This window comes from Devosia sp. Root413D1 (assembly GCF_001425235.1).
Classification (GTDB): Bacteria; Pseudomonadota; Alphaproteobacteria; order Rhizobiales; family Devosiaceae; genus Devosia_A.
Genome location: NZ_LMEA01000012.1, coordinates 393090 through 598342, shown reverse-complemented (window position 1 = coordinate 598342; position 205253 = coordinate 393090). Strand labels below are relative to the sequence as shown.

The 205253-nt window shown below is 65.6% G+C and carries 190 protein-coding genes, 1 tRNA gene, 4 pseudogenes and 1 riboswitch (1 of these 196 only partly in view); of the genes and pseudogenes, 93 read left to right on the top strand and 102 right to left on the bottom strand.

Annotated features, from left to right (window positions below):
- Window positions 1-153 precede the first annotated feature (153 nt).
- Window positions 154-612, bottom strand: a complete 459-nt coding sequence (locus tag ASC89_RS25180) for a hypothetical protein (RefSeq protein ID WP_056003161.1) — start codon at window positions 610-612, stop codon at window positions 154-156.
- Window positions 613-796: 184 nt separating this feature from the next.
- Between ASC89_RS25180 and ASC89_RS25175 the strand changes: the two genes are divergently transcribed.
- Window positions 797-3199, top strand: a complete 2403-nt coding sequence (locus ASC89_RS25175) for a bifunctional diguanylate cyclase/phosphodiesterase (RefSeq protein ID WP_055886098.1) — start codon at window positions 797-799, stop codon at window positions 3197-3199.
- Window positions 3200-3772: 573 nt separating this feature from the next.
- On the opposite strand, the gene ASC89_RS25170 is transcribed toward ASC89_RS25175, so the two are convergent.
- Both ASC89_RS25170 and ASC89_RS25165 read right to left on the bottom strand, forming a co-directional pair.
- Window positions 3773-4654, bottom strand: a complete 882-nt coding sequence (locus tag ASC89_RS25170; protein WP_056003158.1) for a dienelactone hydrolase family protein — start codon at window positions 4652-4654, stop codon at window positions 3773-3775.
- Window positions 4655-4749: 95 nt separating this feature from the next.
- Window positions 4750-5928 (bottom strand): DNA recombination protein RmuC, encoded by a 1179-nt coding sequence (locus ASC89_RS25165; protein WP_055886093.1) that lies wholly within the window; start codon window positions 5926-5928, stop codon window positions 4750-4752.
- Between the two features lie 150 nt (window positions 5929-6078).
- Between ASC89_RS25165 and def the strand changes: the two genes are divergently transcribed.
- From def to truA, 3 genes are all read left to right on the top strand, one after another.
- Window positions 6079-6600, top strand: a complete 522-nt coding sequence (gene def, locus ASC89_RS25160) for a peptide deformylase (RefSeq protein ID WP_056003155.1) — start codon at window positions 6079-6081, stop codon at window positions 6598-6600.
- Between the two features lie 143 nt (window positions 6601-6743).
- Window positions 6744-7664, top strand: coding sequence for a methionyl-tRNA formyltransferase (gene fmt, locus ASC89_RS25155; protein ID WP_055886088.1), 921 nt, complete (start codon window positions 6744-6746; stop codon window positions 7662-7664).
- Window positions 7665-7680: 16 nt separating this feature from the next.
- Complete coding sequence (gene truA / locus ASC89_RS25150; RefSeq protein ID WP_055886086.1) at window positions 7681-8418, top strand: tRNA pseudouridine(38-40) synthase TruA; 738 nt, start codon at window positions 7681-7683, stop codon at window positions 8416-8418.
- 7 nt (window positions 8419-8425) lie between these two features.
- On the opposite strand, the gene ASC89_RS25145 is transcribed toward truA, so the two are convergent.
- The 5 genes from ASC89_RS25145 to dapD form a co-directional block, all read right to left on the bottom strand.
- A complete protein-coding gene (locus tag ASC89_RS25145; RefSeq protein WP_056003152.1) occupies window positions 8426-9031 on the bottom strand; it encodes a hypothetical protein in 606 nt (201 codons plus the stop codon).
- Entirely contained in the window at window positions 9031-9570 is a 540-nt protein-coding gene (locus ASC89_RS25140; RefSeq protein ID WP_056003149.1) for a hypothetical protein, read from the bottom strand. Before ASC89_RS25140 ends, ASC89_RS25145 begins: the two co-directional genes overlap by 1 nt.
- Window positions 9567-10010: a hypothetical protein gene (locus tag ASC89_RS25135; protein WP_056003147.1), complete on the bottom strand. Its 444-nt coding sequence runs from the start codon at window positions 10008-10010 to the stop codon at window positions 9567-9569. The genes ASC89_RS25140 and ASC89_RS25135 overlap by 4 nt, the downstream gene beginning before the upstream one ends.
- Before the next feature lie 103 nt (window positions 10011-10113).
- A complete protein-coding gene (gene dapE, locus ASC89_RS25130; RefSeq protein ID WP_056003144.1) occupies window positions 10114-11268 on the bottom strand; it encodes a succinyl-diaminopimelate desuccinylase in 1155 nt (384 codons plus the stop codon).
- Window positions 11269-11285: 17 nt separating this feature from the next.
- The gene (dapD, locus tag ASC89_RS25125; protein WP_056003142.1) at window positions 11286-12125 is read right to left on the bottom strand and encodes a 2,3,4,5-tetrahydropyridine-2,6-dicarboxylate N-succinyltransferase; all 840 of its coding nucleotides are present in this window, start codon (window positions 12123-12125) and stop codon (window positions 11286-11288) included.
- A gap of 121 nt (window positions 12126-12246) precedes the next feature.
- On the opposite strand from dapD, the gene ASC89_RS25120 reads away from it, so the two are divergent.
- Window positions 12247-13098 carry an LOG family protein gene (locus ASC89_RS25120; RefSeq protein WP_056003139.1) on the top strand — a complete coding sequence of 284 codons (852 nt, stop codon included), beginning with the start codon at window positions 12247-12249 and terminating at the stop codon, window positions 13096-13098.
- 280 nt (window positions 13099-13378) lie between these two features.
- Here the strand turns inward: ASC89_RS25120 and ASC89_RS25115 are convergent, their stop codons facing one another.
- Window positions 13379-14083: a pyrimidine 5'-nucleotidase gene (locus ASC89_RS25115; protein ID WP_056003136.1), complete on the bottom strand. Its 705-nt coding sequence runs from the start codon at window positions 14081-14083 to the stop codon at window positions 13379-13381.
- A gap of 31 nt (window positions 14084-14114) precedes the next feature.
- Complete coding sequence (locus tag ASC89_RS28635) at window positions 14115-14285, bottom strand: hypothetical protein (RefSeq protein WP_156384763.1); 171 nt, start codon at window positions 14283-14285, stop codon at window positions 14115-14117.
- A gap of 178 nt (window positions 14286-14463) precedes the next feature.
- Here ASC89_RS28635 and ASC89_RS25110 point away from each other — a divergent pair, with 178 nt between their 5' ends.
- From ASC89_RS25110 to ASC89_RS25095, 4 genes are all read left to right on the top strand, one after another.
- Window positions 14464-15078: a TetR/AcrR family transcriptional regulator gene (locus ASC89_RS25110; protein ID WP_162247994.1), complete on the top strand. Its 615-nt coding sequence runs from the start codon at window positions 14464-14466 to the stop codon at window positions 15076-15078.
- A gap of 3 nt (window positions 15079-15081) precedes the next feature.
- Complete coding sequence (locus ASC89_RS25105; RefSeq protein WP_082533584.1) at window positions 15082-16593, top strand: MFS transporter; 1512 nt, start codon at window positions 15082-15084, stop codon at window positions 16591-16593.
- Window positions 16594-16693: 100 nt separating this feature from the next.
- On the top strand, window positions 16694-17065 hold the full coding sequence (locus ASC89_RS25100) for a YciI family protein (protein ID WP_055886052.1): 372 nt from the start codon (window positions 16694-16696) through the stop codon (window positions 17063-17065).
- 152 nt (window positions 17066-17217) lie between these two features.
- On the top strand, window positions 17218-18183 hold the full coding sequence (locus ASC89_RS25095; RefSeq protein ID WP_244488542.1) for a hypothetical protein: 966 nt from the start codon (window positions 17218-17220) through the stop codon (window positions 18181-18183).
- A gap of 380 nt (window positions 18184-18563) precedes the next feature.
- On the opposite strand, the gene argB is transcribed toward ASC89_RS25095, so the two are convergent.
- On the bottom strand, window positions 18564-19472 hold the full coding sequence (gene argB, locus ASC89_RS25090) for an acetylglutamate kinase (protein WP_244488541.1): 909 nt from the start codon (window positions 19470-19472) through the stop codon (window positions 18564-18566).
- Between the two features lie 199 nt (window positions 19473-19671).
- Between argB and ASC89_RS25085 the strand changes: the two genes are divergently transcribed.
- From ASC89_RS25085 to ASC89_RS25065, 5 genes are all read left to right on the top strand, one after another.
- Window positions 19672-20220, top strand: coding sequence for a sigma-70 family RNA polymerase sigma factor (locus tag ASC89_RS25085; RefSeq protein ID WP_056003132.1), 549 nt, complete (start codon window positions 19672-19674; stop codon window positions 20218-20220).
- Window positions 20217-20933 carry an anti-sigma factor domain-containing protein gene (locus tag ASC89_RS25080; RefSeq protein WP_055886041.1) on the top strand — a complete coding sequence of 239 codons (717 nt, stop codon included), beginning with the start codon at window positions 20217-20219 and terminating at the stop codon, window positions 20931-20933. Before ASC89_RS25085 ends, ASC89_RS25080 begins: the two co-directional genes overlap by 4 nt.
- A 233-nt stretch (window positions 20934-21166) precedes the next feature.
- Window positions 21167-21730: a fasciclin domain-containing protein gene (locus tag ASC89_RS25075; protein ID WP_055886037.1), complete on the top strand. Its 564-nt coding sequence runs from the start codon at window positions 21167-21169 to the stop codon at window positions 21728-21730.
- Between the two features lie 139 nt (window positions 21731-21869).
- Complete coding sequence (gene msrB / locus ASC89_RS25070; RefSeq protein WP_055886033.1) at window positions 21870-22367, top strand: peptide-methionine (R)-S-oxide reductase MsrB; 498 nt, start codon at window positions 21870-21872, stop codon at window positions 22365-22367.
- 157 nt (window positions 22368-22524) lie between these two features.
- A complete protein-coding gene (locus ASC89_RS25065; RefSeq protein WP_056003129.1) occupies window positions 22525-23229 on the top strand; it encodes a type 1 glutamine amidotransferase in 705 nt (234 codons plus the stop codon).
- A gap of 4 nt (window positions 23230-23233) precedes the next feature.
- On the opposite strand, the gene yihA is transcribed toward ASC89_RS25065, so the two are convergent.
- The 5 genes from yihA to rpmH form a co-directional block, all read right to left on the bottom strand.
- The gene (gene yihA / locus ASC89_RS25060) at window positions 23234-23884 is read right to left on the bottom strand and encodes a ribosome biogenesis GTP-binding protein YihA/YsxC (RefSeq protein WP_055886024.1); all 651 of its coding nucleotides are present in this window, start codon (window positions 23882-23884) and stop codon (window positions 23234-23236) included.
- Window positions 23885-24078: 194 nt separating this feature from the next.
- Complete coding sequence (locus ASC89_RS25055) at window positions 24079-24780, bottom strand: hypothetical protein (protein WP_056003126.1); 702 nt, start codon at window positions 24778-24780, stop codon at window positions 24079-24081.
- 16 nt (window positions 24781-24796) lie between these two features.
- Window positions 24797-26656, bottom strand: a complete 1860-nt coding sequence (gene yidC / locus ASC89_RS25050; protein ID WP_056003123.1) for a membrane protein insertase YidC — start codon at window positions 26654-26656, stop codon at window positions 24797-24799.
- Window positions 26656-27006: a ribonuclease P protein component gene (gene rnpA, locus ASC89_RS25045; protein ID WP_162247993.1), complete on the bottom strand. Its 351-nt coding sequence runs from the start codon at window positions 27004-27006 to the stop codon at window positions 26656-26658. Before rnpA ends, yidC begins: the two co-directional genes overlap by 1 nt.
- Before the next feature lie 40 nt (window positions 27007-27046).
- Window positions 27047-27184 (bottom strand): 50S ribosomal protein L34, encoded by a 138-nt coding sequence (gene rpmH, locus ASC89_RS25040; protein WP_055886015.1) that lies wholly within the window; start codon window positions 27182-27184, stop codon window positions 27047-27049.
- Between the two features lie 266 nt (window positions 27185-27450).
- On the opposite strand from rpmH, the gene ASC89_RS25035 reads away from it, so the two are divergent.
- The 3 genes from ASC89_RS25035 to ASC89_RS25025 all read left to right on the top strand — a co-directional run bounded on the left by ASC89_RS25035 (window position 27451) and on the right by ASC89_RS25025 (window position 30553).
- Window positions 27451-28884 (top strand): NAD(P)/FAD-dependent oxidoreductase, encoded by a 1434-nt coding sequence (locus ASC89_RS25035; protein ID WP_056003120.1) that lies wholly within the window; start codon window positions 27451-27453, stop codon window positions 28882-28884.
- An 80-nt stretch (window positions 28885-28964) separates the two neighbouring features.
- Window positions 28965-30374 carry a PAS domain-containing sensor histidine kinase gene (locus ASC89_RS25030; RefSeq protein ID WP_162247992.1) on the top strand — a complete coding sequence of 470 codons (1410 nt, stop codon included), beginning with the start codon at window positions 28965-28967 and terminating at the stop codon, window positions 30372-30374.
- Between the two features lie 102 nt (window positions 30375-30476).
- A tRNA-Arg gene (locus ASC89_RS25025) sits at window positions 30477-30553 on the top strand.
- Between the two features lie 240 nt (window positions 30554-30793).
- On the opposite strand, the gene ASC89_RS25020 is transcribed toward ASC89_RS25025, so the two are convergent.
- From ASC89_RS25020 to ASC89_RS24995, 6 genes are read right to left on the bottom strand one after another with little or no spacing between them, the layout of a single operon-like run.
- Entirely contained in the window at window positions 30794-31234 is a 441-nt protein-coding gene (locus ASC89_RS25020) for a cytochrome c (RefSeq protein WP_056003117.1), read from the bottom strand.
- A gap of 1 nt (window position 31235) precedes the next feature.
- Entirely contained in the window at window positions 31236-31676 is a 441-nt protein-coding gene (locus tag ASC89_RS25015; protein WP_082533582.1) for a cytochrome c, read from the bottom strand.
- The gene (locus tag ASC89_RS25010) at window positions 31669-32211 is read right to left on the bottom strand and encodes a methylamine dehydrogenase light chain (RefSeq protein ID WP_055885961.1); all 543 of its coding nucleotides are present in this window, start codon (window positions 32209-32211) and stop codon (window positions 31669-31671) included. Before ASC89_RS25010 ends, ASC89_RS25015 begins: the two co-directional genes overlap by 8 nt.
- Before the next feature lie 20 nt (window positions 32212-32231).
- On the bottom strand, window positions 32232-32828 hold the full coding sequence (gene mauD / locus ASC89_RS25005; protein ID WP_056003112.1) for a methylamine dehydrogenase accessory protein MauD: 597 nt from the start codon (window positions 32826-32828) through the stop codon (window positions 32232-32234).
- Between the two features lie 25 nt (window positions 32829-32853).
- On the bottom strand, window positions 32854-33384 hold the full coding sequence (locus ASC89_RS25000) for a MauE/DoxX family redox-associated membrane protein (protein WP_056003109.1): 531 nt from the start codon (window positions 33382-33384) through the stop codon (window positions 32854-32856).
- Window positions 33381-34529, bottom strand: coding sequence for an amine dehydrogenase large subunit (locus tag ASC89_RS24995; protein WP_055885950.1), 1149 nt, complete (start codon window positions 34527-34529; stop codon window positions 33381-33383). Before ASC89_RS24995 ends, ASC89_RS25000 begins: the two co-directional genes overlap by 4 nt.
- Before the next feature lie 200 nt (window positions 34530-34729).
- Between ASC89_RS24995 and ASC89_RS24990 the strand changes: the two genes are divergently transcribed.
- A complete protein-coding gene (locus ASC89_RS24990) occupies window positions 34730-35599 on the top strand; it encodes a helix-turn-helix domain-containing protein (RefSeq protein WP_056003106.1) in 870 nt (289 codons plus the stop codon).
- Window positions 35600-35653: 54 nt separating this feature from the next.
- Here the strand turns inward: ASC89_RS24990 and ASC89_RS24985 are convergent, their stop codons facing one another.
- From ASC89_RS24985 to ASC89_RS24965, 5 genes are all read right to left on the bottom strand, one after another.
- Window positions 35654-36490 carry an alpha/beta fold hydrolase gene (locus ASC89_RS24985; RefSeq protein ID WP_056003103.1) on the bottom strand — a complete coding sequence of 279 codons (837 nt, stop codon included), beginning with the start codon at window positions 36488-36490 and terminating at the stop codon, window positions 35654-35656.
- A gap of 101 nt (window positions 36491-36591) precedes the next feature.
- The gene (locus ASC89_RS24980; protein ID WP_055885940.1) at window positions 36592-36951 is read right to left on the bottom strand and encodes a response regulator transcription factor; all 360 of its coding nucleotides are present in this window, start codon (window positions 36949-36951) and stop codon (window positions 36592-36594) included.
- Between the two features lie 114 nt (window positions 36952-37065).
- A complete protein-coding gene (locus tag ASC89_RS24975) occupies window positions 37066-37719 on the bottom strand; it encodes a response regulator transcription factor (protein ID WP_056003100.1) in 654 nt (217 codons plus the stop codon).
- Window positions 37716-39248: a sensor histidine kinase gene (locus ASC89_RS24970; RefSeq protein WP_056003097.1), complete on the bottom strand. Its 1533-nt coding sequence runs from the start codon at window positions 39246-39248 to the stop codon at window positions 37716-37718. The genes ASC89_RS24975 and ASC89_RS24970 overlap by 4 nt, the downstream gene beginning before the upstream one ends.
- 143 nt (window positions 39249-39391) lie before the next feature.
- Window positions 39392-40081, bottom strand: coding sequence for a YoaK family protein (locus ASC89_RS24965; protein ID WP_055885931.1), 690 nt, complete (start codon window positions 40079-40081; stop codon window positions 39392-39394).
- A gap of 184 nt (window positions 40082-40265) precedes the next feature.
- Here ASC89_RS24965 and ASC89_RS24960 point away from each other — a divergent pair, with 184 nt between their 5' ends.
- Both ASC89_RS24960 and ASC89_RS24955 read left to right on the top strand, forming a co-directional pair.
- On the top strand, window positions 40266-41327 hold the full coding sequence (locus tag ASC89_RS24960) for a cupin domain-containing protein (protein WP_056003094.1): 1062 nt from the start codon (window positions 40266-40268) through the stop codon (window positions 41325-41327).
- 24 nt (window positions 41328-41351) lie between these two features.
- A complete protein-coding gene (locus tag ASC89_RS24955; RefSeq protein WP_056003088.1) occupies window positions 41352-41870 on the top strand; it encodes a Dps family protein in 519 nt (172 codons plus the stop codon).
- Window positions 41871-41962: 92 nt separating this feature from the next.
- On the opposite strand, the gene ASC89_RS24950 is transcribed toward ASC89_RS24955, so the two are convergent.
- From ASC89_RS24950 to ASC89_RS24940, 3 genes are all read right to left on the bottom strand, one after another.
- Complete coding sequence (locus ASC89_RS24950; RefSeq protein WP_320410489.1) at window positions 41963-43051, bottom strand: BMP family ABC transporter substrate-binding protein; 1089 nt, start codon at window positions 43049-43051, stop codon at window positions 41963-41965.
- Window positions 43052-43179: 128 nt separating this feature from the next.
- Window positions 43180-43851 (bottom strand): flavin reductase family protein, encoded by a 672-nt coding sequence (locus ASC89_RS24945; RefSeq protein ID WP_055885921.1) that lies wholly within the window; start codon window positions 43849-43851, stop codon window positions 43180-43182.
- The gene (locus ASC89_RS24940) at window positions 43848-44585 is read right to left on the bottom strand and encodes a GntR family transcriptional regulator (RefSeq protein WP_056003082.1); all 738 of its coding nucleotides are present in this window, start codon (window positions 44583-44585) and stop codon (window positions 43848-43850) included. The genes ASC89_RS24945 and ASC89_RS24940 overlap by 4 nt, the downstream gene beginning before the upstream one ends.
- Before the next feature lie 203 nt (window positions 44586-44788).
- On the opposite strand from ASC89_RS24940, the gene ASC89_RS28630 reads away from it, so the two are divergent.
- The 9 genes and pseudogenes from ASC89_RS28630 to ASC89_RS24900 all read left to right on the top strand — a co-directional run.
- Window positions 44789-44932, top strand: a complete 144-nt coding sequence (locus ASC89_RS28630) for a hypothetical protein (protein ID WP_156384760.1) — start codon at window positions 44789-44791, stop codon at window positions 44930-44932.
- On the top strand, window positions 44929-45852 hold the full coding sequence (locus ASC89_RS24935) for a DUF1989 domain-containing protein (RefSeq protein WP_056003079.1): 924 nt from the start codon (window positions 44929-44931) through the stop codon (window positions 45850-45852). Before ASC89_RS28630 ends, ASC89_RS24935 begins: the two co-directional genes overlap by 4 nt.
- Window positions 45853-46004: 152 nt before the next feature.
- Window positions 46005-46117, top strand: a riboswitch (guanidine-I (ykkC/yxkD leader).
- A gap of 75 nt (window positions 46118-46192) precedes the next feature.
- The gene (locus ASC89_RS24930; protein ID WP_056003076.1) at window positions 46193-47260 is read left to right on the top strand and encodes a putative urea ABC transporter substrate-binding protein; all 1068 of its coding nucleotides are present in this window, start codon (window positions 46193-46195) and stop codon (window positions 47258-47260) included.
- Window positions 47261-47351: 91 nt separating this feature from the next.
- The gene (locus ASC89_RS24925; protein ID WP_056003073.1) at window positions 47352-48170 is read left to right on the top strand and encodes an ABC transporter permease; all 819 of its coding nucleotides are present in this window, start codon (window positions 47352-47354) and stop codon (window positions 48168-48170) included.
- Window positions 48167-49003, top strand: coding sequence for an ABC transporter ATP-binding protein (locus ASC89_RS24920; protein WP_056003070.1), 837 nt, complete (start codon window positions 48167-48169; stop codon window positions 49001-49003). The genes ASC89_RS24925 and ASC89_RS24920 overlap by 4 nt, the downstream gene beginning before the upstream one ends.
- Window positions 49000-49815 (top strand): urea amidolyase associated protein UAAP1, encoded by an 816-nt coding sequence (locus ASC89_RS24915; RefSeq protein ID WP_056003067.1) that lies wholly within the window; start codon window positions 49000-49002, stop codon window positions 49813-49815. The genes ASC89_RS24920 and ASC89_RS24915 overlap by 4 nt, the downstream gene beginning before the upstream one ends.
- 1 nt (window position 49816) lies before the next feature.
- The gene (locus tag ASC89_RS24910; RefSeq protein ID WP_056003063.1) at window positions 49817-50437 is read left to right on the top strand and encodes an urea amidolyase associated protein UAAP2; all 621 of its coding nucleotides are present in this window, start codon (window positions 49817-49819) and stop codon (window positions 50435-50437) included.
- Window positions 50437-53970 (top strand): urea carboxylase, encoded by a 3534-nt coding sequence (gene uca / locus ASC89_RS24905; protein WP_056003060.1) that lies wholly within the window; start codon window positions 50437-50439, stop codon window positions 53968-53970. The genes ASC89_RS24910 and uca overlap by 1 nt, the downstream gene beginning before the upstream one ends.
- A gap of 29 nt (window positions 53971-53999) precedes the next feature.
- Window positions 54000-54389 (top strand): annotated as a pseudogene (locus ASC89_RS24900) (hypothetical protein); the annotation flags it as partial.
- A 138-nt stretch (window positions 54390-54527) separates the two neighbouring features.
- On the opposite strand, the gene ASC89_RS24895 reads toward ASC89_RS24900, so the two are convergent.
- Window positions 54528-55262, bottom strand: a complete 735-nt coding sequence (locus tag ASC89_RS24895; protein ID WP_056003055.1) for a GntR family transcriptional regulator — start codon at window positions 55260-55262, stop codon at window positions 54528-54530.
- Between the two features lie 265 nt (window positions 55263-55527).
- On the opposite strand from ASC89_RS24895, the gene ASC89_RS29260 reads away from it, so the two are divergent.
- From ASC89_RS29260 to ASC89_RS24870, 5 genes are all read left to right on the top strand, one after another.
- Window positions 55528-56613, top strand: coding sequence for an ABC transporter ATP-binding protein (locus tag ASC89_RS29260; RefSeq protein ID WP_055885888.1), 1086 nt, complete (start codon window positions 55528-55530; stop codon window positions 56611-56613).
- 27 nt (window positions 56614-56640) lie between these two features.
- The gene (locus ASC89_RS24885) at window positions 56641-57936 is read left to right on the top strand and encodes a PotD/PotF family extracellular solute-binding protein (RefSeq protein WP_055885885.1); all 1296 of its coding nucleotides are present in this window, start codon (window positions 56641-56643) and stop codon (window positions 57934-57936) included.
- A gap of 171 nt (window positions 57937-58107) precedes the next feature.
- Window positions 58108-59022 (top strand): ABC transporter permease, encoded by a 915-nt coding sequence (locus tag ASC89_RS24880; RefSeq protein WP_056003052.1) that lies wholly within the window; start codon window positions 58108-58110, stop codon window positions 59020-59022.
- Between the two features lies 1 nt (window position 59023).
- Complete coding sequence (locus tag ASC89_RS24875) at window positions 59024-59845, top strand: ABC transporter permease (RefSeq protein WP_056003049.1); 822 nt, start codon at window positions 59024-59026, stop codon at window positions 59843-59845.
- 107 nt (window positions 59846-59952) lie between these two features.
- Window positions 59953-60795: a GNAT family N-acetyltransferase gene (locus tag ASC89_RS24870; protein WP_056003046.1), complete on the top strand. Its 843-nt coding sequence runs from the start codon at window positions 59953-59955 to the stop codon at window positions 60793-60795.
- Window positions 60796-61255: 460 nt separating this feature from the next.
- Here the strand turns inward: ASC89_RS24870 and ASC89_RS24865 are convergent, their stop codons facing one another.
- The 12 genes and pseudogenes from ASC89_RS24865 to ASC89_RS24810 form a co-directional block, all read right to left on the bottom strand.
- Entirely contained in the window at window positions 61256-62842 is a 1587-nt protein-coding gene (locus tag ASC89_RS24865; protein WP_056003234.1) for an FGGY-family carbohydrate kinase, read from the bottom strand.
- A 72-nt stretch (window positions 62843-62914) separates the two neighbouring features.
- Window positions 62915-63532: pseudogene (locus tag ASC89_RS29040) on the bottom strand (HAD family hydrolase); the annotation flags it as partial.
- A gap of 63 nt (window positions 63533-63595) precedes the next feature.
- Window positions 63596-65074, bottom strand: a complete 1479-nt coding sequence (locus ASC89_RS24860; protein ID WP_056003043.1) for a mannitol dehydrogenase family protein — start codon at window positions 65072-65074, stop codon at window positions 63596-63598.
- Window positions 65075-65092: 18 nt separating this feature from the next.
- Window positions 65093-66094, bottom strand: a complete 1002-nt coding sequence (locus ASC89_RS24855) for an ABC transporter ATP-binding protein (protein ID WP_055885866.1) — start codon at window positions 66092-66094, stop codon at window positions 65093-65095.
- A gap of 10 nt (window positions 66095-66104) precedes the next feature.
- Entirely contained in the window at window positions 66105-66929 is an 825-nt protein-coding gene (locus ASC89_RS24850; protein WP_056003040.1) for a carbohydrate ABC transporter permease, read from the bottom strand.
- 201 nt (window positions 66930-67130) lie between these two features.
- Window positions 67131-68003, bottom strand: coding sequence for a carbohydrate ABC transporter permease (locus ASC89_RS24840; RefSeq protein WP_056003034.1), 873 nt, complete (start codon window positions 68001-68003; stop codon window positions 67131-67133).
- A gap of 162 nt (window positions 68004-68165) precedes the next feature.
- On the bottom strand, window positions 68166-69473 hold the full coding sequence (locus ASC89_RS24835) for a sugar ABC transporter substrate-binding protein (protein WP_055885855.1): 1308 nt from the start codon (window positions 69471-69473) through the stop codon (window positions 68166-68168).
- Window positions 69474-69730: 257 nt separating this feature from the next.
- Window positions 69731-70687 (bottom strand): sugar-binding transcriptional regulator, encoded by a 957-nt coding sequence (locus ASC89_RS24830; RefSeq protein WP_056003031.1) that lies wholly within the window; start codon window positions 70685-70687, stop codon window positions 69731-69733.
- 89 nt (window positions 70688-70776) lie between these two features.
- Entirely contained in the window at window positions 70777-73452 is a 2676-nt protein-coding gene (locus ASC89_RS24825) for a sensor histidine kinase (RefSeq protein WP_056003028.1), read from the bottom strand.
- The gene (locus ASC89_RS24820) at window positions 73452-73685 is read right to left on the bottom strand and encodes a hypothetical protein (protein ID WP_056003025.1); all 234 of its coding nucleotides are present in this window, start codon (window positions 73683-73685) and stop codon (window positions 73452-73454) included. Before ASC89_RS24820 ends, ASC89_RS24825 begins: the two co-directional genes overlap by 1 nt.
- A gap of 4 nt (window positions 73686-73689) precedes the next feature.
- Window positions 73690-74073, bottom strand: coding sequence for a response regulator transcription factor (locus ASC89_RS24815; protein WP_055885841.1), 384 nt, complete (start codon window positions 74071-74073; stop codon window positions 73690-73692).
- Window positions 74074-74125: 52 nt separating this feature from the next.
- A complete protein-coding gene (locus ASC89_RS24810; protein ID WP_056003022.1) occupies window positions 74126-75748 on the bottom strand; it encodes a helix-turn-helix domain-containing protein in 1623 nt (540 codons plus the stop codon).
- 180 nt (window positions 75749-75928) lie between these two features.
- Here ASC89_RS24810 and ASC89_RS24805 point away from each other — a divergent pair, with 180 nt between their 5' ends.
- The 19 genes from ASC89_RS24805 to ASC89_RS24715 all read left to right on the top strand — a co-directional run bounded on the left by ASC89_RS24805 (window position 75929) and on the right by ASC89_RS24715 (window position 96050).
- A complete protein-coding gene (locus ASC89_RS24805) occupies window positions 75929-77278 on the top strand; it encodes a substrate-binding protein (RefSeq protein ID WP_055885834.1) in 1350 nt (449 codons plus the stop codon).
- Between the two features lie 72 nt (window positions 77279-77350).
- Window positions 77351-78379, top strand: coding sequence for a branched-chain amino acid ABC transporter permease (locus ASC89_RS24800; protein WP_056003019.1), 1029 nt, complete (start codon window positions 77351-77353; stop codon window positions 78377-78379).
- Window positions 78380-78381: 2 nt separating this feature from the next.
- Entirely contained in the window at window positions 78382-79524 is a 1143-nt protein-coding gene (locus ASC89_RS24795; RefSeq protein ID WP_056003016.1) for a branched-chain amino acid ABC transporter permease, read from the top strand.
- 7 nt (window positions 79525-79531) lie between these two features.
- A complete protein-coding gene (locus ASC89_RS24790) occupies window positions 79532-80320 on the top strand; it encodes an ABC transporter ATP-binding protein (protein WP_056003013.1) in 789 nt (262 codons plus the stop codon).
- Complete coding sequence (locus tag ASC89_RS24785; RefSeq protein ID WP_082533577.1) at window positions 80320-81096, top strand: ABC transporter ATP-binding protein; 777 nt, start codon at window positions 80320-80322, stop codon at window positions 81094-81096. Before ASC89_RS24790 ends, ASC89_RS24785 begins: the two co-directional genes overlap by 1 nt.
- Before the next feature lie 123 nt (window positions 81097-81219).
- Entirely contained in the window at window positions 81220-81714 is a 495-nt protein-coding gene (locus ASC89_RS24780) for a hypothetical protein (RefSeq protein WP_056003010.1), read from the top strand.
- A 91-nt stretch (window positions 81715-81805) separates the two neighbouring features.
- Complete coding sequence (locus ASC89_RS24775; protein WP_156384759.1) at window positions 81806-82735, top strand: ABC transporter permease; 930 nt, start codon at window positions 81806-81808, stop codon at window positions 82733-82735.
- Between the two features lie 8 nt (window positions 82736-82743).
- Entirely contained in the window at window positions 82744-83931 is a 1188-nt protein-coding gene (locus ASC89_RS24770; RefSeq protein ID WP_200940484.1) for an ABC transporter permease, read from the top strand.
- Window positions 83928-84944 (top strand): ABC transporter ATP-binding protein, encoded by a 1017-nt coding sequence (locus tag ASC89_RS24765; protein ID WP_056003008.1) that lies wholly within the window; start codon window positions 83928-83930, stop codon window positions 84942-84944. The genes ASC89_RS24770 and ASC89_RS24765 overlap by 4 nt, the downstream gene beginning before the upstream one ends.
- Entirely contained in the window at window positions 84941-85942 is a 1002-nt protein-coding gene (locus ASC89_RS24760) for an ABC transporter ATP-binding protein (RefSeq protein ID WP_056003005.1), read from the top strand. Before ASC89_RS24765 ends, ASC89_RS24760 begins: the two co-directional genes overlap by 4 nt.
- A 58-nt stretch (window positions 85943-86000) precedes the next feature.
- Entirely contained in the window at window positions 86001-87587 is a 1587-nt protein-coding gene (locus ASC89_RS24755) for an ABC transporter substrate-binding protein (protein WP_056003002.1), read from the top strand.
- A gap of 288 nt (window positions 87588-87875) precedes the next feature.
- On the top strand, window positions 87876-88799 hold the full coding sequence (locus ASC89_RS24750) for a Fe(3+) dicitrate ABC transporter substrate-binding protein (RefSeq protein ID WP_056002999.1): 924 nt from the start codon (window positions 87876-87878) through the stop codon (window positions 88797-88799).
- A gap of 2 nt (window positions 88800-88801) precedes the next feature.
- Window positions 88802-89788: an iron ABC transporter permease gene (locus tag ASC89_RS24745; protein WP_056002996.1), complete on the top strand. Its 987-nt coding sequence runs from the start codon at window positions 88802-88804 to the stop codon at window positions 89786-89788.
- Complete coding sequence (locus ASC89_RS24740) at window positions 89785-90816, top strand: iron ABC transporter permease (protein ID WP_056002994.1); 1032 nt, start codon at window positions 89785-89787, stop codon at window positions 90814-90816. Before ASC89_RS24745 ends, ASC89_RS24740 begins: the two co-directional genes overlap by 4 nt.
- Window positions 90813-91583 (top strand): ABC transporter ATP-binding protein, encoded by a 771-nt coding sequence (locus ASC89_RS24735; RefSeq protein ID WP_055885800.1) that lies wholly within the window; start codon window positions 90813-90815, stop codon window positions 91581-91583. Before ASC89_RS24740 ends, ASC89_RS24735 begins: the two co-directional genes overlap by 4 nt.
- Before the next feature lie 347 nt (window positions 91584-91930).
- Window positions 91931-93013 carry an ABC transporter substrate-binding protein gene (locus ASC89_RS24730; RefSeq protein ID WP_156384758.1) on the top strand — a complete coding sequence of 361 codons (1083 nt, stop codon included), beginning with the start codon at window positions 91931-91933 and terminating at the stop codon, window positions 93011-93013.
- An 8-nt stretch (window positions 93014-93021) separates the two neighbouring features.
- Window positions 93022-93852 (top strand): ABC transporter ATP-binding protein, encoded by an 831-nt coding sequence (locus tag ASC89_RS24725; RefSeq protein ID WP_056003226.1) that lies wholly within the window; start codon window positions 93022-93024, stop codon window positions 93850-93852.
- On the top strand, window positions 93845-94660 hold the full coding sequence (locus tag ASC89_RS24720) for an ABC transporter permease (RefSeq protein ID WP_200940483.1): 816 nt from the start codon (window positions 93845-93847) through the stop codon (window positions 94658-94660). Before ASC89_RS24725 ends, ASC89_RS24720 begins: the two co-directional genes overlap by 8 nt.
- A gap of 40 nt (window positions 94661-94700) precedes the next feature.
- Window positions 94701-96050 carry an NtaA/DmoA family FMN-dependent monooxygenase gene (locus tag ASC89_RS24715; RefSeq protein WP_056002989.1) on the top strand — a complete coding sequence of 450 codons (1350 nt, stop codon included), beginning with the start codon at window positions 94701-94703 and terminating at the stop codon, window positions 96048-96050.
- Between the two features lie 23 nt (window positions 96051-96073).
- Here the strand turns inward: ASC89_RS24715 and ASC89_RS24710 are convergent, their stop codons facing one another.
- Window positions 96074-96679 (bottom strand): PadR family transcriptional regulator, encoded by a 606-nt coding sequence (locus ASC89_RS24710; protein WP_056002986.1) that lies wholly within the window; start codon window positions 96677-96679, stop codon window positions 96074-96076.
- Between the two features lie 97 nt (window positions 96680-96776).
- Between ASC89_RS24710 and ASC89_RS24705 the strand changes: the two genes are divergently transcribed.
- The 5 genes from ASC89_RS24705 to ASC89_RS24685 all read left to right on the top strand — a co-directional run bounded on the left by ASC89_RS24705 (window position 96777) and on the right by ASC89_RS24685 (window position 100830).
- Window positions 96777-97265: a flavin reductase family protein gene (locus ASC89_RS24705; protein ID WP_200940482.1), complete on the top strand. Its 489-nt coding sequence runs from the start codon at window positions 96777-96779 to the stop codon at window positions 97263-97265.
- Window positions 97243-97686: a riboflavin kinase gene (locus tag ASC89_RS24700; RefSeq protein ID WP_056002979.1), complete on the top strand. Its 444-nt coding sequence runs from the start codon at window positions 97243-97245 to the stop codon at window positions 97684-97686. Before ASC89_RS24705 ends, ASC89_RS24700 begins: the two co-directional genes overlap by 23 nt.
- A gap of 163 nt (window positions 97687-97849) precedes the next feature.
- Complete coding sequence (locus tag ASC89_RS24695) at window positions 97850-98932, top strand: type III polyketide synthase (protein WP_056002976.1); 1083 nt, start codon at window positions 97850-97852, stop codon at window positions 98930-98932.
- Between the two features lie 10 nt (window positions 98933-98942).
- Window positions 98943-99659: a trans-aconitate 2-methyltransferase gene (locus tag ASC89_RS24690; protein ID WP_244488539.1), complete on the top strand. Its 717-nt coding sequence runs from the start codon at window positions 98943-98945 to the stop codon at window positions 99657-99659.
- Window positions 99649-100830 (top strand): NAD(P)/FAD-dependent oxidoreductase, encoded by a 1182-nt coding sequence (locus ASC89_RS24685; RefSeq protein WP_056002970.1) that lies wholly within the window; start codon window positions 99649-99651, stop codon window positions 100828-100830. The genes ASC89_RS24690 and ASC89_RS24685 overlap by 11 nt, the downstream gene beginning before the upstream one ends.
- A 13-nt stretch (window positions 100831-100843) precedes the next feature.
- On the opposite strand, the gene ASC89_RS24680 is transcribed toward ASC89_RS24685, so the two are convergent.
- Window positions 100844-101863, bottom strand: coding sequence for a LacI family DNA-binding transcriptional regulator (locus ASC89_RS24680; protein WP_056002967.1), 1020 nt, complete (start codon window positions 101861-101863; stop codon window positions 100844-100846).
- Window positions 101864-102059: 196 nt separating this feature from the next.
- On the opposite strand from ASC89_RS24680, the gene ASC89_RS24675 reads away from it, so the two are divergent.
- The 5 genes from ASC89_RS24675 to ASC89_RS24655 all read left to right on the top strand — a co-directional run bounded on the left by ASC89_RS24675 (window position 102060) and on the right by ASC89_RS24655 (window position 109854).
- A complete protein-coding gene (locus ASC89_RS24675) occupies window positions 102060-104156 on the top strand; it encodes a beta-galactosidase (protein WP_056002964.1) in 2097 nt (698 codons plus the stop codon).
- A gap of 202 nt (window positions 104157-104358) precedes the next feature.
- Window positions 104359-105267, top strand: coding sequence for a carbohydrate ABC transporter permease (locus ASC89_RS24670; RefSeq protein ID WP_200940481.1), 909 nt, complete (start codon window positions 104359-104361; stop codon window positions 105265-105267).
- Complete coding sequence (locus ASC89_RS28850; RefSeq protein WP_056002958.1) at window positions 105267-107345, top strand: extracellular solute-binding protein; 2079 nt, start codon at window positions 105267-105269, stop codon at window positions 107343-107345. Before ASC89_RS24670 ends, ASC89_RS28850 begins: the two co-directional genes overlap by 1 nt.
- A 171-nt stretch (window positions 107346-107516) precedes the next feature.
- On the top strand, window positions 107517-108854 hold the full coding sequence (locus ASC89_RS24660; protein ID WP_082533573.1) for a GH1 family beta-glucosidase: 1338 nt from the start codon (window positions 107517-107519) through the stop codon (window positions 108852-108854).
- Between the two features lie 313 nt (window positions 108855-109167).
- Window positions 109168-109854: an outer membrane protein gene (locus tag ASC89_RS24655; protein ID WP_056002956.1), complete on the top strand. Its 687-nt coding sequence runs from the start codon at window positions 109168-109170 to the stop codon at window positions 109852-109854.
- Window positions 109855-110011: 157 nt separating this feature from the next.
- Here the strand turns inward: ASC89_RS24655 and ASC89_RS24650 are convergent, their stop codons facing one another.
- From ASC89_RS24650 to ASC89_RS24625, 6 genes are all read right to left on the bottom strand, one after another.
- Window positions 110012-110761 carry a GntR family transcriptional regulator gene (locus tag ASC89_RS24650; protein WP_056002953.1) on the bottom strand — a complete coding sequence of 250 codons (750 nt, stop codon included), beginning with the start codon at window positions 110759-110761 and terminating at the stop codon, window positions 110012-110014.
- Between the two features lie 13 nt (window positions 110762-110774).
- Window positions 110775-111662, bottom strand: coding sequence for a carbohydrate ABC transporter permease (locus ASC89_RS24645; RefSeq protein WP_056002950.1), 888 nt, complete (start codon window positions 111660-111662; stop codon window positions 110775-110777).
- 7 nt (window positions 111663-111669) lie between these two features.
- The gene (locus ASC89_RS24640) at window positions 111670-112614 is read right to left on the bottom strand and encodes a carbohydrate ABC transporter permease (RefSeq protein ID WP_055885744.1); all 945 of its coding nucleotides are present in this window, start codon (window positions 112612-112614) and stop codon (window positions 111670-111672) included.
- Window positions 112615-112677: 63 nt separating this feature from the next.
- A complete protein-coding gene (locus tag ASC89_RS24635; protein WP_055885740.1) occupies window positions 112678-113916 on the bottom strand; it encodes an ABC transporter substrate-binding protein in 1239 nt (412 codons plus the stop codon).
- Between the two features lie 33 nt (window positions 113917-113949).
- The gene (locus tag ASC89_RS24630; protein ID WP_056002947.1) at window positions 113950-115038 is read right to left on the bottom strand and encodes an ABC transporter ATP-binding protein; all 1089 of its coding nucleotides are present in this window, start codon (window positions 115036-115038) and stop codon (window positions 113950-113952) included.
- A gap of 8 nt (window positions 115039-115046) precedes the next feature.
- Window positions 115047-116270 (bottom strand): enolase C-terminal domain-like protein, encoded by a 1224-nt coding sequence (locus ASC89_RS24625; protein ID WP_056002944.1) that lies wholly within the window; start codon window positions 116268-116270, stop codon window positions 115047-115049.
- A gap of 226 nt (window positions 116271-116496) precedes the next feature.
- On the opposite strand from ASC89_RS24625, the gene ASC89_RS24620 reads away from it, so the two are divergent.
- The 3 genes from ASC89_RS24620 to ASC89_RS24610 are packed head-to-tail and all read left to right on the top strand — an operon-like array spanning window position 116497 to window position 122908.
- The gene (locus tag ASC89_RS24620) at window positions 116497-117594 is read left to right on the top strand and encodes a lactonase family protein (protein ID WP_056002941.1); all 1098 of its coding nucleotides are present in this window, start codon (window positions 116497-116499) and stop codon (window positions 117592-117594) included.
- Between the two features lie 36 nt (window positions 117595-117630).
- The gene (locus ASC89_RS24615) at window positions 117631-120246 is read left to right on the top strand and encodes a hypothetical protein (protein WP_056002938.1); all 2616 of its coding nucleotides are present in this window, start codon (window positions 117631-117633) and stop codon (window positions 120244-120246) included.
- 25 nt (window positions 120247-120271) lie between these two features.
- A complete protein-coding gene (locus tag ASC89_RS24610; RefSeq protein WP_056002935.1) occupies window positions 120272-122908 on the top strand; it encodes a glycoside hydrolase family 38 C-terminal domain-containing protein in 2637 nt (878 codons plus the stop codon).
- Window positions 122909-123080: 172 nt separating this feature from the next.
- On the opposite strand, the gene ASC89_RS24605 is transcribed toward ASC89_RS24610, so the two are convergent.
- The 8 genes from ASC89_RS24605 to ASC89_RS24570 form a co-directional block, all read right to left on the bottom strand.
- Window positions 123081-124100, bottom strand: coding sequence for a hypothetical protein (locus ASC89_RS24605; RefSeq protein ID WP_056002932.1), 1020 nt, complete (start codon window positions 124098-124100; stop codon window positions 123081-123083).
- 297 nt (window positions 124101-124397) lie between these two features.
- Window positions 124398-125165 carry a glucose 1-dehydrogenase gene (locus tag ASC89_RS24600; protein ID WP_056002929.1) on the bottom strand — a complete coding sequence of 256 codons (768 nt, stop codon included), beginning with the start codon at window positions 125163-125165 and terminating at the stop codon, window positions 124398-124400.
- A complete protein-coding gene (locus tag ASC89_RS24595) occupies window positions 125165-126406 on the bottom strand; it encodes a CaiB/BaiF CoA-transferase family protein (protein ID WP_056002926.1) in 1242 nt (413 codons plus the stop codon). The genes ASC89_RS24600 and ASC89_RS24595 overlap by 1 nt, the downstream gene beginning before the upstream one ends.
- 12 nt (window positions 126407-126418) lie before the next feature.
- Window positions 126419-127207, bottom strand: coding sequence for an enoyl-CoA hydratase/isomerase family protein (locus ASC89_RS24590; RefSeq protein WP_055885707.1), 789 nt, complete (start codon window positions 127205-127207; stop codon window positions 126419-126421).
- 15 nt (window positions 127208-127222) lie between these two features.
- Entirely contained in the window at window positions 127223-128104 is an 882-nt protein-coding gene (locus ASC89_RS24585; RefSeq protein ID WP_056002924.1) for a hypothetical protein, read from the bottom strand.
- 2 nt (window positions 128105-128106) lie between these two features.
- Entirely contained in the window at window positions 128107-129162 is a 1056-nt protein-coding gene (locus ASC89_RS24580) for an ABC transporter permease (RefSeq protein ID WP_056002920.1), read from the bottom strand.
- A gap of 15 nt (window positions 129163-129177) precedes the next feature.
- Complete coding sequence (locus tag ASC89_RS24575) at window positions 129178-130677, bottom strand: sugar ABC transporter ATP-binding protein (protein WP_055885699.1); 1500 nt, start codon at window positions 130675-130677, stop codon at window positions 129178-129180.
- 65 nt (window positions 130678-130742) lie between these two features.
- On the bottom strand, window positions 130743-131723 hold the full coding sequence (locus ASC89_RS24570; RefSeq protein WP_055885694.1) for a substrate-binding domain-containing protein: 981 nt from the start codon (window positions 131721-131723) through the stop codon (window positions 130743-130745).
- 151 nt (window positions 131724-131874) lie between these two features.
- On the opposite strand from ASC89_RS24570, the gene ASC89_RS24565 reads away from it, so the two are divergent.
- The gene (locus ASC89_RS24565) at window positions 131875-132648 is read left to right on the top strand and encodes an SDR family oxidoreductase (protein WP_055885690.1); all 774 of its coding nucleotides are present in this window, start codon (window positions 131875-131877) and stop codon (window positions 132646-132648) included.
- Window positions 132649-132660: 12 nt separating this feature from the next.
- Window positions 132661-133560: an SMP-30/gluconolactonase/LRE family protein gene (locus tag ASC89_RS24560; protein ID WP_055885686.1), complete on the top strand. Its 900-nt coding sequence runs from the start codon at window positions 132661-132663 to the stop codon at window positions 133558-133560.
- 158 nt (window positions 133561-133718) lie between these two features.
- On the opposite strand, the gene ASC89_RS24555 is transcribed toward ASC89_RS24560, so the two are convergent.
- The 3 genes from ASC89_RS24555 to ASC89_RS24545 all read right to left on the bottom strand — a co-directional run bounded on the left by ASC89_RS24555 (window position 133719) and on the right by ASC89_RS24545 (window position 136505).
- Window positions 133719-134807 carry a glycoside hydrolase family 88 protein gene (locus tag ASC89_RS24555; RefSeq protein ID WP_055885681.1) on the bottom strand — a complete coding sequence of 363 codons (1089 nt, stop codon included), beginning with the start codon at window positions 134805-134807 and terminating at the stop codon, window positions 133719-133721.
- A gap of 21 nt (window positions 134808-134828) precedes the next feature.
- Window positions 134829-135626 (bottom strand): FadR/GntR family transcriptional regulator, encoded by a 798-nt coding sequence (locus ASC89_RS24550; protein WP_055885677.1) that lies wholly within the window; start codon window positions 135624-135626, stop codon window positions 134829-134831.
- A 180-nt stretch (window positions 135627-135806) separates the two neighbouring features.
- A complete protein-coding gene (locus ASC89_RS24545) occupies window positions 135807-136505 on the bottom strand; it encodes a GntR family transcriptional regulator (protein ID WP_055885674.1) in 699 nt (232 codons plus the stop codon).
- A 139-nt stretch (window positions 136506-136644) separates the two neighbouring features.
- On the opposite strand from ASC89_RS24545, the gene ASC89_RS24540 reads away from it, so the two are divergent.
- A complete protein-coding gene (locus ASC89_RS24540) occupies window positions 136645-137568 on the top strand; it encodes a dihydrodipicolinate synthase family protein (RefSeq protein WP_055885671.1) in 924 nt (307 codons plus the stop codon).
- Window positions 137569-137649: 81 nt separating this feature from the next.
- Window positions 137650-138969, top strand: a complete 1320-nt coding sequence (locus ASC89_RS24535; RefSeq protein ID WP_055885668.1) for a mandelate racemase/muconate lactonizing enzyme family protein — start codon at window positions 137650-137652, stop codon at window positions 138967-138969.
- A gap of 306 nt (window positions 138970-139275) precedes the next feature.
- On the opposite strand, the gene ASC89_RS24530 is transcribed toward ASC89_RS24535, so the two are convergent.
- The 9 genes from ASC89_RS24530 to ASC89_RS24490 all read right to left on the bottom strand — a co-directional run bounded on the left by ASC89_RS24530 (window position 139276) and on the right by ASC89_RS24490 (window position 151855).
- Complete coding sequence (locus ASC89_RS24530; protein WP_197421398.1) at window positions 139276-140361, bottom strand: LacI family DNA-binding transcriptional regulator; 1086 nt, start codon at window positions 140359-140361, stop codon at window positions 139276-139278.
- 14 nt (window positions 140362-140375) lie between these two features.
- Entirely contained in the window at window positions 140376-142124 is a 1749-nt protein-coding gene (locus ASC89_RS24525) for a glycoside hydrolase family 36 protein (RefSeq protein ID WP_055885664.1), read from the bottom strand.
- An 18-nt stretch (window positions 142125-142142) separates the two neighbouring features.
- A complete protein-coding gene (locus tag ASC89_RS24520; protein ID WP_055885662.1) occupies window positions 142143-142982 on the bottom strand; it encodes a carbohydrate ABC transporter permease in 840 nt (279 codons plus the stop codon).
- Window positions 142979-143884, bottom strand: a complete 906-nt coding sequence (locus tag ASC89_RS24515; RefSeq protein WP_056002917.1) for a carbohydrate ABC transporter permease — start codon at window positions 143882-143884, stop codon at window positions 142979-142981. Before ASC89_RS24515 ends, ASC89_RS24520 begins: the two co-directional genes overlap by 4 nt.
- Before the next feature lie 85 nt (window positions 143885-143969).
- The gene (locus ASC89_RS24510) at window positions 143970-145277 is read right to left on the bottom strand and encodes an extracellular solute-binding protein (protein WP_056002914.1); all 1308 of its coding nucleotides are present in this window, start codon (window positions 145275-145277) and stop codon (window positions 143970-143972) included.
- 264 nt (window positions 145278-145541) lie between these two features.
- Complete coding sequence (locus ASC89_RS24505; RefSeq protein ID WP_056002911.1) at window positions 145542-148724, bottom strand: glycoside hydrolase family 38 C-terminal domain-containing protein; 3183 nt, start codon at window positions 148722-148724, stop codon at window positions 145542-145544.
- A 5-nt stretch (window positions 148725-148729) separates the two neighbouring features.
- Window positions 148730-149542, bottom strand: coding sequence for a carbohydrate ABC transporter permease (locus ASC89_RS24500; RefSeq protein ID WP_055885646.1), 813 nt, complete (start codon window positions 149540-149542; stop codon window positions 148730-148732).
- Entirely contained in the window at window positions 149542-150432 is an 891-nt protein-coding gene (locus ASC89_RS24495) for a carbohydrate ABC transporter permease (protein WP_082528453.1), read from the bottom strand. Before ASC89_RS24495 ends, ASC89_RS24500 begins: the two co-directional genes overlap by 1 nt.
- A 109-nt stretch (window positions 150433-150541) precedes the next feature.
- Window positions 150542-151855, bottom strand: coding sequence for an extracellular solute-binding protein (locus ASC89_RS24490; protein ID WP_082533570.1), 1314 nt, complete (start codon window positions 151853-151855; stop codon window positions 150542-150544).
- 282 nt (window positions 151856-152137) lie between these two features.
- Between ASC89_RS24490 and ASC89_RS24485 the strand changes: the two genes are divergently transcribed.
- On the top strand, window positions 152138-153181 hold the full coding sequence (locus ASC89_RS24485) for a LacI family transcriptional regulator (protein ID WP_056002905.1): 1044 nt from the start codon (window positions 152138-152140) through the stop codon (window positions 153179-153181).
- 76 nt (window positions 153182-153257) lie between these two features.
- Here the strand turns inward: ASC89_RS24485 and ASC89_RS24480 are convergent, their stop codons facing one another.
- The 3 genes from ASC89_RS24480 to ASC89_RS28625 form a co-directional block, all read right to left on the bottom strand.
- Entirely contained in the window at window positions 153258-154058 is an 801-nt protein-coding gene (locus ASC89_RS24480; protein WP_056002902.1) for an alpha/beta fold hydrolase, read from the bottom strand.
- 67 nt (window positions 154059-154125) lie between these two features.
- Complete coding sequence (locus ASC89_RS24475; RefSeq protein ID WP_056002899.1) at window positions 154126-155262, bottom strand: alpha-D-ribose 1-methylphosphonate 5-triphosphate diphosphatase; 1137 nt, start codon at window positions 155260-155262, stop codon at window positions 154126-154128.
- 103 nt (window positions 155263-155365) lie between these two features.
- Window positions 155366-156289 carry a helix-turn-helix domain-containing protein gene (locus ASC89_RS28625; protein WP_056002896.1) on the bottom strand — a complete coding sequence of 308 codons (924 nt, stop codon included), beginning with the start codon at window positions 156287-156289 and terminating at the stop codon, window positions 155366-155368.
- A 175-nt stretch (window positions 156290-156464) separates the two neighbouring features.
- Here ASC89_RS28625 and ASC89_RS24465 point away from each other — a divergent pair, with 175 nt between their 5' ends.
- From ASC89_RS24465 to ASC89_RS29030, 5 genes and pseudogenes are all read left to right on the top strand, one after another.
- Complete coding sequence (locus ASC89_RS24465) at window positions 156465-157718, top strand: sugar ABC transporter substrate-binding protein (RefSeq protein WP_056002893.1); 1254 nt, start codon at window positions 156465-156467, stop codon at window positions 157716-157718.
- 89 nt (window positions 157719-157807) lie between these two features.
- Window positions 157808-158695: a carbohydrate ABC transporter permease gene (locus tag ASC89_RS24460; protein ID WP_056002890.1), complete on the top strand. Its 888-nt coding sequence runs from the start codon at window positions 157808-157810 to the stop codon at window positions 158693-158695.
- Window positions 158692-159567 (top strand): carbohydrate ABC transporter permease, encoded by an 876-nt coding sequence (locus tag ASC89_RS24455; RefSeq protein ID WP_056002887.1) that lies wholly within the window; start codon window positions 158692-158694, stop codon window positions 159565-159567. Before ASC89_RS24460 ends, ASC89_RS24455 begins: the two co-directional genes overlap by 4 nt.
- A 64-nt stretch (window positions 159568-159631) precedes the next feature.
- Window positions 159632-160525 (top strand): annotated as a pseudogene (locus ASC89_RS29035) (alpha-glucosidase/alpha-galactosidase); the annotation flags it as partial.
- Window position 160526: 1 nt separating this feature from the next.
- Window positions 160527-161048, top strand: a pseudogene (locus ASC89_RS29030) (alpha-glucosidase/alpha-galactosidase); the annotation flags it as partial.
- A gap of 99 nt (window positions 161049-161147) precedes the next feature.
- On the opposite strand, the gene ASC89_RS24445 reads toward ASC89_RS29030, so the two are convergent.
- Entirely contained in the window at window positions 161148-161474 is a 327-nt protein-coding gene (locus tag ASC89_RS24445; RefSeq protein WP_056002884.1) for an NIPSNAP family protein, read from the bottom strand.
- 342 nt (window positions 161475-161816) lie between these two features.
- Here ASC89_RS24445 and ASC89_RS24440 point away from each other — a divergent pair, with 342 nt between their 5' ends.
- The 3 genes from ASC89_RS24440 (at window position 161817) to ASC89_RS24430 (ending at window position 164053) form a co-directional block, all read left to right on the top strand.
- Window positions 161817-162617 carry a transporter substrate-binding domain-containing protein gene (locus ASC89_RS24440; RefSeq protein ID WP_056002881.1) on the top strand — a complete coding sequence of 267 codons (801 nt, stop codon included), beginning with the start codon at window positions 161817-161819 and terminating at the stop codon, window positions 162615-162617.
- A gap of 79 nt (window positions 162618-162696) precedes the next feature.
- Window positions 162697-163362, top strand: coding sequence for an amino acid ABC transporter permease (locus ASC89_RS24435; protein ID WP_056002879.1), 666 nt, complete (start codon window positions 162697-162699; stop codon window positions 163360-163362).
- Between the two features lies 1 nt (window position 163363).
- Window positions 163364-164053, top strand: a complete 690-nt coding sequence (locus ASC89_RS24430; protein ID WP_055885597.1) for an amino acid ABC transporter permease — start codon at window positions 163364-163366, stop codon at window positions 164051-164053.
- Between the two features lie 180 nt (window positions 164054-164233).
- Here the strand turns inward: ASC89_RS24430 and ASC89_RS24425 are convergent, their stop codons facing one another.
- The 8 genes from ASC89_RS24425 to ASC89_RS24390 form a co-directional block, all read right to left on the bottom strand.
- Window positions 164234-165118 carry an SMP-30/gluconolactonase/LRE family protein gene (locus ASC89_RS24425; protein WP_056002876.1) on the bottom strand — a complete coding sequence of 295 codons (885 nt, stop codon included), beginning with the start codon at window positions 165116-165118 and terminating at the stop codon, window positions 164234-164236.
- Between the two features lie 8 nt (window positions 165119-165126).
- The gene (locus tag ASC89_RS24420; protein ID WP_055885589.1) at window positions 165127-165987 is read right to left on the bottom strand and encodes a carbohydrate ABC transporter permease; all 861 of its coding nucleotides are present in this window, start codon (window positions 165985-165987) and stop codon (window positions 165127-165129) included.
- A gap of 1 nt (window position 165988) precedes the next feature.
- Window positions 165989-166930, bottom strand: a complete 942-nt coding sequence (locus ASC89_RS24415) for a carbohydrate ABC transporter permease (RefSeq protein WP_162247990.1) — start codon at window positions 166928-166930, stop codon at window positions 165989-165991.
- Window positions 166931-167037: 107 nt separating this feature from the next.
- Window positions 167038-168360: an ABC transporter substrate-binding protein gene (locus ASC89_RS24410; RefSeq protein WP_055885580.1), complete on the bottom strand. Its 1323-nt coding sequence runs from the start codon at window positions 168358-168360 to the stop codon at window positions 167038-167040.
- 288 nt (window positions 168361-168648) lie between these two features.
- Window positions 168649-169419: a GntR family transcriptional regulator gene (locus ASC89_RS24405; protein ID WP_055885577.1), complete on the bottom strand. Its 771-nt coding sequence runs from the start codon at window positions 169417-169419 to the stop codon at window positions 168649-168651.
- 254 nt (window positions 169420-169673) lie between these two features.
- The gene (locus ASC89_RS24400) at window positions 169674-170360 is read right to left on the bottom strand and encodes an E3 binding domain-containing protein (protein WP_055885574.1); all 687 of its coding nucleotides are present in this window, start codon (window positions 170358-170360) and stop codon (window positions 169674-169676) included.
- Entirely contained in the window at window positions 170360-171373 is a 1014-nt protein-coding gene (locus ASC89_RS24395; protein WP_055885572.1) for a C-terminal binding protein, read from the bottom strand. Before ASC89_RS24395 ends, ASC89_RS24400 begins: the two co-directional genes overlap by 1 nt.
- Window positions 171374-171404: 31 nt before the next feature.
- Complete coding sequence (locus ASC89_RS24390; RefSeq protein WP_055885569.1) at window positions 171405-173807, bottom strand: thiamine pyrophosphate-dependent enzyme; 2403 nt, start codon at window positions 173805-173807, stop codon at window positions 171405-171407.
- Between the two features lie 152 nt (window positions 173808-173959).
- Here ASC89_RS24390 and ASC89_RS24385 point away from each other — a divergent pair, with 152 nt between their 5' ends.
- Window positions 173960-174721: an HpcH/HpaI aldolase/citrate lyase family protein gene (locus ASC89_RS24385; protein ID WP_056002869.1), complete on the top strand. Its 762-nt coding sequence runs from the start codon at window positions 173960-173962 to the stop codon at window positions 174719-174721.
- Between the two features lie 135 nt (window positions 174722-174856).
- Here the strand turns inward: ASC89_RS24385 and ASC89_RS29195 are convergent, their stop codons facing one another.
- Window positions 174857-175417 carry an enolase C-terminal domain-like protein gene (locus ASC89_RS29195; RefSeq protein WP_320410486.1) on the bottom strand — a complete coding sequence of 187 codons (561 nt, stop codon included), beginning with the start codon at window positions 175415-175417 and terminating at the stop codon, window positions 174857-174859.
- Window positions 175357-176082 carry a hypothetical protein gene (locus ASC89_RS29190; protein ID WP_320410485.1) on the bottom strand — a complete coding sequence of 242 codons (726 nt, stop codon included), beginning with the start codon at window positions 176080-176082 and terminating at the stop codon, window positions 175357-175359. The genes ASC89_RS29195 and ASC89_RS29190 overlap by 61 nt, the downstream gene beginning before the upstream one ends.
- 83 nt (window positions 176083-176165) lie before the next feature.
- Here ASC89_RS29190 and ASC89_RS24375 point away from each other — a divergent pair, with 83 nt between their 5' ends.
- The 4 genes from ASC89_RS24375 (at window position 176166) to ASC89_RS24360 (ending at window position 180128) form a co-directional block, all read left to right on the top strand.
- On the top strand, window positions 176166-176963 hold the full coding sequence (locus ASC89_RS24375) for an SDR family NAD(P)-dependent oxidoreductase (protein ID WP_056002866.1): 798 nt from the start codon (window positions 176166-176168) through the stop codon (window positions 176961-176963).
- Window positions 176964-176967: 4 nt separating this feature from the next.
- Complete coding sequence (locus ASC89_RS24370) at window positions 176968-177816, top strand: transketolase (RefSeq protein WP_056002864.1); 849 nt, start codon at window positions 176968-176970, stop codon at window positions 177814-177816.
- Entirely contained in the window at window positions 177813-178799 is a 987-nt protein-coding gene (locus ASC89_RS24365; protein WP_056002861.1) for a transketolase family protein, read from the top strand. Before ASC89_RS24370 ends, ASC89_RS24365 begins: the two co-directional genes overlap by 4 nt.
- 144 nt (window positions 178800-178943) lie before the next feature.
- Window positions 178944-180128 (top strand): mandelate racemase/muconate lactonizing enzyme family protein, encoded by a 1185-nt coding sequence (locus ASC89_RS24360; RefSeq protein WP_056002858.1) that lies wholly within the window; start codon window positions 178944-178946, stop codon window positions 180126-180128.
- 135 nt (window positions 180129-180263) lie between these two features.
- Here the strand turns inward: ASC89_RS24360 and ASC89_RS24355 are convergent, their stop codons facing one another.
- The gene (locus ASC89_RS24355; protein ID WP_056002856.1) at window positions 180264-181298 is read right to left on the bottom strand and encodes a LacI family DNA-binding transcriptional regulator; all 1035 of its coding nucleotides are present in this window, start codon (window positions 181296-181298) and stop codon (window positions 180264-180266) included.
- Window positions 181299-181550: 252 nt separating this feature from the next.
- On the opposite strand from ASC89_RS24355, the gene ASC89_RS24350 reads away from it, so the two are divergent.
- From ASC89_RS24350 to ASC89_RS24340, 3 genes are all read left to right on the top strand, one after another.
- Window positions 181551-182612 carry an ABC transporter permease gene (locus tag ASC89_RS24350; protein WP_056002853.1) on the top strand — a complete coding sequence of 354 codons (1062 nt, stop codon included), beginning with the start codon at window positions 181551-181553 and terminating at the stop codon, window positions 182610-182612.
- Between the two features lie 64 nt (window positions 182613-182676).
- A complete protein-coding gene (locus ASC89_RS24345) occupies window positions 182677-183648 on the top strand; it encodes a sugar ABC transporter substrate-binding protein (protein WP_056002850.1) in 972 nt (323 codons plus the stop codon).
- 83 nt (window positions 183649-183731) lie between these two features.
- Window positions 183732-185267 (top strand): sugar ABC transporter ATP-binding protein, encoded by a 1536-nt coding sequence (locus tag ASC89_RS24340; protein ID WP_055885538.1) that lies wholly within the window; start codon window positions 183732-183734, stop codon window positions 185265-185267.
- A 43-nt stretch (window positions 185268-185310) separates the two neighbouring features.
- Here the strand turns inward: ASC89_RS24340 and ASC89_RS24335 are convergent, their stop codons facing one another.
- The 15 genes from ASC89_RS24335 to ASC89_RS24270 form a co-directional block, all read right to left on the bottom strand.
- The gene (locus ASC89_RS24335) at window positions 185311-186204 is read right to left on the bottom strand and encodes an aldose 1-epimerase (protein WP_056002847.1); all 894 of its coding nucleotides are present in this window, start codon (window positions 186202-186204) and stop codon (window positions 185311-185313) included.
- Window positions 186188-186760: an SDR family NAD(P)-dependent oxidoreductase gene (locus tag ASC89_RS24330; RefSeq protein WP_056002844.1), complete on the bottom strand. Its 573-nt coding sequence runs from the start codon at window positions 186758-186760 to the stop codon at window positions 186188-186190. The genes ASC89_RS24335 and ASC89_RS24330 overlap by 17 nt, the downstream gene beginning before the upstream one ends.
- An 8-nt stretch (window positions 186761-186768) precedes the next feature.
- Window positions 186769-187548, bottom strand: coding sequence for an SDR family NAD(P)-dependent oxidoreductase (locus ASC89_RS24325; RefSeq protein ID WP_056002841.1), 780 nt, complete (start codon window positions 187546-187548; stop codon window positions 186769-186771).
- A gap of 209 nt (window positions 187549-187757) precedes the next feature.
- On the bottom strand, window positions 187758-188474 hold the full coding sequence (locus ASC89_RS24320; RefSeq protein WP_056002838.1) for a hypothetical protein: 717 nt from the start codon (window positions 188472-188474) through the stop codon (window positions 187758-187760).
- An 11-nt stretch (window positions 188475-188485) separates the two neighbouring features.
- The gene (locus ASC89_RS24315) at window positions 188486-190195 is read right to left on the bottom strand and encodes an ABC transporter ATP-binding protein/permease (RefSeq protein WP_056002835.1); all 1710 of its coding nucleotides are present in this window, start codon (window positions 190193-190195) and stop codon (window positions 188486-188488) included.
- A 69-nt stretch (window positions 190196-190264) separates the two neighbouring features.
- Complete coding sequence (locus tag ASC89_RS24310; RefSeq protein WP_056002832.1) at window positions 190265-192574, bottom strand: TonB-dependent hemoglobin/transferrin/lactoferrin family receptor; 2310 nt, start codon at window positions 192572-192574, stop codon at window positions 190265-190267.
- Between the two features lie 150 nt (window positions 192575-192724).
- Window positions 192725-193240: an invasion associated locus B family protein gene (locus tag ASC89_RS24305; protein WP_056002829.1), complete on the bottom strand. Its 516-nt coding sequence runs from the start codon at window positions 193238-193240 to the stop codon at window positions 192725-192727.
- Window positions 193237-194034, bottom strand: coding sequence for a HugZ family protein (locus ASC89_RS24300; protein WP_056002826.1), 798 nt, complete (start codon window positions 194032-194034; stop codon window positions 193237-193239). The genes ASC89_RS24305 and ASC89_RS24300 overlap by 4 nt, the downstream gene beginning before the upstream one ends.
- A gap of 8 nt (window positions 194035-194042) precedes the next feature.
- Window positions 194043-195185 (bottom strand): energy transducer TonB, encoded by a 1143-nt coding sequence (locus ASC89_RS24295; protein WP_056002823.1) that lies wholly within the window; start codon window positions 195183-195185, stop codon window positions 194043-194045.
- A 1-nt stretch (window position 195186) separates the two neighbouring features.
- Window positions 195187-195621 carry a biopolymer transporter ExbD gene (locus ASC89_RS24290; RefSeq protein ID WP_056002820.1) on the bottom strand — a complete coding sequence of 145 codons (435 nt, stop codon included), beginning with the start codon at window positions 195619-195621 and terminating at the stop codon, window positions 195187-195189.
- Window positions 195621-196325: a protein TolQ gene (gene tolQ, locus ASC89_RS24285; RefSeq protein ID WP_407065086.1), complete on the bottom strand. Its 705-nt coding sequence runs from the start codon at window positions 196323-196325 to the stop codon at window positions 195621-195623. The genes ASC89_RS24290 and tolQ overlap by 1 nt, the downstream gene beginning before the upstream one ends.
- Before the next feature lie 11 nt (window positions 196326-196336).
- Window positions 196337-196762, bottom strand: a complete 426-nt coding sequence (locus tag ASC89_RS24280) for a hypothetical protein (RefSeq protein WP_056002814.1) — start codon at window positions 196760-196762, stop codon at window positions 196337-196339.
- Window positions 196763-196770: 8 nt separating this feature from the next.
- On the bottom strand, window positions 196771-196938 hold the full coding sequence (gene hemP / locus ASC89_RS28270) for a hemin uptake protein HemP (RefSeq protein WP_082533565.1): 168 nt from the start codon (window positions 196936-196938) through the stop codon (window positions 196771-196773).
- A 232-nt stretch (window positions 196939-197170) separates the two neighbouring features.
- On the bottom strand, window positions 197171-199057 hold the full coding sequence (locus tag ASC89_RS24275) for a bifunctional sugar phosphate isomerase/epimerase/4-hydroxyphenylpyruvate dioxygenase family protein (protein WP_056002811.1): 1887 nt from the start codon (window positions 199055-199057) through the stop codon (window positions 197171-197173).
- Window positions 199058-199137: 80 nt separating this feature from the next.
- The gene (locus ASC89_RS24270; protein ID WP_056002809.1) at window positions 199138-199815 is read right to left on the bottom strand and encodes a TetR family transcriptional regulator; all 678 of its coding nucleotides are present in this window, start codon (window positions 199813-199815) and stop codon (window positions 199138-199140) included.
- A gap of 209 nt (window positions 199816-200024) precedes the next feature.
- On the opposite strand from ASC89_RS24270, the gene ASC89_RS24265 reads away from it, so the two are divergent.
- Window positions 200025-200900, top strand: a complete 876-nt coding sequence (locus ASC89_RS24265) for a shikimate dehydrogenase (RefSeq protein ID WP_056003219.1) — start codon at window positions 200025-200027, stop codon at window positions 200898-200900.
- A gap of 62 nt (window positions 200901-200962) precedes the next feature.
- On the opposite strand, the gene ASC89_RS24260 is transcribed toward ASC89_RS24265, so the two are convergent.
- A complete protein-coding gene (locus tag ASC89_RS24260; protein ID WP_056002807.1) occupies window positions 200963-201634 on the bottom strand; it encodes a GntR family transcriptional regulator in 672 nt (223 codons plus the stop codon).
- Window positions 201635-201905: 271 nt separating this feature from the next.
- On the opposite strand from ASC89_RS24260, the gene dctP reads away from it, so the two are divergent.
- The 5 genes in view from dctP to pcaD are tightly spaced (at most 56 nt apart) and all read left to right on the top strand, a layout consistent with a single transcriptional unit that may run on beyond the window.
- Window positions 201906-202895, top strand: coding sequence for a TRAP transporter substrate-binding protein DctP (gene dctP / locus ASC89_RS24255; protein WP_056002804.1), 990 nt, complete (start codon window positions 201906-201908; stop codon window positions 202893-202895).
- A 56-nt stretch (window positions 202896-202951) separates the two neighbouring features.
- Window positions 202952-203467, top strand: coding sequence for a TRAP transporter small permease (locus tag ASC89_RS24250; protein WP_056002801.1), 516 nt, complete (start codon window positions 202952-202954; stop codon window positions 203465-203467).
- Between the two features lie 4 nt (window positions 203468-203471).
- Window positions 203472-204782, top strand: coding sequence for a TRAP transporter large permease (locus tag ASC89_RS24245; protein ID WP_056002798.1), 1311 nt, complete (start codon window positions 203472-203474; stop codon window positions 204780-204782).
- Window positions 204779-205210: a type II 3-dehydroquinate dehydratase gene (locus ASC89_RS24240; RefSeq protein WP_056002796.1), complete on the top strand. Its 432-nt coding sequence runs from the start codon at window positions 204779-204781 to the stop codon at window positions 205208-205210. The genes ASC89_RS24245 and ASC89_RS24240 overlap by 4 nt, the downstream gene beginning before the upstream one ends.
- A gap of 1 nt (window position 205211) precedes the next feature.
- A protein-coding gene (gene pcaD, locus ASC89_RS24235) for a 3-oxoadipate enol-lactonase (RefSeq protein ID WP_056002793.1) crosses the window boundary here: on the top strand, window positions 205212-205253 show its start. Its footprint extends 753 nt past the window's final position; the window shows 42 of its 795 coding nt (coding positions 1-42); it begins with the start codon at window positions 205212-205214; its stop codon lies beyond the right edge, outside the window.

Genomic DNA, 205253 nt, shown 5'->3' with positions numbered 1-205253 from the left:
TGAACGATCCGAAAATGGCATGCCGGCCTCCCCGCCCTTCATGCCAAATCCGTCCACCATGTCTCCGAACACCCGTCCACCATCTCCCCGGTCTATACACCCTCAAGGGGGAGGGAGGCGCTAACAGATGAATCGCGTGCAGTCCGCTCCAGACTAACCCTCGCCCCGGTCCAGCCCGTCGCCGTCGATCCACTGGCTCTTGTCGATAGCGCTTTCCGGCTCGTCTTCGAGCGAGGCCTCATCGGCTGCCTCGATTGCCTCGAGCTCGTCGGAATCGGGCGACAGCGTTTCGCGATGCGCCGCCGGATCGTGGTCGACCGAGGTCGGGTCCATGCCTTCGCCGGCGAGCCCATTGAGCTGGGCGACCGCTTCGTCGATGGCGCCGATCAGGGTGCGCGGATCGTCATCGCCGAAATCCGTCGCTTCGAGGTTGCTGAGCTCGTCGCGGATCGCCAGCAGCCGTGCCAGCCGCTCGACCGCCGGCCAGTCGTCGCCATAGAGCAGCTCTTCGATCTCGGTCTGGCTCACCGGCTGGGCAAAGCCGGGTGTGTCGCCGTCATTGCCGGCCGGCGTGTCCTCGGCGATCAAGCCGCGAAAATGGTTCGAGATCATCGGCGCCTCCCTCAGTGAGCAGTAACGCACACACCCAGCGACGGGTTCAGCCCATATCTTAAGCCTCCGTTTACGCCGTCTCCAGACGTGAGCGATTAAGTACAAGTCACAGCTGCGGGCGCAACACTCCCTTCACCAGTGGGGGCCGAGAGCAGTGGCATTGGCTCCAGAAGGACGCGCCATCTTGCAAACTGTACTGACTACGCTCTTCGAGCAACACGACCTCCGCCTGGTGGCCCTGGCGGCTTTGGTTTGTGCGCTCTCCGCTTTTGCCGGCATTACCCTGCTCCATCATGCCCGCCGCACCACAGGCGCCATGCAACGGGTCTGGCTGGCAGTCGCCGCCTTCTCCGTCGGCTTCGGCATCTGGGCGACGCATTTCGTCGCCATGCTCTCGTTCAATGCCGGCATGCCGGTTGGCTACGACCTGCCGCTCACCCTGGTTTCACTCAGCATCGCCATCTCGATCGTCGGGGGTGGCCTGTGGTTCGCCGCGCTCGGCACCCGCCGTTCCGATTCCGTGCTCGGCGGCGCCGTCATCGGCCTCGGTATCGCCCTGATGCATTATACCGGCATGGCCTCGCTGCTGATCGGCGGCGGCATTGCCTGGGCTTCGCCGCTGGTCGCCGTGTCCGTGCTGCTGGGCGTGGCCCTTGCCGGAGCGTCGATCTATTTCGCAGTGAACGGACACACCCTGCGCCACCGCATCCGTGCCACGATCCTCCTCACGCTTGCCATCTGCGCCATGCATTTCACTGCCATGGGAGCAGCGGGGCTGGAGAACTGCTTCCCGGTGGTCTCTGCCGAAGACCAGACGCCGCAATGGCTATCGATCGTCGTCGCGCTGGTCTCGGTGATGATCCTGGTGTTTGCACTTGGTGGTACCTACCTCGACCTGCTCGATCGCCGCCGCACTCTCGCCGAGAGCGACCGCATGCGCGGCCTCGCCGATGCCGCGGTGGAGGGCCTCCTGGTGGTGCGCGGTGGCGAAATCGTCACCGCCAACCAGAGCTTTCTCTCCATGGTCGACCTGCCGCAGGCTTCGGTCAGCGGCCGGCAGCTTTCGGAATTCCTCGGTTCGGCCGCTTGCTCCATGCTGCTCGAGCGACCCAACATCGCGGTCGAGACCGACCTGAAGACCGGCTTCGGCGCGGTGCCTGCCGAAGTCATCCTGCGCCAGGTGGATTTCGCCGGCCAGCCACACCAGGCCATCGCCATCCGCGATCTCTCGGCCCGCAAGCAGGCCGAGCAGCATATCCGCTTCCTCGCCCACCATGATGCGTTGACGGGCCTCCCCAACCGGGTGAGCTTTTCGCGCAAGCTTGAGGACGAGATCAGCCACGCGCGGCGTCACGAGCAGAGCTTCGCCGTGCTCTGCCTCGATCTCGATCGCTTCAAGGAGGTCAACGACCTGTTCGGGCACGCCGCCGGCGATGCCTTGCTGCAGCGCGTCGGCCAGGCGCTGCTCGGCGCCATCGAGGGTGTCGGTGACGCCGCGCGCCTGGGCGGCGACGAGTTTGCAGTGCTGCTTGGGGATATCGGCACGCCGGCCCGCGCCGGTCGCATCGCCGAGCAGATCCTCGACGGCTTCCGCCGCAACAACGAGCAATCGGCCGGCGGTGCACTGATCTCCGCGTCGATCGGCATCGCACTGTTCCCTGATAACGCCGATACCGCCGAGCAGCTGATGACTCATGCCGACACGGCGCTCTATCGCGCCAAGCAGGATGGGCGCGGCATCTACCGCTTCTTCGAGAACGCCATGGGCGCCGAAGTGCGGGACCGCCGCATGCTCGAGCATGACCTGCGCCACGCCGTGTCGCGCAATCAGTTGCGCCTCGTCTATCAGCCGCAGGTCGATATCCAGTCGGGCGAAGTCACCGGCTTCGAGGCGCTGGTCCGCTGGAAGCATCCGGAACGCGGCGAGATTCCACCGTCGGTGTTCGTGCCGGTGGCCGAGGAGAGCGGGCTGATCCTGCAGATCGGCGAGTGGGTGCTGCGTGCCGCCGCCAGCGAAGCGGCGCGCTGGAAGTCGCCGCTTTCGGTGGCGGTGAACGTTTCGGCAGTGCAGGTGCATTCGCCCACCTTCGCGCAGACCGTGCACGAGGTGCTGATCAGCACCGGCCTGTCGCCGGCCCGGCTCGAGGTGGAGATCACCGAAACGGCGCTGATCCGCGACATGATGCGGGCCGTAACGACGCTCAGGCAGATCCGGGCGCTCGGCGTCCGCATCGCCATGGACGATTTCGGCACCGGCTACTCGTCGCTGGCGAACCTCCGCGCTTTCCCGTTCAGTAAGATCAAGGTCGATCAGTCCTTCATCCGCGCCGTCGACAACAATGACCAGTCGGCCGCCATCGTGCGGGCGGTACTGGGTCTGGGCAGCGGCTTGAACGTTCCGGTTGTCGCCGAAGGCGTCGAACGGGCCGAGGAGCTGGCGTTCCTCAAGAGCGAGGTCTGCCAGACGGCGCAGGGCTATCTGCTGAGCCGCCCGGAAGACATCCGGACCTTCGCTGCGCTTACCGAGGGCAGGACCAAGCTGCTCGACAGCATCCTGCCGCCGCCCCTGCAGGCACTGGCCGGCTAGCTCCGCGCGGCGGCGGCCTTGCGTCGAGCGGACAGGCCGCCTAGCTTCCATGTTGTCCGTGGCGCTCAGTGCCGCGGTCGATGGAGGTATGGACCATGTCTGCGAGTTTTGTGATGCGCCGACGATAGGGCTTAGCCGCCGCTTGCCGGCGCACCTCTAACCACATCGCTACGATGGCAAAGGCCCAGGCTCCGGCGGATATCGCCGGGCCGAGGGCCTTTTTCATTCGCTGGCGCCTTCCCCTCGTAACAAGGAGACAGGCGCCACGCGCCTGCTTGGCTATGACAGAATCTGAGGCCACTGCCCCCGCTTCCAGCCGCGACGTTGCCCGTCGCCCCGGCTGGCGAAACTGGCTGCTATCCTGGATCCGCTGGGGAAAACTGCGCCGTGAGCCGCAACTCCCCGACAGCCTCCGGCGCGATATCGGCCTGCCACCATCGCCTCGGCCGATCGACGATCCGCTGCGCTGGCGGAAGTAACGGCCGGCTGCCTTCTCCCACGTGGGAGAAGGCGCTCTCCGAGCTTTCTTGTGGCGCAGGGGCGCACCTCCGTCCCCGCGCTCTCCGGCTGCGCTCAGGCGAGCACCTCGCGGAACAGCCCGATCGTTCGCGACCAGGCCAGGTCGGACGCTTCCTTGCTGTAGCGCGCGGCCGAGGTGTCGTTGTTGAAGGCGTGGTTGGCGCCCTCGTAGATGAAGATCTGGTGGTCGATCCCGGCGGCCTTCAGCGCTGCCTCGAAGGCGGGGATGCCGGCGTTGATCCGCTCATCGAGCCCGCCATAGTGCGCCATCACCTTGGCCTTGATGTTGGGCACCGCCGCGGCATCCGGTTGCCCGCCATAGTAGGGCACCGCCGCGAGGAGGTCGGGCGCCACTGTCGCGAGGTTATTGACCGTGCCGCCGCCCCAGCAGAAGCCCATGGCGCCGACCTTGCCGTTGACCTTCGCATGGGTCTTCAGCCAGGCGATGGTCGCGACACCATTGGCCGCCACGTCTGCCGCCGGCAACTGCTGGAACATCGGCCGCGCCGCCTCCTCGTCGGCGGGCGTGCCGCCGAGGTCGGAGAGGAAGTCGGGCGCCAGCGCCACGAAGCCCTCGAGCGCCACGCGCCGCGCCACGTCCCTGGTGTGCGCATTGAGCCCGCGATTCTCGTGCACCACGATCACCGCTCCGAACGGTCCGCCCTCGGCAGGGTAGGCGAGGTAGCCGCGCATCTCGCCTTTCGCGCCCGGATAGGTCACGTCCTCGACAACCAGCCGCGCATCGTCCTCCGGCACCAGACCCTGCGCCTTGGCGTTTGATGCCATCAGCGCCGCTGCCACCGTCGCCGCGCTCATCGAGCCTGCGAGCTTGGCGAGATTGTCCATGAACTTACGGCGGTCGAGGCTCAGGTGGGTGTAGTCGTCGAAGAGATTAATCATCTCCTGCGAGATCTGGGGTGTATCCCTCTCGTCCATTTCGCCGTCCTCCTGCATTTTGACGCGAGGGAGGCTAAGGCGTGCAACCGGACTTGGGGATGACGCTCGCACGCTTGTGAGGCGATGTGAGCAGGCTATTCGCCGGCGAGCCGCTGCGGCTCCGGCCGGGCTTCATCGAACTCCATCGCCTCGATCCGCTCGCCGCGCTTCACGATCTTCGAGGACGAGGTGACGATGTCGCCGATATCCCCGGCGGCCTGGGTGAAGTGGGTCTGGAGCTTGCGCACCCGCTCGTCCAGCCGGCCGACATCGGTCAATAGCGCCCGCACCTCGGTCTGGATGCGATAGGCCTCTTCGCGCATCTTTACGTCGCGCAGCAGCGCCTGCACCACCTGGATGGACAGCATCAGGATTGACGGCGAGACGATGACGATGCGCGCCTTCAGCGCACGCTGCACCACATCCTCGAAATGTTCGTGCAGGTCCGCAAAGATCGATTCCGACGGCACGAACAGGAAGGCCGTGTCAGCGGTCTCCCCGGCGATCAGGTATTTTTCCGAGATCGCCTTGATATGGACGCCCATGTCGTTGCGGAACCGGCTGGCCGCGAAACGCGGGTCCTCGCCGTCACCGGCACCTGAAAAGCCCTGCCAGCTCTCCAGCGGGAACTTGGCGTCGATCACCAGCGACGGCGCCCCGTTCGGCATATAGACCAGCGCATCGGGGCGGCTGCCGTTCGACAGCGTCGCCTGGAACGCATAGGCGTTCTGCGCCAGCCCATCGCCGATGATCGCTTCCATCCGGCCCTGGCCGAACGCGCCGCGCGTCTGCTTGTTGGCGAGGATCGACTGCAGCGACACCACATTCTGGCTGAGCTGGGTGATGTTGGATTGCGCCCGGTCGATCACCGCCAGCCGTTCCTGGAGCTTCGCCAGGCTCTCGTTGGTCTTGACGTTGCTCTCCTGCATGACCGCGCCGATGCGCTGGCCCTGGCTGTCGAGCCGTTCGTTCACCAGCCGTGCCAGGTCGGAGGTGCGCGAGCCAAAAATCTCGCTCATCGTCTGCATCCGGCCGGTCATCTCCGACTGCACGCGAACCATGTCGGCGATGTAGCGCTCGGTCTCCTGCGCCTTGAGCTGCGCCGCGGCTGCCTCTTCGGCGCGCTGCTCTGCCTCTTCCGCCCGGGCGCGCGACTGGCGCACCACCACGACGAGCAGCGCCACCAAGAGGGCCGCGACGACTCCCACAGCCGCATAGGCGGCGATCTCAAGCGTGACGGGGAAGTCGGCGATGACGAAAAGCACTCGATCCATCGCCTCAGCTTACACGATTCGACGCCGTTGTTCCCGCATTGTTCTTCGGCGCCGCAATTGGCGTAAACAGAGCGTAAACCGGCTGGCCGTTGACCGGCGCCCGGGAAATACCATATTCAGCGGCAACCCCCGATGAAGGACTGAACGTTCATGGCCAAGCGCCCCATCCTGATCCTGCCCGACGAGCGCCTGCGCGCCATTGCAGAGCCGATCGAGAAGATCGACGATGGCATCAAGCAGCTCGCCAAGGACATGCTCGAAACCATGTACGACGCGCCGGGCATTGGCCTCGCCGCGCCGCAGATCGGCGAGCTGAAACGTATCGTCGTCATGGACCTCGCCAAGGAAGACGAGCCGGCCGCGCCGCTGGTCATGATCAACCCCGAGATTCTCAAATACTCCGAAGAGACCGTCACCACCGAGGAAGGCTGCCTCTCCATCCCCGAGCTCTACTATGATGTCGAGCGTCCGGCTGAGGTCACCGTCCGCTACACCGATCTCGACGGCAAGGAAGTGGAGCTCGACGCCAAGGATCGCCTGGCGGTCTGCGTCCAGCACGAGCTCGATCACCTCGATGGCGTGCTCTACATCGACTACCTGAGCCGGCTGAAGCGCGACCGCGTGCTGAAGAAGTTCCAGAAGGCCGAGCGCCTCGCCAAGAAAGCGGGCTGAGCTTGGACTCTCGGTGGTCCTCCCCTGCGTAGCGGGGGAGGCGGATGAAGGCCTCAGGCCTTCACCGCGTGGGGACCAGCGAAGCTGGTGGAGGGGGCGACCACCAACATCGGCGCCTCCCGAAATCCCGACTGAGAGGTCGTATGAAAATCATCTTCATGGGCACGCCGGAATTCGCCGTGCCCACCCTCACCGAGATCGTCTCGACCGGCCACGAGGTGGTCGCCGTCTATACGCGTGCGCCAAAACCCGCCGGCCGCGGCCAGGCGGAGCGTAAGTCGCCGGTGCATGAGGCGGCCGAGGGCTTCGGCATCCCGGTGTTCACCCCGCGCTCGCTGAAGCAGGCGCCCGAGCAGGAGGTGTTTGCCTCGCTCGATGCTGATGTGGGGGTGGTCGTCGCCTATGGCCTGATCCTGCCTAAGCCAATCCTCGAGGCCCCGCGGCTCGGCTGCCTCAACCTCCATGGCTCGCTGCTGCCGCGCTGGCGCGGCGCCGCGCCGATCCAGCGGGCGGTCATGGCGGGCGACGCGCGCACCGGCATCATGGTGATGCAGATGGACGAGGGCCTCGATACCGGCGCCGTCGGCCTGATCGAGGAAATGCCCATCGGTCCCGACATGACCTCGGGCGAGCTGCACGACCGGATGATGCTGGTCGGCGCCGACCTGATGGGCCGGGCGCTCGCCGCGCTCGACCGTGGCAGCCTGCATTTCACCCCACAGCCGGAAGCGGGCGTTACCTACGCCAGTAAGATCGACAAGGCCGAGGCCCGCATCGATTGGACGAAGCCCGCGAGCGAGGTGCACAACCTGATCCGCGGCCTCTCGCCATTCCCCGGCGCCTGGTTCGAGCTGAGCCTTAACGGCACGCCCACCCGCATCAAGGCGCTGCGCTCGACGCTGGTCGCCGCAGAGGGCGCCCCGGGCACCATCCTTCCCGACCTCACCATCGCCTGCGGCGCCGGCGCCGTCCGCCTCACCATGGTGCAGCGCGAAGGTAAGGGCGCCATGGACGCCGCGACGTTCCTGCGTGGGGCAGGGGCGTTGCCGGAGCGGGCATCGTGAGGGGGCCTTTCTAGCGATGCCCCGCTACCGTCTCTCGATCGAATACGACGGCCGCCCCTTCTGCGGCTGGCAGCGGCAGGCGGGCGATCTCTCCGTGCAGCAGCTGCTCGAGGAGGCGATCGAGCGCTTTTCCGGTGAAAGCGTCGTCACCCAGGCCGCCGGTCGCACCGATGCGGGCGTGCATGCCCTCGGCCAGGTGGTGCATTTCGACCTCGAGCGCGACTGGGATCCATTCAAGGTGCGCGAGGCGCTGAACTATCACACCAAGCCGCACCCGGTGGCCATTCTCACTGCCGATCGCGTCGATGAAAGCTTCGAGGCCCGCTTCTCGGCCATCGCCCGGCACTACGAATACCGCATCCTCAACCGACGTGCCCGGCCCGGCCTCGATGCTGGCCGCGTCTGGCACGTGCCGGTGCCTCTCGATGCCGATGCGATGCACAGGGCGGCGCAGCTGATCCTCGGCAAGCACGACTTCACCACCTTCCGCGCCGCCGAGTGCCAGGCCAAGTCGCCCGATCGCACTCTCGACATCTTCACCGTGTCGCGGCAGGCCGAGATGATCATCGTCACCGCCAAGGCGCGGAGCTTCCTCCATTCGCAGGTGCGCTCGATGGTCGGCTCACTGAAGCTGGTGGGCGACGGCAAATGGCGCCCAAGCGATTTCCGCGCTGCCCTCGATGCGCGCGATCGCGCCCGCTGCGGCCCGCTCGCCCCGCCCGACGGGCTCTACCTCACCAAGGTGGATTACTGACAGCGCTTCAGGGGGCCGTAGCCGCTCCAGCGCCGGCCGTCAGTTCGGCCAACTGCTCCGGCGACAGCGGGAACACCGCGCTCACCACGAACAGTGCAATCACGCCGCTGATCAGTTGCACCACGAGGAATGAGGCGATCTGCCAGGGCGTCAGCGTCAGGATGAGCCGGGCGATGTTGATCATGATGATGATGATCACGATGCCCGTGGCGATGAACATCAGCTCGCCGCCGGCGCCCACCAGTCCGAGCAGCGTCGTGGCGATGGTCAGGAAAAAGGTCGCCCAGTTGTCGACCACGATGTAGGGCACCAGCGCATCGGACCGCTTCAGCTGGCGCAGCACCAGGGCCGCCGCGCCGATCTGCAGCGCCAGCACGATAATCACCGTGGCAATGGCCCGGAACGCCGTACCGCTCGTTCCGGGCACGCCCAGCACCAGCGGCACCGCGGTGTTGAGCAGCGCCACCACCAGGAAGGCGATGAAGCTGCCGACCAGCCCGCGATCGGAGAAGTCGAAATAGCCATTGGCCCGGCGGTCACCGATCACCAGCGCCACAACGCCGCGGGCGGCCGAGGCCACCTCGTTCCAGATATCGTTGCTGCGTTCAGGCACTAGCCGACCCCGTTCAGTCCGGTGGTCAGCATGTAGAGCCCGACTCGGGTGGCGACAAGCGCGACAATCGAAAGAATGGCAAACGCGGCGGAAATGCCGATCCTGAGTTTGCCGACCTCGCGCGCCACCCGGAACAGCATAAAGCCGATGACCCCGAGCGTCGCCGTGAGAATGTTCGATCCGCAGAGATAGGCCAGCGGCAGCGACAGCCCGAGGATGAACGCCACAGCGTAGGTGGCGGGCACGGCCATCGCCACGGAAGGCGTCCGTAACACCCGCGCCGTTACTGCGATCACCACCCATACGACGCCGAGCTGCAGGGCATTGGCGACAAGGCTGAGGACGACCGTCGCCCAGCCGGGAAAGCCGCTGAGCGAACTCTCGATGAGGATCAGTGCCAGCACCACGGCAAAGAAACAGCCGGTGGCATTGATGAGGCCGAGACCGGTGAGGTTAAATTTCTGCGCCGCGCCGGGGCGAGCCGCCAACAGGTCGAGCCAGCCGACAATGGCGCGCCACAGCTCGCCGAAGGCGTTCACGGCGCCGCCATCATCGCCTGCCCGGTCGGCAGCGCCAGCAGCAGGAAGCTCGCGGCGAAGGTGCCGAGTGCCACCAGCACGCCGATCAGTATGGCGCCGCCCCAGCCGACGCCAAACAGGCTCTTCGCCGCCCGAGCCGAGAAATAGCCGAGGATGCCGATCATCGCCGTACCGGCACCGACCCCGAACGCCCCGAGGATGATGCCGACGAGCTGGCTCAGCGCCAGCACCACCGCGAGAAACAGAAACAGCGCCGGCAGCCGATCGCGCTTATCGAGCAGCAGCCCGGCGCCGCCGACCACGACGAACGGCACCGCTGTCATCACCAGCGCCAGAAGGGCGAAATCGACCACCGCCCGCAACGCCTCGGGCAGTGCAGGGGCAAACGGCACCACCAGCAGCACTGCCTGCAGCAACAGCATCACGACGATGCCGGTCACAGCATGGGTCCAGCTTACGCCCGCCGCCGCTTCATCGCTCGCCGGCGCCCGGCCGAACGCGGCTGCGTTGCGACGCCCACAGCGCCGAGAAAGCCTGCTGCCATTACTCGGTCCCCAGGTAGTCGGCGATGAACTGCGCATAGAGCGCCGCCAGGTCCTCGACATCGGTGACGCGGACGTTCTCGTCCACCTTGTGCATTGTCGGCCCGGGCAGCCCGAACTCCACCACCGGGCAATATTCCGCGATGAACCGAGCGTCCGACGTACCGCCGCCGGTCGACAGTTCCGGCGGAATGCCGGTGCGCCGGGCGATGGTCTCGACCAACGTTTCGACGCCACCACCGAGCGGCGACAGGAATGAGCGGGAAGGACGGCCGACCACCGTGAACTCGGCGCTGCACTCGCGCAAATCCTGGCTCCCGATCACCTCTTCGATCGCGGCGATCAGGCTCTCCGGCGTCCAGCGGTCATTGTAGCGCACATTGAAGCGCAGCAGCACCGAGGCCGGGATGACGTTGGTGGTCTCGTTGCCGACATCGGCCGAGGTGAATTCGAGGTTCGAGGGCGGAAAATGCTCGGTGCCGTCATCGAGCTTGCCGGTCAGCGCCCCGATCAGCAGCGCCGCCGTCGGCAGCGGGTTGTTGGCCTTGTCGGGATAGGCGACATGCCCCTGCGTGCCGGTCACCCGGATCTGCCCGTTGAGCGAGCCGCGCCGCCCCACCTTGATGCTGTCGCCCACCCGCGCCGTGGCGCTCGGCTCGCCGACGATGGCGAAATCGAAGCGGTGACCCTGAGCTTCCGCCCAGGCCATCAGCTTGTCGGTGCCGTTGACCGCGTCGGCTTCCTCATCATTGGTGATGGCGAGTGAGATGCGCCCAGTCTCCGGCGCCCGTGCGATCGCCGCGATAAACGCCGCGATCCCCGATTTCATGTCGGCGGCGCCGCGTCCATAGATCGTCCCGTCAACGATCTCGGCGGCAAACGGCTGGTACCGCCAAGCCGCCGTGTCGCCCGGCGGCACCACGTCGGTATGCCCGGCAAACAGCAGATGCCGGCCCTCGCTGCCGCGCGTCGCGAACAGGTTGTCGACCGGATAGGACCCATCCCCCTCGAACCGTACGCGCTCGCAGCTGAACCCCAGCGGCACCAAGGCCGCCTCGAGCACGTCGAACGCGCCATGCAGCTCCGGCGTGACTGAGGGCTGGCGGATCAGGTCGGCGAGAAGCTGGACGGGGTTGATCCCCTCTGCGAGCGTCATTGTCTCGTCCGTCCCTGTCAGTCGCGCAACAGCTCGTTGATGCCGGTCTTCGACCGCGTCTGCGCGTCGACCGTCTTGACGATCACTGCGCAATAAAGGCTCGGGCCCGGCTGGCCGTTGGGGAGCGGCTTGCCCGGCAGGTTGCCCGAGACCACCACGGAGTAGGGCGGCACCTTGCCGATATGGATTTCGCCGGTCGCCCGGTCGACGATCTTGGTCGAGGCGCCGATATAGACGCCCATCGACAGCACCGAGCCCTCGCCGACCACCACGCCCTCGACCACCTCGGAGCGGGCGCCGATAAAGCAGTTGTCCTCGATGATGGTCGGGCCGGCCTGCATCGGCTCCAGCACGCCGCCGATGCCGACGCCGCCCGAAAGGTGCACGTTCTTGCCGATCTGCGCGCACGAGCCGACCGTGGCCCAGCCATCGACCATCGAGTTCTCGTCGACGAAGGCGCCGATATTGACGAAGCTCGGCATCAGCACGACGCCGCGGCCGATATGCGAGCCGCGTCGCACGATGGAGCCGGGAACCGCCCGGAAGCCGGCCTCACGAAAACGGTTCTCGCCCCAGCCTTCGAACTTCGAGGGCACCTTGTCCCACCAGGTGGTGCCACCGGGGCCCTGGATCACCGCGTTGTCGTTGAGCCGGAAGCTCAGCAGCACCGCCTTCTTCAGCCATTGATTGACCGTCCAACCGTCGCCAGACTTCTCGGCAACGCGCGCCTTGCCGCTGTCGAGCAGTTCGAGCGCTGTCTCCACCGCCTCGCGCACTGCGCCTTGCGTACTGGAGCTGATCTCGGTGCGCGCCTCCCAGGCGGCATCGATGGTCTGGGCGAGATCGGCATACGACATGACAAGTGCTTTCGGTCGGGTGGCAGGACGGCGCGCCGGACATTATCCGGCCCGGTCCTGCTGTCAACGATCCTTAACCCCGGCCGTGACAAGCTCAAGGCCACTATTCGGAGACGCCAGAATGGCCAGACGCGCCCATACCCCGCTTCGTACCTCAGTCGAGGACGTGGATGCGGCAAAACGCGCGCCCTCGACGCCGCAGACCGAATCCGCGGCGTTCCGGCTCGCCTTCTCCGACGAAGAGTTCATGACCAGTGAGGACACCCGCGGCGTCCGCTTCCAGCTGGAATATCTGAAGACCGAGTTCCGCCTGCGCGAGCACGGCATCCGCTCGACCGTCGTGCTGTTCGGCGGCGCCCGTATCCCCGAGCCGGGCAAACCCGCCTGGGCCGCCCGCAACGAGACGCAGAAAAAGAACCTCGAAGCGGCCTCGCGCTACTACGACGAGGCCCGGCGCTTCGCTCAATACGCCTCGCTCACCTCACGCGCCCTGAACTTCCGCGATTATGTGGTGGTCACCGGCGGTGGTCCCGGCGTCATGGAAGCCGGCAATCGCGGCGCCGCCGATGTCGGCGCGCCCAGCATCGGCCTTAACATCGTCCTGCCGCACGAGCAGGCGCCGAACACCTACATCACGCCCGACCTCTGCTTCAATTTCCACTATTTCGCCACCCGCAAGATTCACTTCCTCTTACGCGCCCGCGCCGTCGCCATTTTCCCCGGCGGCTTCGGCACGCTCGACGAGTTCTTCGAGACGCTGACCCTGATCCAGACCGGCCGCATGGAGCGCGTGCCGCTGCTGCTGTTCGGCAAGGAGTTCTGGAACAAGGTGATCAACTTCGAGGCCCTCGCCGAAGCCGGCACCATCGCCCCCGACGATCCGCATCTGTTCACCGTCGTCGACAGCGCCGAAGACGGCTGGAACGTCATCCGCGAACACTACAACCTGCCGGAAGTGACGCTGGCGAGCTGAACCAGACTGACAGAGACGGCCGCCTTGCGTGGAGGCGCGGTGGCTCCGCATCCCCTCTCTTGGAATTTCTAAGGCTTAGCCAAGAAGCTAAGCCCAAGAAATTCCATTCTCCCCCGCAAGGGGGGAGATGATCAGTGGCCACCATTGGCATTGGCGCATCAGTCGGGACTCTCCCCCTTGGCGGGGGAGAAAGCGAAAACTTGGGCTTAGCGCAGCTAAGTCCTTAGTTTTCGCCAGAGAGGGGGTCGTGGGGAGCCACTGTGTGCGCCACAACCTGCCCTTACGGCAGCTTCCGCAAAAACCCAGCCAGGTCCGCCGTCACATGGTGCACATGGGTGCCGCCGGTGCGTTCGAGCTCCCAGGCTTCCACCTGCTCGTGCGCGAAAGCTTCGCCGGCGATCACCTGCACCGTGGTCATGCCGGTATCGTGCGGCACCACCAGGTTCTTTTCGAGATCGTCGAACATCGCGGCGCGCCGCGCGTCGATGCCGTGCTTGTGGAAGAACGCCTCATAAGCTTCGGGCAGGGGCTTGGGCTTGTAGCTCATGGCGCGGATATCGAAGATGTCCTCGAACAGCGCGTCGGCGTTGCCCAGCCGGTTCAGCACCGCGCGTGCGTGCCCGACATCGCCATTGGTGAGGATGAACTTCCGTCCCGGCAGCGCCTTGATCGCTTCGACCAGGTCGGGATGCGCCTCTACCGGCGAGTAGTCGATGGCGTGCACGGTGTTGAGGAAATGGTCCGGGTCCACCTCGTGCAACTGCATCAGCCCGTTCAGCGTCGTGCCATAGTCGCGGTAATAGGCTTTCTGCAGCGCCCGCGCCTCGTCGAACGGCAGCTGCGTGACGCCGACCATATAGTGCGAGATCAGCATGTCGATCTGCGCGAACAGGTTGCATTCACGCGGGTAGAGCGTGTTGTCGAGGTCGAACACCCAGTCGGTGACGTGGGAGAGCGAGCGGGGCGGAGGAGTAAAATCGTTCATCCGACCAATATGGCAGCTTTCGCCGGAACTTTCACCCCGCGCTCGGTGCAAGGCTGCGCAGCCCGGCGGTCAAGCGCTCGATGATCGCGAAGCGCTCCGGCCACGCGCTGGTAGAAGCGTCGCCGCGCCCCAGCAGCGCTGCATCGAGCTCAACCTGAAACCCGGCCGGCAGTCGCGGCAGCTTGCCCAGCTGCTGGCTCATCTTCTTGTCACCGGGAAGAAACCGGAAAGGCGGAAAGCCCGCCTATAAGTCGATCCAACGATTCCGTTCAATCAATCACTTGATTGACAGAGCGACGAGGTGTATGTGGCTGCGCTGCCAGGCGCGAAACGTCGAAATCACGGCGTCTGGCGCGACATTGTCGGCGAGCCAGGAAGCCATGACCGTCACCAGCCCCGCCCCGAAACGGGAAAACACCGACGATCGTCGCCGCGCCATCGCGTCCGCAGCGCGCGACCTCATTGCCGAGAAGGGCTTTGAGGGCCTGCGCACCCGCGATATCGCGGCGCGGGTCGGCATCAATGTCGCGACGCTGCACTATCATGTCCCCACCAAGGAGGCGCTGATCGGCCTCGTCGCCGGTGCCATGCGCGACGACTTCCGGGCCCAGTCGCTGGTGCGGCCACGCGCCCACCTGTCGCCGTTGGAGCGGCTCGAGCACGAGTTCTTCGACTTCCACGAGATGTTCTACGAGCAGCGCGACACCCTCGCCGTGATGTCCGAGCTGATGGAGCGGGCACGGCGCGACGAAGTCATCCACGCCGCCATGCGGCCGATCCTCTTGAAGTGGCACCAGATGGTTGCCGCGATCTTCGTCGACGGCGTCGCCGACGGAACCTTCCGGGCGGACCTCGATCCCGAGGCCGCCTCCAGCATGTTCATCGGGGCGCTGGTCGGCTTCGGCCGCGGCCCCGATACCTCACCCCAGTATTTCGAACGCCTGTGCGCTGAGCTGCGCCGCGCCGTTCGCTCAACCACACCGACCAGGAACTAGTCCATGTCTTCGCAATTCCCTTCTTCGCAGTTCCATCCGCCGCAGTCCAAGGCCGATGCCGATCCGCGCCGCTGGGTGGCGCTCGCCGTGCTGCTGCTCGCCAGCTTCATGAATCTCATCGACGTCACCATCGTCAACGTCGCGCTCCCCAGCCTGCAGCAGAATCTCGGCGCCGACCCGACGCAGATCGAGTGGGTCATCGCCGCCTATGTGCTGGCCTTCGCGCTGGGCCTGTTGCCGTTCGGCCGGCTCGGCGACATCGTCGGCCGCACCCGCATGTTCCTCATCGGCGTCGCGGCCTTCACGCTCGCCTCGGCCTTCTGCGGCCTGGCGCCCTCGATCGAGTGGCTGATCATCGCCCGCGTGCTGCAGGGCCTCGCCGGCGCCGCCATGACCCCGCAGGTGCTCGCCATCGCCCAGGTCACCTTCCCGCCCGAGGAAAAGGGCCAGGCGTTCTCGCTGTTCGGTCTGAGCGCCGGCCTCGCTGCCGTCGCCGGTCCGATCGTCGGTGGCCTGTTGATCGGCGCCAACTTCTTCGATCTCGACTGGCGGCCAATCTTCCTCGTCAACATCCCGTTCGGCATCTTTGCCGTTATCGCCGGCTGGTACCTGATCCCGCGCACCCCGGGCCACCCGACGCTGAAGAACGATTTCGTCGGCATTGGCCTGTTCGGCATCGCCATGGTCGCCATGGTCTTCCCGCTGGTCGAAGGCCACGCCCTGGGTTGGCCGACCTGGCTTTGGGGCCTGATGGCGGTGGGCCTGCTATTCGCCGGCATGTTCATCATCTGGGAGCGGCACCGGGCCCGCATCGATCAGCCGCAACTGCTCAATTTCAGCCTGATCAGCAACCCGAACTATCTGCTCGGCCTGCTCATCACCACTATCTTCGCCTCGGGCGTGCCGGCCATGTTCATGGTCATCTCGCTGCTGCTGCAGTCGGGCTACAACTTCACCCCGCTCGAGTCCGGCCTCACCAACACGCCGTTCTCGGTCGGCGTGCTCGCCGTCTCGCTGTTCATCGGCCGGCTCGGCCAGAGGTACCTGCGCACTCGGTTGGCGCTCGGCGCGGCGATCCTCGTCGTCGGCATCACCTGGCTCGATTTCATCATCGGCGGGCTCGGTGACAGCGTCGATCACTGGACCTTCCTGCCGCCGCTGCTGCTGGCCGGTCTCGGTCTCGGCCTCGGCTTCTCCGGGCTGTTCCAGTCGGTGCTGGGGGGTGTCCCGGCCCGCGATGCCGGTGCCGGCTCCGGTGCGCTGCAGGCGTTCCAGCAGGTCGGCGGCGCCATCGGCGTGGCGCTGGTCGGGCAGATCTTCTTCACCCAGCTCGCCGCTGGCTTTGCCGCCGGCAACGCCCCGCATGTCGCCTTCGCCGAAGCTGCGGCGCCGGCCATCGTCTACCAGATCATTTCGTTCGGCCTGGTGGTGATCCTCGTGCCGTTCCTCAAGATCAAGCGCCCCGACCAGAGTGCCGGCGCACCGGCGGCGCCACCGGTCGTCGTCGAAGCCTGATGCGAAAGGGCGTCTCTGGGCGCCCTTTTTCTTTGCTGTGTGAATGTCGATTCCGTCGCCATCCGGTCGACCACTCAGAGAAACCCCAGAGGAGAAACCGATGCGCTACGTCTGCCTCGTCCATGTCGACCCCTCGCTGATCGACGCCGCCACCCCTGAAGAGCTCGCCGCCATGGATCGCGACAACCAGGCGGCGAACGCCGAGCTGACCGCCAGCGGTCATCTGATCCTCGACCTGGCGCTGAAGGAGCCCGGCACTGCCCGCATCGTCCGCTCGCGCGGCGGCAAGGTCTCCGCCACCGACGGCCCGTATATCGAAAGCAAGGAGCACCTGGGCGGCTTCTTCGTCATCGAGGCGCGTGACCTCGAGGAGGCCGTGGCGATCGCCCGCCGCGAGCCCATGGCCCGCTTCGGCAGCATCGAGGTGCGGGCCGAAATGGGGATTTCCTGGCAGCAGCCCAAACCGACCTAGCCTCCCTCCCCTCAAGGGGGAGGGGAGCTCGACGAGTCCGTTTGCCATTGGCTAACCATTGCTGACGACATTCCATAAAATGCCACATGTCGGTCTCGGTGCCGGCCAAGTGCGGCTCCATCTCGCGTCTCACCAAACGCACAGGAGTCGTCGTGAACAGCCTCACCATCTTCGGCATCACCGCCGCCACCATCTTCGGGCTCGCCACGGCGCTCGCCGGCAACGTCCAGGCTGCCGAGAACTTCATCTACACCGGCAATGGCGACCTCGCGGCGGCAGCGGCGATCCTCGAGCGCCCTGACATTGCCGGGGCGCAGGTAGTCTACAACTGGCGTGCGCTGGAGCCCAAAAAGGGTGAGTACGACTTCTCGGCCATCGAGCGCGACCTCGAGCAGACCGGCAAGTTAGGCAAGAAACTGTTCATCCAGGTCCAGGATCGGTTCTTTTCGCCCGAGGCCCGCAACATCCCCGATTACGTGCTCGAGGGCGCCGAGTATGGCGGTGGCCTCGTGCCGCAGCTCGACAACCCGGGCGAGGGCAAGGCCGAGGCCTATGGCTGGACCACCATGCAGTGGAACCCCGCCGTCCGCGCCCGCTACCAGGAGCTGCTCAAGGCACTGGCCACCCGCTTCGACGGCCAGGTCTATGGCGTCAACCTGCCCGAGACGGCGATCGACATCGACATGAAGGGCGACCAGACCGGCTTCAGCTGCGACGCCTATTTCGACGCCGAACTGGAAAACCTCACCACCGCGCGCCAGGCGTTCAGCACCTCCAAGGTGGTGCAGTACGTCAACTTCTGGCCCTGCGAGTGGGAGAACGACCACAACTATATGGGCCGACTGTTCGAGCGCGCCGCCGCCAGCGGCATCGGGCTCGGCGGCCCCGATATCGTGCCCTACCGCAAGGGCCAGATGAAGAACTCCTACCCGTTCTTCAACCAGTACAGGGGCAAGCTCGATTTCGTCGGCATGGCCGTGCAGGAGCCGACCCTCACCTACAAGAACGACAAGACCGGCAAGCCCTTCACCAAGGACGAGTTCACCGCCTTCGCCACCGACTATCTCGGCGTCGACGCCATCTTCTGGAGCGTCGAATCCCCGTGGCTCAAGCCGTGAGCGCGGTCATGCACAGCCGCACCGAAAGCCGCCCGCTGCCGCACACCAGCCGCCAGCCGGGCGAGACCCGCCACGCCCGGCGGGTGGGACACGATCTGACGGCGAGGTCCGAGAGACCGAGCGATTGGATGGGGTTGAGCAGTGGGTCGCGGTGATCAGCCCCTGGCGAAGCTCGATCCCACCCCACCACCAGCCGTCATCCCGGCGAACGCCGGGACCCATTGCTCGAAGGGTTAGATGGGCAACGACCGTGCCGGTCCATCACCGCTAGGTCGGCCGATTCAGCGACGGATCAACGCTCGGCGCACTGGGTCCCGGCGTTCGCCGGGATGACGGCCGGTGAGTGTGAGGGCTATCAGCGAGGGGTAAGGCCCCCAAGCTTACCTTACGATCAGCGTACCCGCGCCATGCGCGGTGAACAGCTCGACCAGCACCACGTGCGGGGTCTTGCCGTTGAGGATCACCACACCCTCGACGCCGTTATCGAGCGCTTCGAGGCAGGTTTCGACCTTGGGGATCATGCCGCCATTGATCGTGCCGTCGGCGATCAGCGCCCGCGCGTCGCGGGCCGAAAGCTCGGGGATCAGTTTCTTGTTCGCGTCGAGCACGCCGTCGACATCGGTCAGGAACAGCAGGCGCTTGGCGCCGAGCGAGCCGGCAATGGCGCCGGCGAAGGTATCGGCATTGATGTTATAGGTCTGGCCGTCGCGGCCGGGCGCCACCGGGGCGATCACCGGGATCATCTCCGAGCGGGCGAGGAGGTCGAGCAGCGTGCGGTCGACTTCCACCGGCTCGCCGACAAAGCCCAGATCAAGCTCGCGCTCGATGTTCGAGCCGGGGTCCTTGACGGTCTTGGTGGCCTTTTTGGCGAAGACCATGTTGCCGTCCTTGCCGCACAAGCCGATGGCCCATTCGCCCTCGGCATTGATCAGCGCCACGATCTCTTTGTTGATCGAGCCGGCCAGCACCATCTCGACGACTTCCATCGTCCGCTTGTCGGTGACGCGCAGCCCGCCCTCGAACTTCGACTCTATGCCGAGATTCTTCAGCATCGAGGCGATCTGCGGCCCGCCGCCATGCACGACGATCGGATTGACCTTGGATTGCTTCAAGAGCGCGATGTCGCGCGCGAAGGCCTGGCCCAGCTCCACATCGCCCATCGCGTGGCCGCCGTACTTCACCACGACGGTCTTGCCCTCATAGCGCTGCATATAGGGCAGCGCCTGCGACAGGACGGCGGCGTCGCGGGAAAAGCTCTCGATGTCAGGCATGGCGCGCTGTGTATCCATTGTGTCCCGTCCTATAGCGCATTCCATTGGAGTCGAAAGCGCTTTTGAGCCCCGTGCCGGAGCGGATCAGGAAAAGTTGTGAGACTTTCCACCTCGATCCCGCGACCAGACATGGGCATCAACAGAACAAACACGAAGATTTCGTGACCGGGCGCTGTGGGGATAGGCATACTCACAGCCTTTGGCTAAGTTCGCGCCCATGAGCAGCACCGCGAGCCTCGATATCGCCGACCTCATTGCCCGTTGTGCCCTGCGGGACCGCGCGGCATTTCGTGATCTCTACAGCCGCACCAGTGCGAAACTTTTCGGCGTCGTGCTGCGTATCCTCAAAGACAGATCGGAAGCCGAAGAGGCGCTCCAGGAAGTGTACGTCAAGATCTGGCAGCGCGCCGACCGCTACGTGGCGGGTGGCTACAGCCCGATCAGTTGGCTGGTGGCGGTCGCCCGCAACCACTCGCTGGACGTCCTCCGGGCGCGCAAGCCGGTAAGCGATGATATCGACCTCGTGCTTGACCTCGCCGATGGCGGGCCTGACCCAGAGCAGGCCACCATCGACAGTTCGGAGCGCACGCGCATCGACGGCTGCCTCGATGAACTCGAGAGCGACAAGGCCGATTGTGTGCGCGGGGCCTATCTCGACGGCTTCAGCTACGAGGAACTGGCGACGCGCCACAGCGTACCGCTGAACACGATGCGAACCTGGCTGCGACGCAGCCTGTTGAAACTGAGAGAGTGCCTGTCGGCATGAGCACGGAAGGTCACAGCGGCGGTAGGGAGGACGACCAGGTGCTGGTCGCCGAGTACGCGCTCGGCCTCTTGCAAGGCGGCGAGCGAGCCGCCCTCGCACGCCGCATCGTCGCCGAGCCGGGGCTCGCCTCGGACCTGCGCCTGTGGCGTTCCCGCCTCGCGACCCTCGACGACGAGTTCGCTGAAGTCGCGGCGCCGTCAGGCGTCCTGGCCCGCATCGAGAGCCGCCTGTTCGGCGCCACTGCGGCTGTTTCCGGGGGCTGGTGGAACTCGTTGGCTTTGTGGCGCGGTCTCACCGCCGCTGCTGCGGCGGTGGCCGTGGTTGCCATCGGCGTCAACCTGCTGCAGCCGCGCGTCGATCCCAATGTTCTGGCCACCCAGCTAGTCGCCGCGATCCAGGCGCAAGAGGGCAGTGGCGTCGAGTTCGTCGCGCTCTACGATCAGGCTTCCGGTCAAGTGCGCATCACTTCGCTCAAGGGCACCGCCGTGCCTGACAAGGATTTCGAGCTCTGGTACATCAAGGGCGCTGAGCCTGCGGTATCGATGGGCGTGATCCCGGTCGACCAGCGCCTGGAGATCCCGCTCGATGCCGCCGCCAAGGCCGGTATCGAACCCGGCACCGTCCTCGCCGTGACTCTGGAGCAGAAGGGTGGCTCGCCCACCGGCGTGGCGCAGGGCCCAATCGTCGCGGTCGGTACCGTCACGCCGATCTGACCCGTCCACCGCCATCACAAACGAAACGGCCCGCTTCCACCGAGGCGGGCCGTTTCGCTTTCACCGTCGGTGGCGCGCATACGAGCCGAGGCCGCAGATAGTTTCGTTCGGTATCACGAATAAAGCGCCGCGGACGAAAATGTGATCCGAAACTACCCTGAAACAGCGCCCGTATCTCCCGCTGTCCCGTCACAAGAACAATGCGGACACTGCCAAAAGGAAGGAACCAAACAATGAAGTTCTCCACTCTTCGCGTACTTGCCGTCTCGGCCATGCTGTCGGTCTCTGCTCTCTCCGGCGCGGCCCTTGCTGAGAACCCGATGGTCGGCGGCGCGCCGATGTCCGAGACCAAGGATATCATCGACAATGCCGTGAACTCGGCCGACCACACCACCCTGGTCGCCGCCGTGAAGGCCGCCGGCCTCGTCGAGACGCTGAAGGGCGCTGGCCCGTTCACCGTTCTCGCCCCGGTCAATGCCGCGTTCGATGCACTCCCGGCCGGCACGGTCGACAACCTGCTGAAGCCCGAGAACAAGGATCAGCTGGTGAAGATTCTCACCTGCCACGTTATCGCCGCCAAGGCCATGGCGGCCGACATCACCAAGATGGCGATGGATGACGGCGGTACCCACGAAGTGACCACCGTCGGCGGCTGCAAGCTGTGGCTGAAGGCCGATGGCGGCAAGGTGACCATCACCGACGAAGCCGGTGGCGTCGCCAATGTCACTATCGCCGACGTGGTGCAGTCGAACGGCGTGATCCATGTCATCGACAAGGTGCTGCTGCCCAAGATGTAACCGGCGCGGTCCGACCTGCGAATAGATGGTGTGAACCGCTTCGTGTCCCGTGGGGCGATCCTCACGGGACACGAGCATTTGAATGCCCATCACCGGCGGGGCGGATAGACTGCCGGCAACTGCTGAAAGGCCTCATCCCATGCAAGTCGATCGTCGGACATTCCTCCTTGGCGGCACCGCCATTGCTGCCCTCGGCGCGGCCGCCCTGATGTTCCGGCCGATGGGCTCGAGCCGCGCTGCCGAAGGCACCTTCGAGGTCAATCTCACCGAAGACGAGTGGAAGGCGAAGCTCGACCCCAAGGTGTTCGAAGTGCTGCGCCACGAAGCTACCGAAGCCCCGGGCTCCTCGCCGCTGCTCTACGAGCACCGCGCCGGCATCTTCGACTGCGCCGGCTGCGAGCTGCCGCTGTTCGATTCCAAGACCAAGTACGAGAGCGGCACCGGCTGGCCCAGCTTCTACCAGCCGCTCGACAACGCCGTCGGCGAAGCCACCGACACCACGCTCGGCATGAGCCGCACCGAAGTGCATTGCCGCCGCTGCGGGGGACATCTCGGCCACGTCTTCAACGACGGGCCGCAACCCACGGGCCTGCGCTACTGCATGAACGGCCTCGCTCTGACTTTCACCCCGGCCTGACCGGGTTTCCCTGAGATTAGTGCCTACCCTCCGACTGGCCCTTCATCCTCGCGTCAAAGTTTGACGCTTCGGGATGGAGGGTCTTCTTCTGTGCAACGCAGCCGCGCCGGCCGGCATCTTGCCAAGCCCGCCGAACCGCCCCATTTCTTGCCGCGCCATGAAGCTCACCATCATCCAGACCGGCGACGTCCCCGTTCCCCTCCGCCCGCAGTTCGGCGCCTATCCGCCGATGTTCAGGCGCATGTTCGACGAGGCGGGGCAGCCGTTCGACTATGAGACGGTCGCGGTCTACGACGGCGCGGAATTCCCCGATGCCACCAGGCTCGACGGCATCCTGATCACCGGCTCCGCCGCCGGCGTCTACGACGACTATGCCTGGCTCGACCCGCTGCGCGTCTTCATCCGCTCGGCCTATGCCGCCAATACCCCGATGCTCGGTATCTGCTTCGGCCACCAGATCATGGCCGACGCGCTGGGCGGTGATGTGCGCAAATCCGAGAAGGGCTGGGGCCTCGGCCGCCACACCTATGAAGTTAAGGCTCGTCCCGGCTTCCTCGCCACCGACCTGTCGGCGCTGTCGATCGCCTGCTCGCACCAGGATCAGGTGATCGTCCCACCCAAAGAAGCAGAGGTGTTTCTCGGCTCCGAGTTCACGCCCAATGCCGGCCTGGTCTACCGGAGCGGCAAGGCCCTGAGCCTCCAGCCGCACCCGGAATTCCTCGACGACTACACCCTCGCTCTCGCCGAACTCCGCCGCGGCAAGGCCCCGGACGCCGTGGTGGACACCGCCGTCGCCTCGGTCACAACGCCGTCGCACAGTAAGGATGTAGCCGGCTGGCTGGGAAGCTTCCTGAGCCGCTGAGCCCTCAGTGCTCCATCAGTTGCCGGATCTCCGCCCGCAACTGCTCGAGGCCGACCTTCTCTTCGCTCGAGGTCAGGATGATCTCGGGATGCGCCGCCGGGCGTTTGGCGATCGCGGCACGGGTCTTGGCCAGCGCTGCTTCCAACTCCGTCTTGTTCGGCTTGTCGGCCTTGGTGACGACGATCTGGTAGCTCACCGCCGCCTTGTCGAGCTCGTTCATCACCGTCGCATCATTAGCGTTCGGGCCATGCCGGCCATCGATCAGCACGTAGACGCGCCTGAGGTTCGGCCGGCCGGTGAGGTACTGGTGGATCAGCCGGGTCCACTGCTTCACCTTGTCCTCGGGCGCCCTGGCATAGCCGTAGCCGGGCATGTCGACGATGCGCAGGTCGTCCGACTGGCTCTCGAAGATGTTGAGCTCCTGCGTCCGCCCCGGCGTGTTCGAGGTGCGGGCCAGCCCGGTAGTGCCGGTCAGCGCATTGATCAGCGACGACTTTCCGACATTGGAGCGCCCGGCAAAGGCGATCTCCATCCGGTCGGCCGGCGGCAGGTCGGCGATGCGCACGCAGCCCTTGATGAAGACGAACGGCCGCGCGAACAGCAGCCGTCCCGCCTCGATCTGGTCTGCGCTGAACTTGGATTGTGTCTCGCTCATTGGCGTTCAATAGGGGAGGGCGGCGGAGAAGGGAAGGGGAGCGGCTTCCGAGCGTGTGGCCACCCCCACCCTTAATCCCTCCCCACAAGGGGGTGGGGGAGGGATCGAGTGCGCGGGACTATCAGTCGTCTCTCCCTCCCCTTGATGGGGAGGGATCAAGGGTGGGGTGGGGCCGCGTGCACTGGCGTAGCCTGCTACACCGGATACCCGAAAGCCCGCTTCTCCAGCCCCTGCGCCACCATCGCCCTGGAAAACGCCGGCCAGTTGTCCACCTTGTCGGCGGCAGCCTTGACCCGGTCCTGCTTCACAAGCCCGGTGGTGCTGAGCACTGCCGGCGCCCTGAGCGTCACCCCCACCTGCGCCGCGGCGGCCGAGAAGCGCCGCAGCGCGCCCTCGGGCGGCTGGTCGATATCGGTTTCGTAGCGCAGGATCGGTGAGGGCAGGAAGCGCCGGTTGAGCCAGTTGCGCCAGCGGTCGTACCAGCGCTCCTGCGCGTCCATCCAGGCGGCGAAATCGGCGATGTCGAGGTTGAGGCGGACCGCCGACGTATCGACCTCCTGCCACTTGTGCACGCTGATCGCCTTGCACCAGCTGACATAGGCATCGATCTGCCGGCGCACCACGAAGATCACCCGCACACCCGGCCGCGACAGCACCAACTGCTCGACGGTCTCGGGCTCGAGCGTATCGTGCCAGAGCTTGAAGGCGAGGACGCGCTTGTGTTCGGCGCGGGCCGCGTCCGTCGCCTGGTCCAGCACATGGTCCGGCTCGATCCGCTCGGCGAGGCTGTTGAACAGTTCGGGGAAGCTCTTGAGCTCGGCGAAATTGCCGCCGAGCTGCATCAGGTGGTTGGCCCCGGTGCGGGGCCCGGTGATCAGGCAGAGGCTGTCCAGCACCTGATCACCTGTTGCGTCAGCTGGCCTTGCCGCCGGCCGGTTTTTCTTCGACCTTGGGCTTGCGCTTGAAGCTCGCCGTGATGTTGCCGAGCAGGTCCACTTCGGCGCCGTGGCGCTTCATGATGAACCACTGCTGCGTCACCGAGAGCAGGTTGTTCCACGCCCAGTAGATCACGAGGCCGGCGGGGAACGTGCCCAGCATGAAGGTGAAGATGATCGGCATCCAGTTAAAGATCATCGCCTGTGTCGGATCCGGCGGCGGCGGGTTGAGCTTCATCTGCACCCACATGGTGATGCCCATGATCACCGGCCAGACGCCCAGGTGCAGCAGTCCGCCCACCACCGGCAGGGCAACCGGGTTCCACGGGATCAGCCCGAACAGGGTGAAGATGTTAGTCGGATCAGGCGCCGCGAGGTCGACGATCCAGCCGAAGAACGGCGCGTGCCGCATCTCCAGCGAGATGAAGATGACGGTATAGAGCGAGAAGAACACCGGGATCTGGATCAGGATCGGCCAGCAGCCCGAGAGCGGATTGATCTTCTCTTTCTTGTACAGCTCCATCATCGCCTGCTGCTGTGCCGGGCGATCGTCCTTGAAGCGCTCCTGGATCGACTTCATTTCCGGCTGCACGCGCCGCATCGCCGCCATCGAGGCGTACGAGCGGTTGGCCAGCGGGAAGAACAGGCCCTTGACGATGACCGTCACCGCGAGGATGGCGAGACCGAAATTGCCCAGGATCCCGTAGAGGAACTGCAACAGGAAGAACATCGGCTTGGTCAGGAAGTGCAGCCAGCCCCAGTCGATCAGCAGCTCGAGCCGGTCGAAGCCGTAGGTCTTTTCGTAGCTGGCGATCACCCCTTCGCGCTTGGCGCCGGCGAACAGGTAGGTCTTGTTCTCAGCGGTGCCGCCGGCCGGCACCAGCACCGGTGTGGTTTCGACGAAGCTGGTCTGGAAGATGTTCTGGGCGCCCGAGGGGGTCGCCGAGAAGCGGGCGTTGAGTGGCGCGCCCGGCACCGAGAGCACGGCCGTCGCCCAGTACTTGTCGGTGATGCCGACCCAGCCGCCGGTAGTGCTGGAGACGTCGATCTGCTTGTCGTTGACGACGTCGTCGTACTTTTTGGAGACCAGGTTGTTCGAGCCGAGCACGCCGAGCGGGCCCTCATGCTGCACGAAGAAGTTCTGCACGTGCGGCTTGCCCTGGCGCACGATGCGCGAGAACGGGTAGAGCGCCACGTCGCCGGAGCCGGTGTTCTCCACCGACTGCGCCACGGTGAACAGGTAGTTGTCGTCGACGCTGATGGTGCGGCGGAAGATCAACCCGGCGCCATTGTCCCATTTCAGCGTCACCGGCGTTGCGACGGTCAGCGTCTGCGCGTCGCCCTCGACCGACCACACGGTGGTCTCGCTCGGGGTTGCCGCAGTGCCACCGGCCGCCGGCACCCAGCCGGTTTCGGCGTAATAGCCGCCGGGAGCGCCCGAGGGGATCAGCAGGGTAATGATCGGCGAATTGGGGTCGACCGTCTCGGTATACTGCTTGAGCTGCAGGTCATCGAGGCGGGCGCCGGTGAGGTTGATCGAGCCCGACAGCGACGGCGTATCGATCTTCAACCGCTGCGGCGATGCCGCGAGCGCGGCCACGCGGTCGGCGAACGTCCCCGTGGCGCCGGTTGCTGCAGCCGCCGCGGGCGTGCTGCCGTCGGCGGCGGGCGTCGCGAGGCTGGCATCGGTCGCCGGCGCCTGCGCGGCCTGCTCGAGCGCCGCGCGCTTCTGCGCCTGCTCCAGTTGCGGGCCGGCAATGAAGAACTGCCATCCGAACAGCACCACGACGCTGAGCACGATCGCAATGATCATGTTGCGGTTGTTATCGGACTGCATCAGCTCTTCTTCTTCAGGTGGACTTTGGAAATGGCGGCGGCCAGGTCGTTGACCAACTGGCCGTACGGAATGCTCAGCGCCTCGCGGCGGCCGACCAGCACGTAATCATGTTGGGGTTCGAACCCGCTCGCGCAAGCCTTCGCGGCAGCCCGAAGGCGCCGGCGGATGCGGTTGCGCTGGGGCGAGTTGCCCATCTGCTTGGTAACCGTGAAGCCGATGCCCGGCTCGGCCAGGCCGATGCCCGGCTCGTCGAGCTCACGCGCGTTCGCCTGCAGCGAAAACGCAGCGCGCCCGACGCGCTGGCCTCGGGCGGCTTTCAGAAATTCGGACCGGTTCTTGAGGCGCCGCAAAGCGCCATCCCGTGGCATGGCCGTGTTCACGGCCAAAACCTTAGGCCGAGAGCTTGGCGCGGCCGACAGCGCGGCGGCGGTTCAGAATCTTGCGGCCGTTCTTGGTCGCCATACGGGCGCGGAAACCGTGCCGGCGAGTGCGGACGAGCGTGCTCGGCTGGAAAGTGCGTTTCGACATACGATCTGACCACGCCGGCGCGCGGTTCCTCTTATACTTGAGAGCAGCAAGGTGCTTGCCGGCCGGGCCCTGATCTGGGCGCCTACGGCAGATTGGGGCGGCTTATAGGGAATTGGTTCGGTGAAGTCAACGCGAGGACCGTGCGGCAGAACGGCATTGTCTGCCCCTGAAATCCGCCGATTTCCACACTGCCTTGATCCCGCCCACTATTGTTGGGCCGCCACCCGGTGATAATGAGGCGCGGGGGCTTAGTCGAGAGAGCGAGATTGGCCGATATCCTTACGCCCGACCTCTGTGTCATCGGGGCCGGATCCGGCGGCCTGGCCGTCGCCGAGGCCGCCCGCGCCTATGGCGCCTCGGTCGTGCTGGTCGAGAAGGCGCGGCTGGGTGGCAACGCGCTGCATGCCGGCGCGATTCCGGCCAAGGCGCTGGTCGCCGCCGCCGCTCACGCCCAGGCGCTGCGGGATGGCGCCGCCTTCGGCATTGCCGCGGACGAGCCCAAGATCAATTTTCGCAAGGTGCACGACCATGTCGAGCAGGTGATCGCCGCGCTTGCGCCGCATGATGCCGCGGGCCGGCTCGAAGCGCTCGGCGTCGAGATCATCCGCGGCGCCGCCCGCTTCATCAACCGCAAGGCCCTGTCGGTCGGGGATAGTGAAATCCGCGCCCGCCGCTTCGTTATTGCGACCGGCGCGCGGCTGCCGATCCCCTCCATCCCGGGGCTCGACGCGGTGCCGTATTTCACCAGCGAGACCATTCTCGACAATACGAGGAAACTCACCCACCTCGTGGTCATCGGTGGCGGCGGCGTGGCGTTCGAACTGGCCCAGGCCTATGCCCGGCTCGGCACCGAGGTCACTGTGGTCGAGAACGGTCCGATGCTTGCGGGCTTCGACCCCGAACTGGCGGCCGTCGCATTGAAGCGGGTCGAAGAGGAGGGCGTCCGCCTCCGGGCGCACACCACCGTCACCGCCATCCAGGCCCGCTCGATGGGCATCGGCGTCGCCGTGCAGAACGGCGGGGACGACCAGTTGCTAGACGTCTCGCACATCCTCGTTGCCGCTGAACGCATGCCCAACCTTGCCGGCCTCGACCTCGACAAGGCCGGCATCCGGATGAACAAGGCCGATCCGCGGCTGCTGCAGCTGTCTCCTGGCCTCAAGACCACCAATCCGCGCGTCTACGCGGTCGGTGACGCCGCCGGCGGCCAGTCGGTGCAGGCGGCGGTGCGCCAGGCCGAGGTCGTGGTGCGCAGCGTCCTCCTCGGTGCTATGGCCAAACCGGACGCGCTGCGCGTCCCGCGCGTCGTCTCCACCGATCCCGAGCTCGCCGAGATCGGCCTCAACGAGGCGCTGGCCCGAACGAGGCACGGCGCCGGCTTCCGCGTCACCCGCTGGTCCTATGCCGACAATGATCGGGCCCGCACCTCGCGTGCGACCTATGGCCTCGCCAAGCTCATCACCGACCGCTCCGGCAGGATCCTCGGCGCTGGCGTCGTCGGTCCCGGCGCCGGCGAGCTGGTTGCGCTGTTTTCCCTCGCCATGACCGGCGGGCTCAGGGCCGACAAGCTCGCCGAGCTGGTTGCGCCTTACCCCTCTTACGCCGAGATCGCGGTGCGGCTCGGCGAGGAGTTCCGCCGTGGCGGGACGGCCAAGCCGCTCATCCGGCAGTGGATCAGCCTCAATAAGCTGCTCGGCTAGGCCCGTTTGTCACCTGTTGACGCTGGAAAGCCAAAGCTTTCCCCGCTAATCATCGCCCAATGGCTAAACAAAACCGCGCGATGCCTGGCCCGTTTTCCGGGCTGTCCGTCAAGATCATCGCCACCATCATCGTGGTGATCCTCGCGGTTGAGATCGTGATCTATCTGCCATCGGCCGCCAACTTCCGCCAGAGCTGGCTCAACGACCGGTTGCGCGTTGGCGTCGTCGCTGCCCGCGTGCTCGATGCCGTGCCCGACGCCATGAACCTGCCGCGCATGCTGACCGACCGGCTGCTCACCTCGGCCGGCGCCCTCGCCATCGTCTATCGCCGCGAGGGCCAGAGCCAGCTGATCGAACTCGAGAACGTCACCATGCCGCGCGAGGCGGTGACGGTGGATCTGCGCCAGCGCGATCCGGCCTCACTGATTCTCGGCGCGCTGGAGACCCTGGTGCTCGGCTCCAACCGCACGCTGCGCATCGTCGGCGAAGAAGACGGCATGCCCGACCGGGTCATCGAGGTGCTGATGCCCGAGGCGCCGTTGCGCAGCGAGCTGCTGCTCTATTCGCGCAACCTGTTCTTCCTGTCGCTGATCCTCGCCATCATCACTTCGGCGGTTCTCTATGTATTTGTCTCGCGCATCCTGATTGCGCCGATCCGCCGCCTCACCGGCAATATGGTGGAGTTCTCCGAGGCGCCCGAGAACGCCGCGCTGATCGTCACCCCATCCGACCGGCGCGACGAAATCGGCATCATGGAGCGCGAACTGGCGGCGATGGAATCGGATATCTATTCGATGCTGCGCCAGCGCCGGCATCTCGCCGATCTCGGCCTCGCCGTCGCCAAGATCAATCACGACCTGCGCAACACCCTGACCTCGGCGCAACTGCTTTCCGACCAGGTGGCCAATCTCGACGATCCCAAGGTGCAGCGCCTCGCGCCGCGCCTGGTGCTGTCGATCGACAAGGCCATCGGCTTCGCCCAGTCGGTGCTCGACTATGGCCGCCAGAGCGCCACCCCGCCGCGGCCGGTGCCGGTTGACCTGCATTTGCTGCTCGATGAAGCGGCCTTCGATGCCGGCCTCGTCGGCCACCCTGCGATCCGCTGGACCAACCACGTGCCTGACGCGGTGTCGATCTCCGCCGATCCCGACCAGTTTGCCCGCATCTTCGACAACCTGTTCAAGAATGCCCGCGAGGCGCTCGAGGCCGCCGGCGGCAAGATCGACGGCCCTCAGGTCGAGGTCAGCATCGCCGAGACGCCCGACTGGCTGACCCTCACGGTCACCGACAATGGTCCCGGCCTGCCGCCACGGGCCCGCGAGAACCTGTTCGTCGCCTTTGAGGGCTCAGCCAAGGCCGGCGGCACCGGTCTTGGGCTCGCCATCGCCCGCGAGTTGACCGAGGCGCATGGTGGCAAGCTCAGCTTCGTCGACCAGCCGCTGGGCACGCGTTTCGACGTCACACTGCCCCGTTCCATCCGCATCGCCTGAACTGTCACGTCAGCGTCAAAATTCCTCGCGCGTCGATGCTTGCAATGCTGCGGCGGCCCATGTATGGGTCTCGCCGTTCGCCGGAAACACCACCGGCCGTGCGCGCCCTTAGCTCAGCTGGATAGAGCACCAGACTACGAATCTGGGGGTCAGGAGTTCGAATCTCTTAGGGCGCGCCAATCCTTCCCCGAGCTGTCAGCCGAAAATCGGGTTGGCTCGATTCCAAAACAAACTCGGGTCGATCTGGTACCGACATCGCGGTCGGTCCCCCCGGATTTGCGTTGCCACGAGACCACTGCCGACCGGGGACCGAGGTGAGGCACCTCGCCATGCCGCGCGACCTCGCGGCCCACGACCAGTGACATCGTGGGACGGGCAGGGGCCGCCGGGTGAACGGTCGCCCCGCCGAGTGGTCGGCCCTAAGGCCAGGGATAGCCTGCCGTGGCGATCCCCTGCGCCAACAGATCCGCCGCCACTTTCCGCCGATAGGCCACCACATCGCCCACCGGCTCGGCCCTGAGCGTCGTGACCTCGGCTCCGGTGAAGGGGCGGTGGTCCGCTGCTAAAGAGGTTCCGCCCCAGGTTTCCATCACATAATTCATCACATCGGCGATCTGCTTGTCGGTGAGGCTGGCGCTCACGACACCGGGGACGTGCATGAGGTAGCGGCGGCCGTCCTCAGTCTGGGCGAATGCACCGACATAGTTGCGAAAGTCGGGGATACCGCCCGGCTCGCTTCCTGACCCATCCATGGCGTGGCAGCCGGCGCAGCGCAGAATGAAATTGCTGCGGCCCGCTTGCTGTGCCAGCGCGGGCGAGACCAGAGCGAAGCCAAGTGCAAGAACTGCCAGGACGCGCATGTCAGCCACCGCCCTTGCGGATGTCGCGCAGTTGCTTGTGAGTGGGCACTGCCGCGCGGACGTCCCCAACGGTCGTGGCATCTATGGGCGTGCCGACCTGATTGAGGTCCTGCAGCACGTAGTTGGTAACAGCTGCGATCTCTTCGTCGCTCATGAAGTCGTGCGTCGGCATGACGAGACCGATATAGCTCTGGCCGGCCGCCTCGATCGTCCCGGTAAGGCCCGCGAGGACGACCCCGACCACGTAGTCGGGCGCCTTGCCGCCTAACCTCGACCACAAAGCGGCGTCCACAAGCGGCGGGGCCAGCCCCGGCTGGCCGCTGCCGTCCGGCTGGTGGCAGGCCGAGCAGCTATCGTTGAAGATTGCCTCACCCTCAGCCGCTGCCGCCGGCCCCGAGGCCGACAGCAGCAGCACCGCCGCCACAGCGCGGAGATTACGCATCCGCAAGGCCGACGAGCACCGCGACAGTGCAGTGGTAGCCCTTGGAGGTATTGGCCATGCACCAGTTGATGTCGTTGTAGAGACCCATCCGGTAGCCCGGCCGTTCGCCCTCGGAGGTGAAGCAGAACGAACCCGAGCACGACGCCTTGCCGCAGCAGTCATTGTAGGAGACGAGATAGTCCTTGTTGTCGTTCGGGTTGCGGCAGGTGCCGACCCAGCTGACCTTCGAAGCCTCTGCGCCCGGCGGGCATTCGGTGAGCGTGCCGCCGCAGCTGTTGCAGAGGTTCCCGTCGAGCGCGCAATAGCGCCAATATTCGCACTCGGTCTGGTCGCCGTCGGTAGAGGCGCCCTCCTGGGCATGGGCTTCGCCGAAATTGCGGTCGTAGGGCAGCATCGGCAGGAGCGCGCCACCAAGTAGAGCCGCACCGGCCTTGGTGAGGAAGCTTCGGCGCCCCGTGCGTTGCGCCACCCGGCGGGCGCCGGACTCGGCCCGGCTGTCCATCCATTCGAGCAGCGTATCAACGATGTTGAACATTTTTCTCTCCGTTCGGGGGATCAGCCTTGCGCGGGCTGTGTCTCGAGGAAGCCCTGGATGGAATCGATCCCCATCTCATGGGCGTTGAACAGGCTTTCCAGCTGCTCGCGATTATTGACGAGGCCCTTCGCCTTGACCGTTCCCTTGCTGTCGAGCAGCACCGCAAACGGCAGTCGGGCGACGCGGTAGGCGAGGCCCAGCTCGGTCGACACGACATAGGGGAAGGCCTTGAGATCGGCCGTCTGGATGAACCGCTGGTGCTTGGCCACGTCGCCATCGCTCGCCAGCACCACATCGAGCCATTTGCCCTCGGCCTGCCGAACTGACTTGAGGATGGGCAACAGCTTCTTGCACACCGGACAGGTGGGCGAGAGGAAGAACATCAGCGTCGAGCGCTCGGGTTTTGGGCCGATCGCCACCTCGCCGCCATTGAGGCTCGTGAGGCTGAACAGCGGGGTCATGTCGCCGATGCGTGGGCCGGATTCGTTGACCAGTGCCCCCATCGGCGAGACCCGCTCGTAGAGCACGCCGATCTGCCGGGCCATGGCAAACAGCACAACGATCAGTCCGATCACCACCAGCCAGAGCACGATCACTGCGAAGGTAACGGCATCCATTTGAGATACTCCTGTTCCAGCCCGGTCAGCGCTTGAGGCGCATCTGGGTGAAGTTGGCCATGATCTGCTCGACGAGCTGGTAGCCAACGAAAAGCGTGAAGCCGGAGACGATCGCGGTTACCGCTTCGGCCACGCTGAGGGCCGAGATCGGGCCGGCAAGGCCGATTGCCGCGATGGCCGCCAGCACGAAATTCCGCGCAACGAGGGTCCAGCTCAGCGGCTGGACTGCTCCGCCGCAGCCGCACTCGACCCGGTCCCGTCCACGGGCGACGTTGAGCCCGATGGCCGTGGCGTAGAGCAGGTAGAGTCCGATCGCGACGACGCTGCCCAGCGGCTGCAGCCCTGGCAGGAAAGCCGTTGCGACCACCACCACTTCGGCGGCGGCGAGTGCCATCGAGACGGGCGCCACCTGTCGCTCCGACACGACCTGGTAGTCGGCGACGAAACCGGTGAAGGTGGTGAAATCACCCAGTTTATGGAGCGCTGCACGAGCGAAGATCAGCGTCGTGAACGCTGTCGCACTCGCCGCGACGAGGCTTGTCCAGTCGGCGCTCAATTGCGCACCGCTACGACGGTGGCGAAGCCGGTGTCCTCGTGTTCGGCCGTCTGCTTGAGGACGAACTTGGCTTCCGGATCGGACGCGAAGCGGATGACCTTGCCGTCGTCTTCGTTGAGTCCATAGACCACCGGAACCGGGTCATCGCTGACAGTGAGCGAGATGACGTGCTCGACCGGCGACCGGTAGAGCAGCTTCTTGTTCTTGACGTCGTAGGCCCAGATTTCCTTCGACGCGTTCTTGTGCGTGCCTTCCTTGGCCTCGTCATGCATGGTGAGGAAGATGACGCCGTTGGGGTCGTTGTAGTCGAACAGGTTGTAGCCACCCGGCGCCCATCCCTCCTGCCCTTCGGTGACGGCGATCTTGTCGCTCAGCGTGATCGTGCCGGTGGCATCGTCGAGGACATAGAGGTTGCCTTTGAAGCTCATGAAGGCGAGCTTGCCCTCGATCCGTTCGGCCGAGACGAAGAGTGCGTCGGCATCGGCGTCGAAGATCTTCTCGCTGCTGGTCTTGGCAATGCCCTTGCCGTCCTCGCCCAGTGCGAAGCTGGCGAAGGTGCCGTCGCCGCAGATGGCGGAGAACGAATAGCCCGCGAGCGACGGGTAGATGCCCCAGCAACCCGGTGTCGGCAGCTCCTGCACCACCTCGCCCGCCGCGACATCCACCACCGTCACGGACGTTGCCGGGGTGGCGTTCTGCACATAGACGAACTTGCCATCGGCGCTTTGCGTCAGCAGCGGTGTGTAGGCCGCGACCATTGCCGCCTTGTTGGGCAGGATTATTTCCTTGGTCGGGGTCAGCGTCGCGACGTCGAACAGTTGCAGAACCTGCTCATGGTCGCCGTACATGATGCGCTTGAGGTAGCTCGACTGGCTGTAGGCCGTCTTGCCATCGGGCGAGATCAGCACCTGGCCCATCGAGCCGGCGCTCATGTTGCCCTTGTAGGTCAGGTCGGCAGCCGAATAGACGTTGATCGAGCCCGCACCACCCCATTCCTGCTTGTTGACGAAAACGTTTGGCCCAGGGTCGATCGCCGCCTTGACGCCGACGCTCTCGGGCTTGAACTCGGCCTCCTGGGCCAGGGTCGGCGCGGCCGCGGCAAGGGCGCAGGCGAGGCAGACTGATAGGGTTAGGGAACGGGCCATGCGGGGTCTCCATCGCGTTTCGAGGAGAGGCTAGCGAGGCCGGACTGAGGCTGAATATCCAGTTTGAGCAGAAATTCTGCCTAAATCGTAGGCAACACCGACGCTTGCCTAATCTATGCGCTCTGCTACGTTCAGGCGAAGGCCACACGATGCGCACAAGTTCCCACCACCTCACGCGACAGTGCTTTGCGGATGCTTCCGTGCAGGAAGCGGCGCTGGTGGGTTGGCATCAGCGCTATAGCCAACTGCATCGCGGCAGCTTCGCCGGCGAGGTTCAGACGTTGAGCCTGCCGGGGATCAGCATTACCCGGGAGCGCGTGAACCTGGCCGTGGCGCAGGAGATCGCAAGCCCACTGGGTTGCGCCGTTTTCGTCGCGTCCCTGTCGAACTCGGCGGAGTGGCGCGTCAACGCGGCCCGACGCGGCACCGATGTCATCTCGCTTTACCGCGGCGGCACGGAAGTCACCGCCGTGGCGCCCGACCACAGTGACGTGCTGATCGTTACAGTCGAGGCGCAACAGCTGGGTGTCGCAGCGGAGGACATCCCGCCGGTGCGCTATTGTTTCGGCTCAGCCCAAACCGAAGCCACCAAACAGTGGCTCAGTTCGTTGCTGGCCATCTATGGCAGGAACGAGGCCCCGCCGGAGCTTGACGCCTTGCTGCCGGGCCTCGTCCTCGACCGGTTGCACGCCATGCTGCAGCATTTCCTTCTCAGCGATGATACCGCGCTGCGCCCTCGAGCCGCCTATGCGCTCTACCGGCAGGCATTGCGCCTGATGGAGGATCAGCATCGCGAACCGCTGTCGGTCTCCGATATGGCGCAGGAGCTTGGTGTTCCGGCTACAAGCCTGCGCGAAGCCTTCACGGAAACGATCGGCATTACCCCCAGCGCCTGGCTGCGCCAGCATCGGCTGCATGGCGCACGCCGCGACCTCAACAGCGCCAACGGCAGCGTCTCCGAGATCGCGATGAAATGGGGCTTTTGGCATTTGGGTCGCTTCTCGGCTTACTATGCCGAGCGCTTCGGTCACACGCCGTCGGATGCTCTGCGGGCGCGATCGCGCCTCTGACGAAATCCGCCGGCGTTGCGGCGGCCACTTGTGGCCGGTGGCCGCCGCAAACCGTCATGCCGTGATGAAGGCCAGGAGGTCCGGGTTGATGACGTCGGCATGAGTTGTCGCCATGCCGTGCGGATAGCCCGGATAGGTCTTGAGCGTGCCCTGCTGTAGCAGCTTGATCGACAACAGCGCCGAGTCGGCGATCGGCACCACCTGATCGTCCTCGCCGTGCATCACCAGCACCGGCACCTCGATGGCTTTGAGGTCTTCGGTGAAGTCGGTCTCGGAGAAGACCTTGATGCACTCGTAGTGCGCCTGGGCCCCGCCCATCATGCCCTGCCGCCACCAGTTGCGGATGGCGCCCTCGATCACCGTCGCACCGGGTCGGTTGAAGCCGTAGAACGGACCCGATGCCACGTCGAGGTAGAACTGCGAGCGGTTGGCCGCGAGGGCTGAGCGGAAGCCGTCGAACACCGAGAGCGGCAAGCCGCCGGGATTGCTGGGGGTCTGCACCATGATCGGCGGCACCGCTCCGATCAGCACCGCCTTGGCAACCCGGCCCTTGCCGTAGCGCGCCACATAGCGGGCAACCTCGCCACCGCCGGTGGAATGGCCGACATGGATGGCGTTGCGCAGATCGAGCTTTTCGGCCAGTTCGGCGACGTCGGCGGCGTAGGTGTCCATCTCGTTGCCGGTGTCGGTCTGGCTCGAACGCCCGTGGCCGCGTCGATCATGCGCGATGACGCGATAGCCTTTCGAAAAGAAGAACAGCATCTGCGCGTCCCAGTCATCGGCCGATAGCGGCCAGCCATGATGGAAGACGATGGGCTGCGCGGTCTTGCTGCCCCAGTCCTTGTAGAAGATCTCGGTGCCGTCCCGGGTGGTGATGTAGCCGCTGCTCATCTGCTGCTCCTTGCGTTGAGGTGATACAACGCCTGGAGCCTAGGGCCGGTTCGTCGTCGGCCGAATTCTACGCTGGGGTGGCGCACTCATACCAAGGTATGTCAGGCCATGGCCCGCTCGACCTCATGGACGAGGATGTCGGTATCGGTGGGTTTCTCAAGGAAAGCCCGGCCGCCGGCCGCGAGGACGCGATTGCGGACTGCCTCGGTCGGAAATGCCGTCATGAAGATCATCGGAATGAACTGCCCGTCGGCGATGAGCCTCGCCTGCAGCTCGTCGCCCTGCATCGTCGGCATCTGGATGTCGACGACCATGCAGTCCGGCGCCGCGCCGCTCTCGAGGAATGCGATGGCGGAGCCATAGGTGCTGACCTGGTAGCCGAACGAACGGAGGAGGCTGGCGAGGGAAATGCGGACACCCTCGTCGTCGTCGACGATGGCGATGGTCTTTTCACTGTGCATGACAAATTTCTCGTGTCGCTGAAGCTCGGCCATGTGGCCAAGCCCTGCGTCCACCGTCGTTATGGCGCAGCTGCGAGCCTCGCGGAATCATACGCAGGTTTGCCCCGCTCCCCCTCATGGTTTGATCCCGAGCGCCTCAGCCTTTCGCACCAGGTCGGCCAGCGTCCGCACACCCATCTTTCGCATGACGTTGCCGCGATGGATCTTCACGGTGATCTCGCTGAGCCCCAGGATGCCGGCGACCTGCTTGTTCATGAGGCCAGCCACGACGTGGGTCATGACCTCGCGCTCCCGCGCCGTCAGCGTTTCGAACTCCGCCGTCAGATCGTTGCGGCTGGCGGCCGCCGCTCTCTGCTGCCGATCTCGTTCGATTGCGGCGGTGACCGCGTCCAGCATGTCCTGGTCGCGGAAGGGCTTGGACAGGAAATCCACCGCCCCGGCCTTCATGGCGCGGACGCTCATCGGGATATCGCCGTGCCCGGTCATGAACACGATCGGCCGACCGATGCCGCGCTCGACCAGTTGTCCCTGGAAATCCAGCCCGCTGACGCCCGGCAGCCGGACATCGAGCACGATGCAGCCCGGTGCGTCGGGCAACTGTGCGGCCAGCAGCTCGGCCGGCGAGCCGAACAACCGCGTTGCGAGCGAGATGGAGCGCAGCAGGCTGTCGAGCGCTTCGAGCACTGCCGGATCGTCGTCGACGACCGCCACGAACGGCACTGTGGGGTCTTCTGCCGAGGCGCCGCGCCCCGATGTCTGCCGGATCATGGGCTGGCCTCCTGGGCTGGCAGCGATATGCGAAAGGTCGCGCCATCGGGTGGCTCGCTTTCGACGGTGAGGGAGCCACCATGCGCCTCGACGGTGGTCCGGCAAATCGCGAGCCCCATGCCCATGCCATCCGCTTTGGTGGTGAAGAACGGATCGAACAGCCGCTGCCGGTTCTCGGGCGCAATGCCCGGGCCGGTGTCGGACATCATGATCTCGATCTTGCCGCCGTCTGCCCATGCCTTGACGGTCAAGAGGCGGTTGCCGGGATGTCCTGCCATGGCCTGGCTGGCGTTGACCATCAGGTTCACCATCACCTGCTGCAACTGCACCCGGTCGCCGAGCACCGTGGGCAATCCGTCCGGCGCCTCGATGCTCAACTGCACGCCGGCCCGAGCCAGCTCGCGCTCGACCAGCGCCGAAGCTTCCTCGATCAGCGAGGAGACGCTCAGCTCGGCCGGTTGACCCGGCGCCTTGCTCAGGAAGGCGCGGATGCGCTTGACGATATCGCTGGCGCGGCGGCCTTCAGAGATCACCCGGCCCATTGCCTTCTCAACCTCGCCGAGGTCTGGCGGCTCGCGTCGCAGCCAGCGCATGCCGGCCTCGCCGTTGGTCACCACCGCCATCAGGGGCTGGTTGACCTCGTGGGCAATCGAGGCGGTCAGCTCACCCAGCGTCGCCACGCGGGCGGCATGCGCCAGCTCGGTCTGCGCCAGGTGCAGCGCGTCATGCGCTTCGCGCCGTTCGGTGATGTCGACCACGAAGACCAGCACGTTGCCGTCATCCTCGGGCGTTGCTGGAAGGGTGATGGCGAACAGCACCGGCACGCGCCGGCCGTCGGTGGCGATGATCTCGGTCTCCCCCTCATAGTGGGTGTCGCCACGGGCGAAAGCGGCGAGCGCTCCGGCAAACGTGCGGTCCCCGGCGCTCAGGATATCTTCGAGCGTGCCGCGGAAGCTGCCTCTGTCGGCGGCGCCAACCATGGCGAGGAATGCCGGATTGACGTCGACGATGCGGATCAGGCCCGGCGCGCGCGCCTCGAGGTCAGCGGGACTCGCATCGGCCAGTTCCCTTCGAACGCGCGTCCAGTCCTCCTGCATCACGCCGATCCGCGTCGCGTCGAACATCCGCCGGTAACGCCGTTCGCTGCGCACCAGCGTGGCGGTGGCCGACTGGTTCTGCAGGGCCAGCAGGGCCGCAACGCCGATAGCGGCGATGCTGACCAGCGCGCGCAGCGTCGGTGCGCCGGCATGGCTGATGCCATGCGAGATGAAATAAGCCAGTAGCGTGAGCCCGAGGCAGGCGGCCGCGGCGGCGATGATCTCCCTGCGTCGACCAGTGCGCGCCACCATGAACACCACGAGCACGTAGAGCACGGCGATGGCGCCTTCGAGCGGCGACAGGATATCGAAGAGGAAGATCGCGAGCGCCAGCGCCGCAGCGCTGAGGCGATAGCCGTTGGCGCCGATCAGCGGTTGCGGCCGCTTGCCACCCGGCGCTGCTTCACCTTCTGCGACGGCTTGTGACGACATTGACGCGTGTCCTCTAGCGCCCGGCGTGGTCCGGGCGACCCGATCATGCCGCGCTCCGAGCAACTCGGATAGTGCGGCGGCCTGACCGCACGCAATGTGCCGCGGCGCTGGAGATTTGCCATCATACAGAGGTTTGGGTCGCCTCAGGGCAAAGCGTGGATCCAGGCGCACAGCGCCAGTGCCGCGAGCACAGCCACCATCAGCACCACCCCGGCGCTGCCGGCGATATGAAATCCGACGCTGCCCACCAGCACGCCTGCGAGAAAGCCCAGGATCAACAGTGCCACCCGGCGCAGCGATGCGAGTGCGGTGCGATCGATGTGGTTGCGCGCGAGACCGGCAAGGGCGCCCTCGATGTCGATCGAAAGCTGCGTCAGGTTGGTGGTCATCACGTTGGTCGACCCGCCGCTGAGCAACAGGCGCACCAGCGCGCTCTGCACGCCCATGGCGCCGAGGCCGAACAGCCCCGGCAGCAGCGCGTCATGCGGGATCAGCAACGCCGACAGCGCCAGTCCGGCTACCAACACCGTCTCCATGAACAGCGCAGCCGCGAGGGCGTGCTCCCGGTCGGGGCCGAAGCTGCGCACCACCGCAGTCGTTACAATACCGGCCAGAATGAAGGCAGGGATGGCCGCGAGCTTGAGGATATCGGCGCCACCGGCTTCGAAGGCGGAGCCTGCGACCACCAGGCTGCCGGTGGCCTGGGCCACGAACAGGCCACCGAACGCCAGGAACGTCGTGGCGTCGACATAGCCCGCAACGAACGCCAGCAATGGTGCAAGGCCTTCATAGCTCGTGCCGGTAGGGTTGCCGGCCGTGATCGAGCGCTCCATTGGATGTCTCCGTTCGCTGGGCTGCTTCGACTATCGAGCTAACGCGCCCCGGGATCGGCAGCCCATCGTGCGCTGGTTGGCTCGACCCTGTACTCAGGTATGAGCCACGCAAACCTGCGGAGGATTCTGCCGGCGCCGCGTTCAGTCCACCTTCCGATGGTCAACCGACCTGAGGAGACGAGACATGGACTTCAAACCCAATACCTCGCGGCATGTCGCTTCAATCAGCCTGCAGCCGCCCAGCTATGCGAACGCGTCGGGATCGACGGTTCATATCGACAGCACGGCGTTGCCGCTCCTGAAGCGGCTGTCGCTGCGCCGGTTGCTGCTGGCGCCCGAAGGGCTGCGTGAACCGCATTGGCACGCCAATGCCCATGAACTGGGCTACTGCGTCCGCGGCGAGGCGCTGGTCACCATCGTGCGCAATCACGCTGTACGCGACAGCTTCGTCGTCCGGCCCGGCGACATGTTCTTCGCCCCGAGCGGCAGCCTCCACTCGATCCGCAATATCGGCCCGGCCGAGGCCGAGTTTATCCTGGCGTTCTCGCATGAGAAGCCCGAGGATTTCGGTCTTGGCGGCAGCTTCGCGGCCATGACGCCGGCCGTGCTCGGCAACACCTTCGACGCGCCGACCGCCTTCTTCCAGGAGATCGGCAGCATCACCACCCGCCCGATCGAGCCCGAGATCGTCCATGTCGACGGCGAGGCCGGGATCGAACCGCAGGCCCTGCATGTCGATGCACTGAAGTATCGCGTCGAGGCCAACCTGCCGCAGATCGACGCCGCCGCCGGCTCCGCCCGCCAGACCAAGGCGGGGCTCTGGCCGGTGCTCGAGGATATCGCGATGTACTCGGTCCGCATCTCGGATGTCGGCATGCGCGAGCCGCACTGGCACCCGGCAACGGCCGAGATGGGCTACGTGCTGGAGGGCCGGGCGCGGATGACCATCCTCGACCCGGATGGAACGACGGACACCTACGAGCTGCAGAGCGGCGACGTCTACTTCATCCCGCCAGCCTATCCGCATCACATCGAGAATATCGGCGCCGGCGACGCCCACTTCCTGATCTTCTTTGATCGCGCCGACCCCGGCGATATCGGTTTCCGCACCCTTGTCGGCAGCTTTCCGCCCGAAGTGCTGGCCGCAACGCTGAGGGTGTCGCGCGCCGAACTCCCCGATTTCCCCTTCACCGAACAGGATCCCCTGCTCGTCAACCGTATCAACCCGATCGACCCGGTCGCCTGACCCACTCACTCAAGGAGAAACAGAATGGACATCGCTCGTACCCGTGCACTGCGCGCCGCGCCGCTCCACACCCCCACCGATCTCGGCGAAGCCGCGGTCAAGGACATTGCCGCCGCGCTGACCGCACTGCTGGCCGACACTTTCGCGCTCTACCTCAAGACCAAGAACTTCCACTGGCATATGTCGGGCCCGCACTTCCGCGATTATCACCTGCTGCTCGACGAGCAGGCCGACCAGATCTTCGCCATCACCGACGATATCGCCGAACGGGCCCGCAAGATCGGCGGCGGCACCCTGCGCTCGATCGGCCAGATCGGCCGCCTGCAGCGCCTCGCCGACAACGATGCCGAGTTCGTCACCCCGGCCGACATGCTGGCCGAACTGGCCGACGACAACTCACGCTTCGTCAGCCTGCTTCGCGCCGTGCACGAACTGGCTGCCGGTCACAATGATTCCGCCACCACCAGCCTCGTCGAAGTCTGGATCGACGAAGCCGAACGCCGGACCTGGTTCCTGTTCGAGACGGGTCGGGCCGGCAACTAAGCTTGGCATTGGCGGAGCCAGGCCTCCACCAATGCCTCAATCGCAACTGGATCGGTGTACGGGTCGCCGTAGCGGCCCGCACACCGACGCTCTCAGGTGATCGAGCCGACCACGCCTTCGATCAGGTAGTCGGTGCCCCACAGGGCGCCATCATAGAGACCGAGCGTCTCCTGACTGATGAGCTTGCCGGTATTGTCCTTGAGCGGGCCGACGAAAATCGGCGCCCCGGCTTTGGTTTCGGCAATCGCGTTGGTGGCTGCGGCGATCGCCGCTTCGGTCGCTCCCACGCCGAACGGCGTGGAAAAGACCATGTCCTTGTCGTAGCCGCCCTCGTTGACGTTGGGCAGTTTCTCGCCCGCGGCGATCAGCCTGGCGTACTCGGTATAGACCGTGCCCCATTTGAGCTCGGCGCCGGTGATGAAGCCGTTGGGGGCCAGCGAGGCCTGGTCGGCATTATGGCCGCAGCTCTTGACGCCACGCGCCTCGGCCGTCTCGACCACCACCTTGGGGCTGTCGACGTGGCAGGCGATGACGTCGCAGCCGGCATCCACCAGCGCATTGGCGGCCTCGGCCTCGCGCACCGGCAGGCTCCACTCGCCGGTGATGATGAGGCGCACCTCGGCGTTCGGGTTCACCTTCTTGACGCCCAGCGTGAAGGCGTTGACGTTTCGCAGCACCAGCGCGATCGGCTTGGCGGCGATGAAGCCGATCTTGTTGGATTTGGTCGAGAGGCCCGCGGCGACGCCGTTCACGTAGTGGCCCTGGTCGAGGTAGCAGAAGTAGCCTCCGAGGTTGATCGGGTCGGTGTCCTTGTTCCACAGCGACGTCGGGTGGCGGAATTCGACGTCCGCGTGCTTCTTCGCCGCTTCCTTCATGAACGGGTCGAAATAGCCGAACGAGGTCGGAAACAGCAGCTTGGCGCCGTCGAGGTTGATCATCGATTCCATCGATTGGGCGACCGCGTCGGTTTCGGGGACATTCTCCTCCTCCACCACGGTGACATCGGGCAGCGCCTTCAGCGCGGCGGCGCCGACCGCATGGGCCTGGTTCCAGCCGAAATCGGTGACCGGCCCGACATAGATCATGCCGATGGTCAGCGGCGTTGCAGCTTGTGCCTTCATGCCGCTCGCCAGCAGCAGCGATCCGGCGGCAGCAGTGCCGAGGAAATGTCGGCGGTTCATTGAGAAGTTGGACAAGGTTGCACCCCCGTGAGTCCAGGTTTCATCGTCCGGGGAGCGCGGCATGCGCTCACCGTCTCGGCCACGCGTTGGCGCGGCGTTCCGTTTAGTCGGGTCGTTCCTGCGCGCGGCTAGGCGGCGCCGGTCTCAGTCACAAGGCGGTCGGCCTTGAGCTGTTCGTACTCGCCCACGCTGAGCGTCCGGATGTCGAACTGGTCGCGCGTGCGGGCATAGCCATGGCCACCGAGACGGCCGATCGCATCCATCTTGATCTGGTCGACGTGGAGGCGTGCCGCATCGACGATGTCGGCGCGGATGTGGATGCCCAGCACCTGGCCGAGCACGATCTCGCGCGCCTTGCCCACTTCGATGGTCATGTGCCGGCGGCATTCGAGCGCCGCCGGGGCCGAGACGATGCGCGGGCTGCGCACTGCCTTGCCGGGTACCGTTTCGAGGCCGGCCTCGCTGAGTTCATCGACATCGGGGCCGAACTTGATGGCGCAGATCTCCATCTGCGCGGCCAGTGCGTCATCGACGATGTGGACGGTGAACTCCTCGGTCTCGCGGATATTGCGCGCCGTGTCCTTGAGGCGCATGTCGTCGTAGTTCTCGATGCCGATGGCGACGATCGCCGGATCGTGGGTGAGAACATTGAAGAAGCTGAACGGCCCGGCGTTGCGCCGGCCATCGCGGCTGAGCGTGGTGATGAACGCGATAGGCCGCGGGATCACCGTCCCGATCAGCAGCTTGTAGCGCTCGCGCGGGTCCAGTTCGGCAAAGTCGAAATGCAGATGCCCGCTCATCTGGTGCGCTTGCGCTTGAGCGGGATGGCGCCGGCGGGCGCGGCGATCGCGCCGGCATAGCGGGCGAGCACATCGCCAAGCGCCGCGCCGGCGGGGTCGGTGTCGTGCATGGCCCGACGCTCCACGGCGGACATGTGCGCATCCATGAGGGCGATGGCCTTGGCAGCGTCGCCGGCACGCAGCGCGGCGATGATCTCGATATGCTCGTTGGGGCCGCTGTGATCGTGGCTGTGCGGCGAGCCGTAAACGGCAAGGATCAGCGAACAGCGGGTCACAAGTTCCGACATGTAGCGCTCGAGCAGGACATTGCCGCTCAGTTTCGCCAGCCGGATGTGAAACTCACCACCCAGGCGCCCGGCAACGTGTTCTTCATGCCGCTCGCGGGCCGCATCCTCCTCGCGCACCAGCCCTTCGAGCTCGGCGCCAAAGCTTGGCTTCCAGCGCTTGATGACGAGGTCGACGGCCTGGGCCTCCAGCCCGCGCCGCACCTCGAAGACGTCACGGGCTTCCGCCAGGGTCGGTTGGGCGACGATGGCCGTGCGCTTGGGTCGAGCATCGACCAGCCCTTCTGATTGCAGTTTCGCCAGCACTGCCCGCACCAGCGTCCGGCTCATGCCGAAATGTGCGCCAATCTCATCCTCGGGCAGTTTGGTGCCCGGTTGCAGCGCCCGCTCGAGGATCGCCTGTTTCAGCGCCTCATGAGCGATATCGGTGCGGGGGGATGGCCTGGTCATTCAAACCTCGTGTTGCCGATCATTCATGCATACGAGATGGTGCGTTGCAAGTATGCCAGATTTCACCATCGCACAGCAAAAACTGCAGCAGTTTGCAGCCACTTGCGGCCAACATGCGAGAATCGCATGGCTGATCTGCATGAAACTGGATCGTTGTTCCGTCAATCATGTATACAGTTTTGGTATTCGAACGGGAGAGGCGCATGCCGGCCAGGACCATTATTCTCAAGCTCAACCAGCAGCAGCTCGAACTGATCGACCGCACCATCGCAAAAGGCGTGGCACCTGACCGTGCGGCATTGGTGAAGCTGGCCATTCGCGAGCACGCGGAGCGGCGCGCCAAATGAGAACCGTGCTCCAGACCCTGATGCTGCAGCCGGGCACCGGCAAGGCGATCGAACTGCTCGCCGGGCAGATCCTGCGCATCGAGCAGGTGGAGGGCGGGCAATGCGTCGATTTCAACGCCTTCAACCTGCACGACTACAAGGAGTTCATGCATTGCGGCCGTACCCGCACCGTGCATGGCTTCAACCCTACCGAAGGTGCGTTCCTGTGGAGCCAGCCGCCGCGCGAGCGGGCGCTGCTCTATATCCTCAAGGATACCGTGAAGCGTAACGACGTGCTGTTCCCGCGCTGCTCGGCCTATCTCTACGAAAGCGCCTATGGCTTTCACGATCACACCAACTGCCACGACATCCAGTCCGAGGCGCAGCGCGAGTACGGTCTGACCCCGGACGACGTGCATGACAGCTTCAACCTCTTCATGAACACCGAGATTGGCGCCGATGGGCGGGCGACGATCACCCGGCAGTCGAGCCGGGCAGGGGACCATGTCGATCTCCTGGCGCTGACCGATGTGCTCGCCGTGCCCAATGTTTGCGGCGCCGACGTCATGCGCACCTCCAACTTCTCGCTGAAGCCGATCCGCCTCACCGTATTCGAGGCGACCGAAGCCGACCTCGCCGCCGTCCCGCCGACGCCGGTGCTGCGCAGCCAGCGGACACCCAGGGATTTCCGCCAGCCCCACATCAAGGCGGACCGCGAACTCACCCGCGACCCCGCCTACGCGCCGGCCTTCACCAACGTGCCGATCCGCATCAAGGAACTTGCGGTCACGCTGACCGAGGAAGAAGCGGCCCTGTTCGACGCGGCCCGGCTGCCGCTCTACGGCGACGACGACGGCGCGGCGCTCCGCGACCTGCTCTTTACCTGGTGGGAGGAGCGCTACCTCGGAGCCAATGCCGGGGCTCCTGCCATCACCAAATAGCAGGTACTGCACAGCACAGTGGCAGCGCCCACTTTATGTGCACGATGCCCCGCATTCGACGCCGAGCGTCGGGATTGGAGACGGACGATCTTACTAATGCACTGACAGATAACGATATTCGATTCTGGCATGGCCCTTGCTCCGTTGTATGCAGAGTTAGGAGCTAGGGTTCCGGCGCCATCTTTTCCGGCGCGTCTGGTCCGAGAGCACCCACCGGAGCGGGAGACATCCCTCCGGGACACGGCGGGACAAAAGCCCGGGAGACCTCGTAAGCCAAGGGATTGGCAGCGCGGGTCTTTACGCGCTTCGCCGATCCCCAAGTCGAAACAGGGGATTGTGCATGAAGTTCACCAGACTGGTTTCCGCCCTCGCCCTCGCGATGCTCGTTGCTGCCGCAGGCACCGGCGCTGAGGCGCAGCAGAAGAACGACTTCAAGGTTGCCTGGTCGATCTATGTCGGCTGGATGCCCTGGGGCTACGCCGCCGACAACGGCATCGTCAAGAAATGGGCCGACAAATACGGCATCGGCATCGAGGTCACGCAGTTCAACGACTACGTCGAGTCGATGAACCAATATACGGCCGGCGCCTATGACGCGGTGACCCTCACCAACATGGATGGCCTCTCCATCCCCGCCGCCGGCGGGGTCGACACCACCGCCGTCATCATCGGCGACTTCTCGGCCGGCAACGACGCGGTGATCCTCAAGGACAAGACCTCGCTGGCCGATATCAAGGGCTTGTCCGTAAACCTCGTCGAGTTCTCGGTCTCGCACTACCTGCTCGCCCGCGCCCTCGAAAGCGTCGGTCTGACCGAGCGCGACGTCAATGTCGTCAATACCTCCGACCCCGACATGGTCGGCGCCTTCCAGACCCCTGATGTCAGCGCCATGGTCACCTGGAATCCGATGGTCTCTGAGATCGCTGCTCTGCCCGGCGCTCACAAGGTGTTCGACAGCGCGCAGATCCCTGGCGAGATCATCGACATGATGGTTGCCAACACCCAGGTGCTCACCGACAACCCCAATTTCGGCAAGGCGCTGGCCGGCATCTGGTACGACACCATGGCCATCATGACCGCCCAGACGCCCGAGGGCGCCGCAGCGCGCGCCGCCATGGGCGCAGCTTCCGGTACCGATCAGCAGGGCTTCGAAGCGCAGCTTGCGGCGACGAAACTGTTCCCGACGCCCGCCGAAGCCGTGACCTTCGTCACTTCTCCTGACCTCCAGACCACCATGGACAAGGTCCGCGCCTTCCTGTTCGACAAGGGCCTGCTTGGCTCCGGCGCCGCTTCCGCCGACGTCATCGGCATCGAGCTCCCCGGCGGCGAAGTGCTGGGGGATCCGGCCAACGTCAAGCTGCGGTTCACCGACGTCTACATGAAGGAAGCGGCGGCAGGGACGCTGTAAGTCCGTGCTCCCCACCCGTCTCGCCGCGCTCGGCGCCCTCGCCCTCAGGGGCGGGGGAGGTCGGTGACGTCTCAATCATCCGAGCCACTCCATGCGTCTCATCAACCTCAAGCCATCGCGAACCAACCAGCTGATCCTGGCGCTGCTGCCGTTTGTTGCGCTGCTGGTGGCCTATGCGCTGGGCTCGGCAGCCCGGCTCGCCGATAACCCCGCCGACAAGCTGCTGCCGGCGCTGACCAGCCTCGCCGACGCGGTCAATCGCATGGCATTCGTCCCCGACCCCCGCACCGGCGAATACCTGCTGTGGTCCGATACCTGGGCGAGCCTCGGCCGCTTGTTCTCGGCGCTGGGCATTTCGACGCTCATCGCCCTGGTCTTCGGCATGATCGTGGGCATGTTTCCCTATGCCCGGGCGCTGCTGGCGCCGTTCTTTGCCGCCGTCTCGATGGTGCCGCCGCTGGCGCTGCTGCCGATCCTGTTCATCGTCATGGGGCTGGGCGAAACCAGCAAGATCACCCTCATCGTCATCGGTGTCGCGCCGATCATGATCCGCGACCTGGCGCTCAAGGTCATGGAACTGCCGCGCGAGCAGACGGTGAAGGCTGAAACGCTTGGCGGCAACTCATGGCAGATCGCCATCCGCGTGGTCCTGCCACAGGTGCTGCCACGGCTCATCACCTGCCTCCGCCTGCAGCTTGGCCCGGCCTGGCTGTTCCTCATCGCGGCCGAGGCGATCTCGGCGGATTCCGGGCTTGGCTACCGGATTTTCCTGGTCCGCCGTTACCTCTCCATGGACGTGATCTTTCCGTACGTGATCTGGATCACGCTGCTGGCCGTGCTCGCCAACGTCCTGCTCGATCTGCTCCGCATCCGGGTCTTCCCCTGGTCCGACCTGGGGAAGGCGTCATGATCGTCGTCGACAATGTGTGGAAGGAATACGGCGACCAGATCGTGCTCGAGAAGGTGTCGCTCACCATCGAGGACCGGGCCTTCGTCGCGCTCGTCGGCCCTTCGGGCTGCGGCAAGACCACCTTCCTCAAACTGCTGCTCGGTGAGGAACGCCCGACGCAGGGGACCATCACGCTCGATGGCGCGCCGCTGTCACCCGAGCCGGGACCCGACCGTGGCGTGGTGTTCCAGCGCTATTCGGTGTTCCCGCACCTGACCGTGCTGGGCAATGTGCTGCTCGGCAAGGAATTCGCCGCCTCCCGCTTCCGCGCCCGGCTCGTTGGTCCGGCGCGTCGCGCCGCTGTTGAGGAGGCCCGGGAACTCATTGCCGAAGTCGGCCTCGCCGGCAGCGAAACCAAGTTCCCGGCCCAGCTCTCGGGCGGCATGCAGCAGCGCCTTGCCTTGGCGCAGGCGCTGATCATGCAGCCGCGCGTTCTGCTGCTCGATGAACCGTTCGGCGCGCTCGATCCGGGCATCCGCGCTGAAATCCATGTGCTGATGAAACGTCTGTGGAACGAGACCAACCTCACCGTGGTGATGGTCACCCACGACATGCGTGAAGCCTTTACGCTCGGGACCCGCGTCATCGCCTTCGAGCGGCCACGCAACCGGCCCGACGAGCGCGAACGCTACGGCGCCTCGCTCAGCCGCGACATCTACATCTGGCCGCCGCGTCGCGCTGGCCAGCTCGATCCGGACGCATTTGCCGATAGCCCCGATCGGGACGACCCGATCCATGAGGTGGGCATTGGCCGGGACGACCCGGCGCCATCCCCTCAAGGAGATCCGGCATGAGCCGAACCCCAGAGCAGATCGCCGCCGACCGCGCCCGCTACGAAGAGCACCAGAAAAAGGGCCTCGCCTTCGCCACCAGGGCATTGCCCGAAGCCAGCGCTGTGCCAGCCGCGCCCATCGCGCCGGGCAGCGTCGTTGCGACCGAAACCATTGCCGCTGGCTGGTACTGGTCGACCGTGCTGCGCAAGGGCGAAGCGCTGCGCGTCGCCCAACCCCATGGTCCCGCCTCGGTCGCCCTCGTCTGCTGGAGCGCGCACGATACCAGCGAGCGGCTCAATCTGCCGGACACCGTCAAGGTGCAGTGGGACACCCGTACCCAGAAGGGGCGGGTGCTGTTCTCGGATATGGGCCGGGTGATGCTGTCGATCACCGAGGACTCGTCCGGCGGCGCCCATGATGTGCTGCTCGGCGGCTCCACCGCGGCCGCCAACGCTGCGAAATATCCAGGGACTGCCACCCGCAACACCCGCGACAATCTCGTGCTCGCCGCCGGCAAGCTCGGCCTGTCGCGCCGTGACATTCCGCTGGCGCTGACCCTGTTCGCCCCGATCCGCGTCTCCGACGAAGACGGCCATTTCGCCTGGCAGCCGGGCCTGCTCAACGGCAACGATTATGTCGACCTGCGCGCCGAAATGGACCTGCTTGTCGCGTTCTCCAACTGTCCGCACCCGCTCGATCCCGGGCCGGCCTATGCGCCGAACCCCGTCGAGGTGACCCGTTATGTCACCGAGGTCACGGCTGATGATCTCTGCCGTATGGCCACCGCCGAGGCCGTCCGCGGCTTCGAGAACAACGCCCGCGCGGAGGCCTGAGATGCGCACCGAGGATACCGCCAGCCAGTCCCACCTGATCCCTGCCGAAGCGCCGTGGTCCGGCATCGTCAAGCGGGGCCAGACCATCCGCATTGTCGACAGCGAGGGCCAGCAGGCCGTTGACACCATCTTCTATCGTGCCGACGACTTCGCCGAACGCTACAGCGCTCAGGATACCCTGCGCAGCCAAGGCTCGGCCTATATCGGGGTCGGCACCAAACTCGTCTCCAACGAGGGCAATACCATGCTCACCGTGGTCGCCGACACGTGCGGCCGCCACGACACCATGGCCGGCGCCTGCTCGTGCGAGAGCAACACCGTCCGCTTTGGTCACGACACCCGCTACCTGCACGCCTGCCGCGACAACTTCCTCATCGAGGTGACCAGGCACGGCATGAGCAAGCGGGACATCGTTCCCAACATCAATTTCTTCATGAACGTACCGATCTCGCCCTCGGGCGAAATGACCATCGTCGATGGGCTGAGCGGACCCGGCGATTACGTCGATCTCGTTGCCGAGATGGACGTCCTCTGCGTCATCTCCAACTGCCCGCAGATCAACAACCCCTGCAACGGCTTCAACCCGACGCCCATCCAGGTCCTGATCTGGGACGCTGAGTGATGTTCACGAAAGTCCTGATCGCCAACCGCGGCGAGATCGCGGTCCGCATCATTGGCACGCTGAGGCGCATGGGTATCGCCTCGGTCGCGGTCTATTCCGACGCCGACCGCTTCACCAGGGCGGTGCAGCTCGCCGACCAAGCCGTGCGGCTTGGGCCGGCTCCGGCCGCCGAGAGCTACCTCAATGTCGAGGCCGTCATCGCCGCCTGCAAGGCAACCGGGGCTGAAGCCGTCCACCCCGGCTACGGCTTCCTGTCGGAGAACACCGGCTTTGCCCGCCGCCTCGAAGCCGAAGGCATCACCTTCATCGGCCCGACGCCCGAGAACATCGAAGCGTTCGGCCTCAAGCACACGGCGCGCGAGCTGGCCAGGGCCAACGGCGTGCCGCTCCTTCCCGGCACGGACCTTCTCGCCACCGCCGAAGAGGCGCTCGTAGCGGCCGACGCCATTGGCTACCCGGTCATGCTCAAATCCACCGCCGGCGGCGGTGGCATCGGCATGTCGCTGTGTGCCGACGCCGCGGCGTTGCATGCTGCCTTCGACGGCGTGCAGCGCACCGCTCGAGCCAGCTTTGGCGATGCGCGCGTCTATCTCGAACGCTTCGTGTCGGATGCCCGCCATGTCGAGGTCCAGCTGTTCGGCGATGGCAAGGGCAGGGTGATCGCGCTGGGTGAACGCGATTGCTCGCTGCAGCGCCGCAACCAGAAGGTGGTCGAGGAGACGCCGGCGCCCGGCCTCTCCACCACGACCCGCTATCGGCTGCACGAGGCCGCCGTGAACCTCGGCCGGGCTGTCGGTTACCGTTCCGCCGGCACCGTCGAGTTCATCTACGATCCCGATCGCGAGGCGTTCTACTTCCTCGAGGTCAACACCCGGCTGCAGGTCGAACATCCGGTCACCGAAGCCGTTTTCGGCATCGATCTGGTCGAGTGGATGATCCGCCAGGCCGCCGGCGAGGACGTGATCCCCACGCTGCCGCTGTCCCCCAAGGGCGCGGCCATGGAAGTTCGGCTCTATGCGGAAATCCCGCACGCCGACTTCCAGCCCAGCGCGGGCCTCCTGACCGAGGTGAAGTTCGGCGACGCGCGGGTCGACACCTGGGTCGAGACCGGCACCGAGGTCACCAGTTACTACGATCCGATGCTGGCCAAGATCATCGTCGCCGCAGCTGATCGCCCGGCCGCCATCGTCAGGCTCCAGGCCGCCCTTGCCGATACCGGCATCGCCGGCATCGAGACCAATCTCGATTATCTGCGAGCCATCGCGGCATCCGACCTCCTCGCCTCCGGCAAGGTGGCGACCACCGCACTGCGCAGCTTCGCCTTCACGCCCGAGGTCGTCGAAGTCATTGCGCCCGGCGCGCAATCCTCGCTGCAGGAACTGCCCGGCCGGCTCGGCCTCTGGCATGTCGGTGTGCCGCCCTCGGGGCCGATGGACGAACGCAGTTTCCGCCACGCCAACCGGCTGGTCGGCAATGCCGACGAGACGGCCGCGCTGGAACTCACCGTCTCCGGCCCGACCCTGCGCTTCCACGCTCCTGCCATCGTCGCCCTCGCCGGGGCGCATATGCCGATGAAACTCGATGGCGCACCGCTGCCGCACAACCAGCCGATCGACGTCGGCGCCGGACAGGTGCTGAGCATCGGCGCGATCGAGGGCCCCGGCCAGCGATCCTATCTCGCGATCTCCGGTGGTCTCGCTGCTCCGGAAGTGCTTGGCTCCCGCGCCACCTTCGCGCTTGGCAAGTTCGGCGGTCACGCGACCGGCACCCTGCGCACCGGCGAGGTGTTGCATCTCGCCGGCCTGCCGCAGGTGGCGAGGCCCGCCAACGATCCGGTACCGTTGACGCACACATGGGACGTCGCCGTGCTCTACGGCCCGCACGGCGCTCCCGACTTCTTCCTCGAAGAAGACATCGAGGCGCTGTTTTCGACAGCCTACGAAGTCCATTTCAACTCGGCCCGCACCGGGGTGCGCCTGATCGGCCCGGCGCCGAAATGGGCGCGCCGGGATGGTGGCGAGGCAGGCCTGCATCCCTCCAACCTCCACGACAACGCCTACGCCGTCGGAGCCATCGACTTTACCGGCGACATGCCGATCATCCTCGGCCCGGACGGGCCAAGCCTCGGCGGCTTCGTCTGCCCGGCCGTCATGGCGCGCGACGAACTGTGGAAGCTCGGCCAGTTCAAGCCCGGCGACACCATCCGCTTTGTCCCCGTCGCTCGCCCTGATGACAAGATCGCCGGCCCCGCAGTTCATCGGCCAAGTGAAGCCGGCTCGGCGATTGTGGGGTATTCCGACAACGGGCCTGTGCCGGTCGTCTACCGACGGCAAGGTGACGACAACCTCCTGGTCGAGTACGGCCCGATGGCGCTCGATCTCGCCTTGCGCCTGCGCGTTCATCTGCTGATGGAAGCCGTTAACGGGGAGGGCAGGCTCGGCGCCGGGAACGGCATCGTCGATCTCACGCCCGGTATCCGTTCGCTGCAGGTCCACTACGACTCGACCCGCCTCTCCCGCGACCGCCTCCTCGGCCTGCTGTCCGAGATCGAGCAGTCCCTCCCCGCCCCGGAGCAGGTCACCGTTCCCTCCCGCATCGTCCACCTGCCGCTCAGCTGGAACGACCCGGAGGCGCAACTGGCCATGCGGAAATATCAGGAGCTGGTCCGCCCGAATGCCCCGTGGTGCCCGGACAACATTGAGTTCATACGCCGCATCAACGGCTTGCCCGATCTCGCGGCGGTGAGGAAAACCATCTTCGATGCCAGCTATCTCGTGCTCGGTCTCGGCGATGTCTATCTCGGCGCACCCGTGGCGACCCCGATGGACCCGCGTCACCGGCTCGTCACCACCAAGTACAACCCGGCCCGCACCTGGACCCCGGAGAACGCCGTCGGTATCGGCGGCGCCTACATGTGCATCTATGGCATGGAGGGCCCGGGCGGCTACCAGCTGTTCGGCCGTACCGTCCAGGTCTGGAACACCTGGCGGAAGACGCCGGCCTTTGCCAGGTCCCCGTGGCTGCTCGACTTTTTTGACCAGATTCGCTTCTTCCCGGTCAGCCATGACGAACTGACGGAAGCCCGCGCGGCCTTCCCGCACGGCGGCTATCCGATCCGCATTGAGGAGACCAGCCTCTCCTATGCCGACTATGCCGCCGAGCTCGCGCGCAACGCCGGCAGCATCGCCGCCTTCAAGCACACGCAGCAGACGGCGTTCGAAGCCGAGCGCCAGCGCTGGAAGGACGAGGGTCTCGACAGCTTCGTGGCGGAGGAGGACGCAAGTGCTTCCGATAGCGCCGAAATGCCGTCCGGCCACTTCGGCGTCGCAAGCTCGGTCCCCGGCAATATCTGGAAGATCCTCGTCGAGACCGGCGCCCATGTCGAAGCCGGCCAGCCGGTCGCCATCATCGAGTCCATGAAGATGGAAATCACCGTCACCGCTCACGCCGCCGGCGCCGTCCGCGACGTCCGCGCCGGCCCGGGGCGCAACATCAAGACCGGCGACGTCATCATCGTCCTAGAGGAGATCTGAACATGCCCGAAAACCAAGCTGAGAGCCCGCTCCCCATCGTGGTCGTAGGTGCCCACCTCACCGGCCTGCCGCTCAATACGGAACTCACCTCCTCGGGCGGACACCTGCTCAAGCGCTGTCGCACGGCCCCGGATTACCGGCTGTTCGCACTCCCCAACACCACCCCGCCCAAGCCGGGGATGGTGCGCGAACCAGGCTTTGACGGACCCGGCCTCGAGGTCGAGGTGTGGTCCCTGCCGTCCGACGCGTTCGGCCGCTTCGTCGCCAGGATCCCCGCGCCGCTCGGCATCGGCAAGATTTCCCTCGATGACGGCACGGCAGTCTCGGGCTTTCTGTGCGAGTCCCATGCGGTAGCCGAGGCGGAGGAGATCACCCGCTTCGGGGGGTGGCGCGCGTTTCTGGCGGAGCGTGCCCAATGAAGGCGCTCGGCCGTGCCGCGCGGTGGTTTCTGCACCGCCTCTGCGACGGTCTCGCCGCCCGCAAAGCTATTGTCCGGCCAGGCAAACTCCCAACGACGAGATAGCCGTCCCTGTCCCTGTGCTCTCACGGAGAAGTCTCTAGGGCTCGGATCCTCGCGCCGGCGACCGCCCCATCAGGATGTCTGCCAGTTTCTTGCCCGAGCTTTGGCGCTCCGACAGGTCGAGCCCGGAGAGCAGGTCCACCAGGTGGCTGGTCATCAGCTCCGACGCATCGAGGGCGCTGCGCTTGGCGATGGCATCGACCAGCGCATGATGGGCGTGACTTTCGCAGATCGTGTCGCGCCGCCGCCAGTAGAGCGAGATGATCAGTGATGAACGCGAGCAGAGATCGCGCACCATTTCGGTGAAGATCGACTGACCGGCGATCTCGGCGATGGCGACGTGGAACTGCGCCGAGAGCATTACCGCCTCGCCATCCTTGCCGGCGCGCACGGCCTTGTGCTCCTCCTCGAGGTGCCGGTGCAGCCGCTCGACGTCGGCATGCGTCGCGATCCCTGCCGCGAGTGCGGCAACCTTGGGCTCGACCAGCGCTCGCGCCTCGAACACTTCGCGGGCTTCGGTGCGCGTCGGCTTGGCGACGAAGGCGCCCCGATTGGGTTCGAGCCGCACCAGCCGGTCATGCGCCAGCGCCTGCAGCGCCGCGCGGACCACGGTGCGACTTACCGAATAGATCGCGCCCAGCTCGTCCTCGGGCAACTTGGTGCCGGGGTCGATGCCGTGCCCGAGGATGCCATTGCGCAAACCGATATAGAGCGCGGAGCGCCGCACCGCGGGGCGACCCTCACTCTCATCGATCTCGTCGCTTTCGAGCATGCCGAACTCCCGAACCCAGTCGAATCTAGCCGAGAACTGGACACACCGCTATCGGCGTTTCGTATACAAAGTCTGCCAATATCGAATGCACTCGCCTATATTTTAGGCATTGAGAAGAAATGATGCAGACACGGCAAGGGACCACTCGTCCCTGAACCATCGCGTGATTTCAATGGCCTAGGGCGCGATACCTGGGGCGCCGCGCGCTGGCACAGCTCTTGCAGTTGCTTACCCGACGGCCAAGAGGTGGCCTACGGGGCGGTGCATGGCGCAGGGCGACCTGGAAGTTGTGAAGCTGACCAAGCGCTACGGCGATGCGCTTGCGGTAGATTCGATCGATCTCAAAGTGCCGGCCGGCACCTATTGCTGCCTGCTCGGACCATCGGGCTGCGGCAAGACCTCGACCTTGCGCATGGTTGCAGGACATGAGGCGGCGACCGACGGCGATATCATCCTGTCGTCCACCAATGTCACCGACCTGCCGCCGGCCAGGCGCGGCACGGCGATGATGTTCCAGTCCTACGCGCTGTTTCCGCATCTCGACCTGATCGACAACGTTGCCTTCAGCCTCAAGATGAAGGGCATCGAGAAGGCGCCGCGACAGGCCAAGGCGCTCGAGCTGCTCAAGCTGATGCAGATGGATGGCTACGCTTCGCGGCGGCCGGCCCAGCTTTCCGGCGGCCAGCAGCAGCGCGTGGCGCTGGCCCGTGCCCTGATCACCGATCCCGAGGTGCTGTTGCTCGACGAGCCGCTCTCGGCGCTCGATCCGTTCCTCAAGATCCGCATGCGCGCCGAGCTCAAGAAGCTGCAGACGCGGCTGGGCATCACCTTCGTCCATGTCACCCACAGCCAGGAAGAGGCCATGGCGCTGGCTGATCTCATCGTGGTGATGAACAACGGCCGGGTCGAGCAGGCGGCGGCGCCGCGCGAGGTGTTCGAGCGGCCCGCAACTGCCTTCGTCGCCCGCTTCATGGGGGATCACAACGTCGTCACCGGCAGCGCCCGATCGGTCGCCGATGGCGTCGTCAGCGTCGAGGTGCCGGGCGGCAGCAGCTTTGCTGCCTCGGGGGCGCCGCTCGCCGTTGGCTCACCCGTCGATGTCGGCATCCGCACCGATCATGTGCGCGTCGGGACGACTCCTGCCGAAGGGCTCGGCTTCACCGGCATCGTCTCCAACATCGAGTATCGCGGCGCCTCGGTGAAGCTCTCGGTCGACGGCGCCGGCATCGAGGATTTCACCGCCATCGTCGACGACAAGAGCTTCTTTTCGAAGCCGGTCGCCGTCGGAGACGCGGTGCCACTCTATTGGGATGCCGAGGATGCGATCATCCTCGGCCGCCCCAATTCGTAAAGCCATCAGCAACAGGGGTTTTAGGCTATGACTGAATCCAGCAAGACGGCCAAGGCGGCCATGATTTCGCGACGCAGCATGCTCAAGGGAGCGGCCGCGCTGGCCGGCGCTGCCGCGGGCGCCGGCGCCCTGGGTGGTTTCCCGACGGTCTGGGCGCAGAACCCGATCACCCTGCGCCAGTTCGGCACCGGTGTGTCGAACCTCAACGCCATCGCCGAAAAGTGCAAAGCGGACCTGGGCATCACGCTCGAAATGACCGCGACCGATTCCGATGCGGCCGCGCAGCGCGCCGTCACCCAGCCCGACAGCTACGACATCGCCGATATCGAATACTGGATCCTCAAGAAGGTCTACCCGACCGGCGTGATCCAGCCGATGGATGTGACCAAGCTCAAATACTACGACAAGATCGTGCCGCTGTTCAAAACCGGCAAGCTGACGCCCGACAGTGTCATCGCCCAGGGCACCGCGCCGCACACCGTCGGCTATGTCGATGCACCGGATTCCAAGGAATTCGCCAAGGCGGAGACCGGCTTTTTCACCATGGTCCCGACCATCTACAACGCCGACACGCTGGGCATCCGCCCTGACCTCGTCGGCCGCGAGATCACCACCTGGGCCGACATCATGGACCCCGCCTTCAAGGGCAAGACCTCGATCCTCAACATCCCCTCGATCGGCATCATGGATGCGGCCATGATCATGGAGGCGATGGGCAACATCAAATATGCCGACAAGGGCAACATGACCAAGGCGGAGATCGATGCGACCATCGATTTCTTGATCAAGGCCAAGCAGGATGGCCAGTTCCGCGCCTTCTGGAAGAGCTTCGACGAGAGCGTCAACCTGATGGCGTCGGGCGAAGTGGTGATCCAGTCCATGTGGTCGCCGGCCGTCGCCGCCGTGCGCTCCAAGGGCATCGCCTGCAAGTACCAGCCGCTCAAGGAAGGCTATCGTTCTTGGGGCGGCGGCCTCGGCCTTGCCGCACATCTCTCGGGCGCCCAGCTCGACGCGGCCTACGAGTACATCAACTGGTACACCTCGGGCTGGGTCGGTGGTTACCTCAACCGCCAGGGCTACTACTCGGCGGCCATGGACACCGCCAAGGAGTACATGTCGGAAGACGAATGGGGCTTCTGGATCGAAGGCAAGGCAGCAGTCGGCGACATCCTGTCGCCCGATGGCGCGGTGATGGAAAAGGCCGGCGCCGTGCGCGACGGCGGTTCCTTCCTCGAGCGCATGGGCCACGTCGCCTGCTGGAACTCGGTGATGGATGAGGACCGCTACATGGTCACGCGCTGGAACGAGTTCATCGCGGCCTGATGAGCCACCGACCGCCACCCTCCCCCTCGCGGGGAGGGTAGTGCAGCTGGGACCGACAGGTCCGTAGCGAAACTAGGGCGGGGGGAGATGCTTGCACCGAGCGTGCTGCGCCCCCCACCCCATCCCTCCCCGCAAGGGGGAGGGTGACCTGACTGATAGCCGGGAGCCAAAATGGCCGTCGCCGATCAATCCATCGCCGTGCCGACCAGCAAGCCGAAGACGCGCAAAACGCCGCTCTCCTTCGGCCGGCTCGCCTCGTACCTCCAGTCGATCCCGCTCTGCCTGATCCTCGGGTTCTTCCTGCTGCTGCCGATCCTGCTGCTCGTCTTCGTCAGTTTCTGGGACTACGATTTTGCCCGGATGTATCCGGGCTTCGTCTTCACCAACTATGTCGAGACGCTCGGCTCCTGGGTCACCTGGAAGACCTATCTCAATACGCTGAAATTCGCGGCCATCGTCTGGGCGCTGACGCTCTTCATCGGCTTCTGGGTCGCCTATTTTCTCGCCTTCCACGTCAGGTCGGCGACCATGCAGATGGTGCTGTTCCTCGTCTGCACCGTGCCGTTCCTCACCTCCAACATCATCCGCATGATCTCGTGGATTCCGGTGCTGGGCCGCAATGGCCTGGTCAATTCGACGCTGGTCGAGATGGGGGTCATCTCGCAGCCGATCGAATGGCTGCTCTATTCCGATTTCGCCGTGGTGCTGGCCATGGTGCACCTGTTCACGCTCTTCATGGTCACCCCGATCTTCAACACGCTGATGCGCATCGACCGCTCGCTGATCGAGGCGGCGCGCGACGCCGGGGCCAGTGCGTGGCAGATCATGTGGAACGTCATCCTGCCGCTGGCCAAGCCCGGCATGGCGATCGGCACCATCTTCGTGGTGACCCTGGTGATGGCGGATTTCTCCACCGTGCAGGTGATGAGCGGCGGACAAAGCGCTTCCGTGGCGCTGATGATGAAGAACCAGATGTCCCTGCTGCAATATCCCGCCGCCGCGGCCAACGCCGTCGTGCTGCTCGTCCTGGTGCTGCTGCTGGTCGGGGGCATCCTGCGTATCGTCGACATCCGCAAGGAGCTCTGAGATGCAGCAGCGCGAGAAACGCCCGTTCAGCTTTTATATCCTCGCCGCCTTCTTCGCGCTCTTCGTGCTGTTCCTTTACGGTCCGATGTCGGCGATCTTCATCCTCTCGTTCCAGGGGCCCAACGGCGGTCTCACCTTCCCGCTCAACGGCGTTTCGGTGCACTGGTTCGGCAATCTGTTCGAAAAGCAGGCGGTCGGCGATTTCGGCGCCAGCTTCAGCCGTTCGCTGCTGCTCGGGCTGATGGTCATGGTCTCGACCGTCCTCGTCGCGCTGCTCGCGGGGCTCGCCTTTCGCCGCAGGTTTCTCGGCGGCACGCCGCTCTTTTACCTGACCATCGCCAGCCTCGTCGTTCCCTCGATCATCGTCAGCCTCGGCATCGGTGTGCTGTTCCAGCAGATCGGCTTCCGCCCCGCCTGGTGGACCTCGGGCTTCGGCGCGCACCTGACCTGGACGCTGCCCTTCGGCGTGCTGATCATGTTCGCCGTCTTCAATCGCTTCTCGCCGTCCTACGAGGAGGCCGCGCGCGACCTTGGCGCCTCACCGTGGCAGACCTTCCGCCACGTGCTGCTGCCGATGATCGCCCCCAGCCTGATCGGCGTCGGCCTGTTCGGCTTCAGCCTGTCCTACGACGAGTTCGCCCGCACACTGATGACCGCCGGCACGTTCAACACGCTGCCGCTCGAGATCTACGGCATGACCACCAATGTCACGACGCCGGTGCTTTACGCCCTGGGAACGGTGACGACGCTGTTCTCTTTCGCCGTGATCCTCCTGACGCTGGGGATCATCCTGCTCATCAGGCGCAAGCGGGCGCGCGCCTAGATGCGGCTGTTGCTGATCGATGGTGTCGCCGTCAAACCCGCCGAAAGGTTGGTGGCGCTGAGCTCGGGCACTTCGCAAGCGGGCCTGTTTGCGCCTACGCTGGCGGCATGAACCTGACCATCCGACCGATGACCTTGAGCGACCTCGACGTGGCGCTCGGCTGGGCCCGCGACGAAGGCTGGAACCCGGGGCTCGACGATGCCGGCGCCTTCTACGCGCAGGATCCCGGCGGCTTCCTGATGGGCTGGCTGGGCACCGTTCGCATCGGCTGCATTTCGGTCATCAAATACGGATCGGATTTCGCCTTCCTCGGCCTCTACATCGTCCACCCGGCGCACCGCGGCAAAGGCTACGGCAAGGCCATCTGGGACGCCGGCATCGCCAGCGCCGCCGGCCGCACCATCGGGCTCGATGGTGTCGTGGCGCAGCAGGACAATTACCGCAAATCCGGCTTCGCCTTCGCCCACAAGACTGTGCGCTGGGGCGGCTCGCTTCGCGGCCTGGTCACGACCCGCTCCTTCGTCCGGCCGACCGAGGTCACCGACATGGACGCCGTCCTGGCTTATGACAATAAGCACGTCGCCGCCGACCGCCAGCGCTTCCTCAAAGCCTGGCTCGCCCCGTCGCCGTCGCGCCAGACCGAGGGCTATTTCGAAGACGGCGCGCTGCGCGGCTTCGGCACCATCCGCCGCTGCGTCGACGGCTGGAAGATCGGCCCGCTCTTCGCTGATACCCCGGCGATCGCCGAGACCTTGCTGGCGACGCTGGTGACCCCCGCAGCCACCGACATGATCTTCATCGACATCCCCGAGCCCAATCGCGCCGCCGCCGCGATGGCCCGCCGCCTCGGCCTCACCCCCGCCTTCGAAACCGCCCGCATGTACCTCGGCGCGGCGCCGGCGCTCACGCTCGACGAGATATTCGGCATCACGACCCTGGAGCTCGGCTGAGACCAACGGCGTGAACTGGTGCCGGCCTCGCTGCTCCCCGCTGTTCCTTGGTAGGCCCGCCTGGAGTCCCAGCGGGCGCCGTCAGTACCGGAGGTTGGTTGCGGCGACTTTGGCCCGCTGCTGCCAACGAGACAGGCTGGCGCGGTGGCGCTGTGCGAGTCTGACCTGTGTCCCCCCAAAGCGCGTCGCGATCTCCGGGATTCGCTCTGACGGGATCGACGACATTCACCTTGGTGCCGGTAACAATCGCATCAATTTCAAGGCTCCCACCGATCCGAGATCTACCGGGCAACCGGTGACGCCGAGTACCGCATCAACTTCTCAACCACGAAGCTGGACGGCTCGGCCACGGTGCGGTGGCCATGCTGATGGGTTCCGGCAAGGCCCGTGGCCCCGTCTTCGTTCCTGCCGGCCAGCCTGATCGTATCTGATCAGGCTGGCCGGCTCGTTGTTTGACGTATCAGGTTCCAGCGATCCCCAACGCGACAAGCTCGGCGCGATGGCGCTGCATAGCGAGCTGGATGCGATAGTCGCGCTCGAGCCCGGCGCGCGCTTCGGGGTGGGGCGAAAGTTCCGTGCTGGGCTGCGCCATTGCCGCAGCGGCGGCGGGCAGATCGGCATGTAGGCCCGCTGCGGTGGCCGCCACCATAGCAACACCGAGCAAAGTTGGATCCTCCGCCGTCGACACCACCACCGTGCAGCGGGCCGCATCGGCATAGAGTTCCATCAGCAGCGGGTTGTGGCTATGCCCGCCGGTGACGTGCAGGGTTTCGATGCCGTAGCCGCGCGCGGTGAGGGTATCGAGGATGTGCCGGACCTGCACGGCGATCGCCACTGCGGTGCGCCAGTAGAGGCGGCAGAGGCTGTCGAAATCGCTGTCCAGCGACAGGCCCGAAATCACCCCCAGGGCGCGTGGGTCGGCCAGCGGCGAGCGATTGCCGTGAAAGTCCGGCAGCACATTGAGCTGCGGCGCCAGGTCGGGGCCCTCGCTGGCCCGCAGTTCGGCCACCCGCTGGATCACCTGGCGGTGCAGCTCCGGAGTGGGGTCGCCCCCCGCCGCATGCGTGCGCAGCACGTGGTCGAGCAGGGCGCCGGTCGCCGATTGGCCGGCTTCGTTGAGCCAGGTGCCGGGCAGCACGGCGTTATGATAGGGGCCCCAGATGCCCGGGGTCGGCATCGGCTGGTCGGACAGCGCCATCACGCAGCTCGACGTTCCGGCGATCAGCGCCATATGCCGGTGGAGGTTGGCGGGGTCCTTGGCAAAGCTCGCCAGCGCCCCGAGCGCGCCGGCATGGGCATCGATCAGGCCGACGCCGACGACGCAGCGGGGCGTGAGGCCAAGCTTCGCCGCGGCAGCGGCCGTCATCGGCCCCAGTGACTGGCCGATCCGGCTCGCCGTCTCGGGCAGCCCGGCGCGCTCAAACAGCTCATCGAGGCCCATGGCTGCAAGAAAATCCCGCTGCCAGCTCGGGCTCTCATGCGTGAGATAGGTCCATTTGCAGGTGAGCGTGCACTCCGAGCGCGCATTCGACCCCGACGCCTTCCAGCTCAGGAAATCGACGAGGTCGAAGATCTGGCCGGCCCGGGCCCAGCTTTCGGGCGTATGGCGCTTCAGCCACATCAGTTTGGGCACTTCCATCTCCGGCGACATCGTGCCGCCGATGAAATCGAGCACCCGATGGCCGCTTGCCGTGCATGCCTCCGCCTCGGCCTGCGCCCGGTGATCGAACCAGGCAATGGTGTCCCAGCGCGAGGCGCCGCCAGGGCTGACGGGCAGGGGAGCGCCGACGCCATCGCGCACCACCAGCGAGCAGGTCGCGTCGAAGCTGATCCCTCTCGCCTCGTGCGCCGCGACGCCCGCCAGCCGCATCGCCGTGCGCACCGCCTCGGCGACCGCATCCCAGATCTGCTCGGAATCGTATTCGGCGATGTCCGAGCCGACCCGGTTCAGTTCTAACGGGTGTTCCGCCCGACTGACCAGACGCCCCGACGGCGTGACGAGGCCGGCCCGCGCGCTTGCCGTCCCCACATCCACGGCAACCAGCATCGCCGCCTCGCCTGTTTCGCGCGCTGCGTGGAGTTCCAGGAGCCCGGGCAGCGACCGCATGTCCTCGATGATCGCATCGGGGACCAGCGCCTCGATCTCGGGCCGGAGGCCGCTTGGTTCGATATGGCTGCCGCCGACATAGGCGAAGACCCGCATGCCGGCCGCCTGCGCCGCGAGGATACCGGCCGGCGAGTCTTCGATGACGAGGCAGTGTTCCGGCGCGACGCCCATCTCACGCGCCGCGTGGAGAAACAGGTCGGGCGCCGGCTTGCCGTTCTTGACCATGCTGGCCGAGTAGACGTGTCCCTCGAAGCGGGGCAGGAGGCCGGTGAGCTCGAGGCTCAGCCGGATCCGTTCGAGCTGGCTCGATGAGGCGACGCAGAATGGCAGCTCGAGCCCCGCCAGCACCTCGCCGATCCAGCCGGTCGGCTTCAACTCGCGCCGGTAGAGCGCATAGAGCCGGTCGCGCATGCCGCTGAGCGAGGCGTCGCTGAGGTGTGCCCCATGGCTCTGGTTCAGGCTTTCGGAGATCGAGGCAAGGCTGCGCCCCAGATAGGAGCGGAACGCCACCTCGCGTTCGATGGCGATGCCCTGCTCGGCGATCAGCTCGAGCAGCATCCGCATCGCCAGCGGCTCGCTGTCCACCAGCACGCCGTCGCAGTCGAAGATGACGAGCTTGATCGGCGCCATGCTGCCCTCCCGGCTTATCGGTAGCCGGGCGACATCCGCTTCGGCAAGGTTGCTCTCAGAAGCCTAGAGCACTCCGTCGAGATACGCTTCGAGCGTCGCCTTGGTCCCCCGTGACCAGAGGCTCGACAGCGCCGTGGTGAAGGCCGCGACATAGGTTGGGTTGCTGGCGAGCGGCCCGAAGATATCGCCCATCGACAGCCATGCCACCGGATCGGTTTTGGCCTCGGTGGCCAGCGCCGTCAGGCGCTCCCAGTTCGGATCGTTCGGTGGGATCGGCTTGCCGCTGTCGCTTTCGCCATAGCAGTAGCGGGCCCACAGCGCCGAGACCAGCGCCAGCCCGGTCACCGACTGACCCGCCGCCAACCGATCCGCTGCCGAGGGCAGGATGAATTTGGGCTGCCGGTTCGAGCCGTCGAGGCAGAGCCGCTGGATGGTGTCGCCGATCTTCGGGTTCGAGAACCGCCGCTCGATCAGCTTGTAATAGTCACCGAGATCGGTGTCGGGCACTGGCGGCACCACCGGCACGATCTCCTCGCGCTCGACCTTTTCGAGGAAGGCCCGAACCAGCGGATGCTCCATTGCCTCATGCACGAAATGGATGTCGAGCAATCCGGCCGGGTAGGCGATGGTGGCGTGCCCGCCATTGAGAATGCGGATCTTCATGTGCTCGTAGGGCGCCACATCAGCGACGAACTGCACCCCGACCTTTTCGAGCGCCGGGCGGCCGGCCGGGAAGTGATCTTCCAGCACCCACTGCTTGAACTCTTCGCAGAACACCGGCCAGGCATCGACAATGCCGAAATCGGCCTCGAGCGCGTCACGCTCACGCTGCCCGGTGGCCGGGGTAATGCGATCGACCATGCCGTTGGGGAAAGCCACCGACTCCCGCACCCAGCCGGCGAGCTCCGGGCTGATCAGCTCGGCGAGCCCTGCCACGGCATTCTCAGTGACGTGGCCGTTACCCGGGATATTGTCGCAGCTCATCACCGTAAACGGCTGGATGCCGCGCTCACGGCGCAGCTGCAGGCCGAGGAGGATCAGCCCGAACACCGTCTTCGGTGCCTCCGGGTTGACGCTGTCGGCGACGATATCGGGGTGGTCTACGTCGAACTGCTGCGAGGCCGGATCGATATAGTAGCCGCCCTCGGTGACGGTGAGCGAGACGATCCGGACTTTCGGGTCGGCCAGCGTTTCGCTGATTGCAGCGAGGTCTCCGACCGGCAGGAAGTCGATCATTGCGCCGGTGACCCGGGCGCTGGTTCCGCCCGCTTCCTGTTCCACCACGGTGGTGAGGTAATCCTGCCCCAGGAGCTTCTCTCGCATCTCGGCGTCGTTGGCCCGGACGCCCGCGCCGACCAGGGCCCAGTCGTGGTCGAGCCCCAGGTTGAACAGGCTATCGAGATACACCGCCTGGTGGGCGCGATGAAAATTGCCGACACCGAAATGCACGATTCCCGGTGTCAGCGAGCCGCGCTGGTAGCGGGGCACGCTGGCGACGGCAGCGATCTCCGGCAGGTCTTCGGCGGAGAGTTCTAGCGGCATGGGTCTATTCCTGCGTGGTCAGCGGAGCGCCTGGCCGGCGCGGTCGAAGCGATAGATACGGCCCGGCTCGGGCGAGAGCCATACCTGTTCGCCGGGATGATAGTCGTTCTCGCCGCCGGTGCGCACCGTCTGGAGGCCGACGCCATCGACATGGACGTGGAGGAAGGTGTCGGAGCCAAGGTGCTCGGCCACGCCGACCTTGCCCTGCCACTCCCCCGCGTCACGCGAGATGCGCACATGCTCCGGCCTGACGCCGATCGCCTCGGCCTGGTACTTGCCGGCCGCGGCGCCTTCGAGGAAATTCATCTTGGGCGAACCGATAAAGCCGGCGACGAACCGGTTGGCCGGACTCTTGTAGAGTTCGAGCGGCGTGCCGAACTGCTCGACCCGCCCGGCATTCAGCACCACGATGCGGTTGGCCATGGTCATGGCCTCGACCTGGTCATGCGTCACATAGACCATGGTGGTCTTCAGCTGCTGGTGCAGTTCGGTGATCTCGATGCGCATGTTGACGCGCAGCGCCGCATCGAGGTTCGACAGCGGCTCGTCGAACAGGAACGCCTTGGGCTGGCGCACGATGGCGCGGCCGATAGCGACGCGCTGGCGCTGCCCGCCGGACAGCGCCCGGGGCTTTCGATCAAGATAGTCGGTGAGGTTCAGCACCCGTGCCGCATCCGCCACCTTCTGCTCGGCGATCGCCTTGTCGATATTGGCCATCTTCAGCGGAAAGGCGATGTTCTGGCGCACCGTCATATGCGGGTAGAGCGCGTAGGACTGGAACACCATGGCGAGGCCGCGATGCGCCGGACCCTTGTCGGTGACGTCGACACCGTCGAGCTTGATCGCTCCGGAGGTCGTGTCCTCGAGGCCGGCGATCAGTCGGAGGAGAGTCGACTTGCCGCACCCCGAGGGCCCGACGAAGACGACGAACTCGCCGTCCTCGATTTCGAGCGAAACATCGGGGATGACCGGATGGCCACCGAAGGTCTTGTTGACGTGTTCGAGTGTGATGGAGCCCATCTGAAATCCCCTATTTCACGGCGCCGAAGGTGAGACCGCGTACCAGCTGCTTCTGGCTGAACCAGCCCAGCAGCAGGATCGGCAGGATCGCCAGCACCGACGCGGCGGAAAGCTTGGCGAGGAATTGGCCTTGCGGCGAAGAGAACGATGCAATGAAGGCGGTCAGCGGCGCCGCATCATCGGTGGAAAGCCTCAACGTCCAGAACGCCTCGTTCCAGGCGAGGATGACGTTGAGCAGCAGCGTCGAGGCGATGCCCGGCACCGCCATCGGCAGCAGCACATAGACCAATTCCTTGCCCAGCGTTGCGCCATCCATGCGCGCCGCCTCGAGGATATCGACCGGGATTTCCTTGAAGTAGGTGTAGAGCATCCACACCACGATCGGCAGGTTCACCAGCGTCAGGATGATGGTGAGCCCCAAGAGCGTATCGAGCAGCCCGGTGTTGAGAAAGATCAGGTACATCGGCACCAGGACGCCTGCGGCCGGCATCATCTTGGTCGAGAGCATCCACATCAGCACGTCGCGGGTTTTCGGCGTCGGCGTGAACGCCATCGCCCAGGCCGCCGGCACCGCGATCAGCAGCGCCACGATGGTGGAACCGATCGAGATCACCACCGAGTTGAAGAACGGCCGGAAGTAATCCTGCTGGTCGAGCACCGCCGCATAGCTCTCGAAGGTGAAGGACGGGAGCATCGAGAACCCGGCCGCGGCTTCACCCTCGGTCTTCAAACTGGTGATGATGGTGTAGAGGATCGGAAAGAAGACGATCAGCGCCACCAGCCAGACGAGGATCGTCATGGTGAGCTTGCGGCGCGTGGATACGGCGCGGGCCATTAGAGTTCTCCCTCGATACGCGGCGCGGTCGCCCTGACTGATAGAGACGGGCCCCTCCCGGCCTCCCCCATGAAGGGGGAGGTGAAGAGTTGAGACTGGGGCTCGATCGTGCGCCGACCACCGGCCGGCACCTCCCCCTTCATGGGGGAGGATGGGAGGGGGGCGTCTGCGAGTGATGGCCGCGTGACGACACTGATAATCTCACGCATCCAAATTCCTCCCCACCGCCCGCATCAGGAAGATCGCGACGATGTTGGCGAGCACCACGGCCACCAACCCGCCAGCCGCGCCGGCGCCGATGTTTCCGCCCAGGACGCCGGTGTTGTAGATCAGGAACGGCAGGTTGGTGCTGGCGAAGCCCGGGCCGCCGCCGGTGGTGATCTGGATCTCTGCATAGACGCCGAGCAGGTAGATCGTCTGGATCAGGATCACCACGGTGATCGCCCGCGCCAGGTGCGGCAGGATGATGTACCAGAAGCGCCGGAACACATTAGCGCCGTCCATTTCGGCCGCCTCCTTCTGTTCCTCGCTCAGCGATTGCATCGCCGTCAGGAGGATCAGTGTCGCGAACGGCAGCCACTGCCAGGCGACGATGACGATGATCGACAGCAGCGGGTAATTGCCGAGCCAGTTGACCGGCTCCTGCCCGAAAAACCGTGAGACCGCGGCGAATACGCCCCAGGTCGGGTTCATCAGCTCGTGCTTCCAGACCACCGCCGCCACCGGCGGCATGACGAAGAAGGGCGAGATCATCAGGATACGGACGATGCCCTGGCCCCAGATCGGCTGGTCGAGCAGCAAGGCGAGGAGGATACCGAGACCCACCGTGATCACCAGCACGCCGACGACGATCAGCAGTGTGTTGATGATGGCCGGCCAGAAGGCGGGATCGGTGACGAAGAACTCGAAGTTCGCGAAACCGGCGAAACCCTTGATGTTGGGGTTGGTGAGCCGGTAGCGCTGGAAGGCAAACCAGATGGTCAGGGCCAGCGGCACGATCATCCAGATCAGCAGCACGAAGACCGAAGGCGCCATCATCCAGCGGGCGAGGCGATGTGACTGCTTGGTGGCCATGATGCTGTTTCCCCCAAATGCGCCGGTCCCCACCGGCAATCTTGCGCAATCTATCCCCCGCGCCAGTATGACGCCCGCGTGGGGTAGGCTCCGGCGAGCGCAGCCCTGATCCGAAGAAGCCCGGCAGCCTGGCCGCCGGGCAGTCGCTCGGGAGGAGGGACCTCAGTAGTAGCCGGCCGCCTTCATCTCGCGGTCGACGGACTGCTGTGCCTGGGCCAGTGCGTCATCGACGCTGGTCGAGCCGGCGAGTGCGGCCGAGAACAACTGGCCGACCGTGGTCGCCATGCCGGCGAACTCGGGGATGGCGACGAACTGCACGCCGGTATAGGGCACCGGCTTCACCGCCGGATTGGTCGGGTCCGCCGCGTTGATCGAGTCGAGCGTCATCTTGGCGAAGGGCGCCGCGGCCTGGTAGTCGGCGTTGGTATAGAGCGAGGTGCGGGTGCCCGGCGGAACGTTGGCCCAGCCTTCCTTGGCGGCGACCAGCGCCAGGTAGTCCTTGCTGGTTGCCCAGGAGATAAACTTCTGCGCCGCATCGGCCTTCTGCGAGCCGGCCGGGATGGCGAGCGACCAGGCCCACAGCCAGTTACCGCGCTTGCCGAGCCCGGTGTCGGGGGCGAGAGCGAAACCAACCTTGTCGGCCACCGTCGATTCCTTGGCGTTGGTGACGAACGAGGCGGCGACGGTGGCGTCGATCCACATGCCGCACTTGCCCTGCTGGAACAGCGTCAGGTTCTCGTTGAAGCCGTTCGAGGAGGCGCCGACCGGGCCGGCATCCTTCATCAGATCGACGTAGAACTGCAGCGTGTTCTTCCATTCAGGCTGGTCGAACTGCGGCTTCCAGGCCTCGTCGAACCAGCGCGCGCCGAACGAGTTCGACATCGCGGTCAGGAACGCCATGTTCTCGCCCCAGCCGGCCTTACCGCGCAGGCAGATGCCGTTAATCTCGGCGGCGCGGTCGGTCATTTTGCGGGCGGCGTCGGCAACGAAGTCCCAGGTCGGGGCATCCGGCATGGTCAGCCCAGCCTTCTCCATCAGGTCCTTGCGATACATGATGAAGCTCGACTCGCCGTAGAACGGCGCGGCGTAGAGCTTGCCGTCGGCGCTGAGCCCGCCGCGGATGGCCGGCAGCAGATCGTCGACATCATAGGCATCGCCGAGATTGTCGAGCGGCAACAGCCAGCTGTTCTTGGCCCAGATCGGCACTTCGTAGGTGCCGATGGTCATCACGTCGAACTGGCCGCCCTTGGTGGCGATATCGGTGGTGACGCGCTCGCGCAGGATATTCTCCTCGAGCGTCACCCACTGCAGCTGGATATCCGGGTTCTTGGCGGTGAAATCGTCGGTCAGCCCCTGCATGCGAACCATATCGCCATTGTTCACGGTGGCGATGGTGAGGGTGGTCTGGGCATAGGCCGTCGAGCCGAGCGCAAGCACCAGCGCGCTCGAGAAAAGCGGAAGCAGTTTCATCAATGTCCTCCCATAGGCGAGCATTTGTCTCGCCGTTGAGCAATTACTCACAAACTTTAGTATGATGTCAAGCGGGTGGAAAACGCGGGAATCCGGAGGGTGATGCGTTCGGCATCCCGCTTAGGTTCGTTTTTCGCTGTTGGAAAACGGCAGATCCGTTGGGGTGTTTCGCCGATGCCGGCCCCCAACCACGATGACATCCGGTGGGTAGGTCAAGGCCGAGGCCAACTAGCCCCGCTGGTGCGGCAGAAAGCGCCCTAATCAGCCGCGAGAATCGCCTCGGCGGTCTGCTCGTCGGTGATCAGGCCATTGACCAGCCGGCGGGTCAGCGCGGCCCGGATGCCGGGCACCTTGCGCTCGCCGACCGCCGTTGCCACCACCGTCGAGCTCTCCCGCGACGGCAATGGCGCTGAGGCGACGCGGTCATTGGTCAGCCCGCTGATGAATTTGCCCTGCGCATCGAACGCCCAGCCGACGATCTCACCGACCGCCCCGGCCTTCTGCAGGAGCTTCAGTTCGGCCGGCGAAATGAAGCCATCCACCACCAGCGGCGCCTCGGGACCGAGGTCGCCGATGCCGACGAAGGTGACATTGGCCTGCTGCGCCAGGGTATGGGTTTCGCGGATCATCGGCTGGCTCAGCAGCATGTCGCGCTCGGCCGCCGACGAGGCGATGACCGGCAGCGGCATAGGGAAACTGCGCGCCTTCACCGTCTCGGCGATGTTGAAGATCACGTTGTAAAAGGCAGCCGAGCCGTCGGGGGCGATCGAGCCGGTCAGCGACACGATCTTGTGCTGCGGCGCCTCCATCGGCGTCAGCTGCTCAATCGCCGCTTTCAGCGTTCGCCCCGTGCCGATCGCCATCACCGTCGGCGTGTCGCTCCTGAGCCAGCGCTCGATCTGGGCCGCGGCGGCGATCGCCACGCCATGGATCGCCCCGGGCGCCTCGGGATCGGTCGGCACCACCTCGGCGAAATCGAGCGCGTAGCGCTTCTGCAGCTGCTCGGCCAGTTCCATGCAGCGCCCGATCGGATGGTCCAGCCGCACCCGCACCAGCCCCTCGCTCACCGACAGCGACACCAGCCGCTGCGCCGTCTGGCGCGACACGCCGAGCTTTTTGGCGATCTGCTCCTGATTGTTGCCGGCGACGTAGTAGAGCCACCCCGCCCTGGCCGCATCGTCGAGACGCGTGACAGCTGTGTCTTGACGAGCCATGAAGCTTTGCCCTCCGATTGGGCGGATACTCATCGAGCGGGCGAATAATCGCAAGCCCAAATCGCCCCCGCCGCCTGGCAAACCTGCTTCTACAGCAGGGGTAGGGTGATGCGGAAGCAGGCGCCCTGGCCGGTGGCCGGCAGCAGTTCCAGCTTGCCGTTCATCCGCTCGATCAGCTGGCGCGAAATGGCGAGGCCGAGGCCGGCCCCGGCGGGCGCGGTGACGCCGCCCGATTGCCCACGCGCGAACTTTTCGAAGATCAGTTTACGCTCGGCTTTGGGGATGCCGGGGCCGTTATCGGCGACTTCGATCAGGTAGCGCCCGCGCCCGGTGCGGGAGCGGACTTCGACCATCGGCTCGGCCGCATCATTGTATTTGATGGCGTTGGAGACGAGGTTGATCAGCACCTGGCAGAGCCGGTCGGGTTCGCCCGAGATCACCGCGCTCGGCGCGCGGCTGCCGACGGTCAGCTGCATGCGGCGCTGCCGCGCCAGCGCCGAGCAGACTTCAATGGCGCGATCGATCGAGCGCTCGGCCTCGATCGGCGTGTTGTCCCAGCCATGCTCGCCGTGATCGAGCGCGCTCATCCCCAGGATGTCGTCGAGCAGCTTGGTGAGCCTGAGACTCTCCTGATGGATGGTCTTGACGAAGCGTTGCCGCTCGTCGGCGGTCAGCCTCTGCTCCTCGAGCAGGATCTCCGAGAACGAGCGGATCGAGGTCATCGGGGTGCGCACTTCGTGGCTGACCTGGCTCAGGAACTCGTCCTTCTCGGTGTCGATGGCGCGCAACTGCGTGTTGGCTTCCTCCAGTTTCTGCGCCGTCGAGCGGAGCTCGGCCGAGGTGCGCTCCAGCTCCTGCGAATATTCGATCACCTGCCGGGTCTCGCCGGCCATCTCGAAGACTTCCTCGAGCGATACCGCGTCGCCCGACACCACCTTGCTGAGCATCACATGCGCCGAAGCGGCGCCGATCGAGCCGGCGAGCTCGCGCTCCAGCCGATCGATGAACTGCGGTGGCGGCGCGCCAGCCACCCCCTCGAACAGCGCCTTGGCGCGCGGCGAACCCAGCACCCGCTCGGCGACGAAATAGAGATCCTCGACCGTCGCCGAGCCGCGGATCACTGCCGGCGCGCCGGTGCCGGGGCGGCGGAACAGATCGGCAAACAGCGCCGCCTGCACCCGTTCCAGCGCCGATTGCGAGGTGAAGAGCGAAACGACCACCAGCGTCGCGGTGTTGAGCAAGAGGCTCCAGAACACCACGTTGACCAGCGGGTCGATATCCTCGACGCCGAACAGCGCCTCGGGCCGCAGCCAGGTGAACCCCCACGGCCCTTCGGCCATGATCTGAGCCACCAGCGGCGACGAACTCTGGAACGACGGCATGAAGCTCGACCAGGCCCAGACCACGAAACCGACGGCAACCGCTGATGTCGCGGCCTTGAGCGAGGCCTCGCGCCAGAACAGGGCCGCGATGATGGCGGGGAGGAACTGCGCCACGCCGCAGAACGAGATCAGCCCGATCGGCGCCAGCGCGTCGGAATCGCGCGTCAGGTAGAAATACAAAAACCCCAGTAAGAGGATCAGCGCGATCGAGAAGCGGCGCGAGTTGAGCAGCAGGCGGCTGACGCCACGGGCACTGGCAACGCCGTGCCCTTGGGTGACCCGCAGCACGATCGGCATGACGATATGGTTGGAGACCATGATGGAGAGCGCAATCGACTCGACGATGATCATCGAGGTGGCCGACGAGAAGCCGCCGATAAAGCTGAACAGCGCGAGGCCCTCCTGTCCGGCCGAGAGCGGCAGGGTGAGAACGAACATGTCCGGGTTGGCGCCCGCGGGCATCGAGGTCAGCCCGAACAGCGCGATCGGCAGGGTGAACAGGCTCATCAGCAGCAGGTAGGCCGGAAAGGCCCAGCCGGCAGTGCGCAGGTGATTTTCGTTGGAGTTCTCGACCACGGTGATCTGGAACTGCCGCGGCAGGCAGAGGATGGCTGCCGCCGAAAGCACGTTCATTGCCACCCAGCGGTCGTCGAAATTGCCGGTCGAGTAGATGTCGATCCCGGCCGCTTCGGCGCGCGAGAAGATCGCTTCGAGCCCGCCACCCGCATAGATGACGAAGATGCCGATCGCCAGCAGCGCCGCGAGTTTGACGATGGCTTCGAAGGCGATGGCGGCGACGACGCCGTGATGCTGCTCCTTGGCATCGACATTGCGTGTGCCGAACAAGATAGTGAACAGCGCCATCCCCGCCGCAACCGCCAGCGCCAGCCCGACCTCGTCGATGCCGCGCAGCGTCCGGCCGGGAAACTCGCCGACCCCGGCAATGGCCTGCAGCGACGAGGTGACGGCCTTGAGTTGCAGCGCGATATAGGGCGCGATGCCGATCACCGCGATGACGGTGATCAGCACAGCGAGGCGGCTCGATTTACCGAACCGCGCCGATAGCAGGTCAGCGATAGAGGTGATGCGCTGCTTGTGGCTGATCCGCACCAGCCGGCGCAGTACGAACCACCAGCCGATGAACACCAGCGTCGGCCCGAGATAGATGGCGAGATATTCGAGCCCGTTGCGCGCCGCCGAACCGACGGCGCCGTAGAACGTCCAGCTGGTGCAATAGACCGAGATGGCGAGCGTGTAGATGAAGGGCGAGCGGAGGAACGCCGCCTTGTGGTTACGCGCCTGGCGGTCGCTGACATAGGCGATGAGGAAGAGGAGGCCGACGTAACCGATGGCGACGGCGATGACCACGTCCGGCGTCAGCATCAGTCCTCGCCCTCGGTTGGCGGTTCGGCCTCGGTTTCGCGCGGCAGGCGGCGGCCGAGCCAGAAGGCAGCGGCGATCAGCCCCAGCCAGCAAACGAACAGGTAGATCACCTCGAACGGCACGCCGAACAGGCGCCGCTCGAGCTGGAACACCACGGCGAGTGGCGGCAGGATCAGCAAAACACCCAGGAGGCTGAGGAACAGCGCCGCGCTTTCGAGCTTCCGGCGCTCCATCGGTCTATTCCACCGCCGGAGCGAGGCCCATCAGTTCGCGCACCGCCCCGACCACCTCGGCATTGGCATAGGGCTTGGTGACGAACCGGTCGGCGCCGAGCTCCTCGGCGGTGCGGCGATCCTGTGCCTGCCCCTTGGCGGTGAGGATCAGCACCGGTAACTGCCGCAAGGCGTCATCGGCGCGGATCTGCTTCAGTACATCGAAGCCCGAGCGCTTGGGTAGCATCACGTCGAGGACCAGCACTTTGGGCATGCTGCGGCGCACCGCGCTGAGCGCGGCGTCGCCGTCGGTGACCGCTTCGATCGACCAGCCGGCGCGGCGGAGGATAAAGTCGAGCGATCTTAGAATGCTCGGCTCATCCTCGGCGATGAGAACATCGACAGCCAAATCTCCCCCTCCTGCCCGACCTCCCAATCAGGCTTGGCCTACTTAGGCATAACTAGTCCGGCTCGCCAATGTCGAAACGCCGGGGCACCAGCGGCGCCCGGATGGCGGCAGGCTCGCCCGCCGTGGTGAAGGCTTCTTCCTGCCGGTCGGCGCAATCGCGCCGCGGGCAGAGGCGGCAGCTCGGCCCGACCGGTACGTCGGCGCTGCTGTCGCCGAGATCGAGGCCGGCGCCGTAAACCGTGCGATCGGCATGCAGCACATCGCAGGCGAGCATCACCGAGGTCGGAATGGCGTGGTCGGCATAGCCGGCGCCCTGTCGCGGTTGCGCGCTGGCAATGAACAGGTAGCGCGAGCCGTCGGCGAACTGCGCGATCTGCCGGGCCAGCGTCCGCGGCGTGCGGAACGCGCCATAGATCACCCAGCGCGGGCAGGCGTGCCCGGCACTTGGCAGCGGCAGGCCGGGCAGGGGGAAATGCTTGGTCAATCGCCCCGCCGCATCGGAGCGCAGGAACCCGAACGGCAGTCCGGGCTCGCCCGGTTTGCGCAACGAAACCAGGCGATGCGCCACCTGCTCGAAGCTCGCAGTGTAGAGCTGGCGCAGCGTCTCGATGTCATAGCGCTGCGCTTCGGCATCGGCGAGAAACTGCGCATAGGGAAACACCATGGCGCCGGCGAGGTAGGAGCTGAGCGCCCGATAGCCAAGCCGCCGCGCCGTGCCAGTCGACAGTTGCGGGGTGTCGACTTCACGCTCGATGGCGTCGGCGGCGCTGAGTTCGGCGTAAAGCCGCGTGAGCTGGAACTGCCGGGTGGCGGCGCCGGCGCTCGCCTGGAACCACATGGTGCGGGTATTGGAGTTGAAGTGATACTGGCCGGGGAAACCGGCAGCATCCACCTCGCGATCGGCGCTGCGGGAGACGCTGACCCCGAACTTGGCTGCAAGGCAGGCGGCAAGTGCAGCTTCGCCGAACGGGCCGCTGGCTTCGATCTCGGCCCGCAACTCGGCGGCGACGGCCTCGAGCCCCGGGAAGTAATTGTCACGCTCGAAGATCAGGTCGTCGAGTTCGCGGATCGGCGACAGCGTGCGCCGGCCCCGGGCATCGACCTCGAACTGGCCGATCAGGCTGCGCGCCACATCGGTGAGCCCGCGCGTCTCGCGCGTGATCGTTTCGACGAACCGCTCGCGCTCGCCTTCCTCGAGATCGGTGACATCCTCGAGAATTTCGGCGGTGGAGCGGACGGCGGTGATGCCGGAGAGGATGCGGTGCAGCAATTGCGCCAGCAGCGGATCGGTCCGCAGCCGGTCGGCATAGCTGTCGGCATTGGCGGTGGCGCCGAGATAGGCGCGGCGGAGGCGGGCGATAGCGCGCGCAGCGGCCGGCTGCTGCGCCACCAGATCGCGCGACGCCGGCATGTCGATGCCCTCGAGCACCGGATCGGCGAAGGCTTCGTCGAGTTCGGCGATCAGCCGGTGCTCGGCATCGCCGCTGAGTTCGCTGAGTTCCACCCCGAGCTCTTCGGCGAGGCGGATCAGCAGCGAGCCGCCGACATGGCGCTTGTTGCGCTCGATCAGGTTGAGATAGCTCGCGGAAATTCCGGCGCGGCGCGCGAGCGCGGCCTGCGACACCCCCAATGCCCGGCGACGTGAACTGATCTTGAGCCCGATCGGCGCGCGCATGTATCTCCCCTGGATTGTCAATCTATTGACACATCGGCAGCCGAGCAAGGCCAATGATTTACAGAAATGCTGAGCAATATCAGTCACCTGTTGCGCAGCTTTGCAGACCGCCGGATAGTGGCGCATCGCTGTGAGGCGCATGGCAATGCACCGTGCCCCGCCGCGCATGAGGAGGAGCTAATGACCAATTCTGGGAACTTCAGCCGCCGCGGCGTGCTGAAGGGCGGCCTTGCCGGCATTCTGGCGACCGGCGTTTCGCCGCTGATTTTCACCCGGGGCGCCTATGCCCAGGAATTCTGCAACGCACCGACCGGTGACACCGTCACCATCGGCTTCAACATGCCGCTGACCGGCGCCTATGCCGATGAGGGCGCCGACGAGCAGCGCGCTTACGAGCTCGCCGTCGAGCACCTCAATGGCGGCGGCGATGGCGGCCTGATCCCGTTCTTCTCGTCGAAGACTTTGAAGGGCAACGGTATCCTCGGCAAGAAGGTGGTGGGCGTCACCGGCGACGACCAGACCAAGGCCGATGCCGCCCGCGACTCGGCGCGCCGCATGATCGAGCGCGATGGCGCGGTGATGATCACCGGCGGTTCCTCCTCGGCAGTGGCGATCGCCGTGCAGGGGCTCTGCCAGGAAAAGGGCGTCATCTTCATGGCGGCGCTCACCCACTCCAACGACACCACCGGCAAGGACAAGAAGCGCTACGGCTTCCGCCACTTCTTCAACGCCTATCAGTCGGGCATCGCGCTGGGGCCAGTGCTCGGCGATGCTTATGGCAAGGATCGCGTCGCCTACCACCTGACCGCCGACTACACCTGGGGCTGGACCCAGGAAGAGTCGATGAAGAACGCCACCGAGGCGCTCGGCTGGAAGACCCTGGCGCCGGTCCGCACCCCGGTGGGCGCCGGCGATTTCAGCCAGTATCTGACACCGGTGCTCAACTCCGGCGCCGACGTGCTGATCCTCAACCATTACGGCTTCGACATGGTGAACTCGCTCACCCAGGCGGTGCAGTTCGGCATGAAGGACAAGCAGGCCAACGGCAAGCAGTTCGAGATCGTCGTGCCGCTGGTCTCCGACCTGATGGCCAAGGGCGCCGGCGATGCCATGAAGGGCATTTACGGCACCTCGAACTGGGATTGGCAGCTGCCCGACGACGCCAGCAAGGCCTTTACCAAGTCGTTCGGCGCCAAGTTCGGCCAGCCGCCGAGCCAGGCCGCCCACACCTCCTACGTCCAGGCACTGCTCTATGCCGATGCCTGCGAACGCGCCGGCACCTTCTATCCGCCAGAGGTCATCAAGTCCCTCGAGGGCTTCGAGTTCGACGGCATGGGGAACGGTCCGACCAGCTACCGCGCCACAGACCACCAGTGCTTCAAGGAAGTCTATGTGGTGAAGGGCAAGGAAGCGCCGGCCAACCCGTTCGACCTGCTCGAAGTGGTCGCCACCGCCTCCAAGGAAAGCGTCACCTACGATCCGGCGATCTTCGGCGGCGAGCTCGGTCCCGACACCGCGGTCGCCTGCTGATCGACACCTGAGGCCCGCTCCGGCTGCGATCCAGCCGGAGCGGCTACTCTGGCACCAACAGGGCAGCGGACCATGGACGCCATACTCGCGCAACTTCTCAACGGCCTCGACAAGGGCGGCGCCTACGCGCTGATCGCGCTCGGGCTGACCCTGGTGTTCGGCACCCTCGGCGTCGTCAACTTCGCGCATGGCGCGCTGTTCATGCTCGGCGCCTTCTGTGCCGTCACCTTCCGCTACCTGATCACCCTCGAAACCGTCACCGTCGACCCCACCCAGACCACCGCCTGGGGCACCGCGCTCGAAGTGCGCACGCCGCTCGCCCAGACCTGGTTCGGCGATTGGGGGGCGGTGCTGATCGACTGGTCGGTGCCGCTCTCAATCCTCCTCGCCATCCCGGTGATGCTGGTCATCGGCATCGTCATGGAACGCGGGCTGATCAAGCATTTCTACAAGCGTCCGCACGCCGAGCAGATTCTCGTCACCTTCGGCCTCGCCATCGTGTTGCAGGAGATCGTCAAGGCGATCTTCGGGCCCAACCCGATCAGCCAGGCCATGCCCACCGCGCTGCGCGGCGCCGCCGATGTCGGGGCGCTGATCGGCCTTGCACCGGGGGCGCTGACCTATCCGCTGTGGCGGCTGGTGTATTTCCTGTTCTCGGCCGGCGTCATCGCCGCGGTGTTCGGCTTCCTGCGCTTCACCACCTTCGGCATGGTGGTGCGGGCCGGCATGGCCGATCGTGAGACGGTGGGGCTGCTCGGCATCAATATCGACCGCCGCTTCACCATCATGTTCGGTCTTGCCGCGGTGGTCGCCGGCCTCGCCGGCGTGATGTACACCCCGCTGCTGCCGCCCAACTATCACCAGGGCATGGATTTCCTGGTGCTGAGCTTCGTCGTCGTGGTGGTGGGCGGCATGGGCTCGCTGCCGGGCGCCGTGGCCGCCGGGTTCCTGCTCGGGATCCTGCAGAGTTTTGCCTCGATGAACCAGATCAAGTCGATCCTGCCCGGCATCGATCAGATCATCATCTACCTGACGGCAGTGGTGATCCTCCTCGTCCGGCCGCGCGGGCTGTTCGGCCGCCGCGGCATGATGGAGAATTGACCATGGCGCTGTTCCAGCTCTCCCGCCGCGACGCGCTGATCCTCGCGCTCTTCGCCTTGGTGGTCGTCACCATGCCGGTATGGACGGCGCCGTTCGGCGCCAACTATCCGGGCCTGATGCAGAAATTCGCGATCTACGCGATCTTCGCCATCGGCTTCAACATCCTGTTCGGGCTCACCGGTTACCTGAGCTTCGGCCATGCCGCCTTCCTCGGGGTCGGCTCCTATACCGCCGTGTGGTCGTTCAAGCTCCTGACCATGGACGCGCTGCCGGCGCTGCTCCTCGCGGTGGTGATTTCCGGGCTGTTCGCGCTGGTCATCGGTTTCCTGAGCCTCCGGCGATCGGGGATCTACTTCTCCATCCTGACCCTGGCCTTCGCCCAGATGAGCTACAACCTCGCTTACTCGGTGCTGACCCCGATCACCAATGGCGAGACCTCGCTGCAATTGACGCTGCAGGATCCGCGCCTCATCGACCTCGCCTTCACCACCCGCGGTGCCGGCCTGCCGACGGCGAGCCTGTTCGGCGTGACTTTAAGCGGGCTCAGCGGCTTCTATTTCTGCGCCGTGGTGCTGCTCATCGCCTTCTTCTTTGCCCAGAAGGTCTTCGCCTCGCCCTTCGGCATGATGCTGCGGGGCATCAAATCCAACCAGATGCGGATGAGCTATACCGGCTTCAACACCCGCCCCTATGCGCTCACCGCCTTCGTCATCTCGGGCATGTATGCCGGGCTCGCCGGGGCGCTGCTGGCAGTCACCGATCCTTTGGCGGGCGCCGAACGCATGCAGTGGACGGCCTCCGGCGAGGTGGTGCTGATGACCATCCTCGGCGGCGTCGGCACGCTGATCGGGCCGGTGATGGGTGCCTGGCTGATCAAGTATTTCGAGAACATCTTCTCGTCCTTCAACGAGGGCATCTTGAGCCGCTTCTTCGACTTCATTCCCGCCCCGCTGCACGACACCGTCGTCGCCATCGCCAGCAAGTTCGTCGGCGAAGGCTGGCAGCTGACGCTGGGGCTGCTGTTCGTCCTGGTCGTGGTGTTCCTGCCCGGCGGCATCATGGAGGGCGTGCGCCGTATCGGCGCGCTGTTCCGCCGGGGCAACCCACCCAAAGCCGGCGCCATGCGCGTCCAGCCGGCGGAGTAGCGCCAAGATGACAACCACAGAACGCAATGTCGTCCTGCATGTCGATGACGTCAGCAAGAATTTCGGCGGGCTGCACGCTTTGTCCGACATCGACCTCGAAGTCGAAGAGGGCCAGACTCACGCCATTATCGGGCCGAACGGCGCCGGCAAATCCACGCTGCTCAACGTGATCATCGGTCGGCTGGCGCCGACCAGCGGCGCCGTGGTGTTCGATGGCCAGGTGCTGACCGGCAAGAAGCCGCACCAGATCAACCAGCTCGGCGTCGCCCGGGTGTTCCAGACCCCCGAGATTTTCCCCGATCTGACGGTGTTGCAGAACGTCATGGTGCCGGCCTTCGCCAGGCGCGATGGCGCCTTCCGCGTCAATGTGCTGCGCAGCGTCGAGCGCGAAGCGGCGCTGCGCGACGAAGCCGAGGCGATCCTCGAGGATGTCGGCCTCGCCGATCGCCGGCTGTCCCATGCCGGCGCCCTGAGCCGCGGCGACAAGCGGCGCATGGAGCTGGCCATGTGCCTGATCCAGCATCCGCGCCTGCTGCTGCTCGACGAGCCGACCGCCGGCATGTCGCGGCACGACACCAACACCACCATCGACCTCTTACAGAAGATCAAGGCGCGCGGCATGACCAAGGTGATCATTGAACACGACATGCATGTCGTGTTCTCCTTGGCCGACAAGATCTCCGTCCTGTCGGGCGGCAGGATCATTGCCGAGGGGCTGCCCGATGAGGTGCGTGGCAATATCAAGGTGCAGGAGGCCTATCTCGGCGGCGCCCACCGGCTCGAGGCGGTGCACTGATGAGCGCGATCGCCATGGACACTGATCTCAGCACCACCGCCCGCAGCGCCGAACGCGTCGTGCCGCACGACGGCCCGTACTTTGCCGCGAGGGATATTCACGCCTATTACGGCGAGAGCTACATCGTGCAGGGCGTCAGCTTCGATATCCGGCACGGCGAAATCCTGGCGCTGCTGGGCCGCAACGGCGCCGGCAAGACCTCGACGCTGCGCACCATCGCTCGGGTCGACAACCCGGCCCTGCAGGCGGGCGAGATCTGGCTCGACGGCCAGCCGATCCACAAAATGAAGTCGTTCGAAGCGGCGCGCGCCGGCATTCAGCTGGTGCCGGAGGATCGCCGCATCATCCAGGGTCTGACGGTCGAGGAAAATCTCACCATCGCCCAGGTCGCCCCCGGGCACGGCTGGGAGCTCGAGCGGATCTACTCGCATTTCCCCAGGCTCGCCGAACGCCGCCGCCAGGAGGGCGTGACGCTGTCGGGCGGTGAACAGCAGATGCTGGCCATCGCCCGGGCACTGGCCCGCAACCTGAAGCTGTTGCTGCTCGATGAGCCCTATGAGGGGCTCGCCCCGGTCATCGTCGAGGAAATCGAACGCATCCTCAACGAGATCAAGGCGCTCGGCATCACCACCATCATCGTCGAGCAGAACGCCGTCGCCGCGCTCCGCCTCGCCGATCGCGCGGTGATCCTCGACACCGGCGAAGTCGCTTTCACCGGCCTCGCCCGGGACGTGCTCGCCGACGAAGCGCTGCGGCGCGAGTACCTGGCGCTCTGAAGGGCCGCTCGCATCGAGTTGGCGAGCGCCGTGTGAGCCGGTGCGGTCTTGCCGCACCCCGTTCCCTTTCCGGCCCGAGTCTGATTTGAGAAGGGTATTCAACGCCTTCTCGGAGACCACGCCTTGACCCAGTCGCCGCATGACGCCTTTGCCGAGGCGCTCGCCACTTACCGCACCGAGCGCGATGTCGGCGCCGCGCTGCATCGGCTGGCCGAGGCGCTGGTCGGGGTGAAGCTTTTCACCATGACCGCCGACAACCCGGCCGGCGGCTATGTGCGGCGGGTCTATTCGAGCGACGAGGTGGCCTATCCGGTGCTCGGTACCAAGCCGATCGTCTTTGACGACACCTATGAGAAGATGCGCACCGAGCGCTTCATCTACTCGGCCAACTCGGTCAAGGCGATGGAGCAGGATTTTCCCGACCTGACGCTGATCCGTTCGCTCGGCTGCGGCTCGGCCATCAATATCCCGGTGGTCGCCGGCGGCGAAATGCTGGGGAGCGTTAACCTGCTCGAGGTCGAGGGCGCCTATCCGGCCGAAAAGGTCGAAGCCGCCCGTGCCCTCGTCGTCCCTGCCGCTGCCTGTTTCCTGATCCTGCGCAGCCGCTTCACCATCTGACCAGTTGCGCCGGCGCCGCCAAGGTGCTGATATGTCCCGATTATAGTGGGGCTAAAGTTTTGCGAGTCCGGGGCCAAGCGGGCCTGTCCAAGTGACGGCCTATGTTGTGCAGCGCCTGTTGCTGATGCTGGTGACCTTGTTCGCCATCATCACGCTGACCTTCTTTCTCATGCATGCCGTACCAGGAGGCCCGTTCACCTCCGAAAAGATGCTGCAGCCCGAGATCCAGGCGGCACTCAACGCCAAGTATCACCTCGATGATCCGCTCTGGCTGCAATACCTCAATTACCTCCGGGGCGTGCTGAGCCTCGATCTCGGCCCGTCGTTCAAATATGCCGGGATGAGCGTCAACGAGATCATCGCCGAGGGCTTGCCGGTCACCATGAAGACCGGCGCCCTGGCGCTGATCTGCGTGGTGGCGCTCGGCGTACCGCTCGGCATTGTCGCGGCGCTGAACCGCAACCGCTGGCCCGATACGCTGGTGATGGTGATCGCCACCATCGGCGTCGCCGTTCCCTCCTATGTCATCGCCACCGTGGCGCTCTATGTCTTCGCCTTACGGCTCGGCTGGGTACCGACTTTCGGGCTCGATGACTGGCGCGGCTATTTCCTGCCGGTGTTTGCGCTGTCGGGGTTCTGGATCTCGTTCATCGCCCGGCTGGCCCGCTCGAGCCTGCTCGAGACGCTGCAGCAGGATTACATGATGACCGCCAAGGCCAAGGGGCTGAAGCGCGGCACCGTGCTGTTCAAGCATGGGTTGCGCAACTCGCTGATCCCGGTGGTGACGGTGCTCGGTCCGGTGGTCGCCAATCTCCTCACCGGCTCCTTCGTCATCGAGCAGATCTTCGCGCTGCCCGGCATCGGCCGGCATTTCGTCTTGTCGATCACCAACCGCGACTACACCGCCATCATGGGCATCACCATCTTTTATGCCGCCGTGCTGATGGTGATGATCTTCATCGTCGACATGCTCTACCTCGTGCTCGACCCGCGCATCAAATATCGGGCCGACGCCAAATGACCGACCGAATGACCGACCAAACGGTCGCCATTGAGATCGCGCCTGAAATGTGGGTCCCGGCGACGCGGGACGGCGCCGCCGCCGAGTATATCGCCGCGCCCAGCCTCACCTTCTGGCAGGATGTGCGGAAACGCCTCTGGGCCAACAAGCCGGCCATGCTGGGGCTCGGCTTCATTATCCTCCTGGTGCTCGCCGCGATCTTCGGGCCGATGCTGTCGCGGCACACCTATTTCGAGCAGGATCTCAAACTCTCCAACGTACCGCCGCTGTTCCAGACTTATGCCGTCACCGACAGCGCCGGCGCGACGACGCGCTTCTTCTTCAACTCGGGCAACCTCAACCTCTACGAGGTGACGCCATCAGGCGAAGTTGCCGGGCTGCTCCGGCCAGCCAAGAAAGACCTGATCAAGAAGCAGCAGCAGTTCAAGTTCGGCGATCGGGAGGTGGTGCTCGATACCGCCAAGCAGCAGCTGAGCTTTGCCGATGGCGCAGCGCTCGCCCCCGGCGGCTGGCAGTGGAACATGAGCAACCTGCTGGGCACCGACCAGCTCGGCCGCGACGTGCTGGCCCGCCAACTCTATGGCGCCCGCATCTCGCTGACCGTGGCGTTTGTCGCGACGCTGGTGAACTTCTTCATCGGCGTATTCTACGGCGGTCTCGCCGGCTATCTCGGCGGCAAGGCCGACACCATCATGATGCGCATCGTCGAGGTGATCTCGACCATCCCGCTGACCCTCTACGTCATCCTGATCATGGTAGTGTTCAACTCCGGCTTCCTGTCGGTGGTCTTGGCCATCGGCTCGGTCTACTGGGTCGACATGGCGCGCATCGTGCGCGGCCAGATCCTGACCCTGAAGCAGCAGGATTACGTCGCTGCTGCCCGCACCATGGGTGCCTCGACGCCGCGCATTTTGGTCCGGCACCTGCTGCCCAATTCGGTCGGTCCGATCCTCGTGACGCTCACCATGCTGATCCCGAGCGCCATCTTCATCGAGAGTTTCATGAGCTTCATCGGGCTCGGCGTCACCCCGCCCGAGGCCAGCTGGGGCACCCTGACCTCCGAAGCGGTGGAGACGCTGCGCGCCTATCCCTACCAGCTGTTCTTCCCGGCCGCCGCCATCAGCCTCACCATGTTCGCCTTCAACTTCCTCGGCGACGGCCTGCGCGATGCACTTGATCCACGGTTGCGCACATGAGCACGCCCTTGCTTTCGGTCAGCAATCTCTCGACCAGCTTCTTCACCTCGCGCGGTGAGGTGAAGGCGGTCCGCGGCGTCTCGTTCGAGCTCCGCGCCGGGGAGATCCTCGGCATTGTCGGCGAGTCCGGCTCGGGCAAGTCGATCACCTGCATGAGCCTGATGGGCCTCCTCCGCAGCAGCGGTCGCGTCATCGACGGCAGCGCGCTGTTTGAGGGCCGTGACCTGCTGACGCTCGACGAGGATGAGCTGAGCGCCCTGCGCGGCAACGACATCTCGATGATCTTCCAGGATCCGATGACCTCGCTGAACCCGACCCTCACCGTCGGCGAACAGGTGATCGAAACCATCCTGAGGCATCGCAAGGTAACCCGCGCCGCGGCGCGCGCCCGCGCCATCGAACTGTTCGAGCTGGTGCGCATCCCCTCGGCGGCGAAGCGCCTCAGATCCTACCCGCACGAGTTCTCCGGCGGCATGCGCCAGCGCGTGATGATCGCCATCGCGCTCGCCTGCGACCCCAAGCTGTTGATCGCCGACGAGCCGACCACGGCGCTGGACGTCACCATCCAGCGCCAGATCCTGGCGCTGCTCAAGGAGCTGCAGGGCCGGCTCGGCATGGCGGTGATCCTCATCACCCACGATCTCGGCGTCATCGCCGAAACCGCCGACCGGGTGCTGGTGATGTATGGCGGCATGGTGATGGAAGAGGGGCCGGTGCGCGAGCTGTTCGCCCGCCCGTCACACCCTTACACGCGCGGCCTCCTCGCCTCGATCCCCGATCTCCGCGACGACACCCACCACCGACTGACCCCGATCCCCGGTTCGCCCCCCGATATGCTGCGCCCGCCCAAAGGCTGCCCGTTCGCGCCGCGCTGTGCGCACGCCATGGCGCAGTGCAACGCCGCGCTGCCGCCGCTCTATGATGCCGGCCCGGTGCACCGTGCCCGCTGCTGGCTGCACCACCCCCAGGCGCCGCGTGTCGCCGGCATCACCGCCGAGCTCGTTCCCGCATGACCGATACCCCGCTGGTCGAACTCAAAAACCTCACTAAGCACTTCTCGCTGCCGGGCGATCTGTTCGGCCGCAACCGGCCACTGCTGAAGGCGGTCGACGGCGTCGACCTCGAGATCCGCCGGGGCGAGACGCTCGGGCTGGTGGGCGAAAGCGGCTGCGGCAAATCCACCCTGGCGCGCACCCTGATCCGGCTGTTCCAGCCGACCTCCGGCCAGATGCTGTTCGATGGCGTTGATATCGCCGACCTGCCCGAGCGGCAACTGGTGCCGTATCGGCGGCGCATGCAGATGATCTTTCAGGATCCCTATGCCTCGCTCAATGGCCGCATGACGGTCCAGAGCCTGATCGCCGAGCCGCTGGAAATCGCCGGCATCGGCACTGCTGCCTCGCGGGCGCAGCGGGTCGCCGAGCTCCTGGCGCGGGTCGGCCTCAACGCCGACCACGCCCATCGCTTCCCGCACGAATTCTCCGGCGGCCAGCGCCAGCGCATCGGCATCGCCCGCGCCATCGCGCTCAACCCCGAACTGGTGATCTGCGACGAGCCGATCTCGGCGCTCGACGTGTCGATCCAGGCCCAAGTGGTCAACATGCTCGAGGACCTGCAGGCAGAGCTGGGCCTCACCTACCTGTTCATCACCCACGACCTGTCGATGGTGCGCCACATCTCCGACCGCATCGGGGTGATGTACCTGGGTAAGATCGTCGAGCTCGCCTCCAACGACAAGCTCTATCGCGCCCCCGCCCACCCCTACACCCAGGCGCTGCTGGCCTCGATCCCGGTGGCCGACCCCGAGGCACGCCGCGACGTGGCGCCGATGCGCGGCGAGATCCCAAGCCCGATCGATATCCCATCCGGTTGCCGCTTCCGCACCCGCTGCCCCTTTGCCACCGAACTCTGCGCCCGGGTCGAGCCGCCACTCAGCGACGTCGGCGGCGGTCACCTCGCCGCCTGCCACTATGCGGCCGAGGTGATGGCCGGCCAGGCGGTCGCCGCCTGAACCGTTTTTTGACTTTCAACAGGGCCGGACAACGGCCCGCAAAACAGGAGAGAAACTTATGCTGAAGCGATTGCTGCCGCTGGTTGCCGCGGCTCTGCTGGCCTCGGTCGGTCCGGTCTGGGCCGCCGGCGAGCTGACCTACGTGGTCAACAACGAATCCGCCGCCTACGATCCGGGTACCACGGCCGAGACCTTCGCCACGCCGATCATCGGCAACGCCTTCGAGGGCCTGGTGAAATACGCCTCGGATGGCGCCGTGGTGCCGGCTTTGGCCGAGAGCTGGACCATCAGCGATGATGGCCTCACCTACACCTTCAAGCTGCGCGCCGACGCCAAGTGGTCGGACGGCAAGCCCGTGACCGCAGGTGATTTCGTCTATGCCTGGAAGCGCGTCCTGACCCCGGCCTCGGGCGCCAAGAACAGCCAGATGCTCTATGGCATCGCCGGCGCCGAAGAGTTCTACGCCGACCAAAGCAAGGACAACGTGGCGATCTCGGCCACCGACGACCACACGCTCACCTTCACCCTGAAGCAGCGCGTGCCCTACATGCTGCAGCTGCTCGGCTTTTCCACCTTCTATCCGGTGCGCGAGGATATCGTTGCCGCCGATCCCGAAGGCTGGACCCGCAAGCCGGCCAGCTATATCGGCACCGGCCCGTTCCGCGTTACAGCGATGAACTTCGGTGAGTCGATCGTCCTCGAGAAGAACCCCGAATATTACAACGCCGCCAATGTCAGCCTCGACAAGCTGACCTTCCGGCTGATCCCCGATCCCGCGACCGCGCTCGCCGCCTATGAGGCCGGCGATGTCGATGGCGTCGAGGCGGTGCCTGCGCCGGAAATCCCGCGCCTCGCGTCGGAAGACAATAATGGCTTCCTCGTCGTGCCGGCGCTCGGCACCACCTACGCCTTCTTCAACCCGCACCAGAAGCCGCTCGACGACGTGCGCGTCCGCAAGGCGCTGTCGATGGCGATCGACCGCGAAGAGATCGTCGAGTTCGTGCTGCAGTCGGCCGATATCCCGGCCATGGCATTGGTCCCGCCCGGCATGAACGTTGCCGGCGAAGACTTCCGTGACGGCTCGGACAGCTTCGGCCTCGCCCCGACCGCCGAAGTCGATGCCGCCAAGGCTTTGCTCGCCGAGGCCGGTTATCCCGATGGCGCCGGCTTCCCCGACACGGTGTTCGTCACCTACTCGTCGCCGCCGATCGAAAAGCTCCTCGAAGCCATCCAGCAGATGTGGAAGAAAAACCTCAACATCGACGTCAAGATCCAGGCGTCGGAGTGGCAGGTGTTCTATCCCGAAGTGCAGAAGGTCGAGTACCAGATCGCCCAGATGGGCTGGGGCGCCGACTACCCGCACCCGATGACCTTCCTCGACAACTTCGTCACCGGCAGCGCCAACAACCTCGCCAACTGGTCGAACGCCGATTACGACAAGCTGATCGCCGACGCCAAGGCGACCAATGACGAGAAGCAATCTCTCGCCGACATGCGCCAGGCCGAGGCGCTGATCATGAACGATGCAGTGATCCTGCCGCAGTATCACCGCAACCAGTACATGATGATGAAGCCCTACGTGAAAGGCTTCTGGCGCTCGCCGCTGAACGTGCCGTATTTCGACGCGGTCACCATCGAGAAGTAAGCGCGCTGCTGCGTGCTACGAACCCCGGTCTCGTGAGAGGCCGGGGTTTTCGTTTGTGCACGTCAGATTGTGACTCTTGGTGCTCTGCCCCTCACCCCGACCCTCTCCCCAGAGGGGAGAGGGGGCGATGTGGCGCTGCCCGTGCGAAGTGCGTCCCCTCTCCCCTCTGGGGAGAGGGTCAGGGTGAGGGGAAGGTCCCACGAACTCCGTGTTCGTGCCAATCAAACATGATTTGACAAATCATGTTTTCGGCCAGAGAACATGCCGCCAATCAGCCTGGGGTCATCCATGTTCAACAGAACCATCCTCGCCACGCTCGCGGGCGTCATCATGCTGGCCGTCGCGCCCCTGGCGCAGGCCGTCGAAATCAAGCACGACCTCGGCACCACCGAGGTGCCGGATGAACCCAAGCGCATCGTCGTGCTCGAATACAGCTTCGTCGACAGCCTTGCCGCCGTGGGAGTCGCGCCGGTCGGCATCGCCGACGACGACACGCGAGAGTCGATCGTTCCCGCCTATACCGCTGTTATCGGCGACGACTGGAAATCGGTCGGCACCCGCAAGTCGCCGAGCCTCGAGGTTATCGCCTCGCTGCAGCCCGACCTGATCATCGCCGATACCAGCCGGCACGAAGCGATCTACGGCGCACTCAGCGAGATCGCCCCGACCATCGCCTTCGACAGCCTCACCGGCACCTACCAGGTGGCGCTCGAGGCCGCCAAAACCATCGCCCACGCGGTCGGCAAGGATGCAGAAATGGAGGCGCGGCTGGCCGAGCACACCACCAAGATGGAGGGCTTCAAGGCCGCCATCGGCGACGTCTCCGCCTGGTCGGCGCAGTTCATCGTCGACAATGGCGAAGGCATCTTCCTCCACTCGCCGGTGAGCTATAACGGCTCGCTGCTCAGCTGGTTCGGCTTCAAGAACAACATGACGACGCCGGATGGGCACACCTACGAGGAAGCCATCGTCAAGACCTCGCTGGAGCAGCTGTCCGAGATCAACCCGCAGGTGATCATCCGCGGCAAATACGCCGATCCCGGCCTCACCGACAGCTGGGTCGGCCAGCCGCTCTACGACAATGTCGAAGCGGTCAAGACCGGCAACCTCTTCGACGTGAACGCCCACGAGTGGTCGCGCCTGCGCGGCGTCATCGCTTCGGAAGTCAGCGGCGCCAACCTCGTCGAGATCGTCAAGAACCTCAAGAAATAAGCTTGCCCGTCGCCATCCGTTTTGCGCTCCTTGCGGCAGCAGTGCTCATCGCAGCACTGCTGTCGTTGACCATTGGGCAGCGCAGCGATGTCGGTATCGGCAACGTGCTGCAGCTGCTGTTTGTCGATGACGGCAGCCTCGCGCGTTCGGCAGTGGTCGACCTCAGGCTGCCACGCACCCTGATCGCCGGGCTGATCGGTATCAACCTGGGGCTCGCGGGGCTGGCGCTCCAGGCGGTGACGCGCAACCCGCTGGCCTCGGAATCGGTGCTCGGCATCAACCAGGGCGCGGCCCTCGGGGTGGCGCTGGCGCTGGTGTTCCCGGCGTTGATGATCGGCAATCTCGACACCATGGCGATCATCGGCGCAGTGCTGGCCGGCGCCGTCACCTTCGGCATCGCCGGCGGCTTAGGCGGCCGGCTCGACTCGATGCGCCTGATCCTCGCCGGCGTCACCGTGGGCGCCTTCAGCTTCGCCTTCGTGCGCTTTACCTTCACCCTCGAGGACAACCTCTCCCGGCTCGTCCTCAGCTGGACTTCGGCCGATATCTCCGCCGCTCGTTTCGACCAGGCGCTGCCGCTGGTGTTCTGGGCCGCCGGCGGACTGACCGTCAGCACCTTCATGGCGCACAGCTTCAACATCCTGGCGCTCGGCGACGGCGCCTCGCAGGGGTTGGGCGTCGATCCGCGCCGCATGCGCTTCATCGGCGCCATGCTCGCTGCAGTGCTCACCGGGGCGAGCGTCGCCGCGGCCGGGCCGGTGATGTTCGTCGGGCTGGTGATCCCGCATCTTTGCCGCCTCTGGTTCGGCTCCAACCATCGGCTGCTGGTGCCGGCGGTGGCGCTGGGCGGGGCAGGGCTGGTGCTATCAGCCGACGTGGTGTCGAAGCTGGTGCGTTTTCCCTACGAGACGCCGCTCGGCGTCATCTGCGCGCTGATCGGCGCGCCGTATTTCCTTTATGCGACGCTGCGGGCGAGGCACATGGCATGAGCGCCGTGGTGCACGCCCCGGCAAGGCCGCGCAGCAGGCTTCGCGGCCTCGTCCTGATCGCCGTGCTCGCCGTGCTGGTCATTGCCGCCGCGCTCTGGAGCCTCAGCGTCGGCGCGGTGCCGATCCCCACCCAGACCATCATCAACACGCTGTTCAACCTCGATGGCGAGCAGCAGACCTACATCATCATGAAGTCGCGCCTGCCGCGCATGGTGCTGGCGCTGCTGGCGGGCGCCGCGCTGGCGCTGTCGGGCGCCATCATCCAGGCGGTGATCCGTAACCCCTTAGCCAGCCCCAACATCATCGGCATCAACTCCGGCGCTGCGCTGTTCGCGCTGGTGCTGGTGCTGGTGTTCCCCGACATCCCGCAGGTCTGGATGCCGCTCGCCGCCTGTATCGGCGGCCTCGTGGCCGCCGCCTTCGTCATGGTGGTGGCGCATTATCGCAACCTCTCGGCCATCCACCTGGCGCTGATCGGCGTCGCCGTCGGCTTCGTCTTCGAGGCCGGCGTCGATTACCTGCTGATCGTCTCCAATGACAGCGAAAGCTCGGCCCCGATGATCTGGCTCACCGGCTCGCTCTGGGGTCGTACCTGGGCCCATGTCGCGGTCAGCTGGCTGCCGCTCGTCGTGCTGAGCGCGGTGGCGTTGCTGCTCTCCTACCGGCTCGACCTGATTGCACTCGGCGAGGCCACCGCCACCGGGATCGGGCTCAACGTGCCGCGCCAGCGCCTGCTGCTGCTGCTCGTCGCCACGCTCCTCGCCAGCGTTTCCGTCGCCGTGGTCGGGGTCATGGGCTTTATCGGCTTGATGGCGCCGCATATTGCCCGCCGGCTGGTCGGCGGCTCGCACCGGCTGATGCTGCCGGTGGCGGCGCTGGTCGGCATGCTGCTGGTGGTGCTGGCCGATGGCATCGGCCGCGCCATCGCCCCGCCGATCGAGGTCTCGGCCGGCATCCTCGCCGCGCTGATCGGCGCGCCGTTCTTCATCTACATCATGCTGACGACGACTTCGGAGCAGGACTCATGAGCATCCTGGTCAAGGGCGTCACCGCCGGTTATGGCCGCGACCGCGCCATCGTCGAGAACATCGACCTGACCATCGCCACCGGCGAGGTCACCATCCTGATCGGCCCCAACGGCTGCGGCAAATCCACCTTGCTCAAGACCATCGGCCGGCTGCTGAAGCCGCGCACCGGCACCATCCATGCCGATGAGCTCGACGTGCTGCGCAATCATCCCAAGCGCGTCGCACGCACCATTGCCTACCTGCCGCAGAGCCCGGTCGTGCCGACGGCGATCACCGTCGAGCAACTGGTGGGCTACGGCCGCGCCCCGCATCAGTCGCTGCTCGGTCTCCGCTCGCCCCGGGATATCGAGCTGGTCGACCAGGCCATCGCCGCCACCGGGCTCGCCGAGTTGCGCTTCAAGCCGGTGGCCGAGCTCTCCGGCGGGCAGCGGCAGCGGGCTTTCATCGCCATGGCGCTGGCGCAGGACACGCCTTACGTCATGCTCGACGAGCCGACGACCTTCCTCGATATCAAGCACCAGGTGGAAACCCTCGACCTGGTGCGCCAGCTGCATGGGGCAGGGCGGACCAGCATCGTCGTCCTCCACGACATCGCCCAGGCCGCCCGCTATGGCGACCGCCTGGTGGTGATGCACGAAGGGCGGATCGTCGCCGAGGGCAAGCCGACGGACGTTGTCACGCCCGAGCTGATCCGCAACGTCTACGGGCTCGACTGCGAGGTCTACGCGGATCCCGTTTCGGGCACCCCGGTGGTTACGCCGCGGTAGTCCGACTGGATGGCCGGTGCGGGCTGACCCCCACCCTTGATCCCTCCCCCTAAACATGGGGAGGGAGACGCTTACTGATAGGCCGGTGTTTTGGTCTCCCTCCCCTTGTTTAGGGGGAGGGGACAGGGGTGGGGGTCAGCCCGCACCAGCGGTAGCGGCTAGCCAACCGTCCACCTAACCACCTCCACCAACACCTCATTTCCCCTCCCTCACCCCGCTTATCCCCATCTCAAAATCAAAAAGTTTGCATAGTCAAATTTGATTGGTTACGAATGTGCGTCCGTTGGAGGTAACGGGCGTGACTTTGGGAGGACTCTTTGTCTCACGTAACCAATCGGGCAGGGCGCTTGAACGCTCGCCTGCTGCTGAGCTCGGCAACCCTGGCGCTGACCATTGGCGGCTTTGGCGCTACCGCGGCGCAGGCTGCCGGCGAGCTGCCGGATCATGTGCTGATCAGCGCCGACGAGTGCGCGCGCAACCAGGCTGCCGGCACCATCACCTACATCTCGGGCTACGGTTATTCGGCCAGCGCCGGCCAGGTCGACGTGTTCCTCGCCAAGGAGCTCGGCTATTTCGATGCGCTCTGCCTCACCGTCGACATCAACGCGGCAGGCGGCAACGGCCAGTTGCTGGTGTCCTCGGGCCAGGCGCAGTTCACCGCGCTGGGCTCGGCGTCCGACGTGATGCTGGCGGCTGCCAACAGCCGCAACCTCACCGCCGTCGCCACCTATGGCAGCACCTCGCCGTTCTCGATCTTCACCAATGAGGCGGTGAAAAGCCTGAAGGATCTCGAAGGCAAGCGCCTCGGCTACTTCATCAACATCACCCCGATCGCCGCGGCGATGCTCGATGCCGCCGGCGTCGATATCTCCAAGGTCGAGCTGATCAAGATGACCAATTACGACCCGACCGTGGTCACTCGCGGTCAGGTCGATGCCATCGTCGGCTATGCTTCGAACCAGCCGCAGACGCTGAAGGCCATGGGCCTGCCGTTCAACCAGTTCCTGCCCGCCGATCTTGGCCTCCAGGGCACCTACAACGTCATGGAAGTGAACTCGAAGTTCCTCGCCGAGCACCGCGAGGTGGTGGCCGACTTCATGCGAGCGAGCCTCAAGGCGCTCGAGTTCTGCCTCACCGAGGAGGACAAGTGCGTCGACATGATCAGCCAGCTCGCCGCTGACAACAACCAGGGTTCGGCCTTCCCAAGGGATCAGCAGGCCCGCACCTGGGGCGTCGAGTCCGAGTGGGTGCGCACCAGCCAGTATGGCGCGCCGGGCGTCCAGACCATCGCCGAGTGGGAGAGCGAGTACCAGATGGTGCAGAGCTTCGGTGGCCTGAAGAACCCGCCGCCGCTCGCCGACATGATGGATCCGGACCTCGTCGCCGCGCTCTATGCCGACGGCAAGCTGATCTGGCCGGAAAAGAAGTGATCGCGACGATGCCTGCAGTCTCTCATCTCCAGAGCACGCGCACCGCCTACCCCGATGACATCGGGGTAGAGGTCTCCAACGTGACCAAGAGCTTTGGTGGCGACGAGTCCAGGGTGACGGTGCTCAACGGCGTGTCGCTGACGATCAAAAAAGGTGAGTTCGTCTCGCTGATCGGGCCGAGCGGCTGCGGCAAGTCCACTTTGCTCAAGCTGGTCGCCGGGCTCTCCGAAGCCAATGGCGGCAGTGTCTCGATCAATGGCAAATCCGTGCGCGAGGCGGCGAAGGACAAGGCCATCGGCCTCGTCCCGCAGTCTCCCGCGCTGCTGCCCTGGCGCACCATTCTCGACAATGTCAGCCTGCCGATCAGCATCAACCCCGGCGCCAATGCCGGGCGGAAGCTGCGCGATCCCCGGGAGATTCTGCAGAGCTTCGGGCTCGGCCATGCGCTCGACCGTTACCCGGCCCAGCTCTCGGGCGGCATGCAGCAGCGCGCCGCCATCGCGCGCGCCTTCGTCTTCGATCCCGAGATCCTGCTGATGGATGAGCCGTTCTCGGCCCTCGACGAGATGAACCGCGACCAGCAGCGCATGGGCCTGCTCGATTTCTGGCAGTCCAACCGCAAGTCGGTGCTGTTCGTCACCCACTCGGTGCCTGAGGCGATCATCCTGTCCGATCGTATCGTGCTGATGGCCTCGCATCCCGGCCGCATCGCCGAGATCATCGATGTCGACCTGCCGCGGCCGCGCAACGAGGCGCTCTACGCCACCGACGCCTTCCGCGACCTCGAAGGCTATGTCCGCTCTGCCCTGCGCAAGGTGATGGAGGCTGCCCGTGTCTGACACTGTCGCAACCGCGCCGCGGCGCAATTCATCCGGTTTCACCGTGGCCCGTATCGTTTTCGACTGGGGCCCGCCGGCGCTGACTTTCGTCATCGTCGCCGTGCTCTGGCAACTGGTGGCGATCAACAATCCCTATGTGCTGCCGACGCTTGACGCCATCGGCAACAGCCTCGCCAGCGACCCCGGGATGTACTGGGCCAACCTCCTCGTCACCTGCCAGGAGGTGGTTATCGGCGCCGGCGCCGGTATCATCTGCGGCTTCCTCCTCGCCGTGGCGATGAGCGAGTTGCCGATCGTCGAGAAGGCGGTGATGCCGCTGATCGTGGTGATCATGGTGACGCCGGTCGTCGCCATCGCCCCGGCGCTGGTCGTCGCCTTCGGCTTCGGCATGCTGCCCAAGTACATCGTCACCGGCCTCGTGGTGTTCTTCCCCATGCTGGTCAACTCGCTGGCCGGCCTCAGGGATGTCGACCAGAAGGCGCTCGACGTGTTCAAGACCCTGCATGCCAGCCGCTGGGAGATCTTCCGCGATCTCCGGCTCCCTGGCTGCATGCCCTTCGTCTTCGCCGGCCTTCGCATCGCCATGCCACTGGCGGTGGTCGGCGCAGCGGTGGCCGAATTCGTGGCCGCCGGCCAGCAGGCAGGGCTGGGTTCGCTGGTGACCATCGCCGCCGCCCAGGCCAACCTGCCCGTGACCTGGGCGAGTATCGCCCTGCTCTGCCTGCTCGGCGTACTTCTCGTGTCGCTGCTGGCCCTGCTCCGCAAACGCCTGCTGTGGTGGAGCGACGAGGACGTCATCGGGCGCTGAGGCGCCCGATCCGGACCCAACTCTGACGAAAGACATTGCTATGAAGAAGCTACGCTTTGGGCTGTTTGAAAACGCTCAGACCAACGACTCCGGCACGTCCACCTGGCGGCATCCCGACAGCGAGCGGCACAATTTCGACCGGCTCGATTACTGGGTGAAGATCGCCCGCATCTGCGAAGATGCGAAGCTCGATTTCCTGTTCCTCGCCGATGCCTGGGGCTGGGCCGACGTCAAGGGTACGCGCCCCGACATCAGCACCACCGAGGGCCTCGACCTGCCGCGGCTCGACCCCGCCATTGTCGGCGCGGCGCTGATCGGCGCCACCGAGAAGCTGGGGATCGTCATGACCGGCTCGACTTTGCTCGAGCAGCCCTATGCCTTCGCCCGCCGCATGCAGACCCTCGACCACCTGTCGAACGGCCGCATCGGCTGGAACGTCGTCACCACCGGCACCGCCGAGACCGCCGTCGCCGCTTTCGGCGTGCCGATGGTGGCGCATGACGAGCGCTACAACATGGCCGACGATTTCATGAGCCTCGTCTACAAGCTGTTCGAAGGCGCCTGGGAACGCGATGCGCTCGAACGCAACAAGCAGGGTCGCTATGCCGACCCGGCCAAGGTGCACCGCATCGCCCATGATGGCCCGTATTTCCGCTCGCATGGCTTCGGCAACACCGCCTACTCGCCGCAGGGCACCCCGGTGCTGTTCCAGGCCGGCTCGTCCGACCGCGGCAAGCAGTTCGGCGGCAAGCATGGCGAATGCATTTTCCTCGGCGGCGGTTCGATCGAAAAGCTCGCCGGGCAGGTGAAAGCCATCCGCGACGAGGCCGCTGCCAATGGCCGCGACCCCAACTCGATCAAGCTGATGAGCGCCTTCTCCTGCGTCGTCGCGCCGACCGAAGCCGAGGCGCGCGCAAAGCACCAGGCGATCCTCGACACCCAGACCCCGGATGTCGCCGTCGCCTCCTATGCCTGGTTCACCGGGCTCGACCTGTCGTCCTACGATCCCGCGACCAAGATGAGCGCGCTTCATACCGAGCTGTCGCAGACCCAGGTCGCCCGCTTCGGCGACAAGACCGTCGGCGACGTGCTGAAGGATTGGCATGCCCATGGCGTACGCACCAACCCCTTCGTCGGGACGCCCGAGCAGATTGCCGACATCATGTGCGAGATGGCCGAAGGCGCCGACCTCGACGGCTTCCTCTTCACCCCGCTGATCCAGCCGACGTCCACCCTCGATTTCGTCGAGCAGGTAATGCCGGTGCTGCGCTCCCGGGGCGTGGCGGCGTCGGACTACGAGGGCGAGAGCCTGCGCGAACGGCTGGTGGGCACCGAAAGCCCGATCCTCAGCCCCGATCATCCCGGCGCCAGCCATCGCCAGCTGCAGTGATGGCGGCTGCGGCGGGTCGTGACTTAGCTGTCCCGGCCTGCCGTCGGCGGCGTGCCGGCCGGGATCTCGTCGGCAAACGTATAGGCGCCGCCGAGGATGCGGTCGTAGAGGCCGCGGGCCCATTCCTGCTCGGCCCTCAGCCGCAGCGAGGAGAGTTCGAAGATCTCGCGCACGTAGGCCGGCGTGGTGCTCGACTTGGCCACGTCGCTGATATCGAAGCCGTTGCTCGCCACCTTGGCGTCGATCTCGGCGATCCTGACCTTCAGCGCCGCCACCACTTCGGCGCGGCTGAGCAGGAACATGAACGAGGTCAGCGCCATCACCGGCTTGGTGTCGAAGGTCTCGACCGTCCACAGCGTCTGGCGCAACAGCCGCATCAGCTCGACCACGCCATTCGGAGTGGTCTGGTAGATCGTCCGCTCCGGGCGCTTGCCGGCGGCTTCGGTGCCGTTCTCCTGGATGTAGCCGTCCTGCTTCAGCGATTTGAGTGCGTTGTAGATCGAGCCGGGCTGGATATTGGCCCACTCGTCGACATGCCAGGTCATCAGCTCGCGGCGCAGGAAATAGCCATGCACCGGCTCGAACTGGCGCACGGCGCCCAGCACCACCAGGCGGGTAATGTTCGACATGCTGGCTCCTGAAACCGGGGAAGGCGCTTGTCTCCCTCTAACAAATTGACTAGCTTCAGTCCAATTATTCAAACTTGACTATATGGAGGAAATCGCGGTGCAGGCAGGTGAGGCGACGCTGGCCCTGAGGAGGGCCTTCTCGATGTTCCCGACCGGTGTCGTCGCCATGTGCGGCATGGATGGCGCGGCGCCCATCGGCATGGCGGTGAACTCGTTCAGTTCGGTGTCGCTCGACCCGCCCTTGGTCTCGGTCTGCGTGGCGCGCCAGTCCGCCACCTGGCCGCGGCTCAACCGCCTGCCGCGCATCGGCCTCAGTGTGCTGGGCGTGAGCCAGGAGCGGCTCTCCCGTCAGCTGTCGTCGCGCCACGGCGATCGCTTCCAGGGCGTCGAGTTCGAGGCGACCCCCGATGGCGCGCTGTTCGTCAGGGGCGCAGCGCTCTGGCTCGATTGCGCCATCAGCGATCGGCTCGAGGGCGGCGACCACGAGATCATTCTGCTCGAAGTGCGTGAGACCAGCCTCTTCCCGCACATCCCGCCGCTGGTCTTCCACCAGAGCCAGTATCTTGCCCTTTCCAACGCTTCCTGATCCGGGCGCCGAGCTGGTCATCAGCGGCAGCGTCGTTCACGGCGAGAAGCGCGGTCGCGCCCTCGGCTTCCCTACCGCCAACATTGCGCTGGCCCTGGGCAATCCGTTCCCGCCCGAGGGCGTCTATTGCAGCGTCGCACGGTTCTCGCATCGCGACACGCTCTATGGCGCCACCGTCAGCGTCGGCACCAACCCGACATTTCCAGACATCGCCTCGATCCGCGTCGAAGCCCATATCCACGATCTCGACGAGCTGCTCTATGGCTTCGGCGCCGAGCTTCGCCTGCTGCGCCGCCTGCGCGACATGCGCCGCTTTACCAGTGTCGAGGCGCTGATCGCCCAGATGGAAAGCGATGTCCGGCAGTCGCGGCAACTGCTGGTGGACCGGGTGCCTGGCCGGCTCTCGCCAGGGCAGGGATAGGGGCTGAAGACCTGCGGCGGCACTCGCGCCGCGACGGCCGAAGGACGGCCGCCACCGCGCCATGGTGTCGGTTTGATGGAATAAACCACCACGGCAAGTGTTGACCCTGAGTGCCCTGGGAACAGTGCTCTCCGCTCCCTTGGGTCTCAACCGAGGAGCCGTCATGTCTGCCAAGGCCTATGTGAACAAGATCGCTGTCGCGGTGCCGGATTACGATGTGCACCGTTTCTCCATCGGCTTCGCCGCCTCTCAGCTTGCCGACGACCCCAGGCGCCAGGCGGTGTTCACCCGGATGGCAGAGAGAAGCGGCATTGAGCACCGCTACTGCTGCTTCCCCTCCGCTGACGACCCCAACGGCCCGGCGGTCGATGGCGCCGGCCGGTTCACCCGCGGCAACTTTCCCTCGACCGCCACCCGGATGGATCTCTTCGCCGAGGCCGCTCCCGTGCTGGCGCAGAAAGCGGTGGACCGGCTGGAGCTCGGGTCTGATGCCGCCCGGATCACCCACCTTATCGTCACCACCTGCACCGGCCTCGCCTCGCCCGGGATCGACCTCGAGATCATCGAGCGCTGCGGCCTGTCGCCCTCGGTGGAGCGAACCATCGTCGGCTTCATGGGATGCTATGCGGCAGTCAATGCTCTGAAGCTCGCCCATCACATCGTGCGTTCGGATCCGGAGGCGCGGGTGCTGGCCGTCAATGTCGAGCTCTGCACCCTGCACCTGAAAGAAACCACCGATATCGAACGGCTGCTGACCTTCATCCTCTGGGGCGACGGGGCCGCTGCGGCGCTGGTCACGGCCGAGCCCACCGGCATCGCGCTCGACAGTTTCCGCGCCGTCGTTGCCCCCGATAGCCGCGAGTTGATGACCTGGACGGTGCGCAATGACGGCTTCGATATGGTGTTGTCCGGCCAGGTGCCTGCCGCCATCCACGACACGTTGAGCACCCGCATCACCGACATTCTGGGCAATCGGGGGCTCAACAATGTCGACCTCTGGGCCGTCCACCCGGGCGGCAAGTCCGTGCTGGATGCGGTCGAGCGGTCGCTGGGCCTCGACGGCGAGGCCTTGCGCCCATCGCGCGAGGTGCTGCGCTTGAACGGCAATATGTCCTCTGCGACGGTGATGTTCGTGCTTGCCGATATACTGGCCCATCGACAGGCCGACCAGATCGGCTGTGGCATGGCCTTCGGTCCCGGCCTCACCGCCGAGACCTTCATGTTCCATACCGCCGACGCCGCCTGAAATGGCCGGGATGCCGGTGCGCCACTTGTCGCCGGAACTGCTCGATCAGCTGCCGGCGAGCGATCCCGAGGCGATCGGCTCCCGCCGCGACCTGGCCCGGATCAACGCCATCATGTTTCAGGCGGCGATCATGTGCCGGCGCCTGCGGCGTGACCTGCAGCGGCCGCCGCGACGCATCCTCGAGATCGGCTGCGGCGATGGTGGCTTCATGCTCGCGGTGCTGAAACGCATGCGGCGGCACTGGCCGGGCGGCGAGATCGTGCTGCTCGACCAGCAGGACCTGGTGCCGCCCCCGCGGCTGGGCGCATACGCCGCGCTCGGCTGGCAGGTTGAGACGGTGACCGCCGATGCGCTCGTGTGGATGGAACAGTCCCCGAGCACCGGGTTCGATCTCGTCACCGCCAATCTGTTCCTGCATCACTTTGCCGAGGCCGGGCTGACGCGGTTGCTGGCGGCCGCAGCCCGGCTCGCGCCGGTGTTCGTTGCAACCGAGCCGAGCCGGAACGCTGCCGCACTCGCCGCGACCGGGCTGCTGCGCGCCATCGGCGCCAACGCCGTGACGCTGCACGATGCGGCCGCCAGTGTCCGCGCCGGTTTTGCCGGGCAGGAGCTCTCTCGATTGTGGCCCGGCGGCCAGGCGATGACGGCGCGGGAGGGGACGGTCGGGTTGTTCACCCATATCTTCTCCGCGCGCTCCACACCTCCGGTGCTGCACGATGAGATATGACGCGGTCATCATCGGGGGCGGGCCGTCCGGGGCCTCGGCCGCTATCGCCCTGGCATCCCAGGGGCGCGCCGTCGCCATTGTCGAAAGGAGCGCATTTCCGCGCAACAAGGTGTGCGGCGAGTTCATCTCCCCGGTGAACCTGGCATTGCTCGACCGGCTGGGTGTCGGCGAGCGGGTGCGCGCTCTCGCCGGCCCCGAGATCCGCCGGCTTGCCCTGTTCGCCGCCGGACCGAGCATCGAAGCCCGGATGCCGCGCAGCCAAACCGACGCCTTCGGCCGTGCGCTCGGTCGCGACGTGCTCGACCTGCTGCTGCTCGAGGCGGCCGCGGCGGCGGGGGCCACGCTGCTGCAGCCCTGGCAGGCCACTGCCGCGGTTCGCGACGGCGACGATATGGCCGTCAGCATCGAGCGCTCCGGGGAACGGCGTACCCTGCTGGCGCCGGTGCTTATTGTTGCCCATGGCTCGTGGGAGGCAGGCGGGCTCTCGAGCCAGCCGAGGCGGCCGCACCTCCCGTCGGATTTCCTCGGCTTCAAGGCGCATTTTCGCGGCTCCGCGCTGCCATCCGACCTGATGCCGTTGCTGGCCTTCCCCGGCGGCTATGGCGGCATGGTCTGGGCCGACCAGGGCCGCATGTCGCTCTCGTGCTGCATTCGCCGCGACCGGCTCGATGCCGTCCGGGCGGCACAGCGTGGCTTGCCGGCAGGCGAAGCGGTGTTCCGGCACATTACAGCTGCCTGCCCGAGCGTCGCCGAGGTCCTGCGGGACACCACGCTCGATGGGGGATGGCTGGCCGCCGGTCCGATCCGGCCCGGTATTCGCGACTGCTACGCGCATGACATTTTCAGCGTCGGCAACGTCGCCGGCGAATCCCACCCGATCATTGCCGAAGGCATTTCCATGGCGCTGCAATCGGGCTGGCTGCTGGCATCGGAACTGGCGGGCGTCGCCGAGTGGAGCAGGGCCGGGCGGGAACTCGCCGGGCAACGCTACGCGGCCGCCTGGCACAAGCAGTTTCCGCTGCGCATCCTCACGGCGTCGGTGCTGGCCGGCCTCGCCACCCGCCCGCTCACCGCCGGCCTGATGCACCGCTTCGTCAGCGTCTTCCCGGCGAGCCTGTTCGTCGGCGCGCGGCTCAGCGGCAAGGTTACGCCGGTCCCCGGCATCGGCTGACCAGGTAACCGGCTCAGCCAGGCGCTCGCGCCGTGCTGGCGCGCACCACCAGCACCGGCAGCAACGGGTCTGCCTCGAGCGGCGGCTCGCCGTTGATGCGGACCAGCACCGCCTCGATGCAGCGCCGGCCCAGCGCGGCGAAATCCTGCCGCATGGTGGTGAGCGGCGGGATGAAGTAAGCGGCCTCCGGCACGTCGTCGAAGCCGACCACACTGAACTCCTCGGGGACCCGTCGACCGCTCTCGTGCAGTGCCAGCAGCACCCCCTGCGCCATCCGGTCATTGGCGACGTAGGCCGCGGTGAACTCGCGATTGGCAGCGACCTTGAGGCCCGCGCGATAGCCGCTCGCCGCCGACCAATCCCCCACCACCGGCTCCACCGCCACGAGGCCCGCTTCGCCCAGCGCCTTGCGCCAACCATGGATGCGCGAGTCCGAGACCGTGAACCCCGCAGGGCCGGCGACATGCGCGATCGCGGTGTGTCCGAGTTCGATCAGGTGCCGGGTAGCAAGGCGCGAGCCTTCCACCGAGTCGGTCATGATCGAGGTGTGCTCGCCGGTATCGACCGAGCTGAGCGTCACCACGGGCACATTGTCGAACGACATGAACGCCGCGCTGGCCGAGACGTCCTGCGGCGCAATCATTACGATGCCCTCGACCGCCTGGCTGGCGAGCCGCTGCAGTGCGTCCGAAATGGTGCGGTAGTTGGACTCGGGCAGGCTGACGATCGACACCGCGTAACCCGCTTCCCGGGCCGCCTGCTCGACTGCCCACAGCGCGCTGGCTGGCCCGAAGCTCAGGTAATCGGTAGCCACCACGCCGATGGTGCGCGACCGGCTGGTGGCGAGGGTCCGCGCCGCGATATTGGGCCGGTAGTCGAGGCTGTCGATCGCCTGCAGCACCCGCTGCCGCGTGTCGGCCTTGATGAAGGCGTAGTCGTTCAGCACCCGCGACACCGTCTGCGGTGAGACTCGCGCCAGCCGCGCCACATCCATCATTGTCGGCGCGCGCGCCTTGCTGTCCGGTCGTGCCATCGGCTGCCTTTCGTTATCGCAAACAATATGCACGCCGCCATGCTGACGCAAGCCGGACATCCAGCATCACCAGCGGAAACGACATGATGACTGTCCTTATCGCGATCGTCCGCGAGTCGTATTGACATCAGAATTGTTTGCGCAAACAATTTGCCCCAATGGCGCGACCAACCGCGTCTCCACGAGGGAGTGAGGCGTGGAATCGAAGTCAGGGCTCCGGATCGGGGACCGCATCCTGTTTGGCGCCGCCTATTACCCGGAGTACCAGCCGGTCGAGCGCCTGGCCGAGGATTTCCGCCTGATGCGGGAAGCCGGCTTCAACCTGATCCGCGTCGGCGAGTCGGTGTGGAGCACCTGGGAACCGCGCGAAGGCGAGTTCGAGCTCGAGTGGCTGCAGCCGGTGCTCGATGGCGCCCACGCGCATGGCATCTCGGTGGTGCTCGGCACCCCGACCTACGCCGTGCCGCCCTGGCTGATGCTCAAGCACCCCGAGATCGCGGCGGAACAGAAGACTGGCGTGCGCGTGCCATGGGGCGCCCGGCAGGAGACCGATTGCTCGCATCCGGTATTCCGCCACTATGCCGAGCGCATCATCCGCGCCGTGGTCGGCCGCTATGCTGCCCACCCGGCCGTAGTCGGCTTCCAGGTCGACAACGAGCCCGGCCAGCAGGTGCCGCACAACACCCATGTCTTCTCCGGCTTCAAACGCTGGCTGCTCGAAAAGTACAATGGCGTCGAGGCCATCAACCAGGCCTGGAACCTCACCCATTGGGCACACCGGCTGAACGATATCGACGAGCTGTGGGTGCCCGACGGCAACCACGTGCCGCAATACGATCTGGCCTGGCGGCGCTATCAGGCTGAACTGACCACCGAGTACATCGCCTGGCAGACGGCGATCGTCCGCGAATACGCCACGCCCGACCAGTTCATCACCACCTGCATCGACCCGATGCGGCCTGCGGTCGATGACCGCGCCATCGGCGCCACCGGTGACGTCATCGCCTCCAACCAGTACCTCGCCACCCAGGACCAGCTCGGTCCCGACATCGTCGGCGACTACGCCTTCCCGCCGTCCGGCAGCTGGGCGCCGTTCTTCATTTCCGATCGCACCTGGGCCATCGGCCAGCAGCGCTTCATGGTCACCGAGACCAATGCCACCAGCGTCGGTTTTCCCTGGTTCAACTATCCTGCCTTCGATGGCCAGTGGCGGCAGGTCGCCTGGGCGATGATCGCCCGCGGCGCCCGCGCCGTCGAATATTGGCACTGGCATACCATGCACGGCTCCTGGGAGACATTCTGGGGCGGCGTGCTGCCGCATAGCTTCGTGCCCGGCCGGGTTTACGAGCAGATTGCAGCGCTTGGCCGCGAGATCCAGCGGGCAGGGCAGGCGGTCGAAGGCCTCGTGCCCGACGCGACGACCGGGCTGTTGTTCTCGATGCCCACCCGCTGGGCCTTCGAATACCACCCGCCGATGCAGGACCCGGGCGTCAAACCCGAGAAACAGGGGCCGCCGGATCGCGCCGCCTATGAGCGCATCGTCTATCGCTTCTATGGCGGGCTGAACCGCGCCGGCCATCAGGTCCGGGTGATGCACGCTGCCGATTTCGAGATCACCGATCCCACGATACTCGCGGCCGAACTGCCGGTGCTCGTGGTGCCGGCGCTCTATCTCGCCTCCGACGCGCTGATCGCCAATTTGACCGCCTATGCCGCGGCGGGCGGTCATCTCGTCCTCGGTATCCGCACCGGCTATGCCGACGAGATCGGCCGGCCGAAACTCGACCGGCAGCCAGCCGGCCTCGCTGCCGCCGCCGGCGCCTGGTACGACGAGTTCAGCAACCTGGTGCAGCCGGTCGCCGTCAGCGGCGACATCTCGGGCGCCGCCGAAGGCCTTGTCGAAGGCCTGATCCCCGATGGTGCAACGGTGCTCGCCAGCTATCAGCATCCGCATTTCGGCCGCTGGCCCGCCGCCACTACGCACCGGCACGGCGCCGGCCGCGTCACTTATCTCGGCAGCTTCCCCGACCTCGACCTCGCCGAGTCGCTGGCGCGATGGCTGGCGCCGGATCACCCCTGGGCCGACCAGCTCGTCCCCGGCGCGCTGACCGTCCACGGCGCCACCAATGCCGCGGGCGAGCGGCTGTGGTTCGTGCACAATTTCGGCTGGGAGGCTCGGAGCGTCGCACCCCCGATGCCGGTGGAGGACGTACTGAGCGGCGCGCCGGTCGAGCTGTTGGAACTCGGGCCCTGGGACGTGCGCGTGCTGCGCGAGCGCGGGGCAGGGCGATGAGGGCGGTGTTCCTCCCTGCCAAGGGTTCGGAGTGCTTGGCACCCCCCTCCCCAACCCTCCCCGCAAGGGGGAGGGTGCCCGCCGGTGTGTGGGGCACAACCTCGCCAAGTTCGCCGCCCTGCACCCTCCCCCTTGCGGGGAGGGTTGGGGAGGGGGGCGGGAGCCCGCGAGCTGGCGAGTTCAGCATGGACGGGTGGCAAGATTGACCGCCCCCACCACCCTCCACCGCCCCAAAGCCAAAGCGCGCGCTTCGGTCACCGCCTATCTCTTTCTCGCGCCGTTCATCGCGGTGTTCGCGATCAGCGTGGTGATCCCGCTCGGCTACGCCATCGTCATCAGCTTTTTCAGGAAGCAAATGGTCGGCGGCACGGTGTTCGTCGGGCTCGGCAATTATGTGCGCGCCTTCGGCGATGCGCTGCTGCATGACGGCGTGCTGCGGGTGCTGCTGTTCTTCTTCCTGCAGGTGCCGATCATGCTGGCGGTTGCCATGTTCGTGGCGCTGGCCATCGACAGTGGCCGCCTCGCCGGCAGCCGTATTGTCCGCATCGGGCTGTTCCTCCCCTATGCCGTGCCGGCGGTGGTTGCGGCGCTGATGTGGGGCTACATCTTCGGCGGCCAGTTCGGCCTCGCCGGCCAGGTGTTCGGCTTTTTCGGCGCGACGGCGCCGGATTTCCTCGGCCCCGGGCTGATGCTGGGCAGCGTCGGCAATGTCGTGACCTGGTCGTTCGTCGGCTACAACATGCTGATCTTTTACGCCGCTTTGCGCGCCGTGCCGACCGAGGTCTACGAGGCCGCCGATATCGACGGCGCCGGCGAGTGGCGCAAGGCCTTCTCGATCAAGCTGCCGGCGCTCCGTCGCGCACTGACCCTGGCGCTGATCTTTTCGGTGATCGGCAGCCTGCAGCTCTTCAACGAGCCGAGCATCCTGCAGGCGGTGCGGCCCAGCGTCATCACCACCAACTGGACGCCCAACCTCTATGCCTACAACCTGGCCTTCACCGGCAGCCAGACCAACTATGCCGCGGCCATCGCCGTGATCCTCGGCGGCTTCACCGTCGCCATCGCCTATGTCGTGCAACTCGGCATCGCCCGCCGGGATCGGCTGATCTGATGGCGACGAGCGAGAACACCGGCCTCAAGCCGCGCAAGTCCGTGGTGCTGAGCATCGTCATGTGGATGCTGCTCGCCTATTTCATGCTGCCGCTCTGCTGGCTGCTGGTGAACGCCACCAAGTCCAATGTCGATCTGTTCGCCACTTTCGGCCTCGCCTTCGCGCCGAGCTTTGCGCTGTTCGACAATATCCAGAGCCTCTTCGCCTTCCAGGACGGCATTTTCCTGCGCTGGTTCGGCAACACCGTTCTTTACGCCGTAGTCGGGGCCGGCGGCGCCGCGGTGATCGCCGCGATGGGCGGCTACGCGCTGGCGAAGTTCGATTTCCACGGCCGCCGCGGCGTGCTGATGGCGGTGCTCGGCGCCAGCGCCGTGCCGGGTACGGCGCTCGCCGTCCCCACCTACATGCTGTTCAGCCAGTGGGGCCTGATCAACACCGAGCTGGCGGTGATCATCCCGGCGCTGGCCAGCCCCTTCGGGCTGTTCCTGATGCTGGTCTACGCCCAGGACGCGGTGCCGGACCGTGGGGTTGAGCCTGTGGAACAAGCTCGCCAATGCCGGCGGGGTCAATCTATCGCAGCCGCTCTATCCGCTGGTGATCACCGGCTCGCTCCTCGCGGTGCTGCCGCTGATCGTCGCCTTCCTGTTCCTGCAGCGCCATTGGCAGTCCGGCATCGCCGCCGGCGGGGTCAAGCAATGAGCGCGCTTCCAATCCCCCGCGCCATCCGGCGCGGGGCGCCAACGACGACAACAATGACAAAGGGAGAAGTCATTATGATCGGATTGAAAACCGGCAGCCTTATCCGGGCTGCCCTCGCCGCCGGGATCGCGGCAGCGGCCCTGTTCGCCGGCGCCGCCAACGCCCAGGAGCCGGTCCAGATTACCTTCTGGACCTGGCTGCCCGACATCCAGAAGACCGTCGACCTGTTCGAGGCTGGTCACCCCAACATCAAGGTGAAGGTGGAAAATGTCGGCGTCGGCGCCGACCAGTACACCAAGATCCAGAACGCCGTGGACGCCGGCTCCGGCGGCCCCGACGTCGCCCACATGACCTATGACGCGATCCCCAACTTCGCTCTCACCGGCGCGCTCGCCGATGTCACCAAGCATGGCGGCGAGAGCGTGCGCGAGCTGTTCCTGCCCGGCGTGGTCGGGCTGGTCGACATCAATGGCGGCATCTACGGCATCCCGCAGGATTTTGGTCCGGGCGTGATGTATTACCGCAAGGATGTATTCGATGAAGCCGGCGTCGCGGTGCCGCGCACCTGGGCCGAGTTCGCCGCCGCCGGCGAAGCGATCCACGCCAAGAACCCCGAGCACTTCATCACCTTCATCGATCCGGCTTTGGTCGACGCCGCCTATATGGGGCTGTGGCAGCTCGGTGCCGCGCCGTGGACCCTGGAGGGCGGCACCAACGTGACGCTCGATTTCAACTCCGACAAGGCCAGGCAGTGGGCCGACTACTGGACCGATCTCAACGCCAAGGGGCTGACGATCGAGTCCGTCATGGGTTCGGATGCCTGGTTCAAGCAGTTGGGCGCCGGCCAGATGGCCACCTGGGTGGTCGGGGCCTGGGGCCTCCAGGCGCTCACCGGGGTGCTGCCGCAGAACGAAGGCCTGTGGCGGGTCGCGCCGCAGCCGGTGTGGAACGAGGGCGATGTCGGCACCAGCCAGTTCGGCGGCTCCGGCACGGTGATCCTCGAGCAGAGCGCCAACAAACAAGCGGCGGTCGAGTTCGCGCTGTGGATGAACAGCAGCCCGGAAGGCGTCACCTCGCTGAAGAACGACCAGGGCCTGCTGCCCACCACCAATGCTGCCTGGGAAGACCCAGGATTCCTCGATGAGGAAATCGCCTATCTCGGCGGCCAGAAGGCGCGCCAGATCTTCGCCGAGTCGGCCAAGAACTCGGTGGTCGGCTGGAGCTGGCTGCCGTTCCAGCCGTATGTCGGCAGCGTCTACAAGGACACCGTCGGCCAGGCCATCTCCGGCAAGACCAGCATCGCCGAAGGTTTTGCCGCCTGGCAGAAGCGCATTGCCGAATACGCGACGGAGCAGGGCTTCACCGTCACTGCGAAGTAGGCCGGCACACACACCGGGGCTTCCGCTCCATCGTCTCCCTCCCCTCAGGGCGCTACCGCGTCCCCTTGCGGGGAGGGGACAGGGGTGGGGGTCCGCGCGCACCAGCGTCGCGGTTCTCCCACTCACCTCAGTTCAGTCATTCCCCCTCCCGTTTCACAGGACGGTTCTGCTTTGCCCAAAATTCTGCTGCCCAAGGACTTCACCTTTGGCGTCGCCACCAGCGCCTATCAGATCGAGGGCGCCTGGAACGAGGATGGCAAGGGTCCCTCGATCTGGGACACGTTCACCCAGACCCCCGGCAAGGTGGCAGGCGATGTCTCCGGCAATCGCGGCGTCGAGCACTATCGGCGCTTTCGCGAGGATGTCGCCCTGATGCGCGAGCTCGGCATCGAGAGCTATCGCTTCTCGCTCAGCTGGTCGCGGCTGATGCCCGAGGGAACCGGCCGGGTGAACCATGCCGGCATCGATTTCTACTCGCGGTTGATCGATGAACTGCTGGAGCAGGGCATCGCCCCCAATGTCACGCTCTACCACTGGGACCTGCCGCAGGCGCTCGAGGATCGGGGCGGCTGGGTGACGCGCGACGTCGTCGGCTGGTTCGGCGACTATGCGGCGCTGGTGTTCGACAGCTATGGCGATCGCGTCCGTCGCTGGGCGACGCTCAACGAGCCGATCTCCATCTGGGTAGGGTACGGCATGGGCGCTTTCGCCCCTGGCCGCACCGACGAGAAGGCGGCCCGGCAGGCGATGCACCATGCGCTGCTGGCGCATGGCCGTGGCGTCGAAGCGTTCCGCGCCGCCAGCAGTCCGGGCGAGATCGGCATTGTCCTCGATATCTGGCAGCGCCATCCGGCGACCGACAAACCCGAGGACAAGGCCCTGGCGGCAGAGGACGAGGATAACGGCTTCCGTTTCTTCCTCGATCCGTTGCTCGGCGGCGGCTACAGCGAGCGTCTCACCCAGCGGCTGACCGCCGAGGGCACCATGCCCGAGATCGAGGCCGGCGACCTCGAGCTGATCGCCACGCCGATCGACTATGTCGGGCTCAACGTCTACTCGCGCGTCGTGGTCAGCGCCGAGCACTACAACCCGAAATGGTGGGTCGCCGACGAGTGGCACCCGGGCGGCAACTTCCTCGATAACGGTATGGAGTTCTACCCCAAGGCCGTCTACGACGCGATCGTGATGGTCAAGGCCGACTACGGCTTCGACCGCCCGATCTTCATTACCGAGAACGGCGTTTCCGACGGCAGGACTTTGGCCGATCCACTGCAGGACGATGAGCGCATCGCCTATGTCGGGGCCTTCCTCGAATGGATCGCAAGGGCGATCGACGAGGGGGCCGACGTGCGCGGCTACTACCTCTGGTCGCTGCTCGACAACTACGAATGGGCCGCCGCCTACACCCAGAAATTCGGCATCGTCCACGTCGACCTCGACACCATGCAACGGACGCCCAAGGCGTCGGCGCTGTGGTACCGCGATGTGATCAAGCGGCGCGGGGTTTAGTGGAGGGGCAAGCTCCAGCCGCTCGTCGCTTCGCTCCGATCGCGCAACCCCATGGGTATGCAGAAGTGTGTCGTGCGGTTTTGTCGATGCCACCGCTTTCGATGACTTGTACGGTGTAGATCATCTTTGTTGCTGTTTAGCGTGTTCTCTCGCAGACGGGGGACGTGGTAATGCATGCAGTGCTAGCTGCACCGGCAGTTTATCTTGGTCGCTGCCGTAATCACATTGTCCCGGATTGGCTCGAACTGGGATAGAGGATAAGATGCTGCCATCGGGACGCCTCTGACAAGGAGATGCTCGATGGGGGATATACATGACATTGCGACTGTTTGTGGCTCTAGGTTCTTGCGCGCTTGCGGCGTGGGTCACCGAATCGGCTGCCGGTCCGGCGCTTTGGAGCGGGCCTTATGTGGGCGCGTTCGTTGGCTACGGCATCGGCAACGAGCACATGCTGTACGATACCGTCACTTTTGAAGACGATCCCACCACCCCAGCGCCAGACCTGATTGTGGTCACTCACCATCGAGGTGGAGTTGACGATCAGGACATCAACGGGCTGCTGTTTGGCGGGGTGGTAGGGTTTGACGCGTCCCTGTCGGAAGTGTTGATCGCTGGAATAGCGGCCGATATCGCTGTCAACAACGTCGAAGCGTCGGGAGGCGGGGAACTGACCTATCCCTATCGTATCGGGCTGGACTGGCACGCCTCTCTGCGGGGGAGGATCGGGCTCGTTGACGGCAACTACCTGCCATACTTCACCGGAGGGCTGGCTCTTGGCGGTGGTTCCTATGAGGAAGGGCCACGAAGGGCCGATGCAACCCACCTTGGGTGGACCCTTGGCGCTGGAATTGAAGCCGCGATCTCGGACAAAACCTCGATTGACGCGCAGTACCGGTATTCCGACTACGGGCTTCGCACCTACGTCGTTCCGGGTGAAGGCGACTTTGATCTCGGATATGTCACTCATACCGCGACAATCGGCGTGAACTGGCACTTCTAGAGTAGCGCACGAGCCACGTGGAAACCCCCGCGACACGCCTAAACAGGTTTGTCTCAGGAGGCTTCCAACTGCGAGATCGGGACTGCGACGCCCGTCGTCTGAGCTTCCGGGCCCTCACTCGGTCTGCGCGATCGGAGCGACAGCTCGCCGACAGGCCCTACTGCTCCACCCCAGCCGCCTCGCGCACGAAGTATTCCGGATGCGCCGAGCGGATCACGTCGAGTTCGTGCATCACCGAGGCGAGGTGCACGGTCATGCTTTCGTCGGCGCCCTTGGCGTCGTGCGCCTGCAGTCGCGCCAGGATTTCCTCGTGCTCGCCGACGATAAAATACATGTGCTCCTGGCTGAGCAGCGACAGCCGGCGGATGCGGTCCATGTGGAACTTGGCTTCGCGCACATCGTCCCAGATCGTCTCGAACCCGGCTGCCTTGGCGATCAGGGAGTGGAACCGGTCATCCGACTGCAGAAAGTCCTGGTCGTCGCCAAGCCCGGCAAAGGTCTGCTGCAGGACGATCTCGCGCTTGAGGAGCGCCGCGATTTCCGGCGTCAGCCGCTCGGCGGCAAGCCGGGCGAGCGGGCGCTCCAGCGCCTCGCGGATGAATCGCGATTTGGCGATCAGGTTCTCGCTGAGCGGCGAAACGATGGTGCCGCGCTGCGGCAGGATTTCCACCAGCCCGCGCCGTGCCAGCCTGGCGAAGGCCTCGCGCACCGGCGTGCGGCTGACCCCGAACTCGGCGGCGAGCCGCGCTTCGGAGAGTTCCTGGAACGGCGGCAGCTGCATGTCGAGGATCTGCTGCATCAGCCGGTCATAGACCTGGCTTGCCATCGAGCCGCCATCCTGCCGCGTGCCGTAGCTGGCTTCGCTTCCGAACTCCGCCGCCGCCGATCTCCCCTTGGGGGCTTTCATGGTCGTTCCGCCGTCATTTGGTCCCCAGTTGCAATCCTGCCATGAAGTACTTCCGCAAGGCGATGAACAGCAAGACCGTGGGGATACTCGAAATCAGCGTCGCGGTAATCACCACATTGGGCCCGAGCGTCGAATAGGTGCCCTGCAGCGATTGCAGCGCCACCATGATCGAGCGCACCTCGATGCCGTTGGCGAGGATCGAGGAAAACAGCAGGTCGTTCCAGATGAAGGTGAATTGTAGCAGGAACAGCGCGATCAGCGGGCCCATCGCATTGGGCACGATCATCGAGGTGAACACCCGCCACTCGCTGGCCCCTTCGATCCGCGCCGCCTCGTCGACCTCGCGGGTGATGGAGGAGAAGGAGTTACGCAGCACCAGCAGCGGGAAGGGGATGCAGATCGCCACATAGACCAGCAGCATGCCGAACCAGGTGTTGACCAGTCCAAGCCGCTGATAACCGAACAGCAGCGGCACCAGGTACATCTGGAACGGGAACAGCGTGCCGGTGAAGATCAGCATGAACCAGCCGTTCGACCCGAGCAGGTGCAGCCGGGTCATGCCGTAGGCCGCCGCCGCGGCAAACGACACCGACAGCACGGCGCCGACCAGTGCGTAGCTGAACGAGTTCATCGCCGCCTGGCCGAGGTTGGCGATGGTCCAGGCCTGCACCACGTTGTCGGCGAGCGGCGCGAGGCTGTCCGGCAGCTCCAGCACACCCTTCTTGGCGTATTCCTCGGAGGTCTTGAAGATGGTGACGAACAGGTAATAAAGCGGCGTCAGGTAGGCGATGGTGAGCGCCAGGATCGGGAGCACCAGCCAGCGGCCGCCCTGGCGCTGCGTGCGCTTTTCCTTGGCGATCAGGCCCGAGATAAACGCCTTGTCGGTGATGTCGACTGCCATGATCTGCCTACCGGATGTTCTTGCTGACGCGCGCCTGCACCACGGCGAGCAGCGCGCTGACGGTGATCACCATGGCGCCCAGCACCACGGCGACGGCCGAGCCATAGGCCCAGGCGCCGTTGGAGAAGCTCTCGTAATACATGTAGACCGCCAGGGAGAGCGTGCGCTTGCCGGGGAACGAGGTCGCCATCACCCAGAGCAGGTCGAAGGTGGTGAAGCCCGCGGCAACATTGAGAATGGTCACCACCAGCACCGTCGGCAGCAGCAGCGGCCAGACGATGTGGCGGAAAATCTGGAAATTCGATGCGCCATCGACCCGCGCCGCTTCGATCGGGTCCTTGGGGATCGCAGCAAGCCCGAGCAACAGCAGCACCATGGTGATGCCGACGGTCTGCCAGACGAAGGTGACGATCACCGAGCCGGTGATGGTCGCCGGGTCGTAGAGCCAGCCGAAATCGAACGGCGTGCCGGTGATCCCGGAGACAGCCGAGTTGAGCACCCCGCGCGGCGCGTAGACATAGTACCAGATGGCGGCGACCGCGGTCGGCGCCAGCACGCGCGGCAGGAAGAACAGGCTCTTGAAGGTTTCCTGGAACGGGATGTTGCGCAAGAGCAGCGCCAGCCCGAGGCCCACCGCCAGCGGGAACACCACGGCGCCGACCACCCAGACCGCGGTATTGGCCAGCGCTTCCGAAAAGTACGGCAGGCGGAACAGCCGCGCGTAGTTATTGAAGCCGGCGAACTGGTCGAGCCCGGTAAACTTCTGCCACTTGGTGAAGCTCAGGATGACGTTGAACACCACCGGCGTCAGCAGGAACAGCGTCACCATGAGCACCGCCGGGGCGATGAACAGCCAGGCGATGCGGGTCTGCTGCCAGGCGACCCGCCGCTCGCGCTGGCGCGCTTCCTTCAACACTTGCGGCGAGAGCAGGGCCGAGGCGGTGGCGATCATCCGAGACGCTCCAATCGAAGGACCGGCCGCGCCCGAAAGCGCGACCGGCTGGGAGGAACCTGCTTACTTGCTGGCCCAGTAGTCGGCGTTGATGGTCTGCATGGTCTTCATCGACTCGGCCGCCTGTTCGGGGGTCGGGTTGAACATGAAGGCGCCCATGGCCGCGACCAGGTCGCCCTGGATCTGCGACGGTACGGCTTCCCACCAGCGCACCAGCGCCCGCGGCTTGGCGGCGGCCACCATGTCCTTGTTGGCCTGGATGGTGGCGTTCGGCGCGGCAGCCTTGAGGTTGCCGTTATAGACCTGGATCTTGGTTCCGAGCGCGTTCGAGGCATCGACGCCCATCATCGACTGCACGGCCTTGGCGAGTTCGGGGTTGGCATCGAGCGCTGCCTTCGAGACGACGATCGGCGAGGCTTCGACGATCACCGACTGCTGCACATCCGGCGACAGCGACGGCATCAGGAAGGTCTTGAAGTCCTTGCCCGGCTCCATCCCGGCTTCGGCGAACGAGCCCGAGTGCCAGTCGCCGATCAGATACATGGCGGCCGTGCCATCGACGAAGAACTTCTGGTCGTCCTGCTCGCGCGGATCGGTGAAGTAGCCCTTGGCGTACATCTCGCCCCACACCTTGAAGGCGTTCTGCACGGCCGGACCGTCATAGGGCACTGTACCGTCGGTCAGCCCGACAAAGGCGTCCGGATCGCCGCCCAGCACCAACTGGCTGAACCAGATGAACGGCATCCAGCCGCCCGAGGTCGGGCCGTTGAACGGGGTGTAGCCCGCCGCCTTCAGCTTGTCGGCGTCGGCCATCAGCTCTTCCCAGGTGGTGGGAGGGGCCGCGATGCCGGCCTTCTCGAAGGCCGCAGTATTGTAGAACACCACCCAGTTGGCGACGTTCAGCAGCACGCCGTACGGCTTGCCGTCGACGCTGACCAGTTCGCGCTGCGCTTCGGAATAGTCGCCATTGGCGATGGCGGCATCCCAGTTGGCGCTGAGGTCGGCGGGAATGCCCGTCGCCACCAGGTCGCTCAGCTGCTGGCCGTTCCACCAGGTGAAGAACGCCGGGGCATTATTGCCGGCGATCGAGGTCTGCATATAGGCCTGATACTTGTCGGTCGGGGTGATGTCCTGCACCGTGACCTTGACGCCCGCGGCGGTGCCGGCGGCGTCCATCATCGCGGTGATGCCCGGATTCCACTCGGTCTTGTCCGAGTTGAGGATCAGGTCCTGAGCATACGCGGTGCCCGCCGACAGTACGGCGGCAAGGCCCGCTGCTGTAAAAGTCCTTAGTAACGACATGTCTCTCTCCCTTGTCGTTGTTCCCGCTGCGCCTTAGCGGAGCAGCGAATTCTGGCTTTCGTTGTCGAAGACGTGGACGCGCGCGCCGTCGATGCGGAACCGCACCTGCTGGTTGGGCTCAAGGGCGCGTGGGTGCTGCATGCGTGCGACGATCTCGGTCCCGCCGAGCTCGGCAAACAGCAGGCTTTCGTTGCCGAGCATCTCGGCGAAACTCACTTCGGCGCTGAAATCGGCGCCCAACTCCGGTCGCGTGCCGTGCCCTTCCGGCACGATATCCTCGGGCCGGATGCCCAGCGTCACCGCCGTACCCGCTGCCGGCAGCTTGAAGCGGTCCGCCGGCACCGGGACATTGAGCCCGGCGGCGCGGATGGTGTTGCCTGGGCCGACCTCGGCCTTCAGCATGTTCATCGACGGCGCGCCCATGAAACCGGCAACGAAGATATTGGCCGGGCGCTCGAACACCTCGAGCGGCGTGCCGATCTGCGCCACGCGGCCGTCGTTCAGCACCACGATCTTGTCGGCCAGCGTCATCGCTTCGACCTGGTCGTGCGTCACGAACACCACCGTCGCGCCGAGCTGGCGCTGCAGCCGTTTGATCTCGATGCGGGTCTGGTTGCGAAGCTTGGCGTCGAGGTTGGAAAGCGGTTCGTCAAACAGGAACACTTTTGGCTCGCGCACCATGGCGCGGCCGATGGCGACGCGCTGCCGCTGCCCGCCGGAGAGCTGGCTCGGCCGGCGATCCATATAGGGGTCGAGCCCCAGCATCTTCGCCGCCTCGCCGCGGCGCCGGGCGATCTCGACCTTCGGCACGCCGCTGATACGAAGCCCGAAGCCGAGATTGTCGGAGACGCTCATGTGCGGATAGAGCGCGTAGGACTGGAACACCATCGAGATGCCGCGATCCCGCGACGGCAGGTCGTTGACCAGCTTGCCGTCGATCTTCAACTCGCCATGCGAGATGGTTTCGAGCCCGGCGATCATCCGCAGGATCGTCGATTTGCCGCAGCCGGAGGGCCCGACCAGCACCACGAAAGTGCCGTCCTCGATGTCGAGGTCGACGCCCTTGATGGCGACGAACTCGCCGTAGATCTTGATGATATCCCGGAGGGTAACGGTTGCCATGGCGCCTCTTATCGTCCGGCTGGGTCGGCGTAGCGCATCTCGGGCTGGATCGAGTACCAGTCCGGGCGCTGCGGATCGCGGTCATAGGTGTAGCCGCCGACCTCGCGGTAATAGGCGGCGTATTGGGCGAGCTTGTCGCGGTCGACCTCGACGCCGAGCCCCGGCCCCTTGGGCAGCGCGATCTCGCCGTCGATATATTTGAGCTTGCCGCCGACGATGATGTCGTCGAGCAGGTGGTGGTAATGCGCGTCGGCGGCAAAGCTCATGTTGGGCAGCGCTGCGCCGAGATGCAGCATCGAGGCAAGCTGGATGCCGAGCTCGCCCGAAGAATGGACGCTGGCGCCGAACTGGAAGGTTTCGAGGACCTGGCCCGCCTTGTAGGCCTGCCGCAACCCGCCCCAGAACGTCGTGTCGAGGAGGATCACATCCACCGCGTCATGCTTGATGCAGGCGGCGAGCTGCTCGAAATTCACCACCACGGTGTTGGTGGCGGTAGGGATGGAAATCCGGTCGCGCAACCGCCGCATCCCCTCGAGCCCGAAGCATGGGTCCTCGAAATAGTCGTTGCGGATGTGCTCGATTTCCTTGGCCACCCAGATCGACTCCTCGACCGACCACACCGAATTGGGGTCGAGCCGGAAGCGGTCGCCGGGGAGCGCCTCGGCAATCGCCGAGAACACTTCGACGTCATGCTCTGGAGCGAACACGCCGCCCTTCAGCTTGTGCGACTTGAAGCCATGCAGTTGCTTCTGCCGCTTGGCCTCGGCCACCAGCGCGTCGGCCGAAAACTCGTCGCCAAACCCCTGCTCTTCGTTGCCGTAGCGATAGAACAGGTAGCTCGCGAACGGGATCGACTCGCGCAGCGCCCCGCCGATCAGGTCGCAGGCGCGGATGCCCAGCGCCTTGCCGGCCACGTCCATGCAGGCCATTTCCAGTGCCGCATGCAGCTGCATGCGTGAATTGTAGAGGCTCGCCACCGGGTTCATGATCTTCCAGCGCAGCTGCTCGAGCTGCAGCGGGTCATGCCCCTTCAGGTAAGGCAGCAGCCCTTTGACCGCCGCTTCGGCGCTCTCGCCGCCGCCGCCGAGCTCACCCCAGCCGGAAATCCCTTCGTCCGTCACCACCTCGACGATGGTGCGCACGAACCGCCCCCAATGGGCGCCCGACGCATGCCGCAGCGGCGCCTCGAGCGGCACGGCGACGGTGGTGGCCTTGATGTCGACAATCTTCATTCGGGTGCAGCTTTCGGCGTTTCGAACGGGCAGGGCGGTGGTTGGCTGATCGATCCGGGTGCTGCTTTTGTCGCATCCCGCATCGATGTCGTCCGCCCTTGCCAAGACGTTGTAGGTCTACCATACTAGTTGTGTCAATTGCCCTCGATCCTGTTCCAAACGAACGGGCTTGGCAAGCGTTGATCGGGCGCGAGGGGGCAATGACGGGGAAAGCGGGAGGGACGTCGTGCCGATTTACGCATTCACCGGGAGCCTGACCCGTGCCATGCCGCAATACGGCGCGGCCAATGGCGCGGGCATTTCCCGGCTGAGCTTCGACGACGAAACCGGCCGGCTGAGTGCAGTGGATCTGGTCGGCGGCGTCGACGACACCGCCTGGCTGGTGACCGACGCGGCGCGTGGCCGGCTCTATTCGACTTGCGAGATCACCGGCACCCGCGAGAGCGCTATCGCCGCCTACGCCGTGGAGGCGGGCGGCTTGCGGCTGATCAACCGCCAGCCGACGCGCGGCAACGAGGCCTGCCACGCCAGCCTCTCGACCGACGGAAAATTCCTGCTGGTCGCCAACTACAATGGCGCCAACCCCGAGGGCTGGCCCGACGCGGCGCTCAGCGTCTTTCCCATCGCCAGCGACGGCTCGCTCGGCGCCGCCGTCGCCAGTGTCCGCCATACCGGCAGCGGTCCCAACGCGGCGCGCCAGACCACCGCACACGCCCACTGTGTCGTCCCGGCACCGGCAGGGGACATCGTCTATGTCGCCGATCTCGGCATCGACAGGCTCGTTGCCTACAGGCTCGGCGCCGATGGCAGTTTGAGCCCCGAGCCGTCTCGCGATTTTACGCTGCCGCCCGGTCTCGGCCCGCGCCACCTGGTGTTCTCGGCCGATGGCAGCGCCATCTTCATGGTCAGCGAACTGATCCCCACCGTGGTCAGCGTCGCCGTCGACCCGGCAACCGGCGCCCTGACCCAGCGCGACAGCTTCACCATCCCCTCGCTCGATGGCGGCATCGTCCAGCCATCAGGCATCGTGCTCAGCGCCGATGGCCGGCACCTGTTCGTCGGCTTGCGCGTCTGCAACGACATCCTGGCGCTCGGCATCGACGACGCCACCGGCAAGCTCACCCAGACCGGCCGCCGGCCGAGCGGCGGCACGACGCCGCGTGATCTCGCCTTCTCACCCTCGGGCCGGCACCTCGTGGTCGCCAACCAGGATTCCGATCGGCTGACGGTGTTCGCCGTCGATCACGCCACCGGCACCCTGTCCGAACCCCTGCAGCACTTCGATGTCGGCACGCCGATGTCGGTCAAACTCGCCGCCTTCTAGGCGGCTCCCTCTTCACCCCGTTCATCAGAGCCACCCATGATCAACGAAATCCTCTTCGTCCATCACAGCCATACCGACATCGGCTACACCCATCCGCAGCCGGTGGTGATGGAGCTGCACCGCCGCTTCATCGACGAGGCGCTCGATATCGCCGAGCGCACGGCCGATTACCCCGACGACGCCAAGTTCCGCTGGACCTGCGAGGTCACCGGCGGAACCATGGATTGGTGGGTGCACGCCGGGAATGCCGACCGCGACCGCTTCCTCGCCGCGGTGAAGCGCGGGCAGATCGAAGTCGCCGGCATGGGTTGGCACATGACCCCGCTGATGGACCATTCCATGGTCCTCGATGTGCTGAAGCCGCTGAAATTCTTCCGCGAGCTCGGCATCCCGGTGCGCTCGGCGATGAACACCGACGTCAACGGCCTGCCCTGGGGTGTGGTCGATGCGCTGCTCGACCATGGCATCACCGGCATCTCGATGGCCATCAACGAGCACTATGGGCATGCGCTGAAGCCCTGGCCGCGCGCCTTCAACTGGCAGGCGCCGGGCGGCCGCAGCATCACCGCCTATAACGGCTTCATCTACGGCGTGACCTCGGATCGCAGCCTGCAGATTCCGACCAACATGGAAGAGGCCCGGGCCCGGGTGCCGCGCTGGGCCAGAAAGTGGGAGGCGACCGGCTATCCGCACCCCTTCCTGATGATGCAGATCACCAATGTCCGCTACCACGACAACGGCTCGCCGCAGGCGGCGCTGCCCGATTTCATCCGTAACTTCAATGAAGGCAACGCCTCGACCGGCGGCATCAAGCTCCGGCTCGGGACGATCAGCGAGTTCTTCGACCGCGTCCGCCAGCAGCCGGCCGAGACGATGCAGACGCTGCGCGGCGATTGGACCGACTGGTGGAATTTCGGCGCCGGCTCCACGGCGCACGAAACCGCCCAGGCGATGCGCGGCCAGCGCGATCTCGATGCCGCCACCGGCCTCGACGCCTGGCACCCGAGCGAAGCGCCGCGCCGCCGTGCCATGCTGCACGACGTCGCCCGCAAGGGTTTGGCGCTCTATGCCGAGCACACCTGGGGCGCCGACCGCTCGATCACCCAGCCATACTCGCCCGAAACCCGCACCCAGCAGCTGCTGAAGCTCGCGACCGTCGCCGAAGGCGCCAGCGTCGCCCGCATGCTGCGCCGCGATGGGCTCGAACGCCTCGGCATCGAAGCCGGCGGCGACGAGCCGACGCTACTGGTCTACAACCCGCACGGCTTTGCGGTGAAGCAGTCGGTGCGGCTGCCTTACCTGCCGCCGATGACAGATGCGCCCGATCCCAAGCGCGGCTTCGGGCTCGAGGATCTGGTTCCCACCGGTCCCTCGTCGCACCGCATCCAGCGCCAGGACGTGGTGACCTCCGACCTGCCCGAGCATGGCGCCTATTACACCGCGCCGATCGAGATCCCCTCGCTGAGCTACATCACCATCCCGGCCGCCAAGGCCGCCGTGATGCCCAATGGCAAGCTCTCGGCCAGGGATGGCGTGCTCTCCAACGGCCGCCTCGTGGTCACTTTCGATGCTGCCGGCGGGCTGACCTCGCTCAAGCTCGACGGCACCGAATATGCCGGCGGCGCCACCGAGCATCTGAAGTTCGGCGTGCCGGTGCTTGAGCGCGTCGCCTCCGGCATCCGTACCGACATGTTCGGCCAGCCCGATCTCGAGTCGCCTGACTGGCACCTCGCCTGGCATCGCGACTGGCAGGCCGAGCGCTTCGACGGCAAGCTGGTCGGCAGCAGCGAGGCGGTCGAGCGCGGCAATGCCCGCATTGTCCAGAGCTTCGAGCTGCCCAATGGCGACAAGGTCGACGTGCTCTACCGCCTCGTCGGTGATGAACCGGTGCTGCATGTCGAGGCCACGGTCAAGAAGCAACCGCTCGTCGAACCGCACGCCATCTACCTGCCCATGCCGACGGCGCTCGCCGCGGGCTGGGACGCCCATTACGAGACTGGCGGCGCCGTCGCCAAGCTCGACGACGAGCAACTGCCCTATGCCAGCCGGCACTACATCACCGCGCAGCGCTTCATCCGCATCGGCGATGCCAAGTCCGAGGTGACGGTCGCCTGCCCGGATGCGCCGCTCTGGCAGGTGGGCGGTTACACGTTCGGCCGCTTCGGCGATCCGGATGGCCGCGTCACCCGCGAACGCCCGAGCCTGGTTGCCTGGCTCACCAACAACTACTGGAGCACCAATTTCCAGGCCGACCAGGGTGGCCAGACCAAGTACCGCTTTACGGTGGTGCCGGCGCCGCGTCGTGAGCTCGGCGCCTCGGCCCAGGCGGCGCTGAGCTACGCCCAGCCGCTGGCGACCCACGCCTACGCCGAACGCGGACCGGTCCGTAGCACGGCGGCGAGCCTGCTGACGTTGGACCTCGGCACGGCCCTGCTCACCCGGCTGGAAGCCGACGGCAACGGCGTGGCGATCACCGTGCTCAACCCCGGTGATGTCGAAGTGCAAGCAAAGGTCGGGGCCGGCAGTTTCAAGCCCGGCAAGGCCAGCCGCACGCCGCTCTCGGGTGGCGCCGGCGAAGCCCTGCCGGTGACCGGTGGCGCGGTCGCCTTCACCATCGCGCCGCGCGCCTGGACCCGCATCGCCCTGAGCTAAATCTACTCTCTGGAGGAGGAACCCCGTGAGCAAGATCAAGACGATCTACATCTGCAACCACGCCCATACCGATATCGGCTTCACCGATTATCAGGAGCTGGCATTGCGCCAGCACGGCGAGTTCGTCGGCCAGGCGCTCGATCTGATCGAGGCAACCGACCGCTATCCGGCTGAAGCGCAGTACCGCTGGACCGTCGAGACGACCGGGCCGTTCCTCCGCTACCTCCGGCAGGCGAGCCCCGCCGAGGTGGCCCGCTTCCGCCATTGGCACGAGCAGGGCCGCATCGACATCGCCAGCATGCAGTACAACATGACGCCGCTGCTCAATGTCGAGCAGATGCACCGTTCGCTCTACCCCCTGCGGGCGTTGCGCGACGAGTTCGGCTTTAATGTCGAAGCCGCCATGCAGGACGACGTCAATGGCGTGAGCTGGCTCTATGCCGACCTGCTCGCCGAGCTCGGCATCAAGTTCTACACCGCCGCCATCAACCCGATCCGCGGCGCCCGGCCGAAGCCGTTTCCCGGCGCCTTCCGCTGGGAAGGGCCGAGCGGCAAGCAGGTGCTGGCCTGGAACGGCTACCATTACCTGTTCGGCCGCAGCCAGGCCGGGCTCGGCAATTGGGACCTGGTCGATCGCCTGCTGCCGCGCTGGATCGATGAGCTCGAGAACGACGCGAGCTATCCGTTCGATTTCCTCTACTGCGAATCCACCCACCCGGTGCGCGTCGATAACGGTCCGCCCGATGCCCGCATGCCGGACTTCGTCCGCCGCTGGAATGATGAGCGGAAGAACGTCCGCATGGAGTTCATCACCGTCACCGATTTCGGCCGACTGCTCGAAGACAAATACGCCAAGGTCATCGGCACGCAGCGCGGCGACTGGACCGACCACTGGGCCGATGGCGTCGGCTCCTCCGCCTTCGAAGTCGGCGTCAACCGCGCCGCGCATGAGATCGTCGGCATCGGCGAAGCGCTCGAGGCCTGGCGCCGCAGCAAGGGGCAGGGCGAGTGGAATGCCGATCGGGCTGCCGACATCTACGAGTCGATGACGCTGTTCGACGAGCATACCTGGGGCGCCTACTCGTCCGTGGAAGCGCCGCATTCGCTGTTCAGCCAGGCGCAGTGGAACCGCAAGGCCGGCTTCGCCTACACCGCCGCCATGGAAGGCCACGGCACCGTCGCCAAGGCCGCCAATGCGCTGGCGGCGCCGCTCGGTACGAAGGGGCCGGAAGGCATCTTCAACCTCGGCAACCTCGATCCCAAGGAAGCCTTCAAGGCCTCAGGCATCGATGAAGTGCTGGTGTTCAACACACTGCCCTGGGAGCGCCAGGTGATCGTCGAGGAACCCGAGCCGCGCGGCGGCGCTGCGCCGGTCGGCATGCTCGATACCTTCTTCAATCGCCGCAGCACCTGGGGCGGTCCGCGTCCTTATCCCGAGATCCGTCGCGTCGCCGGCACCGTCCCGCCGATGGGCTATGCCTTCCTCGATCTCAAACAGGGCGTCCCCGCTGGCGACCTCAAGGCCAATGGCGATACCATCGAGAACCGGCACTATCGCATCCGCATCGACGGCAAGACCGGCGCCATTGCCGAGCTGTTCGACAAGGCGCAGGGCCACGACTTCGCTGGCCAGTACCAGGGCTGGGGCCCGGGCGAATACGTCTACGAGACCGTCGATTCCCCCGACGATCGGCTGGCCATCGCCGATATCAGCTTCGACAAGCCGGAATTCTTCACCGGCCACACGGACACGCCCTGGAAGCGCGAAACCGCCACCAAGGTGACGCTCGATGCGGCGAAGCTTTTCGAAGGCCGCGCCTCGATCACTGTCCACATCGAAGCACCCGGCGTCTCCGCCGCGACCGTGGTCTATGCGCTCGATGCCGATACCAAATGCGTCGTCGTCGACTGGAGCATCGACAAGCTCGAGCATGCCGACGCCGAAGCGGTGTTCGTCGCCTTCCCGTTCAACCTCGGCAAGCCGGATTTCTTGCTCGATCTCAACGGCATCCCTGCCGTGCCCAATACCGACCAGCTCGATGGCGCCGCCAAGGACTGGTACCCGGTGGGACGCTGGGTCGATGTCAGCGACAAGCAACGCGGCGTCACGGTGGTGCCGCTCGACGCACCGCTGGTGCATCTGGGTGGCATCACCACCGGCAAGTGGAACCGCACGCTCGAGCCCGAAGGCCCGACCATCATGAGCTGGGCGCTCAACAACCACTGGCTGGTGAACTTCAAGTCGGCGCAATCCGGCCGCATCCCGCTGCGCTATCGCCTCATCACGCATGAAGGTCCGGCCGATGCAGCCGCCGCGGCGAAGTTCGCCGCCGAAGTCGCGACCCCGCCGGTCGCAATGCGCGACATCAAGCCGACGGGCAAGCTGAGCGACAGCTTCTTCGGCACCGACGAGAAATCACCGGTGCTCGTGACTGCCAAGCCCGGCGAGGACAGCGGCTGGGTGGCGCTGCGCCTGCAGAACCTCTCGGCCAAGCCGGCGAGCCAGACCGTCACCTTCACCGGCAACCCGGCCGCGGCTCGCAGTGCCGACCCGACCGAGCATCCGAGTGCGGCGCTGGAACTGCAGGGCAAGGCGTTGACGGTGGAGGTGCTGCCGCGGGAAATCAGGACGGTGTTGGTGCGGTTTACGCCGGAGGGGTGATCGCCAGGCCGGAGCGTGTGGCCACCCCCACCCTTGATCCCTCCCCACAAGGGGGAGGGAGATCCGACTGCTAGCTTCGGTTCTTTCGTCTCCCTCCCCCTTGTGGGGAGGGTAGCGCAGCTAGGCGAAGCCGTAGCGAAGCTGGGTGGGGGTGGGCCGCAGCTCCGATACCCTACACCACTTCCGCTGCCTCCACCGCAATCCGATAACGCGTTATGAACCGCTCGCCCGCGCTGAATCGCCGCGCCGTCTTCGTGCCTCGCCTCGAGATCGGATTGTCCGCCGCCGAAATCTGCGGCCCCAGATCGAAAGCCGAACAGATCGGCTCGAACCCCAGCGCCAAATGCCGGCCGTTCCACGGCGCCATCTGCCGGCCGCGGTTCGACATCCAGAGCAGCGCGCTCGGATAGTGCTCCTTGTTCCAGCTGAGCCGCACCCGATAGCCCTCGGCGCTGTTCCACAGCGATGCCGTGCCGGGCATGTCGAGCAGCTGCAGGATCTCCTCCGTCGCCTGCGCCAGCGGCACCTGGGCGACATCGAGCCGTGTCCCGTCCTTGAGCGCCACATCGCGCCACGGCGTTTGGAACCGGCCCTGTTCGAAGATCGAGGTGTCATCGACCGGTCCGGGGAAGGTCGCCCCGGTGATCTCGTCCCCCACCTCGATGTGCATGGCGCCGACCTTGCTCGGCAGCCGGAACGAGGGATGGAGGCCCAGCGGCAAGGTGCAGTCGTCCCGCACTTCGATGATCAATTCAAAGTCCAATGCCGTCGTGGTCGGATCGGGCGTGACACGCCGGTGCAGCGCCTTGATCGGATGGGTCTCCAGATAGGCAATGCTCAGCCCAATGCTGCCATCAGCCGCGGCCTCGAACTGCCAGTCATGGTTGGAGCTGAAGCCATGCGGGTCGGTATCGACCGTCGGGCGCGCCGCCGACCCCGGCCAGTCGCCCTGTGCCGGGCGATCCCCGTCGACCCCGAACGGCACGCAGGGCCACTCGCCGCGCAGCCGCTTCAAAATGCCGGGCAGGGTCTCGCCACCAGGCTCGTTCGCCCATGGCGCCACCTGGAACGGCGCCACCTGCCGGCCGTCGGGCAGCACGAACAGCGTCGGCCCGATCATCCCGCCCAGGCTCTCGACGCTGACCACGCCATGCGCCCAGACCAGCGAGCGTGTTTCACCCAGTTCGGTCATCGTCACTCCCTCGTTTTGTTGCGCCGACAGTGGCCTATCGGGCGGTGAGCGACAACCTGGGAGGCGAGGTTTTTGAGCGGGTTGGGCTCTCTCACGGCTCAGATGGTTGGCGCCCGTCTGTTACGCCACCGGTGGGCTGAACCACCGCGATCACCACACCCACGATGTCATCCCTGCGAAGGCAGGGACCCAACTCGCAGCCGGCGCAAACGGATGATTGGGTCCCTGCTTTCGCAGGGATGACATCCGGTGGGGCGGACAGGAGCCGAGCTCAACCAGCTTTTAGGTCAGCGAAAACTACCCCGCGAACCGCGCGCCCATGCCGCCATCGACGCGCCAGTTGGCGCCGGTGACGAAGCTTGCCTCATCAGACAGCAGGAACACCGCGCAGTTGGCGATTTCCATCGGTGTCGCGATGCGGCCCATCGGGTGCACGTCGAGCACCTGCTGCCGCATGTCGGCAGGCTGCGTCGCGAAATACTCGGCCACCAGCCGGGTCTCGGTCCAGCCCGGCGACAGCGCGTTGACCCGGACCTGTTGCGGGCCGACTTCCAGCGCCAGCGAGCGGGTCAGACCGACCAGCCCGGACTTCGCCGCGGCATAGGGAAAGTACCCCGGGAAGGTGTGGTCGGCATGCACCGAGGCGATGTTGACGATCGAACCGCGCTTCGCCGCGAGCATTGCCGGCAGCACCTCACGAGCGCAGAGCCACGCCGATTTCAGGTCGACCGAGAACACATCATCCCACTGCGCCTCGGTCATCGTCACCGGGTCGGCGTTGGAGTTGCGTCCGGCATTGTTGACCAGCCCGGTTACCGGCCCGAGCCTGGCCACCGCCGCTGTGTGGAACGCCTTGATTTCGTCGGCCATCCGGATGTCGCCGCGGCCGAAATACACCTGATCGTCGGCGCCGAGCGAGGCAGCGAAGGCTCGCCCCGCCTGCTCTTCGATATCGATGATCGAGACCCGGGCGCCTTCCGTCAGCGCCTTCTCGACGATGGCTGCGCCGATGCCGCGGCTGCCGCCGGTGACCAGCACATGTTCCCCGTCGAGCCGGCCTGCCATCACACGTCCTCCAGCTGCGCCACCGCGACGCGATCGGCGAACAGTTTATCCACCTCGGCCACCGACAGGCCAGCGCCGAGCAGCACCTCGCGGCTGTGCTCGCCATAGCGCGGCGAGCCACGCAGTGCCGGGGTCGGCTGCTCGGAAAAGCGGATGGCCGGCGCGACGGTGCGATACTCGCCGCCCTTGGAGTGCGTCATGGTGGTCAGGTAGCGCTGCGTCTGCGGGTGGCTGAGGAACCGCTCGTAATTGTTGACAACGCCACACCAGAGCCCGTGCTCGGTGAGCAGTTCATCCCAGTGCGCCACCCTATCGGTCGCCAGTTTTGCCGCCACCGCATTGTAGATGTCGTCGCGCCACTGCATCAGCGCTGCGCTGTCGGTCTGCTTCGGGCGCGACGTCTTGAGCGTCTTCAGCGCCGGCACGCCGATCACCTCGGCGAGCACATTGAGATCGACCTGCGCCAGCGCCAGGTGGCCGTCAGTGCAGGCGTAAATGCCGTAGGGGGGCTCCATCCAGATCGATACCTGCGGGCTCGCCGAACGGGTCGGCGGGGCCTCGGTCGACATGTAGGAGGTGAGCTCCTGGATCTGCATCTCCATTATCGCCGAGACCATAGAAACCTTGATCTCCTGCCCGCGTCCGGTGATGCCGCGCGCCACCAGTGCCGCCAGCACCCCTTCGGTGAGGAGGTGCGAGGCCGAGACATCGACCATGTAGAGCGGCGAGGCGTGTGGCAGCCCGGAGGCACGGCCGGCATTCATGGTGAGGCCGGTAAAGCTCTGCACCAAGAGGTCCTGGCCCGGCCGATCCTTCATCGGCCCGTCCTCGCCATAGCCGCTGATCGAGCCATAGACGAGCCGCGGGTTGATGGCGCTGAGCGTCGCGAAGTCGATGCCAAGCTTGCTGGCGACGCGCGGTCGGAAGTTCTGCACCAGCACGTCAGCATCCTTCACCATGCGGTACAGCACCTCGCGCCCGGCATCCGACTTGAGGTCGAGGATCAGCGAGCGCTTGTTGCGGTTGAGCGTGATGAAGGTGGTGGCGTCGCCGAACTTGGTGACCCCCGCCATGGTCGAGTAGCGCGAGAAATCGCCGCCACCCGGGGCTTCCACCTTGATGATGTCGGCGCCCATTTCGCCCATGCGCTGCGTGCACATCGGGCCGGCCAGCGCGATGGTGAGATCGAGCACCTTGAGGCCGGTCAGCGGGCCACGGTTGCGGGGAGCGTGTTCGTTCATGTCAGTGGTCTCTCAGCGCCCGCGGAACACGGGGTCGCGCTTTTCGGCAAAGGCCTTGATGCCCTCGGCCGCGTCTTCGGTGCCCATGCACAGCGTGTAGCCGTCATTCTCCCAGGCCAGCCCCTGCATGATCGAGGTGCCCTGGCTCTGCTTGATGATGTTCTTGGCTGACTGCACGGCGATCGGCGGGTTCTTCGCCAGCCGGTCGGCAATGGCGTGCACCCGCGGCCACAGTTCCTCGACGCTGACCAGGTCCTGCACGAAGCCGACGCGATGCGCTTCGGCGGCGGGGAAGATGTCGCCGGTCAGCACCCAGCGCGCCGCGTTGCCATAGCCGATCAGCCGCGGCAGGATCGAGGTGTTGCCTGAACCCGCATGCCAGCCGCGCCGCACTTCCGGCGCCCCGAAGCTCGAGCGCTCGGTGGCGACGCGGATATCGCAGCTCATCGCCACTTCCAGCCCGCCGCCGAGGCAATAACCGTCGATCGCCGCGATCGCCGGCTTCCGCAGTTTCAGGAGCGGCGCGATATAGTCGCGGTCATACTCGGCGCGGTTACGCTGCTCCCACGGCTCGCCCAGGTCGTCGAGCGCCCCGACATCGCTGCCGGCCGAGAACGAGCGCTCGCCGGCGCCGGAAATCACCAGCACCTTGATGTCGTCGCGATAGTCGACTTCGCGGCAGATGCGTACGAACTCGCCGCCCATCGCCGCCGTGATGGCGTTGAGCTTTTTCGGCCGGTTCATCTGCATATGCGCGACGCCGTTTTCGACGCTGTAGAGGATGTGCGGTTCTTCGGTCATCTCGGGGTCCGGTGTTCAGGATGTGAGGGAAAGGGTGACGCGCCAGTCGCGCCGCTCGCCTGGGGCAAGCGGCGGTGCGCCGGCGTCGATGGCTTCGCCGAGCGTATCGGCGGCGGCATTGGTGGGCTCGAGCGCGATCTCGTGGTGGCCGCCGGGGCCCGGCCAGCCGCCATAGGTCAGCCAGATGCCGAGCTGCTCGATGCTCTGGTCCCAGGCAAGCTCGAGCCATTGCCCTGGCCGACCGACCCGGGCCGTGCGACCCGGCACGGCGGCGTAGAACTTGCCGGCAAACACCGAGGCGGCCGGCTGCACCTTGTCGAGCGTGAACGGCAGCACGCCGTTCGGCTTCGACCAGGCGAGCCGCGGCACGCTCAGGAACGTGTCGCCGATCGACAGATAGGTGGCCGATATCGTCTCGACCTCAGGCAGTTCGATGCTGTCGGCGTCGGTGACGGCGAGCAGGCCGTGCAGGGCCCAGAGATAGGGCAGCGATGTGTCGGTGCGGTTTTCCACCCGGTAACGGGCGATCAGCGACGCCCCGTCGAGCCGCAGCTCGCGGGTGAAGCGGAACTGCGGGTCGGTGTAGTTGAGGCGCAGCGCCGTCGGCGTCTGCTCTTCCACGGCGAACGGCCGGCCCCACAGGTCGCCATGGTCGCGCAGCTTCCGCCCCCAGGCAGCGTGGCTGGCGTCCCACGGCGCGACGGTGGGGAAGCACTCGTCCCAGCCGACCGCTTCGTCACCGGCATACTCGGCGTCTTCGCCGGTCTTCGGACTCGGCTGCCCCTGCGCGATCCACTCGCGCCCACTCTGCCTGTCGAGGAGGCTGGTGACGCGGGCGCCGTAACCCGGCTCCACCCCTACGCGCATCCGGTCGTTTTCGAGGAGGACTGTGCTCATCCTCAGCTCCCCGTCGCGGCGGCAGCACGCGCCTGCGCCTTCTCGGCCCGCGCCATGCGCCACTGCCCAATCGCCACGGCCACCACCAGCAGGAAGCCCTTGGCGACCAGCTGGTAGAAGGTCGGGATGCCCAGCAGGTTCATGCCGTTCGACAGCGTCGCGAGCAGCACCACGGCCAGCATGGTGCCGACGATGGTGCCCTTGCCGCCGGCAAGGATCGCGCCGCCGAGGAACACCGCGGTGATCGCTTCGAGCTCCAGCCCCTGCGTGCCCGAGGCCGGCTGGCCCGAGCTGGTGCGCGCTGTCACCAGCACTCCGGCGAGACCCGCCAGCGCGCCCGAGATGGTGAAGATGTAGAACTTCATCCGGTTGAGGTTGATGCCGGCAAGTCGCGCCGCCGCCGGGTTACCGCCCATCGAATAAACCGAGCGGCCGAACACCGTCGAGCTCATCACGAAGTGGCCGATGGCGGCGATGATGATGAGGAGGATCAGCGACACCGGAACGCCTGGAAAGCCGCCGCCTTCGAGGATGCGGCCGGAACCGAGCCAGGCGAAATTCTGGTCCAGCACGCCGATCGGCCGGCCTTCCGGGGCGATGAGGAACGCCAGTCCGCGATAGGCCGAGAGCGTCGCAAGGGTCGCGACCACTGCGTTGACCCTCAGGTAGGTGATGATCGCCGCGTTGACGACGCCGAGGATGGCGCCGGCCAGGACGCCCATTGCCACACCGCCCAGCACCGTGCCCACATAGGTCACCAGCATGGCCGAGACCACCGAGGCGACGCCGGCGATCGAGCCCACCGAGATATCGAGCGCACCCGAGACGATGACGATGGTCATCCCAACCCCGAGCAGTCCGACGACGCTCAGGTTCATGCCGATATTCATCAGATTGCGCGGTGCAAAGAAGAACGGCGTCTGTGAGGCGATCAGGGCCACCAGCAGCACCAGCGCGATGATCAGCGACAGGTTCTCGGCGCCGACGAAGCGGGTGATCGCTTTCAGCGGGTTGCTGCTGCTGGTCGGCTGGATGGAAGAGTTGGTCATGTTGGTCATTACGCCCTCTGGTGCTTAGGCGGCGCGCTGGCCGAGCGCGTGGTTGAGGATCACCTCTTCGGAAGCGTCGTGCTTCTCGATCGGCGTGGAAATTGTGCCGCCATGCATGACGACGATGCGGTCGGCGAGCGCCAGCAGCTCCGGCATTTCCGACGAGATCAGCATGATGGCGATACCGGATTGGGCGAGGCTGTCGATCAGCCGGTAGATTTCGGCCTTGGCCCCGACATCGACGGCGCGCGTCGGCTCATCGAGGATCAGCACCTTCGGCTTGGCGGCGAGCCAGCGGGCCAGCACCACCTTCTGCTGGTTGCCCCCCGAGAGCTTGCCGACTTCCTGCTCGAGCGAAGGCGTCTTGATCTCGAGGCTCTTGATCAGCGGCTCGACCGTCTCGACCATTATCCGGTTGCGCAGCACGCCCCAGCGGGCGAGCGACGAGAACACCGCCATCGAGGCGTTCTCCATCACCGAGCGGACAAGGATCAGTCCCTCGCCCTTGCGGTCTTCCGGCGCAAAGCCGATCGAGGCGCGGATGGCGTCGGAGGGCGAGCGGATATGGGCGGGCTTGCCGGCAATGCGGATCTCGCCGGCGCTGCGGTGGTACTCGCCGAAGATCACCTTGGCGAGCTCGGTCCGCCCTGCGCCGACCAGTCCGGCAAAGCCGAGAATCTCGCCGGCGCGGATCTGAAAACTGATGTCGCGGTGCCAGCGGCTCTTGAGGCCGCGCACCTCCAGCACCACCTCGTCGCGCGTCGTCTCGGCGCGCGAGAAGCCATAGGAGAGGTCACGCCCGACCATCATCCGCACCACGTCGTCCGGCGTCGTCGCCGTGGTTTCCTTGACCCCGATCAGCCGCCCATCGCGCAGAATCACGATACGATCGGAGATCGCCATCACCTCATGCAGGCGGTGGGTGACGTAGATCACCGCGAGGCCGCGCGCTCTGAGCTTGCGGATCAGCGCGAACAGCCGCTCGGTCTCGTCGGCGGTGAGCGAGGAAGTCGGCTCGTCGAAGGCGATCACCTTGACGCCGGGCTTCAGCGCCCGGGCGATTTCGACGATATGGCGCTGCGCCGGTGAAAAGCTGTCGCCCTGGGCGTCGAGGTCGAGCAGGCCGTCGAAGCCGCATTCGACCAGCAACGCCTTGGCCTCGGCGCGCAACTGCTTGAAGTCGACGACCCCGCCGCGCTGCGGCAACTCGCCGACGAAGATATTCTCGGCCGCGCTGACATGCGGGACGATCTCGGGCTCCTGGCGCACCAGGCGGAAGCCGGCGCGCCGCGCCGCCAGTGGGTTGGCATGGCTGACTTCCTGCCCATCGAGCAGCACGGTGCCTTCGTCGAGCCGGTAATCGCCGGAGAGAATCTTGAGCAGGGTGGATTTGCCGGCGCCGTTCTCGCCGACAAACGCCATCACCTCACCGCGCCGGACGTCGAAGCTGAGATTGCTGAGGGCGCGGACATTGGGAAACGCCTTGCCGACGCCGCGGATGTCAAGAACAGGTGTATCGGTCATCACGAGAGATACCAGTGGGGGAAGGGGGCGGACCAAGGTGGCCCGCCCGAGCGTTCAGCGCTGCATCAGGTGCAGGGCATCGCATCCTTGTAGTTGGTCGGGTCGACGATCGAGGTCGCGGCAACCGTGTTCGGCGGCAGCGGCTCGCCCTTCTCGATGGCGTTGATCAGCGCGTTGGCTGCAGCTTCGCCCACGTCGACGCCGCTGATATAAAGCGCCGCCTTGAAGCCCGACGGCTGGCCCGCTGCCCAGGGCCGGCAGGCTTCGTAGGCGCCCAGCCCCACTGCGATGATGTTGTCGGGCGAGAAGCCGGCATTGGCCAGTGCGTTGACGGCGCCCAGCGCGCCCTCGTCGTTGCAGGCGAACACCACCCATTTCTCGACATCCGGATGCGCGGTGATCACCGGGCCGGCGGCTTCGAGGGATGAATTGGTGGTGCCGTCATAGGCCACCGGGAAGATCCTGGCGGCATCGGCGCCGGCCTTGGTCACTTCATCGCGCGAGGCGTTGGTGCGGTCGTTGCAGACCGACAGGGTCTGCACTTCGACCGACAGGATGCCGTAATTGCCGGCCTCGAGCCAGCCCGCACCCTTCAGCAGCCCGCCGGCGGCGACACCGACCTTGGTGCCCATGTCCTTGCCGTCGAAGCCGACATAGGGGACCGCGTTGCCGGCGCCGTCTTTCAGCGAGTCGTCGGTGGCGACCAGCAGCACGCCGGCATCGGCGGCAGCCTTGGTCACCGCCGGCCCGATCGCCTGGTCCGGCGCGGTGATGCCGATGCCTTTGGCGCCAGAGGCGATCGCATCGGTGATGGCGTTGATCGCGAGGTTGGCGTCGAGTTCGACATTGATGATCTTGGCGGTGTAGCCGGCCGCTTCCGCCGCCTTGGTGAAGCCCGCGGCCTCATCGATGAAGTATTGCTGCGTCCCCGACTTGTAGATGCCGACGATCAGCTTCTCCTGCGCCAGCGCAGCGCCGCTCAAAGCCATGCCGAACATGCCGGCAGCCAGCATCGCATGCCCCAGCATGCGAGACGTTTTGGTCATTTGGTCCTCCCTGACCGATGTGAAATCCTCGGAACGGGCCCGCCCTTTGATTGGGATGGTCTCCGTTGACGACTGGGATGTTTATCTGTTTATCTGACAAAGTCAACGCGCCCCACTAATGACGGGTGTGGACGAGTTGGGGAGGATCGTTTTGGAGCGTTTGCGCGACAGGGTCGCCATTGTCACCGGTGCCGGTCAGGGTATCGGCGAGGCCATTGCCCGCCGTTTCGCAGCCGAAGGCGCGCATGTGGCCGTCGCCGAAATCAGCTCGGCGCTGGGCGAGGCGACGGCTGCGGCGCTGCGGGCGGAGACCGGTACAGGGGCGCGATACATCCACTGCGATGTCGCCGATACCAGCAGCGTCGAGGCCATGGTAGCGGAGACCACCGCGACCCTCGGCGCCCCTGATATCCTCGTGAACAATGCCGGCATCGCGGTGTTCGGCGATCCGCTCGGGATCACCGATGCCGACTGGGCCCGCTGCATGTCGGTCGATCTCGACGGCGCCTGGTTCTGCTGCCGCGCCGTGCTGCCGGCGATGCTGGCGCGGGGCAGCGGCGCCATCGTCAACATCGCCTCGAACCACTCGTTCCAGATCATCCGCAACACCTTCCCCTATCCGATCGCCAAACATGGCCTCCTGGGGCTGACCCGGTCGCTGGCGCTCGAATATGCCGACCGTGGCATCACCGTGAACGCCATCTCGCCCGGCTATATCGATACGCCGCTGAACCAGCGGATGTTCGCCGAGAACCCGGACCCCGATGCCCGCCGCAAGGTCGAGGCGAAGCAGCCCGTCGGGCGGCTCGGACGGCCCGACGAAGTGGCGGCAGTGGCTGCCATGCTCGCCTCCGACGAGGCTCGTTTCATTGTCGGCGCCAACATCGTGATCGATGGCGGCGTCACCATCCGCATGTACGAATAGAGGGGAACGTTCGTGTCCATTTCGGTTTCAACTGCCGTCGAAAGCCATGACCTCCTGGGGGAGGGCGCCTTCTGGGATGCGCGGCGGCAAAAGCTCTGGTGGGTGGATGTGCCGCAACCGGCAAAGCTCCATTGCTACGATCCGGCCAGCGGCAAGAGCGACACTTACGCCATGCCGCAGATGGTGATGAGCGTCCGAGCCAGACGCGACGGCAGCGGGCTGATCGTCGCCACCCATAGCGGCATCTCGAGCTTCGATTTCACCACGAAGCAACTGACCCACCTGCTCGATCCCGACCCGGCCAAACCTTACAATCGCTCCAACGACGGCGGCACCGACGCGAAAGGCCGCTTCTGGTTCGGCACCATGCAGAACAACCTGCAGCCCAATGGTGGCGGGATGGATCTGCTCGAAGCGGCGGGGACCCTCTACCGGCTCGATCCGGACCTGACGCTCACCGCCCACGACACCGGTATCTGGATCTCCAACACCGTGTGCTGGAGCCCGGATAACCGCACCATGTACTTCTGTGACACCGCCTCGGGGATAATCTCGGCCTATGATTTCGACCTCGATGACGGCGTGATCAGCAACAAGCGCCCCTTTGCCAGGTTCGATCGCGGCGTGCCGGACGGCTCCACCGTCGATGCCGAAGGGTGCCTGTGGAACGCCCGCTGGGACGGCGGCTGTGTCGTGCGCTTCACGCCGCGCGGCGACGTCGACCTGGTGCTGGAGGTGCCGGTGGCCAAGCCCACCAGTTGCGCGTTCGGGGGGCCGGACCTCAGCGATTTGTACATCACCACGGCGAGCTATGGCGCGACCGAGGCCGAGCTGGCGGCAGCGCCCGAGTCGGGCAACGTGCTGGTCTGCCGGCCCGGGGTGAAGGGGATGGCGGCGCCGGAGTTTGGGTGAGGGTGGACGACTAGTCGACTGATAGAGACGGCCCCCTCCCGGCCTCCCCCATAAAGGGGAAGGTGAAGAGTCGAGTTTGTGGCTAGGTAGTGCCAGGCACTCGGTGCGGCACCTCCCCCTTTTTGGGGGAGGATGGGAGGGGGCCGTCTGCCAGCAGCCTACCGCTCATCCACCCTGACCCGCGCCAATGCCGCGGTCAGCACCGGCCCCTGGCCCCACGGCACGATGTAGCCGCGCGGCACGTGCCAGTAATGCTGCTGCACCAGCGCCGCATAGACCGCCGCTGAGACACCCTGGAGGTTACCCTCGGCGTCGAGGTTCTTGACCATCGCATCATAGGCCTTGTCCGCCGCGGCCCGGAACTCGTCCGCCGGCAGAATGCCCAACCGAATACCCCGGTAGAGCGCGCATGACATGAAGGCGGCGGTTGACGACTCCGGGCCGGAAGCCGGCTCGTGCACCATGGCCCACCAGTTGCCGTCATCGAGCTGCCAGTCGCGCATCGCCAGCGCCAGGTTCTGCGTGCGGCACACCACTTCGTCGTAATTCCCAGAGCTCTCGCTGGCATGCTCGACCACGTCGAGCAGCCCGAGCAGCGCCCAGCCCTGGCCGCGACCCCAGCCGCGGATATAGGAGCGCTCGGTCTTTTCCAGCCAGTAGTGGTTGTAGGTGCCGAGTTCGGGGTCAAACAGCAGGTCGCAATAGCCGAGGATTTCGTCGACCGCGCGCTGCGACCACTCGCCGCCGCCGCCGATCGCTGCCAGATGCGCGTAGAACGGCGGATCGAAATGCATGCAGTCGAGCCAGATGCCGGCACCCGGGTCCTGCATGAACTGCTGGTCCGCGGCTGAGAGGAGCACCCCGCCATAGGGCTGGCGCAGGGCGCGCAGCGTATCCTCGAAGGTGATGCTGACGCCGCGCACGCGGCGGCGCGCATAGAGGTGTTCGGCAAGCTTCTTGACCGCCGCGAACAGCACCTGGTCGTCGGTGCGCCTGACGATCTCGCACATGGCGTGGCCGGGCGCGGTGTTGTCGTCGAGCTGGAACGGCTCCATGCGGGTGGCCCAGGCGCGGAAGAAGCCTTGCGAGAAATCCTGCCAGGTTTTTACCCCGAGCATGTCGCCGGCAGCGATCAGGCCTTCAAAACCCACCGAGTCGCCGTAGAACCAGCCCTTGAAATCGTGTTGTTGCAGCCGCTCCGCCACCCGCTTGAACAGCTGGCGTTGCTCCCCTGTCGGCTCTGTCATGTCGTCCCTTTGCGGGGCCCGTCACTCGCTGAGCGCGAAGCCCTCGTTGGCGTCGATAATGGCGCGCTGGATCAGGTAGCGCATCGCCCGCTCGGCCTTGTCGGCATCCCCGGCGGCGAAGGCGTCATAGACGTCCTGATGCAGTTGGTTGGTCTCCTCCATCCCCACCAGGGTGGTCGTCGAACCCCTCGCCTGCATCTGCCCGTCGATCATCAGCGACAGGGCCGCTTCGATCACCGAAAAGAGCTGCTCGAGGATCTCCGAACCAACCGCTGCGAGGAACGCGCGATGAAATTCGAGATCGTGAGTGATGAAATGGTCGCGTTGTTCCTGCGGGGACGACGACTCGGTGAGGACATCGGTCTTGGCCTTCCAGGCGGCATGGATGCGCGCCTTGGCTTCGTCCGATCCGGTGGCGGTGGCGATCCAGACCACGCCGGGCTCGAGCGCCAGGCGCACCTGCAACAGGTCCTTCAGCAGCGTCTTCTTGTCGGCAGCTTCGATCCGCCACTGGATCAGGTCGGGGTCGAGCAGCCGCCAGTTGGCGCGCGGCATCACTGTCGTGCCCTCCATCTGCCGGCTGCGCACCAGGCCCTTGGCATTGAGGATGCGCATCGCCTCGCGGACCACCGACCGGCCCACCTGGAGCTCGGCCATCAGTTCCGCCTCGGTGGGCAGGGTCTCGCCGGATTTCCATTCTCCCGCCACCACCCGCCGCCCGAGATCGGCGACGATGCCCCCCAATATGCCGCGCACCTGCATGAGGCCGCCGAGGCTGTTGCCCCGTGTGCCGCCCGGCTGACGCGAAACTACCGACATGAACTGCTCCGTCCTTTTGGCCGCCCCGGACCACGAGTCCGTGCTCCCGCTTGTACCTCCCTTTTGCTGAATCACGAGGGCTTGCAAGAATGTCTGTTTATCATACAAAGTCTCGGAGAGATGACAAGGGTGCATGTGGGGGAGGTACCCAAGTGAGCATTGCCCCCAACTATCCGCCGTTCAGCGCTGGGTCGTCTCGAAGGCCGCGAGCACCGCGGCTACGGTGCCGCGCACGTGCTCCGCGTTGATCCGGGCGGCGGCCTCCGGATCGCGGCGGCGGAACGCTTCGAGCAGCGCGTGGTGTTCGGCGCGCACCCGCTCGGCGAACGCCTTGTCGCGACCGTGCTTGTTCATCAGGCCTTCGCTGAGGCCATAATAACGCGCGATGAGATCGGCCGCTTCGAGATTGCCGCCATGCGTGTTGATGAAGCGGTGGAAGACGCGATTGCCGGCGTCGATGCGGGCCCAGTCCATCGCCTCGATCGCTGCATCGTGTTCGACCTGCAAGGCTTCGAGCTGGCGCAGCGACGACAGCGACGCCTCCTCGGCGAACTGCCGGGCGAGGTAGCATTCAAGCGCCTCGCCGATCTCGCTGGAGTGGACCAGCCGGTTGCGGTCGAGCTGGCGAACCCGCGCCCCGTGATTGGGGATCATCTCCACCAGCCCCTCGCCCTCGAGCTGCTGCAACGCCTCGCGCACCGGCTGCACGCTGACGCCGAAGCGGTCGGCAATCGCCGTCATGGTCAGCCGACCACCGAGGGGGATATCGCCGGCGAGGATTTCGCTGCGCAGCAGATTGGTGACCCGCTGGTAGCTGGTCTCGGTCTTGGGGTCGGAATCGCCGCGGCGCTTGCGGGGGGCGGAACTGTCCTGGAGCATGGCAACCTCACATCGTATACGATGTTGACACATTTGATACGATCTTGCATCGTCCTATACGTTGCGCAGGACGGGGAGGTCCAGCGCATTCCCGATGGGCCGCGCATCGCCGCCTGATCCAAAACACAAGGCAATACCCATGGATCGCAACGACTACCGCGGCATCTTCGTGATCGTCACGACGCCGTTCACCGACGACTTCCGGCTGGATGAGGCGGCCCTCGAGCGCACGCTCGATTTCTGTCTTGCCGCAGGCGTCCATGGCGTCGTCGCCAACGCGCTGGCCAGCGAAGGCTTCTATCTCAGCGAAGCCGAACGCCGGCGCGCCGCCGAGATCGTCGTCGGTAAGGCCAAGGGAAAGGTGCCGGTGATCGTCGCTGTGTCGGCGCCGCACTACCACCTCGCCGTCGAGTTCGCCCGCCATGCCGAGACGATCGGCGCCGACGCGGTGATGTCGCTGCCGCCGACGCTGCATCCCTCGAGCCCGGCCGATATCAAGGCGCACTACAAGGCCATCGGCGCCGCCACCACGCTGCCCTTGGTGATCCAGAACGTCTCGGGGCAGGGCGCCTCGCCGCTGAGCGCCGGCCTCATCGCCGAGCTGGTGAGCGAGATCCCCACCGCTCGCTTCGTCAAGGAAGAGTCGGGTTACCCGGCCCAGACCGTCGGCGAGATCATCCGGCTCTGCGGCGACAAGCTCGAGGGCGTGATGGGCGGCAAGGCCGGCAAGACGCTGATGGAGGAAGTCCGTCACGGCGTCTCCGGCACCATGCCGGCCTGCGAAATCGCCGACGTGCACGTGGCGCTGTGGAACGCCATCGAAGCCGGGGACGACAGGCGCGCCCGCAACATCTTCCAGCGCCTGCTGCCGCTGCTCGATATGGAGAGCAATTACGGCATGCCGCTGATGAAGGAGGTGCTGAAGCAGCGCGGCGTCATCCCCAGCGCTGCGGTCCGCCAATCCGGCTTCCGCGCGCTCGACGCTGCCGCCCGCGCCGAGGCCGCCGCCATCATGGACGACCTCGCCGACCTGATGCTCCCCGCCTATACGCACCGCCGCTGAAACGGAGCGTTTTCAGGAAAAGTTGCAGACTTTTCCGGTTCGAAAGCGCGACCAAAATAAACGACAACCTAGAGAAGCAAGATGACCGACAAGCAGCTGGGCCGGATTGAAAACGCCATAACCACCCACTCCAACCCGTCCGAACTTCGCATCACCGACATGCGGCTCGCCGTGGTGGCAGCCAATTACGATTATCCGATCCTGAGGATCGACACTAACCAGGGCGTCTATGGCCTTGGCGAAGTGCGCGACGCCGGCCATGCCAGCAACGCGTTGCAGTTCAAGTCGATGCTGGTCGGGCAGAACCCCTGCAACGTCGACATGATCTTCCGCACCATCAAGCGCTTCGGCAATTGGGGCCGCGAAGGCGGTGGTGTCTCGGGCATCGAGATCGCGCTGATGGACCTGATCGGCAAGGTCTATGGTGTGCCGTGCTACCAGTTGCTCGGCGGCAAGCATCGCGACAAGGTCCGCCTCTACGGCGACACCCCGACCCCCGACGATCCGACCCCTGAGGACTTCGTTGCCGCGGTGCTCGGCCGTCGTGACCGGGGCCTCACCTGGATCAAGTTCGATTTGAGGCCGTCGTTGTTCGAGACCGGTGACAGCCCGCTGATCGGCAACGACGCCAAATACGACTTCGCCTACGAGGAGGGCCGGCCGTTCAAGGCACCGATGCATGGCCGCGGCGTCAAGCTCACCGATGCCACCATCGAACGCGCCGCGCATGTCGTCGGCGAAGTCCGCCAGGCCGTCGGCCCCAACGTGCAGATCTGCGTCGATCACTTCGGCGAAGGCTATCTCACCTCCGATGAGGTCATCCGCCTCGGCAAGGCGCTCGAAAAGTTCGATCTCGCCTGGATGGAAGACCCGGTGTCGCGCTTCGACATACCGGGCCACAAGAAGATCGCCGATGCGCTGCTGACCCCGATCGCCGCCGGCGAGGATCTCTATCTGCGTGATGGTTTCCGCGAGGCGATCCGCACCCGCGCCTTCGACATCGTCCACCCGGACCTGCTCACCTCGGGCGGCCTGATGGAAACCAAGCGCATTTCCGACGACGCCGAAGAAGAGGGCATCCCGACGGCGCTGCACTGCGCCGGCTCGCCCATCGGCTTCATGGCCAATATCCACACTGCCGCCGCGATCTCGAGCTTCCTCGCCTGCGAGCATCACGGCCTCGACCTGCCGTTCTGGGAGAGCCTCGTCACCGGCCTCGAGCCCAACTACATGGCCGACGGCTACGTCACCGTGCCCGACAAGCCGGGCCTCGGCATCGACCTCAACCTCGAGGCGATCGAAGCGAACCTCCGCACTCCCGGCACGATGTTCCTCCCCACCGACGAGTGGAACACCCCCAAACTCGGCTTCTGGCGCCCGGACGATCGTTGGCCGGAGTAGGCCAGCCATGCGACATCGGCGCTGGACTCACGCAGGTCATCGGTCTATGTGAACTCCGTTGTCGGGCTTCGCCGCCCGATGACTGAGGCCCAGCTGGAGTTCCACCTCCTAGTCTGGGCCTCTCTATTTCTGGCGGATCGCTTTCCCGTTTTGGCTTACGATCTGCCCACCCACTCGGTGTCATCCCAGCGAAAGCTGGGATCCAACTCTCCTCCAGCGCGGGCTGTGAAATGGGTCCCAGCTTTCGCTGGGATGACAGCCGGTGGAGGGAGGCGAGGCCGTGGACCACCTCATTGATGAAGGGGGTTACTTCGTCGTCACCGGCGCGGTCGAACCGCGCAGCCGGAATTCCGGATCGATCAGCACTTCGGCCAGTGGCAGCGAACGGTTCGCGGTCAGCGCCACGATGGCGCGGGTGGTGTTCTCGGCAATGCGCTCGACCGGCTGCCGCACCGCGGTCAGCGGCGGGTCGGTGAAATCCAGCATGTAGGAATCGTTGTAGCCGATCACCGAGATGTCGCCGGGGATCCGAAGCCCGGCGCGTTGGATGGCGCGCATCGCCCCCAGCGCCATGTCGTCGCTCGACGCCACGATCGCCGTCACGCCCATCTGCAGCAGTTCCTCGGCCGCGTGCCGACCACCCTCGACATTGTAGTACTGCCGCACCACGAAATCCTCGGAATTGGGCAGCTCACGCCGGTCCATCGCCTGGACGAACCCCTCGACGCGGCGATCGGCCGGGGTGTTGCCCACCGGCCCGGCGCACATGCCGATTCGGCGATGCCCGAGGTCGTAGAGATGCGCCACCGCCATTTCGGCGGCGCGCCAGTCGTCGGTCGAAAACACCGGCGAGGGTGTATCGGGGAAGCCGCCATTGACGCAGATGAACGGGATGCCGCGCGATTGCAGCAGCTGCCGTGCCACCGGATCGGCATTGCGCACCGTATTGCTCGACGACAGGAACACCACCGCGGCGATGCCGGCATCGATCATCGCCTCGACATAGTCGCGCTCGCGCTGCGTGCCGGGGCAGATCACCGCGCGTAAGCCATAAGGCGCGATCTCGTTCTCGATCGCCTCGCAGAGGTCGGCGAAGATCGATTCAGCAACACCGGGCACCAGCAGCAGCACCAGCTCACCCTTCAGCTGCCGCTCATAGCCCGCCTTGCGCAGGGCCGCTTCGACTGCCTCGCGTGTTGCGGTCGATACGCCATACTTGCGGTTGAGCACCCGGCTGACTGTCGCTTCGCTGACCCCGGCGAGTTCGGCGACCGCGGCAAGCCCTATATTGGCGGCCGGCGAACGGGGGCGTGGCCGGTGCGCCGCACCCTCGGTGCCGCTGCTGCGGCCACGTTGGCTGCGCGGCCCATTGCTGTCGTCGGACCTGTCCACTGGCTCCCCTGTGGCTACTCGTTCAAGACACTGAGCGTCGCAATACCAGACACCGGAATGCTGAGTTCGGTAAGCCCCTCAGTGTCCACTTCGAGCGGCATGCCGACATCGCCGCGGGCGGAGTGAGCGATGCCGCTCAGCCGTCGAGACTTGCCGGTCCATCGCACAACGATCCGCTCGTGGGAAGTCGCGTTGAGCAGCCGCAACTCGGTGACGCCGTCGAGGTCGATCTCGACCACCAGCGGCTGATACACCCCGACCACCAGCCGACCCTGGTGCCGCGCCTGTACCACCGGATATCCCTCGGACGGCAGCCCGGCGCTCACCTCACCGAACAGCACCGTCTCGCGGTCTTCCATCCAGTTCTGCAGCACCGCCTGCACCGCGTCGCGCTGCACTGCTGGCAGGCTCGACAGGTCCATGGAGACCTGCGGCACGCTGAAATAGGCGTTGAGCAACTGCCGCGCCGCCGGCTCCGCGCCGGCGCGGTGGTCCCACACGGTCGGGTCCGAATGGATCACCTGGCCGGCCGCGATCATCCGCATATTGACGGTGGCGCGACGGTTCTGGTTGGCATCGACCGGGCAGTCGCCGACCCGCAGCAGGTTGGCGTAAGGCGCGGTGGCCGGCCCGACATAGGCCTGCCGGAACTCGATCAGCGCCTCGTCGAGCCCGGCCGCCTTCAACTCCGTCTTGAGCTGCTGCAACGTGGCATGCAGCGCCTGCCCCACATCGGGGATATCGCCGCCGGTCGGCGTCCCCTGATAGGCGACGACGCCGTCGAGGAAATCGATCTTCAGCCCGTCGACACCATAGTCGCGGATCAAGCGGATGCAGGTTGCGACGAAGTGCTCCCGCACCTCGCGGTACCTGGGATCGAGCGCCGAGGCGCGCCAGCCGTCGGCATTGTGGTAGGGCGCAAACGGCTTCAGCCGGGCATAGGCATCGCTCTTCTCGCCCAGGAGCAGCGGCGCCACCCAGAGGATCACCGACAGGCCAAGCCCGTGCAGCCTGTCGATATGCCCGCGCATATCGGGGAACTTTTGCGGGTCGGCCATCCAGTCGCCGCACCCGGCATACCAACGGCCGGTGGCCAGCTTCTGCCAGCCGTCGTCGATGATCACCGCCTTGCAACCGAGGGCAGTGGCCAGGGCCGCGTCGCGCTCGATCTTTTCGGCATCGATGTTCTGCGCATAGGCATACCAGGTGCAGTAGACCGGCACGGTCCCGGCGAAGGGCACCGGCAAGGGCTCACCGATATCGTCGCGCAGCCAGTCGCGCAGCAGCCCGACCGCCTCCGCATGATCGAGCCCGGCCCGTGCCGTGGCGAGCCGGATGGTGCGCGGTCCCTTGGGGTCGTGCTCGTAATAGATGACGAAGCTCTTGTGTTCTTCCGAGACGCCGAAGCGCAACTGGCTCTCCTCGATCTGCTGGTCGAAGCAGAAGGCGAGGATGGCCTTGCAGTGCCGGTCATAGACACAGCCGAGCGGGCTCGAGGAAATGATGCTGGTCTTGTCTCGCCCGCTCCAGTCGGCCGGCAGCGCCCGCATGGAAGCGTTGGGGTACCAATAGCCCTCGATATCGCCGAGCGGCACTTCGAGCGACACCCGGATCAGTTCGCCATCGGTCTCGATCGTGGTGATCTCGAGCTCGCCGAGGCTCTGTTTGCCGATCACCCGGCAGCCAGTGCCGATTGTCACCTCGACGCCGGGGATGCCGGTGACGGCAGGGGCCATGACGGATGCGTAGTCTTCCAGCAGCACGGTGCCAGTCTCCTAATGCTATTGCTTGACCGCGCCGGCGAGGATGCCGGCGACGAAATGACGTTGCAGGAACAGGAACACCCCGAGCACCGGCAGCACCGACACCATGGTGCCGGCCAGCAACTGGCCATAGTCGGTGTCGCTGAGGCCCTGCAGCGAGGCGAGCGCCACCGGCACCGTGTAGGCGTCCGAGGTCCTGAGCACGATCAGCGGGTAGACGAAGTCGTTCCACTGCGCGAGGAACAGGAAGATGCCCAGCGCCGCCAGGGCCGGCCGCATCGTCGGCAGGACGATCTGCGCAAAGATCCGGAACTCACCGGCGCCATCGACCCGCGCCGCCTGGATCAGTTCATCCGGTACCGACTGCATGGTCTGGCGCATCAGGAAGATGCCGAAGGGCAGCGCCAGGTTGGGCAGGATCAGCGCCTGGTAGGTGTTGAGCCAGTTGAGCTGCACCATGATCTGGAACAGCGGCACCAGCGTCACCTGCGAGGGCAGCGCCAGGATCACCAGCACGATGCCGAACAGCGCCCCTTGTCCGGGGAAGCGGAACTTGGCGAAGGCATAGCCGGCCGCCGTGCAGACGAGCCCGCCCAGCAACGCATAGATCGTCGCCACCAGGGTGGAGTTGAGCACTGCCTGGCCAAAACCCTCGCCGACGAACAGGTTCGTGAGGTTGACCCACAGCTGGTCGCCGGGCACGAGGTTCGGCGGGTTGGAGAAGATGTCGCTGGTGCGGTGCGTGCTGGCGACGATCAGCCAGTAGAACGGCGCCAGCATCAGCAGGCCGCCAATGGCGATGACGATGCTGACGGCGAGGCTCGCGGCGCGCGTCTGAGGGCTGCGGTCGGTTCTCATGCCTGTTTCTCCCTAAGGAACCGGAACTGGATGAGCGCAATCACCCCGATAATGCCGGTCAGCACGTAGCCGATGGCCGAGGCGTAGCCGAAGTCGAAGTACTTGAAACCGTTCTGGTAGAGGTACATGCCGATAGTCAGCGTGGCGTTGTTGGGCCCGCCATTGGTCAGCACGTAGGGCTCATCGAAGAGCTGCAGCGTGCCAATGGTCGAGAGCACCACGGTGAGGGTGATGGCAGGACGCAGCCCGGGCAGGGTGATGTGCCAGAAGCGCTGCCACGCCGTGGCGCCATCGATCTCGGCCGCCTCGTAGAGCTCCCCCGGGATCGACTGCAGCTGCGCCAGGTAGATCACCGCGCTGTTGCCGGTGTAATGCCAGGTCAGCGCGATGATGATCGACACCTTGGCCCACACCGGGTCGGCCAGCCACGGCACCCGCGGCAACCCAACGGCCTCGAGCAGGAAGTTCACCAGCCCGTGGTGGCTGTTGAGCAGCGTCGAGAACAGGATGCCGTAGGCCACCAGCCCCATGACGATCGGCACGAAATAGGCGGTGCGCCAGAAGGCACGGAATTTGAGCAGCGCCGAGTTGAAGGCCACGGCCAGCAGCAGCGCCAGCCCCAGCATCAGCGGCACCTGGGTGATGAGGATGATCAGCGTGTTGCTGAGCGCCTTGTAGAAGATCGGATCGGTGGCAAGCCGCCCGTAGTTGCCGAGCCCGACGAAGGTCGTCTGGCCCTTGATGATCTTGGTGAGGCTCAGCCAGGCCGCATAGAGGTACGGGTAAACCTTGAAGCCGGCGAACAGCACCAGCACGGGCAACAGGAACAGGTAGGGCGTGAGGCGCGGCGAGGAGCCTCGCCAGCGCCGGCGCGTGGCCGGCTGCAGCTTGGACGACGTCATCTGGTTCACCGGAAGGGAAGGGTGTGGCGGCAGGACCGGGAGGAAAGTCCATAATCCTGCCGCCGTAACGCTCAGGCGGAGCGTATCAGTTGGCGATGGTCCGGCCGGTCTGGCCGGCAACCAGCGCGGCGGCCTCATCGAGCACGGTCTTGGGGTCGGCGCCGCTCAGCAGCACCTGGGTCTGGGCATCGGTATAGGCCTTGAGCGCCCGGGCATAATCGGTGGTGTAGTTCACCGTCGGGGTGTTCTGGCCGAGCTCGTCGATGAAGAACTTGTTCACCTCGGCATCGAAATAGGCGCTCTTCTTGACGAAGCCGTCGCTCTCCAGCATCGGCTTGAAGCCGGGGAACATGCCGCCGCCCGCGTAGGTCGCCTGCTGGCCCTCGAGCGTGCCCATCGCATATTTGACGAACTCCCAGGCCGCCTGCTTGTTCGGGCTGGTGCCCGCTACAGAGAGGTAAGTACCGCCCGAGATCGCGGCGGTCAGCCCGCCGGCCTCGACCGCCGGCGGGAGCCTCAGGCCCCACTTGCCGGCCATGTCAGGAGCTTCGTTCTCGAACACCCCGGCCGCCCAGGAGGCCGCCGGGATCACCGCGACATTGGTCTGCCCCTTGATCTGCAGCATGAAGTTGTCCCAGCCGCCCGGGATATCGGCGACGACACCGGCATCATTGGCCTTTTTGATCCACTCGAGTGAGCGGAGGCCAGCCGGCCCGTTCATGGTGATCTCGCCGGCAGCGTTGAAGTAGAAACTGCCCTGCAGGTTGGTCAGCAGCTGCCACAGCCCGGCGGAGTCGGCGACGGTCGCTGCCTTGTCCATCGAGATCAGCGGCGCACCGGTCGCCTCCTTGATCTTCTTGCCGGCCTCCAGCAGGTCATCCCAGGTGGCGATCGTGTTGATGTCCACGCCCGCCTGGTCGAACAGGTCCTTCCTATAGAAGAAGCCCGAGGTGTTGACCTCATAGGGGATACCGTAGACCCCGCCATCGGCCGACGAGCCACTGGCCCACATGCCTGAGGGGAACTGCGCTGCAAGGTCGTTGGCGCCGACCTCGCTCAGGTTGACGAGCCCGGTCGGGAAGGTCTCGATGTAATTGCCGATATAGTCGATGCCGATGTTGAGCACGTCGGCGAGGCCGGCGCCGCCCGCCGCCATGCCGGCGGTGATCTTGTCCCAGATCGCTGGGTTGCCGACGTCTTCCACCTTCACCGTCACGCCCGGGTGCAGCTTGTTGAAGCCGGCAACCGCCGCTTCCAGCCCATCGGCGGGAGCGGTCCAGCTCCACACCGTGATGGTGCCGGTCAGCTCCTCGGCGGGAGCGGCCGTCGCCAGTGTGGCGAGCGCCGTGGTGGCAAGGGCGAGCCGCGCCAGGCGCACGGTTGCCGCAAACAAACGTCCTACCGTGTTGTCCAGTTTTTCCTCCTCAGGATTCCTCGGTCCCGATCGCCCCCTGCAGCTGGCCACCAGACTTCGCTGGCTGATTTCACCGTGCCGCCGGGATCGGATCGTGTCGGACGCTAGCAGCGGAAAATCAGTCTTGCAATAGTTCGTTGCAAATTTGCAGAAATCTGGACAACGCTGGCTGGAGGTTGCACGAACGACAGCGGCCGCCTCCCGGTGGGAGGCGGCCGCGAGGGGTGTTGAAATGTGGCTAGGTCAGCCGGCGTCTACGTCCAGCAGTAGCGTCGCGATCTCGAACGGCCTGAGGTTCAGCGTCACGCTGTTGCCGGTGACAGCGATAGGCTCGCCACCCTCTTCCATCAGGTTGACCAGCTTCGCCGATTTCACCGGCACGCCGAAACTGATCGTGGCGTTGGCACGGGCATTGGCGTGCTCGAACACGCGCAGCACCAGCGCATCACTCTTTTCGGCCTTCTTCACCGTCTCCAGCGTAACGTTCGGCTTGTCGACCGAGGCGAAGGAGAAGCTCGTGCTTTCCGCGGGCGCGGAGGCCTGTGCTGAGACATCGCCGATCACCGCCACCGGGTTGTTGAACCGCTCGGCCGCCACCGGCACGTCGGCGAGGTCGCTGACCCCGTCATGCACCAAGAGCGCATATTTGATGCGGTGCTCGCCGCGGTCCGATGCCGGGTCGGGGAAGGTGGCGCCGCGCAGCAGCGTGATCCGCACCAGCTGTTCCACCGCGTCATAGCCATACTTGCTGTCGTTGAGCAGCGCGGCGCCGAAATCCGGCTCGCTGATATCCACCCAGCGATGCATGCTGGCTTCGAACCGGGCCCGGTCCCAGCTGGTATTGCGGTGCGTGGCGCGCTTCACATGGCCGAACTGGATCTCCGAGCGGATCTCCGAAATGTTGAGATCGAACGGGAATTCCGCCTTCAGCACCGTCTGGCGTTCCTGCCAGTCGACGAAAGTGTCGAACTCCACCTGCCGTGCGCCGGCTTCCAGCGAGACCACCTCCACCACCTTCGAGTTGAGATACTGCCGCTCGATGCGGAGCGCCGCGCGATAGGGACCGGTCTCCACCACCTCGATCTTCGCCTTGCCTTCTGAGAGCCTCCAGAACTGCTCCTCGAAATAGCGGTCGATATCCCAGGCATCCCAGTTGAGCGGCTTGTCCTCGTAGGCGACGAGCCGGTTGGCCGTTTCGCCCTCGGCGATCAGCTCACGGCCATGCTGCTTGTCGAATACCGAGCTGATCTCGCCATTGCCGTCGAAGCTGACCCGGATCAGCTCATTCTCGAGCTGCTTGGCCGAAGCCGAGAGGCTCGATCTCGGCGCGGCGCCACCGGCCACCAGCGAGGCCGACGCCCAGCCCAGCGCCGGCAGGTCGGCCGGCGCCGCCGGCGTCACGCTGCCATCGGCACCAACCAGCTTCTGCAGCGGCAGGGCTGCGCCGCCCTGGCTCAGTGCCGAGCCTTCGGCTGCGCCCGCGACGCGGACCAGCGCCTTGTCGCGCGCGTGGCCGGTGAAGTTGAACAGCTGCAACCCGCCCTTGGCCTTAGGCGCAATGGCCTTCGCCGCGCTGTGCCACGGCCCGTTGCCCGACGCGAGGGTCGAGAATAGCCCGGCATATTCGGCGTCGCTGTCGACATAGACCTCGGCGATCGAGGTGCCGGGCAGGATGTCGTGGAACTGGTTGATCAGCACCAGCTCCCAGAACTCGTTCAGCTTTTCGCTGGGGTAGGGCGCCCCGGTCCGCATCGCCATGGCGCTAAGGAACTCGAGCTCACGCAGCACGCGCTCGGCGCGGCGGTTATTGGCCTTGTTCTTCGCCACATTGGTCAGCGTGCCGCGGTGGTATTGCAGATAGAGCTCGCCGTTCCAGACGGGGAAACGCATGGCGTTCTCGTCCATGCGCTTGCTGAGCCGCTTGAGGAACGGCCCGATGCCTTCGAGCTTCACCTTCGGCGCGCCGGGGATGCCGCGCTCCAGCCGCGTGCCGCGCTCGATCATGGCGCGGGTCGGCCCGCCGCCGCCGTCGCCATAACCGTAGCAGACCAGCACCTCGTCGTTCACCGACTTGGGCTCATAGCGCTTCCAGGCGCCCATCACCTCGGAGACGGAGAGGTCGGAGTTATAGGTGGTGAAGATCCGCTCGCTGTCGAACTTCTGCGCAGTGATCAGTTGCGCCTTGGTCTTGGTGCCGTCGATGCCGCGCCAGAAGAACGTGTCATAGGGGTGCCGATCGGTATCGTTCCAGCTGAGCTTCGACGTGATGAAATACTCGAGTCCCGAGCGCTCGAGGATCTGCGGCATGTTGGCCGAATAGCCGAATGTGTCGGGCAGCCACACGGTCTTGGGCACCACGCCGAAATGCTCGAGGTGGAAGCGGCGGCCGCGCATGATCTGGCGCACCATGGATTCGCCCGAGACGATGTTGGCGTCGGGCTCCACCCACATCGCGCCTTCGATCTCGAACTGGCCGGATTTGACCCGCTCGACCACACCGGCCCAGATCTCCGGGTAGTCCTTCTTCAAAAAGTCGAACAGCACCGACTGGTTGTACATGAAGACGAACTGCGGGTACTCGGCCATCAGCGCCAGCACCGTCGCAAAGCTGCGGCCGGTCTTGTCGCGGGTATGCATCACCCGCCATAGCCAGCCGACATCGAGATGGGTGTGTCCCACCGCCGAAACCGTCGGCTGCACCTCGGTATCGACCAGCTCGTAGATCTTTTTGGCGATCTTTTCGGCCGCACCGAGCGAGGCCTCGAATTCCGGCGTCACCCCGCCACGCCGGTCGAGCGCCCGCAGCGACTGCTCGACCAGGTTCATGATCGCATGGCGGCGGCCGTCGATCTGCGTCAGCCGGGTCGCGACTTCCAGCGGGGTCAACAGGTCGAAATAGAGCTTCTCCGCCCGCTCGTGCCGCACCAGCAGTTCGACCTTGAAGCCGACCAGCGGCCGGTCGAAGAAGGTGAAGGCGTTGACCAGCAGCGTGCGCCTGGTTCCGGGTTTTGCGTCATGCGCAATCACCAGCTCGGTGTGGTTGCCATCGATCGCCTGCGCCACGTGGCCGTCGAGATAGGCGAGGCATTGCGGATCGGTGGTGCCCGGGCGGTCCTGCCATTGCGAGGAAAAGCGCAACACGAAGGTCTTGCCCTTGGCCGCCGGCGGCACGGTGACCTCCGCAACGAACCAGGTGTGCCCCTGCTTCTTGGCCCACACCGTCTTGTCGGTGAAGGGCTGCCAGCTGCGGATATCCGCCTTGAGCGCGGCCTCCGCGTCGAGCTCGGCCTCGGTGTAGCGCCAGGCGAAGTCACCCTCGATCGGGGTCAAGATCTTGGCCTTGAGGTCGGCGCAGAGGCGAAAGAGCTTCTCCTCCTGCTTGATGTCATCGTCGAGGAGACCGAGCTTGGTCGCGAGAGTGTTCATTGAGGCTATCCTTTGACCCCGACACCGGCGAACCCGGTGTTCATGTTCCGCCGCAGCAGGAAGTACACGCCGACCGCCGGCGCCGCATAAATGATGGAGAAGGCGGCGAGGAACCCGTAGTCGATGGCCCCCATCCGTCCGAACGCGCCATAGAGGCCCACCGACATCGGGAAGGCCGCCTCGACGCGCGAAAAGATCAGCGGCAAGAGGAACTCGTTCCAGGCGCCGGTGAAGCTGAAGAACCAGACCACTGCCAGGCCGGCCCGCGACATCGGCAGCACGATGCCGGTAACGATCTGCCAGAGCGACGCGCCATCGACATAAGCCGCCTCTTCGAGCTCGATCGGCACCGTGTCGAAGAAGTTCTTGAGCAGCAGCAGCGTGAACGGCAGGTTGAGGCAGCTCAGCGCCAGCATGACGCCGAACTGGTTCAACAGCCCCGACCGCTGGGCAGCGAAATAGAGCGGCACCAGCACGCCGACCGACGGCAGCATGCGCAGTAGCACCAGCGTCCAGAGCAAGGCGTTCTTGCCTGGCATCCTGAGCCGCGACAACGGGTAGGCGGCGGCGGCGCCGACAACCACGCTGATGGTTGCCGTTCCTGCGGCGATCAGCAGTGAGTTGAGGAACATTCGCCCCGCATCGCCACCGATGGCGCCGGTGAAGTTCCCTATGCCGAAGTTCTGCGGCCAGACCAGCCGCCCGGTCGCGGCAGTGTCGAAGGCATTGCTGAACAGCCAGGCGAACGGGCTGACCCAGATCACCGCCATGAAGGCGAGCGCGATCGCCATTGGTCGCGAGAGCGTCGTGCGTTCCATTACTTGGGCTCCCGCAGCATGCGTAGATAGACGGTGGAAAGGGCGCCGACGATCAGCAGCATGGCCACCGAGATGGCGCTGCCGAAGCCGAGATTGCCGCGGGCAAAACTCTGGTTGTAGAGGAACAGCGCCAGCGTTTCCGTCTGCCGGCCCGGCCCGCCGCCCGTCATCGCGAAGATCAGCGGGAAGTAGGTGAAGGTCCAGATGGTGATGAATAGGAGGTTCGTGGCGATGTGCGGCCGGATGATCGGCAGCACCACCAACCAGGCGCGCTGCCAGCGGGTCGCGCCGTCGATCTTGGCGGCCTCGATGATCTCCCTCGGCACTGAGTCGAGCGCCGCGACGAACAGCAGGTAACTCCAGGCCGTGCCTTTCCAGATATTGGCGAGGGTGACGACCGGCAGGGCGAAATCGTTGATGAAGTTGATCGGCTTGAGGCCGAACGGCACGACGAACAGCGAATTGATCAGCCCGGTCTGCGACGTAGTGGCGGACCACAGAAAGGCCGCGACGATGTCGGGCAGCAGCCAGCCGAGCATGATGCAGATTTCGACGACGCTGCGGGTAGTGGAGACGGTGCCGCGCAGGGTCGCCGCCAGCAGGAAGCCGAGCACCGACTGGCCGACAATCGCCGAGAAGAAGACGAAGATCACCGTGGTCCAGAGCGACTCGAGAAAGCCCTTGCGAGTGAACAGCCGCTCGTAGTTCTCGAGGCCCACCCAGGACCACTCGACAGCCTTGCGGCCGGTGAGGCCGAGGTCGGTGAAACTGAAGGTGACGGCCCAGCCGGTGAAGAAGAGCAGCGCACCGACCAGAATGATCGCCGGCAGCATTGCGGCACTGAGCAACCATAGGTTGCTGGTGATCCAGGGGTTGGCCTGGTGTCTCATGGACGGCTCGTTCGAATAGAGGACGAAACTGGACCCGCGCCGGCAGGGCCGACATCAACCGTCACGGCGGCACCCCAGTGGGGGGCGCCGCCGCGTCGGGAGGATCCGCTTATTCGTACGTGATGACCTTCTCCGCGCCGAACTCGTCGACGAGCGCATCGTGGTAGTTCTTCACGGTGTCTTCGACGCTGGCGCCGTCGAGGATTTCCGTCGTCATCGTCTGCACCAGCGCCGAAACGGTCTGGTAGCCTGGGATGGTGTCGCGGCCGGTGGTGTCGGCTGCGAGCGACGTCGCCTTGGCGAGGTAGGCATCGGCCATGTACTCGGGCGACTCCGAGATGTCGGTGCGGACGCCCATCCGGTGGTTCTTGATGGTCCAGTCCTTGAAGTTACCGACGTCGAAGATGGTAGTGAGCAGCTGGAACGCCTTGGCCTTGTCGGCGGCCTTGGAGTTCACCGCGATGGTCCAGCCGCCCGAGATGTTGGTGGTCGCCTTGTTGCCCGGATCGCCCGAGCCCGGCCACGGTGTCCAGCCCACCATCGCGTCGCGCTCTTCGCGGCTCGGCAGGTTCACGCCGTTGCAATCCCACAGGCACGCATCTTCCCACGAGCCGGAAGCGAGAATGCCGAGCTGGTCGTTGGCCAGCGCTTCGCGCACCGCGGCGCCGGGATCGGCTGCGTAGTTGAGATCGGCAGGCTGGCCGATGTCATGGTAGACCTTGCGATAGAGTTCGAGCGTCTTGCGGATCGCCGGGCTGTCACCGATCCACTGACCGGTCTCGCGGTTGAGCAGGCGGTTGCGATCCCCCTCGGGCACATCGGCGCCGAGCAGCGCCATGTAGAAGCCCTGCATGGTGGCGCCTTCGCCCTGCTTGATGCCGGCCGGCAGCTGGAACGGATACTGCACGCCCGCGTCCTTGAGTTTTTGTGCAGCGTCGAGCACATCGGCCCAGCTCTTGGGCTCCCATGGCACGGTGATGCCGGCTTTCTCGAAGTTGGATTTATCGTACCACAGCATGCGCACGTCGGTGTCGGTCGGCAGCGCATAGACCGCGCCGTCATAGGACGCGACGTCCAACAGGCCAGGCATGTAATACTTGTACTGGTCCCAGCCTTTGGCCGGCTCAGTCAGGGGCTCGAGATAGCCGGACGAGGCGAACTCGGAGACCATGAACGAGTCGAGCTGGATCACATCTGCGGCGGTGCCCGCAGCCAGATCGAGCGAGGTGCGCTGGTCGTAAGCGGCACCCGGCAGCTTGATCGCCTCGACCTTTTCGCCGGTCGCGGCTTCGTAGTTGGCGATACCGGGCTCGACCAGAGAGGCCAGCCACTCGGCGTACATGATGCTCACCGCCTGCGCGGGGGCAGTGGCTGCCAGCAGCGCCAGCGCCGCCGCAGACGCCAAGAGAGTCCGTTTAAGCATGAATTCCTCCTCCAAGGGTTTGGCGTCGCAACCCTCATGCGTGGGCTGCGCGGCACCTCCTGAGTGCGCGCAGAGCTAAGCGCATTTATTGCAACGTTGCAATGATTGGTGCAGAATTCTTCGAGTGACGTACGTCATGTTAAGTTTTCATAGCAAATTCAATGTGATAGACGCTGATTAGACGGTTGGTTCGTCGTCTGCATCGTTTGCATCGATGCAATTTTCTGCAGTTCCCGCCACCCGGTGGCCGGTGTATGAGGAGGCGGGGTCCAAGAAGCGACGATGACGAAGTTCAGGCCAGAAGCCAGCAGGGGCATCCGCAAGCCGTCGGGCAAGCGGGCAACGCTGAAGACCATCTCGGAACTGACCGGGTTGAGCCTGTCGACGGTGTCGCTGTCGCTGCGTGGCGGCGCGTCGTTGAAGGAAGAAACTCGCCAGAAGGTGGCTGAAGCGGCAGCGCAGGTCGGCTATGTGCCGGACCGCGCAGGGGTGCGCCTGCGGACCGGCAAGACCAACGTCATCGCCCTGGTGCTCGATGGCTCGGACGAAGCCATCGACTTCTCACGCCACATGATCCGCGGCATCGGCGATGCCATCGGCGGTACCCGCTACCACTTGACGGTGATGCCCGAGTTCGACCGCAGCCGCTCAGTCGAAACGGTGCGCTATATCCTCGAGAACCGCACCGCCGACGGCGTCATCATCACCCATACCGGAGCGCGCGACCGCCGCGTGCAGTTGATGATGGATCACGATTTCCCGTTCGTCAGCCACGGCCGCACCGAGTTCTTCACGCCGCACGCCTTCCACGATTTCCATTCCGAGGCGTTTGCCGAACTGGCGGTGGAGCGGCTGGCCGATACCGGAGCGCGCGATATCCTGATTTCGGTCGGCGACGGCACCACCAACAATTACCACAACATCGTCCGCACCTTCGAGCGCACCGTGGCCCGCCGCGGCATCACCGGGCGCGTCGTGGTGCAGGACGGCATCCGCCCCGCCTCGGCCGAGATGCGCCAGTTCGGCCGCGATCTCGCCGACAAGCCGGATCGGCCCGACGGCATCATCTGCGACAGCGAAACCCGCGCCATCTCGATGCTCTGCGGCCTCGAGGATGGCGGCGTGCTGCTCGGCCGCGACATCCGCTTCATCTGCAAGCAGACCTCGGACATCCTTTCGACCGTCTTCCCCAACGTCGATACCATCGAGGAAGACGTCTATGCCGCGGGGCTGGAACTCACCCGCCTGCTGCTCCGCCGCATCGACGGCGAACCGGCGGAGTCGCTGCAGACGCTGAGCGAACCGGTGGCGCACTGGCGGAGCTAGAACTAATGGCCCAGTCGGCGGCCCTCTCCGCTTGCGGGGGAGGGGGGAGAGGGATGCCGACTGAGAGTTCCGAGCGTTATCTAAGACGACCCAGAAACCTCAGCACTTGCGCGTTGAACACTTCCGGCCGCTGCAGTGGGGCGAAATGGCTCACCCCAGGCAGCTGCACCAGCTCGGCCCCCGGAATCGTCCGCGCCAGATATGCCGCATGCTCGGGCCGGATGAACTCCTCGTTCTCGCTCTGCGCAACCGTCACCGGTACCCGAATTCCCTCCAACTGCGCCGCTGTGTAGTTCGGTTGCGTCCGCTGCATCAGGCCGACCGAGTCGGCAAACTGCTGGAACGCGTCGGGCGTCGCTGAGAGCCGCCCATAGTCCTTCACGTGCCGGTTGAAACAACGGCCGATCACCGGTGTCATTTCGAACGGGTAGGTGCCGCTGTCATCGACATTGCAGGCAAAAAACAACAGCCCGCTGACCCGCTCCGGCGCCTTGTCGGCCATGATCAGGCCGGTGCAGGCGCCATCGCTCCAGCCGACCACCGCCGCCTTCTCGAGTCCCAGCGCGTCCATTACCGCGAAAACGTCGGTCGCCATCAGCTCGTAGCTGTAGGGGCGATCGTCGCGTGAACTGCGGCCGTGGCCCCGGCTGTCGACCACCACCACCTGGTGGCCGGCATCGACCAATGGCTGCACCTGGTGCTGCCAGTTGCCGGCATGTCCAAGCCCGCCATGCAGCAGGATCACCGCCGGGCCGGCGCCGAAACTGGCGTGCCAGATCTGCGCCCCGTCATTTTCGACATAGGCCGAGATGCCGCCCGGCGGCAGCTCCGCCCCCGCATCCTCGAAATGCTTCAGTTCGTCGTCGCTGAATGTCATGGTCCCTGCTTGCTCGTTTCCGGTTGGCAACGCAACTGGTCGAGCGGGCTAAGGTCCGTTCGACATTTCAGGCCAACTGTTTTCCGCCGACCCAGATGCCGCGGATCACCGGTTGATCGCCGACCAGCCGTACCCGCAGCAGATCGGCCCTGAGACCCGGCGCCAGCCGGCCGCGATCGGCCATGCCGATGGCATCGGCGGCGTTGGCGGTGACTTTGGCGATCGCCTCATGCAGTGGCATGCCGCGCCCGGCGAGAATGAACGGCGCATGCAGCAGGCTGGCCGGCACATAGTCCGAGGTGAGGAGGTCGAGCAGCCCGGCATCGGCAAGGCTGGTGGCGCTGGCATTGCCTGAGTGCGAACGGCCGAGCACCACATTGGGCGCCCCCATGACGATCTGCATCTTGAGTTCACGCGCCCGCTGCGCCGCCACCAGCGTGGTCGGAAACTCGCTGATCGCGATGCCGTCGGCGTAGGATTCCTCGACATCGGCAATGGAAGTGTCGTCATGGCTGGCGATGCGGAGGTTGCGCGCCCGGCCCAGCGCGCCGATCGCCGCGCGTCCGGGCACCACATAGGTGGTCTGGTCGGCGCGGCGGTCGGCGAGATAGGCGTCGAACTCCTCGTCGGTCCACACCTGCGAGTTCTTCTTGCGCCGGAATTCGCGATAGAGCTGGGTATTGTGCCACTGCCGTTGCCCCGGCGTGTGATCCATCACGCTGAGCAGGCGCAGCGCCGGATTGTCGATATGGCGCTCGACGATCCCCAGCAGTGCCGGATCCGACAGCTCGCAGCGGAAATGCAGGTAGTGGTTGGCTTTCACCAGCCCGGCGTCGCGCGCTTCGGTCAGCCCGGTGATCGCCGCATCGAGCATCGCCGTACGCGCCCCGCCGCTGTCATAATCGCCCAGCGACAGGGCATCGAGCACCGTGGTGACACCGCCGCCCAGCATCTGCCAGTCATGCGCCAGGACCGCCGACAGGGTAGAGGGCCAGCGCACCCCCGGCCGCGGCTGGAAGTGGTGCTCCATATTGTCGGTGTGGAGGTCGATCAGCCCAGGCAGCAGCAGGTCGCCTTCGAGATCGATCTCGGCGCCGCCGCTCGCCTCGCCCACTGCACTGATCTGGCCATCGGCGATGCCGAGCTCTCCCTCGATCACTGCGTCCGGCAAGACGAGGCGGGCATTCCTGATGGTGGTGTTCACGGGCGTTGATTCCGATGTGGCGGGCGGCGCGGGCGGGAGACTCACCGCGCCCGGGGAGGGCGAAAACCGAGGCGTGATATGACATGTCCATGACGAATTGACGTCAAAGAACGAGCCGTGCCGTTTCCCGTTTCGCAGCACTGCGCCCCTCATGGAATTCCAGCCGGTAATGCCGGGGCGTCTTCCCCAGCCGTTTCTGGAACGCATCATAGAGTCGGGCCAGCGAGGTGTAGCCGCACTCGAACGCCACTTCGGCGATCTCCATGTCGGTATCGACCAAGAGCCGCATCGCGTGCTGCAGCCGATGCCGGCGGATATACTCGCCGATCGATATGCCCAGCACCTTCTGGAACGCCGCCCCGGCATTGGTGGCATGCAGCCCCGATGCCGCCACCACGTCGCGGACGCTCACCGGCGTATCGAGATGATCATGGATAAAGCGGGTCATCCGCTCCGCCATTGCCACCGCCCGGTGGCCCGAGGGCGACATCGCTGGGGCCGGCGCGCGTCCTCCCGCCCGGGCGATCGATTGCGACCAGGAGAGGCGCCGTACCCTCAGCCGCACCTCCTCCTCGAGGATGTGCCGTTGCGCTGTGTCGGCGTCCTGCCACTCGCGCGTCCAGCGCGCGAACATGTGCCGGTCGCCCTCGTCATGCTCGTGGCTGTAGAACACCTCGCCATCGAGGATGGCCTGGCGGAAGCCGGGCTCGAGCGGCAGGCTGAGGAAGAACGATAACGGCATATAGGCGCAACTGAACCGCTGCTGCTCTTCCACCGCCACCACCTGGTGCGGCGTCGCCGCCCAGAAGATCGCCAGCTCTCCGGCATTCAGCACCAGCCGGCGTCCGTTGATCAGGTAGGTGAGCTGCCCCGACCACAGGTAGTTGAGCTCGATATGGTCGTGCCAGTGGCTCTCGGGCATGGCGTCGGCGAGATGCGTCTCGACGCAGAACTCGTGCCGCAGGATCTCTTCGTTATTGTCGGACATCGGCACGTCGCTGGGAGTGGTGCGCAGTGCGTTTGGCATGGCGTCCCTTCCTGATGCCGGCAACGACAACCCTCATAGTCGCTACTTTTCCGGAAGAATAACACCGAAATTCCGGAAGATTACGCGCCCGCTTTGCCAGACAGTGGGTTCCACGGTCGGATGGCGAGAGGGAAAGCGCTCTCCGGCAACAGGGATCAGATGGAGGGTTGCACCTATGAAGGCATTGCTTTCGGCCACCGCATTCACCGCGCTGGCACTGTCGGCAACGGCGAGCTTCGCCGAGACCAACCTCACTTATATGATGTGGGGCGATCCGCCGGAGATCGCCGTCTGGGAAGCGATCGTCGCCGAATTCGAGGCTGCCAACCCCGATATCAAGGTGAAGGTCGAGGTTTCGGACTGGGACAGCTACTGGGACAAGCTGCGGGTGACCACAGTGGGCGGCAACCCGCCCGATGTCTTCGCCATGGATGCGCCGCTTTACCCCGATTGGCAGTCGCGCGGCAGCCTGCTCGATCTCTCGCCCTATCTCGCGGCCGCCCCTGAGACGCTCAATGGCGTCTACCCCGGCCCGCTCGCCGCCTACCGGTTGAGCGCCGGCACCTTCGGGCTGCCGCGCGACTTCCAGACCATCGTGCTGTTCTACAACAAGGCGATGTTCGACGCTGCCGGCGTGGCCTATCCCGATGACAGCTGGACCCTCGACGACCTCCGCGCCGCCGCGAAGAAACTGACCATCGACAAGGATGGCGACGGCCAGACCGACCAGTGGGGGCTTGGCACTGAGCTCTGGGACATGGAGCCGATGTGGGGCCCGGTGCTCTACAGCTATGGCGGCGCACCGATCAGTGCGGATTTCAAAAAGACCACGCTCGGCGACGCGCCGGCGACCGATGCCTGGAAGTTCCTCGCCGATTTCCGTCTGAACGATGGCTCGGTGATGAGCCAGGAAGACCTCGAAAGCTATGGCAGCGATGGCTTTCTTGCCGGCGTCGCAGCGATGACCTTCTCCGGCCACTGGGTGGTGCCGGCCTATTCCGAGCTCGCCTTCGAGTGGGATGTGGCGCCGTTCCCCAAGGGCCCGGCCGGTCGCGCCACTCTGGTCAACAGCGCCGGCATCGTCGTCAGCGCCACGACGCCCAATCCGGATGCGGCCTGGAAATTCGTGCAGTTCGTCATCAGCGAGAAGGGGCAGTCGAAGCTCACCGAACTCGGCTTCGCCATCCCTGTTATCGACAAGGTGGCCAACAGCCCGGTGTTCCTCGAGCAGAAGGCGCGCGGCACCCACAAGGTATTCCTTGATGCGCTGGCCTACGCCCACACCAAGCCGAGCTTCCGCGGCTACGAGGAATGGTCGGCCGCCGTCGGCGACACGCTGGCGCTGGTCTGGACCGGCGAGATGAGCATCGACGACGCACTCGCCGAGATCGTGCCCAACGCCGACGCGGCGCTCGCCAACAACCAGTAACCCGCCAGGGGACCCGGGCGACCTCCACCGGCTTGCCGGCCGCCCGGGTTAGTCTCAGACTTAAGCCAGCAGGCGCGAGGGCAGCACAGATGTCGCAGATCGGAGTATCGCCGCGCGGCGCCGAGCGCTTTTGGGTGATCGTGCTGCTGCTGCCGACCTTGCTGGGGCTGGCGCTCGGCGCCTTCGGCTCGATCGCCGCCACCATCGGCATCAGCCTGTTCCAATGGGACCTCTTGAGCCCGGCCAAATGGGTCGGCTTCGACAACTATCTGGCGTTGCCCGAGAACCGCAATTTCCTCAAGGCGCTGGGCAATACAGCTTTGTTCTCCGCCATTTATGTGCCGGCGACGCTCTCGATCTCGCTGGTGGTGGCGGTGCTGCTCAACCAGCGCATCCGCGGCGTCAGCCTGTTCCGGCTGATCTACTTCATCCCGGTGGTCACTTCGCCCACTGCGGTGGGCCTCGTCTGGACCTGGATCTACTCCAAGGACAAGGGCGTCCTCAACGCCATCATCACCACTTTCGGCGGCGATCCGGTGCATTGGCTCGGCTCCGACATGGCGCTCTATTCGGTGGTGATCGTCAATGTCTGGGGCGCCATCGGCGAGGGGATGATCATCTTCCTCGGTGGCCTGCAGGCCATTCCGCGCGATGTCTACGAAGCCGCGACCATCGATGGCGCCAGCCGCTTCCAGCAGTTCCTCGCCGTCACCATACCGATGCTGCTGCCCTCGATCTTCTTTCAGGCCGTGCTGTGCACCATCCACGCCTTCCAGGCCTTCGATTACGTATACATCCTCACCCAGACCGGCAATGGCGGCTCGAGCCTGCCTATGTTGGTGTTCAACATCTACCGCGAGGGCTTCAACTACTTCCGCATGGGCAATGCCTCGGCCCAGTCGGTGGTGCTGGCGGTGATCGTCTTGAGCCTGACCCTGATCTATTCGCGGCTCAACAAGCGCTGGGGGCAGGGATGAGCGTCGTCACCGCCTCTGCCCCGGCCACCGAACTGCCGACCACGGCCTTCCTCGCCAAACACCTGCGCGAGAACCTCTGGTTCTATCTCGTGCTGCTCGCCGGCGGCGTGCTGATGGTCGCGCCGTTCGTCTGGATGGTGTCGACGGCGCTGAAGCCGGCGGCCGACCAGTTCACCCGCGACCTGATCCCGCGCCAGATCACCTTCGAGAATTTCGGCAAGGCCTGGGAGCTGATGGAGTTCCAGCACCTCGTCTGGAACTCGTTCCGCATTGCGGCGCTCTCGACTATCGGCCAGGTGGTCACCTGCTCGATGGGCGCCTTCGTCTTCGCCATCGTCCGCTTCAAAGGCCGGGACTTGCTCTTCCTCGTGCTGCTGGCAACGCTGATGGTTCCCTACCAGATGACGGTGATCCCACAGTTCATCATCTTCAAAACCTTCGGTCTCTACGGCACCGACGTGCCGCTCTATCTGCCGAGCTTCCTCGGCGGCGCCTTCGGCGTGTTCCTGCTGCGCCAGTATTTCCGCACCATCCCGCTCGAGCTGCTCGAAGCGGCCCGGCTCGATGGAGCGAGCCTTTTCCGCATCTACTTCTCGATCTACCTGCCGTTGGCGAAGCCCGCGCTCGCCGCCCTCGCCATCTTCGCCTTCATGAGTTCGTGGAACGACCTGTTCAGCGCCCTGATCTACCTACCGTCCGATCTTGAAAAGACCACACTGCCGGTCGGGCTGGCGCTGTTCCAGCGGCTCTATCGCGCGCAATGGGCGCTGATGATGGCCGCCGTGATCATCTCGATCGCCCCGATCATCGTGGCGTTCTTCTTCGCCCAGAAGCAGTTCATCCAGGGGTTCGCCGCGACCGGCATCAAGTAACCCCTGACCCGCAGCCTCCAACCAGCCACCCCCTCAACATCGCTTCGCGATGAAGGAAAAACTCATGCTCAAAATCTGTCTCATCGGCGCCGGCAGCACCGTCTTCGCCCAGTCGATCCTCGGTGACGTGCTCTCTAATCCAGCGCTGCAGAACGCCACCATCAGTCTGTTCGATATCGACGAAACCCGGCTCTCCACATCCTATGTCGTCGCCAACCGCATCGGCCAGACCCTGGGGCTCACCAACCTCAAGGTGGAGGCCACGATGGACCGGCGCGCCGCGTTGCAGGATGCCGATTTCGTCATCCTGATGATGCAGGTGGGCGGCTACAAGCCGGCGACCGTCACCGATTTCGAAGTGCCCGACAGCTTTGGGCTCAACCAGACCATCGGCGATACGCTCGGCATTGGCGGCATCTTCCGCGGCCTCCGCACCATTCCGGTGCTGTTCGACATCTGCCGCGACATGGAGGAGGTGTGCCCGGACGCGACGCTCCTGCAGTACGTCAACCCGATGGCCATCAACTGCTGGGCCATCAAGCAGCAGTTCCCGCACATCAAAACCGTCGGCCTCTGTCACTCGGTACAGGAAACCTCGCACCAGCTGGCGGAGCTCCTGGGCGAGAACCCCGCCGACCTCAGCTATCTCTGCGCCGGCATCAACCACGTCGCCTTCTACCTGAAGTTCGGCAAGGTGCGGCCCGATGGCGCCTTCGAGGATCTCTATCCGCGCCTCAAGGCTATCGCCCAGCACGGCCCGATCCCCGACGACGACCGAGTGCGTTTCGACCTGCTGAAGCGGGTCGGCCACTTCGTTACCGAGTCGAGCGTCCACTTCTCCGAATACAACTCGTGGTTTCTGAAGCGCGGCCGGCCGGACCTGCTGGACCAGTACAACCTGCGCATCCGCGAATATCTCTACCGCTGCGAAGAGCAGATCGCCGACTGGCACCAGCTGNCTGAAGCGCGGCCGGCCGGACCTGCTGGACCAGTACAACCTGCGCATCCGCGAATATCTCTACCGCTGCGAAGAGCAGATCGCCGACTGGCACCAGCTGCGCCGCGACCTCGAGGGCGATGCACCGCTCGAGGTCGAGCAATCCAACGAGTATGCCGCCGGCATCATCCGCTCACTCACCACCGGCGAGCCCGGGCTGATCTACGGCAATGTCCCCAATCGCGGGCTGATCGAGAACCTGCCCGATGACGCGGTGGTGGAAGTGCCCTGCCATGTCGACCGCAATGGCATCCAGCCCACCCGTATCGGCCGCATCCCCGATCACCTGGCCTCGATCATGCAGCTCTCGATCAACGTGCAGCGCCAGACCGTCGCGGCGGCCGTGACCGGCAAGCGCGAGCACATCTACCACGCCGCCATGCTCGACCCGCACACCGCGGCCGAGCTGTCGCTCGACGAGATCTGGAGCCTGGTCGACCGGCTGATCGAAGCGCACGGCAACTGGCTGCCGGCTTATCGGTGAACTCGCAGGGCCGGTGCGAGCTGACCCCCACCCTTGATTCCTCCCCCTTGCGGGGAGGGATCAAGGGTGGGGGGCAGCTCCCACCGGCCTCGCAGTCTACTACTTCACGCTCGAATAGCTCGTCGGCGTCAGGAACTGGCTCGACACATTGGCCAGCAGCGGTCCGTTCGCCTCTGACGCCTTGCGTGCCGCCTGCCAGTCCGGGTCGGCGAGGAATGCCGCCCATTTGGTCTCGCGTTCTGCCATCGAGTTCCAGCGCACCATATAGGTGAGGTCGTTGATCGAGTTGCCGATCACCGTGGTCCAGAACCCGGCCTGCTCAATGCCGTGCCGCTTCCAGATACCAAGCGTGTGGTCTTCGAACCGGCGCTGCAGGTCGGGCAGCTTGCCGGGCAGGCAGGTATAGATGCGCAACTCGTAAATCATGCTCTTGTCCCTCGGCGCCTGTTTCTCGCGCCCGCCGCAATTAGCCTGATGCGGGTGCGATTGACAAACCCTCCGGCACAGCCATCAGCGGCATAGACGGCTATAAAAGATTATAATAGCATACCATTATAAGAAACGGACCAAGTCCGTCGGAGGATGCTTCGCTGAGGGGCGGAGCAGAGGGCTCGATATCGATCGTCGGGACACGTGACTCGAGCGAGATCAGGAAAAGTTGCAGACTTTTCCGGTTCGATCTCGCGCCAAAACGACGCCGTCGGCGGCCCTGCGCCACCGGACGACGGGGGATGACTTGGCGCATTTTCGGCATCTGGGAGGGAACATATGCCAAATCGATTGAAACGGGTTGTGGCCGGGCTGGCACTGGGGCTCTGCGCCATGCTGCCGGCCGCCGCTTCGGCGCAGACCGTCGATGAGATCATTTCGCGCGGCAAACTGATCATTGCCGTCGACACCACCACGCCACCCTACGGCTTTCTCGATGCCGAACTGAAGCCGACTGGCTTCGACATCGAGGTCGCCAACAAGATGGGCGAGGCGCTGGGCGTGCCGGTCGAGTTCGTCACCGTCACCTCGCCGGGCCGTATCCCGGCGCTGCTCACCAAGCAGGTCGATGCGGTGGTCTCGATCTTCTCGATCACCCCGGCCCGCGCCATCCAGATCGACTACTCGATCCCCTATGCCGGCCAGTCGGCAGTGGTGATCGCCCCCAAGAGCACGGCGATTTCGAGCCATGCCGATCTCGTCGGCAAAAAGGTCGGCCTCACCCGCGGCACCGCCGAGGACGGCATCCTGACCGCCGCGGCCGAGGCCAATCCGGGCATCGAGATCCTGCGCTTTGACGATTATGCCTCGCTGCTGCAAGCCATGGTTTCCGGTCAGATCGACGCCATGGGTGGCGGCGACTATGGCGAGATCTACCTGAAGAAGGCGCAGAACGGCGACGACTTCGAGCAGAAGTACAAGCTCAAGACCTTTTACTTCGGCATCGGCGTCGCCAAGGGCAACGACAACCTGCGCCAGTGGCTCAACACCTGGCTGTTCACGCTCAAATCCGATGGCGTGCTCGCTGACCTGTCGATGAAGTACCGCAACCAACCGCTGCCCGATCTGCCGGTCTTCTGATCGCGCCCGAACTTTTGTCTGGAGGTGGAGTCCTGAACGAACAGGCTCCGCCTCCTCCACCGTTCTCGACAGGACGCGCATGCAAACGGCCCTGCAATTCGGACCGGTCCTCATCCATCTCGACCGGCTGCTCGCCGGCGTCGGGCAAACCGTCCAGCTCGCCGTGCTGTCGATCCTCTGCGGCACCATTATCGGCACGCTTGGCGCCATCGGCCGCAGCTTCGGGCCGCGCTGGGTGTCCTGGCCGATCGCTGCCTATGTCGAGTTGATCCGCAATACGCCGTTGTTGATCCAGCTCTATTTCGTCTTCTTCACGCTGCCGCTGATCGGGCTGAAATTTTCGAGCGGCACCGCGGCGATCCTGGCGCTCTCCATTCACCTCGGCGCCTACGCCACCGAGATCCTCCGTGCCGGCGTGCAGTCGGTGCCATCAGGCCAGATCGAGGCGGCCAAGTCGCTGGGCCTCAGCAGCTATCGCATCATCCGCCATGTCGTCCTGGTGCCGGCGGTGCGCGCCGTCTACCCAGCGCTCTCGGCGCAGTTCATCCTGCAACTGATGGGCACCTCGATCGTCGGCGCCATAGCCGCCGAGGAGCTCACCGCCATCGCCAACAACCTGGTGATGGAGACCTTCCGCAGCTTCGAGGTCTATATCGTCATCGCGGTGATCTATTTCGTCCTGGTGCAGGCGGCGAGCCTGATCTTTGCCGGCCTCGGGCGCCTCTTGTTCCGCTGGAAGAGCTGAGATGAGCCTCCGCGATTTCGGCCCTAACGAACTGATGTTCCTGATCATGGCGACGCGCTGGACCATCCTCCTGGCGCTCATCGCCTTCGCCGGAGGCGGGGTAATCGGCCTTGTCGTCGCGGCGTTCCGTGTCGCGCCGTTGCCGCCGCTGCGCTGGCTGGCGGCCGGTTACATCCAGTTCTTCATGGGCACGCCCATCCTCATCCAGCTGTTCATGGCCTATTACGGCTCGTCGCTGCTCGGCTTCCGGCCCGACCCCTGGGCGGCCGCCGCCATCACCTTCTCGCTCAATGGCGGCGCCTTTTTCGGCGAGATTTTTCGCGGGTCGATCGATGCGGTGCCCAAGGGGCAGTGGGAAGCCTCGACCGCCCTCGGCTTCCGTTTCCTGCCGACGCTCCGGCTGGTGATCCTGCCGCAGGCAATACGGCTGATGCTGCCGCCCACCGTCGGCTTCATGGTGCAGATCGTGAAGACCACCTCTGTCGCCTCGCTGATCGGCCTCACCGAACTGGCCCGCGCCGCAACACAGGTGAACACCGTCACCTTCCAGCCGGTGCTGGTGTTCGGCACGGTGTCGCTGATCTACTTCATGCTGTGCTGGCCGCTGTCGCTCTATGCCGGCTACCTCGAGCGCAAAGTCGGGCAGGGGCTGCAGGTGAAAACGAAGAAGCCGCTGTTGCTGGCGAGTTGAGGCGTTTGCGGGAGCAAAGTCCGTGCCCACGTACTCGATGTCATCCCTGCGAAAGCAGGGACCCATTTCACCGCTTGCGCCAGCTGCGAGTTGGGTCCCAGCTTTCGCTGGGATGACACCCGGTGGTGGCGGAAGCGCACTGCCAAGACCCCGGGCAGCTCCCCCTTCCAAGGATGGGTCTCACCCCCCGAACGCCGGCAGCGCCAACCCCTTGGTCCCCACATCGATGGCGAACAGCCCGCCCGGGTTGCTCTGGCCGACGAAATGCTCGGCCGGCCGCTTCAGCACCGCGGTGGTGACATAGAGAATGTCGAGGTTCTCGCCGCCGAACTCACAACAGGTGGGGAGGTCCGTCGGCAACACGATCGACTGCATCAGTTTGCCCTGCGGGTCGTACTGGTTGACCTTGCTGGTCACCGGGATGGTCACCCAGTAGCAACCATCGGCGTCGACCGTGGCGCCGTCGGCGATGCCGCCGCTGCCGTTGAGGTCGATGAAGGTGCGCTGGTTCTCGATGTCGCCGGTGACCGGATCGAAATCATAGGCTCGGACGATCGTCGTGTGGCTGTCGGAGAAATACATGGTCTTGCTGTCGGGGCTCCACGCCAGCCCGTTGCAGCAGCCCACCCCTTCGATCATCCGGTGCACCGAGAGATCCTTGTCCATCCGGTACAGCGATCCGATGAACTGCACGGGCTTGCCCGGCGCCTCGAACATCGAGCCCGACCAGAAGCGTCCCTGCCGATCCGGCTTGCCATCGTTGAAGCGGGTATCGGCGAGGTGCGCCTCGGGATCGATGATCGCTTCGAACGCTCCGCTCTTGGGGTCGAAGAAATAGAAGCCCGACACCATGGTGACGACGAGCCCGCCTTTCTGCCTGAGCCCGATGCAGCCAAGATATTCCGGCGCTTCCCAGGTGTCGTCCTTGCCGGTTTTCGGATCGTAGCGGTGGATCAGCTTGCTCCAGATGTCGATCCACCACAGCACCCTCGCTTTTGGGTCCCAGATGGTGCCTTCGCCGAGTTCGGCCTTGGCGTCGACGACGCAGGTGATGTCCCAGGTCATGTAAATGGTTACCCTTTGACTGCCCCGGCGCTGAGCCCGGCGACGATGTAGCGCTGGATCAGCAGGTAGAAGATGACCGGGAAGATGGAAAAGAACAGCGCCGCCGCCAGCACGCGGTCGATCGGTGTATCGAGCATCACCTTGAGTGAGGCGAGGCCCACGGCCACCGGCCGGATATCGGGTGAGGTGACCAGCGTGACCGCGAACAGGTATTCGTTCCAGGCATAGAAGAACGACACCACGCTGATCGCCACCAGCCCTGGCGCGGACAAGGGCAAGAGCGTCCGGACCAGCGCCCCGAGCGGCGAGCAGCCGTCGATCAGTGCGGCTTCATAGATTTCCTCGGCGATCGAGTCGAAGGAGTTCTTCAGGATCCAGATGCAGATCGGCAGGATGAACGCCGCGTCCACCAGCGACAGGGCAGGCAGGCTGTCGGAGAGACCGAGGTTCCGATACATCGCGTAAACCGGAATGACCACCAGCGCCTCGGGCAGCATCTGGGTCATCAGCAGCAGCAAGCCGAAGGCCGCCTTGCCGCGCCACCTGAGGAAAGTCATGGCAAACGAGCCCAGCACCGCCAGCGCCAGGACAATCAGCGTTGTCATCCCCGCCAGGAGCAGCGAGTTCACCAGCCAGCGCGCCACCGGGAAGTTCTCGAACAGCGTGATGAAGGGCAGGAAGCTGATCTCCTTGGGAATCAGTGGCGGCGGAAACTGCATGCCGTGGCTCAGCGGCTGGATCGAATTGACGATCATCCAGTAGACCGGGAACAGCACTGCGGCGCAGAAGCCGAGGATGAGGGCGTAGAACGCCACCCCCTTACCAAGCCGGCGCAGCTTGTGGACCGCAGCAGTCGAGGATGCCGCCATCTCAGCGCCTCCTCGCACGGTCTTGCCGCTGCTGGGCATAGACGAACAGCAGGGTGAGCCCGAGAACGATGACGAAGCCCGAGACTCCCAGGGTGGCGCCATAGGCCAGGTCGAAGAACCGGAAGGCCGTCTGGTAGATGCGCAGCACCAGCGTTTCGGTAATGCCGCCATACGGGCCGCCGCCGGTGGTCAGCCAGATCAGCGTGAACTGCTTGAACGAGAAGATCGACATCAGCACTGCCATCAGCAGCAGGGTCGGGGTGATCTCGGGGATGGTGATGTGGCGGAGCACCTGCAACGGGTTGGCGCCGTCGACCTCTGCTGCTTCGTAGGTCTCGCGCGGGATGGCCTGCAGCGCCGCGAGGATCACCAGGAAGGTGAACGGAAACGCCTTCCAGATCGACAGCGCAATAACCAACGGCATCGCCAGCTTGGGGTCGGACAGCCAGTTCAGGTTGTTTTCGATGCCGGGAATGAGCCGGGCGAAGACGTTCATCACCCCGAAGGTCGGATTGCACATCCACAGGAAGACCAGAACGGCCGAGATTTCCGGGAAGGCCCAGGGGACCGCGATGGCGCTCCGCGCCAGGTTGCGGCCGCGGAACTTGCGGTTCAGCAACAAAGCGGCGAGCAGCCCCAGCGACACCGCTCCAACGACCACGAAGGCCATGTAGGTGAAGGTGACCTGGACGGCGAACCAGAAGTCTTCGTCCTCGAACAGGCGTTCGTAGTTGCGCAGGCCCACCCAGGTGACCTTGTCGACGCCGACCACGTTGTTGGAAAAGCTGGTCAGGAACTGCTGGGCGATCGGGAACAGGATGAAGACGCCGAGATAGGCGACGATCAGGAAGACCAGTGTGTAGGGCAGGGAGTGGTGTCGATTCCACCCACGCCGTTGCCTCGCGCGTTCTTCCACCGCCTCTGCAGTCGCTGATTGAAACATGCGCTCGATATTCCCGGAGGTCGACATAAGGGGCGCGTGCAGCCTCTCGCCCCAGACACCGTCGGGGGCGCTCCCGTGGAACGCCCCCGACACGCTCGGTTCAGCCGTTACAGGGTGAAGCCTTCGAACAGCCGCTCGGATGCCTTCTCCAGCTCCTGCTGGGCATCGGCCATGGCGTCCTCGACCGGCCGGTCCGCGACCAGCACTTCGGAGAACTTGTCCATGACGACGTTGCCGAACTCCTGGTTGAAGAAGATGTAGTCGCCCATGATCTCGAGCGGCGTGATCGCCTTGCCCGCGAGGTAGCCCTCGGCCCAGAACTGCTTGTCGAGGTATTCCTGGCGGATCGCCTCCGGATAGGGCGGCACCACATCGAGGCACCGTTCCATCAGTTCCTGATAGTTCTCGGGCTTGTACAGCCACTCGACAAAGCCCTTGGCGGCGGCCTTCTCGTCGTCCGAGGCGTTGGCGTTGACGCAGATCGGATGGATGCGGGTGATCGCCTTGCCGCTGGGGCCGGGCGGCACCACGCTGCGCAACGACGGATAGATGTCCGGCCCGGAGCTCGACCAGATGTTGACCGCGGCCGAGACGATCAACTGCTGCCCGATGCGGCCATTGGCGTACATCTGGTTGGCGGTTGCCGTGTCGGTGCCCTTCGGCATCGCCTTGTCGTACATGGTCTTGAAGAGCTTCAGCCCCTCGATCACCGGAGCCGTGTTGACCAGCGGCTTCCGCCCATCTGCCCAGACGCCGTCGAACATCACCGCCCATTGCTGCAGGATGAACCAGAAGTCGCCTGGCTCGCTCATCAGGTGGGGCGAGTAAATGCCAAACTGGTCCGGCGACTTGGTCAGCGCGGTCGATGTCTCCACCCATTCCTCGACCGAGGCTGGCGCCCCGAGTCCGGCCTTCTCGAACATGGCCGAGTTGTAGAGCAGGCCGAACTTCACCGTGACGATGTCGAGCCCGTGCACCTTGCCATCGATGCGCAGGTGGTCATGTGCAGCGCTCAGCTTGTCGCCGATGCCGAGCTTGTCGACGATATCCTGCAAGGGCTCCAGGTGTCCGCCGCGCAGCAGACGCACCACCAGGTCGGGGGTGGTGTGGAACAGGGCGCCGTTGATCTTCCCGGACTGGGACTGGATCAGCATGTTGTTGGTGAATTCGTTGAACGGCGCGCCGGCTTCCTCGATGAAGACATCGCTCTGTTCGGCGTGAAACTTCGCGAGGATCGCCCGCCAGGCGTCGCCGCGGCCCGGTTCGTTCCACATCCACGATACCAGCGGGATCTTGATCTTCGCATTCTGGGCGAGCGCTGGCGTCGCCAGGGCCGCAGCGAACCCTGCCGCTGCGGTCCGCTTCAGGAAGTCACGGCGCCCCATGCTCATCGAGCGCGGGAGCAACAGGCCGTTGCCTGGCTTGTTCATGTTTGTTCCTCCTCATGGAGCCCGGCGCGACGGTCATTCGCCATCTCTGCGCCAGGTCCGACCACGTTGATACCGGTATCAAGCATCACTATCCGTTCACCGGCGGCGATGGCCACCAGCGACAGAAACGATGTGTTCAGGCTTCCCCTCGTGACGCGGCAGCTCCTCAACTGTCGCGCTCCGGCCGGACGAGCGGAAACAACTCATCCAACAGCTATGATGCTATTATAATTCTATAATGCTGTCCATGCCGATGCTGGCTGGCGCATCAGACTTTTCGACGGCCGGTCAGGCGAGGTCGTTCGGCGCGTCGTAAGTGATCGAGAACATCTCGGCCGGATGCCGGGCGATCGAGAACTCGACGTTCCGCTGGTCCGACGACTGGTACATCATCTCCACCGCGAGGATCGCCGAGCCCTCCGCCACCCCCAGGTCCGCCGCGACCACCGCGTCAGCGATCTCGGCGCGAATGGTGCAATGCGCCACCGCCATGCGGATGTTGAGCCGGCGCTGCACCGCGCGGAAGATCAGCACGTCGTTGAAATCTTCCTTCTTCAACTGCGAGCCGATATCGGGCGGGAAGTAGGTGGTGATCTGCGCCTTCTTCTGCTTGCCGACGCCAAGGATCGAGCGCAGGCAATAACCCTGCTCATCCTTGCTGAGCCCGAAATGCCGTTGCAACAGTGGCGAGCTTTCCTTCTTGTACGATTTGATCTTCAGCGACGCGTCCTTGGTGAAGGCCGCCATGTCGGCGAAGTTCTTGAACGTCCAGCTCAGCGTCACCGGCGGTGCGGCCGAGGTGACCACCGCGGGTTTCGCCGACCGCTTCTTGATCAGCCCGTCGGCCTCGAGGTCGCGCAGTGCCTGGCGCACCGTGATCAGGCTGACCCCGAACCGCTCGGCGATCATGGCTTCCTTGGGTAACTCGCCGCCGACCGGAAAGGCGCCCGAAGTGATCGGCTCGCGCAGGATATCCGCGAGCTGCCGGTACAGCGGCCCCTGGGCCCGCGCCAGCGCGCGCTTCGGCAACAGATCAATCGTCGCGTTCAGGTCGTCCATGTACTCAGCCATGCCCCATAGGTGTGGCTATGATAATAGCACGAACTCGTTGCAGCGAACCGGCGCGTTCACGTCGTCCCCGTCTATGTGGGGGGCAGCTGAGGTGACACCCGGCGCTTACCCAAAACTCGGTGTCATCCCAGCGAAAGCTGGGACCCATCCATCCACCTGCGCCGCCTTCGAGTTGGGTCCCAGCTTTCGCTGGGATGACACGCGGTGGGTGGGGATGGTTTGGTACCTATCCACCGAACTCGCTAAGCCAACAACCGCAGCGGCAACTCCAGATACGCCTTGAACCGCGTCAGGAACTCCGTCGCCGCATCCTCGCTGACTGCGGCCGCGTCGAACGACAACAGGCATTCCCCCGCCGCCGGACCCGCCGCCAGCACCAGCCGCATGTTGCGCCCGGGCTTCAGCGGCATCACCACCGGGCGGATATCGGAGGCCGCCAGCAGCTTCAGCGACAGCGCCGCCGGCTCCTCCGACTGGTCGCCACCGGCCTCGACCGCCGCAAGCCGTCGCGCCCGCAACGGCCCGAGCGAACCCCCGCGGATATCGGCGAACACCAGTTGCCCGACCTGCTGTTCCAGCGCCACCGGCGCTCCGGCGAGACTATGGCTCTCCGGCACATCGTCCAGCGCACATCCGGCCGCCCGCAGCACTACGTCCTCGAGTGTGAACGGCGTATCGGCGTCGGCGAAACCGGCCAGCAACTGCAAGAGCGTTGCCAGCTGGATCGTCGTGCCGAGCGCCGACGCCTGCGGACCGCTGGCTGCCACCGGGGCAAGGGGGCGGGCGGTGTAGGCCGCAACATCCGCAGCGACGATCCGGCCATTCGGTCCGCTGCCCGTCAGCACCTCCAGCGTGAGGCCGCGCTCCCGCGCCAGCCGGCGGGCATAGGGTGAGGCGGCGCGGCGGGGCTGGAGTGCGGTGGCGGCCATCAGCGCTTCAGGTATTCGCGGTTGACGCAGTTGGTGAGCCGGCCCTCGGTCAGGTAGGCGTGGATCACTTCGATCGATTTGAGCCGCAGGTCGATCATCGAGGCCGGGCTGTAGAACGCCGCGTGCGGCGTGACGATCAACCGGTCCTTGATCCACGGCTCATTGGCGCGCCAGGCCTTGATCAGCGGGTGGTCGAGATCCCCCGGCTCATTCGGCAGCACGTCGAGCCCGGCGCCCACCACGGTCCCCTGGCGCATCGCGGCTTCCAGTGCCGTGACGTCGATGATCGGGCCGCGCGCCGTATTGATGACGATCAGCCCGGGTTTGGCCGCGGCAAACGCCTCGGTCCCGAGCAGCCCACGCGTTTCGGTGCTGAGCGGCGCATGCACCGACACCACGTCGGCCCTGGCCATCAGTTCGTTGAGCGAATGCACCCGCTCATAGCCGGTCGAGAGGTCGACGCCCGACAACAGATGCGGATCGTAGAACACCACCTTCATGTCAAAAGCGGCGGCGCGCCGTGCCGCGGCAAGCCCGATGCGGCCGAGCCCGATGACGCCGAACGTCGCGTTCTTGTGCCGCCGGATCAGCGGCGCCTTGGAGAAATGCCAGCCCTCGAGCCCGTCGACGGCGATCTCGGCCGGGTAGCTATAGGTGCCGCGGGTCAGCGCCAGCATCAGCGCGATGGCGTGGTCGGCCACCTCGGTGGTGCCATAATCGGGCACGTTGCAGGCCGGAATGTTGCGGGCGCCCCAGCCGGCCGTGTCGATATTGTCGAAGCCGACGCCAGAGCGCACCGCGATCTTGGCATTGGGGAACGCCGTCGGCGGCAGCGGTACGTTCAGCGTCGGCGAATGGTTGATCACCGCATCGACGGTCTTGGCTACCTCGGGGTCGAGCACCGCCGCGACATCTGCCGTCGAGCGGGCGAGAATGAACTCGACATCCGGGTAGTGCTGGCGTTCCAGCTCGGCATCGTCGGCAGCCTGCCAGTTGACGCACAGAATCTTCATCGCTTCCTCCGCTGCCCTCGGCAGTCGCTGATTATTTCCGAATGCCGCCGATGCGGCCGCCCATCGGCACGACCGCACCGACCGGCTGGTCGATGGCGCTCAGTGTACCCGAAGCCGGCGCTTCGATCTCCACCACCGCCTTGTCGGTTTCGATCTCGGCGACCACGTCGCCTTCCTTCACAGCATCGCCGACCGCCTTCAGCCATTTGACCAGCGTGCCCTCGGACACTGTGAGGTCGCCGAACGGCATGTTGATCGGCTCGTCGTCGGATTTGGCCGCGGGGGCCGGAGCCGCGGCGGGCGCCGGTGCTGCGGCCGGGGCCGGGGTTGGAGCCGCAGTTGCCGCCTCGGCGACGATGCCGGTGGTGTGCCAATGGTCCGGCACCGGCGCCTTGCCGGCGATGATGTTGCGCACCCCGTCCATGATTTTGGCGGCGTCGACCAGCATGGCGCGCTCCAGTACGGGCGCAAACGGGTGCGATACCGGCGCGGTGTGCAGTCGCCCAACCGGGCCGTCGAGCTCGTCATAAGCCAGCTCGTTGATCGTCTGGGCGATCTCGCCGCCCATGCCGCACATCGCCCACGCCTCGTCCACCACCAGCAGGCGGTGGGTCTTCTTGACGCTCTCGACAATGGTGTTCACGTCAAGCGGCATGATGGTGCGAAGGTCGACCACTTCCACGTCGGTGCCCTGCGCCGCGAGGAGGTCGGCTGCCTCCAGCGCCCGCGCCACCATCTGGCCGGCCGCGACGATGGTGATGTCCGTGCCGGAGCGGGCGATACGGGCCGAGCCGAACGGCACATAGTGATCCTCGCCCACCGGCACCGGGCCCTTCGAGGCAAACAGCGCCTTGGGCTCCAGCATGATCACCGGATCGCCGCCGCGCAGCGCCGTCTTCATCAAGCCCTTGGCGTCGGCCGGGTTGGACGGCACGCAGACGATCAGGCCCGGCATATGGGCGAACAGCGGATGGTACATGCCCGAGTGATGCGGGCCGGAGCTGCGCAGTGCTCCGGCGCCGGCGCGCACCACCATCGGGGCGCTCATTTCGCCATTGCTCATGTAGCGGAGTTTGGCCGCCTGGAGGAAAATCTGCCCGGTGGTTTCGAAGGCGAAGTCGGCGAACATCAGGTCCGACACGGTGCGGGTGCCGGTCGCCGAAGCGCCGACTGCCGCAGCGGTGAAGCCCTGCTCGGAGATCGGCGTATCGACCAGCCGCTCGGCCCCGAACTCGTGCCAGAGGTTCTTGGTATGGGCGAAGCTGCCGCCGCGCTCGCCGGTGCCTTCGCCGAAATAGAGAATGGCCGAGTTGGCCCGCATTTCCTCGGCAATGCCGTCGCGCACCGCTTCGAGCCAGCCCTGCACCCGCGTCTCGCCGGCCGGCCGTGCCTTGAGCGCTTCGGGCGGGTTGATCGGGTTGGCATAGACATGCCGCCGCACTGTCGCCGGATCGGGCTCCGGCGAGTTGCGCGCGAACTCCAGCGCCTCCTGCACCACCTTGTCGATATGGCTTTCGATATCGGCAAGATCGTCGGCATCGGCAATGCCGTAATCCTCGACCAGGCGCTTGCGGAACATGTCGATCGGATCGCGCTTGATCCAGGCGTCGACCTCTTCCTGCGTGCGGTAGGTGCCGATCACCGGGTCGCCTTCATGGTGCCCGACGGTGCGATAGGTCTTGGCCTCGATCAGCGTCGGCCCCTTGCCGGAGCGCGCGCGCTCGGTGGCTTCCTGCATCGCCAGCCACACCGCGAAGACGTCGTTCCCGTCCACCGCGACGCCCGGCATGCCGTAGCTGTCGGCCTTCGTAGCGATCTCGGGGTTGAGGGTGATGGATTTGAGCGGCGTCGCTGTGGCGTAGAGGTTGTTCTCGCACACAAAGATCGCCGGCGCGTGGTTGACCGCCGCGAAGTTCAGCCCCTCGTGGAACGCCCCATGGTTGGCCGCGCCGTCGCCGAAAAACGCCACGCCGATATCGTCGCGGCCCTGCGCCCGGGCGCTCATGCCGATGCCGACGGCGTGGCCGATGCCGGCCCCGACAATGCCGTTGGTACCGAACAGCCCGACCGAGCGATCGTAGAGATGCATGGTGCCGCCGCGGCCGCCGCAGATGCCATCGGCCTTGCCGAACAGCTCCGCCATCACCCGCCTGGGGTCGGCGCCCTTGGCCAGCGCGTGCCCGTGTCCGCGATGTGTAGAGGTGACCCAGTCGGACCGGCGCAGATGCGCGCAGACGCCGACGCCGGTCGCTTCCTGGCCGATATAGAGATGCAGGAACCCCGGGGTTTCGCCTTTGCGGCAGGCCACCTGCGCGACGCTCTCGAACTTGCGCAGCAGCACCATCTGCTCGAACAGGCCCATCAGCACCTGCTTGTCGGGCAGATTGCCCGCGCCAGTCTGCTGTGCGCCTTTGCGCATCGCCGAAATCGCCACCGCTGAGCCTCCCTGCGTCGTCCCGATTCCGGGTACTGTTCGCATCCTCACAATCGAGCATAGATTATAATAGCATAATGTCTAGGCGGAAAGTTCCTGTCGCCTCGGCCGGCCGCGCGGGCTAGGAAAGGGGCGAATGAGGGAGGTTTGTCATGCCGTTATTGCCGCTTCGTGCGCGCCTCAAAACCGCGGCGCCGCTGCTGGCGCCGTTCTCGATCATCCCGTCGGTGGAGCTGGTCGAACTGGTGGCGCTCGCCGGTTATGACGGCATCATCCTCGATCTCGAACACGGCGCGCATGGCAGCGAAGCGCTCGGTCCGCTGATCCTCGCTGCCATGGCGCGCGGCATCTATCCGCTGGTGCGGGTGCGCAGCAGCGAACCGACCGAAATCGGTGCTGCGCTCGATGCCGGCGCTGCCGGGGTGATCGTGCCGCAGATCGGCTCGCTCACCGAAGCCGAGCGCGCCGTGCGCGCTGCCCGCTTCGCCCCCGATGGCAATCGCGGCGCCAACTCCTTCGTCCGCGGCGCCGACTATTCCGGCCGCGCCGAGTGGTTCACTGAGGCCAACCGCGATGTCGCCGTACTGCTGATGGTCGAAGGCGCCGGCGGCGTCGCCGCATTGCCGGAGATCCTGCAGCTCCCCACCCTCGATGGCATCTTTCTCGGCCCCCTCGACCTGTCGCACGCCCTCGGCGTGCCGGGCGAAATGGGCCACCCCAAGGTGGTCGCGACGATCGAGCAGGTGATCGACGCCTGCAAAGCCGCCGGCGTCACCACCGGCATCTTCGCCGGCACCGCCGAAGCCGCCCGCCGCTGGATCGCTCGCGGCGTGCCGCTGGTGGGGGCAGGGGTCGATACCGCACTGGTGCTCAGGGGGTTGAAGGCGGCGGTGGGGGAGTTGCGCCAACCCTGAGTTCGGCGCGTGGGGCACCCCCACCCTCATTCCCTCCCCACAAGGGGGAGGGAGGCCGATCGAGTCCGCTGAACTATCAGTCGTCTCTCCCTCCCCTCGATGGGGAGGGATTAAGGGTGGGGTGGGGCCCCACGCTCAGCCGGCAGCCCCCGTACGCCGCACCGTCGCATCCGGCCGCGTGAACAATTCCTCCCTCAGCCGCATCCCCAGCCCGGCGCCATCGAGCGGCGCCACCCGGCCCGCCGTCACCGGTGGCAGGTCGGCGACGATCTCGGTGTACCAGCCGGTGAAATAGGCTCGCACCGCCTCCTGGTAGATGGCGTTCGGCAGCGTCGCCGACAGCGCGCAGCTCGCCGCATAAACGATCGGTCCCGTGCAGTCGTGCAGCGTCACCGGCAGCTCGCTCGCTTCCGCCATGTTGGCGATCTTGCGGGCTTCGGAGAGCCCGCCGCACCAGGCGAGGTCGATCATGATCACCGAGGCGGCGCGCTTGTCGATCAGCTGCTTGAACATCTGCCGCGAGGCCAGTCGTTCGCTCGCCGCGATCGGCGTCGAGGTGTGCCGCGCCAGCTCGGCCATCGCATCGAGCTCGTTGTAGCGGATCGGCTCTTCCAGCCACGCCACATCATAGGGCTTCAGCGCCTCGGCGATACGGAGCGCCGGGGGCAGGGTCCAGAGGCCGTGCAGCTCGACCATGATTTCCATGTGCGCCCGACCGCGTCGCGGATCCGCTTGAACGGCTCCAGCGCCGTGTCGAGGTCGCTGAGCGAGATGCGGGTGCCGTTCGAGGCCTCGGCGGCGATGTCGAACGGCCAGATCTTCATCGCTCCGATACCCTCGGAGAGGAGGCTCTTCGCCAGCTTCCCTGCATCGAACCGCCAGGCCAGCAGGTCCTCATACGGCCCATCGTTCGAGTCGCCTGCCTGCAGCGACCAGTCCTCGGTGCGCTCGAACAGCGAGTTCTTCTTGCTGGCACGCACATGCCTGTAGCCGGCGCAGGTATTGTAGATCGGCACCGTCTGGTGCGTCCGCCCGCCCAATAGCCGCCACAGAGGCTCGCCCAGCGCCTGGCCATAAATATCCCACAGCGCGATGTTCACCGCCGAGTTGCCGCGCACTTCGGCGCCGGAATCGCGCGCCCCGACATAGACGCTCCCCAGCGTCCGGTCATGCAGCTCGATGTCGCGCGGATCCTTGCCGATCAGGTAGGGCGCCACATTTTCGTGGATGTAGCTCGCCACCGGCCCCGGTGCCCAGAAGGTCTCGCCGGTCCCGACGATCCCCCCGTCGGTATGCACCCTGAGCCAGCAGAGGAACGGGAACTCCGCGATCGTCAGTGTCTCGAGCGCAGTGACTTTCATTCAATCCCCTCGGCAAGCCCGTTGACACCAATTTATGGTACCGGTATCAGTCGCGTCAAGATGTCCGAGGGGAGGACGCCGTCTTGGCCGCGAATACGAACGAGGCATTCCTGAAACGTGCGCTGGTCACGGGCGCCGCCGGCGGGCTGGGGCGCGAAGTTGCCATCCAGCTGGCGATGCGCGGCTGCGCCGTGGGGATTGCCGATATCAATGCCGCCGGCGCCGCCGAAACGGCGCGCCAGGTCGAGGCCGTCGGCGGTCAGGCGCTCGAGATTGTCGGTGATTTCACCCTCGAGGGGGCGCCCGAAGCAGCCGTCGACAAGGTGGTGGCGCGCTGGGGCGGCATCGACATCCTCGTCAACAATGCCGGCTACGGCGTCATCGAGCCCTTCCTCGAGTCGAGCTACAGATCCTGGACCCGCACCCTGGCGCTCAACGTCACGGCGCTCGCCATGGCCTCGAAGGCCGCCGGGCGGGTGATGCGCGAGCAGCGCGCCGGCCGCATCGTCAACATCACTTCGCCGGGCTCGCGCATGGCGCTGCCCGACTACACCGCCTACACCGCCAGCAAGGCCGGGGTGGATTCGATCACCCGCGCCCTCGCCGTGGCGCTGGCCCCCTATGGCGTGCTGGTAAACTCGCTGGCGCCCGGCATGATGGATACCGAGATGCAGCGCTCGACCGAAGTCGAGCTGGCCCGCGTCAACGGCCGCAGCAACGACCTGCAGGCCTTCCTCGACGAGCGCACCCGCCGCGTGCCGCTGGGCCGTCGCGCCGAGATCGCCGAGGTGGCGGAGTCGGTGGTGTGGCTCTGTCTCGATTCACCGCCTTACATGACCGCCGAGCGGCTCAACATGTCCGGCGGCCTCGACAAGGATTGATCTGATGACCCGCAACTCGCCTCCGGCTGAGGCCGATGTCGCCGCGCTCAAGGCGCGCGCCACACAGCTGCGCCGCCACATGCTGACCATGGCCCGTGGTCAGGGCGCCGGCTATATCGGCCAGGGCCTCGGCATCGCCGATGCGCTCACGGCGCTCTATTTCCACGAGCTGCGCTACGACCCCGAGAATCTCGGCTGGGCCGACCGCGATCGCTTCCTGCTGTCGACCGGGCACTACTCGATCGCGCTCTGGGCTGCCCTCGCCGAAGCCGGCATTATCCCGGTCGATGAACTCGTCACCTATGGCGCCGATAACAGCCGGCTCGAGATGTCGACGCTCGATACCACGCCCGGCGTCGAAGTGATCGGCGGTTCGCTCGGCCATGGCCTGGGGCAGGGGGTCGGGCAGGCGCTCGGGCTGCGGCTCGATCGTTCGGAGGCCCGCGTCTTCGTCGAGCTCTCCGATGGCGAACTGCAGGAGGGTTCGACCTGGGAAGCCGCCATGTCCGCCAGTCATTTCCGGCTCGATGGGCTGGTGGCGCTGGTCGATTGCAACGGCATCCAGGCCGATGGCCCGGTGGTGCTCGACATGGAGCCGGTGGCCGACAAATGGCGGAGTTTCGGCTGGGAGACTTTTGAGATCGACGGCAACGACATGGATGCCGTGGTCGCAACGCTCGCCAAGGCGCGCCAGCGCAACGGCAAACCCAAGGCCATCGTGCTCCGCACGCTGCCCGGCAAGGGTGTCCGCCGCATTGAACAGAGCGAGAAATCGCACTTCTTCCGCGTCGATGTCGCCCATTGGGATACGATCATCGACGAGTTCGAGCACAGCGTGGGAGCCGGGCGATGAGCCGCGCCATGGAGGCCGGCCGCACGCTGGCAATGGGTGAGAACGAAGCCGCCGCCGGCGGCCGCCAGTCGGTCGATACCCCGTTCGGCAAGGCGCTGGCCCGTCTCGGGCAAGAGCGGGGAAACATTGTCGGGCTCACCGCCGATCTCGGCAAATACACCGATATCCACCCGTTCCGCGACGCGCATCCCGACCGCTTCTTCAATGTCGGCATGGCCGAGCAGAACCTCGTCGCGGTGGCGGCCGGCCTCGCCCGTACCAAGAAGCAAGTCTTTGCCACCACCTATGGCGTGTTCGCCAGCCGCCGCGCTTTCGATTTCGTCGCCATTGCGTTGGCCCACTCCAACCTCGACGTGAAGATCATCGCCGGCCTGCCCGGGCTGACCACCGGCTATGGCGGCACGCACCAGGCCATCGAGGATCTGGCGCTGATGCGGATGATCCCCGGGCTCACCATCATCGATCCGATGGATGCCACCGAGATCGATGCCGCGACGGTGGCGATGTCGGATCACCAGGGCCCGGTCTACATGCGCCTGTTGCGCGGCGCCGTGCCGGTGGTGCTCGAGCCCGGCTACAAGTTCGAGATCGGCAAGGCGCGGCAGCTGCGTGACGGCAAGGATGTCGGCATCATCTCGACCGGCATGATGAGCGAGCGCGCCATCGATGCCGCGGCGCTGCTGGAAAAGCGCGGCATCTCCGTCGCGGTCCTCCACGTTCCGACCATCAAGCCGTTTGATGCGGAGACGGTCGCCGCGTTCGCCGCCTCGGTGGGGCAGGTGGTCACCGCCGAGAACCATGTGATCGTCGGTGGCCTCGCCAGCCTGGTGGTTGAGACCTTGTTCGATGCCGGGATAGTGAGGAAGGTCACCCGCATCGGGCTGCCCGACCGTTACATCGAATGCGGCGCCGTCCCGACCCTGCAGCAAAAGTATGGGCTGACGGTCGAGGCGGTGGTTGAGAAGATAGTGGCAATAGGCTGAAGCACACGCCGGGTCATTCCCGCGAAAGCGGGAAACTCCGTTTGCGGTGTCGGACGCGCACGCAGAAAACAGAGGTTCCCGCTTTCGCGGGAATGACCCGGTGAAAGACGGTGGGTCCACGGGGGGCGGGAGGAGCCGAAACACATGAAAATCACCGAGATCGAAACCTTCACCGTCGGTGCCGGCTGGAAGAACTGGTTGTTCGTCAAGGTGCATACCGACGCCGGCATCTATGGCATTGGCGAGGGCACGTTGAACGGCTTCATCGCCACCACCGAGGCCGGGGTGCATGAGCTGAAGCACCTCGCCATCGGCCAGGACCCACGTCGCATCAGCGCGCTGTGGAAACGTCTGCTCGACAGCGTGTCGCTCGATGGCGGCCATATCCATCGCACCGTGATGGCGGCGGTCGAAGTTGCCTGCTGGGATATTCTGGGGAAGAGCCTCGGCGTGCCGATCCACCAGTTGCTCGGCGGCCAGGTGCGTGACAGCGTGCTCGGCTACGCCAATGGCTGGTATCGCACCGAACGGACTCCCGAGCACTTCCTCGAGGCGGCGAAAGCCGTGCTCGCCAAGGGCTTCAAGGCGTTCAAGCTCGACCCCTTCGGCACCGCGCAGGGCTTCATCTCCCGCGAGGAACTGGAGCTCAGCTACGATATCTGCCGCAAGCTGCGTGACGAGTTGCCCGCCGACACCCGCATCCTCATCGACGTGCATGCCCGCTTCACCGAAATCGCGGCGATCAAGGCGGCCGAGCGCTTCGCCGACCTCGATATCTACTGGTGGGAGGAGCCGACCTCGCGGGATCGGCAGGAGACGGTGCACGAGGTGGCGCATCGCTCGCCCATCCCGGTGGCGACCGGCGAAATGTTCGACACGGTCGGCCAGTTCTACGCGCTCGCCGCCGGCGGTGGCGTCAACATCTTCCAGCCCGAACCGATGTCGCTGGGCGGCATCGGCCCGTCCATGCAGGTGGCCAACCTGGCGCTGGCGCATGGCAGCCACATCGCGCCGCACCAGAGCGGCGGCCCGGTGGCGACGGCGGTCTGCCTGCAACTGGCAGCAGCGGTACCGAACTTCCTGATCCAGGAGCATTTCGACGCCTTCAACGACGCCTGGACCTTCGATCTCGTCACCTGGCGGCCGAGCATCGATCCGAAGAACGGGCACCTGTCATTGCCCGACGCGCCGGGCCTCGGCATCGACCTCAACATCGACGCCATCAAGCAGCACCCCTACGACCCGCACGCCTATCTCAATGTGCACACTGAGGGCTGGGAACAGCGGCTGGGCACCGACGCGCAGAACAAGGCTAAGGCTAAGCGGTAGGGGTGTTTTTGAACGACAGCCCCTCACCCCCGACCCTCTCCCCAGAGGGAGAGGGGGCGATGTGGCACCGGCAGTGCAAAGTACGTCCCCTCTCCCCTGCGGAGGGGAGAGGGTTAGGGTGAGGGGCAGACCCCGCTAAGCGCTCTCCCGATCGACAATCTCAAAGCCCAAACTGGTGATCGTCGCCAGCTTCTGCTTGCCGCCCAGCCGGTCGAGCAGTTGCCGCACGGCGCGCCGGCCCATCTCGTAGCGGTTCACCTTCACCGTGGTCAGCGGCGGGTAGAGCTGCGCCGCCAGGTCCATGTCGCCATAGCCGGCGATGCCGATCCGGTCGGGGATGGCCCAGCCGCGGCGGTGGCATTCCTGCACCGCGCCGATCGCCAGCGTATCGGAGGAGAAAAAGATCGCGTCGATATCGGCGTGTCGCTCGGTCAGCGTCACCAGCGCCTCGGCGCCGCCGGCCGCGGTGATCGGCACTTCCACTTCCAGCGACGCGTGGTTCTCGATCCCGAGCTCGGTGAGCGCTGCATGGTAGCCGGTGCGTCGCTGCTGCAGCCGGTCATTGCCGTGAATCGGGGTCGAGACGAAGCCGATGCGCTTATAGCCCTTGGCCGCCAGGTGCATGGTCATGGCATAGGCGGTCTCGAAGTTCGACACGCCCACCACCATGTCGATCGGCTGGCGCCCCTTGATCTCGGAAATCTCCACCACCGGCGCGCCGCTCGACACCAATAGCTGCCGCGCCACCTCGCTCTGCACGAAGCTCTGCAGGATCATCCCCGCCGGCCGCCAGCCAAGCAGGGTGCGGATCGAGGCTTCCTCGGCCTCGGTGGTGAATTCGCCCTGCACCAGCAGCATCGAATATCCGCCCAGCTGGCACTCGTCCGACATGCCCTGCACCTGTTCGGCGATGCCCGAGTTGATCAGTGGCGGTACCACGGTGCCGATGATCCGGCCGTTGCCCTTCATGCTCGAGGCCAGGCGGTTGGGCACGAAACCGGCCGCTTCGATGGCTTCCAGCACCTTGGCGCGGGTCGCCGGGGCGACCATGTCGGGGTTCGAGAGCACGCGGGACACGGTCATCGGCGCGACACCGACCCGCTTGGCGATCTCGCGCACCCCCAACCGCTCCAGCGGCTTCTTGTCGCCGCCGTCTTCCGACCTGGCCATGCGCTACTCCCGAAAACGCGCGGAATCATAGTCGTCACAAGCGCTTCGCGCCAGCACTGGTTCCGGTACCATTTCCTTTGACGTCATCGAATGGTTCCGGTACCATCATTGCAGATCATGGCTCGCCGGATAACTGGTCAGACCAGTGCAAGAGAGGTCTTGACACTTATAATAGTATAATAGCTGATGAGGGCATGGCGAAGCGCTGACCGGATCACTCCGCAACAGCGCCGCCGCTCAGGGAGGAAAAGCATGAACAGCGCGGCGCCCGCCACGACCGAGCAACCAACCACGCCTTCGCTGCGCAACCGGCTGATCTCCTTCATCGCCATCGGCGAGGTGGGGGTGATCGCGGCGCTGCTGCTGCTGGTGGCGTTTTTCTATTTCATGCAGCCGGCCTTCCTGTCCGAGCGCAACATCCGCGCCATCCTCAACGTCGTGTCGTTCGTCGGCATCATCGCCATCGGCCAGACCATCCTCCTGGTGGCCGGCGAGTTCGACCTGTCGGTCGGCTCCGTCGCCGGCGTCTCCGCGGTGATCGCCGCGCAGCTGATGACGGCGCTCGCCTGGCCGGTGCCGCTGGCCATTCTCGGTGGCATGGGCGTCGGGGCGCTTATCGGGCTCATCAACGGCATCATCGTCGTGAAATTCCGGATACCGGCCTTCATCCAGACCCTGGGCATGCTGTTCATCGGGCAGGGGCTGATCCAGCTCGTCACCGGCGGCTATCCGGTCTACCCGCTGCCCAAGGAAGTGTCCGATTTCGGCATGAGCACCTTTGCCTTCGGGCTGGGCTGGAGCTTCGCCTTTTTCATCGTCGCAGCCATCGTCGCCGATTTCGTGCTGCGCCGCACCGTGCTCGGCCGCAACCTCTATGCCACCGGCGGTAACCCCGAAGTGGCGCGCCTCGTCGGCATCAACACCACCATCTATAAGATCGGCGCCTTCATCACCGTCGGCGCGCTCTCGGCCGTGGCCGGCATGTTCGTCATGGCGGACTTGCAATCCGGCACCACCTCGATCGGCTCGGGCTGGGAGCTCATCGTCATCGCCGGCGTGGTGGTTGGCGGCGTCAGCCTGTTCGGCGGCGCCGGCACCATTGCCGGCGGCGTGGTCGGCATCCTGATGCTCAAGGTGGTGCAGTCTGGCCTCGTGGTCATCGGCGTCAACTCCAACTGGCAGCAGATCGCGGTGGGCGTGATCATGGTGCTGGCGGTAGGCCTCGATATCCTGCGCCGCCGCTACTTCACCGTTGGCGCCGGCGCCAAGGCCGCAGCAGCCAAAAAATCCGACAGCAAGACATCGGGCGCCTGAGGGGGCGCCACACAACCCGTTCAACGCCACGCGGCAACCCGCGGGCCAATGGAGGAGAGGAACCATGAACATCTCGAAGAGGACACTGGTGAAAGGCCTGCTCGGCGCCGCGGCGCTGGTTGCGAGCTTCGGCACCGCCGGCGCCAGCCATGCCCAGGAGGTCAACCTGCTCTGGGTGCAGGCGATGAAGGATCACCCCGTGCATCGGCTGATGCAGGCGGGCTTCCTCGATAAGTGCAAGGAGCTCGGCTACACCTGCGAAGTGGTGGGCGACCCCTCTGCCACCAACTGGGATATCCCGGCCACCCTGCCGCTCGCCGAGGCGGCCCTGTCGCGCACCAAGTTCAACGCCGTCGGCGTCTACGGCCCCGATCCGGCGATCTATTCCTACATCACCAAGCTCGCCAAGGAGGGCCTGCCGGTCGTCACCTGGCACGTGCTGCCACCCGAAGGCTCGGTCGATGGGCTGAAGGCCGCCGCCGCGCAGGATATCGCGGCTGCCGGCACCAATGCCGCCATCGCCATCGGCGACAAGCTCGGCGGCAAGGGCACTGTCGCCCTCACCCAGGGCGCTTCGAACGATACGGAAAACGCCATGTCGGACGCCTTCCGCAAGACCATCGCGGAAAAGTACCCCGATATCAAAGTGCTCGAGACTCAGATGGAAGGTTTTGAGCCCTCCGCTGCCGAGGGCAAGGCCATCGCCATCCTCCAGGGCAATCCGGACGTCAACGCTGCCTTCGGCACCACCGGTAACTCGATCCAGACCTGGTCGGGTGCGGCCCGCAAGGCCGGCCGCGACGTGGTGATCATTGGCATGGACTACATCCGGCAGAACCTCGACCTGGTGAAGTCGGGCGCTGCCTACGGCATCGTGGCGCAGCCGCTTTACGAGGAAAGCGCCAAGGTTGCCGAACTGCTGGGTGCTTTGGCCAAGGGCGAGACGGTCACCTACATGAACGTGCTGCCCAGTAAGGTCATCACTGCGACCGATCTCGACCCCTATTACGCCATGCTCGAAAGCGCCGGCCAGTAAACCGGCTCCCACCGTGCCGGCCTCCCCTGACCCGGGGGTCGGCGCGGTTCTTCCTTTCTTGATTTGTCGCGGAGGCAGCACAAATGGACCCGATCTTTTCCGCCCGCGGCATCGTCAAGGCGTTCGCCGGCGTGCAGGCGCTGCGTGGCGTCGATTTCAACGTGCTGGCCGGTGAAATCCATGCGCTGCTCGGCCAGAACGGCGCCGGCAAGTCGACGCTGGTGAAGATCCTCAACGGCGTCCATCCGGCTGGCTCCTATACTGGCGAGATCACCCTCGCTGGTCAGCCGGTGAGCTTTGCCTCGCCGGCCGCAGCGCGCGCCGCCGGCGTCGGCTACGTGCCGCAGGAAATCGAGGTGCTGGAGCAGCTCTCGGTGGCCGAGAACGTCTTCGCTGGCCATACCGGGCTGGGTGAAGGCGTGCTGATCTACCGACACAAACTCGAGGATCGTACCCGCGCCATTCTCGATGATCTCGGCCTCACGATCGACCCGAAGGCCATCGTCGCCTCGCTGACCTCGGCCCAGCGCCATCTGGTGATGATCGCCCGCGCCCTGGCGCTGAAACCGCGCGTGCTGATGCTCGATGAGCCGACCGCATCGCTCTCGGGCACCGAGGTCGACGCACTGCTCGAGGTGCTGCGCCGTTTGAAACGGCAGGGCGTCACCATGATCTACATCACCCATCGGCTGCCCGAGGTGCTCGCCGTCTGCGACCGCGCCACCGTGCTGCGCGATGGACGCGTTGCCGCCGAGCTGGGGCGCGAGGAATTCGAGGAAGACCGCTTCATCTTCGCCATGTCGGGCCAGCGGCTGCAAAAGCTGTTCCCCCCGCACGAGGCGCCGGTCGGCGCGCGCCCCATGCTGGCAGTCGAGCACTTGAGCGTCGCCGGCAAGCCCGGGGCCATCTACGGCGCGCGCGATGTCAGCTTCTCGGTGGCCGCGGGTGAGATCGTCGGCCTTGCCGGGCTGCTCGGCTCGGGCCGCAGCGAAATCCTCCACGGCATTTTCGGCCGCGTCCCCGCCGAGGGCACGGTGAAAGTCGACGGGCAAGCCATCGCCATCCGTTCGCCGCGCGATGCACGCGACGCCGGCATCGCGCTCCTCACCGAGGATCGGAAGCGCGACGGCCTGCTGTTCAACCTGCCCGTCGGCGCCAACATCACCATCGGCAATCTCGACCCGCTCTCGGCCCGCGGCATGGTTCGCGGCGATCGGGAGCGGAGCGCCATCCTCGAGGCGATGCGCCAGCTCAACGTCAAGGCGTCGTCGCCGCAGGCCTCGGTGGCGCATCTCTCGGGCGGCAACCAGCAGAAGCTGCTATTCGCCCGGGTGCTGATGCGCGCCCCAAAAGTGCTGCTGCTCGATGAGCCGACCAAGGGTGTCGATGCGGCGACCCGGCAGGAGATCTACCGGCTCGTCGTCGAGCTCGCCAACAAGGGCGTAGCGCTGGTCGTCGTCTCGTCGGAGCTCGAAGAAGTGCTCGGCCTCTGCGACCGCTGCCTCACCATCGCCGATGGCCGCATTGTCGACACGTTCAAGCGCGGCGAAGGCGGTGAAGATCGCGTGCTGCGCGCGGTGGCGGCGGCGCAGGCGGAGACGGTGCGGGCGGCGTCCTAGCTGATTATCCGGTGGGGGTCAGCCCGCACCGACGCCAGCAATGTCAAATCCGAAACGGCTCGAACCGCAATGTCCCCACGGTGCTCTCGCCAGGCCCCAGCATAATCACCCCATCCTCCGGATCGCCGAACCCGTCCGGCCGGTTGAATGCCCCCGACGCATTGGTCTGCGGCTCGACACAGAACACGTTCAGCGCCGGATCGGCGTAGAACATCACATGCTTGTAGGGTGTATCGCCCTTCATGGTGATCCCGGCGCCGCGGCCCGGAAAGCGCAGCGTCGCGCTGCCATCCCAGCCGCCATAGTCGCTGCAGCGCCAGTAGATCGGCAGCGGCGCGGCCGTGTTGAAAGACACCTCGGGCGGCAGCGACACCCGCTGCCCGATCATCCCCTCGGGCTCGTTGAGATGGAAGCTGGTGGCCCCGAACTGCAGCGTCGTATCCGCATCCCGGTCGAACCAGGGGTGATGCCCGAAGCCGAACGGCATCCGGCGTTCGCCCGTATTGGTCACCTGCGTCACCAGTTCGAGCCCGGTATCGGTGAGCGTGAACCGCTGCTCGGCGCGGTACGAATAGGACGACGGGTCGGCTACCTCCAGCGTCAGCACCGCGCTGCCCGGTCCGGTCTGCTCCGCCGTCCATGGCCGATGCCAGGCAGTGCCGTGCACGTGGTAGATTTCCGGCGGGTTGTTCGCGGCAAAGCCATAACGCCGCCCTTCGAACGTGAAGGCATTGCCGCCGATCCGGTTGGCGAACGGGATCATCGGAAAGGACGCGACGCCCAGCACGTTGCCGGCCTGCCGGTTGGCGTCCGAGAGCGGCCGCATCACATCGATGCCGTCGATCCGAAAACGCGCAATGCTGCCGCCGATCGCCGGTGCGAGATCGATTGCCAGCGTCCCAGTCCTGAGTTCGAGATGCTCAGAAATTGCGGCCATAGCCGGCACTCCATCCCCCGTCGACCGACAGCATCTGACCCGTGGTGTAGCTGTTGAGCGGGTCGCAGAAGAACAGCGCCGTGTCTGCAACCTCGGCCACCGATCCCGGCCGCTTCACCGACGCATGCCCGAGCATCGCCGCATCTCCCGCCAGCAGCGGTTCGCCGATGGCGCCGACGCCCAGGGCGTTCACCAGCACCTTCGGCCCCAGTTGCATCGCCATAGTGCGCACCGTCGCCAGCACCCCGGCCATTGCCACCGAGAATTCGGCATGCCGCCGCATCGGCATCCCCGCCGCGGCAGAAACGAGAAACAGCACGCGCCCACTGCCACGCGCGAACATCGCCTCGCCGGTGGCCCTTGCCGACTGCAGCTGCGCCGCCGGATCGGACCCGGCAACCGGCAGCAGCGGCAGCGACACGATCAGGATATCCGGCACCGGCGCCACCGCGCCAACCGTTGCGCCATTGCTCCTCAGCGCATCGAGCACCGCAATGGCAACCGGGTTCTGCTCACCCCGCAACTCAACGAATGTGTTCTGGAGTTCGATCCGCATGTCCGGCCTCACATCATGTAGCCGGCGGTCCAGCCGCCATCGACCGCCAGTACCTGGCCGTTGATGTAGCCGGCACCGGGTGAGCTCAGAAACAGCACCGCCTCGGCGATTTCCTCGGGGGTGCCGGGGCGTCCGAGCGGCAAATGCTGCATGAACTCGGCGGTGCGTCCGGCGAACTTGCCATCGGCGCCATAGAACAGCGAGCGCGTTCCCTCGGTCATGATCGAGCCCGGCGCGATGGCATTGGTGAGGATGCCCTGCGGCCCCAGTTCCAGCGCCATCGAGCGGGTCATGTGGATGATGCCGGCCTTGGCCGCGACGAACGGGCTCTGCAGCCGCATCGCCGCCAACCCCACCACCGAGGCAATATTGATGATCCGCCCGCCTTCGCCCTGCCTGACCATCGGCTGCAGCGCCGCATGGCTCATCAGGTAGAGGCCATCGAGGTCGATGTGGGTGATGCGTTCCCATTCCTCGAGCGGAAACCTGTCGATGTTCACCCGGTGCACGAAGCTGTTGACCCCGGCATTATTGACCAGGATGTCGATCCGGCCATAGCGGGCGATGGTCTCGGCCACGCCGGCCTCCGCCGAGTCGCGGCTCGAGATATCGATCACCGCCGCCATCGCGCCGGGGAGCGTCGCGGCATAGGCCTCGGCCCCCTCGCGGTTGATGTCGGCGACCACGACGCTGGCGCCATTGTCGCTCAGCCGCCGCGCGATGGCGCGGCCGATCGCGCCCGCCGCGCCGGTGACCAGGGCCACCCGCCCGTTCAACTCCACCTGCATCGGCACGACTCCTCCAGCCCCGCGCCAATGCTATTATAATATCTCGGGTGCAGCGGCAATTGCGCTTTGGGCTAAGGGGGGTCTGCCCCTCACCCCGACCCTCTCCCCGGCGGGGAGAGGGGGCGATGTGGCCCTGCCGGTGCAAAGTGCGTCCCCTCTCCCCACTGGGGAGAGGGTTAGGGTGAGGGGCAGTTCATGACGCGCGGGGTCTAGTTCGCCCGCAGCAGCGTCAGCCCCAGCGGCTCGCCGTCGGCATTGAATGCCTCGCGTTCGCCGGTCACCGAGTCGCGGTGCCACTCGGCCACCGCGCCCGCCTTGAGGTGCAGGTGGAAATCCGAGCGCATCACGTTGATGAAGCCCATTGCCGGCTTCACCGTCTCGATGGTGCCGCGCCAGAACTGCTGGAAGCCGGGGCGCCGGAAGCCGATCACCACCTGCGCTTGCGCCGCATGCGCATCCTCGAGCGGCAGCCGGCCGGGGTCGGTTTCGTTCGCCTCGATGCGCTCACCCGGGGGCGTGTCGGGCTTGGCTTCGATGGCAGTGCCGATGCCGAGCGGCGCCACAGCCGCATCGAACGGCTCGATCCCGTCGAAGCCGACGATGCCACAGATATAGCTGCCATCGGCGCGGTTCAGGTCGATGCGCGGATAGGCCTTGTCCTTCATCACGCTGGTGCGGTCGACGATGATCTCGGCGACACTTGCCAGTTCGATCCGGCTCTCGTGCTCGGCCCCACCGATCACCGCCCAGCCGTCCTCGAAGCTGACGCTCTCGACCGCGCCGATCCGCTCATGCGTGGCGCCGAGGTGTCGCGCCGTCACCATCAGCCTGCCGATGGCGGGGAGGGTAAGGAGCACATCGCGGGCGCTGGCATCGAGGCGGGCACGAGGCAGGGTGGTGGGCAAAGGGGCTAACGTGTCGAGCATTGCAGGGATCCTTAGGCAAGTATGGGTTCGAGAGGCGTGGCCGGAGCAGCCGGAGTGGCGCCCAGTTCCACGGTGGTGAGCGTGCCGAGGCCCTGGGGCTTCCGATGGGCGACGAGGATGAAAGCGCTGTCGGGCAGTTCGCTGCGCAGCAGCGCCAAGAGCTCGGTCTCGGCGGCGACGTCGAGCGCGCTGGTGGCTTCATCGAGGAAGGCGAAATCCGGCCGATGGAGCAGCAGCCGCGCCAGCGCCAGCCGCTGCAACTCGCCACCCGACAGACCACCCGTGCCGGTCTCGCCGGTGCCGAGCGTCACATCGAGCCGATTGCCGAGGCCCACGGCCTCCAGCGCTGCCTTGCGCACCTCGGGCGAGAACGCCTCGGCGGTCGCCGGATAGGCTACGGCCTCCATGATGTCGCCGATCGGCACATAGGTGCGCTGCGGCAGGAACAGCATGCTGCCGGCGGGTGTCTCGATCCGGCCATTGGCATGTGGCCAGAGCCCGGCGATTGCCTTGACCAGAGTGGTCTTCCCCAGTCCCGAGGCGCCCGCCAGCCACACCGCTTCACCGCGATTGACCGTGAGGTTGTCGACGCCGAGCAGCGCCCGGCCATCCGGCAGCGTCAGATTGAGCCCCGAGATGCGCAGCGGCCCGTTTCCCGGCTGCACCACCGGTGCTGCGCCGCCATTGCCCTCGGTCGAGCGCAGGAACCCGTCGAGACGGGACGATGCCGCAACGAGGTCCGCAAGGTCGCGATACGAGAAGATGAACCACGAGAGCGTGGTCACGACGCTCGAGAACGCCGTGCTCACCTCCATCAGCCCGCCGAAATTGACGCTGCCGGCGAGGAAGGCGGGCAACGCCACGAACAGCGGAATGCGCAGCACGGTGTGCTGGTAGGGGTAGGTGAAGCAACTGAGGATCAGCTCGCGATTGATCAGTCGGCGCCAATTTCCGATGATCCCACCAAAACGCTGGTCGAGCGTACGGCGCTCGGCGCCTTCGCCGTTGAGCAGCGCGATCTCGTCGACATTGGAGCGCATCCGGGCGAGGGCAAAGCGGAAGTCTGCTTCGCGCCGCTGCTGCTCGACATACAGCGCCTTCAGCGGGCTGCCGAGCACATGGGTCAGCAGCGAGCAGAGCCCGACATAGACGAACGCCGCGACCAGCATGTAGCGCGGGATCTCGAAGTCGATGCCGATGAAGGCCAACGACAGCGGAAACGACGACAGCTGCCAGAGCAGCGCCACGTAGGAGAAGATGGCGACGATATTGGTGATGAGGTCGAGCGCCTCGCTCAGCATGCCGCTGACGAACAGCCGGCAGTCGTCGGCGATGCGCTGGTCGGGGTTGTCCACCCCACTGCCGTCGGCCATCCGCCAATAGGCCTTGCCACGCAGCCAGCGGTCGCGCACCGCCTCGGTCAGCGACCTGCGCCAGCGGATCAGCACCAGCTTGTTGAGATATTGCGAGCTAAGTTCGCGGATCGAGTTCAGCAGCACGATGATGCCGAAAATTCCGATCTGCGTGAGCGCCGCCTTGGCATCCACCGCCTCCAGCGCCGAGTAGAAATCCTTGGTCCAGGAGATGATCCTCAGCGTCGCGTAGACGCCCAGCAGCTTCAGCGCCACGACGGCAACGAACAGTGCCAGCCCGAGCTTGCCGCCCCGCCCGCTGATGCAGAGCCCCAGAAGGCGCCAGAACTGGCCAAGCACGCGGGTCATGACGAGGATCTCCGGATAACAAAAAAGCGGGAGAGCCATGGACGAGGCCCTCCCGCGGAGTAGGTGTGGTTAGAAGGTGACCTTGGCCCCAACCTTGAAGGTCCGGCCCGGCGCAACCTGCAGTTCGAGCGGGTTCTGGTTCGCCGTGTCGATGCCAGCCGTGTTGTTGTAGTTGGTCAGCGTATTGGGGAAGTAGCGGGTGTCGAAGATATTGAGGATGCCGGCGGTGAGCTCGATGTTCTCCTGCGGCTGCCACTTGGCGAACGCGTCGAATACCGCGTAGCCTGCGGGCTTAAAGGCATTGGGATCGCTGCGCTCCCTGACGCCGTCGGCGAACGTGCCGATAACCTCGAACTCGAGCCCATTGTCGGGGATTTCGTAGCGGAGGCCGGCAACCACGGTGAGCGGCACGGCGCCATCGAAGGCCGTCTCCGGAGCCGTGGCGCTCACCTGCTGCACACCGGTGGTGTAGGTCAGCGAACCGGTGGCAAAGAGATTCTCGAACACCTCAAACTCTGCCGAGGCTTCGATACCCGCGAGGCGGACGGTGTCGATGTTATCCGACCAGTACTGGTTGGTCGTACCGGGCTTCAACTGCAGGCCGCGGATGAAGTCCTTGTACTCGGAGTAGAAGCCGCCAACGCTGAAGTAGCCGCGCTCGAAGTTGCCGCGCACGCCTGCTTCGTAGCTGACCACCGACTCCGGTCGCAGCGTCGGATTGGGCACGAGGATGGAGCTGCCGAAGTTGCTGCCCTGGTAGAGCTGAGACGCCGTCGGCATCTTGAAGCCTTCGCCGTACGAGCCATAGAGCGAGTACTCGTCGGTCAGCTTGAAGATACCGCCCATCCGCTTCAGCAACCGCGTGCTGTCGATCTTTTCGGGCGTGAAGCCCGGTAGGCCCGGGAACGAGGAGTCCGCCGTCGGGTCGATGCTGTATGTGGCAAAGCGAACGCCTGGCGTCAGCGTCAGCCGACCCTCAAGCATCTCGATCTCGTCCTGCAGGTAGAGGTCGGCACGAACCGTCTCGACATCAGGAAAGCTGATGCTGGTCGACGGTGTCCCCGGGATGCCGTTGCTGTCGGTCCGGTTGACGCCGTTGATGTTGCTGAAGGTGTAGTCACCGTCGAAACCGTAGGTCAGCCGATGCGACGACCAGCCCCAGTCGAAGCTGGAGGTTAGCTGCAGATCGCCCTCGTAGAACGTCTCACCGTATTCGCGTAGCTGGTAGACCAGGTCTGTCCGGGTTGGGTAGGTCCGCAACTGGTTGCTGGTGGTGTTGCGCTGCTGCGGCGAGTAGGAGACGTTCCACTTGACGCTGTCGAGCCACCCGGCGTTGACCTGCCACTGGTGCTCGAAGGCCAGCCGCGTGCGGTCCATGTCGAGGACCCTGTCGTAATATTCACTGATGTAGTTGATCACCGGGGTCGGCCGAGCCGGCCCGTTCGTCGAGGTAGTGTAGCTGATGGCGCTCGAGTCGAACTTCTGATCGATCTCAGTGCGGCGGCTCTGTCCCTCGGCGGTAAAGGTGAAGGTGTGCGCGTCGTTCGGCGTGTACACCGCCTTGAACAGACTATTGTAGGCGTCGGTCTCGGCCGGGAACAGCTTGTTGCACGGCCAGATGCTTTCGCGCCGGCACCCCCAGATGCCGCCGTCTGCATAGCCCTTGGTGAGTTGCGCTTCTGTCGCCGACATGTGGCCGAAGCTGCCAAGGATCTGCAGCCCGTTGCCAAAGTCGTAGGCTCCGGTCACCTGCTTGCGGAAGCTGTTGTCATAGCTGTCGAACGCCGTCTTGACTTCGAGCGCCCAGGGCTTGTCCTGACCGTCCAGCAGGTCGGAGGGGTCGCGGGTGCGGAACGCCACCGTCCCGCCCAGCGCATCGGCACCCCACAACACTGAGTTCGGCCCGCGGATCAGCTCGACTGCCTTCATGTTCCAGGGGTCGACGAAGTCACGGCTGCCATCGGTGATCCGCTCCTGGATACGGCTGCCGTCGACCAGCATCTGCACGCGGTTGCCGCTGACGCCACGGATCGTGAAGCCGGTCAGCTGGCTGAAGGGATTGGTGATCGATGTCTGTCGATCCACCGAAATGCCGGGCTCATAGCGAACGAGGTCCTGAGTATCGCGGACCTGATGCTGCTCCAGCGTCTTGGCGTCGATGACGGTGACGTTCTGCGGCACATCCAGCACGCTTTTGGTGCCGCGCGCGGCGGTCACCGTGATCCGCCTGAGGATGGTGGTCTGCGCATTGGTCAGCTCCTGCGCCGCGACCGGCTGCGGAACCGCGCAGAGCAGCGCCGCGACGCTGATGCCGATGAGATGCCAAGGTGAGATATTCGCGCGTGCCAGTGCACGCGCGACATGCGGCCGATAAGACATGCCTGCCCCCGAATGAAACCGAAGTTGTTGGCTGGCTGTCGGCGCGCCGCACGCCGCTTGGCTTGCTGTTCCATGGCCCTCCACGGGCCGGTGTTCACGCTCTATTAAAGATGAGTATCTGAGTCAAGATTAAACGCTGCGACGCTTTGACTATTGCGCCAGTTCCGCCGTGCGGTTGTAGGCAGCGGTGAAGCCGGCGAGCGACAGGGTCACGGTGACCGGCTGTCCGTCGTCGACCTTGACCCCGGTGACTTCGAGCATCGTGCCGACCTTCATGGCGCTGAGCGCCACCTCGTCGAAATCGAGCGGCACCAGGCACCCGGTCTCGACGCAGGTGAGGAACGGCCGGGCCTGCCCCAGTTGCTGGCCGTCGATGCCGAGCTGCACCCCGGCATCGAGCCTGAGCCCGAATGCCGTCAGCAGCATGCCCTCGGCCTTGTTGCCGGTGGGGGCTGCCAGCTCGACGGCCACCAGCGCGCTGCCGGTCTGCGGGTTGCCCGCCGTCTGCGAGAAGGCACAGTCCTTGCCCGCTTCGACCAGCGCGCAGTTCACCGTCCAGCTGCCATGCGCCTCGTTCAGCGCCGAGGCGCCACCCGGCAGCGCCGCCTGTTGCGCCAGCGCCGGCGACGCCATGAGCAGCAGCGCGGCGGAGATCAGAGCCTTCACGACGCAACCCTCGCGTCCTTCAACGGCCGATTGAGCGCTCGGCGCGCTTCGCCGGCCATCTTCACCAGCGTTGTGTGCATGTCCTTGGACGAGGTGAGTTCACTCTCGAACCAGATGCGGCGGATATCGTCGCCATCGGCGAGGTCCATGCCTTCGGCATCGACGCCGATCAGCCGCCAGTTGCCCGGGGCCGCCTTGGCGAAGTGCTCGGCATAAAGCCCGACGGCCTCGCCGTGGTCGTCGTTCATGTGCTCGATGGCATCCGGCTCGCTCGCCGCCAGCTCCGGATTGGCCGGGTTGGCGTTGAGGAGCTGCTCGCGGGTCAGCGCATAGGCGCGGCCGAACCCGCCATTATACGAGGCACTCTTCGGCTCCAGCCGGAAGTAGCGGAAATCGCCGAGGCCCGAATAGAGCTTGGCCTTCTGCTGGTGGATCAGGTAGCGCGTGTCGAGCCGCTGGTGCTCTTGGCTGTCGCGCTCCACTTCGCGCGCTTCTGCGGCGATGGTGACGCGGGCATGCGCCAGCGGGTCGCCCTTGCCCGGATAGCCGATCAGCAGCGAGCAGCGCGGATCGGCGAGCAGGGCGCCGGTATGGGCGGCCAGCTTCGAGATCAGGATGATCGGCGCGCCGTCATAATCGGTCGAGACCCCGACGCGGGTGGCGATCGGCCAGCCGGTCCCCGGCTCGATCGTCGCGATCGAGCCCGAGCGCGCCGAGCGGATCAGCGTCTTGGCCTCGCGCACCGCATCGGCGGTGGTCTCGAGCAGCACGTCCTTCTTCTTGTCTTCGGTCATCTGCGAACTCACTTCTTGAAATAGACCGGCACGGTGAACGACCAGCTCGATCGTCCCGCTGCCTCGGGAATCGGGGGAAAGGGCGCGGCGCGGTCGACGGCCGCCAGCGCGGCATGGTCGAGCGCATCGTTTCCCGAACTGCGGGCGAGCGCGACTTTCGTCACTGTACCACTGGCGCCGACGGTAAAGCTCACCAAAGCTTCGCCCGCATCGCCGCGCGCCTTCGAAGGGTACTTGGCGGCACGGGTGACCTTGGCCTGCACCAGGCCGGGGTATTTGCTCGCCGCCGCGCTGCCGCCGTCATTCTTCTTGCCGGCGCCACCGCCGGATTTCTTTGCCGCGGTATCGGCCTCGGCCGCGCCGCCGTTGCCGAGGCTGGCCTGCTGCGACGGCTTCTTCTTCTCCGGCTTTTTCTCGGCCGTTTTTTTCACCTGCTTCGGCTTTTCAGCCGGCTGGTCCTTGGGCGGTTCCTTCGCCGGCTCGGCTTTCGCCTCGACCGGCTTGCGGACGATGCGCGGCTTGGGGATCGGCGCCACCCGCAACTCGTCTTCGACCACCGGGGCGAGGCTTGCCGTCTCCAGCGGCTTCACCACCTCCACCGGCTGCACCAGTGCCGGCGGGATCTGCTGCATTGCCGGCTCGGGCGTCAGCTGAGCTACGGTCGCAGTGCGTACCTCTTCGAGCGGATCGGACGGCGACGGCGCCACGCTGTCGGCAACCACCGTCGCCGCGCCGTCGACCAGCTGCGGCATCGCCGCCTCAACCGGCGCGATCGGATCCGCCGCCGCGGTGAGCACCTCGGCCGAGGCGATCTCCTCACTCTCGGCCGGCGTGATCTCGGCGACCTCGACCGGCGCCGCTACGGCTTCGACCGCCTTGGCCGGTTGGGCCTCCGCCACCTCGACCATTTCGGCCTCGGCAGTCTCCGGTACTTCTTCGGCCTCGACCTCGGCACCAGCCGAGACCAGCGTCTCGGTCGCTTCGCTGATCTCCTCGGTCGGATTGCTGGTCGCCGTGTCGACCGAGATGATCTCGACCGCCACCGATTCCGCCGCCGTTTCGTCGATCGCAGGCTCGAGGTTCAGGAACACGAACGCCCCGGCGATCAGGCCGATATGGATGCTGGCAGAAGCGAGGGCGGCCTTCTTCATCTTACGGTTCGCGCTGCTGCGTGATCAGCCCGATGCGGGCATAGCCGGCGCGGCTCAAATCGCCCATCACCTGCATGATCAGCCCGTAATCGGCGGTCGCATCGCCCCGGATGTAGAGCCGTTGCTGCGTGCCGGCGTCGCCCGCCGCTGCCGCCACTGAACTCAGCAGCGTCTCGAGCGAGATTTCGTCTTCGCCGAGATAGACCTGGCCTTCCGGCGTCACCGAGATGGTGAGCGGCTTCGTCCCCTCGACCTTCATCTCCGGCGCGTTGCTCTGCGGCAGGTCGATCGGCACACCCGAGGTCAGCAGCGGCGCCGTCACCATGAAGACGATCAGCAGCACCAGCATCACGTCGACCAGCGGCGTCATGTTGATCTCGCTGATCGCCCCACGTCGGCCGCGCTTCCCACGTGCACTCTGCAGCGACATGCTCATCAGGCATTCCCCCGCGCATCGAGCTGCCGCGACAGCAGTACCGAGACCCGGTCGGCGAACGCCTCGAGCCGGCCGATCAGCCGCCCGGCGTCGCCGCTGAGCTTGTTGTAGGCAATCACCGCCGGAATGGCGGCGAGCAGCCCGAGCGCCGTGGCGAACAGCGCCTCGGCGATGCCGGGCGCCACCACGGCGAGGCTGGTGGATTTCGCCGCGGCGATCGAAGTGAAGGCATTCATGATACCCCACACCGTGCCGAACAGCCCGACGAACGGCGCCGCGCTCCCCACTGTCGCAAGCAGCGACAGGCTGCGATCGAGCTTCTCGCTCTCGGCCGCCACCGTGGTGTCGAGCACGATGCGGAGCCGCGCCTGCAGGCCGCCCGAATTGGCAGCATTGTCGGCATGGCTGCCGTTCCATTCTTCCATCGCCGCCGCGAACAGCGCGCCGAGCCCGGTGCGCGGGCCGTCCTTCAGCCGGGCGTAGATCTGGTTCAGCGGCTCGCCCGAGGCGAAGATCTTGTCGAATGCCTTCATCTCGCGCCTGGCGCGGGCATAGGCGGCAGCCTTGGCGAAGATCACCGCCCAGCAGGCGATCGAGGCGAACAGCAGCCCCAGCATCACCGACTTCACCACCCAGTCCGCCTGCATGAACAGCGCGAACATCGACATGTCGTGCGCCGCCGCAACCGGCTCCACCGCTTCGATCACCGTTTCCATCAGATGCCGAACTCCACGCCATCGAGGCGCGACACGGTGCTGAGGCCACTAAGGCAGACCTTCGGATCGAGCCCCGTGCCCTCGCAGGCCACCACGTCATTGATCAGCACCCGGCTCACCTTGTCGCAGCCGAGCTCGCCGATATCGAACTGCAGCACCCGGGTCTTGCCCTCGGGCATCGCCTTGAAATCCAGCGACACCAACCGCTCAATACCGCCGCCGGCGCCGAACAGCGCAATTTCGAAGGCCGAGCGGGTGAGCTCGGTGCCGAGCCTGTTGGTGGCGAGGAAGGTGACGCGACAGCCGGTTTCGCTCGGGGTCAGCGCGTTGAGTTCCAGCGCCAGGCCGGGAGCCGCCGGGGCGTCCTGGGCCAGGGTCGGCGTGGCGCACAGCGTCGCCAGCAGCAATGCATGGGTGAGGCGCATGGGCGCTCCTATTTGTTGAGGACGAGTTTGCCCTGCCGCGTGATCCGCAGCCGGTAGGTGAGGCCCTGGTGCGCGATGCCGATCTCGGTGGCGCCACCGAACAATTCCTCGGTGGTGAAGCTCGGCACGCCGACCGGCGCATCGGTCTTGGCCGCCGCCTCCGGCAGCGCCGTCATGTCCTCTAAATCCTCAAGTCGCACCCTGGTCACCCCGACCGCCTGCCGTCCGTTTAAAACATGAGTGTGATTATCAGAATTATGCTGACGCGCAAGCGCCACAATGTCGCCGGTCACGGGAGGGGGCGCGGGCCATAGCGGTCGGGTCTCCCCGCCGGCGCGTGGGAGGTTTGCCGGCCGCGCCAGTCTGGCACTCGAAAGTACATTCAGCGCGAAACGGCGCGATGACCCCCTAGCTGGCAAGCCGGCGGATAGCCTTCTTCAGCGCGGCGATCCGGAAGATGGCGTTGGCGGCGCCGTAGCCGCGGTAGCCACGGCGCTCCACCACTTCGAAGAAAAAGCCCTGGCCGAAGGTGGTGCTGTAGAGCTGCAGGTACTCGCCCCACTCATCGCGGTCGTAGAGGATGTTGTGCTTGCGCAGCCGGTCGGTGAACTCAGGTTCGAGGCCGAAGCGGGCTTCCACGTCGTCGTAGTAGTTCGGCGAGATCTGCAGCGAGCGGAAGCCGTTGCTGTCGAGAGCGGCGGCGCTGGCGAAGATGTCGCTCGTTGCGAAGGCGATGTGCTGGATGGCTGAGCCGAGCTTGTCGGCGAGGAAGTGGCCAGCGAGGGTCGCACTGTTTTCGGCGCCGTTCATGGTGATGCGGAGCGCCCCCGAGCTATTCTCGATCACCTGGCTGCGGACGACCCCCGAAGGGTCGACGATATCCACCATCGGGGTTTTGTCGGCCAGGAAGATCGAGCTGTAGAACAGCAGCCAGGTCGGCATCTGGTCATAGGGAACGGTTTGCGCCAGGTGGTCGATGCTGTTGAGGCCGGCTGGTCGCGGCAGTTCCTCGAAATCGAGACCGGCTGGTTCGAAATCGATCTGCTGAAACCGGCCCAGCTTGCTGGTGCCATCGACGAGATAGAGCAGGCTTTCGCCGATCCCGCGGATGGCCGGGATCTCGAGTTCATCTGGCGCTACGGCTTGCTGGAATTGCTCGGCGCCCAGGGCAAGCGCCCGGGCCATGGCCGCGCTGGCGTCGTCGACGATGAGGGCCAGTGCATAGGCCGACGTTCCGTGCAACTTGAAGGCGGTGTGCGCATAGCCGGAACCCTCGGTATTTATGATGATCCGGATCTCGCCCTGCTGGTAGAGGGTCACCTGCTTGGAGCGGTGCTCGGCGATCCTCGTGAAGCCCAGCGTGGTCAGCAGTGCGCCGAGGTTGAGGGCATCGGCCGCATCGGCTGAGAATTCGACGAAAGCGACGCCCTTGACCTCGATGCGGTCGGGTATCGGCTCGAGCTGCAACGTCTCCGACCCGGTCGAGCGGCGCACTCGATCGCCGAGGTAAATGAGGGAGCGGTGACCGTCTGCAGCGATCGATCGCGGCGAACCCCCACGAAACTGATCGTTGAAGATCTCCAGCGAGAAGTAGCCGTTATAGCCGGTATCGACCACGGCCGCGGTGAACTCGGCCACCGGCAGATCCCCTTCGCCGGGCATGTTGCGGAAGTGGCGGCTCCAGTACAGCAGGTCCATGTCGATCTGCGGCGCATCGGCCAGTTGAACGATGAACAGCTTCTCCCTGGGGATCGAGCGGATCGAGTTGATCTCGATGCGGCGGGACAGGCTGTGGAAGCTGTCGAGCACGAGGCCGATATTGGGATGGTTGGCTCGCCGCACGATTTCCCAGGCATCGCGGTGGTCGTTGATGTGCTTGCCCCAGGCCAGCGCCTCATAACCGACGCGCAGCCCGCGCCTGCCGGCACGTTCCCCCAGCTCACGAAAGTCGTCGGCCGCCCGGTCGATGCCGCCCAGCGCCAAGGTCGAGACATTGGAGCAGACAAGCAGCAGGTCCGTTCCGAGCTCCTGCATGACGTCGAACTTGCGCTCGGCGCGATCGAAGGTGCGTTGCCGGTGCGATGGCGGCATACCCTCGAAGTCGCGGAACGGCTGGAACAGGCAGATCTCGAGGCCGTGGTCGCGCACCATCCGGCCGACGTCTGCCGGGCTGCCGTCGAAGGCGAGGAAGTCGTTCTCGAAGATCTCGACCCCGTCAAAGCCGGCAGCCGCGATGGCAGCAAGCTTGTCGGGGAGCTCGCCACTGATCGAGACCGTGGCAATCGAGGTCCGCATCGTCTCCTCCAATAAACGAACTAGTTCGTACATAATCGGTAGAGACTGATCGGGTTGCGGTCAAGTTACCGCCCGCATGGCTATTCGGTCGGCAGTTTCTCCGGGCGGACGATGTATCGAAGCACCATGTCCACCGAGTTGCGCTTCAATACGGCCTGGGCTTTGGAAGTGCTCAGGTCACGGCCGAAGAGCTTGGAGAACGTCGCTCGATTGGAAACGTTGAAGAAGCACAGCGCACTGATCTGCCAATGCAATTCGATCGGGTCGAGCCCGGCGCGAAACAACCCCTCGGCCACACCGCGCTCATAGATCGTCTCGATGGTCCCGATGGCGGTGACGTTGAGCTGCCGGATGACTTTGGATTTCTCCAGGTACTCGGCATGGTGGATGTTCTCGATCATCACCATGCGGATGAAATCCTCATGCTTGTGGTGATGCTCGAAGGTGAATTCCACCAGCCGGCGCAGCGCATCTAGCGGCGACAGCCCGCCGATGTCGAGCTTGGCCTCGCCCTCGCGAACCTTGCGATAGGCGTTCTCCAGCACCGCCAGGTAGAGGCCTTCCTTGTCGCCGAAGTAATAATAGATCATCCGCTTGGACGACCGGGTGCGTGCCGCGATCTCGTCGATTCGGGCGCCGGACAGGCCGTTGAGGGCGAACTCCTCCGAGGCGACTTCGATGATGTTGTGCCGCGTGCCCTCGGGGTCCTGGGTGCGGACCCCGCTCTGAGCCTCGGGTTTTGCGGCCTTGGGCGCCATGTAAGCCGTTCCTCCGTCCCTCCCGACGGAGAGATTGACTAAACTAACCAGTTCGTACATCACTGCGCGTACGTAGCCAGACCATTATCGGTGGGGCGGGCCGAATGACAAGGGTGTGACGTCCGCTCCGGGCGGCGGGGCCCGGGCGGCTGGTGGAGACGAACGTGATTTCAGCCGTTGTCGACGAGGCCCGGAGGCAGCTGGGCGACCTGGTCGCGACGCGCCGCAAGGCACAATCGGCGGGTGGTCGCCAATTCGTCGTCGGGCTGCTGGGACGCGGTATCCAGGCCTCCAAGACTCCTCGCATGCACGAGCTCGAGGGCCGTCGCCTCGGCGTCGGCTACACCTACGTGCTGATCGATTTCGATACGCTCGGGCTGGCCGATCACGATCTCGGAGCGATGATCGAGCTGGCCGAGGCGCTTGGCTTTGCCGGCCTCAACGTCACCCACCCGTTCAAGCAGGCCGTGCTGCCGTTGCTGGACGACCTGGCGCCGGAAGCCGCGGCGATCGGGGCGGTGAACACCGTGGTACTCATGGCCGGCCGCCGCACCGGCCACAACACCGACAGCTGGGGCTTTGCCGAGAGCTTTCGCGAGGGCCTCGCCGGCGCACCGATGGAGGCTATCGTGCAGTTCGGGGCAGGGGGCGCCGGCGCGGCCGTGGGGCACGCACTGTTGTCGCTGGGCGGGCGCAAGCTGACGCTCTGCGAAACCGAGCTCGGTCGCGCCAGGGGCCTCGCCGAACGGCTGGGCGAACGCTTCGGCGCTGAGGTCGACGCAACGGACGATCCGGCGCTGGCGCTTGCGGGCGCTAGCGGAGTGGTCAACACCACGCCGGTGGGAATGGCCAAGTACCCGGGGCTGGCGTTTCCAGGCGAACTGCTGCGCGCCTCGCACTGGGTCGCCGAGATCATCTACTTCCCGGCCGATACGGCGCTGCTGCAGGCGGCGCGCCGGCTGGGCTGCCGCACCCTGGGCGGTACCGGCATGGCGGTCTACCAGGCGGTGAAGGCCTTCGAGCTGTTCACCGGGATTGCGCCTGATCGAGCTGCGATGATGGCGCATTTCCGGGCGGAGGCTTGAATTTCTGCTTCGGGCACGGTCGTTGAAGCCTTCCTGGCTGGCCTTGGTCGGCCCGCGAGGCACTACCGGCCGATCGCGCCGCTCCTGACCACATGCTCGATGCCTTTGTTCACGTGCGCGTCGAGCAGCCTCTGCGCGGTCTTGCCGTCGCGGGCGAGGGCGGCTTCGAGCAAAGCGAGATGATCGTCGGCGACCGGCTTGCCGCGGAAGCTGCCGGCCAGCATGTGGTAGCGCACGAAGCGATCGAACACCGAGGTGTGCATCGCCATCAGTGAGCGTGAGCCGCAGGCTGAGATCAGCGACTCGTGGAAGCTGCGATCGTAGCGGATCCAGTCGGGGGTGCGGCTGCTCTCGCCGGCGAGCAGCCGCTTTTCAATGGCTGCCAGCTTATGGTGCGCCGCAACGACACGGCCCTCCCATTCGAGATCGCCAGTGGCGAGCGAGAGTGCCAGGGCGTGGTGCTCCAGCAGCAGGCGCAGGGCACCCAGTTCACGCAGGTCGGCTTCCGAGGCCGGCGCGACGGCAAAGCCCTTCTGGCCCTCGGCAACGACGAAAGCTTCGCTGGCGAGCCGCGTCAGCACTTCGCGCAGCGTGCCGACGCTGACTTCGTAGTGCTGCCTTAGCCGGTCGAGCGTCAGCTTGTCGCCCGGGCGAAGCACCCCATGGATGATGTCGCTCCGGATGGTCCGGAAGGTCATCTCGCCAATGCTGTCCACCGCAACCGCGTCGTCCATGCCCACCTCTTGATATCGGATAATACCACGATCATCCGATAAAATGGATATTGACGAATGACAAGACGTAGGTTCAGTGTCCAGTCGGATGGCGAGCGGCCGACAGGCAATGCCGTCGATTGACATGTACGAACCATTTCGTACAAAGTGACTGAAGCTGGATGGACAACAAGATCCTGAAGGCGAGGGAGTACCCGTTCAGGCGGGTTGATCGAGGGATTGCCCGCGACGCGGGTAGCGGGGCCGATAGGTTCCCAAGTGGAGGATGGACATGACTTTCCGTATTCAACGGCGAGCAACCCTGTTCGGCGCCGTAGCGCTTCTGGCAGTCACCGCGATGACACCGGTGCTGGCACAGGACAAGCCGGTGCTGCGTTTCTCGGCAGTGTTCTCGGAGCAGGATATCCGCGCCGAGATGATGAAGCAGTTCGGCGAGGGAGTGGCTGGGTTCGCGACGCTCGAGCCCTATTACGGCGGCAACCTGTTCAAGCAGGGCACCGAGCTGGTAGCGCTGCAGCGCGGCAACCTAGAAATGGGCAATATCGCGCCGCAGGACGTCTCCAACCAGATCCCGGCCTGGTCGCTGCTGACCTCGGGCTACCTGTTCCGCGACGCCGAGCACCTGCGCAAGTTCTTCGACAGCGAGCTGGGTGCCGAGTTCAAGAAGATGGCCGAAGACCAGCTCGGTATTCGCATCCTCGGACCGACCTATTTCGGCATTCGCCAGGTAGGCCTGCGCATCGACAAGGAAATCCAGACCCCCGCCGACATGGCCGGCGTGAAGCTGCGCATGCCGGGTGGCGATGCCTGGCAGTTCCTCGGCGCGGCGCTGGGCGCCAATCCGACGCCGATGGCCTATGCCGAGGTCTATACGGGCCTGCAGACCGGGGCGATCGACGGGCAGGACAATCCGCTGCCCAATGTCGAGAACATGAAGTTCTACGAGGTGATGAAGCAGATCGTCCTCACCTCCCACCTCGTCGGCTACGACCTGCTGGTCATTTCGAAGGCGGCCTGGGACAAGCTGGCGCCGGCCGACCAGGATGCCCTGCAGGCGGCAGCCACGGCGGCGATCGATTTCAGCCAGGCCAAGCACGTCGAGCGCGAGGCAGAGCTCTTGAAGAAGTTCGAGACCGACGACCTCAAGATCCACACGCCCGACGTCGACGCCTTCCGCGCCAATGCGCAGAAGCTCTACCTCGAGTCCGAGCTCGCCAAGAGCTGGCCCGAAGGCGCGCTCGACAAGATCAACGCGCTCTAGTGCTTTACATGGGCGGCGCCTCGTGGCGCTGCCCATCCTTTTGTCCGGAGCGGCAGATGGCCTCACTCACGCGGATCGGCGCCTGGCTGCATGCCCGCGCGGAGAACCTGCTCGCAGCAATGCTGGCGACGATGTTCGTCGTCTTCATCGTGCAGATTATCTTCCGATACCTGCTGAATTTCCCCATCGGCTGGACCCACGAGATCAGCGTCATCATGTGGGTGTGGCTGGTGCTGTTCGGCACCGCTTTCGTGGTGCGGGACCATGAGGAGATCCGCTTCGATCTGCTCTATTCGACGGTCAGCGAGCGCACCCGTCGTGCCATGGTGGTGATCTGCGCGGTGACGGTGGTGTTCTTCTTTGCCATCTCGCTGCCGGCGGTGCTCGACTACATCGGCTTCATGAAGGTGGAAAAAACCGCCTACCTCAAGATCCGTTTCGACTGGCTCTATTCGATCTACGGCCTGTTCGCGATCGCCATGATCGTGCGCCAGCTCTGGCTGGGCTACCAGGCGATTTGGGGCCGGCCGGACGACGCGATCGACGTCACCAAAATCAAGTCCGGGATCTGAGCCGATGTCGCTCGCCTTCGCCCTTTCGCTCGGCCTCATCACCGTGCTGGCCTTCATGGGATTGCCCATGGGCGTGTCGATGATCACCGGCTCGATCCTCTACCTGCTGATGCGCGGCCAGGACATGGGCATCGCCGCCGAGCAGCTGCTCAACGGCATGTACACCAACTACATCATGCTGGCGGTGCCGCTCTTCATCCTCGCGGCCGAGATCATGAATTCTGGCAGTCTGTCCACGCGTCTGCTCAACTGGTGCAATGCTGTCGTCGGGCGCTTCCGCGGCGGGCTGGCGCAGGTGAACATCCTGCAGTCCATTGTCTTCGCCGGCATGTCCGGTTCGGCCATCGCCGACGCTGCCGGTTCCGGCAAGATGATGCAGTACATGATGACCAAGGATGGCAAGTACACGCCGAGCTACGCCGCGGCGCTCACCGCCGTCACCGCCGTCATCGGGCCGATCATCCCGCCCTCCATTCCCATGGTGCTCTATGCGCTCGTTGCCGACACCTCGATCGGCTACCTGTTCCTCGGCGGCGTGGTGCCCGGGCTGCTGATGGCCGGTGTCATGATGCTGCAGGTCGCCATCACTGCCCGTATCAGGAATTTCCCGGTCGAGGAGCCGGTGCCGCTGCGGCAGTTGCCGGGCATGACCTGGCAGGCGCTGCCGGTGCTGCTGATGCCGGCAGTGCTGATGTTTGGAATTTATGGCGGCGTCACCACGCCGACCGAGGCGGCTGCCGTCGCCGCCTTCTATGCCCTGATCGTCTCGGTGTTCATCTATAGGGCGGTCAAACTGCCGGACCTCTACAGCTCGGTACTGACCAGCGCCAAGACCACCGCCTCGATCGGCATGCTGATCGCCGGCGCACTGGTCTTCAATTACGTGGTCACGATCGAGAACATCCCGCGCACCATCAGCGCCACGCTGCTGGCCTGGGATCTTGACCCGGTGATGTTCCTCATCGCCGTCAACATCCTGCTGCTGTTGATCGGCTGCGTGCTCGAGGGGACCACGATCCTCCTCGTTATCGTCCCGGTGTTGATCCCCACGGCGCAGGCGCTCGGCATCGACATGGTGCATTTCGGCGTCGTCGTGGTGGTCAACATCATGCTCGGGCTGATCACACCACCCTATGGGCTGCTGCTGTTCATCATGACGCGTATCGCCAATACGCCGATGCGGGCGCTGGTCGCGGATGTGGCGCCGTTCCTCGTCGGCCTGATCATTGCGCTGTTCGTTTTCACCTTCGTGCCCGACACGGTGCTGTGGCTGCCCAAGCTGTTCGGTTACGTCAGTCCGAGTATCACGCCATGAAGCCGATCTATGTCCTCAACGGTCCTAACCTCAACCGGCTGGGAAAACGCGAGCCGGAAATCTACGGCACGACCACGCTGGCGGAGGTGGAGGCGATGTGCCGCGAGGCGGCGGGGGCGACGCCAGTCGCCTTCCACCAGACCAACAGCGAGGAGAGGCTGATCGAGCTGGTGCATGAAGCGATCGACGAAGGGGCAGGGATCATCATCAACCCGGCGGCTTTCACCTTCACCTCGCTGGCGCTGCTCGATGCGCTGAAGCAGTTCGATGGTCCGATCATCGAGCTCCACATCTCCAACATCCATCGGCGCGAACCGATCTATCACCGCTCCTATGTATCGATGGTCGCGACCTCGGTGATGGCCGGGTTCGGGGCAGCCGGATACCCCATTGCGGTGAAGGCGCTGTTGGCGCGGCTGGCGGCCTGAGATGGCCTTCGCCGCCGCCAGCTTCGGCACCGTCCACTATCGG

Excerpts from the sequence above, each read along its gene's own strand:
- ASC89_RS24250 (WP_056002801.1), top strand. The coding sequence starts at position 202,952 with ATGGCCTCACTCACGCGGATCGGCGCCTGGCTGCATGCCCGCGCGGAG.
- ASC89_RS24625 (WP_056002944.1), bottom strand. The coding sequence starts at position 116,270 with ATGAAGATTGTCGACATCAAGGCCACCACCGTCGCCGTGCCGCTCGAG.
- ASC89_RS24465 (WP_056002893.1), top strand. The coding sequence starts at position 156,465 with ATGAAGGCATTGCTTTCGGCCACCGCATTCACCGCGCTGGCACTGTCG.
- ASC89_RS24880 (WP_056003052.1), top strand. The coding sequence starts at position 58,108 with ATGGCCGTCGCCGATCAATCCATCGCCGTGCCGACCAGCAAGCCGAAG.
- ASC89_RS24295 (WP_056002823.1), bottom strand. The coding sequence starts at position 195,185 with ATGAAGAAGGCCGCCCTCGCTTCTGCCAGCATCCATATCGGCCTGATC.
- ASC89_RS24750 (WP_056002999.1), top strand. The coding sequence starts at position 87,876 with ATGTTCAACAGAACCATCCTCGCCACGCTCGCGGGCGTCATCATGCTG.
- ASC89_RS24460 (WP_056002890.1), top strand. The coding sequence starts at position 157,808 with ATGTCGCAGATCGGAGTATCGCCGCGCGGCGCCGAGCGCTTTTGGGTG.
- ASC89_RS25065 (WP_056003129.1), top strand. The coding sequence starts at position 22,525 with ATGAAGCTCACCATCATCCAGACCGGCGACGTCCCCGTTCCCCTCCGC.
- ASC89_RS24760 (WP_056003005.1), top strand. The coding sequence starts at position 84,941 with ATGACCGATACCCCGCTGGTCGAACTCAAAAACCTCACTAAGCACTTC.
- ASC89_RS24825 (WP_056003028.1), bottom strand. The coding sequence starts at position 73,452 with ATGCTGACGCCGGACGTGGTCATCGCCGTCGCCATCGGTTACGTCGGC.
- mauD (WP_056003112.1), bottom strand. The coding sequence starts at position 32,828 with ATGGATGCCGTTACCTTCGCAGTGATCGTGCTCTGGCTGGTGGTGATC.
- ASC89_RS24765 (WP_056003008.1), top strand. The coding sequence starts at position 83,928 with ATGAGCACGCCCTTGCTTTCGGTCAGCAATCTCTCGACCAGCTTCTTC.
- ASC89_RS24290 (WP_056002820.1), bottom strand. The coding sequence starts at position 195,621 with ATGAGCATGTCGCTGCAGAGTGCACGTGGGAAGCGCGGCCGACGTGGG.
- ASC89_RS24985 (WP_056003103.1), bottom strand. The coding sequence starts at position 36,490 with ATGAGCAGCGGCTACATCACCACCCGGGACGGCACCGAGATCTTCTAC.
- ASC89_RS24555 (WP_055885681.1), bottom strand. The coding sequence starts at position 134,807 with ATGACAGAGCCGACAGGGGAGCAACGCCAGCTGTTCAAGCGGGTGGCG.
- ASC89_RS29190 (WP_320410485.1), bottom strand. The coding sequence starts at position 176,082 with ATGAAAGTCACTGCGCTCGAGACACTGACGATCGCGGAGTTCCCGTTC.
- ASC89_RS24315 (WP_056002835.1), bottom strand. The coding sequence starts at position 190,195 with ATGACCCGCGTGCTTGGCCAGTTCTGGCGCCTTCTGGGGCTCTGCATC.
- ASC89_RS24885 (WP_055885885.1), top strand. The coding sequence starts at position 56,641 with ATGACTGAATCCAGCAAGACGGCCAAGGCGGCCATGATTTCGCGACGC.
- ASC89_RS24590 (WP_055885707.1), bottom strand. The coding sequence starts at position 127,207 with ATGACCGAAGAACCGCACATCCTCTACAGCGTCGAAAACGGCGTCGCG.
- ASC89_RS24365 (WP_056002861.1), top strand. The coding sequence starts at position 177,813 with ATGAGCCGCGCCATGGAGGCCGGCCGCACGCTGGCAATGGGTGAGAAC.
- ASC89_RS24850 (WP_056003040.1), bottom strand. The coding sequence starts at position 66,929 with ATGGCCCGCGCCGTATCCACGCGCCGCAAGCTCACCATGACGATCCTC.
- ASC89_RS25170 (WP_056003158.1), bottom strand. The coding sequence starts at position 4,654 with ATGGACGAGAGGGATACACCCCAGATCTCGCAGGAGATGATTAATCTC.
- ASC89_RS24645 (WP_056002950.1), bottom strand. The coding sequence starts at position 111,662 with ATGGCAGTCGACATCACCGACAAGGCGTTTATCTCGGGCCTGATCGCC.
- uca (WP_056003060.1), top strand. The coding sequence starts at position 50,437 with ATGTTCACGAAAGTCCTGATCGCCAACCGCGGCGAGATCGCGGTCCGC.
- msrB (WP_055886033.1), top strand. The coding sequence starts at position 21,870 with ATGCAAGTCGATCGTCGGACATTCCTCCTTGGCGGCACCGCCATTGCT.
- ASC89_RS24690 (WP_244488539.1), top strand. The coding sequence starts at position 98,943 with ATGCCGGTGCGCCACTTGTCGCCGGAACTGCTCGATCAGCTGCCGGCG.
- ASC89_RS29195 (WP_320410486.1), bottom strand. The coding sequence starts at position 175,417 with ATGGTCGAGCTGCACGGCCTCTGGACCCTGCCCCCGGCGCTCCGTATC.
- yidC (WP_056003123.1), bottom strand. The coding sequence starts at position 26,656 with ATGCAGTCCGATAACAACCGCAACATGATCATTGCGATCGTGCTCAGC.
- ASC89_RS24915 (WP_056003067.1), top strand. The coding sequence starts at position 49,000 with ATGAGCCGAACCCCAGAGCAGATCGCCGCCGACCGCGCCCGCTACGAA.
- ASC89_RS24260 (WP_056002807.1), bottom strand. The coding sequence starts at position 201,634 with ATGGACGACGCGGTTGCGGTGGACAGCATTGGCGAGATGACCTTCCGG.
- ASC89_RS25180 (WP_056003161.1), bottom strand. The coding sequence starts at position 612 with ATGATCTCGAACCATTTTCGCGGCTTGATCGCCGAGGACACGCCGGCC.
- ASC89_RS24495 (WP_082528453.1), bottom strand. The coding sequence starts at position 150,432 with ATGAGACACCAGGCCAACCCCTGGATCACCAGCAACCTATGGTTGCTC.
- ASC89_RS24615 (WP_056002938.1), top strand. The coding sequence starts at position 117,631 with ATGATCAACGAAATCCTCTTCGTCCATCACAGCCATACCGACATCGGC.
- ASC89_RS24950 (WP_320410489.1), bottom strand. The coding sequence starts at position 43,051 with ATGAACCGCCGACATTTCCTCGGCACTGCTGCCGCCGGATCGCTGCTG.
- ASC89_RS25080 (WP_055886041.1), top strand. The coding sequence starts at position 20,217 with ATGAGCACGGAAGGTCACAGCGGCGGTAGGGAGGACGACCAGGTGCTG.
- ASC89_RS25100 (WP_055886052.1), top strand. The coding sequence starts at position 16,694 with ATGCGCTACGTCTGCCTCGTCCATGTCGACCCCTCGCTGATCGACGCC.
- ASC89_RS24840 (WP_056003034.1), bottom strand. The coding sequence starts at position 68,003 with ATGGCCACCAAGCAGTCACATCGCCTCGCCCGCTGGATGATGGCGCCT.
- ASC89_RS24350 (WP_056002853.1), top strand. The coding sequence starts at position 181,551 with ATGAACAGCGCGGCGCCCGCCACGACCGAGCAACCAACCACGCCTTCG.
- ASC89_RS24855 (WP_055885866.1), bottom strand. The coding sequence starts at position 66,094 with ATGGGCTCCATCACACTCGAACACGTCAACAAGACCTTCGGTGGCCAT.
- ASC89_RS24490 (WP_082533570.1), bottom strand. The coding sequence starts at position 151,855 with ATGCTTAAACGGACTCTCTTGGCGTCTGCGGCGGCGCTGGCGCTGCTG.
- ASC89_RS24810 (WP_056003022.1), bottom strand. The coding sequence starts at position 75,748 with ATGCGCGCGCCGATCGGGCTCAAGATCAGTTCACGTCGCCGGGCATTG.
- ASC89_RS24440 (WP_056002881.1), top strand. The coding sequence starts at position 161,817 with ATGCCAAATCGATTGAAACGGGTTGTGGCCGGGCTGGCACTGGGGCTC.
- argB (WP_244488541.1), bottom strand. The coding sequence starts at position 19,472 with ATGGATACACAGCGCGCCATGCCTGACATCGAGAGCTTTTCCCGCGAC.
- ASC89_RS25030 (WP_162247992.1), top strand. The coding sequence starts at position 28,965 with ATGCCTGGCCCGTTTTCCGGGCTGTCCGTCAAGATCATCGCCACCATC.
- ASC89_RS24425 (WP_056002876.1), bottom strand. The coding sequence starts at position 165,118 with ATGACCTGGGACATCACCTGCGTCGTCGACGCCAAGGCCGAACTCGGC.
- ASC89_RS24870 (WP_056003046.1), top strand. The coding sequence starts at position 59,953 with ATGAACCTGACCATCCGACCGATGACCTTGAGCGACCTCGACGTGGCG.
- ASC89_RS24535 (WP_055885668.1), top strand. The coding sequence starts at position 137,650 with ATGACCGACAAGCAGCTGGGCCGGATTGAAAACGCCATAACCACCCAC.
- ASC89_RS24500 (WP_055885646.1), bottom strand. The coding sequence starts at position 149,542 with ATGGAACGCACGACGCTCTCGCGACCAATGGCGATCGCGCTCGCCTTC.
- ASC89_RS24520 (WP_055885662.1), bottom strand. The coding sequence starts at position 142,982 with ATGAGAACCGACCGCAGCCCTCAGACGCGCGCCGCGAGCCTCGCCGTC.
- ASC89_RS24370 (WP_056002864.1), top strand. The coding sequence starts at position 176,968 with ATGACCCGCAACTCGCCTCCGGCTGAGGCCGATGTCGCCGCGCTCAAG.
- ASC89_RS24515 (WP_056002917.1), bottom strand. The coding sequence starts at position 143,884 with ATGACGTCGTCCAAGCTGCAGCCGGCCACGCGCCGGCGCTGGCGAGGC.
- ASC89_RS24585 (WP_056002924.1), bottom strand. The coding sequence starts at position 128,104 with ATGAGCACAGTCCTCCTCGAAAACGACCGGATGCGCGTAGGGGTGGAG.
- ASC89_RS24735 (WP_055885800.1), top strand. The coding sequence starts at position 90,813 with ATGAGCATCCTGGTCAAGGGCGTCACCGCCGGTTATGGCCGCGACCGC.
- ASC89_RS24325 (WP_056002841.1), bottom strand. The coding sequence starts at position 187,548 with ATGCAGGTGGAGTTGAACGGGCGGGTGGCCCTGGTCACCGGCGCGGCG.
- ASC89_RS24445 (WP_056002884.1), bottom strand. The coding sequence starts at position 161,474 with ATGATTTACGAGTTGCGCATCTATACCTGCCTGCCCGGCAAGCTGCCC.
- ASC89_RS24695 (WP_056002976.1), top strand. The coding sequence starts at position 97,850 with ATGTCTGCCAAGGCCTATGTGAACAAGATCGCTGTCGCGGTGCCGGAT.
- ASC89_RS24410 (WP_055885580.1), bottom strand. The coding sequence starts at position 168,360 with ATGAACAAGCCAGGCAACGGCCTGTTGCTCCCGCGCTCGATGAGCATG.
- ASC89_RS24360 (WP_056002858.1), top strand. The coding sequence starts at position 178,944 with ATGAAAATCACCGAGATCGAAACCTTCACCGTCGGTGCCGGCTGGAAG.
- ASC89_RS24480 (WP_056002902.1), bottom strand. The coding sequence starts at position 154,058 with ATGACATTCAGCGACGACGAACTGAAGCATTTCGAGGATGCGGGGGCG.
- ASC89_RS24785 (WP_082533577.1), top strand. The coding sequence starts at position 80,320 with ATGAGCGCGATCGCCATGGACACTGATCTCAGCACCACCGCCCGCAGC.
- ASC89_RS24830 (WP_056003031.1), bottom strand. The coding sequence starts at position 70,687 with ATGGCTCGTCAAGACACAGCTGTCACGCGTCTCGACGATGCGGCCAGG.
- ASC89_RS24650 (WP_056002953.1), bottom strand. The coding sequence starts at position 110,761 with ATGAAAGCCCCCAAGGGGAGATCGGCGGCGGCGGAGTTCGGAAGCGAA.
- ASC89_RS24975 (WP_056003100.1), bottom strand. The coding sequence starts at position 37,719 with ATGATCCGGCAGACATCGGGGCGCGGCGCCTCGGCAGAAGACCCCACA.
- ASC89_RS24955 (WP_056003088.1), top strand. The coding sequence starts at position 41,352 with ATGGACATCGCTCGTACCCGTGCACTGCGCGCCGCGCCGCTCCACACC.
- ASC89_RS24805 (WP_055885834.1), top strand. The coding sequence starts at position 75,929 with ATGACCAATTCTGGGAACTTCAGCCGCCGCGGCGTGCTGAAGGGCGGC.
- ASC89_RS25120 (WP_056003139.1), top strand. The coding sequence starts at position 12,247 with ATGGCCAGACGCGCCCATACCCCGCTTCGTACCTCAGTCGAGGACGTG.
- ASC89_RS24800 (WP_056003019.1), top strand. The coding sequence starts at position 77,351 with ATGGACGCCATACTCGCGCAACTTCTCAACGGCCTCGACAAGGGCGGC.
- ASC89_RS24945 (WP_055885921.1), bottom strand. The coding sequence starts at position 43,851 with ATGAGCGGGCATCTGCATTTCGACTTTGCCGAACTGGACCCGCGCGAG.
- ASC89_RS25020 (WP_056003117.1), bottom strand. The coding sequence starts at position 31,234 with ATGCGCGTCCTGGCAGTTCTTGCACTTGGCTTCGCTCTGGTCTCGCCC.
- ASC89_RS25115 (WP_056003136.1), bottom strand. The coding sequence starts at position 14,083 with ATGAACGATTTTACTCCTCCGCCCCGCTCGCTCTCCCACGTCACCGAC.
- ASC89_RS24345 (WP_056002850.1), top strand. The coding sequence starts at position 182,677 with ATGAACATCTCGAAGAGGACACTGGTGAAAGGCCTGCTCGGCGCCGCG.
- ASC89_RS24400 (WP_055885574.1), bottom strand. The coding sequence starts at position 170,360 with ATGGCCGCCACCGCACTCCAGCCCCGCCGCGCCGCCTCACCCTATGCC.
- ASC89_RS24600 (WP_056002929.1), bottom strand. The coding sequence starts at position 125,165 with ATGGCAGGCCGGCTCGACGGGGAACATGTGCTGGTCACCGGCGGCAGC.
- ASC89_RS24865 (WP_056003234.1), bottom strand. The coding sequence starts at position 62,842 with ATGCTGGTTGCCGTGGATGTGGGGACGGCAAGCGCGCGGGCCGGCCTC.
- dapD (WP_056003142.1), bottom strand. The coding sequence starts at position 12,125 with ATGTCGTATGCCGATCTCGCCCAGACCATCGATGCCGCCTGGGAGGCG.
- ASC89_RS24655 (WP_056002956.1), top strand. The coding sequence starts at position 109,168 with ATGACATTGCGACTGTTTGTGGCTCTAGGTTCTTGCGCGCTTGCGGCG.
- ASC89_RS24910 (WP_056003063.1), top strand. The coding sequence starts at position 49,817 with ATGCGCACCGAGGATACCGCCAGCCAGTCCCACCTGATCCCTGCCGAA.
- ASC89_RS25165 (WP_055886093.1), bottom strand. The coding sequence starts at position 5,928 with ATGGATCGAGTGCTTTTCGTCATCGCCGACTTCCCCGTCACGCTTGAG.
- ASC89_RS25015 (WP_082533582.1), bottom strand. The coding sequence starts at position 31,676 with ATGCGTAATCTCCGCGCTGTGGCGGCGGTGCTGCTGCTGTCGGCCTCG.
- truA (WP_055886086.1), top strand. The coding sequence starts at position 7,681 with ATGCCCCGCTACCGTCTCTCGATCGAATACGACGGCCGCCCCTTCTGC.
- ASC89_RS24385 (WP_056002869.1), top strand. The coding sequence starts at position 173,960 with ATGCCGTTATTGCCGCTTCGTGCGCGCCTCAAAACCGCGGCGCCGCTG.
- ASC89_RS24895 (WP_056003055.1), bottom strand. The coding sequence starts at position 55,262 with ATGCTCGAAAGCGACGAGATCGATGAGAGTGAGGGTCGCCCCGCGGTG.
- ASC89_RS24710 (WP_056002986.1), bottom strand. The coding sequence starts at position 96,679 with ATGTCGAACATTACCCGCCTGGTGGTGCTGGGCGCCGTGCGCCAGTTC.
- ASC89_RS24640 (WP_055885744.1), bottom strand. The coding sequence starts at position 112,614 with ATGATCGCCACCGCCTCGGCCCTGCTCTCGCCGCAAGTGTTGAAGGAA.
- ASC89_RS24420 (WP_055885589.1), bottom strand. The coding sequence starts at position 165,987 with ATGGCGGCATCCTCGACTGCTGCGGTCCACAAGCTGCGCCGGCTTGGT.
- ASC89_RS24925 (WP_056003073.1), top strand. The coding sequence starts at position 47,352 with ATGCGTCTCATCAACCTCAAGCCATCGCGAACCAACCAGCTGATCCTG.
- ASC89_RS24245 (WP_056002798.1), top strand. The coding sequence starts at position 203,472 with ATGTCGCTCGCCTTCGCCCTTTCGCTCGGCCTCATCACCGTGCTGGCC.
- ASC89_RS24820 (WP_056003025.1), bottom strand. The coding sequence starts at position 73,685 with ATGGAGCGCCGGAAGCTCGAAAGCGCGGCGCTGTTCCTCAGCCTCCTG.
- ASC89_RS24455 (WP_056002887.1), top strand. The coding sequence starts at position 158,692 with ATGAGCGTCGTCACCGCCTCTGCCCCGGCCACCGAACTGCCGACCACG.
- ASC89_RS25075 (WP_055886037.1), top strand. The coding sequence starts at position 21,167 with ATGAAGTTCTCCACTCTTCGCGTACTTGCCGTCTCGGCCATGCTGTCG.
- ASC89_RS24635 (WP_055885740.1), bottom strand. The coding sequence starts at position 113,916 with ATGTCGTTACTAAGGACTTTTACAGCAGCGGGCCTTGCCGCCGTACTG.
- ASC89_RS24395 (WP_055885572.1), bottom strand. The coding sequence starts at position 171,373 with ATGAAGATTCTGTGCGTCAACTGGCAGGCTGCCGACGATGCCGAGCTG.
- ASC89_RS28635 (WP_156384763.1), bottom strand. The coding sequence starts at position 14,285 with ATGAGCCAGCAGCTGGGCAAGCTGCCGCGACTGCCGGCCGGGTTTCAG.
- ASC89_RS24550 (WP_055885677.1), bottom strand. The coding sequence starts at position 135,626 with ATGTCGGTAGTTTCGCGTCAGCCGGGCGGCACACGGGGCAACAGCCTC.
- ASC89_RS24790 (WP_056003013.1), top strand. The coding sequence starts at position 79,532 with ATGACAACCACAGAACGCAATGTCGTCCTGCATGTCGATGACGTCAGC.
- ASC89_RS24575 (WP_055885699.1), bottom strand. The coding sequence starts at position 130,677 with ATGACCGATACACCTGTTCTTGACATCCGCGGCGTCGGCAAGGCGTTT.
- ASC89_RS24995 (WP_055885950.1), bottom strand. The coding sequence starts at position 34,529 with ATGGCCCGTTCCCTAACCCTATCAGTCTGCCTCGCCTGCGCCCTTGCC.
- ASC89_RS28850 (WP_056002958.1), top strand. The coding sequence starts at position 105,267 with ATGGCGACGAGCGAGAACACCGGCCTCAAGCCGCGCAAGTCCGTGGTG.
- ASC89_RS24430 (WP_055885597.1), top strand. The coding sequence starts at position 163,364 with ATGAGCCTCCGCGATTTCGGCCCTAACGAACTGATGTTCCTGATCATG.
- ASC89_RS24795 (WP_056003016.1), top strand. The coding sequence starts at position 78,382 with ATGGCGCTGTTCCAGCTCTCCCGCCGCGACGCGCTGATCCTCGCGCTC.
- ASC89_RS24980 (WP_055885940.1), bottom strand. The coding sequence starts at position 36,951 with ATGCACAGTGAAAAGACCATCGCCATCGTCGACGACGACGAGGGTGTC.
- ASC89_RS24540 (WP_055885671.1), top strand. The coding sequence starts at position 136,645 with ATGGATCGCAACGACTACCGCGGCATCTTCGTGATCGTCACGACGCCG.
- ASC89_RS24725 (WP_056003226.1), top strand. The coding sequence starts at position 93,022 with ATGCCTGCAGTCTCTCATCTCCAGAGCACGCGCACCGCCTACCCCGAT.
- rpmH (WP_055886015.1), bottom strand. The coding sequence starts at position 27,184 with ATGTCGAAACGCACTTTCCAGCCGAGCACGCTCGTCCGCACTCGCCGG.
- ASC89_RS25110 (WP_162247994.1), top strand. The coding sequence starts at position 14,464 with ATGACCGTCACCAGCCCCGCCCCGAAACGGGAAAACACCGACGATCGT.
- ASC89_RS24595 (WP_056002926.1), bottom strand. The coding sequence starts at position 126,406 with ATGAACGAACACGCTCCCCGCAACCGTGGCCCGCTGACCGGCCTCAAG.
- ASC89_RS24970 (WP_056003097.1), bottom strand. The coding sequence starts at position 39,248 with ATGTCGTCACAAGCCGTCGCAGAAGGTGAAGCAGCGCCGGGTGGCAAG.
- ASC89_RS24770 (WP_200940484.1), top strand. The coding sequence starts at position 82,744 with ATGACCGACCAAACGGTCGCCATTGAGATCGCGCCTGAAATGTGGGTC.
- ASC89_RS25010 (WP_055885961.1), bottom strand. The coding sequence starts at position 32,211 with ATGTTCAACATCGTTGATACGCTGCTCGAATGGATGGACAGCCGGGCC.
- ASC89_RS24335 (WP_056002847.1), bottom strand. The coding sequence starts at position 186,204 with ATGGCCGCAATTTCTGAGCATCTCGAACTCAGGACTGGGACGCTGGCA.
- ASC89_RS24320 (WP_056002838.1), bottom strand. The coding sequence starts at position 188,474 with ATGCTCGACACGTTAGCCCCTTTGCCCACCACCCTGCCTCGTGCCCGC.
- ASC89_RS24630 (WP_056002947.1), bottom strand. The coding sequence starts at position 115,038 with ATGGCAACCGTTACCCTCCGGGATATCATCAAGATCTACGGCGAGTTC.
- ASC89_RS25105 (WP_082533584.1), top strand. The coding sequence starts at position 15,082 with ATGTCTTCGCAATTCCCTTCTTCGCAGTTCCATCCGCCGCAGTCCAAG.
- ASC89_RS28625 (WP_056002896.1), bottom strand. The coding sequence starts at position 156,289 with ATGCCAAACGCACTGCGCACCACTCCCAGCGACGTGCCGATGTCCGAC.
- ASC89_RS24415 (WP_162247990.1), bottom strand. The coding sequence starts at position 166,930 with ATGTTTCAATCAGCGACTGCAGAGGCGGTGGAAGAACGCGCGAGGCAA.
- dctP (WP_056002804.1), top strand. The coding sequence starts at position 201,906 with ATGACTTTCCGTATTCAACGGCGAGCAACCCTGTTCGGCGCCGTAGCG.
- ASC89_RS24965 (WP_055885931.1), bottom strand. The coding sequence starts at position 40,081 with ATGGAGCGCTCGATCACGGCCGGCAACCCTACCGGCACGAGCTATGAA.
- ASC89_RS24580 (WP_056002920.1), bottom strand. The coding sequence starts at position 129,162 with ATGACCAACATGACCAACTCTTCCATCCAGCCGACCAGCAGCAGCAAC.
- ASC89_RS24835 (WP_055885855.1), bottom strand. The coding sequence starts at position 69,473 with ATGAAACTGCTTCCGCTTTTCTCGAGCGCGCTGGTGCTTGCGCTCGGC.
- ASC89_RS24505 (WP_056002911.1), bottom strand. The coding sequence starts at position 148,724 with ATGAACACTCTCGCGACCAAGCTCGGTCTCCTCGACGATGACATCAAG.
- ASC89_RS24935 (WP_056003079.1), top strand. The coding sequence starts at position 44,929 with ATGAGAACCGTGCTCCAGACCCTGATGCTGCAGCCGGGCACCGGCAAG.
- ASC89_RS24435 (WP_056002879.1), top strand. The coding sequence starts at position 162,697 with ATGCAAACGGCCCTGCAATTCGGACCGGTCCTCATCCATCTCGACCGG.
- yihA (WP_055886024.1), bottom strand. The coding sequence starts at position 23,884 with ATGAGCGAGACACAATCCAAGTTCAGCGCAGACCAGATCGAGGCGGGA.
- ASC89_RS24310 (WP_056002832.1), bottom strand. The coding sequence starts at position 192,574 with ATGTCTTATCGGCCGCATGTCGCGCGTGCACTGGCACGCGCGAATATC.
- ASC89_RS29260 (WP_055885888.1), top strand. The coding sequence starts at position 55,528 with ATGGCGCAGGGCGACCTGGAAGTTGTGAAGCTGACCAAGCGCTACGGC.
- ASC89_RS24275 (WP_056002811.1), bottom strand. The coding sequence starts at position 199,057 with ATGCGGACCTCGATTGCCACGGTCTCGATCAGTGGCGAGCTCCCCGAC.
- ASC89_RS24940 (WP_056003082.1), bottom strand. The coding sequence starts at position 44,585 with ATGACCAGGCCATCCCCCCGCACCGATATCGCTCATGAGGCGCTGAAA.
- ASC89_RS24685 (WP_056002970.1), top strand. The coding sequence starts at position 99,649 with ATGAGATATGACGCGGTCATCATCGGGGGCGGGCCGTCCGGGGCCTCG.
- ASC89_RS24715 (WP_056002989.1), top strand. The coding sequence starts at position 94,701 with ATGAAGAAGCTACGCTTTGGGCTGTTTGAAAACGCTCAGACCAACGAC.
- dapE (WP_056003144.1), bottom strand. The coding sequence starts at position 11,268 with ATGACGCTCGCAGAGGGGATCAACCCCGTCCAGCTTCTCGCCGACCTG.
- ASC89_RS24860 (WP_056003043.1), bottom strand. The coding sequence starts at position 65,074 with ATGCCGCTAGAACTCTCCGCCGAAGACCTGCCGGAGATCGCTGCCGTC.
- ASC89_RS24680 (WP_056002967.1), bottom strand. The coding sequence starts at position 101,863 with ATGGCACGACCGGACAGCAAGGCGCGCGCGCCGACAATGATGGATGTG.
- fmt (WP_055886088.1), top strand. The coding sequence starts at position 6,744 with ATGAAAATCATCTTCATGGGCACGCCGGAATTCGCCGTGCCCACCCTC.
- hemP (WP_082533565.1), bottom strand. The coding sequence starts at position 196,938 with ATGACGGCGCTGCCGGAGGCGGCGGCCAAGACCGATGCGCCGGTCGGC.
- ASC89_RS24485 (WP_056002905.1), top strand. The coding sequence starts at position 152,138 with ATGACGAAGTTCAGGCCAGAAGCCAGCAGGGGCATCCGCAAGCCGTCG.
- ASC89_RS28630 (WP_156384760.1), top strand. The coding sequence starts at position 44,789 with ATGCCGGCCAGGACCATTATTCTCAAGCTCAACCAGCAGCAGCTCGAA.
- def (WP_056003155.1), top strand. The coding sequence starts at position 6,079 with ATGGCCAAGCGCCCCATCCTGATCCTGCCCGACGAGCGCCTGCGCGCC.
- ASC89_RS24545 (WP_055885674.1), bottom strand. The coding sequence starts at position 136,505 with ATGCTCCAGGACAGTTCCGCCCCCCGCAAGCGCCGCGGCGATTCCGAC.
- ASC89_RS24355 (WP_056002856.1), bottom strand. The coding sequence starts at position 181,298 with ATGGCCAGGTCGGAAGACGGCGGCGACAAGAAGCCGCTGGAGCGGTTG.
- ASC89_RS24280 (WP_056002814.1), bottom strand. The coding sequence starts at position 196,762 with ATGCGCCTCACCCATGCATTGCTGCTGGCGACGCTGTGCGCCACGCCG.
- ASC89_RS24960 (WP_056003094.1), top strand. The coding sequence starts at position 40,266 with ATGGACTTCAAACCCAATACCTCGCGGCATGTCGCTTCAATCAGCCTG.
- ASC89_RS24930 (WP_056003076.1), top strand. The coding sequence starts at position 46,193 with ATGAAGTTCACCAGACTGGTTTCCGCCCTCGCCCTCGCGATGCTCGTT.
- ASC89_RS24605 (WP_056002932.1), bottom strand. The coding sequence starts at position 124,100 with ATGACCGAACTGGGTGAAACACGCTCGCTGGTCTGGGCGCATGGCGTG.
- ASC89_RS24340 (WP_055885538.1), top strand. The coding sequence starts at position 183,732 with ATGGACCCGATCTTTTCCGCCCGCGGCATCGTCAAGGCGTTCGCCGGC.
- ASC89_RS24570 (WP_055885694.1), bottom strand. The coding sequence starts at position 131,723 with ATGACCAAAACGTCTCGCATGCTGGGGCATGCGATGCTGGCTGCCGGC.
- ASC89_RS24405 (WP_055885577.1), bottom strand. The coding sequence starts at position 169,419 with ATGGACGACCTGAACGCGACGATTGATCTGTTGCCGAAGCGCGCGCTG.
- ASC89_RS24330 (WP_056002844.1), bottom strand. The coding sequence starts at position 186,760 with ATGCGGATCGAACTCCAGAACACATTCGTTGAGTTGCGGGGTGAGCAG.
- ASC89_RS24300 (WP_056002826.1), bottom strand. The coding sequence starts at position 194,034 with ATGACCGAAGACAAGAAGAAGGACGTGCTGCTCGAGACCACCGCCGAT.
- ASC89_RS24240 (WP_056002796.1), top strand. The coding sequence starts at position 204,779 with ATGAAGCCGATCTATGTCCTCAACGGTCCTAACCTCAACCGGCTGGGA.
- ASC89_RS24740 (WP_056002994.1), top strand. The coding sequence starts at position 89,785 with ATGAGCGCCGTGGTGCACGCCCCGGCAAGGCCGCGCAGCAGGCTTCGC.
- ASC89_RS24920 (WP_056003070.1), top strand. The coding sequence starts at position 48,167 with ATGATCGTCGTCGACAATGTGTGGAAGGAATACGGCGACCAGATCGTG.
- ASC89_RS24875 (WP_056003049.1), top strand. The coding sequence starts at position 59,024 with ATGCAGCAGCGCGAGAAACGCCCGTTCAGCTTTTATATCCTCGCCGCC.
- ASC89_RS25085 (WP_056003132.1), top strand. The coding sequence starts at position 19,672 with ATGAGCAGCACCGCGAGCCTCGATATCGCCGACCTCATTGCCCGTTGT.
- ASC89_RS24755 (WP_056003002.1), top strand. The coding sequence starts at position 86,001 with ATGCTGAAGCGATTGCTGCCGCTGGTTGCCGCGGCTCTGCTGGCCTCG.
- ASC89_RS24270 (WP_056002809.1), bottom strand. The coding sequence starts at position 199,815 with ATGGCGCCCAAGGCCGCAAAACCCGAGGCTCAGAGCGGGGTCCGCACC.